This is a genomic window from Streptomyces sp. NPDC057287, assembly GCF_042667905.1.
In the GTDB taxonomy this organism is placed as follows: domain Bacteria; phylum Actinomycetota; class Actinomycetes; order Streptomycetales; family Streptomycetaceae; genus Streptomyces.
Genome location: NZ_JBHUYV010000005.1, coordinates 1 through 230,686 on the forward strand (window position 1 = coordinate 1; position 230,686 = coordinate 230,686).

The window sequence follows — 230,686 nt, forward strand, 5'->3', positions numbered from 1 at the left end:
GATCCCGGGGTGGTCAGCATGAGCCGGGCTTCGCTGCCGCGTTCGCCCTTCCACAGGGGCATGACGGCATCTGCGGTCACGACCCGGACGCGGCCGTCGGCCGGGCCTTCCATGAGCGCGGATACCGAGAGGCCCAGGGTGTCGGAGAGGCGGACCAGGGTGGCGAAGTTCGGGTTGCCCTGCGCCTTCTCCAGTCCGGCCAGAGCTCCCTTGCTGACCTTGGCGCGGCGGCAGAGTTCGTCCAGCGACAGCCCGGCGCGGGTACGGGCTGCGCGGACGTTGTGCGCGAGCGTCCGCAGCGCCGCCTCGGTCTCGGTCATCTCGTACCCCTCCAGAAATGGGTCAGTGCAATGCGTCACGCGGTCGTTTGGTTGACACTTGCCGGTCGGTGCGTTGTACGGTGTAGTCGTTCCATTGATGGTAAGGGATGTACCTGTGATTGCTCTGCTGCTGGCCCTGGGCAGCTCCCTGGCCTACGGATGCGCCGACTTCCTTGGCGGTCTCGGCGCCCGCAAGGCCCACGTTCTGCGCACCGTGATGATCGCCGCCCCGGCCTCGCTCACTGTCGAACTGCTCCTGTGGCCCTTCCTCGGCGCTTCCTTCGCCCCGGCGACTCTCGCCTGGGGTGCCGCGTCCGGTGTCGCGTCGGCCGCCGCGTTCGCCCTGCTGTACCGCACGCTCGCAATCGGCCCGATGAACGTCCTGTCACCGGTCACCGCACTGATCTCGGCGATGCTGCCGGTCGGGGTCGGATTCCTGCAAGGCGAGCGCCTCGGCCTGGCCGGGCTGATCGGCCTGCCGCTGGCGCTGGCGGCCGTGGTGCTGGTCAGCGCCGGACACGGCCCCGGCAGCACCCGCCCGTCGCGCACCGCGCTGCTGCTGGCCCTCGGCGCCGGGGCCGCCATCGCGCTGCAGCTGATCTTCCTGCACCAGGCGCCGGCCGACAGCGGCGTGGGCCCGCTGATCATCGGACGTGCCGTGTCCTCAGCCGTGACCCTGGCTGCGGCCGGATTGATGTATCGGCATCTGGGCTCGGAGAAGCCCGCGTGGGCCATGTCGGCGGCTGCCGGCGTGCTGGACTCGGTGGCGAACCTGCTGTTTCTGCTCGCCGCCCGCAGCGGCGACCTGGCCGTCGTCGCCGTGATCACCGCCCTCTACCCGGCCGGCACCGTCCTGCTCGCCCGCAGCGTCCTCGCCGAACGCATCCACCGCGGGCAACTGATCGGCCTGGGCACCGCCGCCGCTGCTGTCAGCCTCCTCGCCCTCACCTGACCCCGCACCCCACCGGAAGGACCCCTGCCATGTTCATCCAGCCCTGGGACGCAGCCCTCGACAACGCCGAATGGCAGACCTGGATCGCCGACGGCCACGACTTCGGCATCCTCAGCGTCAACGGCCTGCCCGGCCGGGCGCCCATCGTCGTCCCCACCCACTTCACGGCAGAGGGCAGCACCCTGCTGATCCACCTCGCCCGCCCCAACCCCGCATGTAAGGCGATCGACGCCGACCCGCACGTCACCTTCACCGTCACCAGCGACTACGCCTTCGTCCCCGGCACCTGGCGCGCCAAACCCGGCACCCCGCCCACTGACGGCGTCCCCCACCAGCTACTACGCGGCCATCCAGTTCACCTGCCAGGCCACGATCATCGACGACCCACAGGACAAAACCGACCTACTCCGCCGCCAGATGGCCCACTTCCAGCCCGACGGCGACCACGCCCCCATCGACCTCGACCAAGCCCCCTACGGGCGGATGCTCCCCGGCATCCGCGGACTGCGCCTGAACGTCACCGACGTACGGGCCAAGTTCAAGTACGACGACAACAAACCCGCCGAGCAGCGCGCCGACATTCGCCCACCGCCTCGCCGAACGCGGAACCGGCCTGGACGCGCCCACCGCAACCCAGCAACTGCGCCGCCTGGACCGCACCGGTACCTGGAAAGCCTGATCACGTCCCTCCGCCCGCGCACGCATCTCTCTGAATGGACCCCGTGTTGACTACGTTCCGCATGAGCCCCGCCGTCGCTGACGCCTTCCCCCACACCCTCATCGCCGTCGTCACCGCCACCGGCCTGCGCGGCCACGAGCCCTGGCCCGCCACCACCGCCGCGCAGCAAAACCTGGAGCAGCAGGTCGCCGCCGGCACCTGGGCCCCCGCCGACGAGAGCGACCCGCGCATCGAGGCATGGCACACCGCCTACCGCTCCTTCGGCACCAACCCCCGCCGCACCCGCCCCAGCGTCGACGCACTCGGCCGCCGCCTGGCCAAGAAGGGCACCCTGCCCCGCATCAACCCTGCCGTCGACTCCTACAACACCGTCTCCGTTAGCCACGGCCTGCCCGCCGGCGCCTTCGACCTCGACCAGGTCACCGGCGACATCGAGATCCGCCACGCCGACGGCAGCGAGACATTCACCCCGCTCGGCGAACCCGACACCACCGAACACCCCAAGCCCGGCGAGATCATCTACACCGACACCACCGATGTACTCACCCGGCACTGGAACCACCGCGACGCCCACCGCACCCGCGTCACCGAAGACTCCACCCACATCGCCTTCGTCCTCGAAACCCTCCACGCCACCCGCGACGGACACCTCCTCAAGACCGCCGCAGGCGAACTTCAGGACCTGCTCACCGAGCACTCCGCCCAGAGCACCGTTCACTACCTCAGCCCGGCCCACCCTCCGGCAACCACCTGAAACGGCCGATACCCCTCCGGCTGCCAGGCCAATCCTGAGCATCGGAGTTGTCCATCCGGGCCAGATAGCAAGCTCAGCAACAGAGAGCACGACGGCTTGATCTTCGCGGCGAAAGCTGAGCTCTCTCAGCGAAAGTTGGCCGAGGAGAATCTTTCTCCATGAAGGCTGAGCAATTGGTCTCCAGCTGCCCGCCACTCGGCATGGCTCGGCAGCCGAATCGGGCACACACGCCGCATCATAAATGATCACTAAAACGGGTGATGAACTGGATATTTCGACCCCTGATGGAGCGCGGTGCCCGACGCTGAACAAGTCAACAGCCATGATCAGCGAAGGGATACCCATGACCACCACTGCGGTGCAGGACGTCATCACCGTCAAGCTTGAGCGCACCTTTGACCAGATGGACGCGGACAAGAACGGCTACCTCGACTGGTCGGACTACCAGAAGCTCGGCGACCGCTACATCAAGGGGTACAACCTCTCCAAGGACGACCGCCGGGCCAGGGCACTGCAGACCTTCTGCCAGATCTACTGGCTGGAGCTGCTGCGCCACGCGGGCGTCGACGGTGACCGGCTCACCAAGGACCAGTTCGTCATCGCCAACCGACTCGCGGTCATCGACAGCAGCCGCCTCAACGTGACCGAGGGCGGCGGCCACGCGATCTTCGACGTCATCGACACCGACGGCGACAACGAGATCAGCAAGGACGAGTTCGCCCGCCTGATGCGGGAAGTCTGGAAGGACCACTCGACGGAGTGGATGGAGCTGTTCGCCAGGATCGACACCGACGGAGACGGGGCGATCTCCCGCCACGAGTTCATCCGCGTGGTCCGCGAACACTTCCTCTCCAACGACCCCGACGCCCCGGGCAGCATCTTCTTCGGCCACATCTGACCCACCCGCTGCGAAGCACCACAGGCTTCGTCAGCCTCCTGCGGCCGTCCCCTGGACTCCCTTCCAGCGGACGGCCGCCGCTGTGCGCACAACCGGGCCCAGACACCGAGCCACACGCAGCAGCCACTCAACCTTCGCTGCGACAGGTCAGAGCCCAACTACCATGCGAGACGCCCCTCCCCCCGGCAGCTGCAATGCCCGGGGAAGGGGCGTCTGCGTGTCTGCCTCAGGCGGCCCAGCCGATCGAGGAGATGTCGCAGCACGCGTCGTACTCGGATCCGAGGTACTGAATGATGTCGTCCCAGATGACATCGAGTTCATCGACGTCGTCATTCATCCAGGCGTAGACGGCACGGTCCCAGACGCCGCGCACGCTTGGGCATGCCCCCACGCGCTTGGCCGACGCTGTGGCGTGCCAGGCGAATCCGCTGAGACCGGTTGTGCGCCTGAGGGGTTTTCAAGCGGTGGAGCGATTGCCCCCGCGTGCCACGAGCGCAGCCCCGGTGCTGGGGTAGGCGGGCAGCAAGGTGTCCATTCCGGTGACGTTGAGCAGGCGGCCCAGCCGGTCGGGAATGGCCGCCAGGGTGAGGGAGCCGCCGACGTCCTTGGCGCAGCGCCAGATGCCGATGAGGGCTCCCAGCCCAGAGGAGTCGCAGAAGGTGACGCCGGAAAGGTCGGCGACCAGGTCGGGCTGTCCGGCGGTGATGAGGTCCAGGGCGCGGGATCGTACGGCGGGTGCGGTGGTGATGTCGAATTCGCCGGACAGCTCGATCACCGCCAGGGCGCCGTCGGTGTATGGGACGTCGATGTGGAATACGTCGGTCATGGGCGTCGGTTCTCCTGCCCGACGGCGGCGTCGGCGGGTGAGGTCGGGGCGGCGGCGCTGTGAGCGGTGGTGGTGATGCCGGCGGGAGCGGCATCGTGGGTGGGGACGGACAGGGCCAGCAGGGCCACGTCGTCGCGTTCGCTGTCGGGGAGTGTGTCGAGCAGTGCGACGGTGTCGTCGATCAGGACGCCGGCGCTGATCGGTCCCGGCAGCCGGGCCAGGAAGTCGATCAGGCCCGTGTCATCGAGCATGTGGCCATCGGCGGTTCGGGCCTCGGTCAGCCCGTCGGTGTACAGCAGCAGTCCCTCGCCGGGTGCCAGGTGCAGGGTGCGTGAGGCGAAGACGGCTTCGGCGAACGCGCCGACCAGCATGCCGCCCTTGGCGCGGGCCGCTTCGACCCGCACACCGCCGCCCTCAGTGGGGCGCAGGTGGTAGGCGGGCGGGTGACCGCCGGTGGCCAGCGTGACTGTGAAACCGCCGTCCCCGGCGGGGTCCAGCAGGCCGAAGACGGCGGTGCAGAAGCGGGTGCCGACCGCCGCGTCCAGCAGCAGTGCCGTGTTCAGTGCCTTCAGCGCGGCTGTGGGATCCGCGTCGACGAGGGCTGCAGCCCGCAGCGTGTAGCGGGTCAGTGAGGTGACCGAAGCGGCTTCAGCGCCTTTCCCGCACACATCGCCCAGGAAGAAAGCCCAGCGGCCACCGCCGACGGGGAAGACGTCGTAGAAGTCGCCGCCCACCTCCTGCGGGGAGGCGGTCTTGTAATGGCAGGCCAGCTCCAGCCCCGGTACCGCGGGCAGTGCGGGAGGCACCAGGGTGCGCTGCAGGGTCGAGGCGAACGCTGTGATGGCCGCCCTGTCCCGCTCGGCACGCTGCCTGGCCTCTTCCTCCGCCTGGCGTTTTTCCTGCTCGACCTTGCGGCGCTCCTGCTCGACGCGCACCACGTGCAACGCCGAGAGCCTCAACTCCAGTTGGTCACACACCACGGCGGCCAGGTCCCCGAGGACGGAGGCCTCGACCTCACTGATCTCGCGGGGGCGGGTGTCGAGGATGTTGACCGTGCCCAGCCGGTACCCGTCGGCAGTGATGATGGGAGCGGCGGCGTAGAACCGTACCCCCGTCGGGCCGGCGACCAGCGGATTGGAGCAGGCGACCGGATCCAGCAACGTGTCAGGGATGACGGTGGTGTCATCGGTGAGCACCGCCGAGGCGCACAGCCCGGGATCGCGGCCGATCTCGGTGACGCCTTCCAGGCCGTGGGTGGCCTTGAACCAGATGCGGTCCTCGTCCACGATCGTCACCGTGGCCACCGGCACCTCGAACAGCCGCGCGGCCAGCGCCGCGACTCGGTCGTATGCGCCGTCCGGTGGGGTGTCGAGGATGTCGTAACGGCGCACCGCCGCCATTCGCGCCGCCTCTGCCGACGCGGCCAGAGGTTCGTTCGGTGCTATCGCAGGCACGCTCGCTTGTTCCGGCATGTTCCTCGTCTCGCTCATCCCCCCAAAAGACACCGACCGGACAGCCAGCACCCCGGCACTCTACCGACCGCCCCCGCGTCACCCGATTTCGCGACGAGCCTTGTGCACCAGTGACTGAGGCGCCGACCACCACTGAGCACCCGGCGCCGGCTGCGAGACAGCCCAGGTAGACGACCGGGAGTCGGAGCACTCGCCACAGAACACCGGTGTTTGACCTGCGGTTATGCGGAGGCCGGTTCCGGGCGGGTGTCGGCGATCGTCTCAGTCTCTGCGTTGACCACGGTGTCGGTGGCGGCACCGGTGATGGTGTCGGGAATGCTGTCGCAGAGCGGGCCCGCCCCGAGGGAAGAGGCGCCATTCACTCCCCGCCGGGTCCATCGCCGCGGGCATAGAAGGATTCGACCCCGTGCCACGCGGACGGGCCGCCCAGTGTCCGGGCAAGGTGCTCCTGCGACCTGTCGAGCGAGCGGCGGGCCGCGTTGACGAACCGCAAGTGCGCCTCGTGCAAACCGTTGTGGATCGGCCGGAGTTTCTTCAAGGTCTGTCGGCTGACGGCCGTGGAAGAGGATGGTGAACTCCTCGATGGTGTCGCAGAGCCGCTCGGCTGCCGTGACGGCATCCCTGCTTGCCACCAGGCACATCGATTGCAGCCCGGCGTTGAACGGCCCCCGGACGACGGCAGGCCGGCGCCTGTCGGGGCCGGCGGGATCGTGGGCGTGCTTGAGGGCGGTGCGGACACCGGTCCACGGGCGGTCGGGCCGAGTGCCCTGATGTTGCTGGATCGCCGAGCGGTGCTGAGGGCTTCCCGTGTCGATAGCGGGAGGATCGCCCAGAGCCTGCGTTCGTCGTCGGCGGTGTCGGTGCCAGACGCCACCGCCCCGCGGGCGGTGAGCTCCGGGAGGACTGCATCGTCGGTGATGGCGGGGTTTGGGTGGTGGGACAGGGCGACAATGAGTGCCTGGCGGTCCTGGTAGGCGAGGTGGACAGAGACGCGACGGCCGCCGTCCGCGACGGCGGTGCGCACCAGGAGATCGGTCAGGTCGGCGGCGGCCTGGTCGGCTTCCCGGTAGCCCCATTCATGGAGCCGGTCCAGGACGTGTCCGGTCGCCTTCTTCCCGGACCACGGGGCGGCCTCCAGCGACCAGTTGGCGCTGCGCCGGTTGCGGACCTGCATCCGGGCCCTGGCCCCTTGCAGGCCGGTTTCCGGGCGTGGTGGGGAGAGCGGGCGCTTCGGTGGTGGCGGGGTCCTGGGCGGGTAGTCAGGGGTGGGCTCAGCCATACCCACCTGAACTCCCAGCGTCGGCGATCGTAGGGCCAAGCCTCGCGCCGAGCGGAGGAAGCGCTGCTCGTCCGGCGCCTCTCGGCCAGCCACGCACCGCGCGGCCATGCTCGCCCTGCACCTGCTCCAGTCCGCGCTGGTGCACGTCAACGCCCTGCTCCTCCAGGACATCCTGAGCGAGGAGAAGTGGCAGAGGCGGCTCACCGAGGCCGACCGGCGGGCCCTGTCCCCTCTGTTCTGGGCGCACGTGAACCCCTACGGCCGGCTCGCCACTGCCCAGGCCCACGCAGCGGCGCGCCGGCCACGGTCTGACGAAGACGACGACGAAGACGAGGCGTGTTCAGTCAGGTGGTGACCGGCTGCCCGCTGGAGGGCTGCGTCGGTTCAGTTGCGTTCAGCAGTCAGGGTGCTCCAGTCCTGCCGTACTGCCCACTGTGCGAAGGTCGTCGTGGTCAGGCCGTAGACGGCGGCGTGGTGGGGGCGTGCGGGGTAGCCGACACGGTCGTTCCAGCGGTCGCCGAACGCTGCAGATGCGCCGCTGCGCCGCGTCTTCTCTTCCAGGGAGATGAAGTCGGTCGTGATCTCGCGGCCGGTGGTCTGGGAGAGGACGTCGGCCATCTGCGGGTAGGTCAGCGCATCGCCGGCGAGCTCGACCTCGGCCTCGTGGAACCTGTCGGGCTCGGCGACGGCGGTGGCGACAGCGGCACCCAAGTCGTCGGCGCAGATGAGGGCCAGCTCGGTCTGCGGGCTCATGGCGGTGACCAGCTTGCCGTGAGGCAGCTCGGGGGCCATGTACTCCCGGCGGGGCAAAAGAAAATTCTCCATGTACCAGGCGGGATTGAACATGGTCCAGCGCTGCAGCCCTGAGCGCCGGATCGCTTCCTCGGTCTCTTCCTTCTGGTTCCAGTACTCCTTCATCACCGGATCGTTGATCTCGAAGTCCGGGTGCTGGGTACGCCACCCGGTCGCCGACACCGACGAGTGCAGGAGCTGGGTGATACCGGCGCGCTGGGCCGCGGTAACGATGTTGCCGGCCTGGCGGACCTCGGCGGGATCGGCCGGGTCGACACTGGCCAGCTGCACCGAGAAGACCGCGTCGTGTCCGGCGCCGGCCGCGTGCAGGGAGGCGACGTCCTCCAGGTCCCCGGTGGCCAGGACGGCGCCCAGTGCGGCCAGGGCCTGGGCGGGAGCCGAGGAGGGGGTGCGCACCAACGCGGTGACGGGGTGCCCCGCGAGCAGGAGCGCGCGGGCGACAGCGCCGCCCTGCATTCCGGTCGCCCCGGTGACCAGCACCTTGGCCTTGTCGTTGGATGTCATGGCGAGCCTGCTTTCGGTTGATCGTGTTCTCTGGGATCCGGGCACGGAACTGTCGGCCCCGGCACGGCATCGCCGAGCCGGTCAGGACCGACGTGGCCGGGGTACTGGGTTCTCGACTCAGAACACGAGCACGGGCCGGCCCCGCACCCCGCCTTCCTCGATGAGCCGGTGCGCCTCGGCGACCTGTTCGAGCGGGTAGGTTCCCGCGACGCGGAGCGTGAGGGCGCCGGACTCAGCCTGGTCGCGCAGCCGCGCCAGAGTGGCTGTGTCGCGGATGCGGTCGTAGACGAAGACGGGGAACCAGCTCACGCCCCGGTCGGTGGCGCCGGTGAACCCCTTGACGGTTGCGATTCCGCCGCCGTCGCGCACCGCTGCGGCCACCGCGTCGCCCACCGACCCGGCGTCGATGATTCCGTCCGCGCCGTCGGGGCGCAGCCGGCGGACCGCGTCGGGGAACCCGTCCCCGCGGGGGAGCACGTGATCGGCGCCCAGGTTCGTGACGAGGTCACGGTCCTTGTCGGCTGCGTCGGCGATGACCGTCAGCCCGGCCGCCTTGGCCAGCTGCACGGCGTAGCCGCCGATCCCGCCGGCGGCACCGGTCACCGCCACCGTCGCTCCCGGGGCCAGGGCCAGCGCGTCCAGCCCCATCTGTGCGGTCAGAGCGGCCATCAGCAGGGTCGAGGCCGCCGTCAGGTCGACGCCCTCGGGTGCGCAGACCACCGATTCCGCCGGTACGACCACGTACTGGGCCTGTCCGCCCAGGTCCAGCTTCGGCTCCGTCACCGCTACCACCTCGGTACCGAGGGCCAGCTCCGGACGTGTTCCTTCCCCGACCTCGTCGATCGTCCCGGAGATCTCCCACCCCACGACGTACACGTCCGAGGGCGGGTTCATCTCCGGGCTGTACTGGGCGGAGAGCCCGGTGCGGATGTTGACGTCGGCCGGGTGGACGGCGGCGGCGGCCACCTTGATCCGTACCTGCTCCGGTCCGGCGTGCGGTTCGGGCAGCTCCAGCACCCGCATGACCTCGCGGCCGCCGAACTCGGTGAAACCTACGGCCTTCACTGCGCCACCTCACTGTCGCTAACCGCGCACTCGAACCCGAGACGGTGATGTTCCGGGTATTCGGCGACGTTAACAGCCCGGCTATACTCGAAACAAATCGGTCCTAGTTCGCGAGGAGAGCCCCATGCCACAACCCGGTGCACAGCTGCGGCGGCCTTCCGGCCTCTCCGGACCGCCCCGCGATCCCGCCCGGGACGCCCGGATCCTGCGCGCGGCGACGGAGCTGCTCGCCGAAGGCGGCTACCCAGCCATGACCATGGACAAGGCCGCGGCACGAGCCGGGGTGGGCAAGGCGACCGTGTACCGACGCTGGCCCTCGCGCGCCGAACTCGCCGCGGAAGCCCTCAGCCACGCCGGACTCACCGACGACGTCACGCCGGTCATCCTCGGCAACGGTCACCTGCGCGACGAACTCCTCGCCACCCTGGCCAGCGCCATCGGCAACCAGGACACCTCCCGGGCCGACCTGGTCTCGGCCCTGCTGGACACCGCTCGCCAGGAGCCGGAGCTGTGCGGCCTCATCCGAGTGCGCTACGTCGAGTCCCTGCACCAGGCACTCGCCGGCGTGCTGGACCACGCGGTGCAGCGTGGCGACCTGCCCTCCCGACCCGACCATCCCCAGGACGGACACACGATCGCGATCTCCGCCGCCATCGCCCTCCTCGTCCACTGGGGAGCCATCCACGACCGCCCGATCAATGATGAGGACATCACACAGATCGTCGACGGCGTCCTCATGCCCCTGCTCCGATAACCCCGGGGCCACGCCGTGCCCGTCAGGCCTCATCCTGGAGATGCTCGCCGGACCCCTGCCCAGCCTCTACGACCCCACCGCGCCGGGCAAGCTGCTGTTCGCGTTCTTCGCCGCGATGGCGGAGACCGAGCGGGCGAGCATCTGCGAGTCCACCCTGGACGCTCGCAAGGGCAAGCACGGAGGCCGACCTCCGGAAACCTCCCGGGCCACTGGGCTCCAGGATCCTGCACTGCGTGCCTGCGCACGCTCCGAGCACTGCTCGGGGGCATCAAGGCTACGGACTCAGGAGCCCGTCTCGCCGAACTGCTGAACATCGGCTTCGACCGCATCCAGGCGGAGCCGCTCGTAACGCAGCGGGTGGCGCCACACGCCGTGGTCCTGGGACACGTCGGCGCTGACCTCCGCGACGAGGACGGGGTCGACGAGGACCGGCTCCAGGAGGGCACGGCTGTTCCAGGACGCGGTGAAGCAGACGCCGATCCACGGGTGGTCGGGGCCGGCCGCGGCGAGGTGGCCGGCGAGCTCGCGAGCCAGGCCGGGATTCAGAGGAGTGGTCTTCCCAACCAGGTGTAGGCGGCCGGTGGTGTCGTAACGGCCCAGCAGCAGGACCTGCGGGCGGTGCAGGGAACCAGTGAGACCGCCGGCGAGCACTTCGGTGGTGTTCCTGCGGCGGACCTTGGTCCAGCCACGCACGCCTGGCCGATAGCGGCCCGTCAGGCTCTTGACCACCACACCTTCGACATCGGGAACGTCGGTCCACTCATGCAGCCACTCCTCCGCGACCGCCGGGTCCGTGGTCGGGCCAGGCCCTGTCCGATGGGTCGGGTGACGCTGCGGCTTGGAGCTCGTTCCATCGAGCCTACGGACAAGACGGACCCCCGGCGCTTCCCGCTGGGGGCCTCGTCGTGTCTCACCTTGGAACGACCGCCGGATCGTCTCCGTAGATCTGCTGCCGAGTAGCAATCTGGTTTTTCGGGACGTAGGGCAGCCCGAGGTTGCCGCACTGATTGGTCGGGCCGCTTCCCGGGAGTCCAACGATCCAGCCTTGCAGGAGGCCGGTGGACCGCTTGGTCACGCCGCTGGCCGCCGCTCCGCTGTGGCTGGCACAGAGGTTGTCGTGGGCGCTGTTTCCAGCGCCGATGATGGTGGTCGCATAAGCGCACTCGGCACTCAACAGCGTCACGGGAATTGATGCCAGCAGCACGCTGGCCTGGAGCTTTCGCATCGACGACTCTCCTTTGTCCGGGCCGGGCGCACGTTCAAGGCTCGCTGGCAACGTCGGCGTCAGGACGCCACCTCAACCCTCTCGAAGACGTCGCTGATGAAAGAGTTCAGGATGGCCATCGAACGGTGGGAGGCACCGTCCGGCCTGGCCTGCTTGAGGACGCTGTTGAGGTAGTCGGCTCCACCACACTGGTTGAGGGCGCTGCCGAGCGGAGCACCGAGGAGATTGCCGTTGACGGCGCCGGTGCCGGCGGTGGTGGAGCCCGTGGGCTGACGGCCGCCGTTGTGGTTGCCACAGTTGGTGGCGAAAGCGGGAGAGAGGATGGCTCCGCTGCCTCCCGCGTAGGCCGGGCTGGCCGCGGCCAGCCCGGACCCGATGGTGGCACCCACCAGAGCGATCGCGGTGGCGCGGCGATGCGATACAGGTTCCATGCCAGTGCAACGATCAAGTCGTCGCCTCCGGTCATGGGCACACGGCCGGGGTGCCTGGACGGCACAGACGGCGTCCACTGCGCGACCTGTGCCAGCGGGCCTGTTGTGCCCTACGGCCCCTATGGGCGACGCGGCGTCTCACAGGCCAGCGCAGCGCCGCGCCGCTTCCCCGAGACCACGCCACCAGCCACCACCACCCCCACAGCAAGGCATGCCAGGAAGGCTGAGCACTCACCACGGGAAAACTGGGGCTTGACCTGTGGTTATGCAGGTGTCCGCTCCGGGGAGGTGTCGGCTGTACCAGTTAGGTGTCGGTCTTGGTGTGCTGCGCCCCCTGCGGCGCCGACGGATCCATCACCGGCCAGCGCGCTGCGTAGTTGGGCCGCTGACGCAACGGAGGCGTTGGGCAGCGGGATCGGCACGCGGCGCAAGACCCGAGGGAGAGGGCTCGTCGGGCGGGCCAGGGGAGCGGGGTGCCCGGTTACCCGAAGGAGCCTCCTCCGCTCGCGGTGCCGCTGCTGAAGGAGCCGCCGGTCTGAGGGTTGTTCGCGGCGCACTGCGAGGCTCCGGCCGCCGCCGCGCAGTTCTCGGTGTTCTCGATTGCTTGGTCGGCCAGTGGGGAGCCGAGACCACCGCACTGATTGGTGGGGATGTCCAGGGGAACGGCCGCGGCCAGTGCGCTCGCCACCCCGGCGACGTAAGTGGTGACAGCCGAGCCCAGTACACCGCCCCGGTTGGAGCAGCTGTTGTCGTGAGCAGTGTTGCCGAAACCGATGACGGACGTCGCGCTTGCCGGAGCCGCGAGAGCGAGAGGGAGCAGAACGGGTGACGCCGCAACGCCATAGACCGAAGCATCGCGATAGGTGATCACCTCGTGTAAACGAAGCCCCACGAGCCACGTCACGCCGCCGCCGCCGCCTGGTCGTCGTTCTGGTAGCCGGTCCGGAGCTCCGCGACGGGCCGGGGGAACGGGCCAGCGCAGCGCCGCCCCGTCTTCCCCGCGACCACGCCCGCCCACCAGCCCACACCCACCCCACCCCACCCCCACCCCACCCCCACACAGCAAGTCAGGCCAGGTAGAAGAGGGGAAAGTCTGAGCACTCACCACGCGAAAACCGGGGTGTGACCTGGGGTTGTGCGGGCGTCGGGCGTCATCGTGCGCGCTTGATGTTGGGGGGATGTTGGGGGGAATGGTGCGCGCCCCGCCCGGCACCTGGTCGCTGCGGTGCCCATCGGGCCGCCGCAGCCCCGGTGAGGCCAGCGCAGCCCCGCCTTCCCCGCACCAACAGCGCAAACCCTAGGGCGCCAGCATATCCGTGACTCGCGCTCAAGCGCCTTGACCTCCCTACAGCTGGTCCCCCCTGCTGGGTGGTTCCGGAGGATGCATCCCGCCACCGTCCTTGATGTCCGCTTCGCAGGTGCGTCGGCTATAGGACTGGTCATTGGGGATCAACAGCGGTGCAGGCGTGTTCGTAGCGCAGGGCCTGCCCGCTGAGGACCGGGTAGTCGGCAATCGTCGCGGAGACGGCCGTCGAGGTGCCGACGAGCAGCATCGCGGCAGCGGCCGGAAAGGTGGAGGAACTCATGCCGCGTACTCCCTCGGCTGCGGGGCTGTGCCCGCGGGGCTGAACACCTTACGGGTCACGCGCTCGGCAATGGCGGCGACCAGGGTGCGCGGCCGGCGCGGCAGCAGATGCGCGGACAGGGCATTGGCGAGCCCGGGGGTGACGTAGCCGCGGTCGCGGTCGAGTGCGCGCAGAGCGGCGCGTACAACCGGCTCCGGCGTGCTCATCGAGCCGTTGACGGCCGCTCTGCGGGTGCCGATGGCTTCGAAGAAGGGGGTGTCGACCGGGCCGGGGCACAAAGTGAGTACGCGAATGCCGCGCCCGCGGTACTCCTGGCGCAGGGCGAGGCCGAAGTTCAGCACGAAGCCCTTGGCCGCGCTGTAGACGGCGAAGTACGGGGAGGGTTGGAAGCCCGCGGTGGAAGCGACGTTCAGGACGGCGCCCGTGCCGCGCTCGAGCATGGCGGGGAGCAGGGCGTGGGTGAGGCCGACGAGCGCGACGACGTTGACCATCAGCTGGTCGTGGTCACGGTCCGCGGCGATGTCCTCGAAGCGGCCGCAGGTGCCGAATCCGGCGTTGTTGACCAGCAGGTCGACGCTCAGGCCCCGGGCGGCGAGGCTGTCGGCGATCCGCTGGGCCGCCGCGGGCTCGGCGAGGTCTTGGACCAGGACGTGGGCGCGGATGTCGTGCTCCGTGGTGAGGCGCTGGGCGAGGGCGGTGAGCCTGTCCTCGGAACGCGCCAGCAGGATCAGATCGTGTCCGCGGGCGGCGAGCTGGGCCGCGAACTCCGCCCCGAGTCCGGATGAGGCACCGGTGATGAGCGCTGCGCTGTGCACGGGAAATCTCCTTCACTCGACGAAGAACTAAGACAGGAGAGTACTCACATCCCACCTAACTGCAACAGTCGAGATGCATTTTATTTCGATATGGACCATCGGTGTATCGTTTCGAGGGTCAAGCGGATGAGCGGGAGGCGCCATGGGTGAGACAGCGGCACGGCCGTTGCGTGCGGATGCGGAGCGCAGTGTGCGCGCGATCCTGGAGGCAGCCGAACGCGTGCTCTCCTCTGATCCCGGCGCGTCGATGGAGCAGATCGCAACTGCGGCGGGGGTGGCCAGGACAACGATCCACCGGCGGTTCGCCCATCGGCAGGCATTGATCGACGCCCTGGCTTCGTCGGCCGCCCGGCAGCTCGTCCAAGCCGTGGAAGACGGCCGGCCGGACACCGCCCCTCCCCTGGTGGCTCTGCACCGGATCACGGCCAATGTGCTCGAGGTGAAGGGCGCCTGGGCGTTCGCCCTCGAGCTGCCGGCCGAACCAGGCAGCGAAGCGGCCGCCCTCCACGAGGACATCGGCCGACGTTGCATCACAGTGCTGGAACGGGCCCGGGCGGACAAGCTCATCGACGAGGCAGCCGACCTCCACTGGATGAGGCGGGTCTACTACGCACTCCTCGGGGAGTCACTGCGCGGAAGCCCGGACGATACCGACATCGACACCGACACTCTCGCCGCCCGCATCATCGAGACCCTGCTGCATGGCGCGGGCCCACGCACCTGAGCTCGCCAGAGAGCCGAGCGGCGATCGCCCGAACACCGCATCGGACCGCCGCCGACATTCGGGCGGCAGCAGCCTCAACTCCCTGCGCCGCAGCTGGGCGAACGTCTCCATCACCGCGTCGATGGCCGGCGCAGAAGGGAGCCGGCAGTCGCGCAGATCCGGTCGATGACGGCTCGTCCGTCCCGTCCTGCGTCCCATGCGCGAGCTCGCCCACGTCGGGGCGGCAGTTCGGCTGGAGCAGGTACGTACGGCGGGTTGCTGACCACCAGGTCGAATTGCCCCGGTCCAAGGGAGGACAGGTCGCCGTGGCGGACCGTGATGTCGGTGCGTTGAAGAGCGGCGTTCACGCGGGCACACAGCACGGCCCGGCGGGAGACATCGACAGCGGTGACCTGAGCCCCCATCCGGGCGGCGTGCACTGCCACGGCTCCGCTACCGGTTCCGAGGTCCAGCACGCGAGCGCCAGGGCTGATGCCCGAGCGGGCGACGGCCCGCATCAGCAGGTGTGTGTCGTGCTGGGGGCAGTACATCCCCGGTACCCGTCAGCATCCGCCGCGGCCTGGCCGGGGGTGCCTCGCTCAAAACGGCCTCTTGCCCACGCATCGACGTCCGCCCTGCACCGACTGGGGACAGGGCAGGGCCACCTGAAGGCAGCTCCGTGACGATGGTGCCGACCGCCTGCGATAAGACGGCGCGCCACGCGGGGCCCTGCACGAAAAGGCCCCTCATGAAGACGGCTGGTTGGCGGAGAAGACCCGGTCGGCCGCAGCGATCCGTAGCCGTTCCAATGCAGCGGTCTGCTGCTCGGCGCGCCCCAGCAAGGTGTCCAGGTGCTCGGTATCGAGCCGGTCATCTGTCCGTGCCACGTCGCGAAGGGTGCGCCAGCACGCTGCCTTGCCCTGGACACCAAGAATCATGGACTCCAGTTCCAGGACATCACTGAGCGGGGAGCGGGAGAAGAGGTGACCATTGGTCTTGAGGCGGCCCGCCTTCTCTGCCAGCCACCCGAGCGCGACCTTGGACCGGTCGGCGGACACACCCAGGTCACTCATGATCTGGGTCAGGGCCGCGCGATCTTGCTCGACCTGCTCGGCCAGTTCGGACAGGCCGGCGTCCCGCTCCCGTCCCTTCTGAGCATGCCCGGCTCGCCGGAAGAGTTCCAGGCCGGCACTGGCGCCGGCCAGATGGTCGTTGAGATAGATCGCCAGAAGATCGGTGCCCTCCCCCGCATCGGACCCCTTCACCGGCTGGTGGGCTGCCGGTGCCTGCATTTCGTGGTCCACGGACGCACCCAGTTCGCTCCAGCTGTCTATGAACTTGCCCAGTCCTTCGCGCTCAAGGGCATCGGTGACGTCCGCGAAGTCGACGCCGACGCTCTCCAGCTCTGCGAAGTAGGCCGCTGCGGCGTCGTAGTCGCCGGCAGTCGGGGTTCCTCCGCGCAGGGTGCCATGATCGGCGAACGCCTTCAGTGTGGTGCCGGGCATGGTGTTCACCGTGCCTGCGATGGCGAGTTCGCTGACGTACGTCGTGTCGGGGTACGCGGGGTTCTTGACGCCGGTGGATGCCCACAGAGGGCGCTGGGCGTGGGCTCCTGCCTCGGCGAGGGCCTGCCAGCTGGGCCCGGCCGTCAGCTGCTCGTACGCCTGGTGGGCGAGTCGGGCATTGGCGATTGCGGCCTTGCCCTTGAGGGCTTCGGCCTCAGGAGTGCCGATCGCATCGAGGCGGGCGTCCACTTCGGTGTCGACGCGGGACACGAAGAAGGAGGCAACGGAGTGGATGGAGTTCAGGTCGTGGCCGGCGGCCCGGGCCTGTTCCAACCCGTCCAGGTAGGCGGTCATCACCGCGCGGTAGCGGTCCAGGGAGAAGATGAGCGTGACATTGACGCTGATGCCGCGCGCGACGACGGCGGTGATGGCGGCCAGGCCCTCGCGGGTCGCCGGGATCTTGACCATGAGGTTCGGCTGGTCGACCGCCTCCCACAGCTTGCGTGCCTGATCGATCGTGGCATCGGTGTCCCGGGACAGCCGGGGGTCGACCTCGATGGAGACCCGGCCGTCGATCCCTCCAGTCTGCTGGTAGACGGCATCGAACGCCTGGCAGCCGGCCCGCACGTCATCGGTGGTCAGGGCGAACACAGCGTCGTCGACACTCGCGCCTTCACCACCCAGGTAGCGCAATTGCTCGGTGTACCGGTCTCCCTTGGACAGCGCGGAGGCAAAAATCGTCGGGTTCGTCGTCACCCCCACGACGTGCTGGTTCGCGATGAGCCTCTGCAGCTCACCTCCGGCCAGCAGCTCACGGGAGAGATCATCGAGCCAGATCGACACCCCGGCCGCAGACAGCGCAGCGAGCGGGCCGGGCGCAGGGGAAGAGGAAGGGGTGGTGGAATCAGGCATGTGGGGCCTCCAGAATGCATGGGATCCGGTCGACGAATCTGCTGAATCTTGTCGCGGGCCGCCGGCGAAAGACGTGGCCTGGGCGGCTCACTGGGATGGGATCGGACTCTCATGTGCCGCCGCAGGGACAACTGCGGTGTCGGTGCCGACCGCGTGGAGGTGTTTCAGGGCCTGTCGATAGGAATCGAGGAGTCCGGTCTCGGTGTATGGCAAGCCGAGCGTCTCGCAGTGCTCGCGGACCAGGATCCTTGCCCGGGGCAGAGCGCTGGTGGGCATGCTCGGAAAGAGATGATGTTCGATCTGGTAGTTGAGTCCGCCCAGCAGGAACGCGGTGACAGGACCGCCCCGCACGTTGCGTGAGGTGAGAACCTGGCTTCGCAGGAAGTCGAGCTTGTCCTGGGCCGAGGGCATGGGCATGCCCTTGTGATTGGGGGCGAACGAAGCCCCCATGTACAACCCGAACAAGCCCTGTTGCAGCAGAATGAACACGATCGCCTTGCCTGGCGGGAGCACCAGGGCCACGGCGGTGAGGTATCCGGCGGCGTGCAGGATCAACAGTGTGGCTTCGACTGCTGCCGGTGCCGGGGCGCCCGGGTGACGGTGACGCAGGGCACGGGCGGACGCGACGTGCAGATTCCACCCCTCCAACAGCAGCAGGGGAAAGAAGAATCCTGCCTGGTGCCGGGTCCACCAGCGGCGGAGTCCCTGCCGTCCGGCGGCGTCACCCGGGATGAAGACCAACGCGCCGGTACCCACGTCCGGGTCCCGATCGACTCGATTGGGGTGCGCGTGGTGCCGATTGTGCTTGTCGAGCCACCATCCGAAACCCAGCCCGATCAGCAGATCCCCGAAGACCAGGCCGGTCCAGTCGGACGCGCGCCTGTTGCTGAACAGCTGCCGATGACCGGCCTCATGGCCGCGAAACCCGCACTGGGTGAATGCGAAAGCGAGCACGACCGCCACGAGAAGCTGCCACCAGGAGTCACCGACCAAGACGAAAAGTGTCCAGCCCACCGCCGTCCACAGTGCCGTCCCGGTCAGACGCAGAGCACTGTGCAACGGATGGCGGCGCAACAGACCGGCATCTTTCACCCGCCGGGACAAGACGGTATAGTCGCTGGCCGCTCGTGCTGGACGCGCCTTCAAAGACTCGAAGGACTGCTCGCTGGTGGGTAGAGACATTGACCCTCCCGGTGCCGGTCCGGAACTGCCATAGCGGCCGTTCGCGGTGAAAACTGGCGTCCCGGGGTCAGGGGGATCGTCCTCGCCAGCTCATCGGAACACTGTCTCCGCCGAAGTTCGGCGGTCGGCTGTGCAGCCGTGAGCGGGCTTCAAAGTGTTGCCTACCCGATTAACACTCGCGCATGTCCCCCGCTCCCGCACCGGGACAGCAGCTGCTGGTCAGGGCTTCTCCCACCACAGGCGAAAGCGGAAGGCCGGGAACGGCTTCCGGGGTGCGAGGAGACCAGGGATGCGAGGGGCCCGTCGTGACGCCTTCGATGCACGTCCGGTTTGCAGAGGTAGCCAACCTGTGTACTGGGGACTACCCTGTGCTCGCGCCCCTGCCCCCGGCGGTTCCTGACCGTCCGGATCGAAGCAGGTGAAGATCATGACGCGTAGCATCCCTGACCAGATTCGCGGCTTTGCCCGACGCGGCATTCCGGCGACCAGGCGAGAGCAAGCGTGCACGGCACTGGCTGCCTACGACAGCCACGGTGACGCTCTGTTCTCCCTGGCATTACTCCTGTGCCGGGATATCGACCGCGCCGTCGACGCGGTCGTCGCCACAGTGGCGCAGGTGTACAGGGGGTCGTCCGAGCCCCTGCCAGAGGTGGAGCTGCGGTACCTGACAGCGGACCTGTGGCTCCGGTGCGCGGCTCCGCTGCTCCCCCACTGGGGGCTGCCACTCCCGTGCTCGACCTCGATCTGTGAGACGAGTTCAAGCAACCTGTCCAGCAATCGGGAGCACGTGTCGATCGGCCTGTTCCTGTCCGAAGCCATCCCTACGGACAGGCAGTGGCGCACCTCGGTCTCTCAGCGCATAAGGCAGCTGCCCGTCTCCCCTCACTCCTGCGAAAAGACGCGGCCCTGCACCGCCCCACGCCGGGCCTGAGGGGCAGCACTTTCTGATGGCTGGTTGCTCGCGGCGGCCTTGGTGGTCGCAGCCGGAGTCGGCAGCGCCGTGGCTCTCTATCGGCCTCCCGCCTCGGCGCTGCCACATGTGGGGCCGGTCCGTCCTTGATCCACTCTTCGAAGGGACGCCTCGTGCGCATATCGCCACTCCTTTACGTCGACCGTTGCCAGGAGGGGACGAACACCGTCATGGTCCTTACGGGAGCGCTGGACCACGACTCCGCTCACCTGTTCACCGCCACGATGGCGGAGGCACTGAGCGCTGGTGTCAGGTCCGTTCACGTGGATCTGAGTGCCGTGGCGTTTTGTGACTGTGGCGGACTCACCGCACTCCTCAAAGCAGCGCTCGACGCCCGGACCAAGCGCTGGGAATTCCGGGTACAGGCCCCCTCCTCCGCTGTCCTGCGCCTGCTCGCTCTCACCGGTAGTACAGAAACCCTCCTCGGTCGGCAGCACGGCGCAGTAGCGCATAAGAACGACGCCGAAGCGGCATGATGAAGATCAACTCACTGCTGCCCCGTTACACTGGGAAACGAGAGGTGGCAGCCGGTGCTCAGCCCCGAGATGACGGAAATTCTGCGGTCCCTGCACACGCATGCCGGCGCAGGCTTCAGCCAATCCCGTGTGCGGGTTATCGGCATGGACCACCTCGTGGTTTCACTGGCAGTCGAGGGCCAGGTCACCGAACAATTGTGGTCCTCCAGCGAGACCGGCGCATCCTTCGAAGACATGCAATTCACCCTGGGTGAGGGCCCCGGGCCCGACGCCCTGCTGACAGGGCATGCGGCACTTGAGCACGACTTGGCCGCTGTCAGCGGGGACAGGTGGCCGGCCCTCGTCCTGACGATGGCCGCTCTGCCGATCCGGGCCGTGTTCTGTCTCCCGCTGGCCATCGGCGGCATCACGGTCGGTGTCCTCACCGCTCTCCGCGCGTCTCCGGGCCACATGAGCGGCCAGCAAATGGAGGATGCCCTGGGCCTCACGGCGGCCTTGGCCCTCCAGTTCCTCGGCGGGTCAGGGTCTCGGCTCGAGGAGTGGATGGACGCCCAGCCGGACGGAGAACTACACCGGGCCGTCGTCCATCAAGCCACAGGCATGCTCAGCGTCCAGCTCGAACTCCCCCTGGCTGAAGCACTCCTCCGCCTGCGCGCCTACGCATACAGCAACGACCGTTCCATCGTCCATGCCGCTGAGGATGTCGTCGCCCGGCGTCTGCGCCTGGACGACGACGGGCCCGAATCCGAAGCAGCCAAGGAGACGAGGGGATGACATCCATGTCCCGCGAGCAGCAAGTGTCCGAAGTGTTCGTGAAGGTCGCGGACTCCCTGATCGATGACTTCGACCTCATCGACTTCCTGGAGGAGCTGTGCGCCCATTGCGTCACGCTGCTCGACGTCTCAGCAGCAGGAATCCTCCTCGCCAACGAGAAGGGACTCCTGCACACGGTCGCCGCGTCCGACGAGAACACCCACCTGCTGGAGCTTTTCGCCCTCCAGCACGACCAAGGCCCTTGCCTGGACTGCTACAGCACACATCAAGCACGTTTCAACATCGACCTGCATGACCCCGCTTCGATCGGCGGCTGGCCCGCCTTCGCCGACCGAGCGCGCAAGAGCGGTTTCCAGACCAGCCACGTCTTCCCCCTCCGGCTCCGTGACCGCGCTGTCGGCGCGATGAACCTCTTCCACGCCAGCCGGCAGTCGCTCAACCCTCAGGACGCATCGCTCGCCCAAGCCCTGGCGGACATCGCCACCATCGCCCTGCTGCAGCAACGCGACATCGGACAGGAGCAGTTGGAGAAGAGCCAGCTGCAGCGCGCCCTTTCCAGCCGCATCGTCATCGAACAGGCCAAGGGCATCCTCGCCGAACGCTGGACCACCGACACCGACACCGCTTACGCCGCCCTGCGCACGTACGCCCGGGCCCGCCAGCTGCGAATCTCCGACTGCGCCCGCAAGATCATCGAACAGACCCTCGACACCGACCAGATCCCGCACCCCTGAGCACCTGTGCATTACTAAAATCTAGGGTGCGGCAAGCGGCTCACCTCGGCCGGTGCGCGACCTGAGTCGGTGTCACCCGGTAGTGCCTTCTGGAACGCCCGGATGATGTGGCTGCTGTCGGGGTCGGCGACTTCCTCCAGGCGGCCGCGGCGGCGGCCGGTGGGGCGCCGCCCTGGGTGTACCGGTCGGCGGGGCCCAGGCCAATCCGGGCTGTGCGGCGAGCGATACGAGCCGGTTGCGGTTGGGCACGAGCCGTAGGTCGCCCATCGGGCCGACTGTCTTACCGGGCGGCGCGTTCGAGTTGGGCGAGCGGGACGGATTTCACCCGAACGAGCCCGGCGTTGTCGACCCAGCCGAACACCACCCCGTCGATTCCGTCGGCAGAGAGCTGGACGATGGCTGCTCGGGCCTGGGCGGCCCGTGCAGCCCGGGAACACGTGATGACTATGCCGCCCATGCTGGTGCTCGCGGCAGCGGGTTCACCAGGAACTTCCTGGAGGGCACCCGTCCACGAATGGACGGAGCGGAGCCGCAGCACAGAACGGACAACGAATTGTCGAAAGCGGCGCCTCCCCGGCGCGCCTCGAATGTTTCATATTCCGGAGGTTGACGTCGTCCGGGACCGACGGGATTCGACAGCCCACCTCGGGGGCATATCTGTTTTGTGGTGTGGTCAGGCGTGGCGGAGGCAAAGGCTTCCCCACTGGAAGCCTGCGCCAATTCCGGACAACACGTAAGCGTCTCCCGGGAGCAAGGAGCCCTCGGTAACGGTGGTGTGCAGTGCGGTGAACACGCCGGCTGATCCGGTGTTGCCCAGTCGGTCGATCGTGACGGGTGCACGCTCACGGGGGACGCCAAGGGTGGCCATTGCCTCCGTAAGGATGTTCAGGTTGGCCTGGTGCAAGAAGAAGTGCCGGACTTGATCGATCGGCACTCCAGCGCGGTGGGCGGCGCTGGTGATGCTCTCGGGCAGACGTGTGGTCGCGGCGTTCCAGACGGCACGGCCGTCCATGGACAGGTAGTGGTCTCCGGCGGCGACGGTGGCGGTGCTGACGGGCAGCCGGGAGCCTCCGGCGGGGATCTGGACGTCGTAGGAAAGTCGGGAGCCCAGGTTGTAGGAGAGCAGGCCCGCTCCAGGAGTGTCCGTACGGGTGAGGACGACGGCTGCTGCGGCGTCTCCAAAGAAGACACCCGTGGTGCGGTCGGTGGGATCGACGACCCTGGAGGCACAGTCGGCCGCGAGGACCAGGATGGTGGAGATGGAGGGGTTCTGAAGGAGGTGGGCGGCGATAAGCACGGCTTGGATGCCGGAGGCGCAGGCTGCTTGGGTAACGTCCAGGGACAGAGCGCTGTGGGCGCCGAGGGCGTCCTTGACGATCAGCGCGGTCGACAGGAGCGGCTGGTCCCCGGTGTAGGTGGCGACGATGACCGCATCCAGCTGTGCGGGCTCGATGCCCGCGGCGGCCAAAGCCGGGCGGGCGGCGGCGACGCACATGTCGGAGGTCGCCAGAAGCGGGGCCAGACGCCGGCGTTCGCGGATACCGGTACGGCTGGTGATCCATTCATCGCTGGTGTCCAGGGTGAGGGTGAGCTCCTGATTGGTCACGACCGTCGGCGGCAGGTGCACCCCGGTCCCGGCGATGGCAAACGGCACGGACAGGCCGGCACCGGTCTGGTGGAACAGGGTCTGGTCCAGGGCGACGGTCACTCCGTGGCGCTCCGCTCGGGCATGGTCGGTGTTTCTCGAAGAATTCTCATGTTCCGTCCCCGATATCGATTTCGAAAGCCCGGCACCGCTCGGTCCGTCGCATCACGGCGCCACCGCAGCATCTCACGGGAGACGAATCAGAAGTTTGCTCCTTAATCAATAAGAGTGAGCAAAGATTCAACCGCTTGACATTGCACTGCTGGAAATTCTTTGCCGTGCTCCGAGTGGGCGGAGGGCGGATACTGGCGGTGATCGGTTTTCGAATACCTGCGCGGAGGTGCCGATGCGACGGAACGGACGAGTCGTGGATTCCCTGCTCACGCTGTTGAGCCGGGACTGGATCGGGGTGCCGGTTGCGGTGCTGGTGGCTGGGGCGGGTGCAGGGCTGACGGGGGCAGGGACTGTATGGGCGACGGTGCTCGGCGCCCTGGTGATGGCTGCAGGTGTGCTGCTGGCGGTGGGAGCCCTTCGTCACCTGGTCCTGTTGGCCCGCGAACGGGAAGCCAGCCCCCCGCCGGGGCGGCTGGTCCGTGTGGGCGGCCACCGAATGCACGTCCTCGCCGAGGGGGAGTCCGGGAGCGGGCCGACGGTGATCTGGATGCCCGGCGGGCACGCCCCTGGAGAGGACTTGCGGGTACTGCACACGATGCTTTCCACGGATTCCCGGTCGGTGCTGGTCGACCGGTTCGGTTCGGGCTGGAGCGACGCCGGGACCTTCCCGAGAACGACAGCGGGAGAGGCGGAGGAGCTGTGGGCAGCGCTTGAGGGAGCAGGGGAGCAGCCACCCTTCGTGCTCGTCGGTCATTCCTTGGGAGGGTTACTGGTCGCGAACGCGGCCAGGCGTCGGCCGGATCTGGTGGCCGGCCTCGTGCTACTCGATCCGACGCCCCCGGAGGTTGTCGCCTTCGCGCCGCGCAGCAAGCAGCTCGCACGGATACGTCGCGGCTTCCTGCTGACGGCGGTGCGGCAACTGTTCGGTGTCCATCGCGGCCCCGAGAACCGGGCAGGACAGGGCTGCGCCGCCGCGTCGATCTTCGCAGAGCTGTCACCGTCCGGGCTGGCGAGAGTCGGCTGGGAGACCGTGGTGTACGACGGGGAGCTGGGGGACCTGCCGCTGGTGCTCGTCATACCCAGGGATCTCATCGGCGGTGAGGCGGTGCTGGCCGACGCCCGGGACGCTGTTGAGGCCGAGCGGATCAGTCGCTTCTACCTCCGGAGCAGGACCCGGTACCTGTCGACGTCGGCAGCGTCACGGCTGGTACACACGCCGGAGGGAACGGGCCACAACTTTCCGCACGAGGTGCCCTCGTTCGTAGTCGGCGTGGTCGGGGACCTGATACGGCAACTTCGCGCGACGCGCCCCTGACCGTCGCCCGGAGCCGGGCCCGGCCGGGTGCCGGCGGGAGGAGTAATCCGGGGTCCACGACTATGCCGGCGAGTGCGCAGCGGTCCATCTGCTGCAGGGGTCGACCCCTGTGCCGATCAGCCCGGCTCTTCCGGACACACCGTGTCCGGGCACCCTCCGTTCATGACGGCCGTTCCTCGGGCGGGGACGCGCGAAGGGACGGCACGGAGGCGAGCAGCGTCTGGGTGTAAGGGTGTCGAGGTGTGCGCAGGATCGCCTCGGTGGGAGCGCTCTCGACGATGCGGCCGTGCCGCATGACCGCCACGACGTCGGAAACGTGGCAGACGGCCGGCAGGTTGTGGCCGATGAACAGAATGGACAGTCCGAGCCGTCGCTGCAGTTCGCGAACCGTGTTGAGGACGGACGCCTGCACCGAGACGTCGAGCGCCGAGGTGATCTCGTCAGCGATCAGCAGGCGGGGATCGACGGCCAGGGCGCGTGCGAGGGAAACCCGCTGGCGCTGGCCGCCGGACAGTTGCCGCGGCAGGCGACCGGCGAGCCATGGCTCCAGACCGACGAGGGCGAGCAGTTCGGTGACGCGCACGGTGCCGGCGGACCGGTCGAGTCGACGGAAGACCGTGGCAGCTTCGACAAGCGTCTGGTGGACCGTCATCCGGGGGTCGAGCGCGGTGTCCGGGTCTTGGAGGACGACCTGGGCGAGGCGCCCGAGCCGACGTCGGTCGCGGACGCTTCGGGTGCGAACCTCGTGGCCGTCGATCAGGATCCGGCCACCCTGCACGGGGACCAGGCCGACAATCGCACCGGCCAGGCTGGATTTCCCGGAGCCGGACTCCCCCACCAGACCGAGCGTGGTGCCGGACGGGATCTTCAGCGAGACACCGTCAACGGCGGCGAGGGAGGCGCGGGGGCCCGGATGGCGGACGGTGAGGTCAATCACCTGAAGGGTGCTCATGAAGTGGCCACCGTCTCCGGGACCACCGTCACGGGTACCGGATGCCAGCAGGCGACCCGGTGGGTGGCATCGAGCTCCTGCACCGGTGGAGCCTGCTCGGCGCAGTGGTCCTGGCGGCGCGGACACCGGGGCTCGAACGGGCATCCCGGTGCGGGCACGAGCGGCTCGGGCGGTGCCCCCCCGATCGTCGGCAGAGGTCTGCCACGGTCCGCGGCAAGGTCCGGCACCGAGGCGATCAGGGCCCGGGTGTAGGGGTGCCGGGCGCCGTTGGCGAGGCGGTCGGCGGGCACGGCCTCGACGATGGTGCCCGCGTACATCACCAGGACCCGATCGCAGAACTCCCCCACGAGTGCGATGTCGTGGCTGATGAACAGGATTGCGGCGGATGTGTCCCGCCGGATGTCGGTGAGCAGCTGGGTGATCTGCCGCTGCACGGTGGCGTCGAGCGCGGTGGTCGGTTCGTCGGCAATGATCAGCCCCGGGCGCATCATCAGTCCGGCCGCGATCATCACGCGCTGACGCTGGCCGCCGGAGAGCTGGTGAGGACGTGAACGCAGCAGTTCCGGGGGCAGGGCGACCCGGCGCAGGGCGTCGGCAGCCTCCTCAGCGGCTTGTGCACGGCTCGTACCGCGATGGGCCCGGACGGCCTCGGTGAGCTGGGTCCCGATCCGCAGGGACGGGTTGAGCGCCGAGGCCGGGTTCTGGAAGATCACCGACAGGCCTGTCGCGAGGTGCCGATCCCGCTCCTTCGGCGTCAGGGCCGCGAGATCAGCTCCCAGCAGGCGCAGGGTGCGGCGGGACACGCGGGCACCGTACGGGAGCAGGTCTGCGACGGCTAGCGCGGTGAGCGACTTGCCCGACCCCGACTCGCCCACGAGGCCGACGGCCTCCCCCTGCCGCAGCGAGAGGCTCACACCGCGCACCGGCTGGATCGTGCCGTCCGGGGTGGGGAGTTCGACAGTGAGGTCCTCGACCTGGAGGACCAGCCCCTCCTCGGCGGGGCCGCTCGGTGCGGGCTCCGGTGCGGGAACGCGCGGCGCAGGGCCGCGGCGGGCGACGCTCCCGGCCAGGACCTCACCGAGCATCTGGAAGGTCAGGGCCGCGTAGAGAACGGCCAGGCCCGGGGCGAGCGCGGACAGTGGCTCGGCGTAGATCCGGTCGAGACCCTGGCTGAGCAGCAGTCCCCAGTCGTAGCCGGGTGGTTGGACGCCCAGGCCGAGGAAGCTCAGCCCGGAGAGAGCGACCAGGGTGGTGCCCGCCGCCGTGGTGGTGGTCAGGAGCAGTGGCTCCGCGATGTTGGGCAGGACGTGCCGCCACAGCAGACGATGGCGGCGCAGACCGAGGATACGGGCCGATGCCAGATGGCCGGTGCCCGCGACGCCTGCGGCGAGGGTCTGGGCCAGTCGGGCGAAGCCGGGGACTCCCGCCGCCGCGAGCGCCAGCACGGCCCCGGCGGTGCCCGCACCGAACACGACCGCAAGAAACATTGCGAGCAGGAGTGCCGGGAAGGCGAGCAGGAGGTTGATCAGCCCGGCGGTCAGGCGGCGACCACGCCGCCCGAGGACTGCGGTGCAGGCCCCGACAAGGATTCCCGAGCCCGCGCCGATCAGTACCGCCGCCAGCGCGAGCAGCAGTGAGGGCCGGGTAGCCGTCAGGACCCGGGCCAGCAGGTCCCGGCCGAGGCCGTCGGTGCCGAAGGGGTGGGCCGCGGAAGGGCCCTGGAGCACAGCCGAGGGGTCCGGCCGACCGGCAGCCGCGCCCCAGACCGGCGGACCGACCAGGGCGAGCGCGACGAGTGACGTCAGCATGACCGCGGTGGTCCAGGCGAGGGGCGAGCGCCGGAAACCGGATGGAAGGCGCATGGTCACATCTCCCGGATGGCGGATCGGGGATCGAGTACGGCGAGCAGAACATCGACGAGGAGGCCGGCGAGCAGCACGGTGGTGCCCAGCACCAGCACCATCGCCTGGACCACCGGGTAGTCCTGTGCGACCGCGGACTGGGCCATGGCGGACCCGATGCCGGGCCAGGCGAAGACCTTCTCGACCAGCACGGTGCCGGCGATCAGGGCGGGCAGCAGGCTCCCGGCGACGGTGAGTGCAGCTGTGGCCGTGTTCGGCGCAGCGTGCCGGAGATAGCGGCGCGCGGGAGACAGCCGTTTGCTCCGGGCGGTGCGCAGGTAGTCCTCGTTCAGCACCCTCAAGGCCTCCACCCGGACGATGCGCAACAGGACCGCGGTAGGGGCGAGGGCAAGCGCGAGAACAGGCAGGACGAAGGACCCGCCGCCCGCCGCACCGGCCACCGGAAGCAGATTGAGGCCGACGGCCAGCAGTGCGCTGAGTCCGGCGGCCAGGACGAAGTCCGGCACTCCGGTCAGACCGGCGGTGAAGACGACGAACACCATCTCGGTGCGCGGGCGGCGGCCGTCGCGGGTGCGGACTGCCGCCAGCAGGCCGCCGGGCAGCGCGACGACGAGGGTGACCACGAAGGCGAGGCCGGCGATCTCCAGCGTGGCCGGCAGCCGGGTGCGGATCATCTCCGCGACCGGCGTGCCAGTGACCAGAGAAGTGCCGAGGTCCCCGTGCAGGAGGCCGCCCAGATAGTGGAGGTACTGGGACAGGAAGGGCGCGTCGAGCCCGAGGGCGTGCCTGCGGGCGGCCACGAGGTCGGGGGCGGCGTCGACGCCGAGCGCGGCCCGGACCGGGTCGCCGGGGACGAGGCGGATCATCGCGAAGGACGCGGTGAGCACCAATCCGAGGGAGAGGAGCAGTCGGGCAGTGCGGCGGCCGAGGAACACCGTCCAGGGGTGCCGCAGCATCTGGGGTACGGACATGGTGAGCCCTCGGTCGCGGATGTGGGCGGTCACTGGTGGAGTCGGATGCTCGTGGGTACGAGTTGGCCGCCGAACGTGGTGGCGAAGGTGGTGCGATGCCCGTACACACTGCTCCGGCCTTCGGCGATCGGCAGCGCGTCGGCCGAGCGGAAGAGCGCGGCGGCTGCCCGGTTCCAGGTGCCGCATCCGGCCGTGTCGGTCTGCCGCAGCGCCTGGGCGACCAGGGCCTCGTACTCAGGGTTGCTCACTCCCGCGAAGTTGAGGCCCTGGGCGGGAGCGGGGCCGGAGAAGAACGGGATGAAACCGACCGGCAGGGCGAAGCCCGGGGTACTGCCGACGACCACGTCGAAGTCGGCGCTCCGGTACATGGCATTGACGAGGGCGGGCAGGCTCTCGGCGACCAGGTCGACCTCGGCGCCGAGCGCCGTCCACTCCCGGGCCATCAGCTCGGCGACGGAGGTCAAGGTCGGGCCGAGATCCGGGCTGGTGATCAGGCGGAGCCGGAGCGACTGGCCGTCCTTGGTCAGCGGGCCGTCGGCAGAGCGGGTCCAGCCGGCGGAGCGCAGGGCCTCGACGGCGTTCTGCGTGGGGAGGTTGGCGTCGGCGAGGTCGGCGTGGCAGACAGCGCCCCAGGCGCCGAAGTCGGCGGCGGGGGCCCCGGTGCCGCCGACGGCGACGTTGGCGAGCCCACGGCGATCAAGGGCGGAGACCAGGGCACGGCGCAGGGCCCTGTCGGCGAGTACCCGGCCGGGCCGCTGGTTGAAGAACGTCAGCCCCACCACGGTCGCCACGTCTGTGGTGGCCAGACCGCGTTCGGTGAGCCGGGCGCGGTCCGGCCCTTCCACCTTCGCGATCTCGACACCTCCGGTGAGCAGCAGGTTCGCCGCGGTGGATGCCTGGGGCACCACCGAGACGACGATGCGCGCGGGGAGACCCGGCTTGGCGGTGGTCGCCCCGGCCGGTCCCCAGAAGTACCCGGCGCGGACGGTGAACTCGTACGGTCCGCCCGGGGCGTAGCGGGTCAGCACGTAGGGGCCGGTGCCATGGGTGGCACGGTCCAGCGCCCCAGGCCGGTCGAGCCCGGAGGGGCAGACGATCGGCAGCAGGCCGAGGGTGCGGGTGAGGAACGGAAAAGGGGCGGCGGCAGTCACCGACACCGTGCCGGTCCGGTCGTCAGCGCTCGCGGTGAACGGAACGCTCGGGAGGACGGTTCTGGCGCCCGCAAGCTCGTTGGCCGGGTCGCTCGCGTAGGTGAGTGCCCCGGTTACCGCCGAGGCGGTGAGGGGGGTGCCGTCGGAGCAGGTGATGCCTGGGCGGAGGGTGAAGGTGGCCGTCGTGGTCGTGGCCTGCCAGGAGGAGGCCAGCCCGGTGACCAGAGTGCCGTCGGAGGCGAGGTTGACCAACGAGTCATAGGCGTAGCGTGCCTGGGCGGCGCCGAAGGTTGAGTAGGGGTCGAAAGTCGGCGTCTCGCTGGACTCGGCGATCCGTGCGGTGCCGTGGTGCACCAAGGGTGTGGTCGTGGAGGAGACGACGCCCCCACCGCAGCCGGTCAGCGCGACGGCCGAGGCGGTGAGGGCGGCCGCCTGGACGACTGTGGGGGTGCGTCGAGGCATGCCGTCATGCTGCCACCGGGGCATGACCGTGATAAGTCAACCAACGGGTGAGGAATAGAGGTTCGAATATCCGGACCGAACGCGTATCCCGTGAGACGTAAATAGTCATCCAACCGCATTAGATGCTGTTCGGATCCACCGCATTACAGGTCACGTATGGAACGACGCAAGCACTCGCAAGAGTGATTTCTTAGACGGCCATTTGGCTCACGGTGGCGCGCTTCGACTACGGTGATCAGTGGATCGGAGGCGCATTCCGGCATTCGGTCATCTGCCTCGTCAGGTGAATCCCGGATCTCGCGATGGAATGCTTTCATCCGCCCGGTTCTGCGCTGCTTCGGTGGTCGTCGCATCCGGGCTCCCTGTCATACGTATACGTAGAGAGGATGGAGCATCATGCCGCCCGTAGTACCGCCCTTCCTGATCGGCTTGATCGCGGCGCCGCTGACCAAGCGTCTGCTCAAGCCGATGTTGCGTGGAGTCGTCAAAGCGTCCGTCGGCATCGTGATGGAGGTGAAGAAGGCCGCACATGAGGCCGGAGAGAATATTCATGACCTCGCGTCCGAAGTGGCCGCCGATGTGGTGGCCGCCCAGCTCGCCGCTGGGGAAGCCGATGGCAACCCCGCCGACGGCCAGCACTCCGCCGGGCACGGCGCCAAGGGGGATCCCAGGACCCCGAAGATCCGTGCGACTGCCGGCAGCGCCACCGGGAAAACGCACTGACGGTCCATAAGGACTCGCGGCCGTCGCCGGGCGCGTAAGCCGAACCATTTCGGCTGAATGCGTCCGGGCGGCGGCCGTTCACAGGCCGCTCGGCCGCTGTGATTGCTGTCCAGAACTTCCATTCCGTCGCCGTGATTCCGTCGTGTTCGTGGCGGTTTCCCGCGACCTCCGCAAACGGGTGATCGTACACATGCCATCGCTTCTGGGTGCCGCAACCGGATACCGCTCCGTGGAATCGGATGCGAGCCCACGTTCGGTCACACCGGGCCGCCAGCGCTGGGACGTCAAGCTGGTTCTCGGACGCCCCAGGGCGGCCGAGACCCTCGCCGCCGTCCTGCGCCGCGTCCCCGGGATCACCCAGGCTCAGGCCAACCCGGTCACCGGCAGGGTGCTCGTCCGGCACGATGCGCGCCTGCGGGCCACGGACATCGGCCGGATCATCCGCAAGGCCGTCACGGGGGTCGTGGAGGGGCCAGCCGGCGCGGGGCGTTCTGCACCTGGCCTCCCCGCGCCCGCCGCTCGGGCGGACCGCGGCCTGGTGGTGCGCCCGGTGCTAGCCGTAGGCGGCGGAGTCGCGGCCGGGGTCGCTCTGGTCAAGGGATCGGCGCTGAGCAGGCAGCTGGTGGCTGCGGGCGGGGTTGCCGCAGCGACCGCGGTCGTCCTTCGGAGAGCCTGGCGCGAAACGGTCGAGGCGTCCCGTGACACGGACGAACCCGGCGCCGCACTTCACCCCTTGCTGGAGATCGTCGGCCCGCACCGGCGCCGCCTCTACCGTGCCGCCGCACTGTCCGTCGCCTGCCAGGCCGCCGAAATCGCACTCGGCACGTTCCTCGGATGGACCGGCCTGGTCCTCATCAAGGGCGAGGCAGCTCCGCTGGTCAGCCTCGGTCTGACCACGGCGTCCGCCCAACTCTGGGGCCTGGCCGGACTGGTGGCCGTCGCTTGTGCGGCGGTGGCAGGTCTCTCGTACGCCTCGAACCTTCAGTGGCGGCAACTCGGCCAGGACATCGAGCACGACTGGCGGAGTCGCACGTACCGACACGTCCAGCACCTCGAACTGGGGCACCTGGAGGGTGAGCGGACCAGCCGGGTGGCCGGCACGCTCACCAACGACGTCGGCCAGTTGGGCGCCTTCTTCGCCGGCCCGGCCAACGACATGCTGCAACTCGCCACCAGCCTCGCCATCCTGGTGCCGGCGTTCCTTCTGCTCGCACCGCAGATCGCCTGGATCGCGTTCCTCCCGATTCCGGTCATCGCCTGGTTGTCGCTGCACCATCAGGAGAAGGCCGCAGCAGACTACGCGGTCAACGGCGAGTGCCGGTCCAGGCTGGGCAGCCAGGTGATCAACTCGCTGGAGGCCGGTGCGACCGTCAAAAGCTTCTGCACCGAGGATTACGAGGCCGAACGCATCGACGGGCTGAGCGAGGCGGTGCAGGAGAGCAGCCGGCATACCGACCGGACCACGATCCGCCACGCCGAGACCGTCCGGTCCTGCACCACCGCATCGATGGCAGGAACCTTGCTGATCGGCGGCCGTTCGGTGCTCAACGGCACTCTGCCCTTCGAGGTGTTCAGTCCTCTGATCGGGCTGCCCCAGATGCTTCTGATGCGGATGAGCCGGCTCGGCGGCATCGCCGACCAGTACCAGCGCACCCTCTCCTCCTACGACCGGGTCCAGCGGCTGCGCGCCCTGCCCGTCGAGGCCGACGGCGGAAACGAGACCCTCGACCTTGCGGACGTGCGGGGCGAAATCGTCCTCGACGGGGTCACCTTTGCCTACCCGGACCGGCCGACGGCACTCAAGGACCTGTCGCTGACCATCCCGGCCGGGCAGGTGACCGCCCTGGTGGGCGCCACCGGTTCCGGGAAGACGACGATCGCCAGACTGCTGATGCGATTCCAGGACGCGCAGTCCGGAAGGGTACTGATCGACGGACAGGACATTCGGGACCTGCGGCGGCACAACGTGCGGCACGCCATCGGCTTCGTCGCCCAGGATCCGTTCCTCTTCGACGGCAGCATCGCCGACAACATCCGTTACGGCAGCTTCGGAGCCTCGGACGAGGCGCTGCTCCGGGCGGCCACCATGGCCGAGGCCCACACCTTCATCGCGACGCTGCCGGACGGCTACGACACTCTGATCGGCGAACGAGGTGCCGCACTCTCCGGTGGCCAGCGGCAGCGGATCGCCCTGGCTCGGGCGATCCTCAAGGACTCGCCGGTCGTGATCCTCGACGAGGCCACGTCCGCCGTTGACAACGAGACCGAGGCCGCCATCCAGCGCACACTGCGCGGCTTCGCGGCCGGCCGCACGATGGTCGTCATCGCCCACCGCCTCTCCACGGTCCGCCACGCCGACCGCATCTACGTCATGGACAAGGGCGGCATCGTCGCCGAACAGGGCACCCACGACGAACTCCTCGCCCAGCACGGACTGTACGCATCTCTCTGGCAGCTCCAGGCCGGCGAACTCGCCGCCTGACCGCAGAAAAGACCACCCCCGCACGCCGGTCGCGTGACATCACCGCGTCCGGTGTGACCCGGCACGTCCGCGTGCCTGCTCGCCCATACTTCTGGAGGTACCCCCATGTCCCGTTGCGACGGAGACGTCCTTCCCCTGACCGCGGCCCAGCGGGAGATCTGGCTCGCCGAGCAGAGCTCCCGGACACCGATCCCGGGCTACCGAGTCGGTGAGTGCCTGGAGATCCACGGACCGGTCGACGCGGAGTTGTTCGAAGCCGCGCTGCGCCGGGTGGTCGACGAGGTCGACGCCCTGCACGTGACCTTCGTCGACGACGGTGAAGGCCCGTGCCAGATCCTCCGCGAGACCTGGGACTGGGCGCCCGTCCACCTCGACCTCGGCGCGGAGCCGGATCCCCGGGCGGCGGCCATGAAGTGGATGGAGCGGGACCTGGCCCGTCCGTTGGACCTCTCCTGTGATCCGCTGTTCGGCCATGCGCTGATCCGGCTGTCGCCGACCGAGTTCCTCTGGTACCTGAACTACCACCACGTGGTGCTGGACGCGATCAGCAGTTCCATGGTCCGGCAGCGGGTCGGCGAGGTGTACTCGGCGCTGGCGAGCAACGGTGTCGTCCCGCCCTGCCCGTTCGGATCGCTGCGGGACCTGGTCGACAGTGACGCTACCTATCGCTCGTCCGCCGCCTTTACCGCCGACCGCTCCTACTGGACGGAGCGCTTCACCGATCTGCCTGCTCCGACTCGGCTCACCGACACGTCCGTGACCGACCCGCACCGGGCCCTGCGCGTGGCGGGGGAGCTGGAGCTGCGGAGCCCCGAGGCACTGCGGGCGGCGGCGAGCCGGGTCGGTGTCAGGTGGTCCCGGGTGGTGGTCGCGGCGACGGCCCTCTATGCCCACCGGCTGAGCGGTGCACAGGACGTCGTGCTCGCCCTCCCCGTCACTGCCCGACGGGGATCCGACCGCGACCTGATGTCGGTGCCCGGAACGATGTCCAACGTGGTGCCCCTACGGCTCACCGTGCGGCCGGACATGACGTGGGGCGATCTCGTCGCCCACGTGGCCCGAGAGGTCGAATCGGCCGTCGCGCACGAGCGCTATCGCAGCGAGGACCTGCTGCGCGACCTCGGCGCGCCCGGCAGTATCGGAACCGCATTCCCGCTGATTGTCAACATCATGGCCTTCAACGCCCGGCCGAGCTTCGCCGGGCATCCCGCCTCGGTTCACCACTTCGTGTCAGGGTCGACCACCGACCTGGCAGTCTGGGTTTTCGACTACCGGGACGGCAACGCTCCGCTCCTCCGGCTGCACGGCGCTCCGGAGACGTACGGCGACGACGACCTCGCCGCGCACCAGCAGCGGCTGCTCGCCCTGCTCGACACTGTCGCCGACTTCGACCCGAATGAGGCGGTCGGCCGGATCGGCCTGATCACGGCCGAGGAGCACCGCGAGGTGGCCGCCCTCGGCACCGGACCGACAGCAGCGGTTGCGACCGCGAACCTACCGGAGCTGTTCCGGGAGCACGCCCGAGCGACTCCGGACCTGGTCGCCCTGGTGTGCGGCGACGTCTCACTGACTTACGCGGAACTCGACGCACGGGCAAACCGGTTGGCATACGCGTTGCTGGCGCGGGGCGCGGGGCCCGAGCGATTGGTGGCGGTGGCGTTGCCGAGGTCCGCCGAGCTGGTCATGGCGATCCTCGCAGTACTGAAAACCGGCGCCGCCTACGTCCCGGTCGACCCCGAATACCCGGCCGCCCGCATCGCCTACTTGCTCGACGACGCCTCCCCCGTCCTTACCGTCACCAATACTTCCGTCGCAGGCCACCTGCCCGACGGCGGCACGACTCCCCGACTGGAGCTCGACGACCCCGAAACGGCCGCCCTGGTGGCGGGCTGCCTCGTCTCGGACCCGATGCCGGCCGTCGATCCGAGCCACCCGGCGTACGTGATCTACACCTCCGGTTCCACCGGCAAGCCCAAGGGCGTGGTGGCGACGCACGGCGGCCTCCTCGACCTGCTCACCGACCACAGGCTTGTGCAGTTCGCGTCGCTGCTTGAGGACCGGCGCCGGTTGAGGGTGGCACTGACCACGTCGGTGTCGTTCGACGCTTCCTGGAACCAGTTGATGGCCCTCTTCGCCGGCCACGAGCTGCACGTCCTGGACCATGCGACCTGGACCGACCCGGACGCCTTCGTCGACTACGCGGCGTCCTGCGGGCTGGACTACGTCGAGGCCACCCCCTCCTACCTCAGCGTCCTCGTCGCCCATGGCCTGCTGGACGATCCCCAGCGCAGCCCGGCGCTGGTCGCGGCCGGCGGCGAGGCCCTACCCGACCAGCTCTGGCAGCGGTTGCGGGCCGCCGACGGGGTCTCCTGCCTCAATCTCTACGGACCCTCGGAGTGCACCGTCAACTCGGTGGCCGCACCGACGGCATCGAGCCCGCGTCCGGTCATCGGGCGCCCCGTCACCAACGCCCGGCTGTACGTGCTCGACGGTGCCCTGCGACCGCTGCCGGCCGGCGTTCCGGGCGAGCTGTACATCGCCGGCGCGGGGCTGGCGCGGGGCTATCTGAACCGACCCGGCCTGACCGCGGGACGGTTCGTGGGTGACCCGTTCGGGCCGGACGGCTCGCGGATGTATCGCACCGGTGACCTGGTGCGATGGAACCTGGAAGGAAACCTGGAGTTCCTCGGCCGCACCGACGACCAGGTAAAGATCCGCGGATTCCGCATCGAGCTGGGCGAGATCGAGACGGTCCTCGCCGAGCACCCGCAGATCGCACGGGCCGCGGTCGCGGTGCACACCGACGAGGACCCCCTGCTGGTCGCCTACGTCGTCCCCACCGCAGGACAGGCCGTCGAGGCGGACGCGATGCGGGCCCCGCTGCGGGAGCGGCTGCCCGAGCACATGGTGCCGTCGACGATCGTGGTGCTGGACGCGCTTCCGCTGACCCCGAACGGCAAGCTCGACCGGCGCGCACTTCCGGCTCCTGGGCGGCAGGCCGCCGCCCCGACCGGCCGTGCAGCGCGCACCGGGGTGGAGCACCTGCTCTCCGGGCTGTTCGCCGAGGTGCTGGGACGGCCGCAGGTCGGTGTGGACGACGACTTCTTCGACCTCGGCGGGCACTCCCTGCTCGCCACCCGGCTGATCGCCCGGGCACGGTCCGTGCTGGGCGTGGAGCTGAGGCTGCGCGATCTGTTCGACGCACCGACGGTGGCGGAGCTGGCTGCCGCGGTGGACGTCGCGGGACGGGCGCGCCCGGCGCTGGTGCGGCGCGGGCGGCCCGAAACGGTCCCGCTGTCCTTTGCGCAGCGCCGACTGTGGTTCCTGCACCGCATGGAGGGGCCGAGTGCCACATACAACATCCCTCTGGCTCTGCGACTGTCCGGAGGCCTGAACCAGCATGCCCTGCAGGCCGCCCTGTCGGACGTGGTCGAGCGGCACGAGAGCCTGCGCACCGTCTTTCCGGTGGTCGACGGCGCACCGTGCCAGCGGGTACTCGACATCGACGCGGTACGGCCGCTGTTGCGGGTGACGGAGCTCGGCGAGCGCGACCTGCCGAACCGGCTGACGGAAGCGGCACGGTACGGCTTCGAGCTCTCCGAGGAGCCGCCGCTGCGCGCCGAGCTGTTCCGGCTCGACGCCGACAACCACGTACTGCTGCTGCTGGTGCACCACATCGCCGGTGACGGTTGGTCGACGGGCCCGCTCTCACGGGACTTGGCGACTGCCTACGCGGCCCGCAGCGAGGGGGCGAAGCCGGAGTGGTCACCGCTGCCGGTCCAGTACGCCGACTACACCCTCTGGCAGCAGGACCTGCTGGGTGACGGCACCGACCCGGATAGTCTGCTCCACAACTCCCTCGCCTACTGGCGCCAGCGGCTCGCGGGTCTGCCCGAGCAGGTCGAGCTGCCCTTCGACCGGCCCCGGCCGGCGGCAATGTCCTACCGGGGCGCCCAGCTTCCGGTGCGCATCGACGCCGAGCTGCACCAAGGCGTGCGCGAACTCGCCCGTGACAGCGGAGCCAGCCTCTTCATGGTGCTCCAGGCCGGTCTTGCCGCCCTGCTGGGCAAACTGGGGGCCGGCACCGACGTACCGATCGGTACTCCGATCGCGGGGCGCACCGACGAGGCCCTGGATGACATGGTCGGCTTCTTCGTCAACACCCTGGTACTGCGCACCGACCTGTCCGGTGACCCGTCGTTCACCGAACTGCTGGGCCGGGTGCGCTCCGACTCGCTGGCCGCGTACACGCACCAGGAGGTGCCGTTCGAGCACCTCGTCGATGCGCTGAACCCGACCCGCACGCTTGCGCACCACCCGCTGTTCCAGACCATGCTCACCCTGCAGAACGCTCCGTCCGGCGCCTTCGACCTGCCGCAGCTGCACGTGTCGACCGACCTGGTGAACACCGGAACGGCCAAGTGCGACCTGACCTTCGTCCTGGCCGAACAGCCCGAAACGAACGGGTTGTCGGGCGTGGTGGAGTACAGCACCGACCTGTTCGACGCCGCCACCGTCACCGGCATCGTCGAACGGTGGCTGCGGCTGCTGCGCGCCGTCGTCTCCGACCCCGGCCGACGGATCGGCCAGGTGGACGTGCTGTCCGCCGAGGAGCTCCAGGCACTGCTGCCGGCCGGCAGCCATGGCGAGGAGCTTCCAGGGGGCAGTCTGCCCGCACTGTTCGAACGGCAGGTGCGGGCGAACCCGCACGCGACCGCCCTCACGGACGGTGTGGTCACGCTGACCTACGGCCAGTTGAATGCCCGCGCCAACCGGCTGGCGCACGCTCTGATCGAGCGGGGGGTGCGGTCGGAGCGGTTGGTGGTGCTGGCCTTGCCCCGTTCGGCGGATCTGGTCGTGGCGGTGCTCGCGGTCCTCAAGGCCGGCGCCGCGTACGTACCGGTGGACCCGGAGTACCCGGCCGCCCGCATCACCTATCTGCTCCAGGACACCCAGCCCTCGCTGCTCGTGACCACGAGCCGAACCGGTGAGCTGCTGCCGGGGGCGGAGCACGTGGACCGGTTGCTGCTGGATGCCACCGATCTGGACGGGCTGCCGGACACGGATCCGGGGGGCTTCGTCGACCCGGGTCAGGCCGCCTACGTGATCCACACCTCCGGCTCCACCGGTAACCCCAAGGGCGTGGTGGTCCCGCACCGCAACGTGGTGCGCCTGTTCGACACCACGCGGGAGCTGTTCGGCTTCTCCGATGAGGACGTATGGACCCTCTTCCACTCCTACGCCTTCGACTTCTCGGTGTGGGAACTGTGGGGCCCGCTGCTGCACGGCGGCCGCCTGGTGGTCGTGGACCACGACACCAGTCGCTCGCCCGGCCAGTTCTTGCAACTACTCGCCCGAGAGCGGGTGACGGTGCTCAACCAGACGCCGTCCGCCTTCTACCAGTTGATGCAGGCGGATGCGGAGGCCCCCAAGACCGGCAGCGAACTCGCTCTGCGAACGGTGGTGTTCGGCGGTGAGGCGCTGGAGCACACCCGGTTGGCAAGCTGGTACGACAGGCACCCGGCGGACGCGCCGCATCTGGTCAACATGTACGGCATCACCGAGACCACGGTGCACGTCACCCACACAGCGCTCGACGGCGCCGACACCGCAGCAGGCAAGATCGGCGCGGCCCTCCCGGACCTGCGGACGTACGTGCTCGACGACGGCCTGCGGCCGGTGGCCCCGGGCGTACCGGGCGAGCTGTACGTCGCGGGAGCGGGCCTGGCGCGCGGCTACCTGAACAGGCCGGGCCTGACTGCCGGGCGGTTCGTGGCGGACCCGTTCGGACCGCCGGGGTCGAGGATGTACCGCAGCGGTGACGTGGTGCGCCGCGCGGCGGACGGCAGTCTGCGCTACGTCGGCCGAGCCGACCAGCAGGTCAAGGTACGCGGCTTCCGGATCGAGCTCGGCGAGATCGAGGCTACGCTGGCCGCATACCCGGGCGTCGCCCAGGCCGCCGTCCTGGCCCGGCAGGACCGGGCCGACGACACCCGGCTGGTCGCGTACCTGGTGGCGGCCGGGGGTGCCACACCGAGCTCCGCCGACCTGCGGGGGCACCTGCGCGAGCGGTTGCCGGAGTACATGGTGCCGTCGGTCTTCGTCACGCTGGACGCGCTGCCGCTGACCGTCAACGGCAAGCTGGACCATCGGGCCCTGCCCGCCCCCGACCTCACCCCGGCAGCCACCTCCCGTGCGCCGCGCACCCCGCAGGAGCAGGTTCTCTGCGCGCTGTTCGCGGAGGTCCTCGGGGTGGCATCGGCCGGCGTCGAGGACGGGTTCTTCGACCTGGGCGGACACTCGCTGCTGGCCACCCGCCTGGCCGCCCGGATCCGCGCGACGCTCGGCGTGGAGATGCCGCTACGCACCCTGTTCGAGGCGCCGACCCCGGCGGGCCTTGCCGAAGCCCTGGCGGCGGCCGGGCCGGCGCAGGCCTCCCTTGTCCGGCGCGAGCGCCCCGACGTGATCCCACTGTCGTTCGCCCAGCGTCGGCTGTGGTTCCTCCAACAGTTGGAGGGCACGGGCGCGAACTACCACATCTCCCTGGCCTGGCGACTCTCCGGGGAACTGGACCGGCGGGCTCTGGAGGCCGCCGTGGCGGACGTGGTGACACGGCACGAGAGCCTGCGCACCGTCTTCCCGACGGTGGACGGCGTGCCGCACCAACTGGTGCTGGACGGGGAGGCAGCCGAACCACGGCTGCCCGTGAGCCGGACCACCGAGGCCGGGCTGCCCGCACTGATGGAGGCGGCCAAGCACCAGCGGTTTGACCTGGCCGTGGATGTACCGCTGCGGGCCGAGCTGTTCGAGCTGGCGCCGGACGAACACGTCTTTCAACTGGTCCTCCACCACATCGCCGGCGACGGCTGGTCGCTGGGCCCGCTCACGCAGGGGCTGACCGACGCGTACACGTCGCGCCGCCACGGCGAGAAGCCGCGGTGGACGCCGCTGCCTGTGCAGTACGCCGACTACACCCTCTGGCAGCACGAGCTGCTCGGCGACTCCACCAACCGGGACAGCCTGCTCGCCGGCCAGGCGGACTACTGGACCCGGCGGCTGGCCGGTCTCCCGGAGCTCATCCAGCTTCCGACCGACCGGCCCCGCCCGGCGGCTGCTTCGCACCGGGGCGGTTCCGTGCGCGCCGGGCTGGACGCCGAGCTGCACCGCGGACTGCGAGAGCTGGCCCGCGCGCACGGGACCAGTCTCTTTATGGTGCTCCAGGCAGGGCTCGCGGCATTGCTCAGCAAGCTCGGCGCGGGCGACGACATCCCGGTCGGCAGTCCGGTCGCAGGCCGGACCGACCAGGCGCAGGACGAACTCGTCGGATACTTCGTCAACACCCTGGTCTTCCGCACCGACACCTCCGGCGACCCTACGTTCACCGAACTGCTGGACCGGGTCCGCGACACCGCGTTGGCCGGGTACGCCCACCAGGACCTGCCGTTCGAATACCTGGTCGAGGTCCTGAACCCGGCCCGGTCGCTGGCACACCACCCGCTCTTCCAGGTCATGCTGGTGCTGCAGAACGCGCCCCGGGCCGACTTCGCGCCGCCCGGGCTGCGCGTTGGCGAAATGCCTCTGGCGTCGACCACCGCCAAGCTCGATCTGATCTTCACGATGTCCGAGCGGTACGCGGACGACGGCTCCCCGCAAGGCATCGACGGGTCCGTCGAGTACGCCGACGACCTCTACGACCCGGCCACCGTCGAGACCATGATGGCGCGGTGGGAGCGTCTACTCCGCATCGCGGTCGCCGACCCCCAGCAGCGGCTCAACCGAGTCGACCTGCTCACGGCTGAGGAACATCGCGAGGCGGCGGCACTGGGCACCGGCCCGAAAACAACGCCCCCGGCCGCGATCCTGCCGGTGCTGTTCCGGGAACACGTGCGGTCAGCTCCGGACATGACAGCGCTTGTGTGTGGCGATGTGTCGTTGTCGTACGTGGAGTTGGATGCGTGGGCGAACCGGTTGGCGCATGCGTTGATGGCGCGGGGTGCGGGGCCGGAGCGGTTGGTCGCGGTGGCGTTGCCGAGGTCGGCGGAACTGGTGGTGGCGATTCTGGCGGTGCTGAAGTCGGGTGCTGCGTATGTGCCGGTGGACCCCGAGTACCCGGCCGCCCGGATCGGGTACCTCCTGGATGACGCCCGGCCGGTCATGACGGTGACCGACACCCGCACGCTGGAACGACTGCCGGAAGGGTCGGACGACCGGTTCGTACTCGATGCCCCGGAGACAGCGGCGGTGGTCGAAAGCAGGCCGCTGACGGACCCGATGGCAACGGTCGATCCGGCTCATCCGGTCTACGTCATTTACACCTCCGGCTCGACCGGCCGCCCTAAGGGTGTCGTCGCCACGCACGGCGGTCTGGCGAATCTGTTCGCCGGCCAGCGCGAGTTGATGTCCCGGGCCGGGGAGCGGCTGCGGATCGGCCTGACCACCTCGGTGTCCTTCGATGCCTCCTGTGATCAGCTGTTCGCCCTGTTCGCGGGACATGAGCTGCACGTCCTGGACCACGCGACGTGGGCCGATCCGCAGGCATTCGTCGACTACGCGGCGCGTCACAGCCTGGACTATGTCGAGGCGACCCCTTCCTACCTCGGAGTCCTGGTCGATCACGGCTTGCTGGACGGTTCCCGGCGTCATCCCTCGCTGGTGGCGGCCGGCGGCGAAGCCATCACCCCGGAGTTGTGGCAGCGGTTGCGGGCCGCCGAGGGGATTTTGTGCCTCAACCTCTATGGGCCTTCCGAGTGCACGGTCAACTCTGTGACCGCACCCGTGACGACGAGCCCGCGCCCGGTCATCGGTCGGCCCGTCAACAACGCTCGGCTTCATGTGCTCGACGGTGCTCTGCGGCCCGTGCCGAACGCTGTGGCCGGTGAGTTGTACATCGCGGGCTCTGGGCTGGCGCGCGGATATCTGAACCGACCGGGTCTGACCGCCGAGCGATTCGTGGCCGACCCGTACGGCCCGGAGGGTACGCGCATGTACCGCACGGGTGACCTGGTGCGGTGGAACGCCGAGGGCAACCTTGAGTTCCTGGGGCGTACGGACGACCAGGTGAAGGTACGCGGCTTCCGCATCGAGCTCGGCGAGATCGAGGCCGCCATCGCCAAACACCCGGGCATCGCACGCACCGTCGTGGTCGTCCGGCAGGACCAGGCGCAGGGCCCCAGGCTGGTCGCGTATGTGCAACCCACTCCCGGTGCCATGCCGCAGGCCGATGAGCTGCGGGCGCACCTGCGCGAGCAGCTGCCGGAGTACATGGTGCCGGCCGCCTTCGTCCTGCTCGACGCCCTGCCGCTGACCCCCAACGGGAAGCTGGACCGGCGCGCACTGCCCGAGCCCGACTCCACCTCGTCGACAACCCGCCAGGCGCCGCGCACTTCCGAGGAACATGTGCTCGCCAGGCTGTTCGCCGAGGTGCTGGGTCTGCCACAGGTCGGTGCCGACGAAAACTTCTTCGACCTCGGCGGACACTCCCTGCTCGCCACCCGGCTCGTCGCCCGCGTACGGGCGACGCTGGGCGTGGAGCTGGCCCTGCCGGCCCTGTTCCGTACCCCGACCGTAGCCGGATTGGCCGCCGGTCTGGGCGCCGCCGGCCGGGCCCGGCCGGCGCTGGAACCGGCGGAGCGGCCCGAACGGGTGCCGCTCTCCTCCGCTCAGCGCCGCCTATGGTTCCTGCGCCAGCTTGAGGGCGCTGAATCCGTCTACAACATGCCGCTAGCGTGGCGGCTCTCCGGTCCGCTGGACTCGGCAGCCCTCGAATCGGCGCTGGGCGACCTCGTGGACCGGCACGAAACCCTGCGTACGGTCTTCCCGGCCCGAGACGGGGTGGCGTACCAGCACGTTCTGGCCGCCGGAGAGGCGCGCCCGACCCTGTTGGTCACCCGGGCCGACGCGTCGGCCCTGCCGGACCTCCTGACCGCTGCCGCCGCGCGCGGCTTCGACCTCGGTGCCGAACCTCCGCTGCGCGCCGAAGTGTTCGAGGTCGCAGCGGACGAGCACGTGCTGCTCCTGGTGATGCACCACATCGCTGGTGACGGCTGGTCGCTCGGCCCGCTGGCCGCCGACCTGGCCACCGCGTACGCGGCAGGTGCCCGCGGTGAGGAGCCGCAGTGGGCGCCGCTGCCCGTGCAGTACGCCGACTACACCCTCTGGCAGCACGAGCTGCTCGGCGAAGCCTCCGACGAGGACAGCCTGCTCGCCCGGCAGACCGACTACTGGACGCGGACGCTCGCGGGCCTGCCGGAACAGCTCCGGCTCCCCGCCGACCGCCACCACCCGGCGACCCCTTCGAGCTCCGGCGGCCGGCTTGCGATCGAGCTGGACGCGGAACTCCACGCCGGGCTGGTCCGGCTGGGCCGCGAGCACGGCGCCAGCGTGTACATGGTGCTTCAGGCCGCCCTGGCCTCCCTGCTGGACAAGCAGGGGGCGGGTAAGGACATCCCGATCGGCAGCCTGATCGCTGGCCGCACCGACCAGGCGCTCGACGACCTCATCGGGTTCTTCGTCAACACCCTGGTCCTCCGCACGGACACCTCGGGCGATCCGACGTTCGCCGAACTGCTGGGCCGCGTCCGAGAGAGGGCGCTCGGCGCGTACGCACACCAGGACCTGCCGTTCGAGCAGGTCGTGGAGGCCCTCAACCCGTCCCGGTCGCTCACCCGTCAGCCGCTGTTCCAGGTGCTGCTGGCCCTCCAGAACGTGCCGCGCATCGACTTCGCGTTGAGCGGTCTGGCCACCGAACCCGTCCTGGTGGGGACCCCGACGACGATGTTCGACCTCGGCTTCCACCTGCTGGAACGAGGCGGCCCCGGTGCCGCCGAGGGCATTGTCGGGCGCGTCGAGTACAGCACCGATCTGTTCGACCCCGCCACCGTGGAGGCCCTGGTCTCCCGTTGGCTGCGGCTGCTGGCGGCGGTCGTCGCCGAGCCAGGGCTACCGCTGAGCCGGATCGACGTCCTTTCCGCCGAAGAACGGCACGAGCTGCTGGCCGCCCGCAACGACACGGCCCGCCCGGCCGCCGACACCACCCTGCCCGCACTGTTCGAGGAGTGGGTCCGGGTGACACCGGAGGCCCCCGCCGTCGTGTTCGAGGACACCGTGCTGTCCTACGGCGAGCTGAACCGCCGGGCCAACCGCCTGGCCCACGCGCTGATCGCGCAGGGTGTGGGCCCCGAGCAGGTCGTTGCCCTACGGATGCCGCGCTCCGCCGAGCTGGTGGTCGCCGTCCTCGCGGTGCTGAAGACGGGCGCGGCGTACCTGCCGGTCGACCCGGATTACCCGGCCGCCCGTATCGCGTACATGCTGGAGGACGCGCGCCCGGCCGTGGTGCTGGACGACCTCGCCGCCGTCACGCCGTCCGGCACGCTGCCGGAGCACGATCCGGGCGTGCGCGTGGACACGCGCCACCCGTCCTACGTCATCTACACCTCCGGCTCCACCGGCCGGCCCAAGGCCGTCGTCATGCCCGCCGCAGCACTGCTCAACCTGCTGGCGTGGCACCACAGGATTGTCGGTGGCGGACCCGGCACGCGCACCGCGCAGTTCACCGCGATCAGCTTCGACGTCTCCGTGCAGGAGATGCTGTCCGCGCTGTTGTACGGCAAGACCCTGGTGGTGCCCACCGAGGAGCAGCGCCGCAGCGCCGAACTGTTCGCGCACTGGCTGGACCGCCACCGTGTCGAGGAGCTGTTCGCGCCGAACCTTGTGGTCGAGGCGCTGGCCGAGGCAGCCGAGGAGGCCGGTCTCGACCTGCCGCACCTGCGACTGGTCGCCCAGGCCGGGGAGGCGATGCGCCTGGGCGGTGCCGTACGCCGCTTCGCCGCCCGTCGGCCGGGCCGGGTGCTGCACAACCACTACGGTCCCGCCGAAACTCACGTCATCACCGCCTACACGCTCCCCGCCGACTGCCCGCAGCCCGTACCGATCGGCCGCCCGGTCGACAACTGCCGGGTGTACGTGCTGGACGAGACACTGCGACCGGTCGCCTCCGGCGTACTGGGCGAGCTGTACCTCGCCGGAGCGGGGCTCGCCCGCGGCTACCTCGACCGGCCAGGTCTGAGCGCCGGACGTTTCGTCGCCGACCCGTACGGGCCGGCCGGCGCGCGCATGTACCGCACCGGCGACCTGGTGCGCTGGGGAGCCCACGGCGAGCTTGAATTCGCCGGCCGGGCCGACCACCAGGTCAAGGTGCGCGGCTTCCGCGTCGAGCCCGGCGAGATCGAGGCCGAGCTGACCGCGCACCCGGGCGTGTCCCAGGTCGCGGTGCTCGCCCGGGAGGACCGGCTCGTCGCGTACGTCGTCCCCCTGGACGCAGCCGGGGTGACGTCGTCGGCGCTGGCGGTGTTCCTGCGCGACCGGGTGCCGGAGTACCTGGTTCCGTCGGCGTTCGTGCTGCTCGACGCGCTGCCGCTGACACCGAACGGCAAGCTGGACCGGGCGGCGTTGCCCGCGCCGGAACCGGGCCCGGCGGCCGGCCACCGAGCTCCGCGCACTCCGCAGGAGCAGATCCTGTGCGAACTGTTCGCCGAGGTGCTGGGTCTCGCTGCGGTCGGGGTCGACGAGGACTTCTTCGAACTGGGCGGGCACTCCCTGCTCGCCACCCGGCTGGTCTCACGCGTCCGGGCGACCCTCGGGGTCGAACTGGAGCTGCGCGCCCTGTTCCTGACCCCGTCCGCCGCAGGCCTGGCGGCCGGGCTGCACGGCGCCGGAACCGCGCGGCAGGCTCTGGTGCCCCGGCCACGCCGCGAACTGATGCCGCTGTCGTTCGCCCAGCGACGGCTCTGGTTCCTCCAGCAGTTCGGGGCGCCCAGCGCCACTTATCACATGCCGCTGGCACTCCGGCTGTCCGGAGACCTTGACCGGACCGCACTGGGCGCCGCGCTCGTGGACGTCATGGCCCGGCACGAGACCCTGCGCACGGTCTTCCCGCACACCGGCGGAATTCCGCACCAGCGGGTGCTCGATACCGCCGAGGTCTCCGCCCCTCTGGCCGTGCGCACGGCCGATGAGAGCGAGCTGCCCGCGCTGCTGCGCGAGACGGCGGTGCGCGACTTCGACCTGACTTCGCAGGTGCCGCTTCGGGCGGAGCTGTTCGCGGTCGCGCCGGACGAGCATGTGCTGCTGCTGGTCATGCACCACATCGTCGGGGACGGCTGGTCCATGGGCCCGCTCGCCCGCGACCTGGCCGCCGCTTACACCACCCGGCAGGGTGGCGGGGCGCCGGCATGGCCACCGCTGCCCGTGACGTACGGCGACTACACCCTGTGGCAGCACGAGCTCCTGGGCGACGAGGACGACGCCGACAGCCTGTTCGCCCGCCAGGTCGCCTACTGGGAGCAGACACTGGCCGGTCTGCCCGAACAACTGCGCCTGCCTACCGACCGGCCGCGTCCTGCTGCCATGTCGTACAGCGGTGACGTGCTGGAACTTCGCATCGATCACGAGCTGCACACGGCGCTCGTGGAGTTGGCACGACGATCAGGGGCAACCCTGTTCATGGTGTTGCAGGCGGCGTTGGCAGCGCTGTACACGCGGCTGGGTGCGGGTACGGACATCGCGATCGGGAGTCCGGTCGCGGGGCGCACGGACGAGGCCCTGGACGATCTCGTCGGGTTCTTCGTCAACACACTGGTGCTCCGCACCGACACGAGCGGTGATCCGAGCTTCGCCGAGCTGCTGGGCCGCGTGAGGGAGACCTCGCTGTCGGCGTACGCGCACCAGGACGTGCCGTTCGAGCACCTCGTGGAGGCACTCAACCCGTCCCGCTCGCTGTCCCACCACCCGCTGTTCCAGACCGGGCTGGTCGTGCAGAACGCGCCGGGCCGCGACTTCTCGCTGCCGGGCCTCCAGGTCTCCGGGATGACTGTGTCCACCGGGACCGCGCGGCTCGACCTGACCTTCGGGTTCGCGGAGGAGTACGGTCCCGATGGCGAGCCGGCCGGGCTCAGTGGTGCGATCGAGTACAGCACGGACCTGTTCGACCGTGCGACGGTCGAGATCCTGACCGCCAGGTGGACCAGGCTGCTGGCCGCCGTCGCGGACGCGCCCGACCGGCCGATCGGCGGGATCGACCTGCTGTCCGCCGAGGAGCACGGTGTGTTGTTGCCCGCCTTGGAGGACGGACCTACCGGCGAGAGCCTGCCACGGCTGTTCGCGGCGCGGGTGGTGGCGGCGCCGGACGCGGTCGCGCTGGTCTGCGGCGAGACCGAGCTGTCGTACGCGGAGCTCGACGCGCGGGCCAACCGGTTCGCGCACGCGCTGATCGCCCGGGGTGTCGGACCGGAGCAGGTGGTGGCGGTATCCCTGCCCCGGTCGATGGAATCGGTGATCGCGGTCCTGGGGGTCCTGAAGGCCGGAGCGTCCTACCTCCCGGTGGACCCGGCCTACCCGCAGTCACGGATCGCGTACATGCTGGACGACGCCCGCCCGGCCGTGGTGGTCGACAACCCCGCCATGGTGACCGAAGGCGACTGGCCGGACACCGACCCGGACATCGCACTCGACATCCGCCACCCGGCCTACGTCATCTACACCTCGGGCTCGACCGGCCGCCCCAAGGGCGTCGTCGTGAGTCATGCCGGCGTATCGGGTCTGGTGGCGGCGCAGGTCGACCGGCTCGGCGTGGCGCAGGGCAGCCGGGTGCTCCAGTTCGCCTCGCCCAGCTTCGACGCGTCCTTCTGGGACCTGTGCAGCGCGCTGCTGACCGGCGCCGCCCTCGTACTGGCCCCCGCGGAGGCCCCGCTGGAGGCACTGACGGATCGAGGGTTGCCCGTCACACATGTGACGCTGCCGCCCTCCGCCCTGGCCGCGCTGGACGGTGCCGAACTCACGGCGACCACGCTGGTGGTGGCGGGAGAGGCGTGCCCGCCGGAACTTGTGCAGCGGTGGGCGCCCGGACGCCGGATGATCAACGCATACGGTCCTACCGAGACCACGGTGTGCGCAACCATGAGCGACCCGCTGTCCCCGGGGCCCGGCGTGCCGCCCATCGGGCGACCGGTCGCGGGCTTCGGGACGTATGTGCTCGACGAGCGGCTGCGCATCGTGCCGCCGGGCGTGCCCGGGGAGTTGTACGTCGCCGGCCCGGGTCTGGCACGCGGCTACCTGGATCGGCCGGGTCTGACCGCAGGGCGGTTCACGGCGTGCCCGTTCGGACCGACGGGCGCACGGATGTACCGAACCGGCGACCTGGTGCGGCAGCGTGCCGACGGCGACCTGGAGTACGTCGGCCGGGCCGACCAGCAGGTGAAGGTCCGCGGCTTCCGTGTCGAACTCGGCGAGGTCGAGGCCGTCCTGGCCGAGCACCCCGCCGTCGCCCAAGCCGCCGTCGCGGCCCAGGACGACCGGCTCGTGGGCTACGTGGTGGTCCGCCCTGACCTCACCGCCAGCTCCGCGGAGCTGGCGGCTCATCTGCGGGAGCGGCTGCCGGACTACCTGGTGCCGTCGGCGTTCGTCGTGCTGGAGGTGCTGCCGCTGACGCCGAACGGAAAGCTGGACCGGGCGGCACTGCCGGTGCCCGCGGACGCTCCGGCGGGAAGCGGGCGGGCGCCGCGCACGCCGCAGGAGCAGATCCTCGCCGGGCTGTTCTCGGAGGTGCTCGGCGTGCAGCGGGTCTCCGTCGACGACGACTTCTTCGAGCTGGGCGGGCACTCCCTGCTCGCCACCCGCCTGATCGCCCGGGTGCGTTCTGTGCTCGACGTGGAACTCGGACTGCGCGCGCTTTTCCATGCGCCCACCGTGGCGGGCCTGGCCGAAGCGCTGGCCGAGGCGGGCCGTGCCCGCCCAGCGCTGACCCCGTACGAGCGGCCCGAGACGGTGCCGCTGTCCTTCGCCCAGCGCCGGCTCTGGTTCCTTCACCGTATGGACGGTGCCGCCGCGACGTACCACATCCCGCTGGCGCTGCGGCTGGCCGGAACGCTCGACCGTCCCGCACTGGACCGAGCGCTGGCCGATGTGGTGGCGCGGCACGAGAGCCTGCGGACGGTATTCCCGGAGGTCGCCGGCGTACCCTGCCAGCGCGTGCTGGACCCTGCTGCGGTCCGCCTCCGGGCCCGACCGACCGAGGTGACACAGGATGAGCTGCCGAAGCGGCTCGCCGAGTCCGCCCGGCAGCCCTTCGAGCTCGCGACGGAGCCACCCCTGCGGGCGGAGCTGTTCGCCCTCGCGCCGGACGAACACGTTCTGCTGCTGGTCATGCACCACATCGCCGCTGACGGCTGGTCCACCGGGCCACTGGCCCGCGACCTGGCCGAGGCATACGCCGCTCACTGCGAGGGCCGGACGGACAGCAGGCCGACCCTGCCCGTGCAGTACTCCGACTACACACTGTGGCAGCGCGAGCTGCTGGGCGACGCCGCCGACCCGCAGAGCCGGTTCACCGAGCAGCTCGACTACTGGAAGCGGCAGCTGTCCGACCTGCCGGAGCTGCTCCCCCTGCCTGCTGACCGGCCTCGCCCGGCTGTCGCAGGCCGACACGGCGACCACGTGGGCCTGGAACTCGCCCCGGAACTGCACGCCGCACTGGCGGAGTTGGCCCGGAGCTCCGGGACGAGTCTGTTCATGGTGCTGCAGGCGGCGTTGGCGGCGCTGTACACGCGGCTGGGTGCGGGTACGGACATCGCGATCGGGAGTCCGATCGCGGGGCGCACGGACGAGGCCCTGGACGATCTCGTCGGCTTCTTCGTCAACACGCTGGTGCTGCGCACCGATACGAGCGGTGATCCGAGTTTCGCTGAGCTGCTGGGCCGGGTGAGGGAGACGGCGCTGTCGGCGTACGCGCACCAGGACGTGCCGTTCGAGCACCTCGTGGAGGCACTCAACCCGTCCCGCTCACTGTCCCACCACCCACTGTTCCAGACCATCCTTGCCGTGCAGAACGCGCCGATGGGCCGGTTCTCGCTGCCCGGCCTGGACGTCACCACCTACGCGGTCGCGACCGGCACCGCCAAGTTCGACATCGGCGTGAGCATGGTCGAGCAGTTCGGGCCCGACGGGAGCCCGGCAGGCATTGCCGGCGCGGTCGAGTACGCCACCGACCTGTTCGACCGCTCGACGGTGGCCGCTCTGGTCCGGCGCTGGACGCTCCTGCTGGAGGCTGTCGCCGCCGACCCCATGCTGCCGATCGGGGAGATCGACCTCCTCGGCGACGACGAGCGGCGCCTGCTGCTGGAGCGCGACAACGCCACCGCCCGGGACGTGGACACCGTCCCGCTGCCGCAGGCCTTCGCGGCGCGGGTGGCGGCTGCACCGGACGCCATCGCGCTGGTCAGCGGTGACGTAGAGCTGACATACGAGCAACTGAATGCCGGAGCGAACCGGTTCGCCCATGCACTCCTCGCCCAGGGGGTCGGTCCGGAGCAGGTGGTGGCGGTCTCCCTGCCGCGTTCGGTGGAATCTGTCGTGGCGGTCCTGGGCGTCCTGAAAGCAGGGGCCGCCTACCTGCCCGTGGACCCGGCCTACCCGCAGTCACGGATCGCGTACATGCTGGACGACGCCCGCCCGGCCGTGGTGGTCGACAACCCCGCCATGGTGACCGAAGGCGACTGGCCGGACACCGACCCGGACATCGCACTCGACATCCGCCACCCGGCCTACGTCATCTACACCTCTGGCTCGACCGGCCGCCCCAAGGGCGTCGTGGTCGGCCACGGGGGTGTCGCGAGTCTGGTCGCAGGACAGATCGAGCGTTTCGCGATCGAACCCGGCAGCCGGGTGCTCCAGTTCGCATCGCCCAGCTTCGACGCCTCGGTGTCGGAGATCTTCACCGCCCTGCTGGGCGGCGCCACCCTGATGCTGCCCCCCGTCGCCGATCCGGTCGCCGCCCTGACCGATCCGGGCCTCGGCGCCACCCACGTGACGGTGCCCCCGTCCGTCCTCGCCGCGGTGCCGGACGGCACCGTGACCGTCTCGACGCTGGTGGTGGCGGGAGAGGCGTGCCCGCCGGAGCTTGTGCAGCGGTGGGCGCCCGGACGCCGGATGATCAACGCGTACGGCCCCACCGAGACCACGGTGTGCGCAACCATGAGCGACCCGCTGTCCCCGGGATCCGGCAGGCCGCCCATCGGCCGGCCGATCGCCAACGCCCGTGTGTACGTGCTCGACGACCGTCTGCGGCCGGTGCCGCCGGGCGTGAGCGGGGAGCTGTACGTCGCGGGCGCGGGCCTGGCGCGCGGATACCTCCACCGGCCTGGCCTGACCGCGGGGAGGTTCGTCGCCTGCCCCTTCGGACCCGGTGAGCGCATGTACCGCACCGGCGACCTGGTGCGCCGGCTGGGCGACGGCCAGCTGGAATACGTCGGTCGCGCCGACGACCAGGTGAAGGTCCGCGGCTTCCGCGTCGAGCCCGGCGAGGTCGAGGCCGTCCTGGCCGAGCACCCCGCCGTCGCCCAGGCCGCCGTCGCAGCCCAGGACGACCGCCTCGTCGGCTACATCGTCCCGCGCCAGGACACGGCCCGGGACAGCGGCCTCGAAGCGGACCACGTGGGCGAGTGGCAGGACGTCTACGACGCCCTGCCCATCGCCCCCGACGGCGCAGCCTTCGGACACAACTTCGTCGGCTGGAAGAGCAGTTACGACGGTGGCCCGATCCCTGTCGAGCAGATGCGGGAATGGCGGGACGCGACGGTGACCCGCATCCTGGCCCTGAAGCCGCGACGGGTGCTGGAGATCGGAGTCGGCACCGGTCTGCTGCTCTCACAGATCGCACCCCGATGCGAGACCTACTGGGCGACCGACTTCTCCGCCACCGCGATCGACGCCCTGGCCGCTCAGGTCGCGAAGGAGGAGGGGCTGAACGGGCGCGTGGTGCTGCAGACCCGTCCGGCGCACGACACCGACGGGCTGCCGGCCGATGAGTTCGACACCATCGTGATCAACTCGGTGGTGCAGTACTTCCCGACCTCCGAGTACCTCGCGGACGTGATCGGGAAGCTGATGGGTCTGCTCGCCCCCGGGGGTGCGCTCTTCGTCGGCGACGTCCGCAACCTGCGGCTGCTGCGCCCGCTGGCCACCGCTGTCGAGCTGCACCGGGCCGGCGACGGCTCCGACCGCGCGGCCGTGCGCCGTGCGGTGGAGCAGGCTCTCAGGGTGGAGAAGGAACTCCTGGTCGATCCGGACTTCTTCTCCGTCCTGCGTGAGCACGGCACGGACATCGGCGCGATGGCCGTGGAGGTCAAGCGTGGCCGCCACCACAACGAACTGACCCGTTACCGCTACGACGTGACGCTGCACAAGCCGCTCGTCACCCCGGCGAGCCCGACCGCTTCCGTCGAGCTGGCCTGGGGGCACCAGATCACCGGGACGGCAGGGTTGCGCGAACTGCTCGCCCAGCCGCCGGCCGAGGTGCTGCGGATCACCGGGGTGCCGAACCGCCGTGTGGCCGGGGAAGCAGCCCTTGCCCGGGCGGTACAGGACGAGGACGGACCGCTCGCGGAACTGCTGGAGCAGTTGCACGCCCCGGAGGAGAGCAGCCTCCCCGACCCGGAGGACTTCCACACCCTCGGGCGGGAGTTCGGCCGCACGGTGGCCGTCACTTGGTCGGCCACCGCGGCCGATGCCGTGGACGTCGTCCTCACCGGCGCACTCCACGGCTCGACGTGCGAGCCGTGCCGGCCGGCCAGGGCCTCCGGCCGGTCGCTGTCCTCACTCACCAACCGCCCGGCCGGCAGCCGTGGCACCGGCGCCCTGCTCGGCGAACTCCGGGACTGGCTGCGCCGGCGGCTGCCCGACTACCTGGTCCCGTCGGCGTTCGTCGCGATGGACGCGCTGCCGCTGACGGCCAGCGGCAAGCTCGACCGCCGCGCACTGCCCGTCCCCGACCTCGGCACGGCCGCTGTCGGGCGGGCGCCGCGCACCCCCCAGGAGCAGGTCCTCGCGGAGCTGTTCGCCGAGGTGCTCGGGCTGGCACAGGTCGGGGTGGACGACAGCTTCTTCGACCTCGGCGGACACTCGCTGCTGGCCACCCGCCTGGCCTCCAGGGTCCGGGCGACCCTCGGCGCGGAGCTGGAGATCCGGACCCTTTTCGAGACCCCGACCGTGGCTGGGCTGGCAGCCCACCTGGACGGTTCCGGAGCAGCGCGGCCCGCGCTGACCGCACGGCCCCGCCAGGAGCGCCTGGAGCTGTCCTTCGCTCAGCGCCGCTTGTGGTTCCTGCACCGGATGGACGGACCGAGCGCCACTTACAACATGCCACTCGCGCTGAGCCTGACCGGTGGCCTCGACCGGTCGGCACTGCACGCCGCACTCGCGGACGTGATCGCCCGGCACGAGAGCCTGCGGACGGTCTTCCATGAGATCGACGGCGTTCCGTACCAGGTCGTGCTGAGCACCGCCCAGGCACACCCGGCGCTGCCGGTGGTCGAACTCTCCGAGAGCCGGCTGGTCGAGCGCCTGGCGAACACGGCCCGGCTCGGCTTCGACCTGGCCGCGGAGCCGCCGATCCGGGCCGAGCTGTACGCGCTCGCCCCCGGCCGGCACGTGCTGCTCGTCGTGGTGCACCACATCGCCGCCGACGGCTGGTCGATGGGACCGCTCTCCAGCGATCTCGCAACGGCCTACGCGGCGCGCTGCCGGGGCGAGGAGCCGCAGTGGTCCCCGTTGCCGGTGCAGTACGCCGACTACACCCGCTGGCAGCGCGACCTGCTCGGTGACGCCGCCGATCCCGACAGCCTGTTCGCCCGGCAACTGGCCTACTGGAAGGACGAACTGACCGGAATCCCGCAGCAGCTGCAGCTGCCCGCCGACCGGCCCCGGCCGCCGGTGGCCTCCCAGCAGGGCGACCGGGTCGTGGTCCGGCTGGACCCCGAGCTGCACCAGGCCCTGCGGGACCTGGCCACCGCGCGCGGGGCCAGCATGTTCATGGTGCTCCAGGCCGGTCTCGCCGCCCTCCTCAACCGGCTCGGAGCCGGTACGGACATCCCGATCGGCAGCCCGATCGCCGGCCGTACCGACCAGGCGCTGGACGAGCTCGTCGGCTTCTTCGTCAACACGCTGGTGCTGCGCACCGACACCAGCGGTGACCCCGGCTTCAGCGAACTGCTCGGCAGGGTCCGGCAGAAGGCGCTCACCGCGTACGACCACCAGGACGTGCCCTTCGAGTACCTCGTGGAGGTGGCCAACCCGGTGCGGTCCCTGGCCCACCACCCGCTCTTCCAGATCATGCTGGCCCTGCAGAACGCCCCCATCGGCGAGTTCGCCCTGCCAGGCCTGGAGACGGGTCACCTGGAGGCGCCGACCGGGACCTCCAGGGTCGACCTGACGTTCAGCCTGGCCGAGCAGTTCCGCCCGGACGGAGGTGCCGACGGACTGGTCGGCGCGGTGGAGTACGCCACCGACCTGTTCGACGCGCCCACGGTCGAGCTGCTGTTCGAGCGCTGGGCCCGCCTGCTGCGCGCGGCGGTCGCCGACCCCGACCGGCCGCTCAGCCAGATCGACCTCATGTCCGACGCCGAACGCCACCAGCTGCTCTACGGCTTCAACGACACGGCTGCGGAGGTGCCGTCGGCCTCGGTTCCGGAGCTGTTCGCCCGTCAGGTGCTGGCCAACCCGGACGCGGTCGCGGTCGTGACGGACGACACCGAGCTGACCTACGCGGAGCTCGACCTACGGACCGACCGCCTGGCGCGGGCGCTGATCCGTCAGGGCGTACGGCCCGAAAGGCCGGTCGCGGTCATGCTGGACCGCTCCGCCGAGCTGGTCGTGGCGATCCTTGCGGTCATCAAGTGCGGCGGCGCCTACGTACCGCTGGACCCGCGCTTCCCCTCCTCCCGGATCGACCTGATCCTGCGGGAGAGCGGTTCCGCCCTGGTGCTCACCCGTGAGGTCCTGGCCGCGCTGGAGCGGTCCGGGGGCGACGACCCGGTCGCCGTGGAAGTGGCCTGCGAACCGGCGCAGCTGGCGTACATCATGTACACCTCCGGCTCGACCGGGCGGCCCAAGGGCGTGGCCGTCACCCACCGGGACGTTGTGGGCCTGGCCCTGACACCGGAGTGGCGCGGCGGCGGACACGATCGGGTGCTGATGCACTCCCCGACTGCATTCGACCTCTCCACCTACGAACTGTGGGTGCCGCTGCTCAGCGGCGGCCGGATTGTGGTCGCACCATCCGGACAGCTCGACCTCGACCTGCTCCAGCACTCCATCGCCACGCACGGGGTGACCGGCCTCTGGCTGACCGCAGGGCTGTTCCGGCTGGTCGCGGAGGAACGCCCGGAGTTGCTGGCCGGAGTGCGTGAGGTGTGGACCGGCGGCGACGTGGTCTCGCCGGCCGCCGCTGCCCGGGTGCTCGCGGCCTGCCCCGGCATCGAGGTCGTCAACGGCTACGGGCCCACCGAGGCCACCACCCTGGCCACCTGCCACCCGGTGCGCGGTCTCGCCGAGAACGCCGCGACCGTGCCGATCGGCGGGCCTATGTCGAACATGCGGGCGTACGTGCTCGACGACCGGCTGCACCCGCTGCCGGCGGGCATGGTCGGTGAGCTGTACCTCGCGGGCACAGGTGTGGCGCGCGGCTACCTCGGCCGACCCGGCCTGACGGCTGAGCGCTTCACCGCCGACCCGTACGGGCCGGCCGGAAGTCGGATGTACCGCACCGGCGACCTCGCCTGGTGGCGTCCCGACGGCACGCTGGAGTTCGCCGGACGTATCGACCACCAGGTCAAGCTGCGCGGCCAGCGGATCGAGCCCGGGGAGGTCGAAGCCGTCCTGGCGGGCTGCCCCGGCGTCGCCCAAGCGGCCGTTGTCGCCCGTGAGGACCGGCCCGGGGACAAGCGCCTGGTGGCCTATCTGGTGCCCGCTCCGGATGCCGCACCCGAAACCGCCGAGCTGTCCGGCCGGCTGCGCCGCGAACTGCCCGACTACATGGTGCCGGCGGCGTTCGTCAGCGTGGACGCACTGCCGCTGACCGCCAACGGCAAGCTGGACCGTGCCGCGCTGCCCGCCCCCGACTACGGGGCGTCGGGCGCCGGACGCGGCCCCCGGACGCCGCAGGAGCAGCTGTTGTGCGGACTGTTCGCCGAAGTTCTCGGGCGCGAGCAGGTGGGCATCGACGAGGGCTTCTTCGACCTGGGCGGCCACTCGCTGCTGGCCGCCCGGCTGGCGTCACGGGTCCGCGAGACACTCGGCCTGGAGCTGGGGCTACGCCTGCTGTTCGAGGCGCCGACCGTGGCCGGACTCACCGAGCGCCTGGCCATGAACAACCCGGACGACGCGCTGGACGTGCTGCTGCCGTTGCGTTCGACCGGGACGGAAACACCGCTGTTCTGCGTCCACCCCGGCGGCGGCATCAGCTGGTCGTACAGCGGGCTGCTGAACCATCTCGGACCCCAGCACCCGGTCTACGCCATCCAGGCGCGCGGCCTCGGCCGCCCCGAGCCGTTGCCGAAGTCGTACGAGGAGATGGCGGCCGACTACGCCGACCACGTCCAGAAGATCCAGCCGCAGGGGCCGTACCTGTTGCTCGGATGGTCCGCGGGTGGGCTGATCGCCCACGCGCTCGCCTGTGAACTCCAGGCACGCGGCGAACGGACCGCGCTGCTTGCGGTCCTCGACGCCTACCCGGTGAAGGACGTGCGGTTCGAGGAGGAGCCCGTGCCCACCGTGCGGGACGTGCTCGTCGGCGTGCTGGACGTCGATCCGGACGAGCTGGGCGACCGCGACATCACCTACGCCGAGGTCACCGAGGTGCTGAACCGGCGGGGCAGTGCCCTGGCCGGCCTGAACGAGCGCCAGGTCGAGGTGATTGTCCAGATCATGATCAACAACGCCAAGCTGGCCGTCGACTTCGTTCCCGGCACCTACGACGGCGACCTGCTGCTCTTCAACTCCACGATCGACCGGGGCGACGACGACGCCGGTCCGGAGGTCTGGCGCCCGTACATCACGGGCCGGATCGAATCCCACGAGATCACCACCCGGCACGACCAGATGACCCGGGCCGGGTCGCTGGCCCAGATCGGACCGATCCTGGCCGCCAGGATCGCCGAGGCCACCGGCGACGCCGGTGACATCACCCTTTCCCTTCAGGAGGACTGACCCATGACCAACCCCTTCGACGACCAGAACGGCACCTTCCTCGTCCTCGTCAACGACGAGAACCAGCACTCGCTCTGGCCGCAGTTCGCCGACGTCCCCGCCGGCTGGACCGTCGCCCACGGCCCCGACACCCACGCAGCCTGCCTGGAGCACATCGAGCGGAACTGGACCGACATGCGGCCCAAGAGCCTCGCCGATGCCATGGACGCCCAGCAGTAGCGCGGCCGACGTGACCTCCACCGAAACGCTGAGCGGGGCCCGTCACAACGCGGGCCCCGCCGGGATCGACGACTTCGCCGAAGCGCTGCTAACCCCCGAGGCCCGCCGGGACCCGTACCCGCTCTACGCCCGCATGCAGCGCGAGGACCCCGTACACCGCAGCCCCCAGGGCGTCTGGTACCTCACCCGGTACGCCGACGTCGAGGCGGCACTCGGCGACCTACGGCTGTCCAACGACCGGGACAGGATGACCCGCGCCTACAGCTCGCTCGGCGGCGACCTCAAGGCCTTCAGCCGCCTCACCGAACGACTCGGCCGGGTGATGAGCAACACCGACCCGCCGGACCACGCCCGGCTGCGCAAACTCGCCAACAGAGCCTTCACTGCCCGGCGGGTGGAAGCCCTGCGCGAAGGCGTCCAGCGGATCGTCGACCGGCTCATCGACGAGGCGGTCGCGGCCGGGCCGTCCATGGACCTGATCGAGGCCGTCGCCTCCCCGCTGCCGATGTCCGTGGTCTGCGAGCTCTTCGGCATTCCGGAAGAGGACCGACCGCAGGTCAAGAGCTGGTTCCGCCGCTTCGGCCGGCTCAGCGAGGACATCGACAAGTCCGAGGCGGCGATCGACCAGTACGAGGAGTACCTGTCCGCGCTCATCCGACAGCGCAGACATGAACCGGGCGACGACCTGATCAGCGCCCTGGTCGCCACCCAGAGGCAGGACGACCGGCTCACCGACTCCGAACTGCTGTCCACCTGCTTCGTCCTGATCACCGCGGGTGATGAGACCACCACCCACCTGATCACCAACGGCGTGCTGGCCCTGCTGCGCCACCCGGACCAGCTGGCCCGGCTGCGCGCGGACCCCGGTCTGATGCGCGGCGCCGTAGAAGAACTGACCCGCTACGACACGGTGACCCAGGCCATCGTCCGGGTTGTCGCGCAGGACCTGGAGATCGGTGGCCGGAAGCTGCGGGAGGGCGAGCTGGTGTACCTGTTCCTTGGCGCGACCAACCGCGATCCCGAACGCTTCAAGGACCCCGACCGCGTCGACCTGACCCGCCCCGGCAACCGCCACCTCAGCTTCGGCCACGGCCCGCACTTCTGCCTTGGCGGCCCGCTCGCCAAGCTCCAGGCGGAGGTCGCCGTCGGCACGTTGGTGCGCCGGCTGCCAGGGCTGCGGCTGGCCGACGGGGCGGCGCTGGACTGGCGGCCCAACCCGCTGCAACGGCGGCTGAACGCCCTCCCGCTCATCTACTGACCGTGAACGAGGACGAAGGAGCAGTACCGACCATGACCCGAGAGTTCGAGGTCCGCAGGCAGCAGGACCTGCCCGTCACACCCGAGGAAGTCTGGAACGCGGTGGCCACCGGCGCCGGCAACCTCGGCTGGCTCTACCCGATGGAGATCGAGCCGTGCGTCGGCGGACGGGTCACCCGGGGAGACGCCACCGTGGTGACGTGGGAACCGCCGCACCACCTCGCGCTGCGGGCCACGCAGGACGGCGGGTTCTCCAACACACTCAGCTACCGCGTGGAACCGGCCGACGGCGGCACAAGCCACCTACAAATGGGCATCCACTGGGTGCACACGGGCCTCGTCGACGACGCCTGGAACTGGGACGGCAAGACGGACGCGGCCGAGAAGTACGTCGACTTCCACCAGCACTCCCTCACCGAATACCTCGGCCACTTCGCCGGACGCCCCGCCGTCTACGTGCAGGCCCACCGCCCCGAAGCGACCGCCGACCCGGCCGACTTCGCCGCCCTGCGGCGCCGCATCGGTCTCGCCGACGACGCTGCCGTCGGCGACCGGTTCACGCTCCTCGCCCCCTGCCCGAACCGTGGCCCCGTGGAGGTGTTGGTCGACTGGCTGAGCACCGACTTCGTCGGACTGCGCGGCCCGGACGCCCTGTACCGGTTCTTCAACGGGAGCACGTGGAACGTGCCGATGTGGCTCGGCCACCACCTGTTCGCCAAGGACACCGACGAGCAGCAGGCCGCCAAGGAGTGGACCGCCTGGCTCGACGAAGCCCATGCCCAGGAGCTCTGATGGAAACCTCTACGCAGACACTGCTCTTCGCCGCCGAACTCGTCGAGGAGAACGGCACCTACGCCCTCGTCGTCGAGGACGTGAGGAGAGGCACTGTCCAGTCGACCCCGGTCCCTAAAGCCATGGTCGACAAGCTCCCGACCTTCCTCTCGGCGCTCATCGCCAAACTCCACCCAGTACAGCCGCGCCGCCGCTGGTAGCGGGGCAGCAGCGGAGGACGATCTCACCTCGGCGGCTCGAGCCACCGGCGCCCACGAAAGATCCGCTAGGGAGGGGCACGGAGCCGTCTCAGCGTCCGTGGGACCGCTGTTAACCCACGGAGGCAAGACTACAAAAACCAGGTCACAGCCGTGCACGACCTATCCTGCAGGCAAGGCCCAAGCGCCGTGGTCGCCACACCCCCGTGAGGCGACCGCCACACGCACAAAACGCCTGAAAGTGCGTATCCCCAGGTCAGAACGATTCTGTCTGGGGATGCCGGGGGACTCGAACCGAAAAAAGGAGACGCGTCTCACCTGCGGAAACGTCACAGAGGCGGACATTCACATCCTGCTGGATCCCGCTCAGTCCGGCTCGATCCCCGGCAAGCGCACTGAGCTTCCGCCAACCTGAAACCGCAGGTCAAAGAGCTGGTGTGACCGGCTATCGCGGTGCTCACGCTTGTCACGGGCGTCTGTCTAAAGGCCGACCTGAACGGGGTCCGTAGGCGATGTCACTCAGCCGGCTGTCGGGTGCCATGCGGTTCAGCGGCCTCCTGCACGCCTTCTCTTCTCCTGACTCCCCGGCCCTGGCGAGCGCATGTGCCCAGGGGCAGCCGTCCTGTACCACGAGCAGACGAGCCGCACCCCCGGGACATGCTCCCCCACGGGCCCGGGTAGGCGAGCAGCTGTGCCTGCGGAACTCCGTCGGCACCCTCTTGGGCGGGAGCAACACCGCAATGTCGATCTCCACGAAGGAACCGGCCGCAGAAACCACCACCGCCCCGAGCCCGCTGCCTCAGATCGACAACCCGCAGAAGATCGCTCCCAAGGACGCCCGTGCACTGGGCAAGCTGTTCTTCGGTCAGTTGCAGGTCCTTGAGGAAGGCACCCACGAATACCACTACGCGCGCAACACGCTGATCGAGATGAACCTGTCGCTGGTGCAGTTCTCCGCCCACCGCTTCCGCAACCGCGGCGACGGCCAGATGCAAGACATCATCCAGGTCGGAACCATCGGCCTCATCAAGGCGATCGACCGCTTCGAGCTCTCGCGTCAGGTCGAGTTCACCACTTTTGCGATCCCCTACATCGTCGGTGAGATCAAGCGCTTCTTCCGCGACACCACCTGGGCCGTCCACGTCCCGCGCCGCCTGCAGGAACTGCGGGTCACCCTGGCCAAGACCAAGGAACAGCTCGCCACCAATCTCGACCGGGACCCCACCGTCGCCGAACTCGCCACCCACCTGGACATCAGCGAGGAAGAGGTCATCGAAGGCCTTATTGCCGCCAACGGATACACCGCCGGCTCGATCGACCTGCCCATGAACTCAGAGGACAACGACGCCGGCGCCACCTACGCCGACACCATCGGCACGCGCGACCCCGGCATTGAACTCGTCGAGAACCTGCACGCCCTGGCCCCGCTCCTGACAGACCTCGAGGACCGCGACCGGGAAATCGTCCAGATGCGCTTCGGCCAGGAGATGACCCAGGCCCAGATCGGCGAACACCTCGGCCTCTCCCAGATGCACGTCTCCCGCCTCCTCACCCGCGTACTCACCAAACTCCGCCACGGCATGCTCACCCAGAACTGAGCAAGTAGAGGCGTGTGCGCACCTTCCACGCGGCGGCGCCTCGATGTCGCGGGTCGAGCGTCCAACACCTGCTGGACGGTGCGGGCCGACTACCGGAGACGAAGTGCCACTGGCCCGTCTACGACTTCGAGTTCGAGAAGGCGGGCGCCGGGATACGGAACAAGCTCACCTTCGTCTCGTGGGCCCCCGACACGGCCAAGATCAAGCAGAAGATGCTCTTCGCCGCCTCCAAGGAAGCACTCCGCAAGGCACTGGTGGGCATCGCGGTGGAGATCCAGGGGACCGAGTACAACGAGGTCTCCTACGAATCACTCCTCGACAAGGCGAACCGCAGGGAACTGACCCGCCACCCCGACCAACACACTCACACCTGGCGGGCTTGCGGAACTCCCTCCGCACGTCAGGGCGACCCACCGCACGACCACCACTTTCACCACCCGGCGCCCGCGCAAGAACGGCCGCCTTTCCGGTAGGAGGGGGCGGCTATGCGTGGTCGTGGCGTGCCATGTGGCAGGTGGCGAGTTCGGCGAGGGCCGGGCCGGTGGCCTCGTAGGCGAGGGGTGCCAGGTCGGGGGGTGGGATGTAGCCGTCGGGCATGGACGCGTAGGCGGTTTCCATGCGGGCGGCGTATGCGTCGGTCAGGGCTTGGGGCCAGGCGCCGGTCAGCGGGGGTCGCATCCTGGTTTCTGCGGCGAGTGCCGCGTGGTGGTCGGCGGCCTCGGCTGCCGCTTCCTTCACCGTGATGTCCGCGATCAGTTTTCGGCAGGGGGTGAACGCTGCCAGCGGTCCCGGCAGCCGGCCGGGGGCGTTGGTGGGGGCGAGGAGGGCGTCGGCAAGGAGGGTGGCGATCAGCGGGGAGGCGTGCAGGCCGTCGCGGTGGGTGCCCGATGCCACCCACAGTCCCTCGCGCGGGGTGGGGCCGATGACGGGGTGGCCGTCCAGGCACAGGGGACGGTTTCCGTGATGGAGGCGGGCGATATTGGCGCCGGTGAGGCGGTGGTCGAGTTGAGAGAGCGCAGTGTCGAGGAGGAAGCGCAGCGCTCCGGCGGTCGGTTGGGTGGTGGGGGTGAGGCAGGGGTGGGAGCTGGCGCCGAGGTAGAGGGTGCCGTCGGCCTGGGGGACGGCGTGCAGGCCGCACGCGTATGCCCGGTTGGGGGTGCGGACCACCATGGGGCGTGGCTCGGAATGGGTGACGGTCACCGCGGTGCCGGCCGCGGCCAGGACGGGGACGACCGGCAGGTCCGGGTCGAGAGCTTGGAGGATCGGGGTGGTCCAGGCGCCGGCCGCGACCACCGTGCGCGGGGCGGAGAAGACGCCTGTCGGGGTGTGAAGGAGGTAGCCGCTGCCCGGTGGTGCGGTGAGCGTTCCGGCCGGGGTACGGGTCACGTTGGGCAGGGCCGCCAGGGCTGCGTCCAGGGTGGCGAGCCAGGCCCGCGCGTCCAGGAAGCCCTCCTCGGGCAGGTGCCAGGCGCGCAAGGCGCGGTCGTTGTCCAGCGGCCGGTAACCGGGGATGTCCGCCGGTGCGGTGTCGTAGCAGGGAAGACCATGCTCGGCCGCGGCCCGGGCGACGGCGCTGAAGGAGGCTTCGTCGAGGGCGGAGGAGACAGCGTTCAGGATCATGAACGTGCCGGAGCCGTACCCGTCCCGCTCCGGTGCGTCGAAGCCGGCGCGGGCCCGGACCTGTTCCCGCCAGGCCGGCCACCGCCGCGCGGCGGCGACCGCGAGGTCGATGCGCAGCCGGCCGTGCTGGGTCCGCATCCCGAAGTCGGTGACCTCCCCCAGCGCGCCAAGCATCGCCCCCGCGGCACCCGACGCGGCACCACCACCGCCGGCGTCACCATCGGTGGCGGTGTCGCCGGCGACAACGACCCGGACCGCCGGCTCAGCCGCGGCAAGCACGAACGCGATGGAGCGACCCACCGCCCCTGCACCGACCACCAGCACATCCACGTCCCGCACTGCCATGCCTACTCCTTACGTCCCGAAGCCGCTTTGCGGCCGGCCACGGTTTGGCTGACGAGACTCAGGCCTACGGCCCTCTTTCCCGGGGCGCGGCCGTCGTCCGCCCCCTGCCACAGCAAGGTCAAAACCATGCCCAGCCACACCCTGGCCGGTCGCCGCCCGGTCCCGATTCCAACAGCTCGGCAAGGACCGGGCCCGGGGGTCAGGCCCTGAAGCGGCTGGGGAAGTCGTCAGCCGCCGCTTTGCGCCGGAGTTCCGCGTCGTCAGGCCTCAGTTTCAGGGCGCGGCCGATCAGGGACGTTTCCGTCTCCTCGTTGTGCCGGTCGGGCAGGCAACACTCCACCGGGCACACCGCCTGGCACGCCTCGAGGTTGTAGAACCCCACACATTCCGTACAGGCAGCAGGGTTGATTTCATAGATTTCTTCGCCTCGGTGATTGCCTCGGTGGGGCACTCCGGTTCGCAGGCTCCGCAGTTGATGCAGTCCTCGGTAATCGTGATAGCCATGCCGCTCCCGCCTCCTGCCGCGCTCTGATGAACAAGCCGTCAATCACCTAATGTCGCGATCCAGTCACTCTTTGCGTCTGCACGGTGGAGGCCACCCGTACGAGTGACCACCGAGACGGTGACTCTCCGAACTCATTGAACACTCTCGGTGATATTCATTGTACGGTCGGGGCGTCGCCGATACCGCATTTTTGGAGGATTCATGGCAAACGCGCGCCTTCGACTGGCTGTGCTGGGTTCTGCCGTAGCCTTGGCCGCGGGGGCCCTGTCCCCCGTACAGCTCGCCGGTGCGGCCCCGGCGGCTGCGGCCCCCACCTACGACTGGGTCGCCCTGGGCGACTCCTACACCGCCGGAGTCATCGCGGCCGCCGGCGACGCCTACGAGTACCCTCGTGACGGCTGCGAGCGCACCGACCAGTCCTACCCGCAGGTCATCCACCGGGATCTGGGCTCGCTGATCGAACTGACCAACGTCAGCTGCGGCGCCGCCACGATCGAGGACATCACCTTCCGAGCCCAGCAGCCGATCGGCCACAACGTGCCGGGCTTCCCCCCAGACCCCGACTACCCCTTCCCCCCGGTGCCTCCGCAGTCCGCGGCGGTAGAGCCCGGCACCGACGTGATCACCGTCGGCGTGGGCGGCAACACCCTCGGGTTCGCCGACATCCTCTTCCAGTGCCTGCAGCTGGGCTCGGGCAGCGACGGCACGGGGACGCCGTGCAAGGACACGCTGGCCGACACCATCCCCGGCAAGCTGGCCAAGGTCCGCCGCGATTACGGCCTGATGCTCGTTACGCTCCACGAGCGCGCCCCCCAGGCCAAGATCCTGGCCGTCGGTTACCCCACGGTCATCCCCGCGGACACCTCCAAGTGCCAGTACAACAACGTCCAGCAGTTCGCCTCCATCACCCGCGGCGACCTGACCTGGCTGCGCACCAGCGTCCTGGAACCCCTCAACAGGGCCATCGAGATGTCAGCCGGCACCAATGACGCCGCCAGCTTCGTCAGCCTCTACGGCTCCACCCGGAACCACAGCGTCTGTGACGACGACAAGTGGGTCGAGGGCATGCTCGGCAACGACAGCAGTCCGGCCCTCGTGCACCCCAACGCCAAGGGCCACCGCAACGCCGCCGACCACATCGCACCGGCGATCCGGAACGCCGTCTCCCCGAACTGACCCGCACACCGCCAAGGCCAGGGCGCCACGTCATTCGCCGTCGTTGGCGCCCTGGCCGCAACAAGGCCGATCCCCGCCAGACGCCGGTTCATGAGCTGGCAGGCCGTTCGGCGTTCAGGTGCGGTGCGTCCGGGGGCGTGGAGTGAGCGGGCGGCGGGGCGCGGGGGACGCCGGTGTCACGGGGCGGGTACGTCGTCCGGGTGAAACCCCGCATACGCCCCCGCAAGGCTGCGCAGGCTGTAACAGGGCCGTGATCACCCGGGCCCGCATTCATCTCGAAGGAGCTGCCGTGACGTCCGTGCCCTCAGATCTGCGCTACACCACCGACCACCAATGGGTGCGCCACCAGGAAGACGGCCGCGTCTGCACCGGCCTCACCGACCACGGCCAGCGGCAGCTCGGCGACATCGTGAACGTCGAGCTGCCGGAGGTCGGGGCGACATACGAAGCATCCGCCGCGATCGGCAAGGTGGAGACCCGCGGGGCGGTGTCCGCGGTTTACGCCCCTGTCGCCGGCGAGGTGGCAGCGGTCAACGACTCCCTCTCCGAATCTCCCGAGGACCTCAACGACAACCCGTACGGGGCATGGATCGTCGAGCTCACGGCCAGCGAGATCGATCTCCCCGGCCTGCTCAGCGCCCCGGAGTACGAGGCGTACATCCGGGCCTGAGACGTCACAGAAGCCCCAATGCCGCCGATACCACCAGGACCGCGCCCAAAGCGCGCTCACGTCATGGGCCACGACACCAGCCGACCGGAAGATACGTCACCGCCCGCCCCAGGGAGACGGCTCGGACTCCACCACCCCTCTCCCCCGGGCGGCCGGCGGAGCGTCATCCGCGGGCAGATCGCCGGGCTCGCCCGCGAGGACCAGGACGGCGTCGAGTTCCTGCGGCGGACCGGCTGGACGGCAGGTTCGGGGCGTGCGCATAACTACGTGGCGGCGTAGGCGTGCCGTACATGCCCCGCATTACCTGGTCAGAGGCACCACTCGGAACGCGCCGGAAGAGCGTTCCATGGAAGGCCAGGGCGACCATTCGCCGGGGGTGTCGCTTTGCTGGGGTGACGCAGCATCGACTCGGCACGCTGAAGCATCCCCTGCGACTGCTCCGCAGGGCGCTGCTGTTCGCCGTGCAGCGCGTTGAGGACGATCAGCCCACCCGTGAGCACGGGAAGCGCCCACTGCACCCACGCAAGATCGTGCTGGGCCTTTTCCACGTCGACAGGATGCTCCGCCGCCTTCTCCAGGTCTTCGGGATCCTCCGAGGAGGCGAGCTCTATCTTCTTGCCGAGAATGCGGCTGTAGGCGGTCGCGGCCAGGGCCGCACCGGTGAGCACGGTTTTGGCGATCGTGGAAGCAGCCACTCCCTGCTGAGTGGCAACCCGGGTGGCATTGGCGGCCAGCAGCCCGCTACCTCCTGCCAGGTGCAGGGCGATGGCTGCCGCGTTGACCGGCGCCCACTTCGCCCAGCCGGCGCTCGCGATCCGCGCAGTATTCCGCCACGTGCCGCCCTCGGCCGCAGCCGCACTGTTCAGCCCGACCGCCCCCATCAAGGAACCACCGAACCACGCCGCCAGACCAAGATCGTGCATGCTCCGAACAGCGGTATTGCGTTCCGACATCCCCGGACTCCTCCGAATCAGGCCGATGACCGCGGCAGCACACCGACTCAGTTTCCACCGTCACCCCAGCCGGGCCCACTCGCATGTCGAAGCGCCAGTGGCAGCCCCAGACCGACGTGGTGACCGGTCGAGATCCTGGCCGCTTGCCGGTGCTCCCCGCCCTAACCAGGTCAATGTCGGCTGAGGCCCTGACGGCGGAGGCCGACGACCTTCCCAGACAGTTCGGTACAGACATGCGCACGCGCTTCGTCTCTGATCCACTCCACCCGCAAGGGGGCATCTGGGTCCAAGTGGATGCCATGCGGTGGCGCAGGCCCCGCTCGGAAGGTGCCATGGAGCTGCGGCTTATCGACCCCTATCGCAGCATCATCCGTATCTTTTGGGAGCCGGTGGGTTCGCATGAAACGGAGTGCGACCGACCGCGCCGGCTGCGTTGATGCCGGCGCTCGACGAAGGAGTCCATGTGGCCACACCTCCCTCTGGCAGTCCAGACCACGAGCGTCACGAGGGCAACAGCGCTCACCAGCATGATGGCGGCACCAGTCACCTGGCTGGGAAGGGTGGTGACGCGATCGGCCCGCCCCATGAAGAACGCGGCGATGCCGCTCGTCCCCCTGAAGGCGCGGAGGAGGGTGGTGCGTCCAAAGGCAGCGCCGTGAAGCGCACCTTGCGGGAGTTCAAGGAGGACAACCTCACGGACTGGGCAGCCGCCCTGACGTACTACGGCGTCCTGGCGATCTTCCCGGCCCTGCTGGCTCTGGTGTCCATTCTGGGCCTGCTGAGCCCCTCCACCATCGACTCCCTGATCAAGAACCTCTCCAGCATCGCGCCCGGATCCGTGCGCGACATCCTCACCACCATGCTGGAGCAACTGAAGGGCGGCCAGGGCAAGGCCCTGATCGCCTTGATCGTCGGTGTCGTTCTGGCGCTGTGGTCGGCCTCCGGCTACGTCGCCGCCTTCATGCGGGCGTCCAACATCGTCTATGACATCGGTGAGGGCCGGCCGGTCTGGAAGACGCTGCCGGTCCGTCTCGGCATCACCGCAGCCGTGGTGATCCTCCTGGCTCTCACCGCGGTCGGCGTCGTCTTCACCGGCACCCTGGCCAAGAAGATGGGGTCGATCCTCGGGCTGGGCGACACGGCGGTGACCGTGTGGAACATCGCCAAGTGGCCCGTCATGCTGCTCCTGGTCGTCCTGATCGTCATGCTGCTGTACTGGGCCGCTCCCAACGTCAAGCGTCGAGTCCGTCGGGTGATGCCCGGCGCAGTACTGGCCGTGGTCATCTGGCTCATCGCGTCGGCGTTGTTCGCCCTCTACGTCGCCAACTTCAGCAGCTACAACAAGACCTACGGGGCCTTCGCCACCCCCATCGTGGCACTGATCTGGCTGTGGCTCACCAACATCGCGATCCTGCTCGGACTGGAGTTCAACGCCGAACTTCAAAGGGGGCGTGCTATCAGCAGCGGCCATTCCCCGGATGACGAGCCATACGCCGAGCCCCGCGACACCCGCAAGCTGTGACGATGGCCGACGCCTCTGTGCATTCTTCGCCGGGCAGCAACTTCGCCCGGCTCTCACGCACCGTGGCTGACGCCGGCCTGCCGTGGGTGCGGACGCGAGGGCAAGGACGGCGGCCAGGGCGCGGCAGAAATGATCATTCGTTGCATGGCGGCCCTACGCGCCTGGCCGCCCCCGCCGTCACGGGGCCGAAGGCCCGGTTCGCCCGAACTCGTCGTCCCCGCTGGCGTCGGTGATCTCTGAAAACCCCTGACAGAATGATCAACCGCCGAGCGCGATCCTGACGGGTACCGCAGGATGTCGGCCTCGGCATGGGGGGTCATGGGTAGGTGGAAGGTCAGGCAGACCCGGATCTTCACTGGGCGGAAGAAGTGGCACTTCTACGTCTTCACGCGGGTCTCGGATCCGGTTGTGCTGAGGGCTCTCCACGATCATCTTTAGAGGAACATGAGGCTCTGCGGTGGCCGGATCGGTCCTGGGAAGGCATGGTTGCCGATTACTGCTCCTGGCATGATCGCGGCGGATGGGGCACGCACTCTCACAGCCACATCCCGGAGACCAGCCGGGAGTGAGACAACAGCGCCCTGTCGAAGGTCTTGGGAGGCGGCGTCTCAGGAGGCCTCGGGACTCAGGCGATGCAGATCTACCCCCGTGGGCTGCCCGCCTCCGTACGCCCCGCCGGTCTTCACACGCGGGGCGTACGACGTTCTCCCCACACGCTGCCTCGTCGTCGTGAGGCGGCCCATGCGATGACATCGCGGGTACAGCGCGGGTGGTTCTGGAGGAGTGCGAGGAGCGCGGTGCGGGGGACTCGAGGGCGGATCCGGTCCAAGCTGTCGACGGCCGCTCAGACAGACGTCTCCGTCGCCACTGGCGCTTCAGGAGATGATGAAGGGCCTGACCTACAGCACCCCTATCAGCACTCGTCTGGTCCGAGGAAGGCAGGCTCACCGAAGTGCTGCCGGGGGTCACGGTCCACGGCTGCGACGTCGGCGCATGGATTCACCGGTAGCGCGAACACACGATGTGGACCAAGCTGCTACCCGAGCAGCGGCAACGACTGGAAGGTCTCGGGCTGGCCCCGCTGCCCGCAGCACCGGCCAAGAGGACAAGGCGGCCGGGCCCGGGGCGTTCGAGCGCGGCGTCCTCGCCCTGGAGCAGTACAAGAACCGCGGTATTCGATCGCTTCCTCCCACTCACCGTCGATGAACACAATTCCGGTCACCCACTCCGCCATGTCCGCGTACGCGCCGTCGGTGATCAGCAGTTCCCCTCCGCGGCGGCGCACGAGAGTAGCGTGCTGGACAGGACGCAGGTGCTCGCGGCCGAGGTAACGGCCGGAGGCGAGACCCTCGCGTGGTTGCCGAGCCGTCAGCGGACGCGGTCGAGCAGGCCGGCGACGTCCGCGAACACCCGGTCTCCCGCCTCCGCTGCGGCAGGAGAGAGAACGTCGAGGGTGAGGAATCCGTGGACCATTCCGGCCTCACAGCGGTGGCTGACCGGAACGCCCGCGTCGACAAGCCGGGCCGCATAGGCGTCGCCCTCATCCCGAAGGGGGTCGTGCTCCGCGGTGACGACAACCGCCGGCGGCAGCCCACCGAGGTCGACGGCGTACAGCGGGCTGACCCGGGGGTCGCCGCGCCGGGACGGGTCCGGGACCCATTGCTCAGCCCCCCACGCGACATCGTCAGTTCTCAGGCCCCAACCCGTGGCCTTCGACCGCGCGCTGGGACAGGACAGTGTCAGATCGGTGTTGGGATACACCAGGATCTGAGCGGCCGGCAACGGCCCGCCTTCATCGCGCAGGCACAGGCAGGCGAGCGCAGCGAGGTTCCCGCCAGAACTGTCACCCATCACGACGGTCGGGCCCGAGATCCCGGCGCTGGAAGCTCCGCCGGATCCTGCCCACCGGATGACATCCACGCAGTCATCGACAGCAGCCGGCCACGGGTGTTCCGGAGCCCGGCGGAAATCGACGCTCAGCACGGCCGTGCCGGCCCCGAGCGCCAATCGACGGCACGCCCGATCGTGCGACTCCAGATCGCCAATCGTCCACATCCCGCCATGAAGGAACACCACCAGCGGCAAGGACTCCGCCGAAGGCCGATAGAGGCGAGCCCCCACCGCAGCCGAGCCGACCGTCAAATCCTCGACGTGGGGGACCTCAGGGCCCTGAGGCCGGGCTTCAGCGCGGAGTCGCTGCGTGCGCCGCAACTCTGCCGCGCCCACCACCCGGGCAGGAGGACCGGGGTCCTGCCGGACAGCCTCGATGAAGGCGGCCAGTTCAGCATCGGCGAGCGAAGGAGCGATCGGTTCGGCCATGCGGGCCAGAATGCCATCCTGATCCGAACGATCCAGCCTTGAGGCAGTCTCCTGGCTGGCTGTGTGCGTTGAACTAGTCGGCCTGCAGGACGAAGAACAGGAAGCACAGGAAGCGCGGCTCGGCCGCGATGGCCTCGGGGAACATCTCGCGGGCGGCGGGATCAGGCTCTGGCTCGCTGATGACCGTGATCCGGAAACCGGCCCCGGTGAAAGCCTCGACCATCGCGTGCAGCGGCCTGCTCCAGCGACTCACCAGGGCGGTATGGCCGCCCACGGTCCACTCGACGGTCCAGTTGATGGTGTCGAAGTAGTTGCACTCGGCCTCGCGGCCGACCTCACGGTGTATGAGGTTGACGGCAAAGGGATGGTCGACGGACGCGATCAGCCGACCGCCGGGCTTGAGTATGCGTCGCAGCTCGGCCAGCGCCGGCCCCCAGTCCTCCAGGTAGTGCAGCACCAAGGACGCGACTACATCGTCGAAAGCGTCATCAGGGTAAGGAAGCGGGCTGCCCAGGTCCGCCACCTGTAGATCCGCACCGTCGCCGAACCGCTGCCGGGCCAGCTCCAGCATCCTGCCACTCGCGTCGAAGCCGCTCACGATGGCGCCACGGTCGAGTAGCGCCGCAAACAGGGACCCCGAGCCGCAGCCCGCGTCGAGGATCCGGCGGCCAGTTACGTCTCCAGCGAGGGCCAGCATCGCGGGCCGCTCGTAGTAGGCATTGACCAGGTTGGTTTCGTTTGCGGCCGCGTACGCCTCGGCAAAGCCGTTGTAATCGTTGGCCTTCGACGGATCCACACTCACCGCGGACGGCGAGACCAGCCTGCTGGAAATCGCGTGCTCTTGGCGCTCGCTTGAGATCATGGTGCGGGAGACGTGTACTGCACCAGTTCGGTTCCTGGCCCCTCCCGGTCGTCCTCACAGCGATGGAGATCCGACAAGCCGTTCGTTTGAGCGTCACGACCACCGTCATGTCATGTCGGCCTCAGGAACACGCACTCAGCTTGTCCTTCAACCTCCGTTCCGACTCCGACGCCCTCTTTAATGGGGTGATCATGACGGGCTGATCCGACACACTGGTTCGATGCGGCACGATGATGAAGAGCCTTTGTCCGGCGGCAACGTCAGCGATGGTGTCGTTCGCGTCGGGGACACCGTTCGCCGTCCGGCCGGACCATGGACTCCTGCGGTGCATGCCCTGCTTGCCCATCTGCATGAGGTGGGATTCGGCGCGGCGCCTCGCCCACTCGGCCTTGACGATCAGGGGCGTGAGGTCCTGACTTTCATGCCGGGAGATGTGGTCTGGCCCGACCGGTTCTCGCTGATGGAACCCGCTCGACAACTGGCTCGTGTTGCGCGGCTGATCCGGGACTTCCCCGATGCCGCACAGGACTTCGTACCGCCGTCCGACGCGCAATGGCAGACGCTGATCCCCGCTGAGGGCAGTGACATCATCGCCCACAACGACCTGGCCCCCTGGAACCTCGTGGTCGCAGGTGAGGCCCGGTGGGCATTCATCGACTGGGACACCGCGGGTCCCGGCTCGCGCCTGTGGGATGTCGCATACGCCATTCACGGGTTCATCCCGCTGTCCGCGCATCCGGACTGGCAGAGTCCGGACGCGGCGGACCGACTGCGAGTCTTCGTCAACGCCTACGGTCTCGCAGAGTCCGAGCGTCGCCGGTTGGTCCCTGTGCTGGGGCGCCGTACGCGTTTCATGCACGATTTCCTGCGCGCCCAGGCGTCCCAAGGAGCCCAACCCTGGGCAAGGCTGTGGGCTGAAGGCCATGGCGATACCTGGCGAAACGATGCCGAATACATCGAGCAACGCGAAGACCAGTGGATGCAGGCTCTACTCGCTGGCTGAGGCACCTGTGCCTGGCTCCCGGCGTCGAACGACATCTCGAACTGGATCACTCACCTGGGCATTCGCCGGACATTGAAGCGGCCTGCGTCTGATCATGTGTTCCGACCAAGGTGCACGTGACCAAGACGCAGGCCGTGAGGGTGAGTCTGCTGCCAGATGCTGTCCGGGGGGTACGCGATCCCGGAGAAGACCGACAGCCAGGCCGCCCGACTGCGCAAAGGTTCACGCGGCGGCCGTCGACCAGGCTTCGACGAGTTCCGGCCCTTCGGTCCCCTTTGATGCGGGCGCCGGCACGGATTCGCCGACGAACGGGTGTCGCGGGGTGGTGGCAGCACAATGAAGAAAGCGTGGGTAAGCGGCGCAACCCTCTACTCGCAGACCTCAGGGTGTAGAGCGGGACGGTCCCGTTCAAGACATCGGAGCTACGAGTATTCGTTGCTCCGATGTCTTGAACCAGGCGCCCCAGACCGGTATAGGGCGCCGCAACAACCCCCTTCTTCCGCCTCAGTTATGTAGGGGTGAGGGCGCGATGTGACGGTCCAGCGCCGTGAACTTCCCGATCGGGCCCGCGGCGCGGCCGGCCGCCGGGAGGATGCGCGGATGACGATCTACGGCAGCAGGCCCGGGGAGCCGGGCGGCGAGGTGCCGGGGCCCGGAGTCACAGCACCAGGGCGGAGCTCCCTCCTGCTTCGCCAGGGGCCGGCCTCAGGCCGTCAGGGCAGCCAGACGCAAGGGGCCTGGCTGCCCTGGTTCCGGTCAGAGACCGGGCGTACGAAGGTAGTGCCAGGTGGTCGGACCGACGATGCCGTCGGCACTGATCCCTCTGGAACCCTGGAAGCGCTTCACCGCAGACTCCGTTGCGGCACCGAATTGGCCATCCACACCGGTGGAGCCCACGGAGAATCCCTTGAAGATCAGCAGTGCCTGGATCTCCTGGACCTTCGCACCCGAGTTGCCGCGGTCTGCACGGGTGTTACTGAGGTGATAGCCGCAGTAGTACCCGATGAAGTCCAAGAGCCTGCATGACACGGCGGCCGCCGCCTGGGGCGCTGCGGGTGCGGCCGTCGAGATGCCGACCGCCGGCACGGAGAGCACGCCGACCAGGCCAAGTGTCACTGCCGTCTTTCCCCACCGCATGAACGGCTCCTTTCGATCGATGGTCTATACGCCACCCACTATCGAGGGGCGCGAGGGGAACGCGTGTGTGAATGGCCAGAAAGAGTGCGGTGGTTCGAAAGAGCGTTCAGCGAAAGCGTCACGAATACGCCGAAAAGGGGCTGTTCGACAACAGCAAGGAGCCCAGCGGTAACCGGGCCGGTCGGACACGACACCGGCCTTGACGCAGCCATGCCTTACCGTCCCTCCCCGGTCCGAGGTCGGCGAAGCCGGCATTGAAACGGTCGGTCACCTCGCTTTCTGCCCGCCACTGCCGCCAGGTGCCCTCCATGACCGACGGGTCTACGACTGTGCCGTTCCAGTCCCCGTCACGGTCTTCGGCAGTGCGGTAAATCCTGCCATCTGCCCGGCGTCCAGGCCCGCACACGTCATCTGGGTAGCGAGTCGGAAGTGGCGCAGACTTTCCAGCACCGTGCCGCGTTCGGTGACCGTCTCCACTTCGGTCTCGCGCGGGTAGTCGTCCAGGTCGACACCAGCAACCCCAGGAGGACCGAGAACCCTCATCTCGACGAGCTACCGCATCAAGCGCTCTTGCTCGACCCCGACCCGGCTGTGAGAGTGGCTGCTGCCGATCAGGTCTTCGAGGAAGGGACCGACCAGAACACCAGCTACGAGGCAGCCGCGTCCTTACCGAAGTACGTATCGTCGCTATCGCCAGAGGATGTTGTCGTTGGGCCTAGGCCGTTTCTTTCAGATCATCTGATCGTTGGTTGGTGTGTTTCATTGGCTGATGCGCAGTAGGTGGGGATCGATCCGTTGCTGCCGGATCGGACGCCGAGGTAGGGCGGGTGATGGCGGGATTACCGGAGGCCGCGCGCTACGCCGAAGTCCGTCGCAGGGGACCCGGTCCGGTGAACTCGTGATAATCGCTGGATGCGACGTCGGTCCGACCTCTACCTTCGCACGGTGAGCCACTATGGGGGCTCACCGCGGATGACCGTGAGCTGGAGTTGCCTCAAAACGAGCAGTGTCAGGAGTGATTGGGCCGATAGTTCGGGGCTGTGAGTGAGATCTTGCTCCGGCTGGAGGAGTTGTTGTTCCCGTCGATCGCGGACGTTGCGGTGCTGTCGGTCGAGGTGAATTCGCGATAGTGCGTGTTGATGCGCGGTGCACCGCCATAGGCGCGTCGTGTCCTGGGTGCGGAGTGTGGTCCGCACAGATCCATGGCTCCTACCTGCGGTCCCGTGGATGTTCCGAGTGCGGGGCGAAGCGTCGTGCTGCAACTGCGGGTCCGCCGGTTCGCTTGCCGAGCAGCAGAGTGCCCGCGCCGGACGTTCGTCGAGCAGATACCCGGCCTGACCCGAAGGCACGGCCAGCGGACCGAGCGGTTGCGCTCGACCCTGGCCGCGATCGGTCTCGCCCTCGCAGGTCGGTCCGGCGCCCGCCTGCCCGGCATCGTCGGTGCGCCTGTCAGTCGCAGTACTGTTGCGGTTGGTCGACGCACTTCCCGAGCCGGAAGTACCCGCTTCTCGGGTGGTCGGCGTCGACGAGTACGCGACGCGCAAGGGCCGCCACTACGGGACGGGTCTCGTGGACGTCGAAACCCGCCGGCCCATCGACATGCTGCCTGACCGGGAGTCATCGAGCCTGGCCGCGTGTCTGGCCCAACGGCCGGGAATCGAGGTTGTCTGCCGGGACCCGTTCTTCGCAGGGGGCGCCGCCGTCGGCGCCCCGCAGGCCCTGCAGGTCGCGGACCGGTGGCACCATTGGCACAACCTCATAGAGGCCGCCGAACGTAGCATTGCCCAGCACCGCCGATGCCTGCGAGTCCTGATCCCCGAGACGCCTGAAACGACCAAGACGGAGCCCGACCCGGCAAAGGAGCCGTCCGGTTCGCCATGGCCGACCGGCCACCGGTTCGCCGACCGAACTCGGACCGTCCATGCCACGATCCATGCCCTGGTCAAAGCAGGGCACAGCCGCCGCACAATCCAACGGCAGCTCGGCATGACCAGCCGCACCGTCAAACGGTATGCGGACGCCTCCAGACCAGAAGACCCGTTCACCGGCCAGTGGCAGACCCGGACCTCAGTCCTCGACGAGTACAAGCCCTACCTCGACGACCGCTGGAACACGGGCTGCACCAACGCCTGGAAACTGTGGGAAGAGATCGTCCCACTCGGCTACCAGGGCAGCTACCAGCGCGTTCGCGCCTACCTCCGCCTGAAATGCACCTCGCCACGGCCCGTGACCGCCCGGCCGTCCTCTCCCCGAGCCGTCGCCGGATGGGTCCTCCGCCGCCCGGAAACCCTCTCCGAGACTGAACAACTCCACCTGAAGAACGTCCGGGCCAACTGCCCCGAGATCGACACACTCACCAGGCACTTCCGGTCCTTCGCGACCACGCTCACCGAGCGCCAAGGCGAGCGACTGCCGGACTGGCTCGACGCCGTCAGACAGGACAACCTGCCCAGCCTCCACACCCTCGCCGCGGGCATCGACAGCGACCGGGAAGCCGTCATCGCCGGGCCTCACCCGCCCCTGGAGCTCGGGCGTCGTAGAGGGGCACGTCAACCGGATCAAGATGCTCAAGCGTCAGATGTTCGGCCGCGCCGGCTTCGCTCTGTTGCGCAAGCGTGTGCTTCTGGCCTGAAGGCCAGCTGCCCTGCGGCTACTTCAGGAGCCGGAAGCCGGGCTGCCGAGCCCATGCTCTGAGGAAGTCCGCTGATCCGTAGGCGGCGGGCCACGGTTCCGTCATCGTCGCGACGATGCCTGGAAGGCCCGTCACGATCGGGACTTGCTCCTCAAGGAGCTCGGCATTGGCGACGCCGCCGATCACGTCCATGACAGCTGCGGTCAGCAGGGCCGTGACGAGGTGGTCGATCGGCCTGTTGCAGAACGCTATGACGTCGACGGCGTGGGTCGGGGTGAAGCCAATGAGGGGTTCCTGGTCGACTTCATCGGCGTGCTCGGCCGCGAAGATGGACTCGTCACCGATGCCCGGCCCCATGAGAGAGACCATGACGGGCCGACGTCCGTCGATGCCCCCGGTGTCGGCGATACCGAGGCTCTCCGCGTGAATGTTCAGGTCGTACTCGCCGACCCGCTTCTCTTCGAAGTGAGATGAGGATCGGACAAGGAGTTCCCGGAGCCGCTGGATAGATACGGGTGGGACGGGCTTCACCAACTCAATCACCAACACCGGTCCGCTCATGACGAGAGCCTAGCCAGCCCGGCCTTCAAACCCCAAGCGGTTACTCAGCGTGCCGCCCTCACCACACAAGCTGAGCCAGAACCCAAGTTTGGACGGCAGATGTCGATGACTCCGGGAGGCACCCGCAGGCCGGTGGTATCGATGTTCACGAGAACGGGAGGCACTCGCTGTCAGCGGCGGAACTGCGCGCTCCTGGCGAGGCGTCCGTCACTACGTGGATACCGAACAGACGACTCGGCGCAAGTCCGTCACCGGAGCCGCAGGGTGCCTCATCGCCGTGCTTGGCGCCATGGCGGGCTCCGCGGTCTGGCTCCCGTACGGTCGGAGGGGCCTCTTCGGCGGCTTCGAGGGCGAGACCAATCAGGACCTGCTCTGGCTGGGCCTGCCGGTCCTGGTGCTAGCCGGGACAACCGCCGCCTTGGCCGTGTTTGCCGCCGTACGGGGCCGGTGGCGGTCCGCCCTCGTCCTCGCGGCGGCCGTAGCGGGGCTCGCCGCCCTCGGATACGGCTTCGACGTCCTGGCAGGTCCGCAGGCGACACGACACTGCGCGCCGTCCTGCTGATCCCGACCTGGCCCGTCGTATTCGGCGGAGCCCCCTCCCCTCTCCAACAACGGCTCCTTCAAGCCGGGACCACCTGGCCTGTTTTCGAACGCCTGCGCCGTGTCCACCCTGGTTCGGATACGAACGTCCTTTTTGAGGGGCGAGGGACACAGCAGTTTCGGGAGGCACCCTGCGCGCGGAGTGTTCACGAGAACCACTCCACGCCAAGCGCCCGGCGGGGCGAGGACACCAGGCGGTGCCGCCCTGGAGCCCGGCCCGCCCTGGAGCCCGGCCCCCCGTCCTGGTGCACGCGACGGGCCGGGGAGAAGGGCCAGCGCAGTCGCTGCGCCCTCTGCGAGCCGACGGACTGTCACCGGCCAGCGCGCCGCCGCCGGCCGTGCGTGCACTGCGTGCGGCGGTGCTCGAGGACCAGGAGGGGGCGCAGTACAGCAGCCGCCGCGGTTGTTCGTGTGCCAGGGTGTCGGGGCCCGGAGCGGGAGGCTGGTCTCTGGCACCGGCGCGGGGCGGCGAACCCGGCGCCGGTCGACGGCGGCACGTGAGCGAAGGAGCAGGCCGCGTTGAAGCTGCTGTACGGCATCGCGGCCAAGCGTGACCTCGTCCCGTCAAACCCGGTGACGCTCGCCTCGCCGTCGGGCGTGAAGACCTCGGACGTGCAGTGGCTCTCGCCCCGGGCCTTTCGGCTGTGGCGCAACGTCGGGCTCAGCGGCATGCTGCCGAGCGGCCTGGAGGACGAGGCGCGGCCGTTCGGCCGGCCGGGACACGGCGTACGCCGACTTGATGTACTCCAGCGGCCTGAGGCGCCGCGAAGGCGGCACCCGCTGCGCCACAGCGCGCAGACGCACCACGGCCGGGCCCGCAACAACACCCAGGGCACCCACGAGCGGGACTACCAGCTTCGGGACGAGGACGCTCGCGCGGCGCGGTGGAGCTCGGACTGGCCCAGGCTCTGGCCTCCGCCCGGCAGACGGTCGCCATGCGCCTGGTCGACGAGGTCGACGCCGCCGGTGAGGTGAGCGCCGAGCTCGTGGCCAAGGGGGCCGGGATCGACGTGGAGGTGGCGCGCCGGATCGTGGCCGGCCGGCTGCGCCCCGGCGTGATGCGCGCGGCCTTCGCCGAGCTGAACATCCCGACCCCGGCGGTGCTGCTCCAGCAGCGGGCCTCGCGCTCCACCACTAGGCCGTGTTTCGGAAGTGGCTTGAGAGGCTGTTGGTTCGTCAGTCCTGAGGCATTGCAGCGAGCCAGCGGTCGTCCTGGAACTCGGCAGGAACCTCGTCCTCCCACGGATCGATCCCGCGGCGCTCCAGTTCATCGAACCACCGGTCCCGCTGCGTCTGGGGGAGACGCCGTCCGCACCACGGGCAGAACTCGATTGTGCTGCTCGAAGTGCCGCCGTCGTGGATGATCAACCCGTACTCCTGGAACTTGGCGCTGAATTTGATCAGCACGTCCGGGCAGGCGAAAGGGTCGTCGTGCTGGTCGCAGGGCACGTTCACGTGGCTGTTCATCGCCTCGCAGCAGTGGTTGGTCATGACCTCGGCTTCTCGTTGATCGACACGATGACCAAAAGTAGATCACGGTCTGTGATGATCACCGGATAGCACGTGGCGATATGACAGACGCGCAGTGGGTCCGACTGGAGTCGCTGTTGCCGAAGGGCAGGAAGCCGGGCAGGCCGCCGACCTGGACGAGACGACAGCTGATCGACGGCATACGGTTCCGGACCCGGACCGGCGTCCCGTGGCGGGACGTGGCCGAGAGGTACGGGGCGTGGGGCCGGGTCTACGAACTATTCCGGCGCTGGCAGCGCGATGGCACCTGGAAGCGGATCCTGGAGGATCTGCAGGCCGATGCGGATGCGAAGGGCCTGATCACCTGGGACGTGTCGGTGGATTCCACCGTCGCCCGGGCCCACCAGCACGCCGCCGGGGCCCGGAAAAGGGGGATCTGCAGAAGGAGCCTCCGGGCGGCGTCGACACTGAGCCGGACCATCACGGGCTCGGACGCTCCAGCGGTGGCCTGACCACCAAGACCCACCTCGCCTGCGAGCAAGGGCAGAAGCCCTTGTCGATGCTGGTCACCCCGGGCCAGTGGGGCGACTCCCCGCAGTTCAAGGCGGTCCTCGGGCGCATCCGCGTGGTCCGGCCGCAGGGCGGGCGTCCCCGCACGCGGCCCGACCGTGTGCTCGGCGACAAGGCATACGGCTCCCGCGCGAACCGCGCCTACCTGCGCGAACGTGGCATCCGCTGCACCATCCCCGAGAAGGGCGACCAGGTCCGCAACCGTAAGAACCGCGGCTCCGCCGGTGGCCGCCCGCTAGCCTTCGACAAGGCGATCTACAAGCAGAGGCACGCTGTCGAGTGCGGCATCAACAGGCTCAAGCGCCATCGCGCAGTCGCGACGAGGCGACAAACTCGCCGTCCGCTACGAGGCCACCGTCCTTGTCGCAGCCATCGACTAATGGCTATGACGGACGGAGCTGCCAATGCTGCCTGCTCGCGTCCGCCATACCCTCGCCGAGGGTCACAGCCAGCCGGCCCAGCCGAAGGTCAGGAGGTAGGCGCGCTTGACCGCAGTCCACCCGCGGCAACCGCCACCGACAACTGCGATAAGGGTGACGGTGAACCAGAACGCAACGGCTCCGCCAACGATCAGAGCCCATACGGTGCCGCCAATGGCAGCGAACAGGACCACGATGAAGCCCGTTATGACGAGCCCGGCATGGGCACCGCCGATACTCACACGAAACATCTCGCGCATGATGCGGCGATCCTCTGCGAGAACCTTCTCGTAAGGGTTCAGCTCTCGCCCTGGACCGTCCTGCTTCCCCGTACCCCGCTCCACGAGCCTCCCTCAACACCCTGGCCAAGCCGAGTCCGGCAATCCCATGGACGCTTCAGCCCGCCACAACGTTGCCTCTCAGCGACTTTCGACACACGACCTAAAGGTTGTTGCAGAACGTCTGGGATAGGGCATTCCTCTTGTATGGGTGGGGTGTTGCGGGCTGAGTCGTTGTGGGTGGAGACGTTCACTGGCTTGCGGATGGGCCGGTTCGAGAAGTTGGTGAAGGTAGTACGGGAGCGGGGTGGAAACGGTCCCGGCGGGGGGCGCCCGTGGTGCCTGCCGCTGGCGGACCGGGTCCTCCTGGTGGCTGTCTACTACCGGACAAACCTCACGATGCGCCAGCTCGCCCCGCTTTTCGGCTGTTCCCCGGCCACCGTCTGCCGGGTCATTCATCGCCTGCGGCCGCTTCTCGCGCTGGAGCCGGCGCCGCGGCCCATCGCGGATGTCGAACGGTTGTGGATCGTGGACGGAACCCTGGTCCCGGTCCGCGACCGTACGGTCGCCGCGTCCTCCCGTAACTATCGGTTCTCGGCGAATGTGCAGGTCATCATCGATGCGGACAGCCGCTTGGTGATCGCCTCAGCCCGCCCCGTCCCCGGGAACAAGGCTGACGCACACGCCTGGCGAGAATCGGATCTGCCCGCCGTCGCGGCCGGGACAACGGTCATCGCGGACGGCGCCTACCTGGGCACCGGTTTGATCGTCCCGCACCGCAGAAGAGCCGGACGCCCACTTCTGCGTGGCCAGGAGGAGGACAACGCCGAACACCGGCGCGTCCGTGCCCGCGTCGAGCACACCTTCGCCCGCATGAAGAACTGGAAAATCCTCCGCGACTGCCGCCAGAAAGGAGACGGACTCCACCACGCCGTCCAAGCCGTCGCCACCATGCACAACCTCGCCATGACCGGCTGAACCAGCAGGTCAAATGCCATCCCGGCCTGCCCCCACCCACCCTTCTGCAACAACCTTTAGATCTGGATCCGTCGCCGTCTGGCTCGGCGGCCGCGGCATCACCGAGCCCCCCCGAGTTCGACCGAAGACAGCCGCGCCGGTGGCGAGCGCACGCCGGTTCACGTCCAGGGAAACGGCGCCACCACACCTTCCAACCGTGCCAGCGGCACGGGGCGCCTTCTCCACCAGCCGAACCGGAGCGGAGTGTCGGGGCGGCCGCTCTCCATACTGATCGGGGCGGCCGCTCTCCATACTGATTGGCATCAAGACCGTTCCCTGGGCCGGAAGGAACTGCTTCGACGTGAGCGGAGCGCCGTCGGCGCTCCGCTCGCGAGGTGACGCGTGCTGACGGGCAATCAGGTCGACTCGCGCACCACGAGTTCGTTCGGCATGATCACCGGCCCTGTGGGGCCGCCGTCGATCAGGCCGAGGAGCAGGTGGACGGCGGCGGTCGCCTGGTCGGCCATCGGGCTGCGCACCGAGGTGAGCGCGGGACTGGTGTAGGACGCGGCTTCGATGTCGTCGAAACCGATGACCGCCACGTCCTCGGGGACGCGTCGGCCCGCTTGTTGGAGGGTGCGCAGGGCGCCGATGGCCATGAGGTCGTTGGCTGCGAACACCGCGTCGAGGTCGGGATCGTCCTCCAGGAGCTGTCGCATCGCTTCGGCGCCGGAGGCTCTGGTGAAGTCGCCCAGTGCCACGATGGAGCGACGGCCGGTGTCACGCAGCGTCTGGCGGTAGCCATCGAGGCGCTCTCGCGCCTCGTACAGTTCGAGCGGGCCGGTGATGGTGGCGATCCGGCGCCGACCGCGCTCAAGGAGATGACGCACGGCCAGCGCCGCTCCGCCGCCGTTGTCCAGCGCGACGTACGGGACGTCCTGTGCGGAGGTGCGGTTGAAGGACACGACAGGCAGGCCCTGCCGTGCCAGTGCGGCCGGCAGCGGGTCCGTACCGTGCAAGGCGACCAGGAGCACGCCGTCGACGTGCCCGCCGGCGATGTACTGCACGACTCTGGTCCGGCTCCGGTCCGATTCCGCGAGCATGAGCACGAGCCGTTTGCCTGCCGTCTCGAGCTCTCTGCTGACGGCGCGGACCACGGCGGAGAAGAGGGGGTCGTCGGAGACGACGCCCTGAGGCGGGTCGGATACCACCACGGCGAGGGTGTCTGTGCGACGGGTGACGAGATTGCGTGCCGCGCCATTGGGCACGTAGCCCAACTCGTTCACGGCGCGCATGACAACGTCTCGGATCTGCGGGGCGACCGTCGTCTCGCCGTTGATGACGCGGGAGACGCTCGATTTGGACACGCCTGCTCGGGCGGCTACCACATCGAGAGTGGGGCGTTTCATACCTGTCCGTCCCCTGTGCCGCCGCCCGGGTTCGTGCGCGGGGCGGGTTTTCTCATCAGTGCAACCTCCGGCTCTGCGTCAAGGCGATGCGAGCAGCGTATCCGCAGGCCGGGGCGGCATGAGCATGCCCGTCTGCGCCGTCCTCCTCAGTGTCACGACCGCAGTTGTCGGCGCGCCGCGTAGACCATGAGAGACCGCTCCCTCAATGCGTCGAAGGTGTTACGCCACTGTTTTTTCGAGGTGAAGGAGCTCTTGACAGCCTAGGGCAGCCCCTCCATCCTCCCTCTCAGGGAGCGCTCCCTGACCTCCCCCCACACGAGGAGTCGCCCATGCAAGCGCCGCTGCGCCGCTTCAGCTTATTTTTGGCCCTCGCGGCCGCACTGCTCTCCTTCATCGCTCTCCCTACCCCTTCCGCGCAGGCGGCGGAGGTGCTGCTCTCTCAGGGAAAGCCCGCCACCTCCTCGAGTACCGAGGGAAACTTCAACGCTCGGAGCGCCGTCGACGGCGACCCGGGGACGCGCTGGTCCAGCGCCTTCGCCGACCCGCAGTGGATTCAGATCGACCTCGGGGCAAGTGCCGGGATCAGCCGAGTCGTCCTCAACTGGGAAGCCGCGTACGGCACGGCGTTCAGGATCGAGGTATCGAGCGACGCGCAGAGGTGGACCGTCGTCCACCAGACGGCCACGGGCACGGGCGGCACCCAGAACCTGGCCGTCTCCGGCACCGGCCGCTATGTCCGCATGTACGGGACTCAGCGCGCCACCTCTTACGGCTACTCGCTGTGGGAGTTCCAGGTGTACGGCACCGCCGGCGGTCCCGGCGGTGACACCGCAGGACTGCTCTCCTACGGCAGGCCGGGCGCGGCTTCCTCATCCCAGAGTGACCAGAACTGCTGGGAATGCACGCCGGCCAGGGCTTTCGACCGGGATCCGGCCTCCCGCTGGTCCACAAGCTCCACCACGGGATGGACCGATCCGGGCTGGATCTCCGTCGACCTCGGGGCGACGGCGCAGATCGACAAGGTCGTCCTGCAGTGGGATCCCGCCTACGCCAAGTCCTTCCAGATCCAGGTCTCGTCGAACGGAGCCGACTGGACACCGATCTATTCGACGACGTCCGGCACGGGCTTCAAGCAGACACTGGCCGTCTCCGGCACCGGCCGCTATGTCCGCATGTACGGGACCCAGCGCGCCACCCCTTACGGCTACTCGCTGTGGGAGTTCCAGGTGTACGGCACCGGCGGCGCTCCGATCCAGGCGCCGCCTCTGCCAAGCGACCCCGCGAACCCCCCGCGGCTGGTGTGGAGCGACGAGTTCGACGGCGCCGCAGGCGGCAGACCCGACTCCGCGAAGTGGAGGGCCGACCCGGGCACCGGGCCGAACAACGAGCTGGAGAACTACACCGACCACCGCAACGCCGCCCTGGACGGGGCGGGGCACCTCGTGATGGAAGCACGCAAGGAGGTCACGGCCGGGTCGTCCTGCCCGCGTGACCCACTGAGCGGCAGCACCACGTGTCAGTACACCTCGGCGCGGATGAACACCGGCGCGACGTTCCAGTTCACCTACGGGCGCGTCGAAGCACGAATCAAGGTGCCCAAGGGCAACGGACTGTGGCCCGCCTTCTGGATGATGGGCGGCGACTTCCTGACGGGCCGGCCGTGGCCGTACAACGGCGAGATCGACATCATGGAAATCCTCGGCAAGGACGTGAAGACCGCGTACTCGACCGTCCACGCGCCCGCCTACAACGGCGGGGGTGGAATCGGCGCGCCGTACACCTTGCCCGGGAACGCCGACTTCTCCGACGACTTCCACACCTGGGTCGCCGACTGGAACAGCAAGGGCATCACCTACAGCCTGGACGGCCGGACCGTTCTGACTCTCGACAAGGAGCAGGTGGAGCAAACACGCGGACCGTGGATCTTCGACCACCCTCACTACCTGATCCTCAACCTGGCGGTCGGAGGTGACTGGCCGGGCCCGACAGACGCCGGCACCCCCTTCCCCGCCAAAATGCTCGTCGACCACGTGCGCGTCTACCAGTGACCCCAGGCCGCCCGGTGACCGCGAGGGCACCGGGCGGTTCCGCCCGCTCCCCGTGGGCGGCCCTCCGAAACAGCCGGGCTCCCCGGCGGGCACACACCACTGTCCGCCTTCCGCTCTCCCCTCGCGGCACTTCGGCAAGCAGACCCGCCCCCCTGATGCCCGTAAGGAAGTGAAATGCGCAGATATCCCGCCCATCTGTACACACTGTTGGCGAGCGCTCTGGCGGTCGTGCTGGCCGCCGCCCTGAGCCTGACCGTGTCGACCCAGCAGGCGCAGGCCGCGACGGTCACCGTCCAGGCCGAGTCCTACGCAGCGCAGTCGGGTGTCGTGCCGGAGGCGACCGGGGACATCGGGGGCGGACAGAACGCCGCGTTCCTCGCCGACGGCGACTGGATGCGCTTCGACAACGTCGACCTCGGCGCGGCCGGCCGGCTGACGGTGTCGGCCCGGATCGCGTCCGCCGTCGGCTCGGGCACCGTGGAATTCCGCACCGGCAGCCTGACCGGACCACTGCTCGCCGTCATACCGGTCTCCCCGACCGGCGGTTGGCAGACCTGGGCGACCCAGACCACCGATGTCACCACCCATCCCACCGGTCCGCAGACGGTGTTCACCGTGCTCCGCAGCACAGCCACAGGTGACTTCGTCAACATCAACTGGTTCTCCTTCGTCGGCGCCGGCGACAGCCCGGCGGCCGGATGGGTCCCCATCGACCAAGCTCAATGGAACGCCCAGTTGGCGCAGTTCCGTGCGATGACGCCCGCCGCCGTACCCGCCGGCATCGTCCGGGTGCCGGAGTTCAACGCCACCTGCTCCTACAGCCACTCCAAGCCGGACGACCCCATCGTCCTGCCGGGCCTGCCCGGTGCGTCCCACATGCACAGTTTCTTCGGCAACAAGAGCACCGACGCGTTCTCCACACCCCAGTCGCTGCTGACCAACACGCCCACCAGTTGCACCCCTGCCAACGACCTCTCGGCATACTGGATCCCAACCCTGTACGAAGGCGACAAGGCCGTCGAAGCCGAGGGCATGATCGTGTACTACGGTTCCCGGCTCATCGACCCCTCGGCAACCGTGCCCTTCCCGCAAGGGTTCCGCATGATCGCGGGCAACGCCAAGACCCAGACGCCCACCCCGGCGGGCTCGCCGGGCCAGTACTGGTGCGCCGGCGAGGGCGGTGAGATCGGCCGCAGCGCCGACGGCAACTGGCCCCGCTGCGCCCCGCAGGCCCATCTCACCCACCAACTCGTCTTCCCCGACTGCTGGGACGGCAAGAACCTCGACAGTCCCGACCACAAGTCGCACGTGGCGACCACCTACGACGGCAAGTGCAGCGGCGCCTACCCTGTCGCCATCCCCAACCTCTCCTTCGTCGTCAGCTATCCGACCAGCGGCAGCACCGCGGGCTTCCGGCTGGCCTCGGGCATGGCATCGTCCATCCACGGGGACTTCTTCAACGCCTGGGACAACGCAGGTCTCGGGCACCGCGTGAAGGACTGCATCACCCAGAAGGCCAAGTGCAACTCCGCCGGCACATTCTGACCCTGTGGCCGGCATGCGCCATGGTGGTGGCGCTGCCGGCCGTCGGCTGCACCTCGCAGCCGACGGCCGGCGCGTCGCCGGGACCGGCCTTCAACGCTACCGACACCGCTTGGATCCTGTTGATGATCCCCATGGCCGAGCGTGCGCAACTCCTGACCGATCTGGCTCCCTCCCGCACGGCGGACCCGAACCTGGCCGAGCTGGCTGCGAAGACCGGATCGACACTACGCGGAGACCTCCGTCGACTGCGCGCGGTGCTGCGTCTCTCAGGCGTCCCCGACACCCACCCCCACGAGGGGCACGACATGCCGGGCATGGTGAGCCCCGGCACCCTCGAGAAGGCGGCAGCCACGAACGGCCAGGCGTTCGACCGGGTTCTCACCGACGCGCTGCGTGCCGGCTTCACGCAGTCCCGGTTGCTCTGCGCCGGCGAACAGGCCCATGGCCGGGCCGACGAGGCGACGGAACTGGCCGCAGCCATCGCAAGGAGCACGGCCGAGCAGACCTCCCGGCTGGACAAGCTGCGAGCAGCGCAGCCTGGCCCTGTCTCCGTAGGACGCCCGCTCTGGCCGCCCCGAGCGGAAGGACTTGGATCCGGGACGCCTACGCCGAGAACCATCGCCCGCGCTCCGAACTCGCGAACTTCTGCGCTCTGACGGGGCAGCACTCCAATCTGCGAGAGCCCCACGGCGGGAATCCCTTGCGAGTCGTCCCTAGGCCTCGCAGACGATGCCTGTTCCGCGAGGATGCACCGTCGTCGGGAGAAGGAGGACGGGGGCGCGGAGGGAGAGGAACCGTCACCATCGCCCTCCGGCTGGAGGATCGGCACGCGCGTGCGCGGGTACTGGAGGAACCGCTGCCGAGCGCATTTTTCAGCAGGCTGCCATCCATGTCCGGGATCAGTCCGCGGGCAGCGTCCGGGCCAGGGACCGCATCACGGGCTCGCGCCGGATGTCGATGTGGGAGAACGTCAGCGCCTCGGCGAGGCGCGGGCGGCCGGCACCGATGGCGTCGCAGATCTGCCGGTGCTCGGCACAGTGCTGCTCGGCGCCGCGCTCGGTGCCCGTGAGCCGGAACAGCCAGTGCATCAGGCCCAGGGAGGGTTGGAAGGAGGACTGGAGCAGTCGGTTCCCGGTCATGGTGATGAGCTCCGCGTGGAAGGCGGTGTTCGCGGCCGCGATTCCCGCCGCGTCGCCGCGCTCTGTCGCCGCCCCGGCCTCGTCCAGCACCTTGCGCAACACGTCGTGGCAACCGCCGCGCGCGACGATCTCGGCCGCCCGCCGTGCGGCGAACACCTCCAGACTCAGCCGCAGGTCGAAGAGTTCGTCGACGTCTCGGAGGGTGAGCCGGCGCACGCGTGCGCCGCGCCGCGGTTCCAGGACGACGAGCCCCTCGGTGGCGAGCCGCATCAGGGCCTCGCGCACCGGGACGCGCGAGACGCCGAGCGCCTCCGCGAGTTCGCGCTCACGCAGCCGCGCGCCGGGCATGTACGCCCCGGAGTGGATGCCGGTCCTGATCAGCTCCTCGGTGCGTGCCCCGTGGGAGCCGGAAAGTTCGGCCGCCTCGACGCGCGTCACGCACAGGCCTCCCGCTCCGGAGCGCGGAACGCCGGGAAGGTGGCCGGGAAGAGCTCGGCCGTAGCGCGGCGCTCCACGTCGCGCTCGCTGTAGGCCGCCCGCATCCGTTCGAAGAGAGCCTGGGCGTCGCGCCGCAGGGCCTCCAGGTCGATCCCGGGCAGACCGCTGTCCACCAGGACCGGGCGGCCCGCGACGACCGAGTCCGTCGCCTGCCGTGCCGTGCCGTTGAGCAGGAACGTCCGTACCGGGTCGTCCAGGACGCCGTCGCGGATGTCGTCGAGCGAGAAGGCGACCAGGTCGGCCTGGGCGCCGGGCGCGATCCGGCCCAGGTCGTCGCGGCCCAGGGCGCGGGCACCGCCCAGGGTGGCAGCCTCCACGTACTGTTCGGCGGGCGCGGCGTCCGAGCGGCCCTCGGCGATCTTGGCCAGGTGCACACCGACGTCCATGCCGCGGATCAGGTCCGGCGGGAAGGAGTCCGTGCCCAGGCACAGGTTCACCCCGGCGTCGCGGTACGCCCGGAACGAGTGCAGCATCTCGCCGTAGCGCAGGGACGTCTGCGGGCAGTGGATCACCGAGACGCCGCTGCGGGCGAGCAGCGCCAGATCGCCGCGGTCCTCGCCGTGCACCGCGGGGTGCCGGTCGATGGTGACGGTGTGCGGGATCAGCAGGTTCGGGTTCAACAGGTCGTGCTTTTCGAGGAGTTCGAGGGTGGACAGACCGTGCCGGCGCCGGATGATGTCGCGCTCGACCAGGCCCTGGAGTGCGTGCAGCCGGATCAGGACGCCGCGTTCCCGCCCGATCCGTGCCGTCTCGCCGAGCAGTTCCTCGGTGAGCGTCTCGATGCGGCAGGGCAGCAGGACGCCGGTCAGCAGGGGGTCATCGAGCTCGGCGAGATGGTCGAGGAAGCGGACCGCGTCGCGCAGGCCCGCACGGCCCGCCTCCTCGTCGAAGGCGACGTCGCGGGTGCCGTCGGGCAGGACGACGTTGACGCCCGAACGGTAGGCGGGACCGAGGTATCCGCGCAGTCCGATCCGGCGCGCGGTACGCGCCATGCCGACCAGTTCCTCGTAAGGCTCCGCCCAGCGGCTGTGCACCTCGGAGGCGATCGGCATGAACGTCGTGATGCCGTGCAGCGCGAGCTGGGCGAGGGCGTACGTGCGGATCGTCGCCCGCTCCCGCGGGGTGAACACGTCGTGGCGGCGGTGGGTGAAGTAGTCGAGCGACCACTGCAGGCCCTTGCCCCGCTCGGGGCCGGCCCAGGAGTCGATCACGAGATGATCGACGTCGGTGAGCGCGTCAAGGTCGATGAGCCCCGGCATGACCAGGGATTCGCCCAGGTCCCGCTCCTCGTCGACAGCGCCCTCGTAGCGCGGCCCGACGTAGACGACCGTGTCGTCCTCCCACACCACCTCGCCGTCCCGCAGCAGCGCGTGGCCGCCGCCCTGGTGGGCGAGTATGTGCCGGGCGCGCCAGCGGGTGCGCATGTTGCCTCCTGGGGTCCGTCTCCGCGGACGCGTGCGGCTCACCGTCCGTCGGACTACTGATCGTACGAGTTGGTATACCGAATCGGAAGAGCAGGCCGGTCACCGTCACGACCGGAAGTCCGGCTCTGATGAATTGCCCCACTATCCCCACAGGTCGCCCGCTTCGGTATACCAAAAACTGGTCACCCCTTTCGCGCCAGTGACTTCTTGGTATACCGTCCGGCCAACCTTCCCCCGAGCGCCGAACGGAACTCCCGACGTGACGGATTCCCCTGTGCTGCCCGCGCGGCAGCCCTCCGACGCCGATGCCGGAGGCGTGCCCGACTCCCCGCCGCCCGCGGCGGCTTCGGCCCCGCCCACCATCGCCGCCCGCTCCCTGCTCGGCACGGCATGGCTGCGCATCCGGCGCAGCAAGATCGCGCTCGCCGCGCTCGCCGTGGTGGTCCTCATGATCCTTTTCGCGGCGCTCGCCCCGCTGCTCACCGCGATCGAAGGCCAGGACCCCTACACCACCCGCACCAGCCCGGACGTCCTCGACGACTACGGCACGCCAGGACTCCCGCTGTCCTACTACCGCTTCCCGTCCGCCGACCACTGGCTCGGCGTCGAACCGGGCCTCGGCCGCGACCTCTTCGCCCGCATGGCGCACGGCGCTCAGGTCTCCCTGATCATCGCGCTGCTCGCGACCGCCGTCTCCGTCGTACTCGGCACCGTGCTCGGCGCGGCCGCCGGCTACTTCGGCGGCAAGGTCGACATGGTGATCAGCCGCATCATGGACCTGTTCCTGGCCTTCCCGCACCTGCTGCTCGTACTCTCGCTCACGCCGATCCTGCAGTCCCGGCTCGGCGACACGGCGCTCGGGGACGGCAGCCTGCTGCCGATCGCCTCGCTCGTGATCATCCTCGGCTTCTTCGGCTGGGCCTATCTGGCTCGCGTCGTCCGCGGCCAGGTGCTGTCCATCCGCGAGCAGGAGTTCGTCGAGGCGGCCCGTGCCTACGGGGCCTCGCACCGCTCGATCATCCTGCGCCAGATCGTCCCCAACGTCATGGGCGTCGTCCTCGTCTACGCCACGATGATGATCCCCACGAACATCACCGCCGAAACCGCGCTCTCCTTCCTCGGCGTCGGCGTGAAGGACCCCACCCCGTCGTGGGGCCAGATGCTCAACGCCGCCCAGGCCGGCAACTGGTACCTGACCGACCCCTGGTTCCTCGCCGTCCCCGCCGGCGCCCTGGTGATCACGGTCCTCGCCTTCAACCTTCTCGGCGACGCGGTCCGCGACGCCCTCGACCCCAAGTCCTCCCGTGGCTGACCCCGGGCGGCACCACCAGGAAAACCAGGAGCAGCAGTGAATCGACGCACCACGGCGGCGCTCGCCCTGGCGGCGGCCACCGGACTGACCCTCACCGCGTGCGGTGGCCCCAGGCCCGCGCCCGGCTCGGGCTCCCGCGCCCCCGCCGACGCCTTCGAGGCCGTCAAGGTCGGCGAGGGCGACACGACCCGGGGCGGCAACGTCAACGTCCTGATGTCCACCGACTTCCAGACCCTCGACCCGGGCAACAGCAACTACGTCCAGACGGCCAACGTCGGCCAGCTCTATTACCGCACCCTCACCATGGCGAAGGAGGAGGCGGGCAAGCCCCCGAAGATCGTTCCCGACCTCGCCACCGACCTCGGCAAGGTGTCCAAGGACGGACTGACCTGGACGTACACCCTGAAGAAGGGGCTCAAGTTCGAGGACGGCTCACCGATCACCGCCAAGGACGTCAAGTACGGCGTCGAGCGGACCTACGCCCGCGACGTCTACACACAGGCGCCGCAGGAACTGAACGCGGCCCTGTCCGACGACGGCTACAAGGGCCCCTACGCCAAGGGCTCCGCCGGTGACTTCAAGGGCATCGAGACACCCGACGGCCGTACGGTCGTCTTCAGGCTGAAGCAGCCCTTCGCCGAGTTCCCCGCGCTCGTCTCGCGCTCCAACACCGCCCCCGTGCCCCGGGCGAAGGACACCAAGCTCGACTACACCAACCACCCGGTGTCCACCGGCCCGTACAAGATCAAGCACTACGACCGCGGCCGCTCCATGCAGCTCGTGCGCAACCCCGCGTGGGACCCGGCGACCGACCCGAACCGCACCGCGCTGCCGGACACCTTCACCTTCAGCCTCTCCACCGCCCAGTCGACCATCAGCCAGCAACTGCTCGCCGACTCCGACGCGACGGCCCTCACCCTCGACAGCGCGGGCGGCCTCCAGGCGTCCGACGCGGCGAAGCTCGACACGGCGAACGTCGCGCGGCGCACCGCCTCCGGGCTGATCGGCTGCACCGACGTCCTGGACTTCAACACCGAGTCCATCAAGGACCCGGTCGTGCGCGAGGCGATAGCCGTCGCCATCGACCGCAAAGCCATCCACCTCCAGTACGGCGGCGCCCGCTTCGGCAAGCTCACCCAGTCGTACATCAATTCCGACCAGCGCGGATACGTCACCCAGCACACGGCCCTCGACCCGTCGGGGCAGCCCCGGGTGGCGGCGGCCAAGAAGCTCCTCAAGGGCCGCGACTACCCGAAGAAGCTCGTCTACGGGTACGCCGACGCGACGCCCCGCTTCAAGAACATGGGCACCTCGCTCCAGCAGAACCTGAAGCAGATCGGCATCGACCTCGAACTGCGCGCCATCCCCGCCGCGAACTACTACACGACGCTCGCCGGCGAGAACATGCCGGACATCGCCCGCAGCGGCTGGTGCGGTGGCGCCGACAGCGGTTCGGTGCGCACGACCGTCGACCCGAACCTGGGCCCGAGCGTCGACGGCAAGTCCTTCGGCTTCTCCAACATCCCCCGCTACCACAACCCGGAGATCGCCGGCGCCATGTACGCGCTGCGCGGCGAGAACGGTACGAGCGAGGACCTCGGCCGCAAGTGGGCGACGCTCTTCGACCGGGGCATGCAGGACTACCCGCTCGTCCCGCTGATCAGGAGCGTCACCCGCAGCGTCGTCGGATCCCGCATCCGCAACGCGCAAGTCGGTTACTTCTTCGGCTCCATCGACCTGTCGACCGTCTCGGTCGTGTCCAAGAAGGGGTGACCATGCCCGCCTTTCTGCTACGGCGTCTCGGCGCCACCGTCGTCCTGCTGATCGTCATCAGCTTCGTCACCTTCAGCCTGTTCCAGTTCGGGCCCGCCGACCCGGCCGCCGCGGCCTGCGGCCAGGAGTGCACGCCCGAACGCGTCGCCGAGGCGCGCGTCGCCCTCGGCATGGACAAGCCGTTCCTCACCCAGTACCTGACCTACATGTCCGGCCTGTTCCACGGGCGGACAGTCGGCGCGGCCGGCGCACAGTCGCTGTGCGAGTGGCCCTGCTTCGGCAAGTCCTTCCAGACGAACGAGGACGTCACGGCCGTACTGGAACGCGCCCTGCCCTACACCGTCTCCGTCGCCGTCGGAGCGATCGTCCTGTGGACGGTCGCGGGCGTCACCCTCGGTACGCTGGCCGCGCTGCGCAAGAACCAGCTCACCGACAAGGTGATCGTCGGCGCCGCCTCCATCGGCGTGTCCCTGCCGATCCCGGTCACCGGTCTGCTCCTGCTCCTCGTCTTCGTCTCGACGTTCGACCTGCTGCCGTTCACGACGAACGCCATCACCTCACCGTTCGGCCCCGCCGGGTTCGGCGGCTGGTCCCAGAACTATCTGCTGCCCTGGGTCGCGCTCGCCGTCCTGTTCAGCGCCCAGTACATCCGCGTCACCCGCAGCTCCATGCTGGAGACGCTCGGCGAGGACTTCATGCGCACCGCCCGCTCCAAGGGCCTGTCGAAGACCGTGATGGTCGTCCGGCACGGCGCCCGCGCCGGGCTCACCCCCGTCGTCACCATGCTGGGCCTCGACATCGGCCTGCTGCTCGGCGGCGCGGTCCTCACCGAGCAGATCTTCTCCGTCCCCGGAGTCGGCTTCACGGCCGTACGGGCCGCGCAGGCCGGCGATCTGCCCGTGACCATGGCGATCACCCTGCTCGCCGCCTTCTTCATCATCGTCGCCAATGTCGTCGTCGACGCCGTCTACGCCGTCATCGACCCGCGAGTGAGGGCCGCCTGATGTCCACCTCCACCGAGCAACCCCTGCTCCGCATGAGCGACTTGCGCGTCGCCTTCCCCACCGACGACGGACTCGTGCACGCCGTCAACGGCATGGACCTCACCCTGAACCGGGGCGAGACCGTCGGCCTCGTCGGCGAGTCCGGCTCCGGCAAGACCGTCACCAGCCAGGCGCTGATGGGCCTCCTCAAGGAGAGCCGGGCACAGGTCACCGGCGAGATACTGCTCGACGGGACCGACCTCAACTCCTTGTCCGAGGACCGGATGCGGACCTGGCGTGGCAAGAAGATCGCCATGATCTTCCAGGACCCGCTCTCCGCTATGCACCCCTTCCACACCGTCGGCGCGCAGATCGCCGAGGCGTACCGCGTCCACAACAAGGTGTCGCGCAAGGCCGCGCTCGCCGTCGCCGTCGACATGCTCGGCCGGGTGGGCATCCCCGACCCGAAGCGGCGGGCCGGCGCCTTCCCGCACGAGTTCTCCGGCGGCATGCGCCAGCGCGCGATGATCGCCATGGCGCTCGTCTGCGAACCCGAACTGCTCATCGCCGACGAACCGACGACCGCTCTCGACGTCACCGTGCAGGCGCAGATCCTCGACCTGCTCGGCGAACTCCAGCAGGAGACCGGCACCGCCGTCGTCCTCGTCACCCACGACCTCGGCGTCGTCGCCGAGGTCTGCCACCACGTCGCCGTCATGTACGGCGGACAGTGCGTGGAGCGGGGCAGCGTGCGCGAGCTGTTCCGGGACCCGCGCCACCCCTACACCCAGGGCCTGCTGGCCTCCATGCCGACGCTCGGCGACAACGGCGAACGGCTGCGCCCGATCCCCGGCTTCCCGCCGTCGCTCACCACGCTGCCCACCGGGTGTCTCTTCGCCGACCGCTGCCCGCAGACCCACCTCGTGCCCGACGGGCTGTGCCACAGCGAGCGGCCGGCCTTCATCACGGCCGAGGCGGCCGACCATCCGTCCCGGTGCCACCAGGAGCATCTCGCCGTCGCCGGGAGAACCACCGGGGACACCGTCGGCAACACCACCGAGGAGGCCCCGCGATGACCACCACCGAGCAGACCCCGCTGCTTGAGGCCGACGGCCTGACCAAGTACTTCCCGGGCAGGGGCGGCCTGATGGGCCGCGGCGGCGCCCCGATCAAGGCCGTCGACGGTGTCAGCTTCTCCGTCGGCGCGGGACAGACCCTCGGCATCGTCGGCGAGTCGGGGTGCGGAAAGTCCACCACCGGGCGGCTGCTGATGCGCCTCCTCGAACCCACCTCGGGCACCGTCCGTCTCGACGGCCGCGACATCGGCGCGATGAAGCGGGCCGAGGCGCAGGAGTACCGGCGCCAGGTCCAGATGGTGTTCCAGAACCCCACCTCGTCCCTCAACCCCCGGCAGACGGTCGGCGCCGCCATCGCCGCCCCGCTGCATGCCCAGGGCATCGACCCGGCCGGCGGGATCAGGACGCGCGTACGGGAACTGATGGACCGGGTGGGCCTGCGCCCCGACCACTACAACCGGTTCCCGCACGAGTTCTCCGGCGGGCAGAAGCAGCGCGTAGGCATCGCCCGCGCCCTCGCGCTCGAACCACGCCTGATCATCTGCGACGAGCCGGTCTCCGCCCTCGACGTCTCGGTCCAGGCGCAGGTCGTCAACCTCCTCCAGGACATCCAGGCCGACACCGGCGTCTCGTACCTCTTCATCGCCCACGACCTGAGCGTCGTACGGCACTTCGCCGATCGCGTCGCCGTCATGTACCTCGGCAAGGTCATGGAGAGCGGAGTGACCCGGGACGTCTTCGACCGCCCCCGCCACCCCTACACCCGGGCCCTGCTCTCCGCCGTGCCCCAGCCCGACCCGGACGCCGACCGGGGCCGCAGGATCCGGCTCAGCGGAGACCTGCCCACCCCGGCGAACCCGCCTTCCGGCTGCGTGTTCCGTACGCGCTGCCCGCTGCGCCCCACCCTCGGCGAGGCCGAACAGGCGCGCTGCGCGGGGGAGGTGCCGGCCGTGGCGAGCGACGAAGGACCCGCCTGCCACTTCGCCGACCGGGCCGTCGCCGCCCCCCACTGATCCGACATCCGCCGACCGACCGACAACGTAAGGAAGTTGCACCACATGCTCATCCGTGACGTCCGCCCCTGGGGCGGCGAGCGCAGTGACGTCCAGCTCGACGGCACCCGCATCGCCGCGATCCGCCCGCACGATCCGGCGGCCACACCCGCCGCAGAGGTCGTCGAGGGCCGCGGCCGCCTGCTCCTGCCGGCCTTCAGCGACGTCCACGTCCACCTGGACTCCACCCGCGTCGGCCTGCCGTTCCGCCCGCACACCGGCGGCCCCGGCGTGTGGACGATGACGATGAACGACCGCGAGAACTGGCGCGACGCCGAGGTCGCCCTCCCCGAGCGGGTGGCCGGCACCCTGGAGCGCATGATCGCCCGCGGTACGACGCGGGTGCGCACGTACGCGCAGGTCGACGTGGACTGCAAGCTGGAGAAGTTCGAGGCGGTCGTCGCCGCCAAGGAGAAGTTCGGGCACCTCGCCGACGTCCAGATCATGACGTTCCCGCAGGCCGGCATCCTGCTCGAGCCCGGCACCGCCGACTACCTGGAGGCCTCGCTCAAGGCGGGCGCCGACGTGATGGGCGGCATCGACCCCTGCACTCTGGACCGTGACCCCAAGGGCCATCTCGACGTGGTCTTCGGCCTTGCCGAGAAGTACGGCGTCGAGGTCGACATCCACCTGCACGAGCCCGGCGAGCTGGGCGTCTTCTCGACGGATCTGATCCTGGAGCGGGTGCGCGCGCTCGGTATGCAGGGCAAGGTCACCATGTCGCACGCCTACGAGCTCGGCTCGGTGAACGAATCCACCAGCCTTCGCCTGATCGAGGAGTTCGCGGAGCTCGACATCGCCATGGCGACCGTCGCCCCCGCGGGCCGCGGCCAACTCTCGCTCGTCCAGCTCACCGAGGCCGGCGTCCGCGTCGGCCTCGGCGAGGACGGGCAGCGCGACTACTGGAGCCCGTACGGCAACTGCGACCTGCTCGACCGCACCTGGCAGCTCGCCTTCACCAACAACTTCCGCCGCGACGACCACATCGAGATGTGCCTCGCGGTGGCGAGCATGGGCGGCGCCTCCATCATGAGCCACGACGTCCCGCGCCTCGCCGGGGTGACCGACCGGCCGGGCCTCGCGGTCGGCGACCGCGCCGATCTGCTCCTCGTCGACGGCGAGACGCCGAGCAGCGCCGTCATGGACCGCAGCACCGACCGCACGGTCCTGCACGACGGCCGGGTCGTGGCGGACGGCCTCGAAGTGGTCACCGCCGCCAAGTAGGCGTCACCACCGCCATGCAGGGGCCACCACCGTCATGTGGGTGACGCAAGGTGCGGGCGCGGGAACCCGGGAAATCCCCCGGGTTCCCGCTCCTGCCTTGGTCATCGGCGTGTCCCAGGTCCGGGGCCATGGTCCGCGATCCGTAACGATCCCGCGTGAGCGGTACGGACCGTTCTCTACCGCGGGCAGATTTGCCCCGACATCGAGTGGGCGATGCCGTGCTCGACCAGGATCCGGCGTGCCGTGCTCGACCAGGATCCGGCGTGGGGAGTGCCCCTTGCGCCGGCACTCCTGGATCTCCTTGCAGCAATCCGGAACGTTCTTCCTGAGCTTGCGGGGTCGCCCCCGCCGCCACGCCCCCTACGCGGCTCTACGCTGGCGCCGTTCCAGGTTCTTCGCCGCCTTACGGCGTCCGGGCGCGTGGACGTCGACCAGGACGCCCGCCCCTTGGCCCGGGTGCGCTTCCCAGTCGCGCAGCCTGGTGACGGTCTCACCCAGTCGCGGGTCCCCAGGCTGGACATCGAGGTAGAACAGAGCCTCGTCCGGCGTCCGGTCGTCGCCTCCCCAGCGGACCACACCGTCGAGTTCGGCGAGAATGTCCCGGATCACCGCCACCTGGGGGCTGAAGAACCCGCCGTGAGCGCCGGCCGGGTAGGACTCGGGCCGGATACGGATCCCCGTGCCCGAGGCCAGATTGGACTCCGGGTGACTCCGGCGCACCTTCTCGGGCGCCGACCAGCCGACGACGTCCTCCCTGCGGAGGGAGTCGATCTCGTAGTGGAAACGCCGGACGACGTGGAGGAGCACGATCTCCGCGTCTCCTATGCGTACTTGGACCCCGTCGATGGGCGTTCCAGGAACGGGCCGCGTGTAGATGTTGCCGCGGTCGTCGGCGATCTTCTCCATCTCCCACCCGTTGCTGGAGGTGACGCCCGACAGCACCCGCGCGTGGCGGGCGCGGGCTTCGCGGATCGACGCCCTGATCCTGTCCGGATCCGGGCCCTGCGCCGCGTAGGCGGGCGCGGAGAGAAGAAGTGAGCCGGGGATCGCGGCGGCGGCGGTGACAACGGCTGCTCGGGTGAGGAAACCCCGTCGTGACACGTTCATGAATCATGCTTCCTGTTCGAAGGGGCGGGCGTCCGGTCGGCGCGCTCCGCCGCGCCGACCGCGAAGATGCCGGAGACCGCGGCGGTCAGCGCGAGGAGAGCCGTCGCAGGGTTCACGTACCCGGGCACGGTGGAGGTGGTGTAGGTACCGCCGCCGGTGAGGTGGCAGTCGAAACGCAGCGGGATCCAGCCGACGTCGTACCCGTCGACCCGCTCCGCGGATTCGGGCCCGTCCTCCCGGCAGGGGCCGATGGGGGCCGAGTCCGTCCCTCCGTCCTCCGCGTCCAGCACGGCGATCTCGACGTGCGCCATGCCCCATACGTAGAGCGCGAGGGCGGCTGCTCCGGTGAGCAGTGCGGCCGCCCGGGCCCACGACGGGCCGGAGCGGTCACCGCTCCTCACCACGGCTCGCAGTCCGCGTACGAGGAGGAGCACGGCGAGGACAGCGCCTGCCAGCACGGCGAGGAGCAGCAGGAGGAACAGCATGGGCGCCGCCCCTACGAGTGCCGGGAGATGGAGTTGTACTTCTCCATGATCTGGTAGACGCCCATACGCTTGCCGGCGTCCTCCACGGCCTGGTCGCCGAACCCCTGGTAGCGGCGGATGACCTCGAAGACCTCGAAGTCGGTGTAGTCCAGGCGCATGGACCGCAGAGGCGTCTCGTCGTGGTCGCCGTTCGGTTTTCCGTCCGCGTCCCACAGGTGCACCATGCAGAGTGTCTGCAGCGCGAACTCCTCGCTGTCGTAGATGCGCTTCCACATCGAGTAGAGGTCGTCGTCGTCGGTCGGGTCGGTGGGGGTGCCGGTCGCGTACCCGCGGCTGATGCCGTGGTTCCAGGCGGAGATCGCCGTGTACCCGCGGCATTGGCCGATGCCGGTCGACGACTCGATGAACTCGCCCGTCGTGTTGTACGCGAGGATGGTGGCCAGGTCTTTGCTCTCGTCCTCGATGCCGATGTGCCGCATCTCCCAGTAGGCGGAGGTCTGCATGAGCGCCTTGCGCATGTTGAACCGGTGGGAGAGGTCCGTGATCAGGTCATCGTGCTCCACGACGGTCGTGTCGAAGACCTTCCAGTGCTGGTAGGTCTTGGTCCCGCCGTCGAGGGGGAAGCCGATGGACTCCATGTACCTGCCGACGTCCGTCATCATCGACTGGCTGACCCCGCCGTTCAGCAGGGTGTCGGGAACGGCCGCGCGCGGCGGGTCGAAGGACCCCTGCCCGGTGTCGCGGCCCGAGGCGATGTTGTTGTCGATCTCTATCGCGCCGGCACCGGTCCCCACGGTCCGTGTCACGATCTGGTCGTACGCCCAGTCGGGTGGCAGGGAGTAGCCGTAGTTTCCGGAGAAGCCGGAGGACATGTCGGAGACGAACGATGCGGAGGAGTGGCCGGCCTCGCCCACCCGGGTACACACGTTGCGCGGCCCGTACACGCCGATCTTGTAGCGGTTGCCGTCGTCGGCGACGGCGTCCTCGATGCCCTTGAAGTGGGGCAGGACGTTGGACGTGACGTCTGCGTCCAGAGCGTCGAAGTCCACGGCGAAGTAGATCCGGGTCCCGGCCTTGAAACCGTGATCGAGCGCGGCGTTCACCGCTGCCTGTCCCGCGGCCCGGCCGGCGGGGTAGCTGAAGCCGGACGCCTCCCGGCCCCAGGTCTGGTAGATGGGGAAACAGCGCAGTCCGTTGTCCGCGATCGTCTGGAGCTCGCCCGGCTGGATCGGCTTCTCGGGGAGCGAGGTGGCACTGGCGTTGGTCAGGTAGCGGCCTATGTAGATGATCCCCTCGGACTTGAGCGTGGCCGCCCGGGCGGGAGTGATCTTCGTGACGCCGTCACAGGCCGCGCCCTTGCGCGTCTGGTCGCCGTACGAGACCAGGAGTGATGCCCAGGTCTGGAAGTTTCCGGTGCTGGTGACCGGGAGCGCCGCAAACGACTGGAAGGCCCCCACAGCACTTGCGAGGCTGGCGCCGAAGGAGCTGGAGAACGCGACCGGCCGGTTGTTGAGGATCATCGCGCCGGTGAACAGGGAGACCCAACTGCCCGAGGAACCCACGCTCACCGTGTGCGACTTGAGACCGGACTGGGTGCCCGGGCCGAAAACACCGTTCGCGGTGCCGTCGGCCATGCCCAGTTCGTACTGGACCGCGAAGAGCATGGACTTGGCGACGTCCCGCGAGTTGTGGCCGTCGCAGGGAATGATGAAGAAGTCCTGCCGGTTCGCGTAACGGCCGTTCAGCCACCGCTGGACGCCCCGGATCTCGTTGGATCCGTTGTTCACGCTGACGTAGGCGTCCATGTTCAGCAGGCCCTTGAAGACCTTGGGACGCAGGTCACTGCCCGGGTAGAGGCCGTCGACGCCCATGTCGGTCTTCAGAGCCGAGATCCCCGCTGCCACGCGCGAGTTGTAGATGCCGTCGATGTCACCCCCGTCGTATCCCTTGCAGTACATCGCCGACTGGATGATCCTGCAGAAGTTCGCCGAAGGGACGGTCGCGCTGTTCAGCGCGGGGTACTTCGCCGTCAGCGCGGAGAGCGTCGTGGGGCCGAAGCTGTTCGAGAGTGAGCTGATGCCCAGCTCGTACTGCAGTGCCCGGGTCAGGGCGTACATCGTGTTCCAGCCGGTCTGGCCGTTCTCCTCGACCGTCATGCCTATCTGGCTGCCATAGACGGTGTTCACGAAGCGCTGGGCGCGTCTCACCATTTCGTCGGCCATGTGCAGTAGATCCCCTTCGGTTCGCGGTCACGGTCGCGGTGCGGTGGGTGGTGCGGCGTCAGTCGCGAGGAGCTCCGGGATGCCTGTGCCTCAGCGGTGCGTCGGCCGGACTGCGCGGGACGTGCGTGGAGTGGCCCGCGGCGGACGGCGGTGGGCGGCCGTCCGCAGCAAGGGGCCCGGTGTCGGGGAACGGACAGGGAACGGCTCTCGCCGCGGCTCCGCCTCGGCGTCCGGCACCGCCCTCGGTCCCAAACGCGCGTCCTCGGGTGTGACGGCGGGATCACGATAGGCACGGCGTGATCCCGTGTCACCATCCGTGAAGATCACTGACGCCGGTGGCTGGTAGTCGCCCAGAAACCGGAAGCTCAATCGGGTCGGCACGCATCCCCTCGTGGCAGGCGCGGCTCTCGTGCCCCAGGAGAAACGGAGGTGACGACTCGATCCCGGCTCCCCCATATTTGGCCGATACACGCTCATCCGAAGCAGCTCTGGCCACCTCAGTACCTGAGTCTCGGTGCGGGGCGGCAGGGCAGTACGGCCGTTGAGGCTTGATCCGTGGCACACAGGGCTTGCGCCGGCCGCTCCGGCGCCGCGGTCGCATCGGGGGACGGAAGCTGACCGCGCACGAGGGCGACGAACCTGCGGGAGCGCTCGGCCCCTGGCCCGATCCCGGCCTCCAGGCTGCGCAGCACGGCGGCAGCGGTGAGGTCGTTGGGAGCCTGGATGTCCTTCGGCTGGTCCGCTCGGCTACGCCGCGAACGCCCCCGTGCGCCCGTGACCCGGCATCAGGTGACGCTCCTCATTTCCCTCCTGCGGCAGGCGCCTCGGCCAGCCCTCCACTCTCTTCTCCGACCGCCGCGACCTGGCGGCGTAGCAGGCGTCCGGGAACGTCGAGCTCCACGAGCAGGACAAGGGCGAGGACGCCCATGGCGGTGAGCGTGGCCATCGCGGTACCCAGTTCCCAGACGTCTCGGAGGAGCGCGCCGAGCCAGGGGCCACACCGCCGCCCACGGCGCCGATGTTGTAGACGGCACCGAGGTCGGATGCCCGGGTGCGGGCGTCGAAGAAGTCGTAGACGTACTTGGGGAGCAGGCCGGAGATGCCGAAGTCGACCTCAAGTCGAGTGCCGTCGGGCACCGATTCGTCGATCCGTATTTCGCCACCGATACGGGCGTAGACCCTGGCAGTCAGGGACATCCCGGCAGCCAGGCTCGCTTGGCGGGTGATGATGACTGCCGTCGCCCACTGTCGCGGCCCGACGCTCCATCAAGTGGTGACGTCATCAGCGGCGGCATCTTCGGAAAGCTCGAGTCTCACGACGTTGCGGGCCGCCATGTGAGGGAACTGCGTGCGGGTCCTCAGCTTCCGGTTCGATCGGACAGGACATACCGGTGATCGCGAATCAGTCGGTCACTGGTGCCGACGGCGCACAGGCGTCATCGGCACCGAAAGCGCTGGCTCCGGCGGCAGCTGTGGCAAAGGCTCGGCGTTGACGGCAGGTCACGGCGTAGTGGTACGACTGGCACCTCCTGCCGACTCTCCGATCGGGTCGGTCTCGGGCGAGCGGCGGGCGAGGGCGAGGCTGGTCACAGTCGTGATCGCCATCGCGGCGATGCCGACCAGCGCTGCCGTGGTGTAGGCGCTGTCGTTCGGGAAGGGGTGGCCGGGGTCGGTGCCGGCGGCCAGGACCAGGCCGCCGATGGCGCTGCCCAGGGAGTACCCGACGCTACGGACGACATAGTTGAAGCTCATGGCGCTCGACGTCTCGCTCTCGGGGGTGACGGCCAGGATGACGCCGGGCATGGCGGCAGTGAAGCTGCCGACGCCGAAACCCAGCACACCCATGGCGACGAACAGTTCGGCCAGGTTCGACCGTCCGGCAGCAAAGAGGACCAACCCGCCACCGACGACGGCGGCGCTGCCGGCCAAGAGCAAGGGGGCGTCGATCCGCATCCGGACCCGCGGCGTGACCTTGCCGGCGACGAACCCCAGCACGGAGAACGGGATGAGGACCAGCCCGGCGACGAAGGTGGTCAGCCCGAAGCCGTAGCCGGCGCTGTGCGGCGTCTGCGCGTACCGGGTGATGAGCGTGAGCAAGAGGTACATGCCGATCCCGCCGACGAACATAGCGATGTTCGCCCCGGCGACCGCCGGGTGCCGTACCGCCCGGACATCGACCAGGGGCGTCTTACTGCGCAGCTCAGAGGCTGTCCAGGCGCAGAGCAGGAGCACGGCAACGATGGCGAAGACTACCGCCACGGCGAGATGACGGCTCCATAGGCTCGTCTCGCTCGCGAGGAACAGGACGAGGAACAGTCCACCCGCCAGGACGAGCGCTCCCGCTACGTCCACATGAGCGGAGCGGCCTTCGGGAGCTACGGGCACGGAGCGCCAGGCGGCCAGGAAGGCAGTAGCGGTGACGAACAGCCCGAGGCCGTAGGCGGCGCGCACCCCACCGAACTCTGTGAGCAGGCCGGCGAGGGGGTAGCCGAGGCCGACCCCGATGATGGAGACCACCGAGATCAGGGCGATCGTGGCCGCACTGCGCCCCTCGGGAAGATGGTCACGGGCCACGCCCATCATCAGCGCCGTCAGACCGAGCCCGATGCCTTGGGCCGCCCTGCCGACAAGCAGCCACGCGAACGGCAGCGGTAGCACAGTGAGGGCACTCCCCGCCACGACGACTGCCAGCGTGGCAAGAATCGTGGCTCGTCGGTGTGGGCCGGCTCCGAGCCGGCCCAGTACGGGTGTGGCGACGGCGCCGCTGAGCAGGGCGATGGTCAGCGTCCACTGCGCGCTGTCGAGGGAGACGTGGAACGTGGTTGCCACGCTGGTGATGAGCGGTGCCCCGAGACTGGCGACTGCCGCCACGACCAAGGCGATGAATACAAGGGAGGAGACCAACAGCCGCGCCTCGGAGTGCTCCCGGGCAGTGCTCATCGGTTCGTCCCGGACGTAAGGGGGAGGAAGTCGGTGAAGCGAGGAGCGCCGGGCTCATGCGGCACGCGCGTGGCGCGTGCGGCGAAGCTGACGGCGTGGTACCACCCGCACAGCAGAAGCAGATCGAGCAGCTGGAGCTCGTCGAAGACCGACACGAGCCGTGTCCACAGCACGTCATCGATGTCGGAACGCTCGTGCAGCGCGTCGACGGCGAGGATGAGCAGCCGTTCCCGCTCGGAGGTCCAGCACCCGTCGGCGGGAACACCGTGCACCAGGGAGGCCGCCTGCTCGCGGGAGAACCCGACCCGTTCGGCGAACGTCATCATGTGCACGCCCCACTCGTACTCGCAGCCGCACAGCACGCATGTCCGGTTGATGGCGATCTCGCGTTCCCTCATGGTCAGAGTCAGCTGTCGGCCAAGCTCATAGCGCCCCCATCCGTGCATGGCGCCGGCCATCGGGAGGTTTCTGGCGAACATCCGGAACAGCCCGATCGGCGGGGCGTCCCCGGGCATCATGCGCGCGAGCAGCGCGCCGGCCTGGTCGGTGTACGGCGGTTCCAGCAGGGCTAATCGCGGCATCGGCGCTCCCGTTGAGGTTGTTTCGAAATTCGAAACACGCACGGATGCTAGTGTTTCGAATAACGAAACGCAAGGAGAGTCATGCCGACACCGCGCCCAGGAACACCGGTTCGTGGATCGACGACCGGCCGTCCGATCATGGCCGCGATGGACCTCTTCGGACGTCGGTGGGCGCTGCGCATTCTCTGGGAGCTGCGTGCGGGCCCACTCGGCGCCCGCGCGCTGCTGGCACATTGCGAAGGAATGTCATCCAGCGTCCTCTACCAGCGGCTTCGCGAACTCACGGCAAGCGGGATCATCGCCTCCTCAGCCGACGGCTACGAGCTCACTCACATGGGGGGAGCACTCAGTCATGCCCTCCGCCCGCTCGACGAATGGGCGATCAACTGGGCACAGGCGCAAGAACAGAACGATCAGAATCCTGCGGACGCATGAAGGTGGAGTCGGCGGTGGACGGAGGAAGCGGACGCCCGTCCGGCACAAGGATCACGGCACTCCGATGAGTAGGCGCGGTCTGCCCGTCATCATCGTCCGCGCGTGTCTGCGCGACGGCCAGGGCGGAAATCCCATCGCAGTGCTGGACGAGGCGCCACTGAGTGACGATGAACCCGTCGTGCGCCGGTTGAGATGGGAACGCCGCACGCGGTCGTCCTGTCGGTGCACGGCAGTCGACGCGTCAGACGATCTCCCCCGACACTTGGCCTCAGACCAGAGGCGGTACGGAGGGCCTGCTCAGGGCTGCCGTAGGCAGGTCAGGACGGCGAGCGGAGCCATCCGTAGGTGAAGGCGTTCGTGCCGGCCTGCACCGGCTCGGTGGGCGCAGGCATCGGAACAACGGTTCAGCTCGGCAAGCAGGATCCGGTGCAGCCGGTCGAGAACTCCTGCCTTCTGCGCTCGGTCCAGGCGCCGCCGGCACGTCTGTCCCGAGCCGAAGCCCAGCTCCAGCGGCAACAGTTGCCAAACCATGTGTCATTTTCGAGGACGAACAGGATGTCCCGCAGGCGGAGCCGGTCCGACACCGGTGGAGGCCCCGGCGGCCGCTCGGCCACGGCGGCAGCAACGGCTCGATCAACACCCAAAACTCATCGTCCATGATCCACGGTCGAGTGCCTACACCCTCGCGAACGGCCGGATCGTCACACTGGATGCCCAACCAGGACATCTCGACGAGAGTGTGTACCGAGTTCTCAGGTCGGCTTCTTCCGGACCGTCACCCACGCGGCGAAGTCCTCGATGCCGTCGATGAGCGCCTCGAACCGGAAGGAGTGGAAGAGGTCGAAGGCATGGTGCGCGCCTGGCAGTTCGACATACACGACTGGCGAGGTGGAGACGGAGCGCAGAGCGGTGACAAGGGCCTTGGGGTTCGCGGTGTCCACCAGCTCGTCCAGGTCCCCGTGCGCGATGAGGAATGGTGGTGCATCCGTCCGGACGAGGTTGACCGGCGAGGTCGCCGGGTCGCCGTCGAAGTACTCCGCGAGAAAGCCGTTGAGCGCGACGGCGGCGGTCACGGAGGTGTCCGCCTCCTCGAACCCGGGCTGGTAGGCCGGTTCATTGGGGGTGAGTGCTGCCTGAGCCGCCATGTGCCCACCTGCAGAGCTCCCCGCCACGAACACGGCCGCCCCAGGCGCCGCGCCGTACTTCGTTGCGTGTTCGCGCGCCCAGGCGATGACCTTCTTCGCGTCGATCAGATGCGCGGGATGCGGGAAGTCGGGGCGCAGCCGGTAGTTGGCGCTGATGCAGACCCAGCCCTGGCTGGCGAGTTGGTAGAGCAGGGGCAGCGACTGAGTGTTCTTGCGGCCCTGGTCGTAGTGGCCACCATGGAAGTGGATCATTACTGAGCCACCCTCGGGGCGCAGGCGGTGGTGGTAGACGTCGAGGAGGTTGCGGCGGCCTCCGTCCCCGTAGCTGAGATTGCCCACCCGCTTGACTTCACGGCGGCGGCGAAAGACGGGCCTGAGCAGGATGCGTGCCAGCGGCGGCCGACGGTACGTCCCCGTGCTGGCGCCCAGCGCTTCGTCCAGGGCGACCCGCACTACGGACGCCGCCCGCACCCCGCGCAGGGTGACCACCACAAGCCCGGCGCCCGCGGCCCCTGCCACCCCGACGTTCACCCGGTCGGCGGTCGTGGCGATGTCGCCCTCCGAGAAGGCCAGCGCCGTCGATGCCGCCAGCGCGTAGAGAGCGACGTGCGGGATCTCGTTGAAGACGAGGCCGAGCCGGTAGCTGAAGTAGAAGAGCGGTTTCGGCCCGCGTATGCGAACCAGGCAGAACAGCACGATCAGTACGGCCAGCACCACGGTCACCAGATAGCCCACAGCCACCACAACACCCCGTTCGACAGTCGGCTTGACAAACCCCTTCTGTGGTACCACGGATGGGATGACGTGAGAGGGGGAAATTCCCCCTGCGAACGTGTACTTGAGGTGGCTGCCCGTCCAAGCGGCAGGGGAAGCGCCGCGGTGGCGACAACGATTCGATCAGCACGGCCCACGCATGTCGAGGGCGCGCTGGGTCGCAAACATCACGAGAGCGGTGGCGGCGATGCCCATCACGTCCATCGCATCCCGACAGCCGACAGCTGCTCGGCCCGTTCGGGCGTCAGCGTCGCTGCACGGGTTCGTTGGTTCGCGACCCAGGCGCCAAGCTTGAGCGGGCGTTCCTCATCCTGGCCGTCGCCGGATGCGGGGACGTTGATGGTCTCGATGTGTTTGCGGGGGACCTTGAGGTGGCCTTCCCGCTCGTAGAACTGCTTGGCGGCGGTGATGTGGATCGCCCACTTCTGGGCCTGGCTCATGGAAGGCTTCGGCTTCTCGGCTTCGTCGGCGGGTTCGATGCCGAGGACGTTGGCGCACATCCACTGCTGGGCGCCGGTGAGCTTGTCCCACCTCGTGCGAACCGTCCGAACCCAGCGGCCGAGGTCCTCCCCCTGGGCCACGGCTTGCCGGGGCCGGGTGGGCAGCGGTTCGCCGGCTTCGAGGTGGAGACGCGTGAGGTGGAACGTGCGCTGCCACGTGACCGGCCAGGCCGGGCACCACGATGCGTCGATCTCCTCCAGCTGCTCGCGCCGCTCCTCCGAGAGGGCCCAGCCCGTGTTGTCAGTGGTGAGCCCTTCGGCCTCGCGCTGTTGGTTGTCGTCGGTGCGGCGTGCGGCGGCGCGGGCGTTCTTGAGGAAGATGCCGACCTTCGCTCCTTCGTAGGTGGCGTCCAGCGGCGCGAGGAGGTGGCCGTGCAGCTGCGCCCAGGCGCGGGCCGCGGACAAGCCTTCCTCCCAGGCGACATCGACGGTGGACCAGATCATGCCGAGCTTCTCGAGCTGGGCGATCCGGTCATCCGACATGGTGCCGCGGGCGTACTGGCGGCGGGCGTCAGCGATCCACTGCCCGAGCGGGAATCCGGCCAGCGACGCCGGCCAACCCGTCCCACCGACTGCGTCCTGCCCGGTGTCGAGGTCCTCATCCTGCGGGGAGCTGGGGGCCCGGAAGGCGAAGGGCACGCGCAGCCCGCCGTGCTGGCCTGTGTAGACGACGGAGGCTTCGATCCCGCGCCGCCAGTGTTCGTGTTCGGGGTCCAGGATCCGCAGCTTGATGAACGCTGCCAGCACCGCTGGGTCGCGCGGCGTGCTGAACTTCAGCAGCTCCCGGGCCCCAGTGCTCGGCCCCACCCCTGCTCCCTGTCCCTGCTCCATCTCGACGTCGTCGTATTCATCGTCGCCACTGTTGGCAGGCTCGGTGGAGGCGGATGCCTGTCCAAGCGTCTCGACGACGCGGGCGTCGTGTGCGCGGAGGGCTTCGAGGAGTTTGGCGAGGTCTCCGTAGGCCTTGCTGGTGAGCATGTTGTGGGCGCTCTCGCCGGGCTTGAGGAGGATCGGGACGACGAGGGAGGCTGTCTTGCCTTCGCCGGGCTGCATGCGCAGGGCGCGGCCGACGGCTTGGACGAGGTCGGGCATGGAGCCGCGGACATCGGCGAAGTACACGCTGTCGCAGTCGCGGGTGTCGACGCCTTCCCCGAGGACCTTCACCGAGCCGAGGTAGCTCTTCTCCACGACCGTGCCGTCGCCGGCGATGCCGGTGGCGAACTCGTCCAGGACCCGGGTCCGGTGGAGCGGGCTGTGCTCCCCGGCAAGCCAGTCGGCCCAGATGGTGTGGGGGTAGAGCTCGGGGTCGTCCTTGTGCAGACGGGCCGCGACGTCGGGCAGGCCGGCGGAGAACGCTTCGGCTTCCCTGACCAGGTGGTGGAAGGTCAGGGTGCGCTTGAACCCTTCCTCGGCCGACGCCTTCACCAAGGCGGTCTGCAGGGCGGCGATCCTCGCCCCCCGCACCTCCTCGGTAGTGGCCGTGCTGCCGGGGCGCAGGGTGTCCTGGTACTCGGTGTCGGTGACGTCGACACAGACGACCTGGTAGCGGGCGCAGATTCCCCAGCTCACCGCGTCGGACAAGGTGAGCGTGTACGCCCTTCCTCCGAACGGTCCGTCGGGGTCGTCCTCCATGCTCGCCACGAGCTCCCCGGGCTGGCCCGGGCTGTCCTCGTCGAGCTGCCACACCCGCGGGGTCGCGGTCATGTAGAGGCGCCGGGCGGCAGGGACGCGCTGGTTGTCGTGAACGACGGCCCACGGCTTCCCGAGCCGCCCGGAGGTGCGATGCGCTTCGTCCACGATGATCAGATCCCAACCGGGCAGGCCCGCCTGGTGGGCGCGTTCCAGGGTGCCCAGGCCGAGGGAGGCGTAGGTCGCGAAGACGGTCACCTTGTCGAGGTGGCGGGTCCACTCGACGAGCTCGTCGGGGTCCGTGGTGTTCGGGAAAGACGCCTCCTCACCGCGCAGGGAGGAGATGCCCAGCACAGGGCCGGTGCGACCGCTGTCGCGCCAGGCCTGCTCGGTCTGGGTGAGCAAATCCAGGGAGGGGACGACGACCAGGACGCGGCCGGCCTGGATCCCGTCCGCGGTGCGGGCGGCGACGAGGGTCTTGCCCGAGCCGGTCGCCATGATGACCTGCGTGCGCAGACCGCGGGCCGGGAGCCGGGCGCCGGGCGGCAGTTCGAGGGCGCGCAGGATCGCGTCGAGGGCTTCGCGCTGATGGGATCGCAGAGCGGGCTTACTCATGCGAGAGGCCTCCGTCGGTGAGGGGGTGCTCATGCGCGCACGGTTCGGCGCTCGACCTCCGCCGCCACGAACAGTGCCCACCGGTCGGTCCACGCCTGGTGGGCTTCGCCGTCGCCGACGGGGATGTCGACCAGGTCGTCGGGGACCTCGATCACAGCGGCGTCGTACTCGGCCGGGTCGAAAAGGGACGCCCACACCACCCGGTGCTCGGAGTCACTGACCAGGGCGGCGAGAACGCCCCCGGTGGCCGCGTCGCCCTTGCGGACCGCGTCCCATCCGGCGATGACGGCCTTCTCCCTGCTCCGCGTCATCACCGTGTCCGTCCCGTGCGGGTGCTGGCGTCCCCTCAGGGTATGCAGGGACCAGCGGGTCCCAACGGCCTGCGGCCACCGGTTCCGTGCGGTCTGCCGCGTGATCTTCGCCGCCGCCCCCATCTCCGGGAAGCTCGCCCCCGCCCGCCCCGACCGTGCCGCAGCGTCCTTCATCACCTGCTCGGCGACCTCACCGCACTCGGCGGCAACCTCCAGGTGCCGCAGGTGCAGACGCCGGGCCGCAGGGGACTCCGGACGCAGCGCGCTCGCACTGTGCGGATGCTCGTCCGCGGCAATACCCTCACGCCGCTTCGCCTCGGACCACAGCAGCTCCTGAAGCGCCGTCACGAAGTCGCCGCCACCGAGCCACATCCCATCACCCATGAAGACAGTTTACACACCAATTATTCGTGTCGACAAGAAATGTTTCCAAGAAGCGCGCGCTGCATGGGCAGCCAAGAAGTGCCCTCCAGCACGGTGACTCGTCGGTCTGCTCTGTTGCTCTGTTGCCCCTTGTGCGTCACGAACTCCCCTTCTTTCGCGGGTGCGTGACAGCGGTGCGCATCCTGTCCAACCGGGTGACAACCGGGCCTGCTGTGACTCCGTGCAAGACCACCGAGGCAAGGACGGTGAAGGTCACTACCGCCCACAGTTCCCGCGCCGGCACAGGGAAGTCGTGCTGCCCCAGAGCGTAAGCGAGGTAGTACAGCGAACCGATACCCCTAATGCCGTAGCCTGCGACAACCCAACGCTGCTCGGCGCGTATGGGGCTCCCGAGCAGCCCGGCCCACCCGGCCACCGGCCGGATCACCAGCAGAAGCAGCAGGCCCGTGACAGCACCCTGCCAGGTCAAAGAGGCAAGGCCGCCCAATGCGATGAATGCGCCCAGCAGAAACAGCAGTACCGCGGTGAGTAGCCGCTCAATCTGTTCCACGAAGTCGTGAAGGATGTTGTGGAAGCCATGGGCGCGCTCGGCGGCCCGGATCGCGCACGCTGCGGTGAACACGGCTAGGAAACCGTAACCCCCCAACAGTTCGGTGACCCCGTAAGCCAGGAAGGTGGCACCCAGCGCGACGAAGCCCTCCCGATGTTCGGACATGCGCAACATCGGCGAGCGGGCGCGGAAGAAGAGCCAGCCCAGCAGCCGGCCGACGAGCAACCCGCTCAACGCACCCACGGTGCACTTGAGAGCGACGTCCTCCGCCGCCCATGTGCCGACCCAGGCGGCCGACCAGCCGCTTCCAGCAGCAGCAGCCAACGCGATCGCCGCGTACGTCAGGGGGAAGGCGAGCCCGTCGTTGAGACCCGCCTCGCTTGTGAGTGCGAAGCGCACCTCGTCCTCATCGTCCTCGTTCTCGGTGGGCTCCCCCACCCGCACCTCCGAGGCAAGCACCGGATCAGTCGGAGCGAGAACGGCGGCCAGCAGCAGAGCGGCGGCAGGCGGCCAGCCCAGCAGCCACCACGCCACAAGCGCGGTGGCGACGACGGTCGACACCATCGTGATGCCCAGTAGCCGCCAGGTCGTGCCCCACTTGTGCCAGCCAACGGGGCGATTGAGAGCCAGCCCGGCGCCCATCAGCGAGATGATCACGCCGACCTCGGTGATGTGCTCGGTCACCTGCCGGTCTTCGACCGGATCGATCACAGGCAGCGGCAAGGGAAGGAGGTACACGCCGACGCCGGCCACCAAGAACAGAAGGGGCATCGAGAGCGGACGGCCGGCCACCACCCGGGGAAGGACCGCCGCGAGCAGCGCTCCGGCTCCCAACCATGCGAACACCGCATCGCCTATTGTCACTGCGCTGATCCATCCTTCCGCTGCCACGCCCGGTGGCCTCGCGCTCGCGCCGTACGAAACCGCTGCCGACTGTCCGTAACGATCACATGACTGGATGAGACCGGCTCGATCTTGATCTCAGGTCGCGTACCCGCTATTCAGCGGCACAGCCTGCCTCATCCGAAACTCAGCACGATGGGACACCTGGCTCAACGGCTCTGCCCACGTGGGCGAGTGCAACCGCAGAGGATGGCCTGCTCCTGGGAACGGAACAGCGACGCGGACGGCAAGGATCGCCGACACCTGCAACGTGATGCACCTTGCTCCGGGCGCAGCCGAATTCGCCGGCTTCCAGGCCCGGCTGCACGGCAGCGGGCAATACACCCTCGTCGCGGATGAGACGCAAACAGCCGCCGCCACGCTCCAGCATCTGGAAGCCACCTACGACGACCTACGTGCCGCGGTTGCGGTGGCCTGCGGACCATAGCGTGTGCTCAGCTGCCGAGTGCACGTTGCCGCCTGGCGAGTGGTCTCCCACGACGTGCCCTCTTCGCAGCGAATGCACTTCTCTGTCCGCGCGGCCACGGCAGGGTTTGCGTGTCGATCACGGTCGGTCACCGTCATGTCGGGGGCCGTGTTGCTTGGTCACGACAATGCCGGGAGGCCGGGGTGGGTATGTCGCGCTGCATTGTTCGCCGCGATCCGGATGGCACGGCAAGGACAGCATCGCCATCGCCGACCAAGTCGGCCGGGCGCGCCACTCCCGCTCGATGTTCGGCAATTTGCTGCGCGACGACGGATGGGACAACAACGCCTCCGTCGGCCTGTCATGGCTTGTGTACGCGTGCCCAGCCGGAGGGCGCCGCACCCCGCAGAGGCGACACGACGGGCGGGTACCGTGCGCGCTGCGAAACATCGGGGGACGTGTTCCGTCGGCTCTCGTCAGAAGTGAGCGAGCGGCCCAGACGGACAAACCGTGAGCCGCCAAAAGTGTCCACGCCCACGTCGGCGGTGGCGCCGACCGGGGGCCTGCTGATGCTGCCCGAAGGCTCATGCCCCCTGGCGGCCGGCATCCGGGGCGCCCAGCTGATCGAACTGCCCGAAGCTGCCCACGTGATGGTGCTCAGGGGGCACGAAAGTCCTTCGCGTCCAGGTACGCCACGTGGGTGCAGCCGCGCCGCTTTGTGATGTCGTCAACGTACGTCCGGAACAGGGCAGACAGCGCCTGCGAGCCGAGCACGTTGTCATACGTGTAGCTGGAGCTGAGGGTGTGCAGGGCGGGCTTGCCACCACAGATGGAGGAGGCCCACCACGCGCCGCGCGCGTGTCCGGCCGTCCCCGCTTTGATGACCTTGTCCTCGCCACCCTCGTCCTCGTATCCCACCGTGCGCGCCTCTGCGCCGAAGTAGGAGACGGTGCGCAGCCACCAGGGCGAGTGCGTGAGCGCAGCGCTTGCGTAATCGCGGTCGTCGTCGTGCAAGCCTTCGGCGATACGGCCCACATGGTCAGGGCTGACCGCTAGAAGGCAGCCTTCGATGGGGTATGTGTCCCGTGCGGGTCCCGCGAGGGCACGGTCGGGTAGCCGGCCTTGCCCTCGCCCCTCGATGTGTCGGGCAAACCAGCGACATGAACCGTCCGCCGCCTGCGCGGGGCGGAGGCCGGACGGAACGGATGCCAACTGTTGCTCAGGCAGAGCGGGCAGTCGGGTCCGGCAGCCGATCCGGTCGGTGAGCGCTGCGGCGGCCGAGCGGGCGATGTGGGCGAGGCGCTCACGGTCCGCTTCGGAGACGTTGTCGTAGTCGGCGCGGGCAGTGACGTTCAACAGCTTCGGGGCCGTCGCGCGGCTGCCGGGGCCGCACTCGGCGCGGATGGTGGTGTACCAGTTGCCGTACCGGCCCAAGGTGCCATCGCCGATCGGTCGCGCTTCGGGGCGCCGATCGGCGATCGCGGTGACATCGCGCTTCTGGCTGCCGTAACCCGTACGGAACGGCTCCAGTTCACTGTCGTCACCGATCCGGTACAACGGCTCGGAGGTGTCACTGCCCCGCACCGTCAACGTGAACAGGCTCGTGGTCTTGCCTGGACCGGGCACCTTGTAGACGGTGCAGGTACCGGGCAGTTCACCGACATTGAGCCTGGACTCGTCGTAGTCACTGCCCTTTGCCCGGACCATGCCGCCCTGCAGGTCCATCACCGCGTCCGCGGACACAAGCCGATCACATGTCGCGTTGATATCGCGCTCACTGGACGCGCGGTCCCGGATGTCATCGAACGTCAACCAGCCCGCGTACAGACTCAGCCCGATCCCGCCATACGCCGTCCACCGCCACAGCCTGATCCACCCCGCCCGCATCGCACACTCCCCCTCGAAACCTGTCCGTCGCGATCACTGCCGCCCGGGCACGAGCGTAGATGTCCGGCCTCAGGCCAGTCGAGGCAGGGCGCTGACCTACTCGTATCCGTCGAAGTCCAGGGGGCGGACGGCCTTGCCGGTGGTCCTCGTGATGGTCCTGGCTCAGTGCCTCGCGCGGGTGGCCAGGGCCAGTGATTCCACCCGGCCGCCCCATAGCGGGTTGTCGCAGCACTCGCTGCGATCGTCACCGACCAGGTCGGCCGCGTCCTGCTGGTGCACCCCGCCTACCGCGAGGACGATCGGTGGCTGCTGCCCGGAGAAGTCGTCGAACCCGGCGAACACCCGCAAGACGCCTGTCGGCGCGAGATCGCCGAGGAGCTGGGCCTGCCAGACCTGCCCCTGTCGGGAGTACTCCATCCACTCCCTCTCACCGCACCACCCCGAGAGCCTGCCCGGCACGCCCTGCACCGGAGAGATCCGGTATGCCTTCGACGGCGGAGCCCTCACCCCCGGCCAGGCGCAGGCGATCCGCCTGCCTCGCAAGGCGCTGCTCGAGTACGGCCTCTTCGAGGCCGGGGACGCGGTGCAGCTGCCGGTCCCTGGGCGGTCGGGGCCGGCCGCGGTGTGCCGCAGCGGGGGCGCCGGCAGACGTCGCGCGGCAGGGGCTCTTTACCGCCCCGGCTTCGCGCCGGATGATCGGGGCATGGCTCTGTCGACTTCCCCTGTCCGAATGTGGTGGCTCCCCAGTGCAGTTCTGCTCGTCGGGCAGGCGACGTGGGGAGTGCTGCGCTACCCGCATCTACCGGACCGGATACCGCAGCACATCGGAACCGACGGGGTGGACTCCTGGGCGGACAGGTCGGTCGGCAACGCGTTCGTGCTGGTCTTCGTGTACGCGGGGGTGACGGCGCTGATGGTGGGCTGCGCGAAGCTGACGCTGCGCGTGACCCCGCGCGACGAGCTGCCGCGATCCGGTACTTCACCCTACGCCGCGGCAAGGACGGCATCGCCTCTGGTCAACCGTCCTCGCAGTCGGGCCTCGGCACTGAGGGCCGCACGTGCCCTGCTGGTACTGAACGCCTGTATCGGCCTCTCTTTCGTGGCGGGCTGCGGAATGCTCTGGCGCTCCACGCCGGACCCGGATGTGCCCGTGTGGTTCCCCGTGGCGATGACGCTGCCGCTCCTCGTCGGCACCGCGGTGACCCTCGCAGCCGCAGTGCACGGCCGGAAACGGTGAGCCCGCAGGACAGGAGACGCACCCTCACGCAGAAGGCCGGTCTCTCGCCTCCGGGGGACGGGCTGTCCGTGCCGCCCAGCCGCGGGTGGACAGCAGCCGTGAACCAGTCGGCAACCCGCCCCACCGGCTCCTGCTCGGCAGCCCCGCCTACGGCATGGCCCTGGAAGAGCACGACGAGCTGCGCGCGGGATTCACCGCGTGGCAGGACCTCACTCGCAGCGCGGAACCGACCTCCTCAAGCCCCGCTTCCCCGACGTCCCCGTCAAGGGCGAACTCGGCGAACGCACCCTCTGCTGTCCGACCAAGCCGCCAAGCAGGGAACCTGCCGCTGCAATTCGGTGTAGCGCAGCGGACCAGCGGTGTCCCCAACCGTCTGTTCGATCTGCCAGGGAGCACCCGATGATCCGCCGGACACACTGCCTAGCCCTGCCCCGCCCCGAAAGGCGTTGTCCAGCGTCAGGGTGAGCTCGGCGATTCGCCTTCCATCGTCGGACCGGCACAGACCGAACGTGTAGACCCCGGTCGAGATCATTTGGATGCTCTCGCCGGCGTTCCTCGTCTGCACCAGGTAGGCCCGCACCTCAGCGGTGGCGGCGTCCGTCGTCGTCACCGCAACATTGCCGAGGTGGTGCCGCATCCTTCCGGTCCGGGCCGTGTGCCCGTCACGGATGAAGTGGAGCACCGCCGCGCGTCCGGCGACCGGGCCGAGCACTCCCTGTCAGGGCATCGTGAAGGTCCAGGTGGTGTCTTCGGCCAGGACCGTTTCCCGCTCGGGGACAGTCAGCTCGTCCAGGGCGTGGGCGTAGTTCGCCACCGCCTGCTGGAGTTCGGCGATCACGAGATCACCGTCAGCACGATCTTGCCTTGGATGTGGCCCTGCGCGGCTCGCATGTGTGCGCTGCCCGCCTCGGGCAGCGGGTACGTGCTGTCCACCCCGACCTGGAGCTTGCCCTCATTGAACAGACGCCCGATCTCGGCGAGCTGGGGGCCGTTGGAACGGACCTGGATGTTCGAGACTGTGATGCCCAGACTCGCCGTCTCTTCCGGGTCGTACTGGGCGAAGAACACCGGAAGCATGGTGCCGCCGTGCTTGAGCACGGTCAGGAAGCGTGAGCTGTCCGGGCCACCGACGGTGTCGATCACCAGGTCGACACCGTCGACCACGTCCGCGGCCTGCGTCCTGGTGTAGTCGATGAACTCATCGACGCCGAGCTTGCGCAGGAACTGCTCGTGCCGGCCCGAGGCCACCGCGATTACGTGTGCCCCCTTCCATTTCGCCAACTGCACCGCGAAGTGGCCCACTCCACCGGCCGCCCCGTTGACCAGCACGGTCATCCCCGGCGTGATCGGCACCGGCTGGTGCACCTGGCCGGTGAAAGGAGACGGCACATCGTGGCCGAGATCAATCAGGTACTGCCAGGCCGTAAGCACGGCCATCGGCGCCCCAGCCGCCTGCACGTGGTCGATTCCGGCTGGCTTGTGAGCCAGGTCCGAAGCCGGCGCGGCCACGTACTCAGCGTAGGTCCGGCCGTCGAATCCGGGGAACCGCAGCATGCCGAAGACCTCGTCACCGACGGCGAACCCCAGCACGTCCGGAGCGACCGCCTGGACCACACCCGACATGTCCGTTCCGGGGATCAGGGGGAAGTCCAGCGCCGGCCTCATCTCGGCCGGCATGACCTTCATCCCCTCACGCAGGTACCGGTCCGGCGGATTGATGCCCGCCGCGTGCACCCGGACGAGCACCTCGCCCGGGCCGATCTCGGGAACCGGCGCCTCGTCATACTGCAGAACTTCCGGCCCGCCCGCTTCGTGGAACTGGATCGCCTTCATCGCACCTGTCGCTTTCCTGGGGAAACGTTGCTCCTTCAAGTCAAGGCCCAGGACGGCATGGCCGTCCAAGACCGGTTCGGCAACCTGCTCATTCCGAAACGGCATGACGCGTAGGCTGGCAGGGTGAACGATCTCGGACAGGACCTGGAACTGCGGCTGGTGCGCTACTTCACCGTGGTGGCGAAGCACCAGCACTTCGGCCGGGCCGCCGCCGACTTGCACGTGGCCCAGCCGGCGCTGAGCCGCCAGATCCAACGGCTCGAGAAGCATCTCGGCGCACGACTGCTTGACCGCGTGCCCCAGGGCACCCGACTCACTCCGGCCGGCCAGAGGTTCCTCCCCCGGGCCCAGGCCCTGCTGCAGTCCGCCCGCCAGGCCGAGTTGGTGGTGCGTGAACAAGCCGAGACCAAACGAATCACCATCGGCTACGTTGAAGACCTGGTGATCACTGCCGCCGTACGGGAACTGCGCCGCCGTCACCCGGACGCCGAGATCGCCACCCGGTACCTGACCTGCCGCGACGTCGGGGCACTGTCCGACAAGCGCGTCGACGCCCTGATCGCGCGGTCCCCGCTGCCACTCGCCGCCGACGACGTGCTCACCACCCCGCTGTACGAGGAGCCCCGGATACTCGCGGTCCCGCGCGGCCATCCCTGGGCCGACCGCGCGTCGGTGACCGCGGAAGAACTGGCCGGCGAACAGGCGGCGCCGTGCGCGTTCGACACCGCTGACTGGACGTCCTACCGAATCCTCGGGGCCGACGTGCCACCGATCGAGAACTACGAGGACAAGCTCGAACTCGTCGCGAGCGGCCGGGCGATCGCCGTACTACCGGTCGGCGATCGGCGTAGCTCGCTGCGTCCCGACCTCGTCACCGTCCCGATCGAGGGCGCTCCCCCCAGCCAGGTCGTCGTGGTCAGCCGCAAGGGCGACCCGAATCCGATGATCAGGAATCTCCGGCTGGCGGCCGAGGCCGTCCTGACCGCCCCGGCAGCCTGACCGGGGCCAGCCACATGCGCAACCGGTCTCGCCCGGCGATGCTCGACCGGTCGACGGCGTCCCTCGACGGTGAGGGACGCGTTCCGGTGCGTCATGCAGTGGGGCCGGGCGCGGAGGGCCGTTTGGTGGTGTCCCGCCGGGAGATGGCCTCTGCCACCTCGTCAAGGGCAGTGCGCAGGAAGGCGCCATATGCATCCTGAAGGAGGTTGGGGGCGTGCTCCTTGGCCGCGTTGATGTGGTCGGTGGCCGCTCCGAAGGACCCGAGTCGGCGGTAATTGTCGGCCAGGTTGAGGTGGAGGGAGGGGTAGAACCCGGCGATGCGGAGGCTGGCGTGGTGCTCCTGGACGCGCTGCTCGGACACGGCGTCGGCAGCGTCCAGCGCCCGGACGTCCCAGGCGAGGGCCTGGGCAGGATCTTCGAAGAGGTCTGCCAGATAGTGGGCGAGCGAGCAACGGTGCAGCGGGTCGCCGGTGACGCCGATCGCCGACCACAGGTTCAGAAGCTTCTGACGGGCGGAAAGAGTGTTGCCCGTTCGGCCCTCGCCAACGGCCTGGCCGATGGCTTCCATGGTCGGGTCGGGACTGGCGGGTGCGGTAGGCATGAAGTGTTCCTCGTTGTCGTTCTCAGGATGAGTGGTCGACCTTGACAGGCATGGCCAGGGTGGTGAGATCGCCGCGGTCGGCGGAGCGGATCGTGACGGGCCCGTCGTATCCCCTCAGGTCGAGCATCACGTCGGGACCGATGGCTGTGCTCACGGCGGGATAGAGCGTGGTCATCTCGAACCGGATATGGAGAGCTCCGCCCGTCACGGTGGCCGGGAGCTGAACACTGGGATGCTCGTCGTTCGAGGGCCGGATGTTCACTCCGTGATCGGAGACGTACAGCCCCACGCGTTCGCCGGGGTGTTCTTCCAGGGCACGCAGCAGAAGGTCCTTCGAGACCGTCACGCGGGTGCTGATCTCGCCCAGGGAGGCGAGCATCAGCCGGTGATCGGGGAAGTCCTCGGGCAGCAACCGGCAGTGCCGGTCCTCCCGCTCGGGTACGCGCAGCCAGATCCCGTGCGGCACCGCTTCGATGCGGACCAGCGCACTGCACCGGACCGTTGCGAGCGCGGTCCGCAGGTCGTCGCCGTCGACCGTGCCGGCCCACGTCTGCTCCGCCGACCGCGCCGGCACCAGGGTCCGGGTGGAGAGCCGGTACCGGTCGGTCGCCGTCAGGGTGATCGCCTCATGACTCACCTCAATGTGCAAGCCGGCAAGCACCGCCATCCCAGGCTCGTGCGCGGTCGCGGTCAGCACCTGCTCCACCGCATCCGCCAGCACGGGCCCCTTCAGCATCGCGATCACCACACCGGGCACGTTGCCGCCGAGCACGGACTTGATGACAGCAGCCTTCTGCCGTGCCGTCGCCGCATCCTCGACGATCTTGGCAACATACTCGTCGAGCAGCCGCGCTGCCGCGCCGGCCCCGGCGTCGAGGACCGCCTCGACCGCAGCGAGAGGCATGGTGATCTCGCGGAGCTGACGCAGCGCGGTCGCCCGTGCCACCTGGTCAGCGCCGTAGTAGCGATAGCCCGAGACCGGGTCCACTTCGGCAGGGGGCAGCAGCCCGGAGTCGGCGTAGAACCGCAACGCGCTGGACGTCAGACCACTGCGCCGGGCAAAAACCCCGATTGGCATAAGCTCAGAATTTGGCACCTCGCCATCATTGAGCTTCAACCAACTCGAAGGTCAACATCGACGTGGGGCGTAACCAACGTCATGGCCAGCAACAACCAGCCCTGGCTGAAGCCTTGCTTCCGGCGCCGCAATGCGCGAGCACAGGGCAGCACGGAAGTCGGAGTCCGCCCGCAAGCCCTCGCACGACCGGCGGCGCCGCAGGCGCAGCCGATCCTGATCACCGCGGCGGAGCGCCGCCTGTCCAACAGGAGCGAGTCATGACCGGACGTGACGTCATACTCAACGAACTCGCCCAGGAGCTGCGCCCGATGTCTCAGGGCGTCGAGTGGTTCGACGGCCTCAGCCCGGAGGAGCAGCTGGAGACGCTGAGGTTCCTGCGCCATCACTGCATCCAAGCTCGCGCTGTCATCGAGGACGGTCCGGAGAGCATCCGCCGTGCCGGGCTGCGCCCGACGCACACGCCGGCGGTTCTCATCACACGCGGCAAGATCGACCAGCAACTGGGGAAGATCGCCAGCCTTGCTCCTCTCGACGAGCGCCGAAAGGCGTTCCGGCTGCTGATCGCCGTACTCGCGATCTCCGATGCACGGCGCCGCGAGCGCTACTGCTCCGGAGGATGCGGTCACTGGTGGCACAGGCTGCCACGGTGAATCCCACCTGACCGGTCCTCGTCGTCGTAGTACGACAGCAACCCCCTACCAGTCAGTGCGCACCACTCACCCTGCTCCGGCGTCGTGGTCGCCTCGTCGAGGAGGGCCTCGACCCGGATGGGGTGTCGTCGACCCAGCGCTTGAAGACGTCACGCTCCTCCTCAGGCTCTCGACCCCGGCCGGGATCTTCGCGATGGCCTCCACGAGCGACAAGCCCCCTTCGGTGGGCCACTACCGCCCGCACCCAGCGGTACTACGGCCGAGTTGGACGATCCAGCCGCTGCGGACGGATTCGCGTCATCCTCGTCAGCGAGCCGCGGAATGCAAACGGCCAACAATGCCGCGAGCACGCGGGAGCGATCAACAAAGATCGGCGACGATTCACTGACGGGCTCCCGGTCCGGGCGGTGCTACACCCTCATGTTCAGAGCACAGTAAGGCGCATGACGGAGGGTCATATGTACTGGTCGGAATCACGTAGCAAAGCGCTCCGCCCCGCACGCGCGCGCCAGAGACGAAGTCACCAGTCGACGTGAGCGTTGATCCACGCGGTCAGGCCATCCTCGTCGTCAGCGGGCGGGAGGACGGGGCCGCAGGCAAGGGGCGTGAGGGACAGCTGCAGGTGGGTGAGATAGGCGTAGGGGCCGTTGTCCGCAGCTGGCCCGAGGACCACAGCGTGGGTGGGGGTGCGCCAGATGCGGTGAGTCAGGGGTGGGCCGGTGACAACGGCTGCGGACGACAGCAGCGTCCTCTCCGGGGCTGACCCCAGGTGTTCGGTCACCGCCTGTGCCGCCTGGGTGAGAACTGCTTCGCAGTCCTGGTCTGTACACGCCCGGCGGCCACTCCAGCCGGGCACCTGCTGCCAGTCGTCCATGAGGTCGTGCAGCCAGGGTCCGTTGTCCATGTCGTCGTCTTCCTGATCGACGGGATACAACTCGCCGAAGACAAGGAAGCGTCGCGCGTCGGGGCGGCCGAACGGGTCGTAACCATCGGTGCACAGGATGTGTCCGTATCCGGTCCTGACAGAGTCGCAGACCAGCTCGTGTTCCCAGCTCCATCCCCGCCGCTGCACCTCGGCAGCCATCGCGTCGTCGGTGCCCGGGACAGCAACAGTCGGCAGAGTAACGAACTCGGCGACGACAGCTGCGGTCAAAGGCCGGTGTGCGAGCGCATGTACGGATATCGGCATACGGAGCACTCTAGAAGAGGCCGAGACGAGGAGAGCGGCTGCTCGTGCCGTCTGCGAAGGACAGGATCAAGTGCGCGCGTTGGTTTCTGACCGTCACCGGCAGACAGGGGCGCAGGCCCCGAGTTCGGTGGGGTCGGTCAGGAGTCCGGTATCGGCGCGGTGGATGCCCAGGGACCGGTCGGCGTGCAGAGGTGATCCGCACATTGCGCAGTCCCAGCCCCGCGTGAGGTTCAGGCGCAAATCCTGGGCGGTTTCCGGGCTGGGCAGGAGGGCTTCCAGGATGTTGCGCAGAGTGGGAGTGTCGGCGAAGGGTCGCGAGTGGGCCAGTAGGGCCCGGGTGGTCTCTGCTGGTGCCGGCCGGCAGGAAGACGTGGCTTCCCTCGCCCACCAAGGTCGTGGGGGCTGTCAGGCGAGTGGGACGAAACGGTTAAGGAGGAACCGGGTCTTCCTGTCCGGTTCGATGACGGTGGACTCAACTCTGTGGTGTCCCGCATCAAGATCGAGCGTGATGCCCTCTGTGAGGGTGCCTACCTCGGTGCCCAGGTAGGCAGAGTCGAAGATGACGAGAGGTCCGGTGGTCCTCATCTCCGGCCCGTCGGTCCACTCCGCTGCGGCCAGCGAGTTGGCGATCAAGTCGGCTACGCCCTCAGCGGTTTCCGCATAGCACCATCGTGCGATGACTCCGTGCTCGGACAGCACAGTCGTGGACATCGGTTCGTCTCCGAATACAAGGGCTTGATCGCCGCCCGCCAGCAGCAACACGGCGACCCCGTCGACCACCTCACAGGCCCGGTCGTAGTCCTCGCCCTCGGTGCCGGACCACTGCGGCAGTGCGGTCGACGGAACGGCGGCGAACGGTCCACCGTTCGTGTCATGCCAGTTCAGCAGCATTCTCGTCCTCCGGGCAGCTCAGGTGTCGGTCGCATCAGCGTATGGCTCGATCAAGGGCGCACGCTCTCGCCGCCTTGGCTGTAGACGCTGTCGACATCTACCTTCGTGTGGGCGGTGCCCCCGGTTGCCCACACCTCTCGCGGACCACACGCTCGAGCAGAGGGCGCGGACGCAGCGGTGCCGTCGGCGACGTCCGGCACCGTACCGCCCGAGGAGCGGGGCGGGCCGCTGAAGCCGCGGGTCGGGCTGGGAGTTCAGCGTCGCAGCTCTTGGCACTCAGGAGGCCGCGGCGTCTTCAGCGTGTGCCCGGTCGAGGTCTGGCGCGGTCACCACCACGACCGCGGGTCTTGTACGTGCTCCGGCGAGTGCCGGTCTTCTCCCCTGCCCTGACCGGTCCGGACCAGGAAGCCGGGATTCGCCTTCCCCGGCGGGACAGTGGTGTGCACTCGCTGGGTGCCGGGGATGCCCACCTCGGTGAGTGTCCCGTCGCGGAACATCCACAGGCCGAACAGGTCGTCGTCCTCGTCGTGCAGCATGACCTGCACGCAGGCCGGCTCGTTCCACGGCAGGGCCTCCAAGTCCCTGAGCACGCCCTGGCGCCCGTTCCACCGCCCGAACTCGATGTGCCAGCCCCCTACGAACCAGGGGATCTGCACGAAGCAGCCTCTCCAGGTGCGGGCCTCATCCGGCCGCGTCAGCGGCTCCATCACCTCGTCCTCGTACCGCGCCAACACGATGACCTGCGCCATTCTGCTCATGCCCCCATGTCACACCGCGCCGGGTACCGTCGGCAATCGAATTGGGCCCCAGGTCGTGGTGCGAGGTACGGCGCCCGGCCCTGCAGGTCGAAGGCCGCCTTCGCGACGATCAGCAGGGACTTTCCGCCATCGGCTGGAGCGACGAGCACCTTACGGTCCAGGAAGCGCATGACTTCGGCGTTACCCCGGCACAGGACCGCGCCAGGACGTCCGCTTCCGTCAACTCCGACGGCTCCGCGGCGCGACCGGTGAGCTGCATGCTCGATGTGGCCGCGCGTAGCCGCTTTACCGTCGCCTCCCCAGGGAGGACGGCTTCGGCGATGACGGTTATCCAGCGGGACCGACGCGGCCGGTTTCTTGTCTCAGGACCAGACGAGCCGCCCTTCGGCGGCCTCACAGACCGGATGGCTTCCATCGGCGACCCTCGTCAGCATCTGCGCCACGGAGTCGAAATAGTGAGCCAGTGATTCGTACTCGCCCGTGCTCGTGATCTCGCCCACGAACCACCTGCCGATACGCCCGTCCCGCAGATCGATGAACTTTCCCGTCCAGCCGTCCTGGTCCGAAAGGAACGGGATCCACTCATTGCGCCAGAACGGATGGTCCGGCTGGTCCGGAGGGTCGAATCCACCGGGCCTGGAGCGGTTCGCGTACAGGTCCTCCATCGCCCGGATGCCCAGGAAGAAGGAGCCCTCGTCCGGGAACCCGGCGAAGCCGCAACATGCCACGTCGTCGTCCACATCTTCCTCAGGAAGATCCAGATTGTTCTGCAGCAGCCACGCCCGCAGATCCCGGTGGAGGGGGATGCCCATCCGTTCCTCGGCGGCCGCGAGCATCTGCTCCGTAGCGGGCCCGGGCAGATCCGCGTGATCTGCCGGGGCGTGCTGCCGAAGAAGACTCATCACGCGGGACCAGCTCTCCGTCACGCTCATTCCGCTCTGCCCTCTCTTCATGGATGCCTCATACGACTGCGCCACTGCAGGGGTTGCGGAGCACCGACCGGAGGGACCTCGCAGGGATGGTACTCCGAGCAGGCTTCCTGCCCGCTCCCCTACGACCACCATCCGCCCCGAAGCGCAGGACCGGCCGCACAGCGAGGTGACCACCCGCCAACTCCTCACAGACCAAGCCTCTGTGGCGCGGGCCCAGCCGAGGTCGCCAAGACCGTCTCACCCTGGAGTCGGCGAAGCTGAAAACGCTCACTGAACCACACGAGAGGTCGTAATAGACGCCGAGAGCAGCCGCTGACAAGGACGTGCAGATGGCGGCGGATACCACATGCGAAGCGCCCCTCCCGGGCAGATGCAATGCCGGGGGCAGGGGCGCTTGTCGGTGCGGCTCAGGCGGCCCAGCCGATCGAGGAGACGTTGCTGTACGCGTCGTAGTCGGAGCCGAGATCCTCGATGATCTCATCCCAGATCGCGTCGAGTTCGTCGACGTCGTCGTCCATCCAGGCATCGACGGCGCGATCCCAGACGCCGCGCACGTTGAGGCTGCGGCCGGACAGGTCGCGCTGGTGCCTTCCCTCCACGCGCGACTGGTCGACAGGGTTGATCTCGACACGGGTTCCGCGGCCATGGTTGTTGAGCCGCTTCTTCAGGTCGGCTGCCGTGTTGCGGCGTCGCAGGTCCCAGTACGCGGCATCCAGCCGGCCGCGGTTCGCCTTGTTCGGGATCCGCTCTTCCGCGAGCCAGGCCATCAGGGTCCGGGGTGAGACGTGGATGCCTGCGCGGTCCATGGCTTCGTATCCGGCGTCCGCCCTGGTCAAGTAGTTCAGGCGGGCGGCGAGGCCGCGCTCACTGTCCACGGGCGAGGCGATGCCGGTCACCATGCGCTCGATCGCGACACCGAGGGCATCGGCGCCCGCCATGCCCCGGGCGTTGAACGCGCCGAGGTCCATCCAGCGGCCGGCCATCAGCGGGCCACCGTGCCGATGGTGTACTCACCGGACGCTTTGGCGTCACCGTGCTTGATCTTCATCTGGGAGACACCCCGCCCTTCGGAGAAGACGGCACGCCAGTCGCCGGTGACGTGGATTTCGTCGGTCCCCGTCATCGCGACGACGTCGAGACCGGCCTGATGAGCCTTGTAGGCCTTGCCCCACAAGTTGGCGTAAGCCTGGGAGTGGATGATGTGCATCCAGTCCGGCCTCGTCATCTCGCGGTTGTGGATCGACTCCCCCATGGTGCTGATGAACTTGCTGTACATCGCCTTGACGTACTCCAGCGTCAGCGCGTCCCGGTTCTCGATCGCCTCATCCCGGGCGGCGGACAACAGTTTGCGCAGCGCGTCCAGGAAGTTCTCCGTCGCTCCGGACGTCCAGGACTCGTGGATGACCGGAGCGTCGGTGAGGCCGTGCTTCGGTCCGGACAGGCGCTGGAGCAGGCGCAGCGTGCTGTTGGTGACCCAGAGGGCGCCGGGCTCGTCGCGGTCGCCGATCGGGTCGGGCAGGTGCGGGTGCGCCCACTCGCCGGGGGTGATCAGGTGGACCCCGGAGCGCTTCGGCTCGACACCATCACTGCCGGTGCTGTGCTCCAGCTTCCCGATGGGCAACCACACCTTGAGCGCGGACAGGTAGGCGGCGTTCACGTCCAGCGCGGTGACCTTGACGTCGCCCGGGGCTCGGAGTGAGTAGCCGGGGTGGTGGAAGCGCGGCCTCGCTTCCCAGATCTGGTCCGGGTCCTTCTTGGACGGCTTCTTCAGGATGTCGGGCAGGGCCGGGTAGGCGGTGTAGTCGTAGCGGCCCGTGGCCCGGGTCTCGCCGAAAAGGCTCATCACATCGGGAATCGCCCTCTTGATCAGCGCCTTCAACGCCGCTTCCTCGTCCCCTCCCGCGCGCTCGGATTCCTCCCGGACGGCGCGGCTGATGAGCTGCGTGGTGTCGGCCTGGGCGCGGGCGGCGCTGCGGGCGCGGCGCTCGGAGCGGTCGGGCACGGGCGCCGGGGTCGGTGAGACGGGCGCAGGTGCCGCCGTGGCGGTGGCCTGGGCGCTGGGCGTGAGCGCGACCGGGGTGGCGGAGGGGCCGGCGGGCTGGCACATCGCCCCGGAGTGCAGGGGCCGGTGGTCGATGGACTGGTAGGTCGTCTCGACACCGCAGCGGATGCAGGGGCCGGGGTCTCCCTCGATGGCGCGCCCGTCCGGACCGCGCAGCGTCTCCGGGGCCGCGACGAACGCGGGCGGGCCGGGCGCGGGCGCCGGATCCGGCGCCGGATCCGCGGTGGGTTCGGGGGCCGCTGCGGGGACCGCGGTGGGTTCGGGGGCCGCTGCGGGGACCGCGGTGGGTTCGGGGGCCGCTGCGGGGACCGCGGTGGCCGGGTAGATCTCGGCGAGGCCCTTCAACAGCTTCAGGTACGGCAGGCGCCCGGGCGGAGTCGGATCGGAAACGCCCGTCTCCCAGTTGGCCACCGAGGTGCGTCCGACACCGACCGCTGCGGCGACCTGGGCGCGGGAGAGGTTCGCGGCCTCGCGCAGGCGCTGACGCTCGGCCGGAGGCGGGATCGAGGCGTTCAGCCGCGCCTCTTCGAGGAGCGCTTCCACGCTGGTCTCTAGACTCATGCCGCGAGCCTAGCGCATTTGGACGTTTTCCGGCGCGGAATTGGACGCTTACTGAACATGTTTTGGCGGTATGGCTACGGTCGTCGTGAGCACAACGAACCGGCGGACCGCGAGGCAACGCCGCCGCGTGCACGCGTCCGCCGCTTCGACGTGCAGTGATCTCGGGAGTGGCCATGCAGGGTGTCATCCCGCTCCGGCCTCATCAGTGACATCGGCCGAAGCAGCAACAATCGCTCTACAGGCGAGGGGCGCGGGGTGGTCATCTCCAAGAACGGTCCACCCGTGCGACGTCACGCTCGACTACGACCCATGTGAGCAATAACGCGCAGATCCTGCGTGTTATTGATTACCCGAGGCAGTGCGAACGAGAGTGAGGGGTCCTCATGTCGCCTGCTCCGGGAGAACGTTCATGCCTGCCCCCACCACCCACGGTCACGCCCGCCTCGCACTGGAGGCCAGCCGAAAGCTCGTCGCACAACGCAAGGGCGTACCGATGGTGGTGTCGCTGCGAGGTGTCCCGGAGCCCGCCACCCCGGTGACGCGCACAGCGGATGCGCGCCTCGCCGACCTCTTCGAGACATTCCACCAGGACCTGCACCCCGGCGGCGCCGACGACGAGGCCGCCCTCGTCGAGACCCTCCAGGCCGTCGCGTACGACCGCCTCCTCGGCGGGGAGAAGGGTCCACACGCCTTCTCGCCGGGCGCGGCGACCGCGTCCCCCGGGTCCGCCGGGATCAGCTACGCCGCCACCCTGGACGACCTGCGCGCGGGCCGCTTCCTGCGGGTGATGAACTACCACAACACCCCGCCGAGCATGCGTGCCGAACTGGTCGCCGAGCTGAGCGCACTCGCGGAGGACTACGCCCTCGTCACCCCCGGCGACCTGGACCGCTTCACGCGCACCGGAGCGTGGCACCTGGAGCGGCCCGGCCTCCTCGTGGCGTTCTACGAGGGCTACCGCGACAACTACGACGTGGCCGCCGCCGCGTGCGACGAGTCGGGCGTCACGGGGTGGTTCTTCGTCTGCACCGCCTTCATGGACACCCCCGGCGATCAGCAGTACGACTTCGCCCTGGACCACCGGATCAAGCTGGTCGACGAGAACCCGCGTGGTGAGCGCATCGCCATGACCTGGGACGAGGTGGCGGAGCTGCACCGCAGGGGACACGTGGTCACCCCGCACACCGCCTCCCACGAGCTCGCCGAGCGGATAGTGACGGCGGACGACATCCACCGCGAGGTGGTCGAGCCCAAGCGACTCGTCGACGCGGTCACCGGCGGCGACGCATCTTGCACCGCGTGGCTGGCCGGCACCCACTTCACCGGCGGGACGACCGCAGACCGGGCACTCGTGGACGCCGGCTACCGGTATCTCTTCAGCAACACGATGGTGCAGCGCCTCCAGTGACACCGGGCGCGGATCACGGTACGGCGAAGGCCGGGCGCGGTTCGGTGCGCCCGGCCCTCCGTGGTGCCGCCCGGCACGTCAGCCGAGGTACTGCACCATCGTGTTGCTGAACTGGTAGCGGTACCCGGCCTCCCGCACGGCCGCGTCGACCCTGGGGTTCATGCCGTGCGGCGTGCCCCACAGGAAGGCGGTGCAGGCCGCGTCCTGACCGGTGACCTCGTCCATCCGCCGCTTCGGCTCGAAGACCTCGCACCGGATGGCCTCGTCGGTCTCCAGTGAGGCGGCGCTCGCGTGGCTCGCCGTGTGCGGGGTCACGACGTGCCGGGTACTCAGATCCGCGACCTGGTCCCAGGTCATGGCCAGCCGGTCGCCCTTGCGGTTCTCCGGGACGAGGTCGATGTTGTGGGCCTCGGCGTAGTCGTACTGCTCGGGCACCGGCACGTCGAGGAAGGCCGTGCAGACGAAGAACCAGCCGGTGAGGCCGGCCTCCTCGGCCAGGGGGGCGGCTACCTCGGCGTTGTTGCGGTAGCCCTCGTAGAAGACGGGGATGATGCCGGGGCGGGACTTGTGCCAGGACCCGGTGGTGCGGAACGCGTCGAGGTCCTCCAGGGTCACCGGGTCGAACCGCTCGGCGAGGGAGCGGAGTTCGGCGCGGATCTTCTCGGTGTCGGCCTCCGGCGTGTTGTGGTAGTTCACCACCCGCAGGAACCGGCCTTCCTGGAAGGCGCGTTCGTGTGCGGTGAAGCTCGCGCCGGGGACGGCGGCGTGCTGGGTCATCAGTGCTCCTCGGGGTTCTGCGCGGCCGGACCCTGCGGGGTGAAGTGGGCGATGGCCATGACCTGGAGGACATCGATCAGTGCCGGTTCCGCGTCGTCGGCGCAGTCCGGCGCGAGCGCGGAGCGGTAGTGACCGAGGAGGGTGGCGAGGCCACCGCCCTCGGCGCGTACGGACTCCGAGCTCGCGGGCCGGGGATCGGCGGTCTGGAAGGCCAGGAACATGGGGATGCCCTCGCGTTCGAGGGCGCGTTCGCCGGCGTCGGCGAGTACCTGGCGTGGTTCGGTGACCGGTACGGGATCGGGGGTGGGCGACATGGTCGTGCCTTTCTCGGAGGGGAACGGGACGTCCAGGGGCCTGGGCTCAGGCGGCAGGGACGGGGCGGACCGGGCCGAGGAGACGGAGCTGCGCGGCGGCGGCCTCGGTCGCGGCCTCCCGGCCTGCGTCCAGGTAGCGGCGGGGGTCGACCCGGTCGGTGGCGGCGAGCGCGTCCCGTACGGCCGCCGTGAACGCCGAGTTCAGATGCGTACCGAAGTTGATCTTCCGCATGCCGTTGCGGACCGCGTCGACGAGTTCGGTCTCCGGGACGCCCGAGGACCCGTGCAGGACGAGGGGGACGTCCACCGCGTCCCGCAGCCGGGTGATGAGGTCCTGGTCGAGCCGGGCGGTGCGCGTGGTCATGGCGTGCGAGCTGCCGACCGCGACGGCCAGCCCGTCCACGCCGGTGGCGGCCACGTACGCGGCGGCCTCGTCCGGGTCCGTCCGGGCGGTCGCGGCGTGTACGCCGTCCTTGCCGCCGATCTCGCCGAGTTCCGCTTCCACCCATACGCCCCGGGCGTGCAGGCGTGCGGTCACCTCGGCGGTGACGCGCACGTTCTCCTCGTGCGGGAGCTTGGAGGCGTCGAACATCACCGACGTGCAGCCCAGTTCCGGGGCTTCGGCTGCCAGTTCGGGGTCCTCGATGTGGTCGAGGTGGAGGGAGAGCGGGAGGCGGCAGCGCCGGGCCACCGCGGCGCAGGCCGAGACGATGACCGCGGGGTCGTCCCCGTGGTAGCGCACGGCGTTGTGGCTGACGGCGAGGATGGCGGGCAGGCCGGTGCGCTCGCAGGCGGCGGCGATTGCCTGGGCGTGCTCCAGCGTGATGACGTTGAAGGCCAGGGCCGCCGTGTGCGAGCGGGTCGCCAGGTCGATGATGTGGGAGGTGGCTGTCAGGGGCATGGGGGTCTCTTCGGTCGCGGGATGGCTGGGCGGCGGACGGGGCGGAGAGCCGGACGACGGGACACCGGTGGCGGGTGGCGGTCGCTTCAGGCGTGCAGCACCCGGCCGCCGCCGGCCGTGAGCGCGGCGGGCACGGGGTGGTCGGGCGGAGCGTCGGTGACGAGGGTGCCGATGCGTGCGAGCGGCGCGAGCCGGACCGGGCCCCGCCGGCCGAGCTTCGACTCGTCGGCGAGGACCACGATGTCGTGACCGGCTCCCAGCAGGGCCCGGTCCGTCTGGGCCTCGTCGACGTGGGCGCCGGTCAGGCCCGCCTCCGCGTGCAGGCCGTAGGCGCTGCTGAAGGCCTGGTCGATCTGCAACTCGCTGAGGGCCAGCTCCGCCAGGTGGCCGAGCAGGGACTGCTCACGATGCCGCAGGACCCCTCCGAGGACGATCACGTCGATGGACGAGGTCGCGGAGAGGATCTGCGCGATCGGCAGGGCGTTGGTGACGACCGTGAGGCCCTCGCGTTCGGCGAGCCGGCCGGCCAGGGCCTCGGTCGTCGTCCCTCCGCTGATCAGGATCGTGCTGCGGTCCCGGATCAGGGAGAGCGCGGTGGCCGCGATACGCCGCTTCTGCTCGGGCTGTTCGGCGGCGCGTGCCGGCTGGTCGGGCTCCACGGAGTCCTCGAGGACGGTGGCGCCGCCGTGCACCCGGCGCAGCAGCCCTTGGAGTTCCAAGTCGCGCAGGTCCCGGCGGACGGTGGAAGGGCTGATGCGCAGCATCCGGGACAGCTCGACCACGTTCACCGCGCCCCGGTTGCGCAGCCGGTCCAGCACGGCGTGGTGGCGCTGGGGGGCGAGGAGGAAGTCAGTAGCCACGGCCGCGGTCCACGAGATTGAGCAGGTCCGAGCCGGTCAGATGCCGCTCGATGTTCTCCCCGACCAGCCGCAGCACCTGCTCCTCGTAGTCCGGGGCGAATCCCGCGACGTGCGGGGTCAGCAGGACCCCGGGCTCGGTCCACCAGGGGCTGTCGGCGCCGAGCGGCTCCTCGTCGAAGACGTCGAGCGCTGCGCCGGCCACCCGGCCGGAGCGCAGCGCCCGCAGCAGCGCCTCCTCGTCGACGATGCCGCCGCGCGCGACGTTGACGAACATCGCGCCCTCCTTGAGGGCGGCCAGCGCTTCGGAGTCGATCATGCCGCGGGTCTCGTCCGTGAGTGGGCAGGTGACGATCACGTAGTCGCACCGCCCGAGGAATTCGTGCAGCTGGTCGGGGGTGTAGATCTCGGCCTCGGCCTCGGCCTCGTCGGGCGCGCCTGCGCCGAAGAAGGCACCCGGGCGGGTGGCCCGGCCGCGCTTGAGGCCGAGGACGGTCATGTGGTGGGCGCGGGCGAGACGGCCGATCTCCTGGCCGATCCGGCCGTAACCGATGACTCCGATCGTGGCGCCGCGAAGGGTGCGCGGCATCAGGGTGTTCCACCGCTCGCTCGGTGAGGGCCACACGCCGGACTGCTGGACTGCCACCGCACGTGGCAGGCGGTGCGCGAGGCCGAGGACCATCATCATCACGTATTCGGCCATCGGTACCGGCGAGATGCCGCCGATGGACGTGATCGGGACGGGCAGGTCCCAGGTGGGCGTTCCCTTGAGGTGGTCGGCGCCCGAGGTGTCCAGCTGGATCCACTGCAGTGCGGGTGCCTGCCGGGCGTCGGGGAAGACCGCGCCGGTGTGCAGGACGCGGGTGCGCCGCCACACCTCGTCAGGGACGTCGGAGGCCTTCTCAGCGGTGATCTGTGTGATCTCCACTCGGGGGTGGCGCTGTCGGAGGCGGTCGAGCCAGGCGTCGGAGAGGGAGAGAGTGCTGAGGTAGTGGACGGGGCCGGTGGTGCCGGCAGCGTCGGTGACGGTGTCGTGGGAGAAGGTCATTACTTGATTCCCGATCGGGCGAAGCCCTGGACGAAGTACTTCTGGAAGCACAGGAAGATGACGACCATGGGCAGGACGGACAGCAGGGCGAGCGCCATGATCGCGCCGTAGTTCGCGGTGTACTCGCCGTTCACGAACTGCATGCCGACGGAGAGCGTGTACAGGCGGGTGTCCTTCAGGACGGTCAGCGGCCAGGCGAAGTCGTTCCACTGGTAGAGGAAGGTCAGCAGCGACAGCACGGCGATCAGCGGCTTGCACAGCGGCAGCACCACGGTCACGAAGGTGCGGATCTGGCCGGCGCCGTCCATGCGGGCGGCTTCGAGGATCTCGTCGGGGATGCCCAGCATGAACTGGCGGGCGAGGAAGATGCCGAAGGCCGTGGAGGAGGCGGGCAGGATGACGGCCCAGAAGCTGCCGAACAGGTGCATGCCGCTGACCAGTTTGAACTGCGGCACCATCAGGACCTGAACAGGCACGGTCATGGTGCTCAGCAGGAGGAGGAAGACCAGGCTGCTGCCCCGGAAGCGCATCTTGGCGAAGACGTAGCCCGCCAGCAGGTTGACCGCGACGGTGACCGCGACCACGCAGCACGTGATCACGGTGGAGTTCATGGCCCAGGTCCACACCGGGAAGTCGAAGACGGTGCGGAAGTTCTCCAGGGTGAGGCGGCTCGGCCACCAGTGCAGGCTCGTGGTGTGCAGGTCGGACAGGGGCGAGAAGGCGGTCAGCAGCATCCAGTAGAGGGGGAGCGCCATGCCCAGTCCGGCCAGGGCCGCCGCCGCGACCCGCAGGAACTTCAGGCGCCTGGCGCGTACGTGATGGGCCGGGCGGCGGGTGTCCGGCCCAGGCGGATTCGCAGAGATCGTGGACATCGGGGTCCTTCGGGACGGGGCGGAGGGAGGGAAGGGGAGAGGTCAGCCGACCGTGTCCCGGTTGCGGCTGAAGCGCCACTGGAGGGCGGTGAAGAGCATGACCAGGAGGTAGAGGACGATGCCGATCGCCGCCGCGTAGCCCTGTTGGCGCCCTTCGAAACCGTTGCGGTAGGCGTAGGTGATCATGACGTCCGTGGAGTGTCCCGGGCCGCCCAGCGTCATCACGAAGACGGTGTCGAAGACCTGGAACGAGTAGATGACGTTCATGATCAGCAGGAAGAACGTGGAGGGGCCGAGCATGGGCACGGTGATGTTCCGCAACTGCTGCCGGTAGTTCGCGCCTTCCACCCGCGCCGCTTCGTAGAGTTCGGGCGAGATGCCCTGGAGCCCGGCCAGGTAGATGACCATGTTGAACCCGACCCGCATCCACAGCGTGATCAGGACCACCGAGCCCATCGCTGCGGCTCCGTCGGTCTGCCACGGCAGCCCGACGATGCCCACCGTGCCGAGCAGCTTGTTCAGCAGACCGATGTTCTCGTCGAACATCAGGGTGCCGATCAGGGCTGTGGCGACACCGGAGATGACCATCGGGAGATACACGAGGGTGCGCCACATCGGCCGTGCCGGCATCACCGAGTTGAAGAGCAAGGCCATGCCGAGGCCCATCGCCATCTCGACCGGCACGGTCGCCACGCAGAACACCGCGGTGTTCAGCACGGTCCGCCAGAAGACCGGGTCCCCGGCGAGCTGGCGGTAGTTGGCGAGGCCGGCCCAGGTGGGCGACGCCAGCCCGGTGCTGTACTGGAAGCTCAGCACGAGGGCCATGACCAATGGCACGAGCAGGAAGACGGTGACCAGGGTCAGATTGGGGGCGAGCATCGTCCAGGCGGCGACGTTCTCGCGTATCCGGGCGGTGGACCTGGGCGGTCGGCCCGGCGGAGGAGCGGTGTTCCTGGTCGGCGACGAGGTGCGGGCGGGGGTGGTGACGGTGGCCATGGCAGCTCCGTGGCGGGAGGAAGAGGAGTTCACCGGGCGGCGATGGCCGCGCGGGCGACATCTGCGATGTTCTGGAGGCTCGCCTCGGCCGACTGGCCGCTCACGAACGCGGCTTCCAGCTCGTCCTGCAACGCGGCGTTGATCCGCCCGAAGTAGGGTGCGGCGACCTCGGCGGTCATTGCCGGAGTGAGAGTGGTGGCCTGGTCCGCGAAGACAGGCATGAGGTCGGGGCGCACCGTGTAGTCGAGGCGGCTCCGAAGCAGGTTCTGCCGGGTGGGGAGGGCTACGCACGCCTCGCAGAAGCGCCGCATGCTCTCCTCGCTGACCATGAACTTGAGGAAGTCGGCCGCCAGTTCGGGCTTCTCGGTGGTATGCGTGGCCACGATGGCGTTGCCTCCGAGGTCGGTGGCGGCCGCCCGGTCGCGCGGCTGGTAGGTGACGCCGTAGGTTTCCGGGTCCAGGCCGCCCGCGGCGATCTGCGGGAGCAGGAAGTCACCGGCGAAGGCCATCGCCGTGGTCCCGGCGTTGAAGAGCGAATCAGGGTACGAGGACGTCTTCACCGAGCTGTTGGGCGGTACCCACCCCTGGCGAAAGAAGTCCTGGGTGAATCGCATGGCGCGCAGCCCTGCGGCCGACTCCAGGGCTGGGGCGCTCAGGTCGGGGGCGAGGAGATGGCCGCCCGCCTCCCACAGCCAGGTCAGCCAGCGGAACGCGCCCGCCTGCTGCCAGCCGTAGGTGAACGGGTAGACGTGATCGAGCTTTTTGCTCAGTCTTGCGCAGATCTCTCCGAACTCCGCCCACGTCCACGCGTCTTCGAGCCGACGGGGCACCTCTGTGATGCCCGCCTTCGCGAACATGTCCTTGCGGTAGAGGACGGCGGTGGTGTCCGTCTGGTGCGGGACGGCGTACGGACGGCCCTGGTAGCAGATCGCCTTCCACAGGGCGGGCAGGAACTCCTCGCGTTCCTTCTCGCTGAAGTAAGGCGACAAATCGAGGAGTTGGTCGCTCGCGCTGTACATGCCGAGGTTGGCGTAGTCGCAGCGGAACAGGTCGGGGGCGCGGCCGCCGGCGAGCAGGGCGTCCATGTTGGTGTACATCTGCTGGTACGGCTCGACCTTGATGTGCACCCGAATGCCCCGGTTGCGCTGTTCGTAGGTCCGTGCCAGCGACTGGAAGACCGCGGTCTCCGTCTCGGTCCCCCACAGCGCGAAGGTCAGGGTTTCCGGGCCGCCGCTTCCGATGTTGGAGGGCGCGAAGCCCGAGCGACGCGCGAATCCGACGGCGCCCACTCCGGCTACCGATGCGCCGAGCAGCGCGCGCCTGGTGACAGACATGCCGCATTCCTCCAGGTGTCAAGGGCGGGATTCCGGCCTCGCCGACAGCCGGTGATGACTGCTTTCTATCCCCCTCACCAAGAGCAGTCAATAACAAGCAAGTCATGCTTTCTTTTGCTCATTTTCCCTTGACGCTGTCCCGCATGCCGCTTAGCGTCTGCGCATCCCCCGGCCCAGCGAGAGATACGAGGTACGGCATGCCGGTCATCCAGGTCACCGCCCCCAGTGCAGGGGCCGAACGGGACACGGCACGGCTGACGGCCGTGTGCCGCGCGGTCTCGGCGGAACTGGGGCTGCCCTGCTCCGGGGTCGTGGCGGTGCTGAGCCCGGCCGTCGTCACGGTGACCGGGCAGGCACCGGTCACGTCCTGGCCGCTCGCCGTCGTGCACGGCTCCGCGTGCCCGGCGGCCGCGACGGACGCCGTGCTGCGGGCAGCGGGCCGAGTGCTGGCACAGGAGTGGGAGGTGGCGGCCGACGGGGTGTGGGTGGAGTGGAGTACGGGGCGGCTCCCGTCCGTCACCTGAGGCGGGCGGGGCAGACCTGACCTGGCCGGACGGGCCCGCGGCTCAGACCCGGACCACGTCCACCCCGGCGGCGATCAGCGCCGCGACCTCGGCCTCGGGCGCCGAACCGTCGGTGATCACCCGGTGGATGCGCGCGGCCGAGGCCACACGCACCGGCCCCGAGCGGCCGAACTTGGAGCCGTCGACCAGCACCGTCACCCGCTGCACCCGCGACAGCAGCCAGCGGTCCGTCTCGGCCTCGTCCACGTGCGCGCCGCTGATCCCGGCGGCGTTGATGCCGTAGGCGCCGACGTACGCCTCGTCGATGTGCAGTTCCTCCAGCGCCTGGCGGGTCAGATGCCCCAGCAGTGACATCTCGCGGTGCCGAAGATAGCCGCCGAGCACGACCGTCGTGACCGTCTCGTGGTGCGCGAGTTCACACGCCAGGTGCAGCGAGTTGGTGACCACGGTCAACTCCTTCACCCCGCCCAGCAACGGGGCGAGGGCCGCCGTGGTGGTGCCGCCGGTGATCAGGACCGTCGCGCCCGGCTGCAGGTGGTGCACGGCCTCCTCGGCCAACTGCCGCTTCTCCCACGACGCCACGTCGGTACGCGCCGGGCGGTCGGGCTCCTCGCCGGCGGGCTGGGCGACGGCCCCGCCGTGGGTGCGGTTCAGCAGCCCCTGCTCCTGGAGGTGGGACAGGTCGCGGCGGATGGTGGACGGGCTGACACTCAGCTGCTCGGCCAGCAGACCCACGTGCGCCACGCCCGCCTTGCCCACCATGTCCAGCAGCTTGTTGCGGCGTTCGGCGCCCAGCATGCGGTTCCCTCGTCCCTCGTTCCCAGGCCGTGGCGTGTACGGCTCGGTCGTCCGCTGTCGGAAAGACTGTACGCGGGCGCACTCCCCTGCCTGCCCGGGGCGCACGCGACAGGAGGTGCGGGCGCCGCTCACCGCGGCCGCGACGACCAGGGGCGTACGCATCCCAGCACGGCGTCACCGGCGGGGGCCGCGTCAAGGACGCGCAGGGCGGCTCCGGAGATCTCCTCGGGGGTGTGCCACCGGGCGCCGTCCGGTTCCGTCCGCCACCCGAGGACGAGGAGGCGGCACCCGGGAGTCGGCCGCGCAGCGGGCGGCAGGCGCGCCGGGCTCCACGGGAGGCCGTCCGCCGCCCCGCTGTCCGGTGCGGCGTGTGCGCTGGTCAGCAGGAGGACGACGGGCCGGTCCGGCGGCACGGCGGCGGTCAGCGCGCGCACCGTCGACGGGGTGGCGAGCGGACAGTAGAGGAGGGCACCCGTGAACGGGATCTCCCGGGAGGCCCGCGCCAGATCCTCCCGCAGCCCCGGGGCCCGGTAGTCGCGGGGAAGCGGACGGGACCGGCCGCCCGTGCGGCGCTCCAGGTCCCGCAGGGCGGTGGCGGTCCTCGCCAGCGCCGTGACCGTGTCGCCCAGGGCGGTCGCCGCGCGGACGGCGGGGAGAAGCGCGCCGGTTGCTCCCACGACCAGCAGGTGTGCCGGGCGACGGGACGGCGGGGCGTCCGCGTCGGGGGCGGTGCGGGGGGAATCGCGGGTGTCGGGCATGGCACGTGCTTTCCGTCGCGGGCGCTGGGCGTCCAGGGGCGTGATCGCTGCCGCTCCGTCGAGGGGCACCCCCGGGCGCCCAGTCTTGGCTTTCTGATCGTCGCGCGCAAGCCTGGTTGCGCGTTTTTGACTGACTGTGCTCATTGACGCGCATTCCAGGGTGTGCGAGTGTGCGGTCGTGGCGCCGGCGGTCAGCCGGCCAGGCGCCCGCGCCACCAGTTCCAGCGGCCGGCCGCGAAGGACGCCTTCTCATGGCAGTTGCCCCTTCCTCCTCCCTCATCAGCGCACCTCCACCTCCCTCGCACGGCGGCGTGGGACTCACCCAGGGCCGCTACGGCGCCCGCGGCAACCTCGAACTGGTCCTGTGCGACAAGGACGACGGTCTGTGGGTGCTGTGGCACAACACCGACCCCGAGGGCGCCGGGACGCCTGAGAACGCGCCGCCGCCCGGCGCCTGGAGCGGCGGTCTGCACTTCGCCGCAGGCGACCGCTACGACGACGTACGCGTCCTCCAGAGCCGCAACGGACCCGACCATCTGGAGGTCATGGCCCGTTCCGGGCGCACCGCGCACCGGCTGCGCTGGAGCCCGGAAGCCGCGTTCACCGCGGAGGCGCCCCCGCCGGGGCGCCCCGGCCCGGGCCTCACGGTCGCCGAGACCGCCGACGGCGCGCTGTGGACCACGGCGCGGACGGTGTCGCCAACCGAGCCCGATGCCGGTCCTGAGCTGTACCGGGCGGATCCGGCCGGCTATCCGGACCTGGCCTGGTCACCCGCCGGACCGCCCACTCCCACCGCCCCTCACGACCCGGCACCCCGCGAGGTGGTGCTCGTCTGCGCACACGACGCCGTACGCCCCGGCGTCCTGACCGTGTCCCCCGTCCGCAGCCGGTGGACGAGCCCTCACGGTGAGGTCTCCGACCTGCCGGGCGCCGAACGGGCCACCGCCGTGCACGGCCCCCGCGGTCCCCTGGTGTTCCTGTGGGGCAGGGGCGTCGGACTGGTCGCCGTACACCCCGGTGCCGGAGACCCGCCCCGTAGCCTCCGGCTGCCCGGCACCGGCGCCGTGACCGCTCTGGCGGCAACCCTGGTCCGGCACGACCCCCGCCGCACCGACCTCGTCGTCCGCCGCGGCGGCGACCTGTGGCACCTGTCCGACCTCGGGCCGGGAACGGAACTCGTCTGCCGAACCCTGGTCAGCACGGTCCGCCGGGACCCGGGCGGCACCGCGCCGGTGCACCGGCGATGAGGGCCCAAGGCCCTCTCCCTCTGTTTGTCCTCCTTCCTCTCCCCTAGAGAACAGGTCTCTCCCATGCGGATACTCCTCGTCGGCGCCGGAGGCGTCGGTACCGCCGCGGCCCGGATCGCCGCCCGCCGCCCCTTCTTCGAGCACTGTGTGATCGCCGACTACGTGCCCGAACGCGCCCGCGCCGCCGCCGAGTCGACCGGCGACCCGCGATTCACCGCTGCCGGCGTCGACGCCTCCGACGAGTCCGCCGTACGGTCGCTGCTCACCGAACACCGCTGCGACATCCTTCTGAACGCGACGGACCCCAGGTTCGTTATGCCGCTGTTCCGCGCGGCCCTGGCCCAGGGCGCGCACTACCTCGACATGGCGATGTCCCTTTCCCGGCCGCACCAGGCGGCCCCCTACGCCCGTACCGGCGTCAAGCTCGGCGACGAACAGTTCGCGATGGCCGGGGAGTGGGAGCGGGCGGGGAAGCTCGCCCTGGTCGGGATGGGGGTCGAGCCCGGCCTCTCGGACGTCTTCGCCCGCTACGCCGCCGACCATCTCTTCGACACCATCGAGGAGATCGGGGTGCGCGACGGCGCCGATCTGACCGTCGACGGCTACGACTTCGCGCCCTCCTTCTCCATCTGGACCACGATCGAGGAGTGCCTCAACCCTCCGGTGGTCTGGGAGCGGGAGCGCGGCTGGTTCACCACGCCGCCGTTCTCCGAGCCCGAGGTCTTCGACTTCCCCGAGGGCATCGGCGAGGTGGAGTGCGTCAACGTCGAGCACGAGGAGGTACTGCTCATCCCCCGCTGGGTGGAGGCGGAGCGGGTCACCTTCAAGTACGGCCTGGGCCAGGAATTCATCGAGGTGCTCCGGACCCTGCACAAGCTCGGCCTCGACCGCACGGAGAAGGTCCGGGTCGGTACGGCCGAGGTCTCCCCGCGTGACGTCGTCGCGGCCTGTCTGCCGGACCCGGCGCAGCTCGGCGACCGGATGCGCGGAAAGACCTGCGCGGGGACCTGGGTGAAGGGGACGCACGGCGGCGTGGCCCGTGAGGTCTACCTCTACCACGTGGTCGACAACGCCTGGTCGATGGCCGAGTACGGCTCCCAGGCCGTGGTCTGGCAAACGGCGCTGAACCCCGTGGTCGCCCTGGAACTGCTGGCCGGCGGCGCCTGGGAGGGTGCCGGCGTCCTCGGCCCCGAGGCGCTGCCCGCCAAGCCTTTCCTGGACCTGCTGGGCGACTACGGCTCCCCGTGGGGAATGCGCGAGCAGTGAGCGGTGCGGCCCGCACCGGGACGATCCGGGGCGGGCCGCGGTCGCACGGTGTACGAGAGACAGCCCAGGCGCGTCGCCTGGGCTGTCTCTCGTACACCGTCGCGTGCCTGCGGTCAGACGGTGACCGCTCCGTCCGAGGCCGAGCCCACCGTGGCCACGTACTTGCTGAACACGCCCCGCTCCGCAAGCCGCTCCGGACGGTTCCAGGCGGCTCGTCGGCGCTCCAGCTCCGCGTCCTCCACGAGCAGGTCGAGCGTCTGGGCGGCCGAGTCGAGGGCCACTGTGTCGCCGTCATGGACCAGTGCGATCGGCCCGCCCTGGTAGGCCTCGGGCGCGACGTGGCCGATGACCAGGCCGTGCGAGACGCCGCTGAAGCGGCCGTCGGTCACGAGCGCTACCGAGTCGCCGAGCCCTTGGCCCACCAGCGCCCCGGTGATGGACAGCATCTCGCGCATGCCGGGGCCCCCGGCCGGACCCTCGTAGCGGACGATCACCACGTCACCGGCCCGCACCTGGCCGTCCTGGATGGCCTCGAAGCACTCCTCCTCGGAGTCGAAGACACGCGCCGGGCCCTCCCGCCGGAAGTCGGGACGGCCGCCCAGCTTGAGCACGCAGCCGTCGGGCGCGAGCGATCCGCGCAGCACGGCGAGCGCGCCCGCCGGCTTCACGGGCTCGGCGACGCTCGCCACCACCTGCTGGCCCGGCGCCTCTTGGGCGTCGGCGGCGACATCGGCGAAGGAGCGGCCGTCGACCAGGGTCACCGCCTCGCGCAGCAGCCCGGCGTCCCGCAGTCGTGAGGCCACCAGCGAGGTGCCACCGGCCCGCCACAGGTCGACCGCGGTGTACGGGCCGCCGGGCTTGAGGCCGGTGATGATGGGGACCTGGCGGCAGACGGCGCCGATCTCGTCGATGGCCAGGTCGAGGCCCGCCTCGCGGGCGACCGCCAGCAGGTGCAGCACGGCGTTGGTGGAACCGCCCATCGCGGCGACGGACACGATGGCGTTGTGGAGGGCGTCCGCCGTCAGAATCTGCGACGGACGGACACCCCGGGCGAGGGCGTCGAGGGCGATCTCTCCGACCCGCTCCGCGGCGGCCTGCTTCTCCTCGGCGACCGCCGGGATGTCGCCGACGCCGAAGGGTGCCAGGCCCATGAAGTCGGCGACCGTGCCCATCGTGTTGGCGGTGTACTGGGCCGCGCAGGTGCCTGCCCCCGGGCAGGCGTGCCGGGCCAGGTCGTCCACCTCGTCCTGGCCGAGCCGGCCGACGGCGCGCTCGCCGAGGGCCTCCCACATGTCCTGGACGGTCACGTCGCGGTCGCGCCAGCGGCCCGGCATCATGCTGCCGCTGTAGAGGAGCACGGCGGGGACATCCAGCCGGGCCATCGCCATCATGGCGGCCGGTACGGTCTTGTCGCAGCCGACGATGCAGACCAGGGCGTCGAACGCGTGGGCCCGGCCCATCAGCTCGATGGAGTCCGCGATGACCTCCCGGCTGACCAGCGAGGCGCGCATGCCCGGCGTGCCCATCGTGAGGTTGTCGGACACCGCGATGGAGTTGAACTCCATCGGGGTGCCGCCGGCCCTGCGCACCCCGGTGGCCACATGCCGGGCGAGATCGCGGTGGGTGAGGTTGCAGGGCATCGTGCCCGTCCAGGTGGACGCGATGCCCACGGTGGGCTTACGCATGTCGTCGTCGCTCAGGCCCATCGCGTACAGGTGCGAGCGGGCCGGTGCGCGGTCGGGATCGTCGGCGATGTTCATCGCGGGTTCTCCTACGGGGGCTGGTACGAGTACGGCGGGGACGGTGCCGCGTCCGGAGCCAGGACAGGGCACCTGGCGTGGTCAGTCGGTGAGGCGCACGGTGTTCCGCAGCCGGCCTACGTTCTCCACCTCGACCTCCACGACATCGCCGTCGGCCAGCCACAGCTGCGGGGTGCGGCCCATGCCGACGCCGTGCGGGGTGCCGGTGGCGATGACGTCGCCGGGGTGAAGGGTCATGTACCGGGAAAGGTAGGCGACGGTCTCGGCGACGCCGAAGATCATCTCCTTGGTGGAGCTGTCCTGCACGGTGGCGCCGTTGACCTTGGCGGAAATCGCCAGGTCCTGCGGGTCGGCGATCTCGTCGGCGGTGACGATCCACGGCCCGAGCGGGCAGAAGTCGTCGAAGTTCTTGCCGCGGAACCACTGCACGTCCGAGAACTGGGCGTCGCGGGCGGACACGTCGTTGGCGACGGTGTACCCGAAGACGTGTTCCAAGGCCCGGTCCGCGTCGACATGCCGGGCCGTCCGTCCGATGACGACGGCGAGTTCGGCCTCCCAGTCGAGCTGCTCGGTGGCCCCCCGCGGCACATGGACGTCTGAGGTCGGCCCGGTGAGGCAGTGGGCGGTCTTCACGAACGCGAGCGGGACCTTCGGGGTGTCCAGGCCGGTCTCGCGGATGTGGTCGGCGTAGTTGAGGCCGATGCACACGATCTTCTGGGGTGCGGCGAGCGGGCTGAGCACCTCGACCTCGGCCAGCGGGACACCGGGTGCGGAGGCGGACAGTGCGTCGTGTGCGGTGCCGTCGGCGATCAGGTCGCGGACGGCGTCGGCCATGAAACGGTCCTCCTCAGCGACGAGGGGGTGGACGGTGTCGCCTGCGACCCGGGCGGCGAACACGCGGCCCTGGTGGCGGATGCGGCTGATCTTCACGTGGTCTCCAAGGGGGAACGGGCGGGTCAGGCGAACCGAGGGAGGAAAGGCCGCTGCGCGTCCAGCAGGGCGTCGGTGAGGGCGGCCGCAGCGTCCGGGACGGTGACCGCGCCGTCAGCGATCATCGCCTCGACCACCAGGTCACGGTCCCCCGCCATGGCGGCCTCCGTAGCCAGCTCCACCGAGGTCAGCCGGCGGGCCAGGATCGCGGTGAGGGGCGCCGAGAGATCGGGGACCGACACGGGGCGCAGCCCGCGAGCGGTGGCCACTGCCGGGATCTCCAGGGCTGCTTCGTCGGGCAGTCCCGGCACCGAGCCGCGGTTGGGCACGTTGACGGAGAACATCTGACGACGGTCGAAGGTGATCGACCGGATGATCGCGATGAGCTGCTCCTGCTCGCCGGTCGAGTTCTCGAAGGACGCGGCGTCCAGCGGCGCGGTGTCCTCGGCCTGGGCGCGCATCCCCTGGTAGCGGCCCTCGCCCCACTGGAGGATCTCCGGGACGGAGAACGCGTCGACGCCGAGCTTCTTGCCGTAGTAGTCGCCGTGTGTCCAGCGCTCGGGGAAGAACTCCACCACATGCCGGTCGTTGGCGGCCGGATACGCGCCGTAGCGGCGGAAGATCTCCCAGGAGAACGGGTTGTGCCAGGCCTTGCCGTTCTCCCAGATCGCGCCGATGTCCGCCGGGTCGGCGGCTTCGGCCAGCTCGCGCTCCATCCGGGCCCGCACGCCCGGCCAGGCGTCCCGGCCGTTGTGTCGGAAGTCGTAGATGAAGGTGAGGTGGTTGATGCCGGCATAGAGGGTCGAGGTCTCCTCGAACGGCAGCCCCGCGAACGCGGCCAGTTCCCTCTGCACGTGGTGCATCCCGTGGCACAGGCCCACCGGCCGGGCTCCCGCGTAACGGGTCATCGCCTGCACGTTGGCCGTCATCGGGTTGCTGTAGTTGAAGAAGAAGGCGTCGGGGGCGAGGTCGGCGATGTCACGGGCGACGTCGACCATCACCGGGACGGTGCGCAGCAGTCGGGAGATGCCGCCGGGCATCACCGAATCGCCGACCGGCTGGTAGACGCCGTGCGCCTGGCAGATCTCGTGGTCCCGCTGCCAGGCGGGGCGCCCGCCGACGCCGACGCAGGTCACCACGTAGTCGGCGCCGGGCAGTTCCGTGCGCCGGTCGGTCGAGGCGCGGACGGTGATCCGGCTCCCGGCGTCCCGCGCCTCCACCATCCGGCCGGCGAGACGCGCGGCCACGCCGAGCGCCTCCTCGTTGACGTCGACCAGGCGGATCTCCCAGGACCCGAGGTCGTCCGCGGTGATCAGATCGGCGAGCAGACCGCGGGTGAACACGGCGCTGCCCGCGCCGATCAGGACAAGCACGCGGGTGTCGGACATCAGGGGTTCCTTTCGGCGTACGGGCCCGGGCCCGTACGGAGGTGGTGGGGTGGAGGCGCGGTGGTGCCTGACGGGTGGGTGTTCCACGTCGAGGCGGTCGGCCCCGCGCTACCGCGTCGGAGGTCGGTCCTGGGCCGCGAGCGCTCTGCGCGCCACCTCGTCCAGAGGCGTGCCGGCCCGGTGGGCCGCGTGGAGGGCTGCGCCGAGGACGGGCGTGAACAGCGGAGGGCGTACGTCGAAGTGCGCTTCACGGCGGTGCAGTTCGGCGCGGAAGGCGTCTGCCACAGGCCGGGCGCCGAAGACACCGCCCGAGTACGAGACGGGGACGCGCTCCGTCGTCGAGAAGCCGAGGTGTTGCCGAGCGGCATCGGCGAGGTGGGCGAGTTCGCGCCCGGCACGGGCGAGGATGGCCCCGGCCTCGGTGTCGCCCAGGTCCGCGGCCTCGGTGACGCGGCGGCTGAGGGCCGCGACCCCGTCCCGGCCGAGCCCGCCGTACAGCACCCGGCCCACGACGTCCAGGTCGGTGCCGAGCCCGAGACGGCGTCGCAGGACGTCGCCCAGCGGGCCGGGGGCGAGCCGTCCGTCGCTCATGCGGGTGAAGGCGTTGAGCCCCTGTACGGCGATCCAGTGGGCGGAACCCTCGTCACCGAACAGCTCGCCCCAGCCGCCGGTCCGAGCCGTGACCCCCGCGCGCTCGCCGTAGGCCATCGATCCGGTACCGCTGATGACGTTGATGCCGTCGGCCAGACCGAGCGAGCCGGCCCAGGCGCAGACCATGTCGTTGGCGACGTCGTGACGGTCGTGTCCCAGCAGTCGGCTCGGCAGCGCGTCGAGGGCCGCCGTGAGACCGGGCGACTCCCCGTGCGCGGGCAGCCCGAAGAAGGCACGGGCGAGACCTGACACTTCGATACCGGCGTCGGCGCAGACCTGGGCCACGCCGTCGGCGAGCACCGGGAGAGTGCCGTACGACCCGTCGGCGCCGGGCTCGTCGGACGGCGAGGTGCCCGGCCCGATGGCTCTGGCGCGCACCGTGCCGGAGCCGTCGACCAGGCAGAACGCGGTCTTGGTGCCGCCGCCGTCCACACCGAGGAACACGGCGTCCTGTGCGGGGACCATGCTGTCCCTCCTCTCTGGGGCCCGTCCGGGACGGGACGCAGCCCGCGCCCGTCGGGCGTCAGCGGCTTTGCAGGGGGTGGACGGTGACGCCTTGCACCACGCGGTTGACCTCTCCGTCGGGGAAGGGGTTGTCAGGGCGGATCCCGCGGTCCAGGGAAGCACGCAGGGCGATGCGCTGCGCGCACACCACGGCGGGCAGCGCGAGCGCCGCGTCGTCGGCTTCGGCCATCTCCGGCATCAGCCATGTGAGGTCGTCGGCGGGCAGCCCGTCGGACCGTCCCGTCACGGCGGCCACCCGCCCGCCGGGCAGGGCGGCCCGCATCTCGGCGAGGATGTCCAAGTCGTACCGGCGGGTGTACGGGTCGTTGGACACGTACACCACAACCGAGGTGCGGTCGGTGAGGAACGCCTTCGGGCCGTGCCGGAACCCGAGTGAGGAGTCCGCCCAGGAGACCACCGCGCCGCCGGTCAGCTCCAGGAGTTTGAGAGCCGACTCGCCTGCGAGTGCCTTGAGCGCGCCGCTGCCCAGGTAGACGACCCGCTCCGCCGCACCGGCGGCGAAGGCGTCGACACGGGCGCCGAGTTCTCCGCCGATCACGGCCTGCGCGGCGGTGGCGAGCGAGTCCACGCCGCCCACGGGCTGCTGCCCGAAGGCGAGCAGAACGGACAGGAGCATGCAGGTGAGGCTGGAGGTCATCGCGAACCCCTGGTCCTCCGCCTCGGGAGGCGTCAGCAGCACGTGCGAGTCGGGCCGGTCGCGGTGCGCGTGGGCCAGAGCGCCGTCGGCGTTGCAGGTCACCACCAGATGGGCGCACCTGCTGAGCAGCGCGGTGGCATGCTCCGCGGCCGCAGTGCTCTCCGGACTGTTGCCGGACCGGGCGAAGGAGACCAGGAGGGTGGGCAGATCGTCCTCGAAACACCCGTGCGGGTCGGCGACGATGTCGGTCGTCGCGACCGCGTCCACCCGCCGTCCGGTACGCGCCGCCAGGGTCGCGCGCAGGATCTCGCCCGCGTAGGCGGAAGTGCCTGCGCCCGTCAGGACGACGCGCAGCCGGGGATCGGCCAGCAACGGGGAGAGGAACGCGTCGAGTCGCGGCCTGTCCTCGGCGACGATCCGGTCGACCCGCCGCCATAGTTCGGGCTGCTGGGCGATCTCCCGCTGGGTGTGTTCCGCACCGGGAACGGTGACGGGGGCTGGGCTGAGGGGGGCGGTCACTCGGACTCCTTGATCAGAGGGTGCTGGAACCGGTCACGAACCAGGTCGACGGTCGGCTCACGTGCGGCGGCGCGAGTCCGGCCACGCGGAACCGCCGGTGCCGTTCGGGCAGGCGGACGGAGAGGAGCGGCAGCGGGACTGCCGCCGGCGTCGAGGTCGTTGAAGAGCGTGGACTGTGCCACCGCGTTCTCGGGGTCGGCCCGGGAGGAACGGATGCGGTGGCTGCAGCTGTGGCGTCGGTCCGCGTTCCGCTCGCCCGCGTCACCTTCGCCGCACCCGTCCGCCTCACACATCGCCCTTTCAGACGGCAGTGCGCCGACGGGTGAAACCAGGGCAGACACCGCCCGGCACGATTGGTCTCGTACCAGTTGGCCCCACGGACTGGCCATACCGTCTCCGATTCTGTGTACACCCAGGCAGGTTGAGCGCTTCAAGCGGACTATCGGCGACCCTACTGGTCTTAATACTGGTGGTCAATGATGGAGATCTGGTATGTTACTGGTATGCCTACTGAGTCGCCGCTCCCTCGTGGCCTTCTCGACGCCGACGCACTCCCGCTGTACGCCCGGATCGCCGCCCGCCTGCTGGACGACATCACCACCGCCGGCGCCCGGGGCGGCGACCGGCTCCCGTCGGAACGCGTCCTGGCCTCCCGCTACGACGTCTCACGCGTCACCATGCGTTCGGCGCTGGGAGAGCTGGCGACCCGCGGGGTGATCGAGTCGTCGCCGGCCCGAGGCTGGTTCCTGACGGTCGCCGGAGCCTCGCGCAAGGCCGAGGCCGAGGCTCCGGCGGCCGCACCGGTCGGCCGCTCCGTGCAGGGCTTCGCCGACTACGCACTGCGCCACGGCCTGTCCGTCCGCACCCGGGTCCTGGAATCCGGCGTACGCCCTGCCTCCGTCGAGGAGGCCGAGGAACTCCGCATCGCTCCTGGCGCCGCCCTCTTCGAGATGCGACGTCTGCGCTACCTGGACGACCTGGTCGTCGTCGTCGAGCACAACAGACTGCCCCTGGTGCTGTGCCCTCTCCTGTCCGAGACGGACTTCGGCAGTGCTTCGCTGTACGCCACGCTCCGCGCGTCGAGCCCGGGCCAGTTCCCCCGCGTCGCCGACTACTCGGTCGAGGCCCGCCAACCGAACTCCGAGGAGCGCCAGTTGCTGGAGATCTCCGACGTCACCCCCGTACTGGTGGCCACCCAACTTGCATACAACCAGGACGCCAGACCCCTGGAACTGACGGTCGCGATCTACCGGGGGGACCGCTATCGGTTCCGGGCATCGATCACCGACTGACCTTCGGCTCCCCGTTCCTCAAGAACGCGGGCCTCACCTGCGCCCCTGCGCCAGTACGCGCCTACGTCGAGGACGTCCTCGACGACCCCGACTGCGTTTTCGACGCCGAAGTCGGCCCGGAGCGCGGGCTGTTGACGCCTAACGCATGATGGACGATCAGCACCACGCAACACCGGCAGGGAGCCGAACATGACCACCCAGCACGAGCGCGAACTGACTTCCGGGGTGAAGATACCCCTCGTCGGCTTCGGCACCTTCCTCATCCCCGACGACGAGACCGGCACCGCCACCGAGAACGCCCTCGCGGCCGGTTACCGGCACATCGACACCGCCGAGCTCTACGCCAATGAGCGCGGCGTCGGCGAAGGACTGCGCCGCGGCCTGCATCAGGCAGGCATCGAGCGCGGCGACGTGTTCATCACCACCAAGCTGTGGCCGCAGGCGCAGGGCCGCGACAAGACCGGCGCGGAGACCCTGCGCTCCCTCGACGAGAGTCTGAACCGGCTCGGCGTGGACCAGGTCGACCTCTACCTCATCCACGCCACATTCGGACGCGAACAACGGCTGGAGCAGTGGGCGGCCTTGGCCGAGGCGTACAGGAGCGGTAAGGCACGGGCGATCGGGGTGTCCAACTTCAACGCCTCCCACATCGATGAGCTCATCGAGACCGGTCTTCCTGTGCCGCACGCCAACCAGATCGAGTTGCACCCCTGGTCCCAGAAGCCTGAACTGGTGGCCTACCTGAAGCAGAAAGGCATCGTCCCGATCGCGTACAGCAGTCTGGCACCGCTCTCCACCTGGCGCACCGCGTCCGGCCACATCAACGGCAAGACCCGGCACATGCGCGTCGAGGGCGAGCAGGCCGACTCCCCGTTCAAGAAGCTCGCGGAGGATTACGGGGTGAGCGAGGCGCAGTTCCTCCTCGGCTGGGGCGTGCAGAACGGCTATCCCGTACTGCCCAAGAGCACCAAGCCCGACCGCATCCGCCAGAACCTGGACATCTTCTCGTTCCGCATCGACGACGCCGACATGGAATACATCCGCAGTCTCGACCGCGGCACAGGACTCGCCTGGGGCGAGATCGACCCCATCACACACGGCTGAACATCGCACCCCGTGCTGCGGGGAGGCACCCGGACCGGGTGCCTCCCCGCAGCACGGGTCCAGCTGGCCGACGAGCTTGTCGCATGTACGCAGGGCTGAACATGGCGCGACGGACCTTCGCCGAGCCCGCGGAACCGCCCGTGCTCATGCAGTCGCATCGATGGCCTGGCCGCCCCCTGCTGAGCAGGGGGCGGCCAGGCTTCGGCGGATCCGACGGCCGGTCAGGGCAGACGGTGGTCCTCGTTCAGCACGGTGCCGCGTTCGGGGCGGTACAGGTCGAAGCCCCTTGTGTCGCACTGGAGGCCACCGACGATGCAGTGGTCGACCAGGGCCTTGAGGGTGCGCTCCTCCCACGCGTTGAAGAAGTCGTAGTGGAAGGAGTAGCCGCGACCACTGGCGAGGCGGACCTGGGACATGTCGCCGTTGACCGGCCACGCCATCTTGAACTCGATCATCGGCAGGGCGACCGGGTGGGAGGCCGGGCACATGTTGTCGTTGGTGCCGGGCTTGACCACCGTGTAGGACATGTGGCTCTGGTGGTCGGGGGTGTCGAGGTACTTGCCGTCCCAGCAACTGGGCGCCTGCATGCGCAGGTTGAGCTGCACGTCGGGCCGGCTCGGACAGCTTGCCGGGATGTCGGTGTTGAAGAAGCTGTCACCGCATTCCCAGCCCTCGACGAAGCCCTTGTGGCTGCGGAACTCCTGGGCGCTCTGCATCGGGTTGCCGACGACGAACCGCAGCCCCTTGGGGAAGGGACGGACGCTGCGGTAGTCGGTGACGCCGGCCTTGTAGTAGATGACCTGCGGGCCGACGGGCAGGATCTTCTGGTCACCCTTGTACAGCGAGGGCATCCAGTACGCCGAGGCGTCTGCGGGCGCCTTGCAGGTGGTGTTCCCTCCGTAGAGCGAACCGGTGGTGCTGGCGGCGTTGGTGGAGGTGTTGCCCATGAACGTGTGGTCATGGGACTTGCCGAACTGGCCCGGGTAGACGATCGGGTCGTCCGTCGCGGTGTGGGTGACGGCGCAGCCGGCCTGGAACTCGTGGTGGTAGGCCGGGGGCGGGGTGGCGGTGGACGGTGTCACACCGGTGACCTGGGGTACGGCCGGGATGTAGCCGTCTCCGTCGGCGTCGTCGCTCGAGGCCTGGGTGGACGCGGCCATGACGTGTCCGCTGTGAGCGTTGGCCGCGACGACGGCGGACGAGGTTCCGCTGTCCGTGCCGGCGGCGGATGCGATGGTTCCGATGCCGAGGGCACTGGCGATGAGGGCTGTGCCGAGGAGGAGTGCGGGGAGTCGTTTCGGACTCGATCTCAAGGGGATCTCCTGCCCTTGCGGATGGTTTCGCGTGAACGCGGACACGCCACGCGACTGGTGTCGTGCGGTGGTACCGGGGTGGCGGGGCCGAGCGGCGAGCCCCGCCACCCGTCATGGGGGTCCGGCTCTGCGGACGCCGAACTGTGGAGCGAGTAGCCCCAGCCGGTGCCGCGTGCGGTGAGCTGGAGCTGCACGTACCGCGCGGTGGCGGCTGACACCAGGTGCGTGGAACCGAACGGCCGGGCCGGCACGCGCGCGACAGACGTGTCAGGGGAAGGAGACCACCGTGGACGGCACGGTCGAGGTTCCGGCCGGGATGGTGGACGCCCCGGTGTTGTTGATGACGTGGTTGTAGTGGCCCATTCCGCCGAGGGACACCACCAGGAGGCTGTGGAACTTCACCCCGGGCTTGACGGGCGCCTTGAAGCCGTGGTCCTGCACGATGGCCGGGTCCACGTTGTAGTTGCAGTAGCTGCCGAGGCCCCACGCCTCGTGGGTGTTCACCGAGTCGTCGACGCGGTAGGCGGCGTAGCCCTTGGTGGCTCCGTTCTGGATGGCGGCCTGGCTGGGTGCGTCGTACGCCTTCTCGTTCTGGTAGAAGATCGTCTTGCCCCGCTCGCCGTACCACTCGACGTCGTACTTGTTGAAGTGCTCGACGAACAGGCCGGTGGCGAGCACGTCGTCTCCATTGACCCGGACGCCGTAGTCGGCGCGGTTGGTCTCCCAGCCCACGCCCTCGCCGTGGTCGGCGCGCCACACCCAGGTGTGATCGATGATCGCGTCGTCACTGTTCACGACCACGCTGGTGGTGGCCTTGCCCGCGCCGGCGCCGCCGACGCGGATGTAGACGTCCTGGACGGTGGTGGGGTTGGCGGCGTGGTCCGCTCCGGCGCCCTGCGGCCCGATCTCCAACAGAGTCGGGGAGTTGACCGGTCCGGCGTCGATCAGGAAGCCGGCGAGCTTCACCCCGTCGACGTCGGCCACCTTCATCGCGGTGACTCCGTTGTCCGGGATGATCGTGGCGAGACCGAGACCGAGCACGACGGTGTTCGCGCGGTTCACGTTGATGGTCTGGTCGACGTGGTAGACGCCCGGGGTGAACAACAGGTGCAGGCCTTGGGCCAGCGCCTGGTTGATCGTGGCGGCAGTGGCGCCCGGCTTGACCACGTAGAACTGGCTGAGCGGAATGGACTCGCCCTGCGGGGTGCCGCCGGCCCAGCTCGCGCCGCGGGCGTTGGTCCGTTTGGCGGGGGTGAAGACCTTGTACTCGTTGCCGTCCAGGTAGAGGTACGGCTTCTCGCGCGATATCGGCGTCGTGTCGAGCGTGGTGTAGCGGGGCTCGGGGAACGAGGTTGCCGGAGCGCCTTCGACGCCGGAGAAGGTCTGGTTCCAGACGCTGTTGGACCAGCTGCCGATGGAGCTGTCCCGGGTGTACCACTGCTGCTGGGAGTAGTTGCCTATCTGACCGTCGATCTTCGAGTCTGCGATGTACCCGCCGCTGGCCCAGCCATAGCCGTTCGGCGCCAGATTGAGACCGCCCTTGACGTGCATGCGGCGGAAGGAGGAGGCCTGCGAGACCGCCCACCGGTTCGTGCCGTTGGCCGGGTTGAGGGTCAGACCCTCCGCACCGCGCCAGAAGTTCTGGGTGGCGTTTCCGTTGAACCAGCCCGCGTCGACGGTCACGTCACCGTTGATCGTGGTGTCGCCCGGGCGCAGCCCGAGACCGGCGATCTGGGTGTAGAAGCCGATCTGCGCGTTGAGGTTGTTGTACGTGCCGGGCTTCAAGAGGAAGGCGTGCCGGCCGGAACCGAACTGGGCCGACTCCTGCTCCTGGAACACCTGGTCCAACTTGCCCTGGATGTTCGGGGTCGAAGGATCGATGACGTGCACGTTGGGGCCGAGATCACCGCCACCGGGGAGGGCCGGACCGCCGTCGCCCCCACCGCCGTACACCTGGAACTCCCAGAGCGAGTAGCCGTATCCGGTCGCTCTCGTCACACCCTGCATACGCACGTACCTGGCCGTGCCGGATATCGCGAGGGTCTCGGTGCCGCCCGCGCCGGTCGCGGTCGAGTAGGCCGTCGACCAGTTGGTGCCATCCGTCGACAGTTCGATGCGGTAAGCCTTGGCGTACGCCCCCTCCCAGCGAAGCACCACCTGGCTGAGCGAGGCGGAGCTGCCCAGGTCCACCTGCAGCCACTGCCCGTCGGACGCCGCGCTCGACCAGCGGGTTCCGAGATTCCCGTCGACCGCGTCGGCCGCCGGGGTCCCGTAGTGCTCCTGACTCGAAGCCGTGACGGTCTTGCCCTGCGAAAGCAACACAGGGGCCGCCTGCGCGGTGGCCGCAGGAACCACCACCAGGAGCGTGGCGGCCAGCGCGCCGACGACGGCGCCCGCGAGACCGCGCTTCACACGGCCGCGGACCGGCGGCGAGGTCGCCAGAGACATACCGAACAGAGACATATGGAGGATCTCCTCGAAGCGAGAGAGCGCATGGGAGAGCGCTCTCCGGAACCATGCCCGCCCCTCCGAGGCGCGGTCAATAGTCGTGACACGGCTTTTCTTTTGCCTTGAGTTAAGGGGCGCCGGCATCCCTCTCACCTGACAGGGGGCCGGAGGATCACAGAGGCGCTCGTCACTCCAGGCCGGAGGATCACAGAGGTGCCCGTCACTCCAAGCCGCAGCGCCCATTCAGATCATCGAGCAGTTCCAGGCTCCCTGATCTCGCCTGCCCTGACGCACGACCAACCGGCGAGCCACCCCTCGGCCGAAGGGCTGCCCGCCGGCGAGGCGGCACAGGTAACGTCCCTGCGGCCGGATGCGCAGCACTGGCGAACCTGGGCTCGCGGCGCCACTGAGCCCCTCCCCCGCCGGCACGCGTTCCGGGGATGGCGTGATTCCGAGGCCATGAATGGCCCGGCAGCAGAGGCACGGCAGACAGGCCCGGCGTGACTACGACGTCCGGGACTCCGAGGCAGCCCGGAACGCCACCCAGCCCGCCTGATGACTGGGACGACGGACGCGGACGTTGCGCGCCTTCCGGCCACGCCGCTCCAGCCGGTCGCGACCGATGAAGCCGCCCAGGTTCTCGCCGGCAACGCCGCGGAATGGCACTGGGCGGCGCGCTCAACGTCGCAGGCCCCTATGTCTTCCCGCTGGACGAGAGCGACACAGGGACTGCCGTGCTCCCTGCCCGGCCCGACAGGACGCACCCCGTCCGCCGACGACCGGCGGGGTGCGCGACCGCCCCGGCAGACCCGCCGCTTCGAATTGACACCGGGTATCCGGATATTTAATGTCCAGGTATGCGGATGAGCCAGGGTGTCGAGTGGGCCGTGCACAGCTTGCTGAATCTGGCCTGGCTGGGTGACGGCGAGCCGGTGCCGGTGGCCACGCTCGCGACCGGGCATGATCTGCCGCGCGCCTATCTCAACAAGCAGTTGCAGTTGCTGGTCAAGGCGGGGCTCCTGAAGTCCGTGCCGGGTGCTCGCGGCGGTTTTCTGCTCGCGCGCCCCGAGGAGTCGATCACCCTGCTGGACGTGTTCGACGCCATGGAGGGTGACGCCCCTCTCTTCCGCTGCGCGGAGATCCGGCAGTGCGGCAGCGTAGGCGCCCGCACCGGCGGGGACTTCTCAACCGCCTGCGCGGTGAACTCAGCTATGGGACGCGCCGAGAGGGCCTGGCGCCAGGCGCTGGCTGAGCAGACTCTCGCCGAAGTGCGGGCGTCCGCGGACGCGCACGCCCCAAGCATGGGGCGGACCGTCCGCCGGGCTTTCGGGTTCGACTGAAACGATCATTTCGGAGTACGGCTCCTGCCGTACTCCATTTCTGGAAGGTGAATCTGGATGAAAAATATCCTGGTTATTGGTGGGGGTTTCGCCGGTGTGTGGAGTGCGCTGGGAGCCGTCCGTACCGCTCGCGAGCAAGGCGTCGACGCATCCGAGCTGCGCGTGACCCTGGTCGCCCCCACGGACGACCTGGTGATCCGGCCCCGGCTGTACGAGGCGGACCCGCAGGCCATGCGGGTCCCGCTCGACCGTGTGCTGGGGCCGGTGGGCATTCACCGGATCGCGGCCACGGTCACCGGTATCGACGCCGATGCCCGCCAGGTCACCGCCATCGGCCGAGACACCCGGACGCTCGATCTCGCGTACGACCGCCTGGTGCTGGCCACCGGCAGTCAAGTCGTTCGCCCCCAACTGCCGGGTTCGGAGTGGCTTTTCGATATAGACACCCTGCCGGCGGCAGCCCGGCTCGACCACCATCTTCAGCGCTTGGGTGAGCGTGCCGCCTTCGAGGGCCAGTTCACCGCCGTGGTCGTGGGCGCCGGTTTCACCGGCCTGGAGATCGCCACCGAGTTGGCGGGACGGCTGAGGGAGCTGGCCCCCGCCGGTCGCCGTGACGAGGTCCGGGTGGCCATGGTCGAGCGCGCCGAGGTCGTCGGTCCGGAACTCGGCGAGGGCCCGCGCCCGCACATCACCCAGGTCCTCGACGACCTCGGCGTCGAGCAACTCCTGCGGACCACGGTGGACGCCGTCACCGAAGACTCGGTCGCCCTGTCGAGCGGCGAGACCCTGCCTTCTGCGACGGTCATCTGGACCGCCGGCACGACCGCCAGCCCCCTCACCGGTCTTCTCCCGGGCGAACGCGACCGCCTCGGGCGGCTGGTGGTCGACGAGTACCTGCGCGTCAAGGGCTCCCCCGGGATCTGGGCGGCCGGCGACACCGCGGCCGCCGAGGCCGAGGCTGGACACAGGGTCACGCAGAGCTGCCAGCACGCCGTTCCTCTGGGCAAGTTCGCGGGCCGCAACGTGGCCGGCGATCTCCTGGGCCTGGACCTCGTCCCCTTCGATCCCGACCCGTATGTCACCTGTCTCGACCTCGGCCCGGCGGGCGCGGTGGTCACAGCGGGCTGGGACCGAGCCGTCCAGATGACGGGAGAGGATGCCAAGAAGATGAAGCAGCAGATCAACAGTGAGTGGATCTACCCCCCGGTGGACGACGCAGCCCTCATCCTCCACCGCGCGGACCACCGCACCACCTGGCCCACGTCGGACGTCTCCGCTTGACAGGCCCTCGCATTCGGCCAGTCCTCGGTAGCAGATGAGGGTGCAGGCGGCGATATTGGTCGCACCGAGCAGCGGGCCCAACTGATCGTTTGAGAATGAGTTGAGCCGCGGGTTCTGCGTTCGTCGATCTTGGTCGGCAAGGTGACCGAGATGCGTGCCGATCTTGTGCCTGACGACCCGTGGGAGTGGGTGGCTCCGCTGCTGCCACCTGTTCCCGAACTGCGCCACCGTCATCCGGGGCGGTTGCTCCTGCTCCTGCTCCTGCTGGACGCGGTCCGACCGATCTGGAGCTGTTGGGACGCCCCCGCTATAACTTTTGCCGGCTAAACCTGACTTCCGGCAGGAACACGCCCGCGATTCCGTCCAATTCGAGGACCACCGTTGGAAGGCCGTCACCCACTGGCTCCACAGGGGGGCGTTGAAATGCTCTGGCCCCGGATCTTGTCATACGGATAGTGTGATCGCCGGGGAATACACCAACTCCGTTCTCGGTCAACGGTGTTGATCGCCGGAATCAGGGGGAGAGCTCATGGCTGGCTGGTGGCGAAGGAAGTCCGCTCCAGAGACGGACGTTCCTGTCACGGGCGCGCCGAAATTCTTGACGGGGTCGGCACGCGGGACGCTGCCCGCGCACATCGACGGACCCGGCGGGCGGCGGGCGGTGACGCTCGCCGTGCACGACGACGGGGTGGCACTGACCGACGGCGAAGAGGGCCGCACCTACAGGTGGTCGGAGGTCGCCCATGTGTGGCACGCCAACGACATGGACGGCGAAGCGGCCGACGGTTTGATGATCACGGAGTGGCTGCACGAACTGCTGCTGGAGTTCACCGACGGCACAGTCGTGAACTCACTGCTGGCCGACCCGCCCGTCGCCACGCCCGAGTCCGCCTTCCGTACCGGCCGGTTGTCGTCCTCTCCGCCTTCTGTCATCGCGCCGTTGATGCAACGCGTCATCGCACCGGTGACCGAACTGCTTCTCGCCAGAGCGAAGGCGACACTCGCGGCCGGCGGCCAGGTGGAGTTCGGCCCACTGACCGCCACGGCGGAAGGGCTGCATCATGACGGCAAGGAGGTCCCCTGGAACACCATCACCTCATGCCGCTACGGCTTCGTCATCTTTCACGAGGACGAGGACGAGCTGGGCGCGATGCTCCGCATGGAATACGAGGTCGACAGCGGCGCGCACGGAATTCCGTTCGCATGGCTGCGGATTCCCGCGCTCGACGTCCCGGAAGTGGATGTCCTCGTGCGGCTCGCTGACGAGAGACGCATCCAGGATTCAAGCCGCGCCCGTGACGCCCAGTCTTCTCGGCACGATCGAAGGTGAGCCGGGACGGACCGTCCCGCCCGTACACGCGCGGCTCCGGTCTTCGCCGAACCCCGACCCATCACCGGTGCCAGGTGCACAATCTGAGGCAGGGTCGGCATCCGCCAGCCTTACTCAGGGAGCCCGAGATGACCGCAACGACGGAGGGCACGCCGGACTGCCCACCGCAGCCCGCGGCCAGGGCGTCGTACAGCCCGCCGAGCCCTCGTCGGTTACCAGTCCGATTGGTCAAGTACGACGAACCGTTCGGACCTCGAGCTCAATGATCAAGCTATCGGACTGTATCGAAGGTCAGCCCCCGAACCCGGTCACACGGCTTTCGCGTCCTCACCAGCAAGGAACGGACGCAGCAGCGCGAGGAGGGCGCGCGGCCGGTGCAGCGGGATGATGTGGCCGCAGTCTTCGATGACGTGTCCGGTGAGATCGTCGGTGATCGGCCGGAGCTGGCGTTCCAGTGCCGTACCGACGGGCCGGGCGCCCAACGTCATCGTCGGCACCGTCAGGCGGGCAGTGGCGACCGCCTGCTCGATCTGTGCCGCGCTCTCGGGGAGCGCCCGGTAGTACGAGAATGCGCGGCTCAACGCCTGGCGGCCGGTGTATGCGTGGACGAAGGCGTCCCGGAGGGCGGGGCGCACCCCGTCGCCGAGCGTGCCAGTGCTCAGAAACCAGTCGACGTAGGCGGCCTCGTGTCCCTCCAGTACGGTCTCGGCAAGGCCGGGAGCGGCGGAATGGAAGCCGAACCACCACGGCGGCCCGCCGGCAAGGAAGTCCTCGGCGCCGGGCAGCCGGCCCAGAACGGACTCCATGACGACCAGGCGCCGGACGAGACCGGGGCGGCGCATGGCGAGGAGGAAGGCCGGTGCGGTACCCGCGTCGATGCCCACCACCGCAGCCGAGGACACGCCGAGCGTCGTGAGAAGCGCCGCGGCGTCCTCCGCCAGGGTGCCCGCGTCGTACCCGGAGGCGGTCCCGCTGCTCGCGCCGAAACCGCGCAGGTCCGGCGCGATGACGCGGTAGCGGCCGGACAGGCCGGCCATGACGTCCGTCCACAGCTCCCAGGTATGCGGGAAACCGTGCAGCAGCAGGACGGCCGGGCCGGATCCGGCGAGGGCGACGTTCAGTTCGACACCGTTGACGGGGACGCGCCGCAGCTCGGGCATGGAAGGGCTCCAGATGTGGTGAGGAATAGTGACCACGTCACGCTAAGGAACTAACCTGGTTCCTCCAAGACGGCACTTTCCCTTCAGGTGGTGAGCCCGGAGTGACCACATCGAGGCCCGGCGAACCCGGTCGGCGGCCCGGTGAGCGGGGTGATTTGCTGAATCCGCTCTGCCCGACCCGCCAGTTGCTCGACCGTATCGGCACCAAGTGGACGTCGATGGTGGTCAAGGTGCTGGCCGAGGAGGGGCCGGACGAGCTCCGTTTCGCGGAACTGCGGCGCCGTATCTCCGGCATCTCACAGAAGATGCTGTCCGTCACCCTGCAGAGCCTCGTCCGCGACGGCCTGGTCGCGCGCCGAGTGGAACCCACCGTGCCACCCGCCGTCCACTACCGGCTCACCGAGCTCGGCGTGTCCCTCGAAGGGCCGCTCTCCGCCCTGCGGGTCTGGGCCGAGACACACATGCCGGAGATCGACCGCAGCAACCAGTTCGCCGACGAGTCAGCCCCCGGCTAGGGCGTGGATCGAACATGCTTAGTACAGCGACTCGTTGATGGAGGCGACAAGAACGGCCAGAGATCACCTACTGCCAGTTCGCGTTCGAAACACGGCCGAAGTAGTTCTCGTCGCTGATGAGAGTCTGTCGGGGAGGTGTCGTCCGGTCAAAAAGAGATCTTGGACGCCCTCGTTCTCGTCGCCGCAGGCCCCCTTGGACCAAGCCACCAGGAGAAACCGGTGTCCTACCCGCAGCTGCTCACCCCCGAGAAGAAGCTCGCCGACGCGAAGAAGCTGTTGAGCATCCCGCATATCGTCGCGATCTGCGGTTCCACCCGCTTCATGACCGCGATGGCCGAGGCCGAGCTGTGGGAGACCAAAGCCGGAAACATTGTCGTCAAACCGGGCTGTGACTTGAAGTCGCCGCACGAACTCTGGTCCGATCCTGCCGAAGCCAAGGCGCTGAAGGTCCGACTCGACGAACTGCACCGGGCGAAGATCCGGCTCGCTGATGAGGTGCTCGTAGTCGGCGACTACATCGGAGACAGCACGCGAGCCGAAATCGCCTACGCCCGATCGCTTGGCAAGCCCGTGCGGTTCACTCACGCCGAAGTCGACCCTGACGCTTGACCCCCGCTGCCGCCTCGGCAACCAGGGTGGCCGGCCGCCGACGCCTCGGCGGCCGGCCACCCATTCTTCGACAGAAACCTACCGCGACCGGAACGTGGTCGAGCGATGCTCCGCCCGCTTCAGGCAGTTCCGCGCGGTCGCCACACGCTTCGACAGAGTGGCGACCGCTACCGCGCCGGATTCGCCCTGGCGTCCCTCATCCGCGGGTCGGACCTTGCTTGTGCACAGGGGTCCTGACTCCTGCAGGGTCGGCCACAGCTCGAATGGCGAAGGGAGGTCGTCCGGGCACGCCGCCTACCGCACGGCGACGTAGTCTCCGGTCGACGACTTTGCCCCGGAGGTGGAGTTTCCGTAGTACGTCCACCGCCACGTCCCCGGCCCGGTGGCCTTCACCGTGGTCCTGAGCGCCCCCGTGCTGCTCGACGTCGACTTCTTGACCGTCGTGTACGCGGAGGCGCCCCCCGCCTTGAACTGCAGGCTCACTGTGCGACCCGCGTACCCCTGGTACGTGTGCGTGTCCCAGTTCGCCCGTGTGACCCGCCCGGTCACAGTGATCGTCTTCCCTGCTGCGACCGGCTCCGGCGAGGCGTTGGCGGTGAGGCGTGTAGCACGCTTGAACTGCAAGGGAAGACCCTTGTCGTCGGTGTCGTGTGCGTCACCGGCGAGAAAGACCCGAGCAGCGGTGTTCCACGTACCGGCGTCCTCGTTCCCGAAGTCAAGGTTCCGCGGGTCGATGTACAGCCATTCTTCGAAGTCGCAGATTCCCTTCGCCTTGTCCACGACTTTGCAGTCGCTGGTGATGACGGAGCTGTGAATCGTGTCTCCCGAGTCGGGCTTCCCCCGGTAGGGGAACACCGTCGGCCCGGAGTCATATCTGAGCTTGGTCGTCATCCGGAAGGCTGCAGGAACTTCGACCTCCTCCTGGACCCCGACCACGATCGGCTTCCCGCCGTTCACCACGACCCGAGAGAAGGAGACCCCGCCCTCCGCCGCCCCGGCCGGCACCGCCGCCACTCCTGTGAACACGACCGCCGCTCCACCGGCCACCACGGCGCGCCACATCATCTTCCCCATATTCGCCCTCTCCGTCGAGCCCGCTCTTTCCATGCAGCCCGGACCGGGCGGCGCACCGCCTCAAAGGCATCCTCAGCTGCTGACTGTGGGACAGGGGAGAGTCGTACACGGTTGTACGCGGTACGGAACCGATTTGATCACCACGACGCCGCCCTGGGTCGAGTGGCCAACTGTCGGGCTCACAAACCAACTGTCCCGCTCAGTCACGTCCCGGTCGCACGGGTTGTGATTGAGCGCGCCGGTTGGCCGGTTGAGCCGGATCCGCCGCGGCCGGTACTTGGATCGTCTCACCGTGATGATCTTTCGGTGTCCGCCGATAGCGCGGGCGGCTCTCCGGCGAACGTCTCGAGCGTTCCCCGTAGCCTGCGTGATGCCCGCACTGATGCCCGCACTTCCGTGCGTAGACCTGTGTTGACGCTCGTTCGCCAGGTAGCACGAACGGGTGGCACCTGCCACTCGATGCAGGCAACCGCAACATTGAGGGCTCCGCAGGAATAGGGTCCGTTGACTGACCGGTCTCTGTGCTGTTGGCGAAGCTGCCGTGCTGCACGGTGCTGGTGCCCATCTCATTCGCAGAGACCCTTGTGAGGCGCTATGTCCAGTGCGACGTCAGACAGGCCTGTTCCCCCGTATGTCGACGCGACGAAGCCCAGCATCGCCAATGTGTACGACGCCTTCCTCAGTGGTTCTGACAACTACGAGGTGGACCGCGGAGTTGTCCGTTCCGTACTGAAGACCGCTCCCGAGGCTGCGGATCTGGCAGTCGAGAACCGTCGCTTCCTGATCCGCGCCTGCCGGTACCTGGCAGAGCATGCGGGGGTCACTCAGTTCCTGGACTGCGGATCCGGCCTTCCGACCGCGGAGAACACCCACACCGTGGTCCAACGCATCAACCCGGACTCGCGGGTCGTCTACGTGGACAACGACCCGCTGGTGCTGGCCCACAGCCGAGCGTTGCTGGAGCAGGCCGAGAGTGCTGTCATCGTCTCCGAGGACATCTTCGAACCCGAGACATTGCTGCGGAACGAAGTCGTGCGGTCTCGGCTGGACTGGGACGCGCCGATCGCACTGCTGCACATGGGCACCCTGCACCACTACAACGGCGAGCACGTCCGCACTCGGCAGGACATCATGCGCTCCTACATCGACGCTCTGCCCTCGGGATCGTATGTGGCGATCAGCCACTTCCTGGACCCGGAGGACGAGTACAGCACGACGGCCCGAAAGATGGAGGACGTGTTCCTGCGCAGCATGATGGGCAGCGGCACCTTCTCCACCACGGCTGAACTCAACGATTTGTTCAACGGCTTGGAGCTGATCGCGCCAGGCCTGGTTCGGTGCGTCGACTGGCGGCCGGAAGACCCGCAGCTCAAGCCGCTCAGCGTAGCCCAGCGCTGCATCGCTGGTGGCGTCGCCCGCAAGCCGTAGGTGGTGCACCATGGGGCGCGGAGTCAGCCAGCTCGCCCCCAAGCACGGGAGATCCTCGGTGCCCGCGCGGCCGGGGCACCGATGAATGCAATGTGTGACCCGCGCAGAACCCGTCGCCGGGACATCGATCTCCTCCTCACCAGGGGCACCGCTGACGACGGCCTGGCCTGCCTCTTCGGGGTCCGAGACCACTTCGGCTCCCGTCCCCCTGGCGGAGGACCGCTGCTTCCCGGATGACGCCTGGGATGGGCTGCGAGGTGAGTTCAGGCCGCGACGAGCTCCTGCTCGCGGTCTGGCGTCTTGACCTTGGGCTTCTTGTTCGGCAGCGAGAGCCGGAAGACCTTGTGCCACGCGGAGAACACCTGCTTGGGCAGCGGCCCGGTGACGTACTCCAGCTCGTACTTCTCGAACAGCGCGCGGACCTTCACCGCGACCTCGGCGTACCGGTTGCTCGGCAGGTCCGGGAACAGGTGGTGCTCGATCTGGTACGACAGGTTGCCGGTCATGAAGTGCATGGCCCTGCTGCCGCTGATGTTCGCCGAGCCCATCATCTGGCGCAGGTACCACTGACCGCGCGTCTCGCCCTTGATCGACCGGCGCTCGAAGACCTGTACGCCCTCGGGGAAGTGCCCGCACATGATCACCGAGTGGGTCCAGATGTTGCGAACCAGGTTCGCGGTGAACGTGGCAGCGAGCGTGGTGAGGAACGACGGGCCCGACAGCAGCGGGTGAATCACGTAGTCCTTGAGTACCTGCTTGCGGATCTTGCGGCCCACGGCCCTGGCCCGCGCCCGGAACTCCGGGTTCTTACGGCGGCGCTTGTTCAGGTTCTTGCCGAGCTCCAGGTCGTACGCTGCGATGCCGTACTCGAAGAAGCAGGCGTTGATGAAGTTCCACAGCGGCTGGCCGAGGTGGAACGGGTGCCACCTCTGGTCCTCGTCGACACGCATGATGCCGTAGCCGAGGTCGTTGTCCTTGCCGATCACGTTGGTGTACGTGTGGTGCAGTTCGTTGTGCGAGTGCTTCCACTGCTCGGACGGCGAGACGTGATCCCACTCCCAGGTGGTGGAGTGAATCTTCGGGTCCCGCATCCAGTCCCACTGGCCGTGCAGGATGTTGTGGCCGATCTCCATGTTGTCCATGATCTTCGCGACAGAGAGACCGGCGGTGCCGATCAGCCACGCGGGCGGGAAGATCGAGAACAGCAGCACGCCCCTGCTGACCAGCTCGAGCTTGCGCTGCACCGAGATGATCTTACGGATGTAGGCGGCGTCCTTCTCGCCGCGGACGGCGATCACCTCGTCGCGGATCGCGTCCAGCTCGCGGCCGAGCTCCTCGATCTGCTCCGCAGTCAGGTGGGCGGTGGGGTCGATGGCGGTCAAGGTGCTCCTACCGTTCGATGTCGCAAGGGCCCGCCGCGGCGGACACGCAGGTCTGGATGAGGACGCCCGGCTCGGCCTCGGTGATCTCGCCGGTGCGCAGATCGCGGACGGCGCCCGCCTTGAGCGGCGTGACGCAGCCGAAGCAGATGCCCATACGGCACCCGGAGGGCATGAGCACACCGGCCCCTTCGCCGATGTCCAGCAACGGCGTGGCGCCGTCCGCGTCGACAGTCCTGCCGGTGGTGCTGAACGTGACCTCGCCGCCGCCGTCGCCGGCAACGACGATGCTGGGGCGGAAGCGTTCGGTGTGCAGGCGCTCTTGGACGCCGTGCTCGGTCCAGTGCTCTTCGGCGGCGTCGAGCAGGCCCGCGGGTCCGCAGGCCCAGGTCTCGCGCTCGGCCCAGTCGGGCACGAGTTCGTCGAGACGGCCGATGTCGAGCACGCCGTCGGTGTCGGTGTGCAGCTCGGTGAGCCGCAGCTTCCTGTCCGCGACCAGGGCGTGCAGATCGTTGCGGAAGATCACGTCCTGCGGCTGCGGCGCGGAGTGAACCATGACGACGTCGTCGAACTCGGTGTCGCGCAGCATGCCCATCACGGGCGTGATGCCGCTGCCGGCCGTCAGGTAGAGCACCTTGGCGGGTTTGGCCTCCGGCAGCACGAAGTCACCGGTCGCCTGGTCGAGCCGGATCAGCGTGCCCGGCTTCGCCCTGCGGACCAGGTGGTTGCTGACCTTGCCGTCCGGGATCGCCTTCACGGTGATCGTGAGGCGGCCGTCCTGGCGGTTTGTCGGCGAGGTGACCGAGTAGGCACGCCACAGGCGCACCCCGTCGACGTCGACCCCGATCCGCACGTACTGACCGGCTGTGTGGCCGCGCCAGCCCCGTCCCGGCCTGATCACGACAGTCGCGGCGTCACTCGTCTCGGGGCGCACGGCCTCGATGCGCCCACGCAGGTCGGCGCCCGCACGCAGCGGGCTGACCAGGTCGAGGTAGTCGGACGGCAGCAGCGGCGTCGTGACCATCTCCAGCAGTTTCCACGCCCTGCTGCGGAGGGCTGCACTCGTCATGGCTCCAGCTTGCTGTGCCTCAGGGCGTAAAGTCCTGACCGCAGAACGTAAATCTGGTCAGCTGAATTGTTCGCAGGGAACAAAACATGAGCCATGCAACCCGGAGGGCCAGCGAACTGGCCCTCGATGAGACGACGGTCACAGCACTTCGGACCGCGCTGAAGACCACCGCCGACGAGGTCGTCCAGGCGATCATCGACGAGGTCCCTCCCTACGCCAACGCCCTTTCGGGCCGCATGGGCGGCACCATCCGCCGAGCCGTCCGCACCGCTCTGGGGCACTACCTGGACCTCGCGAGCGGGAACGCCACAGGCGGCGACGCCGGTGACGCAGCCTATGAGCTGGGCCGCGGCGAGGTGCGCGACGGCCGCTCGATGGACGCCCTGCTCAGCGCCTACCGTGTCGGCGCACGCGTGGCATGGCGATGCCTGGCAGCGGGTGCCGTACCCGCAGGTCTACCCGCCGCCGAGGTCGCCAAGTTCGCTGAGCTGACCTTCGCCTACATCGACGAGCTCTCCGCTGCCAGCGCCGCCGGCCACGCCGACGAGCTGGCAGCCCGGGGCAGGGCCCACGAACGCCACCTGGAACACCTGGCCCGCGACCTTCTCGCCGGCGCGAGCCAGGACGTGCTGCTGGCCTCTGTGCAACGGGCCAGGTGGCAGCCTCCGGTTTCACTGACCGCGGTCCTGCTGCCCGCCGCGCAGGCCCGGCCGACCTACCGCGCGCTCGACCCGAGCACCCTCGTCCTCGACGATCTGCCGGACGCCACCGGTGTACTGCTCGTCCCCGATGCCGACCGGTCGCACCTCTTGCGGCGACTGTCCGGCCGCGCCGCCGTGGTCGGCCCGGCCCGGCCATGGACTCGTGCGTCCGCCTCGTACGCACGGGCCATACGCGCCCGCTCCCTCTCCTCTGATATTCGCGACACCGAGGACTACCTGCCCGAGCTGGTGCTGAGCGCCGACGTGGACGCGTTCGCAGACCTGCGTGCCCGAGCCCTCGCACCGTTGCAGACCTTGCCTGCCGCGACCGCACGGCGGCTGGAGGAGACGTTGCGGGCGTGGCTGCTGCACCAGGGCAGGCGGGACGAGGTGGCGGCGGCCTTGTTCGTCCATCCTCAGACAGTCCGGTACCGGATGTCGCAGCTGCGGGAGCTGTTCCCGGATCTCGCATCTCCACAGCGGGCCCTTGAACTCACGCTGGCGGTCGGCCCCAGGGTCAGCTGAGGCGCACATCGACCGCCCACGACCGCGTCCGCGAGCGGTCCAGAAATCGTGCCTCGTTCTCGGCGCCGTCAGGCGGCGCACGCGGCCCCGGGAAGAGCGGCATCTGCAGCTGGAGACCGGAGGTCGATGCGAAGACCGGAGAAGCTTTCGGGAAGCCCGTCGGGGGCGCTGTCTCCGAGAAGCTCGGTGGCGGATACGGCTCGGCTGAAATGCGGTGCCCGGTGGCGTGCTCATCGAGCATCCGGTCGGCGATCTGGTCCGCCATGTCCTGAAAAACGGCTTTCCTAGCGTCTTGCGGGTTCCGTCCAGGCAAGAGCAGGCCTACGGACACGTGGGGGCTGCAGCGGGACGGCCGGGGCGCAGGGGCGGGGGCCAGGCGGACCGGGCCGGCACGGCACGGCACGGAACCCGAGGGATGATGGGGGGATGGAATGACGAGACGTGAGGTAAGGAGATTTTGTGGCTAAGCGGGTTCACCGACCCCGTGAGGACGCGGAGTTCGATTTCATCCTCGGGATGAGCGTAGTTCCGGTCCTCGCGTACTTCACCGGGACATGGCCCAAGGCAATCGAGCCCTGCCGGGTGATGGACCTGGTCGTAGGTGACATCGCCGACGACTGCGCCGGCCGCCTGACGGTCGTACGCGCCGACATCACGCGTTGCCCGGCCGCAACCGAGCGATACGCGATCACCGGAGCCCCGTCCTACATCCTGCTGAAGGAGCGAGAGGTGGTGGCGCACGGCACGGGGCCTATGACCATCACCGAGGTACGCAGGTTCCTGGACGGCCACCTCTGAGCGCGCCCTGCGGCACATGCCCGCGACGCCCGTCACATCTCGACTACGGGAGCTGCGCCGCCTGTGGCCCTTGGGGCTGGGACACTGCACAGCTCACATAACGCAGTTGATCGCGGTCGCGTCCGGCAGCCGCCGAACTGCGGCCGCGACCCGGGGAAGGTCGGCCATGTCGGATTCCCCGGCTGAGCGCAGCACCACGGTGTCGGCCTCGACGGAGAACGCCCCCTGGCAGTCCAACACCGCCCCATGCAGGCGGCTTGGCCGGGGCAGAAGCACCGAGCTCGCGATGGGCAGCGGACAGGACAGAACCCTGGCGACAACTCTGGGTCGATGAGCATGCCTACACCGGCATCGCTCCGGGAAGTGGGATGGTTTCGCGTTGGGCGCCCACCGAGGAGACACCGTGCCATTCGAGGAGATCAACACCAAAGCCTGGAACGTCTACGGCCGGCGACAACTGGACCGCGCCTACACGCCACCCGTTCCCACCGAGATGTCCTGGACACCCTGGGACGGAGTCGGACCAGGGGCCGAAGTCCTCGGTGACATCACCGGCCGCCGCGTACTGGACATCGGCTCCGGGGCCGGCCACCACGCCGTCCATCTCGCGAGAGAGCACGGGGCTCGCCTCACTGGCATCGAGCTGTCGGCGACCCAGCACGAACGCGCTGTCACCGCTCACGCAGACGTCTCCGGGGTGGAGTTCAAACTCGCGGACGTGGTCGCGTTCCTCGCCGACGCCGAGCCGTTCGACGCTGCTTACGCCATCGGCACCCTGGCTTTCATCGGCCCGGACCGCGCGCTGCCGGCGCTGCGCGACGGGCTGCGTCCAGGCGCGCCTCTGATCCTCTCGCTCCTGCACACCGACCTCGACGGCCGCGGCCCGTCCACTCAGCCGGTGCCGCGCGAGCAGACGATCCTCCTTCGCGACGATCCTCCGCTGTCGACCTGGATGTGGGTCCTGGCACCACAGTTGTGGACGGACCTGCTCACCGAGTACGGCTTCCGTGTCGAGGGCATCGATCTGCTGCACCACCCGGACGACACTGCCCTGGTCATCCAGCAACTCATCCGCGCCCGTCGCTTGCCCCATCAACCGGCGTCCGCCCTCGGCACGTGATCGCCACGTCCAGCGGCTCCCGCGCCGTGAGACCGTGCCCGGCACCTGTCGCACCGCCCCATGGCTCCGCTCCCCCACACGCCTGCTTCACGTGGAAGGCCCAGTAGCACCCAGCAGGGTAGGGGCAGCGTGGGTCCGGGCTGAGCACGCTGACGCGGAGTCGACGCTCCCGTGACTGCCGAGCCCAGTTGCGCAGAAGGTTGCTCACCCCCGCCTTCGAGGCACTGTTGGACCTCCCGTCCGGAGGAGTTGCCAGGCGGAACTACCTATCGGCACAGCCGGAAATCGGACACCGCGCAGGCTGCCCGAGTTCCCTTTAACCGGTTCAAAAAACCCTTGATTTCGTGGACATACGCCTGCCGGTGGGGGGCACCAGGCTGACAGCGGTTGATGAGGGAAAGGGAAACTCGCCGGGACGACATTGCGACTGGTCTCGGCGCCCGTCTTGAGCCGCCTTAAATACGTCATTCCTTTTTCATGTGAACGAAGGAGCTTTTCATGAGCGAGAACCTGTGGGGCTACCAGCCGAGCGTCGGTCACACCGCCGGAACCGACCTCATCGGCTACAAGGTCGAGGCGACGGACGGCAGCATCGGCAAGGTCGACAAGCACTCCGACGACGTCACCTCCTCGTATCTGGTGGTCGACACCGGCGTATGGATCTTCGGCAAGCACGTTCTCCTTCCGGCGGGGACGGTGAGCCGGATCGACACCGACGACAGGAAGGTCTACGTCGACCGCACGAAGGACCAGATCAAGGACTCCCCGGAGTTCGACAAGGACAAGCACATCGGCGACACGGACTTCCATCACACGACCGGCGAGTACTACGGCCGCCACCGCCGCGTCTGACGCGGCTCCGTATGGACCGCGGGCGGGGCGGGACGCACTATGCGTCCCGCCCCGCCCGCGTTTTACAGGTCAAGAGCAGAATTCCGCCCAGTGCGGCAAGGCCCGCCAATCCGTCCAGGGCCGACGTGCACGATTGGCACACCGAGGCCCAGCAGGAGGCGTGGAGGGCCTGGCGGGCAGGGTGTTCCTGTCCGGTCCTTCCGTCCTTGGGCCGGCCGAAGTCGATCCCTTTCTGGGCGCAGTCGACTGGAGCCGCGGGCCGGGTACTACCCTGACCGGCTGCCACGCCCTCGGCTGATGCGTCGCGGAGCCGCCGTCACCTCGACCGTTCTGGTGCCTGAGAGAACTCGCGCGTGCTCGAATCGAGGTTTCCCGAGTCCGGGGATACGGTGAATACGGATCATGTCAGCCCAATTCAACCTCTCCCGTGACTAGTCTTCCGCATACCGGAAGTCTTCCGTTGCACGCGACCCCAGGAGGAACGATGGCCTACCCCGAGCGCGACGCGAACGAAGGACCCGCGGACGGCGGAGCGGCGGGCACGCCCGGGGTCAACGACGGCGGAGCCGACGGCGGCGCAGACGGCGGAGCCGAAGGACCCGCGGACGGTGGAGCGGACGGCACCCCCGGCACCCACGACGGCGGAGCCGACGGCGGCGCAGACGGCGGAGCCGACGGCGGCGCAGACGGCGGCGCCGACGGCGGCGCAGACGGCGGCGCCGAAGGACCCGCGGACGGCGGAGCAGCGGGAACGCCCGGCGTCCACGACGGCGGCGCCGATGGCGGCGCCGACAAGGCCGGCAGCGGCTCTTGAGCGTGGTCCGGACCCGGATCCAGGACGCCGGCGCCCAGCCGGGCGTCGGCGTCCTGGAATCTCGTCTGACCGGACTGAGCCGGGAGGAGTTCGCCCGTGATGTCTGGGCGCAGACCGCCGCCCTCACTCGGGGTGCGGATGACTTCTCCGACGTGTTCTCTCCGTCCGCCGTGGACGAATTGATCTCCCGCCGGGGACTGCGTACGCCCTTCCTGCGGGTGGCCAAGGACGGCACCACACTTCCCGCGTCGTCGTTCACCGCGCCCGCGGGAGTCGGCGCCACCATCGCCGACCAGGTCGATGACACCGCTCTGTGGCGCGCCTTCGCCGACGGAGCCACACTCGTGCTGCAGGCACTTCACCGCACCTGGGAGCCAGTCGCGGACCTCGTATCCGATCTGAGCACGGAGCTGGGCCACCCCGTACAGGCCAACGCCTATGTGACCCCTCCGCAGAACCGCGGATTCGACGCGCACTACGACGTGCACGACGTCTTCGTCCTCCAGATCGAGGGGACGAAGCGTTGGATCGTCCATGAGCCCGTGCTGCCGGACCCGTTGCGCGATCAACCATGGACCGATCACCGATCGGCCGTCGCAGACAGGGCCACACACGACAGGCCCCACCTGGACACCGTGCTCCACCCCGGAGATGTCCTCTACCTTCCGCGCGGCTGGCTGCACGCCGCGCGGGCGCAGGGACAGGTCTCGATCCATCTGACCCTGGGCGTCCACACCACGACCCGCTACGCCCTGGCCGAGGAGCTGACCCGGGCTGCCCTGGCGGCGCTGCGTGAGGATGCTCCGATGCGGCGCTCCCTGCCCCTGGGGGGCAACGGTCCGGAGGGCGAGTGGGAACTGGTCCGTGAGCGCCTGCTGGCCGCTGTGGCGGAGGCCGACCCCGCTCCGTTGTTCGAGCGCACCCGGCGGGCCCAGTGCCGCCCGGCACCGCTGGGACCACTGGCCCAGCTCTCCGCGGTCAACGGCCTGCGTCCGACGTCACCGGTCCGACTGCGGGAGGCGCTGGAGGCCCGGCTGACAGGAAGGCGACTGTTCACCCGGGTGGGTTACCTCGACTTGTCGGCAGCCGACCTCGCGTCAGTGACTCGGCTGCTCGATGGGCACATCCGCACGGCCGGCGATCTCGGGCTCGTCCTCGCCGGGCGGCTGCTGCGGGCCGGCGTGCTGCTGCCCGGGAACCGATGACCTCAGGGGCGCGGTTCTTCTGCGCCGATGCCGCCCGCGCACGGGGCGACGCGTTCACGGGCACAGCTCCGTACGGCTGTGTCTGGGTGCTCATCGAATACAGGCGCAGCTGGCCGGCCAACGGTTTCGACGGCCTCGACCTCGACCCGGAGATCAAGGAGCTGGTGTTCTCGGCGGCCCGGGCGAGCCGGGCTCGGGTGCTCCTGGTCAGGCGCCCCGGACGCCGTCGCCCCGACGGGAGCGACCGCTGGGCGGTGCTGCGCCACGACGGCTTCGGTGCCCTGCGGCAGCAGTGGGGCAGCTGGCGACTGGACCAGGATCTGGCCCAGATCCTGACCGCTCTGCAATCCCCCGGGGAGCGTGGCAGACCGCCCGTCATCCTCGTCTGCGCCCATGGTGTGCACGACGCCTGTTGTGCCGTGCGTGGGCGGCCGGTGGGCCGGGTCCTCAGTGAGCGCTGGCCCGATCTGGTGTGGGAATGTACGCACGTGGGCGGGGACAGGTTCGCCGCCAACGTCATCGTCGTACCCGATGGCGTCTACTACGGGGGGCTCGACGCCGCCTCGTCGATCACCGTGGTGGAGGAGCACTTGGCCGACCGCATCCGTGCCGATCACCTTCGGGGCTTCACGACCCTGTACCCGCCGCAGCAGGCAGCGTTGGCGGCGGTGCTCGGGCGCTTCGGTCCGGCAGGCCGAAACGACTACGCGATCGTCGGCACGGTTCGCGGTGAAGACGGATGGCACATCCGGGTCAGCGGAGGGGCGCCGCACGGAAGAGTGCTCGACGTCGAGGTCCGGGCCCGGCGCACGCCGCCGCGTCGGCTGACCTGTCGAGGGCCGGAGGATGGTTCCGCCCTCATCTACGAAGTGGTGTCCGTGCGTGACGGCTGACGCAGTCATGTGACCGGGGAGTGCCACGAGGGAGTGGACGGTGGCCGCACAGGCCCACATACACATCCCCGGCCGACCGGTGGGCGACTCGGGTTGCTCAGTGGCCCTGACGTCCGCCTCGTCCGGCCTCGGACATACGCCGCCGAGTTCTGCATGCCGGCCCGCACCGCGATCTGCGACTTCCCCAAGGGCCGGCACAACTACCACCTGGCGCACAGAAGGCTCGTCTGCCTCCGCACCGCCGAGTACGAGACCGCACTCGCAGCCTGGCCACCACACTGGTTGCGCTTCTCGGACGGATCGTGTTCGAACTACGTTGCCATATGGAAGACTTGATATGTGAACAGTTCGGGAAGCCGACCGTATCGTCTGAAGGAAGGCGGCTTCACATGATCGCCGTTCGTCGTGCACTCGCCCCTCTCCGCAAGGTCTTCACCGCCCATCCGCCTGTCCCTGTTCCGCCACGGGACCCTGCCCAGCCGCGGCACAACGTCTTCGAAGCCGCCGCGACCTATGTGACCGCGAGCGCCCAGGACGACGCGGACCGCCTCGACGAGGCTGCGGGCTGGGTCGCGCCCGATGCCTTGGCGTTCGGGATCAACGAGCTCGCGTGCCGAGCGGTGTTGGCGCTGGCCAGGGAGCGCGACCAGTCCGTGGAGGCCGTGGCACGTGGTCTTCTCGGTTTGCCCGGAGCTGAACCACCCCGGGCGGTGTGAGACCGCCGGCCCTCGGCGCGCGGACAAGTACGCGCCGCCGCCGCAGCTGTCGGAGGACGGGACTCGCGGAGCGCCGTCGCCGTGCCTCCGACTCGGCCTCGACCGGCCGAACCGAGTTCCTGCAACTCGGCTGGTGTGAACGTTCGCGGGCCCGCATCTCGGGTTCTGGGCCGACCACGACACCGGCGTGCCCCGCATGGTGAGCGGTCGGTGTCGTACACGAGGCCGCCGGACGCCAGGAGGTGGTCGGCCGCGCAATCGCGCCCGACAAACCCGGCGACGTCGACGGTCCGCCCCGGAATACTGGTCGCCATGGATGAGGTCACTGTTGTCGTCGCCCATTCCGAGCGCGCGACCCTGCGCGTCGGCGATGTGTTCCTGAAGGTGGACGCCGATCAGGCGCGCATCGATGTCGAGGTCGAGGCGATGGCCCTGGCGCCGGTCCCGACCCCGGAGGTCCTGTGGCGCAAGCCGCCCGTGCTCGCCATCGCCGCGGTCCCGGGGACGGCACTCGGACGCCTCGGTGAGCCGTCGATCGCGTCCCCGGCGGCGTGGGCCGCGGCGGGTGCCGCCGTCCGGACGTTGCACGACTCGCCGTTGCCGCCCCGGACCGGCCGGGCCGGCCGGAGCCCGGACGAGTTGGCGGCGGATCTTGACTGCGCGTGCGAGTGGCTCGTGACGAACGGCGTCCTCCCCGCCGGCCTGGTCACCCGCAACCGTCAGGTCGCCGAGGCCGCGCTCCGGTCGTGGACTCCGGTGTTCACGCACGGCGACCTGCAGATCTCTCATGTGTTCGTCGCTGACGACGAGGTCACGGGCATCATCGACTGGTCCGAGGCCGGCCGGGGTGACGCCCTGTTCGACCTCGCCACCTTGACCCTCGGACACGAGGAGCACCTCGGTGACGTCGTCGCCGGCTATGGCGCCGACATCGACCTGGACGTGATCCGCGCCTGGTGGTCGGTACGAAGCCTGCTGGTGGTTCGCTGGCTGGTCGAGCACGGTTTCGACCCGTTCGCTCCGGGCTGCGAGGTCGATGTGCTCAAGTCCCGGATGTGAGGCTGCGCGGGCCGCTGCTGCCAGCGGGTTCCGACCTCCCGAGCAGAAATCGCATGGCTCAGGCATGGCGGCCTTCGTGCTGAACGTTGCGTGCTCGGCCGGATCACGTACGCAGGCGAGCCGGGTTCGGCAGTCGTCACCTGATCTGCGCCGCCGCCCATCCCGCCCATTCGCGACGCATCGCGTTGAAGCGCAGACCGTACTCCAGCGCGATGAGGCCGTGCACCGTGAGGCTGTCGTCGCCCCCGTCGATGGACTCCTTGAGCTGCCGCAGGTCGTCGTGCTCCCGCTCGGACATCCTGGCCAGGTCGTCCAGGTAGGAGCGCGCCTGCTCCGGTGTGAGCACGCCGAGGAAGAAGACCCGCAGCAAGATGTCGCTCCGCACCGCCCGCTGAGGTCCGGTCTCCGTCATCCAGTGCCGAAGCTCGACCAGTCCGTCGTCCGTGAGGGCGTACTCCTTGCGTCCACGGGGCCCCTCCGACGCCACGGCGACCAGCCCGGCGGCGGCCAGCTTCGCCAGTTCCGTGTAGACCTGGCTCTGCGTGGCGGGCCATACGTTGGCGAGCGAGGTGTCGAAGAGCTTCAACAGGTCGTATCCGCTGGCGGGGCGCTCCGAGAGCAGGCCGAGTAGAGCGTGTCTGAGACTCATGGCTCCACTGTAACCGTCACCTTCCAGTATTGACATGTCACTCATTGACCTTCTACTTTTGACATGTCAGAACAGGGACAATGAATCGGGGAGATCATGTCCTACCTGCGCACCTTTCTGCCGTGGATCGTTTTCGCCGCGGTTCCTTCGGCGGACTGGCAGTGGGGAGCTCTGGCAGCGCTGGTGATCGCCGTCGCGATCATCGCGCAGCAGCTGCATTCCGGCATCGCCTTCGATGCCCTCATCATCGAAGCCGGCTCCGCGGTCTTCTTCACCGCACTGGCCGTAATCGCCTTCACCAACCACGACTCGGACGTGCACACTTACTCTGCGGCCCTCTCGGCGGGCACACTCGCCATCATCGCCGGAGTCTCCCTCGCCATGGGCAAGCCGTTCACCCTTGGCATCGCCAAGCGGACCACTCCGCGTGAGGTCTGGGTGCTCAAGCCGTTCATCCGCGTCAACGTCGTCATCACCGCCGTCTGGACCGCCGCGTTCGTGCTGACCGCTGTTGTGCTTGCCGTGCTGGAACACGGAGGCCACGCGAATTCCACCACCGCGACGCTCGTACAGATCGCCGGCTTCGCCGTCCCGATGCTCTTCACCGCCCGCTACGTCGCCCGCATCCAGGCCAAGGCCGCCGCGTAGACGCGCAATGGCCGGCGTATCCGTAGTGCACGTTCGAGTAGCTGTGCTGCCGCTCGGTAACAGACCTCGTGTGGTTCGCCGGGTACCTGGCACACGGAGTGGGGAGTCGCCCGGCCGGCCCGCGCTCCCGCTGTCGGCGGGTCTCTGATCTGCGGATCAACGGTCTCCGGCCAGTCCGGATTACCTACGTACTTTCCCCGATGTACGGACAGTGGGGACGAGCGACAGTGGCATCTGATCACACACCCGTTCCTCAACTGAACGAGGTATCGATGCGCTACGAACTGCTGGGGCCCCTTCGTGTACGTCACGCACAGGAGTGTTTCTCTCTGTCCGCTGCGAAGCGGGAGCTGACTCTGGCCACCCTGCTGCTCGGTAGCGGGCAGGTGGTCACCAAGGATCAGCTTTTCACCGAGCTGTGGGGCGGCAGACCGCCCCGGCGGGCCATGGCAGCCGTCCACGTCTACATATCCCAGCTGAGGAAGTTCCTCGCCGATGCCGGGGCCGGGGAGCAGCAGGTCATCGAGACGAAGCCGGCCGGGTACGTGCTGCGCAGGAACGGCGCGGGATACGACACCGACGACTTCTCGGCTGCCGCGCGCGACGGGCGGGCCCACCAGGATTCCGGCCACCACGAGGCGGCCCTGGAGTCCTTCGACCGGGCTCTGTCCTACGTGCGCGGCCCGGTGCTGGACGGTCTGGCCGAGGGGCCGATGCTCTCCTCCTTCGCCGCCTGGGCGGAGGAGGAGCGGCTGGAGTGCCTGGAGCGCTCTGTCGAGGCGAGGACCGCGCTGGGCCGGCACCGGGAGGTCATCGGGCTTCTGCACTCGCTGACCGAGCAGTATCCGTTGCGGGAGTCCTTCTACCGGCAGTTGATGCTGGTGCTGTACCGGTCGGAGCGGCAGGCGGAGGCCCTTCAGGTCTACCGTTCCGCACGTCGGGTCCTCAGGTCCGAACTGGGTCTGGAGCCGCACCGTTCGCTGCGGCAACTGCACCAGGCGATCCTCTCGTCGGACCGGCTGCTGGAGCTGTCCGCGGCCGGCTGAGCCACGACCGCCCTTGCCGGGAGCGGCGACTACGGACACCCTCCGCAGGCGCCGACCCGGCGCCCGCCCTGGCGGGCGACCCGGGTCGGTCCTCGCCGGCCGACCCGGGTCGCATCACCCCGCGTCGGCCAGCAGCCGCACCAGCGCGGCCCGGGTGTTGACGCCGAGCTTGCTGTAGATCCGGGTGAGGTGGGCGTCGACGGTCCGGGGGCTGACCAGCAGCCGCCCCGCGATGTCCCGGGTCTTCAGGCCCCTGCCCGCGAGATCCGCGACCTCCTTCTCGCGCAGGGTGAGTTCGTCCAGGGCCTCTGCGTCCCGTCCGGCCCGGCCCCGCGCTCCGGCTCTGGCCAGTTCTCCGGCCCGCAAACCGACGGCTGTCTCTCCCAGGAGGTCCTGCGCCTGCTCGTACAGGCGGGTCGCCTCGTCGGGCAGGCAGCGCGCCCGCAGTGCGTGCCCTCTGGCGAGCAGCGCGTGCCCCTGCTGTTCGACGAGGTTGACTGCGCTCGCCGCCTCCTCCGCCCTGAGCGCCCACAGCTCCGCGTCGCCCCCGGTGGTCACCGCCGCGGCGGCGAGCAGTTCGTACACCCGGGCGGCGTACACGGCTGAGGGCTGCGGGATCCGGTGGGCGCCCTCGGGCAGCAGCAGGGACAGCACCGCCTCGCCGTCGCCCGCGGCGAGTTTCACCTCGGCGAGCAGGAGCACGGCCGCGGTGGCTCGCGGCAGCCCGTTCACCGAGGACGGCTCCTGCGTGCACTCGGGCGCCGCTCGGCCCAGCGAGGTCCAGGCAGCCGCACTGACGGCCTCGGCGAAGGCCGCGAGGTCATGGCGCTTGGCGGCGCGGGCGACCCGCACCGCCTGCTGCGCGTGGTCGAGGCCCTCGGCTGTACGGCCCGCCTGGTGCGCCGTGTACGCCAGCACGCTGAGCAGGATGGGCAGCAGGTGGGCCTCGCCACGCAGTCGGGCCTCGGCCAGCGCGCGGCTGCCGTGCCCCTGTGCGGGCCCGTACCATCCCATCGCGGACTCCGCGCAGGTCAGGACGGTGAGGTAGGCGGTGCAGGATCCGGCCGCGGGCTCGTCGGGGTCGAGGGCGTCGAACAGCTCGGCTGCCGCGTCGAGGCGGTCCTCGGCTGTTCCGAGGTCGCCGGCGAAGACGGCGGAGAGTGCCTGGAGGGCCTGGACGCCTGCCGCGGTGACCGGGTCGGCGTGCGAGGTGGAGCGGGTCAGAGCGTCGATATCGGCGCGGTTCGGCAGCGGGCCGGCGAGCATCCGGACCAGCTGTGACTGGCAGCGCAGGAAGAACAGTCGGGCGGGGTCGCCGCCGCACAGTCCGTCCATCGCCGCCGCGATCAGGGCCTGCCCCTCCTCGGCGTGGCCCAGAGCGCCCTGGACGACGGCCAGGGCTCCGGCCGTGCGTGCGTCGGTCGCGGCCGGCGCGGCGGTGAGCGCGGCGAGGATCTCCCGGGACAGGGTTCCGGCACGTTCGGTCTCACCGTCGACGGCGAGTGTGCGGACGACCTGGAGCCACAGTTCGTGGTCGTGCGGGTGGCCGCCGGTGGAGCCGTCCGGCGCGGTCGCGGCGGAGCCGTGCGCGCGCACCAGGCCGAGGGCGCAACTCAGCCAGTTCGCCGCCTCCTCCGTGTTCCCGAGGGCGAGTGCGGCGCGTACGGCCGCGAAGAGGTCGGCGGCGTCGGTGGGGTCGCCCTGGTTCCCCAGGCTCATGATGTGCGGGGCGAGTTCCGCCGGGGGCGCGCCGAGGGCGCGCAGGTGGTGCAGTGCACGGCGGTGGGCGCCGGTGCGCCAGCAGCTGTCGGACTGGGCGTAGAGGAAGCGGCGCACCAGCCGGTGCCGGAAGGTCAGCCCGCCGGCGCCGAAGTCGGTCCTGACCAGGTCGCGCCGGCAGAGGCTGCTCAGCGCGCGGCACGTCTCGTCCCGGCTGGTCAGGGCGACGGCTGCGACCGAGTCCACGTCGAAGGTGCCGCCGAGCACGGCTGCCGCGTGGGCGGCGAGGAGTTCGGAGCGGCTGAGCAGGGCCGATTCGGCCAGGAGCCTGATCGACAGCTCGGCGCGGCCCGCCGGGACCGCGCCCGCTTCTTCCCCGGACGCCTCACCGTTCGCCCGGAGTACCCCGATCGCCGCGAGTTCGGCGAGATAGAGCGGGTTTCCGGCACTCGCCTCGTGCAGCTGTTGCAGACCGGGGGCGTCGGCCCGCACACCGAGCAGTTCGGCGCTCTGGCACTGGGTCAGGGCAGGCAACGCGATCTGTTCCACGCCGCCCAGTTCGACACCGTGCTGCAGAGCGACGCGCAGCGCGACGGGCGCCTGCCGCGGCCGGTGTGCGACGACGATGGCGAGGCCGCCTCCGACGGGCCAGCGGACGAGCATCTCCAGGAGCCGGACGGAGCAGCTGTCGGCCCAGTGGAAGTCGTCGAGGAGCAGGAGCAGCCCGTGCGGGGCCTGGGCCACGCACGCCGTGATCAGCCGTCGTATCTCGGCGAAGTACTGGCACTGCCGGGTGAGTCCGCCACTGCCGTCGACCGCGGAGTCCGGGTCCTCGGGTGGTGCCGCAAGGGCGTGGACCAGGCCTGCGGCCTGGAGGAGCGCGGCTCCGTCCGGACTCCGGAGTGAGCCGAGCGCCTCGATGAACGGCCGGAACGGGGCCTCCTGTTCCGCCTCCACGCTCAGGCCGCGCAGCACGAGGACACCCTCTTCGTGGGCCTGGCGAGCCAGCAGGGTGAGCAGTCTGGTCTTGCCTGCTCCCGGGTCCCCGGTCAGCTCCACGGCTGCGTCCCGGTGCCGGGCGGCCTCGGTGACGAGGCAGGCCAGTTCGGCGAGTTCGTCACGGCGTACGGTACTGCGGTCCTTGGGTCCGGCACTCACGGCAACGGTCATCACTACGCCCCCTTCCGCGTTCTTCGGCGTTGCCCGGTCAGGGCACAAGGCTCACGGAGAGCGCGGTCCGCAGCAGCATAGGAGAGCCGCCGGTGAGGGGTCCTCTCTGTAACAGAAGCTTCATGGACGGCTTGCCGCCCGGACGCCGGTGGCACCGCGAATCGGTCCACCGGCGCGACCTGGTCAGGCCTCCTGTCTCACTCCGCGGCTGTCGGGGCCGCTTTCCTCGTGCCGGGTCCGAACCAGAAGGCGAGCGCCGTCAGGATGGCGACCACGGTGATCAGCGACGCCCAGACGAACACCTGGGAGATGGTGTCGGCGGGGCCGGCGCCGTCGGTGTAGGGGATGAGGAGCACGGCGAGCCCGACGGATCCGCCGATGGTGAGGGCGGTCTGCAGGACGCCCGCGGTGATGCCGGCGTGCTCCGGCGGCGCGGTGGTGAGGATGACCATGTTGAACGGGATGATGGCCACGCCGACTCCGATGCCGATCAGCAGGATCTGCGGCAGCACTCCGGTGGCGTAGGTGCTGTCTCCGTCCAGCAGGGTCAGCCAGCCGACACCGGCCAGTACGACGACGAGACCGCCGACCGCCCGGATCTTCAGGTCGACGGTGGCGATGAACTTCGTCAGCACCTGCGTGGTCAGCAGCAGGGCGACACCGAACGGCAGGATCGCGAGCCCGCTCTGCAGGGCGTTGAACCCGAGGACGTTCTGGAGGTACTGCACCAGGTAGACCAGGAAGCTGGTGAGGACCGCGGCGAGGAGCAGCAGGTCCACGAAGGCTCCCGCACGTGTCCGGTCGGCGAAGATCTTGCCCGGGAGCAGGGGTTCGGCGGTGCGCCGGTCCGTCACGAGCAGGATGGCCCACAGGACCACCGACGCGGCGAGAGCGACGAGCGTCGCGCCGTCGCCCCAGCCCTTCTCGGCGGCGTGCACGAATCCGTAGACGCCGGAGGTGACGGCGAGGGTCACCAGCAGTGCGCTGGACAGGCCGAGCGAGCGGGCCTGCGCGCTGTCGTCCTTCAGCCCCAGGGTGCGAAGGCCGATGAGGATGATGGCCAGACCGACGGGAACGTTGACCAGCAGGCTCCAGCGCCAGTCCCCCGCCCAGGTCAGTACGCCGCCGAGGACCATGCCGGCGGAAGCGCCGAGTCCGGTCACCGTGGAGTAGAGGCCGAAGGCACGCTGACGTCGTTCGCCCTCGAAGACGACAGCCAGCAGGGCCAGTCCTGTCGGTCCGGCGATTGCCGCCCCCGCCCCCTGGAGTACGCGCCCGACGAGGAGGACCTCCAGGTTGGGGGCGAGCCCTGCGAGCAGGGACGCGATCACCACCAGGGCGATGCCGCCGAGGAAGACCTTTCGGTGACCGAGTGCGTCGCCGAGGCGTCCGGCGAACAGCAGCAGCCCGCCGAAGGCGAGCAGGAAGGCGTTCGGGACCCAGGAACCGCTGGTGACGGAGACTCCGAGGTCGTCCTGGAGCGTGGGCAGGGCGACATTCACGATGGTGCCGTCGAGCTGGAGCATGAACTCCGCTCCGACGATCGCCGTCAGGGTGAGGGCCCAGGGCCTGGACGGCACCTGGGGTGCGGGAACGCCGTCGGAGACGGTGTCGGTGGTCATGGATGTCCCTCCACGTTCAGCGGTCAGGGCTATAGTGAGATGGCCTCAGGTTAAGTGGTCCGCAGTTAACCTGAGGCACCCTCAGGTAGTCAAGTGGAGGCGGTCCCCGTGTCAGATGCCCAGCCGTACATCGCCCGGCGGCCCAAACGGGCCGACGGCGCCCGCAATTACGACGCGATCCTCTCCGCGGCGCGCAAGGCCTTCGAGACCCAGGGCGCGGACGCCTCACTGGAGGACATCGCTGGACAGGCGGGCGTGGCGATCGGCACCCTCTACCGCCACTTCCCCACCAGGGCGTCCTTGGTCGAGGCGGCCACCAGGGAAGGCCTGGCGGAGCTGATCAGCCACGCCGAGGCACTGGCCGGAACCCAGGACGCGCTGGCCGCCCTGTCCGAGTGGATGCGACGGGCCGTACGGCACTTCAGCACCTTCCGGGGGCTGGTCGGCATCCTGACCCGGAGCATGTACGACGAGGGCACACCGTCGCACGCCGCGTGCAGCGCCATGCACAGCAGCGGGGCGCACCTGCTGCGAGCCGCCCAGGACGCAGGCCAGGTACGCGGGGACCTCACCGCCGACGAGCTGTTCGACCTGCTGAGCGGGGCCGCCTGGGTACGGGAGAACGCTCTGGCCGACCGTGACGGCAGCCCCCGGTTCGTCCAGATGATCCTGGAAGGCATCGTGGCACGCCCTGCGACCGGCTGACCGCGGACCGTCGGTCGCCCCCGCAGGAAACGCGACCGGCTGACCGGGCGCCGTCGGTCGCCCCCGCAGGAAAGCTGTCTTTAGAACCGGTTGAGAAACCCCTCCTAGCGTGCCCGCAGCGCCCGGCACAGTCCGGCGCATCCCGCGCTCCAGGAGGGCACATCGTGGTGTTGCAAGTTCTGTCCGACCGGCTGTCACCGCTGTCCGAGGCGGTCCGCTCGCGGCTGCTGCCGCTGCTCGCGGCGCCACCCCGCACCGTTTCCGACCGTGTCGGCGCGCTCAGAGAGCCGAGCCGTTCGCTCGTCCTGCGCGACCTGACGGAGAAGGTGGTCGCCTACAAGTCGAACAACCCCGACCCCACCGGCACCACTCCCACCGAGAAGGACTTCGCCACCGTCGAGCTGGAGATCTTCGACGCGGACGGCGGCCGGATCGGACGCACCAAGGGCGCCGGAAGGATGCTCTTCCGCAATCCGGGCGACGACCATTTCATCGCGTACTTCGGCGAGGAGATCACCCTGGACGACGGCCATGTGATCCGTGCCGGCGGCCTGGTCGACGACGCCCGCCTCACTGCGGGCGAGTTCGCTTCGTTCCCCGCCGTCGTCGTCGCCGGGCCGTTGCGCGGCGCCATCGGCTACCGGCAGTTCAGGCCGCTGGTCAAGGAATCGCACACGACCTACGAGTCCGCCATCGTGCTCTACCGGAAGTGACGGTACCGGCCATGACCCGCTCCCCCGCCACCGGCACCACGGACCGACCGGCGAACCCCGCGCGTGTGCCCGCCGCTCCACTCGGTCCCCTCGGGGCCGGACGGCAGGGGCTCGGCTGCCTCGGCATGTCGGAGTTCTACGGGCCGGTGGATCCGGCCGAGGCCACCCGGACCATCCGCGAAGCGCTCGACCTCGGCGTGACCCTGCTGGACACCGCCGACGTCTACGGCCACGGCGCGAACGAAGAGCTCGTCGGCCGCGCGGTGGCGGGGCGCAGGGACGAGGCGGTGATCTCCACCAAATTCGGCGTGGTGCGCCCGGGGCCGGGAGTCGGCACCGGCATCCGGGCGGACGCCGCCTATGTCGCGCAGGCCTGTGAGGCGTCCCTGAGGCGGCTCGGAGTGGACCACATCGATCTGTTCACCCTCACCAGGATCAGCGCCGGGACGCCCGTCGAGGAGACCGCCGGCGCGCTGGGCGAGCTGGTGGCCGCGGGCAAGATCCGCGGGTACGGGCTCAGCGAGGCGGCCCCCGCCACCATCAGGCGGGCGCACGCCGTGGCCCCTGTGGCGGCCCTGCAGACCGAGTGGTCGCTGTGGTCCCGGGACATCGAACGCGAGACGGTGGGCGTCTGCCGGGAGCTGGGGATAGCCGTCGTCCCGTACGCCCCTCTCGGGCGCGGCTTCCTGACCGGCCGGATCAGGTCGGTGGAGCAGTTCGGTGAGGCCGACTTCCGGCGGTTCGGCCTGCCCAGGTTCGAGCCGGACAACCTGGCGGCCAACCTTCCGATGGCCGAGCGTCTGACGGAGGTCGCCGCCGCTCTGGGGCTGAGACCGGGCGCGGCCGCGCTGGCCTGGCTGCACCACCAGGGCGATGACGTCTTCCCCATCCCCGGCACCAAGAGCCCCGCGAAGCTGGCGGAGAACGCCGCCGCCGTCCACCTCTCCCTGACCCCGCGGCAGCTCGACGAGATCGCCGCCGCTGTGCCCGCGGACCGGGTCAGCGGAGAGCGCTGGAACTCGGAGAGCATGAGCTACCTGGATCGCTGACCGCCGCACGAAGGGCCCGGGGCCGGTCCCGCCACACCCTGGCGGGACCGGCCCCGGGCCGGCGGACGGGATCGCACGCTCAGGGGCGACGGGCTTCCCCGGCCACGGACGGCGCCGCTTCCGGCGAGAGGGTCAGTGCCCGGGACGGGCAGAGCTCCACCGCCAGTTCCAGTACCTCCCGTTCCTCCTCGCTCTGCTCGGGTGCCGCCACCACGACGAGGCCGTCCTCCGCGTGGTCGAAGACACCTGGCGCGGTGACCGCGCAGTGCCCTGCCGCCATGCACCGCGAACGGTCCGCACTCACCCGGAGGGGCCGCCGCTCCGGCGTCCCGTCCCGCGCTGTGAGCTCCTCGCTCCTCGGTGTGCCGCGCACCCCGCTCACCACTCCACCGGCAGGGAGTGCACGCCCTGCATGGTGCCGCCGCTGCGCGAAGGCAGCTCACCCGCGGGGACGGCCAGCCGGAGCCCCGGGATGCGGGTGAAGAGGGCGGAGAAGGCGACCTCCAGTTCCATCCGGGCGAGGTTCTGGCCGAGGCACTGATGGATCCCGTAGCCGAAGGTGAGGTGCTGGCGCCCGGACACGGCACCGCCGCGTCCGGTCCTGTGCACATCGAAGGTGTACGGATCCCCGTAGACCGACGCATCGCGGTTGGCCATCGAGGAGGACACCAGCACGCCCTCTCCCGCCCGTATGACCTCCCCGGCGATCTCGATGTCCTCGGTGGCCACCCGCACACCGGACACATCGGTGACCGAGACCATGCGCAGCAACTCGTCCACCGCCGGCGGGAGAATCTCCGACCCTGCGGTGAACGCCGCCTGCTGGTCGGGATGTTCGAGGAGGGTGACCACTCCCAGGGCGATCATCTGCGACGTGGTGTCATGACCGCCGATGAGCAGGGCCAGTGCGATCCGCAGCAGATCCTCACGGGTCAGGTCCTGACCGTCGATCTGCCCGGCCAGTGCCCTGATCACTCCCGGCCCGCCGGGGTCACGTTCCTGCGCGGTGATGAGTCCGTCGAGATAGTCCCACAGCGCCTGCCCGGCGGCCTCGGCGCCGGCCGCGTCCTTGGCCTGGAGAAGGCCGACGGTCTTCTCCTCGAAGAACTCGTGGTCCTCGTACGGCACTCCGAGGAGGTCGGAGATCACCATGGAGGGGATCGGCAGCGCGAAGTCGGCCACCAGATCGGCCGGCGGGCCTTTACGGAGCATGCGGTCGATCAGGTCCGAGGCGAGGGCCTCGACAGCGGGACGCATGTCACGCACGTGCTTGAGACTGAACGCGGGCGCCAGCATCCGCCGGTGGATGTCGTGCACGGGCGGGTCGTATCCGATGAGGGCGAGCGGTTTGAAGATGGGCGCCTCGAAACGGGGCAGCACGACCGGAAAATCATCCCGGGAACGGTCGGCCGACATTCTCGGATCGGCCAGCAGGGATCGCCCCTGGGCGTGGCCCGTCACCATCCAGATGGATTTCCCGTCCCACAGGGATACGCGGTGCAACGGCCCTTTCCCACCGAGTTCCTGGTATTCGGGGGACGGCTGATAGGGACAGGTTCTGTCCCGCGGGTAGGACAACAGCGGAATCACTTCCTTTCTCGGGCGGATCCCGGGGGCGGTGGCCGGCCCCCGGTGTGCGTGTGCCGTCACGCGTTCTCCAGCGACGGTTTTCGTACGGGGCTGTCGCCGCCACCTCCCCAGCGGCGCATGGCGGGCTCCTCCACGAGGCGGAGGAGCGCCCAGGAGATGAGCGTGGTCAGACCGAAGAGCGCTGCGAGGATCCCGGCGGCGGGGGCGGCGTCCCAGGTGCGTCCGGTACCCAGCAGGGTGTGGGCGTGGGCGAGAACCACGTAGTGGACGAGGTAGGAGGCGTAGGAGACCGTGCCCAGCCACTGGAGTGCGCGACTGCGGAACGGAGTGGAACCACCCCGGACATCGGCGGTCGCCACGGCGGCTATCAACAGGGCGATGGGGACCACGATCATCGCGGTCAGGCTGTAGACACCGGGGAAACGCGACACCTGCAGCAGGAAGCCGGCCGCCAGCAGCGCTGTCGCGGGGACCGGTCCGAACCGGATCCATCGTCCGGTCAGCACGATGCGCGCCATGATGACGCCGAGCAGGAAGTCGAGCAGTCTGACCGGTGGGAAGGAGACGAGGAACCAGTTCTGGGTCAGCGACATGTCCTGGCCGGGGAGCGGTGGCGTGCCGGGCAGCCCCGCGTACGCGATGGCCGGCAGCACCATCACGGTGACGGCGACCGCCGCTGCCGCCCACCAGAGCCGGTGGACCGGGATCTTCCGGACCAGCGGGTGGAGCAGCGGGAACATCAGGTAGAAGAAGAGATCGCAGGCGAGGGACCAGGTCACCACGTTGACGGAGACGATCACATCGAGTGCGGGGTACCAGGTGTGCACGAGCAGCAGACTCGGCAGCGCCCTGGGCAGGTCGACCGCCCATCCCGCCCAGAGGGCCAGCAGCACTGCCACCGTCCACATCACCACGTGGTTCGGGAAGACCTTCGCCAGGCGGCGGCGCCAGAAGCGCTTCGGGGTGTCGCTCTCTCGTGCCGACCAGGTCAGCACGAAGCCGCTCAGGACGAAGAAGAACTCCACGCCCAGCCAGCCGATCGCGAAGGCGTACGGGCGCAGGGCCGATTCGGTGGCGCGGTCGAAGTAGCCGAGGACGAAGGAGTGGCAGAGGAACACCAGGAAGGCGGCGAAGAACCGCATTCCCGTGAGGGACGGCAGTCGGACGGATCTGCCGGACGGACTCGACATGGGTGCTGCGCTCCTGGATCAGCCCTGTGAGGGGTCTTCGGTGATGCGGATGACCCCGGCCGGGCAGAGGTAGGCGGCCTTGCGGGCGCGTTCCTCCTGATCGGGGGAGGGTACGGGGGTGCGGACCACGACCAGGCCCTCGTCGTCCTGGTCGAACACCTCCGAGGTCGTGGCCATGCAGCGGCCGCCGCTTATGCAGGACTCCCGGTCAGCACTGATGTGCACGGCTGTGTCACCACTCCACCGGCAGGGACAGCACCCGTTGCACGGTGCCGGCGCCGAGGATGGGCAGTTGGTCGACGGGGGTGGCCAGGCGCAGGTCCGGGAGGCGGGAGAAGAGTTCCTTGAAGGCGATCTCCAGTTCGAGCCTCGCGAGGTTCTGGCCGAGGCACTGGTGGATCCCGAAGCCGAAGGTGACGTGGTGCGTGTCCTCGCGCAGGATGTCGAACGTGTCGGGGTCGTGGTGCACGTCCTGATCGCGGTTGGCGAGTGTGCCGGAGACCAGGACCCCCTCCCCCTCGCGGATCAGGTGCCCGGCGATCTCGATGTCGCCCTTGGCGATGCGGGTGGCGACCAGATCGGTGGTGGCGATGTAGCGCAGGAGTTCCTCGACGGCACCCGGCAGCCGCTCGGGGTCCTGCTGGAGCAGGGCCAGCTGCTCGGGATGTTCGAGCAGGGTGATCACGCCGAGCGCCAGCGAGGACGAGGTGGTCTCGTGGGCGGCTATGAGGAGCACCAGGGCGATGGAGACCAGCTCGTCGTGGCCGAGGTCGCCGGGGAGGACCCGCTCCCGGACGAGCCGTCCGAGCAGCCCGTCGGACGGGGTCCTGATCTGCTCGGTGACCAGTGCGTCGATGTAGTCGACGAGTTCCTGGGCCGCGGTCGCCGACTCCTCCTCGGTCCCCAGCATGACCTTGCCGCTGGCGTCCTGGAAGAAGTCGTGGTCCTCGTAGGGCACCCCGAGGTGGCGGCAGATGACCAGCGAGGGCAGCGGCACGGCCAGCAGCGGCACGAGGTCGGCGGGCGGTCCGTGGTCGATGATCCTGTCCACGTATCCGGAGACCAGTTTCTCCAGCTCGGGGCGCATGGCGCGCACCTGCTTGAGGCTGAAGTGCGGGTTGAGGTAACGCCGGTAGGTGTCGTGGACGGGCGGGTCCATGGCGATCAGTGCCAGGCTGCGCGCGATCTGCGAGCGGAACCTCGGGGCCACGATGGGGAATCCCGGGTGTGTGCGCAGGGACGAGAGATTCGGGTGGGTGAGGATTTCCCGGGATTCCTTGTACCCGGTCACCATCCATGCTTCCCGGCCGTCGAAGAGGGTGACCTTGAGAACGGGTCCCTGCTCGCCTATCTCCCGATATCCCGCGGGCGGCTGATAGGGGCAGGTGCGCTTCTGGGGATACGGCGGCGCTGCGGTCATTGCTGGTTCGTCCTTCGTTCGTCGTGGGAAACGAAAGGGAGTGAATTCGACGCGTCCGGTCGACGTTAGGGAAAGGCGGAAAGACCGGCAAGGCCGGTTCAGCCAGGCTTCAGAGTCGCTTATGAACGGCCGTCGCCCGCGTGGCGCGGACTCTGGGTACGGCGCGCAGGAGCTGCTCCGTATAGGGGTGTTCAGGTGCTTCGAAGATCTGCTCGGCGCTGCCGGACTCCAGCAGGAGGCCGTCCTTCATGACCAGGACCCGGTGGCTCAGCCGGCGGACGACCCCGAGGTCGTGGGAGATGAACACATAGGCGACGCCCAGCCGCTCCTGGACCTCGACGAGGACGTCGAGCACCTGGGCCTGGACGGCCGCGTCCAGGGCGGAGACAGGCTCGTCACAGATGATGACGTCGGGGTCGGAGGCGAGGGCTCGGGCGACGGCCAGGCGCTGGCGCTGGCCGCCCGAGAGATCGCGGGCGCGCCGGGCGAGCACCTCGGTGGAGAGGCCCACATGGCCCAGGAGCATGGCGACACGGTCATCGCGCTGCTCGCGCGGGGCACGGGCCGCCCGCAAGGGCTCCTCGAGCAACTGCCGTGCGGTGTAGCGCGGATCGAATGATCCGAGTGGATGCTGGTAGACCATCTGGATACGGCGCCTGGCGGCGCGGCGTGCGGAGCCGTGCAGCGCCGCCCAGTCGACTCCGTCCACCTCGACCCGGCCCTGGTCGGGGGCGACGAGCCCCATGAGCATCCGTCCCACGGTGGTCTTGCCCGAGCCCGACTCCCCGACGATGCCCAGGGTCTCGCCGGCCCGGACCGTGAGCGAGACGTCGTCCACCGCGGTGAGGACCGCACGTCCCGACAGCCGGTAGCGCTTGGACAGCCGCTCGGCCCGCAGTACGGTGCGGGCGTCGCCGGTGGTGGGCGGGCCGGTGCGCCCGCCACCTCCCGGAACGGCCGCGACGAGGGCCTTGGTGTACGGATGGGTGGGGTTCTCCAGCACGTGGGCGGCTGGGCCCTGCTCGACGAAACGCCCTTCGTGCATCACATGGATGTCGTCGGCGAACTCGGCCACCGCCCCGAGGTCGTGGCTGATGAGCAGGACTCCGGTGCCCGCCGACGCGCGTTCCCGAAGGAGTTCGAGCACCTGCCGCTGCACGGTCGCGTCGAGGGCGGTCGTCGGTTCGTCGGCGATGAGGAGATCGGGTCCCGCGGCGAGCGCGGAGGCGATGAGAGCCCTCTGGCGCAGTCCGCCGGACAGCTGGTGGGCGTACTGCCCGGCGCGGACGGCCGGTTCGGGCACACCGCATGCGGTGAGCAGCCTGAGCACTTCGGCGTCCCGACGCGCGGGCGGCACGGTGCGGTGCTCGCGCAGGGGCTCGGCGACCTCGTCCCCGACGCGGCGCAGCGGGTCGAGGGAGCCGAGGGCGTCCTGGAGGACCAGTCCGATGCGCCGTCCGCGCAGGGCCCGCCAGCCGCTGGGCCTCAGCCGGCTCAGGTCGAGTCCGTCGAAGCGCAGGGTGGTGGCGGCCACGTCGGCGCCGTCCCCTGCCAGACCGACGAGGCTACGTGCGGTGACGCTCTTGCCCGAGCCGGACTCGCCCACGATCGCGACGATCCGGCCGCGCGGAACGGTGAACGAGACACCGTGTACCGGCTGGGTGCGGTGACTGCCGGTGCCGAAGGAGACGGTGAGTCCTTCGACACGGACGAGCGGTTCTCCGGCCCGGCGGGTTCCGGTGCCGCCGGGACGGGCGGTGTCCTCGGGACGGGGGGAAACATCGGTCATCGCTGCCTCCTGTCGGCGCTGCGCTGGAGATGCTGGCCGACCACGGTGACGGCGAGTACGGCCACGGTGATGGCAGCCCCGGGGAAGGCGGCCGGCCACCAGGCGAAGGCGAGGAACTCCCGGCTTCCGGCCAGCATCGCGCCCCATTCGGCGGTCGGCGGCTGGGGGCCCAGACCGACGAAGCTGAGGCTGGAGCCGGCCACGATCATCGATCCCAGCGAGACGGTGGCGAGGGCGAGTACCGGCCCCAGTGCGTTGGGCAGCACGTGCCGGACGACGACCTGGGGACGGGACCAGCCGAATCCGTGCGCGGCCTCGACGAAGGGGCGGCCGCGCAGCCCGATCACCTCGGCGCGGGCCATCCTGGCGAAGCCGGGCAGGGAGACCACGGCGAGTCCGACGGCGGCAGTGCTGCCGCCGGGGCCGAGCAACGCCACCACCAGGAATACCAGCAGCAGGCCTGGCACCGAGAGCACCACGTCGAGGAGCCGGCTGAGCACCTGGTCGACGATGCGGCCGGACTGGGCCGCCGCGATGCCGAGCAGGGTACCCACGACCAGTGCGGCGGCGGTCGCCCCGGCGCCGATCACCAGGGAGGGCCCGGCTCCGTACACGATCCTGGCGTACAGGTCGCGGCCGTTCTGGTCGGTGCCGAGCCAGTGGGAGCCGCCGGGGGGCCGCAGGATCGCCTCCACGTCGGCGGCGTTGGGATCCGTGGCGGTGAACAGGCCGGGGGCGACGGCCATGACCGCGAGGACGACGAGGACGGCGGTCCCGGCCCAGAGGCCGTACGGGCGGTGCCTCATGACACCCTCCCGGTGTCCCGGGTCCGGGGATCGATCAGCCACTGGAGGAGATCGACCAGGATGTTGACGACGACGAAGACGGTCGCGGCGAGCAGGACGACGGCGATCACGACGGGCATGTCCTTGTTCTGCACGGAGGTCAGCACCAGTCGGCCGACACCTTGCCGGGAGAAGACGATCTCGATGATGACAGCGCCGCCGATCAGCGATCCTGCGATCCAGCCGAGCAGTGTGATCGCGGGAAGCAGCGCGTGCCGCAGTACATGGCGCAGTCGCAGGGTGAGTTCACCGAGGCCCCGGGCGCGGGCGGTGGTCACGAAGGGCTCCTCCAGCACTCTGAGCAGCCCTTCGCGCAGCACCTGGGAGACCACGGCGGTGGGAGCGGCGGCCAGGGCCGCGGTGGGCAGGACGAGCCCCGCCGCCCCGTCGGCTCCGACGGTGGGGAACCAGTGGAGGGTGAAGGAGAAGACGGTCAGGAGAAGCAGTCCGAGCCAGAACGGGGGCAGGGCCACCACCAGCGATTCGGCGGCGGCGAACAGCGCTTGTACCCAGGTGCGGCGGTTGGCGCTGACCACCGCGAGGGCGACGGCCGCGACCGCGGTCACCAGCAGGGTGCACAGGATCAGCAGCAGCGTGTCGGGGAGCTGCCCTGCGACGGCGTCCCACACGGGGCGGCGCAGCACGTACGAGTCCCCGAAGTCGCCGCGCGCGATCCGGCCGAGGTAGGCGCCGTACTGCGCGATCAGCGGGTCGTCGAGCCGGTACTGCGCGATGATCTCCGCGCGGATGCGCGGTGTGACGGTGGAGCGGGCGAGCAGCACGTCGGCGGTGCTGCCGGGCATCAGCTGGACGAGGAAGAAGGTGGCGGTGACGGCGCCCCACAGCACTCCTGCCGAGGCGGCGAGGCGCAGCAGCACGACCCGCAGGAGCCGGCCTGAGCGGGCCCGGCCCGGAGTCGCACCGGGCCGGGCCCCCTCGGCGCTCAGGACGCCAGCCATATGCCGTACAGATCGGCGGAACCGTCGGCGTTGAAGGCCGTGCCACGGACCGCGGAGCCGGCCGCGAGGGTGGAGAGCGGTGAGTACACGGGCAGTACGGCGGCGTCCTCGGTGATCCGTCGCTGTACGTCGCCGTAGATCTCGAACTGCTCCTTCTGGTTCTGTGCGCGCTGGGCCGCGTCGAACTGCCGCTCCACCTCGGGGTCGGAGTAGCGGGCCATGTTGTTGCTGATGCCGCGTTCCGGGGTGGGGATGTTCTCCTTGCCGAACAGGACGCGCAGCACGTCGGGGCCGGGCGCGGAGAAGCTGGTGTCGATGAGTTCGTAGTCCCCGGCGAGCAGTCGTTCGACGAAGGTGCCGCCGTCGACGTTCTCCTCGATCGTCTCCACCCCGAGCTCCTTGGCCGCGGCCTGGATCTGCACGGCGAGGTTGGAGATGGAGGGGTCGGACCACAGGTGACGCACCTTCAGGCGTTTCCCGTCCTTGGTCCGGTAGCCCTGGGCGTCCCTCGCCTTCCAGCCCGCCTCGTCGAGCAGCTTCGCCGCGGCGTCCGGATCGTGGGCGTAGGACGGTGCGAGTGCGGCGTTGTAGCCGGGGGTGCGGGCTGACAGGGCGCCGGTCGCCGCGTCGTACTCGCCGAAGTAGACGCGCTCGACGATGCGGGACCAGTCGATGCCGGCGCGCAGTGCCTTGCGGACCCTGACGTCGGCGAGCGGTCCGCTCTCGGTGTTCGGCCAGTAGCTGTAGTTGATGCCGGGAAACTGCGACTTGTGCAGTTCGAATCCGCTGGTCGACTTGAGCTGACGCAGGCTGGTGGGGTCGAGCGCGGTGACGGCGTCGACCTGCGAGCTGCTGAGCGCCCCGAACCGGGAGGCGTTGTCGGGGACGACCTTGACCTCGATGCCGTCGAGGTGAGCCTTGCCCTGGTGGGCCGCACCCTTCGGGGCCCAGGCGTAGTCGGCGTTCCTGGTGTAGTCGATGCCCTTCTGCGCGACGAGGCCCGCGTCACTGCGGAAGGGGCCGGTACCGATGATCTTCTGGCAGAGGGAGGCCGGGGAGCCCTTGAGGGTGGCGGGCGCCTCGATCCCGAGGTTGGGCAGGGCGAGGGCGCCGAGGAAGCCGGAGTCGGGCCTCTTCAGCTTGACCGCGAGGGTGTGCGGACCGGAGGCGCGGGAGGAGTCGTACGCCGAGATCAGGCTGGAGGCGAGGAGTGACTTGGTGGCGGGGTCGGCTACGTGTTCGAGGTTGGCGACGACGGCCGCCGCGTCGAAGGCGGTGCCGTCGGTGAAGCCGACATCGTCACGGAGTTCGAAGGTATAGGTCAGCCGGTCGTCCGAGACGGTCCAGCTGCTGGCCAGCCAGGGCTGGAAGGCTCCCTCGGCATCCTGGTGCACGAGGGAGTCCACCAGGGGGCGGGCCAGCAGCCGGGCCGACGCGGTCGGGCTCTGGTGCGGGTCCAGGCACTCCGGTTCCTTCTCGACGGCAAGCCGCAGGGTGCCGCCCTCCTTCGGCGTGCCTCCGGCAGCGGTGCCGCCGCCGTCCCCTCCGGACGAACAGGCGGCCAGCAGTGTCATCAGCACGGCGGTGGCCCCTGACACGAGGGCGGCGTGCCTGCTTGTTCGCGGTCTTGTACCGGAGTCCATCCTGGTCCTCATCGCATTCGCTTCGCAGTGGCGTTCGGCCGTCACAGTGCACGGCCGTTCTAAACCCGCTCTGAAAGCGTGTGCGCACCGCGGCCCACGCGGTGTCAGGACCGTCCCGTCGAGCCCGTCAGACCGAGGCGACGATCTTCGCGATGTGCTCGTAGGAACGGACCCGGGCCTCGTGGTCGGGGACCTGGGTCAGCACGAACAGCTCGTCGGGACGGGTCTCCTCGATGAACGTGCCGAGCCGCGGGGCGACCCGGTCCGGCGATCCGACGAACTGCGGGTCGATCCTGGAGCGCAGGAAGTTCTCCTCCTGCGCGCTGAAGCGGTGCGCGGCCGTCTCCTCCTCGGTCGGCAGCACGGAGTCGGGGTCGACGGTGCGCATCAGGATCTGTCCGTACACGAAGGACTTCGCGAGGCGTGCGGCCCGTTCGTCGCTGTCGGACACCACTGCTATCACGGCGACGGAGGCGTGCGGCTGTTGCTGCTGGGCGCTGGGCCGGAAGGCCTCGCGGTAGGCGTTGAGCGCCTGGGGCGCTCCGCCCCCGACGATGGCGTGGGCGTACACATAGGGGAGTCCGTGCTGTGCGGCGTACACGGCGCTGCTCACGCTGGAGCCGACCAGCCAGAGCATGGGCGGGATCTCGGGTTCGGGGACGGCCCGCACGCCTTCGTGCCCGCCGCCGTCGAAGAGACCGCGGAGTTCGGCGAGTTGCTGGTCGAAGCCGGTGCGGCGCGGGTCTCCCAACCGGGCGGCGGAGGCAGGAGATCCGCCGGTGGCGCGGCCGAGTCCGAGGTCGACACGGTCGGGGTAGAGCGAAGCCAGCACGCCGAACTGCTCGGCCACGGCGTACGCGGAGTGGTTGGGCAGAAGGACGGCGCCGGATCCGACCCGCAGCGAGCGGGTGGACGCCAGGATCGGTCCGGCGAGCACGGCCGGACTGGATGTGGCGAGGGCGGGCGTGCTGTGGTGCTCGGCCACCCAGTAGCGGCGGTACCCGAGGTCCTCGACGGCCTTGGCCAGTTCGATGCTTCGGCGCAGCGCGTCGCCGGCCCGGTCGCCCCGCCAGACCGGCGCCGTGTCGTGCACGGAGATCGCGATTTCCTGGGTCAAGGCCCTCTCCTCATGTCGGTGGCCGTACGGCGGCCCGTGCCGCCCCGATCGCATCCTGAGGCAGCCTCACTTTACTGTCGCGGCCAGTTAAGGCGAGGAGCCCTCACCCTGTCAATGCGTCACGGCCGCTCAGGCACCAGACCTCCGGCCGCTTCGAGCGCCAGATGGCCGGGGACTCCGGGCACCGTCTCCTCGCCGGCGAGGCTCAGTACGTACCGGCCCGGGGCCGCGCCGCCCTGCGGGACGAATCCGTAGTGCGGATAGAGATCGGCGACCTTGGCGTTCTTGGGCGTGGCGGCGTAGGCGCCGCGCACTTCGGTGAAGCCTGCCCGCCGGGCCTGCCCGAGCACCGCGGAGAGGGAAGCCTGTTCGATGCCGCGGGCGAACACCCGGCAGCTCAGCAGGAAGTTCTCGATCTCCAGTGCCGCACCCCCCGCGCCACCCTCCTTGTCCGCCCGCAGGAACAGTGCGCCCACGATGCCGTTGGAGCCGAAGCGGTCGGCGGCGGACAGCACCACCACCGACCGCGCCCCGTCGGCCGACCTCTCGCGCACGTCATCGGCGGTCAGCCGCTCGGTGGTGAGGTTGAACTGGTTGGTGCGCTGGGTCAGCTGGGCCACTCTCGGCACCTGTTCCGGGGTGACAGGCGCCAGTTCGAGCCGGACGCCGAGCCCGGCGAGGAACTCCCGCGCCGATCCCGCGGCCCCCAGGAAGTCCGTACGCGCGGACTCCTCCCGGTAGAGGCGGGTGCGCACCCGGTCCTCGTGGGTGACACCGTTGCTGGTGAACCATCCGTCGGCCAGGAGCCGTTCGACGTGGAACGCGGGATCGGCGTCGACCGGGATCACCGTGACGTCAGGGAGTCCGGCGCTGACCGCCGCGCACTCACCGGGGTTGTCGTCGACGAAGACGAGCGAGTCCTCCCCCAGGTTCAGCGTCCTGGCCAGGTCCCTCAGATGGCCGGGCTTGGGCTGCCAGTCCGCGAGTACGGCCACGAAGTGCTCCTCCCGCAGCCTCAGTTCGGGATGCTCGCGCAGTGCGTCCAGGACGGTGGCCCGGTCGTTCTTCGTCACCGCCGCCAGCAGGACGCCCTGGGACTGGAGCTGGCGGACAACGCCCTGGAAGGCGTGGAACGCGGCACCCTGCCGTCCGTGCGCGACCTCGATCCCCTCGACCCCGTCGTCCCCGAGGACTCCGCCCCACAAGGTGCCGTCCAGGTCGAGTGCCAGCACCTTCTTGGCCCTACCGGTCCTCGCCCGGACCAGATGTGCCAGTTCCCTGGCGTAGCTCGTGAGCAACGTGTCGGAGAGATGGGCACCCGCGTAGACCTCGAACCTCGGCTCGGTGAGCACGGCGTCGACGGTGAGCAGCGGGTCGATGTCGACCGTCACGGCCGGACCGCCCTCGGTGCCGAGGGCGAGCAGATCGCTGTTGGCGGAGCGCCACAGCACTCCGAGGCGTGCTCGTGCGGAGTGGTCGAGCAGCTGGGCCTGCCGGGTGCGGGGCAGCGGCACGGTGTTGAGCACCAGCGTGCCGCGCCCGTGCGCGGCGAACCCCTCGGCCAGCCGCCGCCACAGCGCGGTCTTCCCGCTCAGCACCCGGGCGACGTCGTCGACGGTGAAGGGGACCGGCACCTCGTCGAACACCGTGGTGTGGTCGAGCACGCACACCGTGAAGTCGGCGGCCCGTGAGTACAGCGAGGAGCCCGGGTCGCCGAGTTCGAAGACGTACGAACCGAAGTCGGTGAGCCCGACGTCCGGCAGATAGCCGTGGCGGGCGAGTTCCCCGACGAGCGCGGTGCGCAGGGCGTCGAGCGTCCCGTTGCCGGTGAGAACGACGCTCACTGTCGGCAGGGCCGGATGGTGGCCCGCGGCCTCGCTCAGATCGGTGCGGGCCAGCAGCCGCGACGCCGCCGCCAGATCGTCGGGACCGAGGCCGGAGAGCAGGGCCGCCACCTCGTCGAAGCGCGACGCGAGCGTGCCCTCGCGGTGGAGCAGGCGCAGCGCGGCGAGCGCTCCGCCGTCGGGCGTGGTCATCGGACGGCCTCCGGCAGCCGGCCGGCGAGGAGTCGGCCGAGATGGTGGGCGAGTTCCCGGGCGGTGGGGTGTTCGAAGACCACGGTGGCACGCACGTCGAAACCGATGCGCGCGGAGAGCCGGGTGGCGATCTCCAGGGACCCGAAGGAGGTGATGCCGGCCTCCGTGAGATCGGCATCGGCCTCCACCGTGCCCGGCGGATGGCCCAGCGCCTCGTCCACGGCCTCCAGAATGTGGGCGAGCACCGCCTGGTGCCTGTCGTCCGGCTCCAGCGCCGCCAGTGGCGACAGCGGCTCCCCGGCTTCCTCCCGAACGGTCTGCGGGCCGACTGCCAAGGGCTCCCGCCCGGTGCGTCCGGAGGGCGTCCTGGACAGCCAGTAGGAGGTGTGCTGGAAGGGGTAGACCGGCACGTCGCGGGGCGGCGCCGCCGGTCCCCGCCCCAGCAGGGCGTCCCAGTCCACCGCGACTCCTCGGGTGTGGGCCTGACCGGCTGCGTGCAGCACAGAGCCGGCTTCGGCTGCCGGTCGGCGGATCAGGGGCAGTACGGCGGGACCCGCCGGATCCCCGCCGAGGCAGTCCGCGGTCATCGCTGTGACCGTCGTGTCCGGGCCGATCTCGATGAAGACATCGGCACCCAGCTCCCGGAGGGCTGCCACCCCTTCCTGGAACCGCACCGTCCCCCTGACCTGCGCGGACCAGTGTCCGGGGGCGGAGAGCTCGGCGCGGCCGACCGGCCCGCCGGTCAGATTGGAGATCAGCGGGACCACGGGTTCGGCCACGGTCAGCGCCGAAGCGGCCCGGTCGATCGCCGCCAGGGCTCCGTCCATGCGCGGCGAGTGGAAGGCGTGGGCGGTACGCAGCGGCTTGACCCGCGCCCCTTCGGCACGCCAGGCGGCGGCGAGTGCGCGGACGGCTGCGGGATCGCCGGACACCACTGTCGAGCGGGGGCCGTTGACGGCCGCGACGGCCAGCAGGTCACCGTAGGGCGCCAGCGACTCCCGCACCTCGGCCTCGGGGGCTCTCAGCGACACCATGGCGCCCGGCGGGGTGGATTGCATGGCCCTGCCGCGTGCCACCACGAGCCGGGCCGCGTCCTCGAGACCCAGGGCCCCGGCTACATGGGCAGCGGTCAGCTCACCGACCGAGTGTCCCAGTACGGCGGCCGGCCGGAGGCCGAAGGACCCGGCGAGCCTGGTCAGGGCGAGTTGGGTGGCGAACAGGGCGGGCTGGGTGAACTCGGTGCGTTCCAGCAGCTCCGCCTCCGGGGTCCTGGAAACCGCGAGGACGAGCTCGGACAGCGGCGGAGCGTGCTCGGCGCGGGCCTCGGAGCGGGCCCGGTCCAGGGCGGCGCACGCCTCCGCGAAGGCATCGGCGTAGACAGGGAAGTGCCGTAGGAGTCCGGCGCCCATTCCGGGGCGCTGGGTGCCCTGACCGCTGAAGACGAACGCCGTGACCGGCGCGGACCGCGCCTCGGTGAAGGACGAGGAGGGGCCGGCGAGCGCGTCCAGCTCGCGGAGCAGCTCCTCCGTGACGGTGCCGACCGCGACGGCCCGGTGGCGGAACGCGGTACGGCCGGTGGCCAGGGTCCTGGCCACCGCCGCCAGGTCGGTGTCCGGCCGCTCACGCAACAGGGTCGCCAGTCGGCCTGCCTGCTCCCGCGCCGCCTGCGGGGAGCGCCCGGAGACCGGCCAGATCACGGCGGGTGCCAAGGGCTCGGACGTGGCGGCGGGCCTCTCCCCCGCAGCCGTCCGGAGGTTCCCCGAGTCCGTGCCACGGGATTCGGCCTGCGGTCCGGACGCCCCGGAGTCCGACCCGTCGGCCGTCGTGCTGTCGTCCGCGCGGGACGCGACGGGCCCGGCGCCCGCCCGCCCGGCCGGGGCGGGGACGTATTCCTCGACGAGCAGGTGCGCGTTGGTGCCGCTGATGCCGAAGGAGGACACCCCGCCGCGGCGCGGCTTCCCGTCCCTGGACGGCCAGGATCGGGAGGCCGTGGCGACGGCCACCCGGTCGGCGGGCCAGTCCACCAGGGGAGACGGTTCGCCAACGTGCAGGGTGGCGGGCAGCACACGGTGCCGCAGCGCCTCGATCACCTTGATCACCCCGGCGACCCCGGCCGCCGCCTGGGTGTGTCCGAGGTTGGACTTGACCGAACCGAGCAGCAGCGGCGCCGGGCGGTCGTCCGCTCCGTAGGCACCGATCACCGCGCCGGCCTCGATCGGGTCGCCGAGCCCGGTGCCCGTGCCGTGCGCCTCGACCAGGTCCACGTCCGCCGGGGTCAGCCCGGCGTTGCGCAGGGCCGCCGCGATCACCTTCTCCTGGGCCGATCCGCTCGGCGCCGTAAGGCCGTTGCTGGCGCCGTCGGAGTTGACGGCAGACCCGGCGAGCAGCGCCAGCACCGGATGGCCCCGCCGTTCGGCGTCGGCAAGTCGCTCCAGGACGAGGAGTCCGGCGCCCTCGCCGAATCCCGTACCGTCCGCTCCGTTCGCGAAGGCCTTGCACCGGCCGTCGGCGGCGAGGCCGCCCTGCACCGCGAAGTCGGTGAAGACCCGAGGCGTCGCCATCACGGTGACCCCGCCGGCCAGCGCGAGGTCGCACTCGCCCCTGCGCAGTGCCTCGGCCGCCAGGTGCAGCGCGACCAGCGAGGAGGAGCAGGCGGTGTCCACGGTCAGAGCGGGTCCTTCGAGACCGAGGGTGTAGGCGAGCCGTCCGGAGGCGATGCTGGACGCGTTGCCGGTCATGAAGTACCCCTCGTACCCGGGAGGGGTCTCGTCGGCCGGGGGCGCGTAGTCCTGGTAGATGACGCCCGCGTAGACACCGGTCGCGCTGCCGCGCAGCGTGGCGGGGACGATCCCGGCGCGTTCCAGAGCCTCCCAGGCGATCTCCAGGAGCTGCCGGTGCTGAGGGTCCATCGCTGCGGCTTCCTTGGGTCCTATGCCGAAGAATCCGGCGTCGAATCCCGCGGCGTCGTCGAGGAACCCTCCGGCCGCCGTGTACGCGGCAGCTGTTTCCGGCCAGCCGCGGTCTCCGGGCGGCGGGCCTATGGTGTCGGTGCCGTCCGCCACCGTCTTCCAGAGGTCCTCGGGTGAGCGGATGCCGCCGGGGAAGCGGCAGGCGGCGGAGACCACGGCGACCGCGTCCGGCCGCCGCGCCGAGCCGTCCCCTGCGGTGGCCAGTGCCAGCTCCGCCTTCACCCTGGCCAGTTCGCCGGTGGTCCAGCGCAGGTACTCGATGAGCTTCTTCTCGTCCGCCATGGGGGTCGGATGCCTTTCAGGATCGGAGTTCGGAGTCGATGAACCGGAACAGCTCCTCCGCGTCCGCCGGGAGCCCGGCAGGGGTGTCGGGCCCGGCGCCCACCGGTACGAGCTCGTTGAGCAGATGGCTGACGAGAGCGTCCGGGGTCGGGTGGTCGAACACGAGGGTGGCGCCCAGGCGGAGCCCGGTGGCGCGGCCCAGCCGGTTGCGCAGTTCCACCGCGGTCAGCGAGTCGAAGCCGAGCTCCTTGAAGCTGCGTCCGTCGTATCCGGAGCCGTCGCCACCACTGCGCCCGAGCACGGTCTCGACATGACTGATGACGGTCGCGGAGACCAGTTCACGCCGACGGGCGGGCTCGGCCGCCGCCAACCGGTCCGCCAGGGTCTCCGCGGTGCCCCCGGCCCGCGGCGTCCCCCCGACGGCCGGTGCGGCCAGGTCCGCGATCAGGGAGCGCAGGGGCGGCGGTGCCGGGTCGGCGCCGCGGGCCAGCCGTGCAAGGTCCAGACGGGCCGCGACCAGGGCGGGATCACCCGATTCCAGCGCCGCGTCGAGCGTGGCGAGGCTCTGCGCGGCGGGCAGCGGAAGCATCCCCGACCGGGACATCCTCGCCCGGTCCGCGTCGGAGAGACCACCGGTCATGGTGCTGTCGGACTGCCACAGGCCCCAGGCCACCGAGGTGGCCGCGTACCCGGCGGCGGACCGTGCTGCGGCCAGCGCGTCGAGGTAGACGTTGGCCGCGGCGTAGGCACCCTGTCCCGGGCTGCCGACGATGCCCGCGGCGGAGGAGAAGAGCACGAAGGCGGCCGGGTCGGCATCGCGCGTGAGCCGGTCCAGGTGCCGGGCACCGTCCGCCTTCGGACGCAGTACGGCGTCGAGGCCTGCCGCGTCGAGCGAGCCGAGGGTCGCATCGGCGAGGACGCCGGCCGCGTGGAAGACGCCGGTCAGCGGACGGGACGGGTCGATGCCGTGCAGCAGCCGTGCCACCTGCTCCTCCTCGGCCACGTCGACGGCCACCGCGGTCACCTCGGCCCCCAGGGCGGCGAGTTCGGCCGTCAGACGGCGCACGGTCCCGCTCTCCGGACCCCGGCGGCCGGCCAGCAGCAGATGCCGGACACCGTGCCGGGTGACGAGATGGCGAGCGACCAGACGGCCGACTCCCCCGGCCGCGCCGGTGACGAGCACCGTGCCCTCCGGATCGAAGGGCCGGGGCAGCCGCAGTGCGACCTTGCCGGTGTGCCGGGCGAGGCTGAGGTGGCGCAGCGCCTTGGACGCCCGGCCGGTATCCCAGGAGGTGACCCGCAGCGGAGTGAGGACTCCGGAGCGGAACAGCGCGGCCAGCTCGCCAAGGATCTCCCCGATCCGGTCGGGTCCCGCGTCCATGAGGTCGAACGACCGGTAGCCGACGCCGTACCTGGCCCGGATCGCGAACACGTTACGGATGTCGGTCTTGCCCATCTCGACGAACCGGCCGCCCGGGGCCAGCAGTTCCAGAGAGGCATCGGTGAAGGGGCCGGCGAGGGAGTTGAGCACGATGTCCACGCCCCGGCCGCCGGTGGCCGCGCGGACGGCATCCACGAACGACAGGTCCCGGGAACTCGCGATGTGGGCATCGGGCAGCCCCGCTGCCCGCACGGCGTCCCGTTTCGCCGGTCCCGCCGTGCCGAACACCTCGATCCCCCAGTGGCGGGCGAGCTGGATGGCGGCGCCGCCGACCCCGCCCGCGGCGGAGTGCATCAGCAGCCATTCCCCCGGCTGCGCGTCGGCGAGGTCCCGCATCGCGTAGTAGGCGGTCAGGAAGACGGCGGGAATCGTGGCGGCCCGGGCGAAGCCGATTCCTTCCGGGACCGGGGTGAGCAGCCGGTGATCGGTCACCGCGACCGGGCCGATGCCTCCCGCGATCAGGCCCATGACGGCATCACCCGGCCGCAGCCCGGTGACGGAGTCCCCGACGGCCAGGACCACGCCCGCACCTTCGGTGCCGAGTTCGGCGTCACCGGGGTACATCCCCAGCGCGAGCATCGCGTCACGGAAGTTCAGCCCGGCGGCACGGACGGCGATGCGCACCTCGTGCGGCGCCAGCGGTTCCTCGGGGACGGCGGTGTGCACCAGGTCGTCCACGGCCCCGCTGCCACCGGTCGTGAGCCGCCAGTTCCCGGTGCGCGGGGGCTGCGCACCCGTAACCCTCCTGCGCAGTGCCGGTGCCAGCAGTTCCCTCCCGCGGAGCGCGAGTTGCGGTGGGGTGCCGGCACCTCCCGAGGCGATCAGTCCGATGGCGGCGTGCTCGGCCGCCCCGTCCACGGCGGAGGCCGGCAGGTCGAGCAGGAAGACCCGGCCGGGTTCCTCGGACTGGACGCTGCGGACCAGGCCCCACAGTGCCGCGCCCACCGGGCTGCCGGCCTGTTCACCGGGCACCGCGCCGACGGCACCACGGGTCCGTACGACGAGGGCTGCGGTGGCGAGCCTCGGCTCGGCGAGGGCGTCGCGCAGGGTGTGCGCCACGGACAGCAGGCCGTCCCGGAGCGCATGTGCTTCGTCGTCGGATCCGGGCTCCGGTTCCGGCAGGTCGATGACGAGGGCGTCCGGCACGTCCTCACCACGATCGAGCCCTTCGAGGACCGGGGCGAACCCTGCGGATCCGCCCGGTCCCACCTGCCTCACGAGCGGTGCGGGGGCGAAGTCCTGGGTACCGGGGCCCGCGGGGAGCACCACTCCGCTCGCTTCCCAGTGCAGTTCGTGGAGGAGTTCGCCGGGATCGCGGTCGGTGGTACGGAAGGTGACCGCGTCGATCGAGGCGACCGGTTCGCCCTGCGGGCCGGCCAGGGTCACGGAGACACCGTCCGTCCCTCCATGGGTCACTCTGACGCGGACGGCGGCCGGGAAGGTGCCGAGGCTTTCGTAACCGCGCCAGACGAACGGCAGCCGGACCTGGCCGTCGTCGGGGAAGACCCCGGCGAGCGCGGCCAGGTGCAGGGAAGCGTCCAGGACCGTCGGGTGGACCGCGAAGCCGGGCTCGGGCGGTGTGTCCGTGGACACCTCCGCGTACACCTCGTTCCCGGAGGCGGAGCGCCAGGCCTCTCGGACGCCCCGGAAGGCGGCGCCGTAGCCGTACCCCTTGAGGGCGAGGTCCTCGTACAGACCGCTGACGTCGAGCGGTTCCGCGTCGGCCGGCGGCCAGGGTCCGGCGGAGTGGCCGCCCGTCGCGGGGGCCAGGGTGCCCACCGCATGGGTGGTCCAGGGGGCACCGAGTGGACCGTCGGAGTCGGTCGTGGCACGGGCGTGCAGGGCGAGAGAGCGCCGTCCGTCGTCCTCGGCGGCTCCGGCCGTCAGCAGGATCTCGACCGGTTCGCCGGTGAGGACCAGGGCCTGCTGGAGGACGAGTTCGTCGAGGCGGGCCGATCCGGCGAGTTCACCGGCGTAACGGGCGAGTTCGGCCAGCACGGCGCCGGGCACCAGGACCGTGCCGTCCACCGCGTGGTCGGCCAGCCACGGCTGGGCGGTGAGCGAGAGCTGTCCGAAGAGCTGGACGCCGTCGCCGCCGGGGACCCGTACGGCACCGGTGAGCAGCGGGTGACCGACCTCCCTGGCGCCCGGGATCGCGGTGCCGCCGGGGGCGGCGGGCGCGGCGTCGAGCCAGTACCGCTGCCGGTCGAAGGCATAGGGGGGAAGGGGCGGAAGTCCGGCCCGGCGTGCGCCGGTGTGCCTCCGCCAGTCGATCCGGACGCCGTTCACCCAGGCCTCGGCCACCGACCGCAGCACACGGCCCGGCCCGCCCTCGTTCCTGCGCAGGGTGCCGAGCACCGCGGTGCGAGCGGTCCCGGCCGTGTCCAGGATGTCCTGGACGCCGGTGCCGACCACCGGGTGCGGACTCACCTCGATGAACACCCGGTGTCCGGAGTCGACGGCGGCCCGGACCGCCGGGCCCAGCAGTACGGTCCGGCGCAGGTTGTCGTACCAGTAGCCCGGGGTGCCGAACGCCGGGTCCCCCGGTTCGACGAGACGGCCGGTGACGGTGGAGAAGATGTCCGCCGAGGGGGCGGCGAGCCGCTCCGGTTCGGGCAGCACGGCGCGCAGTTCCTCCTCCAGCGCCTCCACGTGGTCCGAGTGCGAGGCGTAGTCGACGTCGATCAGCCGCACGCGGACTCCGGCGTCCTCGAACGCCGCCCTGGCCCGGGCCACCGCCTCGGTGCCGCCCGAGACCACGGTCGATTCCGGACCGTTGACGGCGGCGATGCCCACCGCCGCACCGGTCTCCCGCAGCACCGCCCGCGCCGTGTCCTCGGACGCGGCGACGGAGAGCATGGCACCGGTGCCGGCGAGCGCGGTGAGCGCCCTGCTGCGCAGGGCCGCCACGGCCGCCGACTCGCTGGGGGTCAGGGCGCCTGCGGCCAGGGCCGCGGCGATCTCGCCCTGGGAGTGTCCGACGACGGCGGCGGGGCGTACCCCGAAGGACGCCCAGACCGCGGTCAGCGCGGTCATGGTGGCCCACAGCACGGGCTGGACGACGTCGACGCGGTGCAGCCCGGTCCCTTCGCGGAGGGCGTCGAGGAGCGACCACCCCGTCAGCGGGTCGAGCAGTCGGGCACATTCCTCGATCCGCTCGGCGAACACAGCCGAGCTGTCGAGGAGTTCGCGGGCCATGCCGTCCCACTGGGCGCCCTGGCCCGGATAGAGGAACACCGGAGTACGGGACTCGGTGGCGTATCCGGTGACGACGTAGGGCGACGGCTTGTCGTCGGCGACCGCCCGGAGCCCGTCCAGGGCCTGCTGCGGGTCTTCGGCCACCACGACCGCCCGGTGGGAGAACTCGCTTCGGACATGGACGAGTTCGGCAGCGACGTCGGCCAGGCCGGTCTCCGGGTGGGCGAGCAGGTAATGGTGCAGCCGGTCGGCCTCCCCGGCGAGTGATCGGGCCGATCCGGCGGACAGGACCAGCACGGTGGGACCGGCCGGGCGCTGCGGCGCGGATGCCGGCGCGGGGTCGACTGCGGGCGGCTCCTCCAGTACGACATGGGCGTTGGTGCCGCTCATCCCGAACGCGGAGACGCCGAAACGCCTCGGCCGCCCGCCCTGCGGCCAGGGGGTGTTCTCTGTGAGCAGGGCTACCGCGCCCCGGCCCCAGTCCACGTGCCGGGAGGGGGTGTCCGCGTGGAGGGTCCGCGGCAGCGTCCGGTGGGCCAGCGCCTGCACCATCTTGATGATGCCGCCGACCCCGGCGGCGGCCTGGGTGTGGCCGATGTTGGACTTCAGCGAGCCCAGGTACAGGGGTGCCCGGCCTTCCCGGTCGACGCCGTAGGTCCCCAGCAGGGCATGGGCCTCGACCGGGTCGCCGAGGGTGGTTCCCGTGCCGTGGGCCTCGACCGCGTCGACGTCGGCGGGTGTCAGACCCGCGTTGTCCAGAGCGGCCCGGATGACGCGTTCCTGCGCGGGGCCGTTGGGAGCGGTGAGCCCGTTGCTCGCTCCGTCCTGGTTCGTGGCGGACCCCTTGAGGACGGCGAGCACCGGGTGCTGGTTGCGGCGGGCGTCCGAGAGCCGTTCCACCAGGAGCAGCCCGACACCCTCGCTGAAGCCGGTGCCGTCGGCCTCGTCGGCGAACGCCCGGCAGCGGCCGTCCGGTGACAGCCCGCGCTGCCGGCTGAACTCGACAAACGTCGACGGGGTGGCCATCAGCGTGGCGCCCCCGACGAGGGCGAGATCGCATTCGCCCGCGCGCAGCCCCTGCGCTGCGAGGTGCAGGGCGACCAGGGAGGAGGAGCAGGCGGTGTCCACGGTGACGGCCGGGCCTTCGAGACCGAAGCTGTAGGAGATGCGGCCCGAGGCGACGCTGCCCGCGCTCCCGGTGCCGAGGTATCCACCGTGTTCCCCGGGGTCGGCCTGGGCCCTGCCGCCGTACTCGGTGTAGATGAGGCCGACGTAGACGCCGGTCCGCGAGCCGCGCAGGGCCCGGGGGTCGATCCCGGCGCGCTGGAAGACCTCCCAGGACGCCTCCAACAGCAGCCTCTGCTGGGGGTCGGCGGCCGTCGCCTCACGCGGGTTCATCCCGAAGAACTCCGCGTCGAACGCCGCCGCGTCGTGCAGGAACCCGCCCTGCCGGGCGTAGGAGGTGCCCGGGTGGTCGGGGTCGTCGTGGAAGAGGTGGTCCAGGTCCCAGCCGCGCCCTTCGGGGAAGGGGCCGATGGCGTCGCCACCGCGCTCCAGCAGCTCCCACAGCTGTTCCGGGGTGCTGATGCCGCCCGGGTACCGGCAGCCCATGGAGACGATCACCACCGGGTCGTCGTCGTGCGGGGTGACGGGCACCGGGCTGGGCCCTGTGGCCGCTCGCGGACGGGCGGACTCGGCGAGGTGGGCGGCGAGCGCGCGGGGCGTGGGGTGGTCGAAGACCACGGTGGCGGGCAGCTTGCGACCGGTCACGGTCCCGAGGTGGTCGCGCAGCCGCACCGCGGTCATGGAGTCGAGTCCGAGGTCACGGAAGGGGCGTTCCGGCCGGACCTCCTCGGGAGAGTCGTAGCCGAGGATGGCGGCGACGGCGCGGCGCACCGTCACGAGCAGCCGCTCCTCCCGGTCCTCCGCGTCCAGGGAGGCCGGCGCGCCGGGGACTTCGGCCGCGGCCGCGTCGGGAGCGCGGACGGGGAGCCTGAGCCGCAGCGCGGAGGTACGGCCGTCGCCCTGCCCGGCGCCGGGAGCCGCCCGGGCCGGTTCGAGGGTACGCAGCCGCAGTTCGGCGACGGTCAGGACCGTACGGCCGTCCTCGGCGGTGGCGGTGAGGGCATAGGCCTCGGGAGCCGTCGTCGTGACGTGGACGTGGAGTCGTGCGGGAAGGTCTCCGTACTGCCTGACTCCGCTCCAGCTGAAGGGGACCGCGACGGCAGGAGGTGCGTCGGTGTCCGGGCCGCGGTCCGGATCCTCGGTGAGCACCCGTTTCAGCAGCACGGCCTGCACCAGTCCGTCGAGCAGGGCGGGGCCCCGGCCCGCCTCTGCGGGGCCCGTGATCTCGGCGTGCAGTCCGGAACCGTCCGCCCAGGCGGCGCCGACGGCGCGCAGCCGCGGTCCGTAGTGCACGTCGTGGCCGGCCAGCGCCGCGTAACCGGCGTCGGTGTCCAGTGGAGCGGCGCCGGCAGGGCGTGGGATCACGGTCGGTGCGGAGGTGGGCTCGTCCCGGGTCCGGCGCAGCAGGCCGGTCGCGTGGAGTCGCCAGCCGTCCGCAGCGTCGTCCGGGGCCCGGGTGTGCACGGTGAACGAGGCGCCGTCCGGATCGGCGTCCGCCGTGAGCTGGAGCTCCAGCGGCGGCCCGCCGCCGGGGACACCGACCGGGGCGAGGAGGGTGATCTCCTCCAGATGGTCGAGGCCGAGCCGGGAACCGGCGGCCAGGGCGAGGCCGGTGAGCGCGCTGCCGGGCAGCAGCAGCCTTTCGCCGAGCCGGTGCTGGCCGGTCCACTCGTTCTCGCCCGCCGGTACAGCGCCGCTGAAGAGCACCCCGCCGCCGTCGGCGCGCTCCAGCACCTCGCTGATCAGCGGGTGCGGCCCCGCTGCCGCGGGCGGTGCGAGGACACCGCCGCCGTGGTGGGTGTCGAGCCAGAAGCGCCGCTCCTGGAAGGCGTAGGTGGGCAGGTCGACGGTGCGGCCCGGGGTGGCTGACTGCCAGTCGACCCGGCCTCCGTGGGCGTACAGATCACCGGCGGAGACGAGCAGAGCGCCCAGCGAGCCGTGGTCCCTGCTCAGGGTGGGTGTGGCATGCGCGGGGAGCCCGCGGGACTCGAACGTGTCGCGAAGGGCGCTGGTGAGGACCGGGTGCGGACTGATCTCGACGAACAGGGTGTGGCCCGCCTCGGCGAGGGCGCCCACGGTGTCGGCGAGCCGTACCGGCTCTCTCAGGTTGCGGTACCAATAGGCCGCGTCCAGCTCGGTGGTGTCCGTCTCGGCGGTGGTGACGGTGGAGTGGAAGGGTACGGAGGAGGACAGCGGCCGCAGGTCGGCGAAGCGGTCCAGCAGGGGGCCGCGCAGTGCCTCGACCGCCGGGGAGTGCGAGGCGTAGTCGACGGCGATCGCTCGGGCGCGGATCCCGTCCCGCCGGCAGGCCTCGACGAACTCGGCCACCGCGTCGGCCGCGCCCGAGACCACCGTGGCCCTGGGGCCGTTGACGGCCGCGACTGCGATCCGGTCGGCGTCGGGGAAGCGGGCCCGTACGTCGGCGGAGGGCAGCTCGACCGAGGCCATGGCACCCTGCCCGGCCAGATCGAGCAGGGCCTTGCTCCGCCCTGCGACGAGGGCCGCCGCGTCGTCGAGGGTGAGGGCGCCCGCGACGTGGGCGGCGGCGATCTCTCCCTGTGAGTGGCCGACGACACCGGCGGGTTCGACACCGAGGGAGCGCCAGGCCGCGGCGAGCGACACCATCACGGCGAACAGCGCGGGCTGGACGATGTCGACCCGGGCGAGCGCGCTGTCGTCGTCGCTCGACACGACGTCGATGAGGTCCCAGTCGACGTGCGGGGCCAGCGCGCGGGCGCAGCGGTGCATCTCGTCCCGGAACGCCTGCGAGCCGGCGAGGAGTTCCCGGGCCATTCCGGCCCACTGCGACCCCTGTCCGGGAAAGACGAAGACAGGACGCCCTGCGCCCTCGGCCACTCCGAACGCGGTGCCCGGGGAGGGGAGCCGCTCCGCCGCCGAGGCCAGTTCACGGTCGAGGGCGGTGCGCCCGGTACCGACGACGACCGCCCGGTGCGGCAGGGCGGCACGACCGGTGCGCAGGGTGTGGGCGACGTCGCCCGGGGAGAGTTCGGGATGGCCGGCGAGATGCGTGCGGAGCCTCTCGATCTGGGTGTCGAGAGCGGCGGCGGTCCGGCCGGACAGCAGCCAGGCCGTCGGTACCTGGTCCGCCTCACCGCTGGGACCCGGCCCGGGGGCTTCGTCGAGGGCGGGGGCGGCCGGCGGTGCTTCGTCGAGGGCGGGGGTGGCCGGCGGTGCTTCGATGATGGCGTGGGCGTTGGTGCCGCTGATGCCGAAGGAGGAGACAGCGGCGCGGCGGGGCCGGTCCGCCTCCGGCCATACGCGTTCCTCGGTGAGCAGCGAGAGCCCGCCGTCCGACCAGTCGACGTGGGGCGACGGCTCGTCGATGTGCAGGCTGGCCGGCAGCACGCCGTGCTCGATGGCCAGCGCCATCTTGATCACACCGCCGATCCCGGCGGCGGCCTGCGTATGGCCGATGTTGGACTTCAGCGAGCCGAGCCAGACAGGGCTGTCCGCCGTACGGGCGCTGCCGTACGTCGCGATGAGCGCACCGGCCTCGATGGGGTCGCCGAGCCCGGTGCCGGTGCCGTGACCCTCGATGACGTCCACGTCCCCGGGGCCGATCCCGGCGTCCTTGAGGGCGGCGCGTATGACACGTTGCTGCGCCGGCCCGTTGGGTGCGGAGAGCTGGGTGCTGGCCCCGTCGGAATTGACGGCGCTGCCGCGCAGCACGGCGACCACCCGGTGCCCGGCCTCCTGGGCGTCGGAGAGGCGCTCGATGAGGACGAGGCCGACCCCCTCGGCCCAGCCGGTGCCGTCGGCCGAGGCGGCGTACGCCTTGCACCGGCCGTCCGGCGAGAGTCCGCGCTGGCGGCTGAACTCGACGAACGTGGACGGAGTGGCCATCACCGTGGCGCCGCCCGCGACGGCCATCCTGCAGTCGCCCCTGCGTACGGCCTGGGCCGCGTAGTGCAGGGCCACCAGCGAGGACGAGCAGGCCGTGTCGACGGTGACGGCGGGTCCTTCGAGGCCGAAGGTGTAGGCGATCCGTCCCGAGGCGATGGACCCGGCGCTGCCGGTGCCGATGAACCCCTCGAAGCCCTCCGGTGCGGTGGTGTGGCGGGAGCCGTAGTCGTCGTACATCACTCCGGCGAAGACTCCGATGGACTCCCCGGACAGGGACAACGGGTCGAGCCCGGCCCGCTCGAACAGCTCCCACGAGGCCCGCAGGAGCAGTCGCTGCTGCGGGTCGATGGCGAGCGCCTCTCGGGGGCTGATCCCGAAGAGCCCGGCGTCGAAATCGGCGGCGTCGTGCAGGAATCCGCCCTCGCCCGCGTAACTGGTGCCCTCCTTGGCCGGGTCCGGGTCGACGAGCCGGTGCAGCGGCCAGCCGCGGTCCTCCGGGAACGGGGTGATCGCGTCGGTCCGGTCCGCGACCAGCCGCCAGAGGTCCTCAGGTGAGGTGACACCGCCCGGGTAGCGGCACGCCATGCTGACGATGGCCAGGGGCTCGTGCGCGGCCTGCTCGGCCCGTTCGAGCTCTGCCCGGGTGCGGAGCAGGTCGTTGGTGGTCCGGCGCAGATAGTCCCGGAGCCTGTCTTCGTTCGCCATCGGTGATCCGCTCTCCGTGTGTGTGTACCCGGTGGGGCGCCCGCCCGGCAGCCGCCGGCACGGCCGGGGTGCCGGGGCGTGTGGCGCGGCGTCAGTCGCTCAGTTCTCGGTCCAGCAGCCCGAACAGCTCATCATCGGAGGCTGAATCCATTCCAAAGGAGGCCTCCTGGGGGCCTGTGGACGGCGTGTCCAGGGTGCCGAGTGCGGTCCTGAGCGCCTGGACGAGCCGGGCCCGTCCCATGTCGTCGTCCGCGAGGGCTGATGCCGCGGACACCCAGGTGTCGAGGGAGAGGGCGTCGAAGACGGGCTGCTCGACCGTGTACCGCCGTGCCAGGTGTTCCGTGAGCGCGCGTACGGTCGGATGATCGAACAGCAGCGTGGCGGGCAGTCGTTCGCCCACCTCGGCTCCGAGCCTGTTGCGCAGTTCGACCGCGGTGAGTGAGTCGAGACCCAGGTCGAACAGTCCTCGTTCCTCGGGTACCTGACCGGCCCTGGCGATGCCCAGGACTTCCGCCACGGCGGTCGTCACGGTGGTGTGCAGCAGGGCGTGTACGGCGTCCGGAGCCAGTCCGGCGGCGCGTCGGCCGATGGGGAGGAGGGCGTCGCCGCCGGTCCCTGCGGGTGTCTGGGGGCTCGTGGCCGGGGCTGTCGTCTCCGGGAGCCGGCCCGCCGCCGAGCGGTCGAACCTGACCGGGACGAACAGCGCGCGGCCGGTGGCGCGGGAGTCCTCCAGGGACCGGTCGAGCAGCGCCAGTCCGTCGGGGACACTCAGCGGACGGATGCCGAGCCGCTCCATGCGGGCACGGGCGGGTGCGTCCAGCGTGGCGCCCATCCCGCTGCCCCCGGAACTCTCCCACAGGCCCCAGGCCAGCGACGTACCCGCAAGACCGGCCGCCCTGCGGTGCTGGGCGAGGGCGTCGAGGTAGCTGTTGGCCGCAGCGTAGGCGGACTGGCCCGCGTTGCCGAGTACTCCTGCGACGGAGGAGAACAGGACGAATGCGGAGAGCGGCACATCCTCGGTGAGCCGGTGCAGATGCCCGGCGGCGTCGGTCTTCGGGCGCAGCACCAGGTCGAGCTGGTCGGCGGTGAGGTTGGCGAGCACCGCGTCCTGGAGCGTGCCGGCCGTGTGGAAGACCGCGGTCAGCGGGTGCGCACGGTCGATCCCGTCGAGCAGGCGCTCGACGGCCGGGCCTTCGGCGAGGTCGCAGGCGGCGGTCCGGGTGTCCGCCCGGTCCGCGAGTTCCTCGGCGAGGGCGCGCAACACCGGATCGTCGGCCCCGCGCCTGCTGACCAGCAGCAGCCTGCTGACGCCGTGCTCCTCGACCAGGTGCCGCGCGACAGCCGAGCCGAGGGCTCCGCCCGCGCCCGTGACCAGGACGGTTCCGCCACCGAAGGGCGGTACCGCTTCGGCGCCCTCGGCCGGGGCGCCCGCCGGGCCGCCTGCCGGTGTCGCGGCCGAGGGCTCCGCCTCCCGCAGCACGGGCCGGTACGCCTCGCCCCCGCGCAGTGCCAGTTGCTCCCTCCGTGCGGCCACCGCGCGGGGCAGCAGCGCGACCGAGCCGGGGTGCCCGTCACTGTCGACGATGCTGATCCTTCCCGGGTGTTCGTGCTGCGCGGACCGCAGGAGACCCCACAGCGGAGCCTGCGTGAGCCCCGGTACCCCGTCGGTGTCGAGGGCGGCGACGGCCCCGGTCGTCAGGACCGTCAGGTGGCTGTGCTCGGGCAGGCCGGTGATCAAGTCCCGTACGGCGAGCAGGTTGCGCCGGATGTCGTCGTGGGCGGGGACGACGACGAGTACGTCCGCGTCCGGGTCCGGCTCCGACACCACCGGGAAGGGCAGATCGTCGGGTGCGGTGCCTGTCACCAACGCGACCGTCCGGCCGGCGACCCCGTCGTCGAGGGGCTCTTCCGGGACCCACAGGAGCGTGTGCGGCAGCAGCGGGGCCCGTCGGCCGGAGGCCAGAGCGCCGGTGGAGACCGGGCGCAGCCGCACCTCATCCGCTGTCAGGACAGGCGCTCCCTGTTCGTCGGTGATCTCCAGCGCGAAGGAGGTGTTCGACCGCGTGGTGATGGTGGCTCGGAGCGGACCGGCCGGGACCGTGTGCAACCGCACTCCGTACCAGCCGTACGGGACGAGGAGACGGGGAGCGCCGTTGTCGTAGCCGGTCGTTCCGGAGGAGCTGGTTCCTGAACTGCCGGCGCTCCCGTCGCGGGGGACTTCGCCAGGACTGTCCTCGGGGCGGGCGGCGAGCCAGCCATGGAGTACGGAGTCGAGCAGCCCGGCCGCCGGTGCCTGTCCGGTGTCGGCCTCGGCGTACAGCGCGTCCTCGGTGCGCCACAGGGCCCGCAGCCCACGGAAGCCGGGGCCGTAGTCGTATCCCCGGCGGGCCAAGGTGTCGTACAGCCCGTCGAGCGGCACTCGGAGCGCCTCCGGGGGGCGGTGCCCGGACGTCCCCGCGGCAGCGGTCGTGCCGGCTTCGGCGGTGAGCGTGGCCTCTGCGTGCAAGGTCCAGGGCGCCGATCCGGCCGCCCTCCCGTGGACGCGGACCATCGGTCCGGTCACCGTGACCCTCAGTTGGATCTCCGTCTCCTCCTCCACCACCACAGGTGCGTGCAGGGTGAGTTCCTCAACGACCGGCTGGTCGTGCCGGGCAGCGAGTGCCCCGATCAGCTCGACCAGGGAGGTGGCGGGCAGCAAGGGTGTCCCGAACAGCGCGTGGCCGGTGAGCCACGGCTGCCGCCGGTGGGAGAGCACCCCGGTGTAGACCGTGTGCGTGCCGTCGGGGTCCGTGAGGGAGGCCGACAGCAGTGGCAGACCGGGGTCGTCCGCGCCGATGCCGTGCGCGGTGGCGTCCTCGGCGAGGGGCGGCAGCAGCCACAGATGCTCCTGCTGGAAGGGGTAGGTGGGCAGGGGCACCGGTCGGGCGCCGCCGCCGATGAGGGCCGGCCAGTCCCACTCGACGCCCGCCGTGTGGGCTCGGGCGACCGCGGTCCACACCGCGGTCACCTCGTCCTTCTTGCGGTCGAGGAAGGCCAGCGCGGCGGTCCTCCCGCCCAGGTCGCACTGGTCCGCCAGGGCGGTCAGGGAGGCGTCGGGGCCGATCTCCAGGAAGTGGGCGGCGCCCAGCTCCCGCAGCCGGTGAAGCGCGTCGGCGAACCGCACGGTGGAACGGACCTGGTCGGCCCAGTACGCGGCGGAGGCGAGCTGTTCGTGGTCCGTCTCCCGTCCGGTCAGCGTGGAGACGAGAACGGCGTTCAGGGGGCTGGTCGTCAGCCGGCCCAGCTCGGCCCGGAAGGGCTCCGTCATCGGATCCATGCGGGCGGAGTGGAACGCGTGGCTGACGGTGAGCCGTCTGGTGCGCCGTCCGGCGGTCCTCAGGACCGCGTCGATCCGGTCGATCGCGTCCGCGTCCCCGGACAGCACGGTCGCCGAGGGGGCGTTGACGGCGGCGATGTCCACTCCGGACAGGTCTCCGACCAGCTCCTCGATGGTCCCGGTGTGTGCCTGGACTGCCAGCATCGCGCCGCCGGGCGGCAGTTCCTGCATCAGCCGTCCTCGGACGCCGACCAGTTCCACGGCCTCGCGGAGGCCGAGCGCACCGCCGAGGTGCGCGGCGGTGATCTCTCCGATGGAGTGTCCTGCGAGCAGTCCCGGCCGTAGCCCCCAGCTCTCCAGCAGCCGGAACAGCGCGACCTCCACGGTGAACAGGGCGGCCTGGGTGTAGCGGGTCGCGTCCAGATCGGGCGCTCCCTCCTCGGCACCCTCCGGCGTGTCCCGGTGCACGCCGCCCTCGATCGCTGCGGCCACGTCGATGCCCTCCGCCCGGCGGAACTCCGCGCAGACCGCGTCGAATGCCGCGGCGTAGGCGGGGAACGCGCGGTACAGCCCGCTGCCCATGCCGGTGCGCTGGCTGCCCTGACCTGTGAGGAGCACGGCCGTCCCGCCGCGTACCGGAGAACCGGTGACCACGACGGGGTAGGTACCGGGTTCCGGCGCGGTGCCCCGGGAGACGTGGTCGAGGCCTGCCAGGAGTTCGGCCAGGTCGTGGCCCACGACCACCGCGCGCAGGTCGAAGGCGGTGCGGGTGGTGGCCAGCGCCAGCGCCACATCGCGGATGGCGACGTCGCTCTGCCCGGTGAGGTGTCGCGTCAGGCGGGTGGCCTGGTCGCGAAGCCCTTGTGCCGTACGGGCGCTGAGCACCCAGGGCACGGGCCGCAGGCCCTCCTCGTGCTGCTCGCCCTCCCCTGCGGGTTCGCCGCGGGTGATGACCGGGCGGGCCGCCGGTCCGCCCTCCTCCAGGACGATGTGGGCGTTGGTGCCCCCGATACCGAAGGAGGAGACGGCGGAGCGCCGCGGCTCCTCGCCGTCCGGCCAGTCGGCCGGCGTGACCGGTACGTCCACCTCTCCCCCGGCCCAGTCGACGTGCTCCGAGCGGCGTTCGGCGTGCAGGGTCCCCGGCACCTTGCCCCGGTTCATGGCCAGCACCATCTTGATGATGCCGGCCACGCCGGCGGCGGCCTGGGTGTGTCCGATGTTGGACTTGAGAGAGCCCATCAGCAGGGGGGTACGCGCTCCGCGTCCGCTTCCGTACGTGCGCAGCACAGCGCCCGCTTCTATGGGATCGCCGAGCCTGGTGCCGGTGCCGTGCGCCTCCAGTACGTCGATCTGCCCGGGTCGCAGTCCGGCGGCGTGCAGGGCGCTGTGGATGACCCTCTCCTGCGCGGGCCCGTTGGGTGCGGTCAGGCCGTTGCTCGCACCGTCCTGATTGACGGCGGAGCCCCGGACGACGGCGAGGACACGGCGCCCGTGGCGCCGGGCGTCGGAGAGCTTCTCCAGGACCAGCAGTCCCACACCCTCGCCCCAGGCCGTGCCGTCGGCGCCGGCGGAGAACGGCTTGCAGCGGCCGTCGGGGGCCAACCCCCGCTGGCGGCTGAACTCGATGAACGTGGCGGGGCTCGCCATCACCGTGGCACCGCCGGCGAGGGCCAGGGTGCATTCGCCCAGCCTCAGCGCCTGGGCGGCCTGATGGACCGCCACCAGGGAGGAGGAGCAGGCGGTGTCGACCGTGAGCGCCGGGCCTTCGAGGCCGAGGGTGTAGGAGATCCGTCCGGACGCGACGCTGCCCGCGCTGCCGCTGACCAGATAGCCCTCCAGGTCCTTGGCGGCGCCCCGGTGCTGGTGGACGCGGGCGCCGTAGTCGGAGTACATGACACCGACGAACACGCCGCTGCGCGAGCCGCGCAGGCCCGCCGGGTCGATCCCGGCGTTCTCCGCGGCTTCCCAGGCCGTCTGCAGCAGGAGCCGCTGCTGGGGGTCGACGGCCAGCGCTTCGCGCGGGCTGATCCCGAAGAACTCGGGGTCGAACTCGGCCGCGTCGTGGAGGAACCCCCCGCGTCGGGTGGCCGAGGTGCCCGGGTGGTCCGGGTCCGGGTCGAACAGGTCGAGGTCCCAGCCGCGGTCCGTGGGGAACGGCGTGGTGGCGTCGGTACCCGACATCAGGAGCTCCCACAGGTCCTGCGGGTTCCGCACGCCGCCGGGGAAGCGGCAGGCCATCCCGACGATCACCACGGGGTCGTCCTCGTCCTCCTCGGGCCGGGGTACAGGTGCCGTGTCCGGCGCCGGTGCCGTGTCCGGCGCCGGCTCGACCAGCGTCGTCAGGAAGCGGGTGAGCGCACCGGGGTTCGGGTGGTCGAAGACGATGGTGCCCGGCAGCCGGAGCCCCAGGTCCTCACCGAGCCTGTTGCGCAGTTCGACCGCGGTCAGCGAGTCGAAGCCCAGGTCGGTGAAGGGGCGTTCGGGGTCAACGGCGGTGGGCTGCTGGTGGCCGAGCACCTCGGCCACCGCTGTCAGGACGGTCGCCGCCAGATCCGTGGCCCCCGCGGCTGCCGCGGTCCGCCTCCGGGGCGGTCCGGCCGGCCCGTCCTGAGGGGCCGTGCCGTTCACCGCCCTGAGGTCGAGCCTGGCCGCGACGACGGCGGAGAGGTCCGGGCCGTCCGGTCGCAGCGCGCGGTCGAGGAGCGCGAGGGCGTCGGCCGCGGCGAGCGGCCGGATCCCCGCACGGGCGAGCCGGTCCACGTCGCGGCGGGCCAGCCCCCCGGCCAGTCCGTCCGCCAGGTCCCACAGGCCCCAGTGCACGGTCAGTGCGTCCTTCCCGGCGGCCCTGCGTCGGTGTGCCACGGCCTCCAGCGCCGCGTTGGCCGCGCTGTAGCCGCTCTGACCCGCCGTGCCGAGCACACCCGCGACCGAGCCGTACAGCACGAAGGCGTCCAGCTCGGTGTCACGGGTCAGTTCGTCCAGGTGCTCCGCCGCGACCGCCTTGGCGCCGAGGACCGTGCGCAACGCCTCGGGCGACAGTTGCTCGATCACGGAGTCCTCGGTGATCGCGGCGGCGTGCACCACCGCGGACAGCTGCCGGCCCGGGCCGGACAGCAGCGAGGCCACGTCCCGCCGGTCCGTGAGGTCGCAGGCCGCGATGCCCACCTCGGCGCCGAGGGAGGTCAGTTCGCCGCGTGCGAGTTCGGCGTCCGGGTGGTTCCCGCCGCGGCGGGAGACCAGCAGGAGCCTGCGAACGCCGTACCGCTCGACCAGATGGCGCGCGGTGGCGCGGCCCACCGCACCGGTGCCGCCGGTGATGAGTACGGTCCCCCCGGCGGCGCTGCGCGGCCACACGGGGGCGCCGTCGACGGCGTGCGGCGCGGAGGCGGGGGCTTCGGGCACCGTGACGAGCCGGGGTGTGCGAATCTCGCCCCGTCGTACGGCGGACTGCGGTCCCGACGAGGCTGCAGCGGTCAGCAGGGCCGGGTCACCGGTGCCGCTGTCGTCGGTGTCCACGAGCGCGAAGCGGCCCGGGTGCTCGGACTGGGCGGCCCTGACGAGGCCCCAGAGAGCGGCGGTGGCGGGGTCGGCCTCCTCCCCCTCGGCGACGGCCAGGTGCCGGGTGACGAAGGCGAGACGGCCGTCAGGAGCTCCGGCGGCCAGGTGTTCACCGATCGTGGCCCGTGCGAACTCGGCCGCGCTGGGGACGTCCTGATGTGGCTCCAGGCGGACGAGGGTGACGTCTCCCGTGCCTCCCGGCCCGCGACGCACGGGCTGCCAGTCCAGCCGGTACAGTCCGCCGCCGGCGGACAGGGGCCGCAGCTGAAGCCGCTCGATGGTCAGCACGGGGTTCCCGTCCCCGTCGGTCAGTTCGACGCGGTGGCTGCCCGGTCCGGATCCGGTGACGGTGGCGCGCACGTGTGAGGCGTGAGCCCTGTGCAGCCGCACTCCGTCCAGGGCGTACGGCACGAGGGTTCCCCCTCCCAGCGCGCTCAGAGGGAAGGCGTGCAGCGCGGCGTCGAGCAGCGCGGGATGCAGTCCGTAGCGGGAGGCCTGCGCGGTGTCGGACGCGGGCAGTGCGGCCTCGGCGTGGAGACCGCCGTCCGTGCGCCGGGCCCCGACGAGGGAGCGGAACGCGCCCGTGTACTCGTATCCGTGCTCCGCCAGCCGCTGATAGGCGTCATCGGGGCCGTCGGGGGCCAGCGGTTCGCCGATGTCCACGGCGCCGTAGGGCTCGGGGGCGACCGGTTCGTGGGTGAGGGTCGCCGTGGCGTGCACCGTCCATCGGCCGTCGGAGGAACCGGATCGTACGGTCAGTTCGCCGTCCGGGCCCACGACCGCCTGGATCGGGGTCTCACCGGGCCCGAGTTCCAGCGGTGCCTGCACGACGAGGTCACGGATGGTCGCCCGGCCGTCGGCGTGCGCCACCGTGAGGGCGAGTTCGAGCAGGGCGGCGGCCGGCAGAAGCGCTCGTCCGTCGATCCGGTGTCCGTCGAGCCAGGGGTTCAGCCTCGGTGAGAGCGCTCCGGTGTGCAGGGTGCCCCCGTCGGGGAGCCCCGTGGTCGCGGTGAGCAGCGGGTGGGGCGAGGCGTCGAGGCCGTGGCTGGCCCCCGCGGCCCCGCGATCGGCCGCACCGGGGTCCTCGAGCCAGTACCGGCGGGTCTCGAATGGATACACGGGAAGGTCGACCAGTTGTCCCGGTGCGGCATCAGGGGTCAGGTCGAGCGGTGTTCCCGCGATGTGCAGCCTGCTCAGTGCCGCGCGTACGGTGTCCGCCTCGGGCTGTCCCTTGCGCAGCAGGGGTACGGCCACAACCGGGGACGCGTCCGGCCGGTCAGGGAGGAGTGCGGCGAGCGAACCGTCCGGGCCGAGTTCCGCGAAGGCGTTCACTCCGAGCGCGAGAGCGCTGCGGACCGCGTCGTGGAAGAGCACCGGCTTCCGGATCTGCCCGACCCAGTACTCCGGCCGTGACATCTCGTCGGCGCCGACGGGTGAGCCGGTGACCGTGGAGATGACCGGCACCGAGGGTGCGGCGAAGGTGAGGGCGGACACTTCCTCACGGAAGGCGTCGAGGACCTCGTCCATGTGAGCGGAGTGGAAGGCGTGGCTGACCGAGAGCGCGGTGGCCTTGTGCCCCTCGGTTCTCCAGCGCTCCACGAGGGCGGCGACGGCGTCGGCGTCACCGGACAGCACGACGGCTTCCGGTCCGTTGACGGCGGCGAGTTCCACGGCGCCGTCGAAGGTGGCCAGCAGCTCGCCGGCCTGCTCCGGGGTCGCGGCGAACGCCGCCATCGCGCCCGACTGCCGGGCCGCCCCCATCAGCCGGCCCCGGGCGGCCACGAGCGCGGCGGCGTCGGCCGCGCCGAGGATGCCGGACACGTGCGCCGCGGCGACCTCACCGACGGAGTGGCCGATGAGGAAGTCGGGGCGCAGGCCGTGGTGTTCGGCCAGGCGGTACAGGGCGGTCCCGAGAGCGAACAGAGCGGGCTGCGCGTATTCGGTGCGCCGCAGGAGCTCCGCGTCCGCCGCGAGCAGTGCGCGCAGACCGGTGCCGATGAGCGGCTCGATGTGAGCGGCCGCCTCGTCGAACGCGGCGGCGAAGACCGCTGAGGACTCCAGGAGCCCGGTGCCCATGCCGACGCGCTGAGCTCCCTGCCCGGAGAACAGGAACGCGAGCCGGGCCTCGGAGGCGGCGCGGCCGGTGAACGCCGCGGGGTGCCGTCCCCCGTCCCTCACTGCCGCGAGGGCGTCGAGCAGCGCGGGGCCGCCGTGGGCGACGGCCCGGTGGGCGAAGCGGGAGCGGCGGGCGAGCGTGTGGGCGACGTCCCCGACGGCGGGGGGCTGTTCCGAGGTCAGGAGGCGGTGCAGCCGGGCCGCCTGGGTACGCAGCGCGGTCGGGGTCTTCGCGGAGAGGAGCAGGGCGGGCTCGCCGGGAGCCGGTACGGCCCGGGGTGGTGCCTCGCCGGTCACCGGCTCGGGGGCCTGTTCGAGGATGACGTGGCTGTTGGTGCCGCTGATACCGAACGACGACACGCCTGCCCTGCGCGGCCGGGCGTGCTCGGGCCAGGCAGTGGGCTCCTGGAGCAGAGACAGTCCGGATTCGTCCCAGGACACGTGGCCGGAGGGAGTGCCGGCGTGCAGGGTGCGGGGCAGTACCCCGTGGCGCAGCGCCATGACGGTCTTGATGACACCGGCGACCCCGGCGGCGGCCTGGGTGTGCCCGATGTTCGACTTCAGGGAGCCGAGCAGGAGAGGGCTCGTGCGGTTCTGGGCGTAGGCGGCCGTCAGCGCGCGTACCTCGATCGGGTCACCGAGACGGGTCCCCGTGCCGTGTCCCTCCACCGCGTCCACCTCGTGCGGAGCGAGTCCCGCGTCGGCGAGGGCGCGCGCGATGACCTCCTCCTGCGCACGGCCGTTGGGGGCGGTCAGGCCGTTGCTCGCCCCGTCCTGGTTGACGGCCGTACCCGCCACGACGGCGACGACCCGGTGGCCGAGGTTCCGGGCGCGCGACAGCCGCTCGACGACCAGGATGCCCGCGCCTTCCGACCAGCCGGTGCCGTCCGCCCCGTCCCCGAAAGCCTTGCAGCGTCCGTCGGCGGAGAGTCCGCGCTGACGGGAGAACTCCACGAAGGTCGCCGGGGACGCCATGACGGCCACTCCGCCCGCCAGGGCCGTCGCGCACTCACCGGACCGCACAGCGCGTACGGCGAGGTCGAGGGCGACGAGGGACGAGGAGCAGGCGGTGTCCACGGTAAGGGCGGGGCCGCGCAGGCCGAGGACGTAGGAGATCCGCCCCGAGGCCACACTGGACTGATTGCCCGCCAGCAGCAGCCCTTCGACCTCCTCGGGAGAGCTGTGCAGCCGGGCCGCGTAGTCGTCGTACATGGCGCCGATGAAGACGCCCGTGTCGGAGTCCTTCAGGGAGTGCGGGTCGATGCCGGCGCGCTCCAGCGCCTCCCAGGTGATCTGGAGCAGCAGTCGTTGCTGAGGGTCGGTGGCAAGGGACTCACGCGGGCTCATCCCGAAGAAGTCCGCGTCGAACTCGGCGGCCTCGCGCAGGAATCCACCGCGCCTGGTGTAGGTGGTCCCCTTGTGATCGGGGTCGGGGTCGTACAGGGCCTCCAGGTCCCAGCCCCGGTCGGTGGGGAAGTCACCGGTCGCGTCGACGCCGTCGGCAACCAGTTGCCACAGTTCGTCGGGCGAGGTGACTCCACCGGGGAAGCGGCAGCCCATCCCGACGATGACCACGGGGTCGTCGGCGTCGGCGCGCTCGGTGACGGGCGCGGCGGCGGCCGGGGCCGCCTGGTACTCGAACGCCTCCAGCAGGTGGGCGGCGAGGCTGCCGACCGTCGGGTGCTCGAAGACGATCGTCGCGGGCAACGGGAGCCTGGTCAGGGCGGTCAGCCGGTTGCGGAGCTCCACACTGGTCAGCGAGTCGAAGCCGAGTTCCTTGAAGGCCCGTGCGGCGTCGATGCCATCCGTCCCGTCGTGTCCGAGCACTTGGGCCGCCTGCTCCCGCAGCAGTGCCACGAGGGTGCGGAGCCTCTCCTGCGGCGGCCGGGCGGCGATGCGCCGGGCCCAGGCTCCGCCCGTGCCGGCGCCGCGACGCGCGGCTTCGGGCACCGCGACCAGGCCGGACAGCAGCGCGGGCAGGCGTCCGGCCGCGGCTTCCTCGCGCAGCGCGCCCTCGTCGAGCGGCGAGAGGACGGTGTGCGCCTCGGTCACGCGTTCCAGGGCGTCCAGGCCCGCTTCGGCGGTTACGGCGCCGATGCCGTACCGGGCCAGTCGCGCCCGGTCACGTTCGTCCAGGTGCCCGGTCATGGCGCCGGACTCCTCCCACAGCCCCCAGGCCACGGAGGTCGCGGGCAGCCCCCGTTCACGCCGGTGAGCGGCGAGGGCGTCCAGGAAGGTGTTGCCCGCTGCGTAGTTGCCCTGCCCGGGCACGCCGTAGGTGGCGACGGCGGACGAGAAGAGGACGAAGGAGTCCAGCTCCTGATCGAGGGTCAGTTCGTGCAGCAGCCAGGCGGCGTCCACCTTCGGCCGCAGCGCCGTGTGCAGCTGCTCGGACGTCATGTCCTGCACGGTCGCGTCGGCGAGCAGCCCGGCGGTGTGCACGACGGACCGCAGCGGCCGGTCCGGCGGGATCCGGTCGAGCAGCGCGGCCAGCGCCGGGCGGTCGGTGACGTCGCAGCTCTCGATGGTCACCTCGGCACCTTGCTCACGCAGCCGGGCGGCGAGTGGTGCCGCGCCGGGAGCGTCAGGACCCGACCGGCTGACGAGCAGCAGGTGCGGCGACGGCGACTGCTCGGCAAGCCGCTGCGCGACGAGGGCGCCCAGGGCGCCGGTGCCGCCGGTGATCAGCACCGTGCGGGGTCCGGTGGTGGCGGGCCGCCCGGCCGGGGCGAGACGGAGTCCGGTGATCCGGGGCACGTGGGGGACGCCGCTCCGGACGGAGACCTCGGGTTCTGTGTAGGGGGCGGCCAGCAGGGCGGCCGGAGCGGGGGCGTCGGTGTCCACGAGCGCGAAGCGACCGGGATGTTCGGCGGCTGCCGTGCGCAGCAGTCCGCGCAGCGGAGCCACCGCGAGGTCACCCGCCCCGAGCACGGCGAGCAGTCGGCTGTCGGCGAGCACGGGTTCGGCCAGCCATCGCTGGAGCAGGACCAGCAGTGCGGCGGATACGTGGTGGGCCGCCTCGGCGGTGTCCGTCCCGTCCGCCGGCCCGAAGGGGACGAGCACCGTTTCGGGTGCCGTTCCCGATGCGATTGCCGCTGCGATCAGCTCGTCGGGTCCGGCGAGGGCCGCGCCTGCGCCGGTGACCAGGGCGGTGTCCCCGTACCCGGCGAGGAGGGCATGTGAGCCGGCCTGCACGGTGGGAACCGCGACCGGCCGCCAATCGACCCGGTGGGCGTCCGGCCGGCCGTGGAGCGGTGCGAGTTCCTCGCGTCGTACGGGGCGGAAGGCGAGGGAGGCGATCCGGACGAGTGGCTGTCCACCCTCGTCGGCCATGACGAACTCATAGCGATCGTCGGCGAGTTCGCGGATCCTGACCCGAAGGCTTCCGGCCCCGGCGGCCGGGCCGAACAGTTGTATCTGTTCGAGGGCGAAGGGCAGTAGAGGCTGTTCGGGGTCGGGCTCGCGCCGGCCGGTGAGTCCGGCGACCACAGGATGCAGGGCGGCGTCGAGCAGAGCGGGATGGACGGTGAAGTCGTCGCGTCCCGGTGCGGCGAGATCCCGTCCGGCCGCGATCTCCGCGTAGAGGGTGTCCCCGAGGCGGTGAGCCGCCACGAGGCCCTGGAAGGCGGGCCCGTAGTCGTAGCCCAGTCGGTAGAGGGCGGTGTAGACGTCGTCGAGTTCCACCGGCGTGGCGGTGGCGGGCACCAGCACGGCGGCCGGGAGCGGGTCGGTGCGCGGGCCCAGCGTCGCCGAGGCATAGCGGGTCCACGGCTGGTCGTCGGCGGTGCGGGCGTGGATGCCCAGATCGCGGCGGCCGTCGTCGTCGGGCGCGCCGATCAGTACCTGGAGCTGGAGCGGCTGTTCGCCGGCCAGCGGCAGGGGGGCCAGGACCGTCAGCGCCGCGACCTCGGCTTCACCGGTCAGCCGGGCCGCGTGCAGGGCGAGTTCGGCGAAGCCGGTGCCGGGCAGGATCGCCCTGCCGAGGACGCTGTGGTCGAGCAGCCAGGGGTGGCTGCGGGGGTCGATGCGGCCGGTCAGAGCCAGGCCACCGTCGGCCAGAGCGATCCGGGCGCTCAGCAGGGGATGCCCGGCCGTGGCGAGACCGAGCCGGGATGCCTGCGCGCCACCGCCGGTGGTGGTGAGCCAGTACCGGTGCGGGGCGAAGGTGTAGGTGGGCAGTTCGTGCGGGTCGGTGACCGGCAGGGGCGGGGCGGGCCAGCTGACCGGCACCCCGCCGAGGTCCGCCAGGGCCAGTGCCCGGCGCAGGGCGGGCAGTCCGCCTTCCTCGCGCCGCAGGGTGCCGCCGGTGAAGCCGCTGACGCCCCGGTCACCGAGGATCTCCTCGACGGCGTAGGTCAGCACGGGATGCGGGCTGATCTCGACGAACCGCCGGTGGCCGCTGTCGATCAGGCTGTGCACCGTCTCCTCGAAGCGCACGGTCTCACGCAGGTTGCGGTACCAGTAGCCGGCGTCCAGCGCGGAGGTGTCGTCGATACGGCCGCCGGTGACGGCCGAGTAGTAGGCGGTGGTCGCCCGGCCGGGCTCCAGCGGAGCACCCAGCTCCATCAGGTGCCCGTGCAGCGGATCCACGAAGCGGGTGTGCGAGGCGTAGTCGACCGGCACGCGCCGGGCACGTACGCCCTCTTGCTCGCACCGGGCGAGCAGATCGTCGAGGGCGGCGGTGCGCCCGGCGACCACCGTGGACCTGGGGCCGTTGCGTACGGCGATCTCCAGATCCCCGGGGTGGTGCTCCAGGAGCGGGGCGACAGCTTCGGCGCCGAGGGCCACGGAGACCATCCCGCTGTCACCCGCGATCCGCACCAGCGCCCGGCTGCGCAGCGTGACGATGCGGGCCGCGTCGGACAGCGACAGCGCCCCCGCGATGTGGGCGGCGGCGATCTCTCCCTGGGAGTGACCCACCACCGCGTCCGCCCGGACGCCCGCCGCCTCCCACAGGGCGGCCAGCGAGACCATCATGGCGAACAGCACCGGCTGGACCACGTCGACCCGCTCCAGCGGGGGCGCGCCCGGCTCGCCGCGCAGCACTGCCCTCAGGTCCCAGTCGGTGAAGGGGGCGAACGCCTCGGCGCAGGCCTCGACGGAGGATCGGAACACCTCGCTCCCGTCGAGGAGTTCACGCGCCATCCCGTCCCACTGGGAGCCTTGGCCGGGGAAGACGAAGACGGTACGCCCCGCTGTCCGTTCGCCGGTGTGGACCGCCCGGTGCACACCGCCCTCCGACAGTTCGGCCAACGCCTCGCGCAGTGTGGCGGGGTCGTCGGTGAGTACGGCGGCGCCGTGGCTGAGGGGAGTGCGGGCGGCCAGCTGCGCGGCGAGGGAGCCGGCACCGAGTTCCGGGCGGTCTCGCAGATGTGCGGCGAGTGTCCCCGCCTGTCGGCGCAGGGCCTCGGGCCCGTTGCCGTACACCAGGACGGGCCGGGACGGGACCTCGGTGGCGGGAGCGTCGCCGACGGCGGGGACAGCGGGCGGTTCGGGGGGCTGGGCAAGGATCACATGGGCGTTGGTGCCGCTGATCCCGAACGAGGAGACACCCGCCCTGCGGGGTCCCTCGTGCGCGGGCCACGGGGTGGCTTCGGTGAGCAGGCGCAGCCCCGACCCCTCCCAGGCCATCTGCGGGGACGGCTCGTCGGCGTGCAGGGTCGCCGGGAGCACCGCCGCGTTCAGCGCAAGCACGGTCTTGATCACACCACCGATGCCTGCGGCGGCCTGGCTGTGCCCGATGTTGGACTTGAGGGAGCCGAGGAGCAGCGGCGTGGTCCGGCCCCGCCCGTAGACGGCGGCCAGGGCGCGAGCCTCGATCGGGTCCCCCAGCCGGGTGCCGGTGCCGTGCGCCTCGACAGCGTCCACCTGGTGCGGGGCGAGTCCGGCGTCGGCCAGCGCACGGGCGATGACCTCTTCCTGCGCGCGGCCGTTGGGGGCGGTCAGACCGTTGCTCGCCCCGTCCTGGTTGACCGCGGTGCCCTCGACGACGGCGAGCACCCGGTGGCCGTTCCGGCGGGCGGCGGAAAGCCGTTCGACGACGACCGTGCCCACGCCCTCCGCCCAACCGGTGCCGGATGCACCGGCCCCGAAGGCACGGCAGCGTCCGTCCTCGGAGAGGCCGTGCTGGCGGGAGAACTCCACGAACATTCCGGGTGAGGCCATCACGGCTGCTCCGCCGGCCAGGGCCATGGAGCATTCGCCGGCCCGCACGGCCCGCACCGCGAGATCGAGCGCGACCAGGGACGATGAGCATGCGGTGTCCACGGTGAGCGCGGGGCCGCGCAGGCCGAGGACGTACGAGATCCGTCCCGAGGCCACGCTGATGGTGGAGCCGGTGAGCAGGTATCCGTCGGAGGACCCGTCACCCTCGTGGAGCCGGGGGGCGTAGTCGGACGCGGTCGCGCCGATGAACACCCCTGTGTCGGTGTCCTTGAAGGACCGCGGATCGCGGCCCGTGCGCTCCAGTGCCTCCCAGGCGGTCTGGAGCAGCAGCCGCTGCTGGGGGTCGATCGCCAGGGCCTCCCGGGGGCTTATCCCGAAGAACTCGGCGTCGAACTCGGCCGCGCCACCGAGGAATCCGCCGTGCCGGGTGGCGGAGGTTCCCGGGCGGTCGGGGGCGTCGGCGAACAGCTCCGTGAGGTCCCAGCCCCGGTCGTCGGGGAATTCGGTGATCGCGTCGGTCCCCTCGGCGACGAGGCGCCAGAGGTCGTCCGGGGATGACACACCGCCGGGGTAGCGGCACGCCATGCCGACGATCACGACGGGATCTGCGGTCGGGGCGGCGGCTGCCCCGGGGACGGCTGTCCCGAGGGCGGCTGTCCCGGGGGCGGGCTCGGCGTCGGCGTCGGCGTCGGCGTCGGCGTCGGCGTCGGCGTCGGCGTCGGCGTCGGCGTCGGCGTCGGCGTCGGCGTCGGCGTCGGCGTCGGCGGGGAGAATGCCGCGCAGATGGGCGATCAGCGCGGTGGCGGTCGGATGGCTGTAGAGCTCGGCTGCCGGAAGCTCGGTCGCCAGCCCCTCCTGCAACAGGTCGCTCAGCTCGACCAGGCCCAGAGAGTCGATGCCCAGGTCCTTGAACCCCGCCCCGGTGTCGATACGGGCAGGGTCGCTGTGGCCGAGCACGGTGGCGAGGGCGTCCAGGACCCGGCGTTCGACCTCGGCGTCGGCCGCGGTGTCCTCGGCCCGGAACCGCTGGGTGGGATCCGCGGCGGCACGGCCGTCCAGGCCCGCGGCCGGTCCGGGCACGGTGCGGACGGTGGTGTCCGTCCGTGGCGCGTCTGCGGAGTCGGTCCGGGAGTCCTCGATCTGGTCCAGCCAGTAGCGCTCCCGTTGGAAGGGATAGGTGGGCAGGTCGACCCGTGGCCCGTCGACCGGGAACACCTGGTCCATGTCCAGAGGCTGCCCCGCGGTGAACAGCCCGCCCACCGCACGGTCGACGTCGTCGTCCGTACCGAGCAGCGGCACATGGGCGGCCGCCCTGCCGCTCAGTTCGCGGCCGAGGCCACTGAGGGTGCGGCCGGGACCGGCCTCGGCGAAGACACCGGCGCCGAGGTCGCGCAGCCGCAGGAAGGCATCGGCGAACCGGACCGGGGACCGGGCGTGTTCGGTCCAGTAGGTGGCGTCGGTGGTGGTGACCACCTTCCCGGTCACCGTCGAGACGAAGGGGATCGCCGCCCGGCCGAAGGTGAGGGAAGCGAGTACGCCGCGGAACTCCTCGAGCATCGGGTCCATCAGCGGCGAGTGGAAGGCGTGGCTGACCCGCAGCGCCCGGGTCCGCAGACCCTGTTCGGCAGCGCGGGCCGCCAGCGCGTCCAGCACGTCGGCCGCACCGGAGACCACCACCGAGGCGGGCCCGTTGACCGCCGCGAGGGCCGCCTGTCCTCCGAGGCCCTCCAGCAGTGCTGCGGCCTCCGTCTCCGGCGCGGCCACGGCGAGCATCGCGCCCCCATCGGGGAGCCCTTCCATCAGCCGGCCGCGCGCGGTGATCAGCCTGGCCGCGTCCTGGAGGTCGAGGATCTCCGCGACGTGGGCAGCGGCCACTTCTCCGATGGAGTGCCCGGCGACGAATCCGGCCCGCAGGCCGAACGACGCGTACAGCCGGTAGGTCGCGACCTCGACGGCGAACAGGGCGGGCTGGGTGTACAGGGTCCGGTTCAGCAACTCCGCGTCGGCGCTGCCCGGAGCCGCCCACAGGATGTCCGTCAAGGGGCGCGGCAGCAGTCCGTCGAGTGCCTCAGCCACCTCGTCGAACGCGACGCGCCAAGCGGGGTGTCGTTCGTATGCGCGGCGCCCCATGCCGTTGCGCTGGCTGCCCTGGCCGGGGAACAGGACTGCGAGCGGGGCGTCCGTCGCCCCGCCGGTCAGTGCACCGGGTGCCGGACGACCCGCGGCGAGGGCGTCGAGACCGGCGAGCACGTCACCGGTGACGGCCGCCCGCCGGGCGAAAGCCGTTCTGGTCGTGGCCAGCGAGCGGGTGAGGCCGGGCGGCACCGCACCGTTACGGGCCACGAGCGCGCCGACCGCGGCAGCCTGATCGCGCAGGGCCCCGTCGGTACGGGCGCTGAGCAGGAGCGGCAGCCTGCCGATCGCCGGGTCGTCGCTGTGAGCCACAGGCGCCCCGGTCACGGGCGCTTCGTCCGCAGGCGCCCCGGTCACAGGCGCCTCGCTCACGGGCGCCCCGGCCACGGGCACCTCGGCCGCAGGCGCCTCGGCGACCACGATGTGGCAGTTGGTGCCGCCCATACCGAAGGAGCTGACACCCGCCACGAGCCGCTCCGCGGGCCTCGGCCAGGGTCCGTGTGCGGTGCGCACCGCCAGTCGCAGCCCGGCCAGGTCGATCCGGGGATTGGGTTCGGCGTGGTCGAGGGTCGCGGGCAGTTCCCGGTGCGCCACCCCCAGCACCGTCTTCAGCAGGCCGGTGATTCCCGCAGCGCCTTCCAGGTGGCCCACCTGGGGCTTGACGGAGCCGACTTCGAGAACCGGCGGGCCGTCCCGCCCATCCACCCCGCCGGTCGCGTCCGCACGACCGTCCCGGCCGAGGCCGCGGGCCAGCCCCAGTCCCTCGGCTTCCAGAGGGTCGCCCACCGGCGTCCCCGTCCCGTGAAGTTCGACGTACTGGAGGTCCTCCGGAGCCACTCCGGCCGCGTCGCAGGCCAGCCGGACCACCTCTGCCTGGGCCCGGCTGCTGGGGACGGTCAGCCCGTCGGTGGCCCCGTCGTTGTTGACCGCGCTGCCCAGGATCACCGCGTGCACCCGGTCGCCGTCCGCCAGCGCCTGGTCGAGGGGTTTGAGCAGGACGAGACCCGCTCCCTCGCCCCGCACGTAGCCGTTGGCGCGGCGGTCGAAGGTGTAGCAGTGCCCGTCGGGCGACAGGCCCCCGAACCGGGCCACGGCGGCGGTGGACTCGGGTGCGACGATCAGGTTGACGCCGCCCGCGAGGGCGAGCCGGGATTCCCCGCGCCACAGGCTCTCGCAGGCCAGGTGCACCGCGACCAAGGACGAGGACTGCGCGCTGTCGACGGCGATGCTGGGGCCGCGCAGACCGAGGGTGTACGACACCCGGTTGGCGATGATGCCGCGGGTGGTCCCGGTCAGCGTGTGCCGGCCGAGGGCGTCCGGACGGGACAGGGAGGCGTACTCGTCTGCGAGGGAGCCGATGAACACCCCGGTGCGCGTGGCGCGCAGGGCGCCGGGGACCACGCCCGCGTGCTCCAGGGCCTCCCAGCTCAGCTCGAGGATCAGCCGCTGCTGCGGGTCCATCGCCGCGGCCTCCCGCGGGGAGACCCCGAAGAACTCCGCGTCGAAGGTGTCGATCGAGTCGAGGTAGCCGCCGTAGCCGAGGCCCGGATGGCTCCCGGAGAGCCGGTCGGGCGCCGCGCCCGCCCTCTCCCGTGGGACCTCCCGGACGGCCCGGCGCCCCCCGCCGAGCAGCTGCCACAGCGCATCGGGGCCCGACGCTCCGGGCAGCCTGCAGGCCAGGCCGATCACGGCCACCGGTTGCCGGTCCGCGGCCTGCGCGGGTGCCGTGGTGCCGATGTCCTGGCCGGCCGCTGTGTCGTTGCCGCTCAACTCACGCCTCACTCTCGTTCAGAACAGTTCGGTGAGCACCGTGCGTACGGTGTCCGCCACGTGCACCAGCCGCGGCGTCAGGTAGAAGTGGTCGCCCGGCAGCACCTGGAGCTGGAAGGGGCCCGTGGTGTGGTCCCGCCAGCGGGCCGCGTCCTCGACCGGCACCAGCGGATCGCGGTCCCCGATCAGCGCCGTCACCGGGCAGTCGACCCGTGCACCGTGGTCGGGGGCGTACGCCGTCAGCGCCCGGTAGTCCGCCCACAGCGCCGGCAGGACCAGTTCCCGCATGTCGGGCTCGTCCAGGACGGCCTTCGACGTCCCGCCCAGCCACAGCACCTGTTCGATGAGGGACTCGTCGTCGCGCAGCACGGCGGGGTCGACGTGCGTGAGCACCGGAGCCCGACCGGCGGAGACGAACAGCGCCCGGGGACGCGGACCGAGGCCCTGCTCGCCGAGCAGCGCGGCTTCGTAGGCGACCAGCGCACCCATGCTGTGCCCGAAGTACGCGACGGGTCCGCCGCCGGTACGCGCGGCGACGGCGTCGGCGGTGTGCCGGGCGAGTTCCCTGATGTCCTCGACGGCCCGGTGCCGGCGTCGCTCCAGCCGGCCGGGGTACTGCACGACGAGGACCCGTACGTCGGGGGCGAGGGCGCGCGCCAGCGGCCCGAAGAAGGCGGCCGAACCCCCCGCGTGCGGCAGTACCACGAGGCTGGGGGCGTCGGTGTCGGCGGACGCGTACTCCCTGAGCCAGTCACCGGCCGCGCTCACCCGCCCCGGTGCGGTTGTCTGTCGTGCGGTCTCTGTGCCGCTCATCGGGCCGCCACCGCGCGTGCGGCATCGAGGGCACCCGCGAGACGTTCGGTGACGCCCGGGTCGGCGTCCGGGCGCATCAGCTGGACGGCGAGCAGGCTCCACAGCCGGGTCTCGGCGAGGTGCGCCGGCGCCCCGTGCACGTCGTCGTGTGCCAGCCGCCGCAGATCGGCCACGTTCTTCTCCAGCCTTTCGGCGTCCCGCGGCGGGATGATCTCGTCACGCCGGGCCGTGACCACGGCCAACGGCACGGACAGTGAGCGGAGTTCCGCGTCGCTGAGGCCCCAGTCCCGTATCCGCTCCCAGACCTCACCGGCGGGCACTCCCACCAGGTGGGCGAGCGTGTCCCGGGTGATCCTGGGGACCTTCTGCTGCCACTCGGCGTCGGTGAAGAAGTCGTGCACGGGCAGACCGTTGCCGACGATGCCCCGGATACGGGGGTCGGTCAGGGCGGCTCGGACGGCGAGGTGGCCGCTGAAGCTGAGGGCCAGCAGATAGCTCCGGGAGACGTCCGCGCGGCCCGAGACCGCGTCGAGGACGGCGGGGAACAACCTGTGGCTGTCCGGGCCGTACGCCAGGGGGTTCTCGCCCACGCCGGGGAGCTCTGCGACGACACCGGCGAGACCAAGCGCCACGATCTGGGGCAGTACCGGTCCCCACTGCTCCTTGGTACTGACGATGCCGCCCGTCATCACCAGGAGCGGCCTCGGGTTCGCGGCGTCGAGCCCGGCGGTCCAGATCCGTACCGGTACGCCGTCGACGAGCACGGTCTCCGGCTCGATGCCGGTCGGTGAGGCGCGCCTCCACCGGTCGAAGGCGTCCACGCTCCGCTCCAGGGAGTGGGCACGGCCGGGGCCGTCGACGTACGGGAACCTGCCCATGGTGTAGAGCTGTCCGGCGGCGAGGACGTCCCCGGCCGCCTCGCGCTCCTCCCCCGCCCGGACCCACTCGTGGGCCCAGGATCCGGGCCCTTCCCCGGTGTCGGTGGTGATGCGATCGAGCAGGCCGGCGTAGTGGTCGGCGGGCAGTTCCTGGGATATCGCGTGGGCCACCACGAACTGTTTCAGTTCGGCGAGATCGTTTCCTTCCGCGCCGGGCACGGCCGGGCCGGGCCGTCGGTGCTGCCGGATGTCGCTCATGCGGGAACCGCCTCCAGTGCGTCCTTGATCTCGGTGAGGACGTCGGCCGCTTCGGCGCCGTCGATCACCCGGTGGTCGAAGGTGAGGGAGAGTCGCAGCACCGGGGCCACGGCGAGGGCGCCGTCGCGGACCACGGGCCGATCGGCGATCCGGCCGACGCCGAGGGTGACGGTGGTTCCTCCGACGGAGTGGAAGCCGTCCACGGCCCGGTGGCCGAGCGAGGTGACGCTGAACGTGCCGGTGATCTCCGGCCGACGGTCGAGGATGCCGGCCGCGGCGCGGAACCGGTCGAGGGCTTCCTTGAAGGGCAGTTGACGCAGCGCCCTGATCCCGGCGAACTCCTCGGCGGTGTCGGGGTCCTGGGCGGCCACCCGGTCCAGGTGCTCCTGGATGTCGGCCAGGCCCGAGTGTTCCAGGTCCGGGATCACGGTCGCGAGAACCACCCGCTGTCCGTCGAGCACCCGGTCGAGGGTGACCTTGGCGCTCACGGTGTCGAAGGTGGCGATCGTCGGATCGAGCCGTCCGTGGATCGCCGCGTTGGCCTCCGGATGCTTCGCCAGGACACCTGCCGCCGCGTGCACGACGTACGAGACGACCGAGCTCCGCAGGCCCTCGTCGCGGGCGGCGCGCCGTGCCGCGACCAGGGCGGTGGCGTCGACCTCGGTGTCCAGGTGGACGGGCGCGAAGTCCCTCGTCTGGTCGAGGAAGAACAGGGTGTGTCTGCGCTGGGTGGGAAACGGACGGCTGGTCAACGGATCACCATTTCGTAGAGGGACCCCAGATCACCGGCGTCCAGGAAGTCGGGCAGGGACAGCTGCCGCCCGACGTGTTTCTCCAGTGCCACCAGCAGTCCCAGCAGTTGTACGGAGTCCCAGCCGGCCAGTTGGTCGAGCGCGCGGTGCAGATCGCTCTCGGCGAGTTCGATGCCGGTCTGGTCCCGGACCAGCTCCGTGAACTCGTCGCGCGTCAGGACGTCGCTCATGTCAGGCACCCCCGGCCAGTTCGAGTGCGAGGCCCGCCTTGGTCCACTTGCTCGACTCGATGGCGACCGCGATGGCCCGCGACGGCCCGGTCATCCGGGTGAGGAGCTTCTCCAACTGGAGGAAGAGGAGGGCGTTGCCGTTGTTCCCGGTCTCCCCGACGAGGGTGATCTCCTGCGCGAGCGGCAGGTCGAGCCGCTTGACGATCTTCTCGGTCATGGTGACGGAGAGCTGCGGCGGCAGCAGATGGTCCACCTCGTCCCGCGCCCAGCCGAGATCGTCCAACAGTTCCTGCACGACCTCCTCGGCGAGTTCGGGAACGTGCTCCTCGATGGCCTTGTAGTCCTCCTGGGCCGGTGCACGCCCCGAGTGACGGTCCGCGATCCCGTACCAGTGCAGGATCTGCCCGGGCTGCCGGTCCAGGCCCGACAGCCGGGTCAGCACCGCGCGGATCTCGGGGACGCCGGGCCGCTCCTCGGTGGTCAGTACGGCGGCTCCCGCTCCGTCACCGAACAGCAGGTAGTTCACCAGCTCCTCCGGTGGCAGGGACTTCAGGTCGGCGGTGACGTCGTAGTGTTTGGCGATCACGTCACCGCCGATGACCAGGGCGGTCCTGTAGCGTCCGGTGGCGAGCAGCGAGGACGCGACATCGATGGTCTGCACGGCGCCCGAGCAGCCGGACTGGAGCTGGAACGTCGGGATGCCGTCGATTCTGAGCCGGTCGGCGATCACATTGACCGTTGCCGGCATCAGAGTGTCGGGGGTCGCGGTGCCGAGCACCACCACATCGATGTCCCCGGCGGAGAGCCCGGCCCCGGCCAGGGCTCTCGCGGCGGCGATCTCACCCAGATCCGCGAGGGACTGCCCCGGCCGGCCGGTGGCCAGGTCGATGGCCAGGTGCCGGGTCCTGGTCCCGATGAAGGTGTCGACCCACTGCTCCCAGAGCTGGTCCATTCCGAAGCGTGCGGCCAGGGCGGCGGTGTCGATCGGTGGCCCCGGCAGCGCCGACCCCACCGACAGGACACGCACCGTGCGGTCGCTCATGGCGGACTCCTTTCGCGTTACCGATTCCGGACGCTAAGGTCGCCGCCTAAAGCGGAACTAAGACCGCCTGGCGCGTGGATCGCTCAGGCGGCGTGCGGTGGGACGCTGATCCCTACGGTGCTGCATGGTGGCGTGCGGATCAGCGGACCGCCGAGGCTCGGCAACCGGGCTGCCCCTGCCGGTCGGCCTTGGCCCATGCGCACCCCTGCCACATGCCCGCCACGCCCCGCAGCTGGGAACGGTGGATGCCTGCTACCAGGCAAAGGGCTTCCGCGTGGTGGCCCCCGCCCACCCCGGCTTCGAGGCGGAGGACGAGGCGCTCAACGCCGACCCGGCCCCCATCGAGGAGCTGTCCGTTCCCGCGATCATCACGTCGCTGGAGAAGCTCATCGACGAGCTCGGCACTCAGCCGATCATCGTGGGCCGCTCCGCCGGCGGTGTCTTCACCCAGATCCTCCTTGGCCAACGTCCACCCCGC

General features: G+C 70.1%; 165 protein-coding genes and 7 pseudogenes (1 of these 172 cut by a window edge). 72 read left to right on the forward strand and 100 right to left on the reverse strand.

The genetic code is table 11. From position 1 onward, the window contains the following. Nucleotides 1-320, reverse strand: a 320-nt coding sequence (locus tag ACFUNE_RS10920; RefSeq protein ID WP_383564999.1) for a helix-turn-helix domain-containing protein, incomplete at its 3' end; no start/stop codon positions are given. A gap of 115 nt (nt 321-435) precedes the next feature. Here ACFUNE_RS10920 and ACFUNE_RS10925 point away from each other — a divergent pair. The 4 genes and pseudogenes from ACFUNE_RS10925 (at nt 436) to ACFUNE_RS10940 (ending at nt 3,603) form a co-directional block, all read left to right on the forward strand. After that, nucleotides 436-1,272 carry an EamA family transporter gene (locus ACFUNE_RS10925; protein ID WP_383565001.1) on the forward strand — a complete coding sequence of 279 codons (837 nt, stop codon included), beginning with the start codon at nt 436-438 and terminating at the stop codon, nt 1,270-1,272. A 29-nt stretch (nt 1,273-1,301) separates the two neighbouring features. Continuing rightward, nucleotides 1,302-1,951, forward strand: a pseudogene (locus ACFUNE_RS10930) (FMN-binding negative transcriptional regulator). 46 nt (nt 1,952-1,997) lie between these two features. Continuing rightward, a complete protein-coding gene (locus ACFUNE_RS10935; RefSeq protein ID WP_383565003.1) occupies nt 1,998-2,705 on the forward strand; it encodes a B3/4 domain-containing protein in 708 nt (235 codons plus the stop codon). Nucleotides 2,706-3,048: 343 nt separating this feature from the next. Next, the gene (locus ACFUNE_RS10940; RefSeq protein WP_383565005.1) at nt 3,049-3,603 is read left to right on the forward strand and encodes an EF-hand domain-containing protein; all 555 of its coding nucleotides are present in this window, start codon (nt 3,049-3,051) and stop codon (nt 3,601-3,603) included. Nucleotides 3,604-3,829: 226 nt separating this feature from the next. On the opposite strand, the gene ACFUNE_RS10945 is transcribed toward ACFUNE_RS10940, so the two are convergent. From ACFUNE_RS10945 to ACFUNE_RS10960, 4 genes are all read right to left on the reverse strand, one after another. Continuing rightward, entirely contained in the window at nt 3,830-3,976 is a 147-nt protein-coding gene (locus ACFUNE_RS10945; RefSeq protein ID WP_383565006.1) for a hypothetical protein, read from the reverse strand. An 84-nt stretch (nt 3,977-4,060) separates the two neighbouring features. Next, nucleotides 4,061-4,429 carry an STAS domain-containing protein gene (locus ACFUNE_RS10950; RefSeq protein ID WP_383565008.1) on the reverse strand — a complete coding sequence of 123 codons (369 nt, stop codon included), beginning with the start codon at nt 4,427-4,429 and terminating at the stop codon, nt 4,061-4,063. Continuing rightward, nucleotides 4,426-5,829 (reverse strand): PP2C family protein-serine/threonine phosphatase, encoded by a 1,404-nt coding sequence (locus ACFUNE_RS10955; RefSeq protein ID WP_383565009.1) that lies wholly within the window; start codon nt 5,827-5,829, stop codon nt 4,426-4,428. Before ACFUNE_RS10955 ends, ACFUNE_RS10950 begins: the two co-directional genes overlap by 4 nt. Nucleotides 5,830-6,259: 430 nt before the next feature. After that, nucleotides 6,260-7,075, reverse strand: coding sequence for a hypothetical protein (locus ACFUNE_RS10960; RefSeq protein WP_383565011.1), 816 nt, complete (start codon nt 7,073-7,075; stop codon nt 6,260-6,262). A 208-nt stretch (nt 7,076-7,283) separates the two neighbouring features. Here ACFUNE_RS10960 and ACFUNE_RS10965 point away from each other — a divergent pair. Then, nucleotides 7,284-7,535: pseudogene (locus tag ACFUNE_RS10965) on the forward strand (Tn3 family transposase); the annotation flags it as partial. A 29-nt stretch (nt 7,536-7,564) separates the two neighbouring features. Here the strand turns inward: ACFUNE_RS10965 and ACFUNE_RS10970 are convergent. Continuing rightward, nucleotides 7,565-8,497 (reverse strand): NmrA family NAD(P)-binding protein, encoded by a 933-nt coding sequence (locus ACFUNE_RS10970; protein WP_383565013.1) that lies wholly within the window; start codon nt 8,495-8,497, stop codon nt 7,565-7,567. Nucleotides 8,498-8,614: 117 nt separating this feature from the next. After that, nucleotides 8,615-9,562: an NADP-dependent oxidoreductase gene (locus ACFUNE_RS10975; protein WP_383565014.1), complete on the reverse strand. Its 948-nt coding sequence runs from the start codon at nt 9,560-9,562 to the stop codon at nt 8,615-8,617. A 124-nt stretch (nt 9,563-9,686) separates the two neighbouring features. On the opposite strand from ACFUNE_RS10975, the gene ACFUNE_RS10980 reads away from it, so the two are divergent. Next, nucleotides 9,687-10,316, forward strand: coding sequence for a TetR/AcrR family transcriptional regulator (locus ACFUNE_RS10980; RefSeq protein WP_383565016.1), 630 nt, complete (start codon nt 9,687-9,689; stop codon nt 10,314-10,316). A 40-nt stretch (nt 10,317-10,356) separates the two neighbouring features. Further along, nucleotides 10,357-10,626, forward strand: a complete 270-nt coding sequence (locus ACFUNE_RS10985) for a hypothetical protein (RefSeq protein ID WP_383565018.1) — start codon at nt 10,357-10,359, stop codon at nt 10,624-10,626. Here the strand turns inward: ACFUNE_RS10985 and ACFUNE_RS10990 are convergent. The 7 genes from ACFUNE_RS10990 to ACFUNE_RS11020 all read right to left on the reverse strand — a co-directional run bounded on the left by ACFUNE_RS10990 (nt 10,599) and on the right by ACFUNE_RS11020 (nt 14,373). Further along, nucleotides 10,599-11,045 (reverse strand): ATP-dependent DNA ligase, encoded by a 447-nt coding sequence (locus ACFUNE_RS10990; protein WP_383565020.1) that lies wholly within the window; start codon nt 11,043-11,045, stop codon nt 10,599-10,601. The genes ACFUNE_RS10985 and ACFUNE_RS10990 overlap by 28 nt on opposite strands. A 181-nt stretch (nt 11,046-11,226) precedes the next feature. Then, nucleotides 11,227-11,541, reverse strand: a complete 315-nt coding sequence (locus tag ACFUNE_RS10995; RefSeq protein ID WP_383565022.1) for a chaplin family protein — start codon at nt 11,539-11,541, stop codon at nt 11,227-11,229. Nucleotides 11,542-11,600: 59 nt separating this feature from the next. Then, nucleotides 11,601-11,972 carry a hypothetical protein gene (locus ACFUNE_RS11000; protein ID WP_383565024.1) on the reverse strand — a complete coding sequence of 124 codons (372 nt, stop codon included), beginning with the start codon at nt 11,970-11,972 and terminating at the stop codon, nt 11,601-11,603. Between the two features lie 481 nt (nt 11,973-12,453). Further along, on the reverse strand, nt 12,454-12,660 hold the full coding sequence (locus ACFUNE_RS11005) for a hypothetical protein (RefSeq protein ID WP_383565026.1): 207 nt from the start codon (nt 12,658-12,660) through the stop codon (nt 12,454-12,456). 212 nt (nt 12,661-12,872) lie between these two features. Continuing rightward, nucleotides 12,873-13,004, reverse strand: a complete 132-nt coding sequence (locus tag ACFUNE_RS11010) for a hypothetical protein (protein WP_383565028.1) — start codon at nt 13,002-13,004, stop codon at nt 12,873-12,875. A gap of 407 nt (nt 13,005-13,411) precedes the next feature. Then, nucleotides 13,412-13,558, reverse strand: coding sequence for a hypothetical protein (locus ACFUNE_RS11015; protein WP_383565730.1), 147 nt, complete (start codon nt 13,556-13,558; stop codon nt 13,412-13,414). Continuing rightward, entirely contained in the window at nt 13,555-14,373 is an 819-nt protein-coding gene (locus tag ACFUNE_RS11020; RefSeq protein ID WP_383565030.1) for an SDR family NAD(P)-dependent oxidoreductase, read from the reverse strand. Before ACFUNE_RS11020 ends, ACFUNE_RS11015 begins: the two co-directional genes overlap by 4 nt. A gap of 142 nt (nt 14,374-14,515) precedes the next feature. On the opposite strand from ACFUNE_RS11020, the gene ACFUNE_RS11025 reads away from it, so the two are divergent. Further along, on the forward strand, nt 14,516-15,097 hold the full coding sequence (locus ACFUNE_RS11025) for a TetR/AcrR family transcriptional regulator (protein ID WP_383565032.1): 582 nt from the start codon (nt 14,516-14,518) through the stop codon (nt 15,095-15,097). Nucleotides 15,098-15,222: 125 nt separating this feature from the next. Here the strand turns inward: ACFUNE_RS11025 and ACFUNE_RS11030 are convergent. The 3 genes and pseudogenes from ACFUNE_RS11030 to ACFUNE_RS11040 form a co-directional block, all read right to left on the reverse strand. After that, nucleotides 15,223-15,646: pseudogene (locus tag ACFUNE_RS11030) on the reverse strand (methyltransferase); the annotation flags it as partial. A gap of 176 nt (nt 15,647-15,822) precedes the next feature. Continuing rightward, nucleotides 15,823-17,493 (reverse strand): transaldolase, encoded by a 1,671-nt coding sequence (gene tal / locus ACFUNE_RS11035; RefSeq protein ID WP_383565034.1) that lies wholly within the window; start codon nt 17,491-17,493, stop codon nt 15,823-15,825. Nucleotides 17,494-17,580: 87 nt separating this feature from the next. Further along, on the reverse strand, nt 17,581-18,675 hold the full coding sequence (locus ACFUNE_RS11040) for a fatty acid desaturase family protein (protein WP_383565036.1): 1,095 nt from the start codon (nt 18,673-18,675) through the stop codon (nt 17,581-17,583). A 1,083-nt stretch (nt 18,676-19,758) separates the two neighbouring features. On the opposite strand from ACFUNE_RS11040, the gene ACFUNE_RS11045 reads away from it, so the two are divergent. Genes ACFUNE_RS11045 through ACFUNE_RS11055 form a run of 3 tightly spaced genes read left to right on the forward strand, consistent with a single transcriptional unit; the run spans nt 19,759 to nt 21,629 of the window. Beyond that, nucleotides 19,759-20,121 (forward strand): STAS domain-containing protein, encoded by a 363-nt coding sequence (locus ACFUNE_RS11045; protein ID WP_383565038.1) that lies wholly within the window; start codon nt 19,759-19,761, stop codon nt 20,119-20,121. Between the two features lie 54 nt (nt 20,122-20,175). After that, a complete protein-coding gene (locus ACFUNE_RS11050) occupies nt 20,176-20,895 on the forward strand; it encodes a hypothetical protein (RefSeq protein ID WP_383565039.1) in 720 nt (239 codons plus the stop codon). Then, complete coding sequence (locus tag ACFUNE_RS11055; RefSeq protein WP_383565041.1) at nt 20,892-21,629, forward strand: ANTAR domain-containing protein; 738 nt, start codon at nt 20,892-20,894, stop codon at nt 21,627-21,629. The genes ACFUNE_RS11050 and ACFUNE_RS11055 overlap by 4 nt, the downstream gene beginning before the upstream one ends. Before the next feature lie 673 nt (nt 21,630-22,302). Here ACFUNE_RS11055 and ACFUNE_RS11060 read toward each other — a convergent pair. Further along, nucleotides 22,303-23,337, reverse strand: a complete 1,035-nt coding sequence (locus tag ACFUNE_RS11060) for a 3-oxoacyl-ACP synthase III family protein (RefSeq protein ID WP_383565043.1) — start codon at nt 23,335-23,337, stop codon at nt 22,303-22,305. Nucleotides 23,338-23,641: 304 nt separating this feature from the next. Here ACFUNE_RS11060 and ACFUNE_RS11065 point away from each other — a divergent pair, with 304 nt between their 5' ends. Further along, complete coding sequence (locus ACFUNE_RS11065) at nt 23,642-24,703, forward strand: alpha/beta fold hydrolase (RefSeq protein ID WP_383565045.1); 1,062 nt, start codon at nt 23,642-23,644, stop codon at nt 24,701-24,703. 160 nt (nt 24,704-24,863) lie between these two features. Here the strand turns inward: ACFUNE_RS11065 and ACFUNE_RS11070 are convergent, their stop codons facing one another. The 4 genes from ACFUNE_RS11070 to ACFUNE_RS11085 are packed head-to-tail and all read right to left on the reverse strand — an operon-like array spanning nt 24,864 to nt 30,101. Beyond that, the gene (locus ACFUNE_RS11070) at nt 24,864-25,655 is read right to left on the reverse strand and encodes an ABC transporter ATP-binding protein (protein WP_383565047.1); all 792 of its coding nucleotides are present in this window, start codon (nt 25,653-25,655) and stop codon (nt 24,864-24,866) included. Beyond that, a complete protein-coding gene (locus ACFUNE_RS11075; RefSeq protein WP_383565049.1) occupies nt 25,652-27,517 on the reverse strand; it encodes a dipeptide/oligopeptide/nickel ABC transporter permease/ATP-binding protein in 1,866 nt (621 codons plus the stop codon). Before ACFUNE_RS11075 ends, ACFUNE_RS11070 begins: the two co-directional genes overlap by 4 nt. Nucleotides 27,518-27,519: 2 nt before the next feature. Beyond that, entirely contained in the window at nt 27,520-28,488 is a 969-nt protein-coding gene (locus ACFUNE_RS11080; RefSeq protein ID WP_383565051.1) for an ABC transporter permease, read from the reverse strand. Between the two features lie 29 nt (nt 28,489-28,517). After that, on the reverse strand, nt 28,518-30,101 hold the full coding sequence (locus tag ACFUNE_RS11085; protein WP_383565053.1) for an ABC transporter substrate-binding protein: 1,584 nt from the start codon (nt 30,099-30,101) through the stop codon (nt 28,518-28,520). Between the two features lie 396 nt (nt 30,102-30,497). Here ACFUNE_RS11085 and ACFUNE_RS11090 point away from each other — a divergent pair, with 396 nt between their 5' ends. The 9 genes from ACFUNE_RS11090 to ACFUNE_RS11130 all read left to right on the forward strand — a co-directional run bounded on the left by ACFUNE_RS11090 (nt 30,498) and on the right by ACFUNE_RS11130 (nt 61,875). Next, complete coding sequence (locus ACFUNE_RS11090) at nt 30,498-30,824, forward strand: DUF5132 domain-containing protein (protein WP_383565055.1); 327 nt, start codon at nt 30,498-30,500, stop codon at nt 30,822-30,824. 229 nt (nt 30,825-31,053) lie between these two features. Further along, complete coding sequence (locus ACFUNE_RS11095; protein ID WP_383565057.1) at nt 31,054-33,306, forward strand: ATP-binding cassette domain-containing protein; 2,253 nt, start codon at nt 31,054-31,056, stop codon at nt 33,304-33,306. 105 nt (nt 33,307-33,411) lie between these two features. Next, nucleotides 33,412-57,339, forward strand: a complete 23,928-nt coding sequence (locus ACFUNE_RS11100) for a non-ribosomal peptide synthase/polyketide synthase (protein ID WP_383565059.1) — start codon at nt 33,412-33,414, stop codon at nt 57,337-57,339. Between the two features lie 3 nt (nt 57,340-57,342). Beyond that, nucleotides 57,343-57,558: an MbtH family protein gene (locus tag ACFUNE_RS11105; protein ID WP_383565061.1), complete on the forward strand. Its 216-nt coding sequence runs from the start codon at nt 57,343-57,345 to the stop codon at nt 57,556-57,558. A gap of 10 nt (nt 57,559-57,568) precedes the next feature. Further along, entirely contained in the window at nt 57,569-58,816 is a 1,248-nt protein-coding gene (locus ACFUNE_RS11110) for a cytochrome P450 (RefSeq protein WP_383565063.1), read from the forward strand. 32 nt (nt 58,817-58,848) lie between these two features. Continuing rightward, entirely contained in the window at nt 58,849-59,607 is a 759-nt protein-coding gene (locus ACFUNE_RS11115; protein WP_383565065.1) for an SRPBCC domain-containing protein, read from the forward strand. Then, a complete protein-coding gene (locus ACFUNE_RS11120) occupies nt 59,607-59,807 on the forward strand; it encodes a hypothetical protein (protein WP_383565067.1) in 201 nt (66 codons plus the stop codon). The genes ACFUNE_RS11115 and ACFUNE_RS11120 overlap by 1 nt, the downstream gene beginning before the upstream one ends. A gap of 737 nt (nt 59,808-60,544) precedes the next feature. Then, nucleotides 60,545-61,402, forward strand: a complete 858-nt coding sequence (locus tag ACFUNE_RS11125) for an RNA polymerase sigma factor SigF (protein ID WP_383565069.1) — start codon at nt 60,545-60,547, stop codon at nt 61,400-61,402. A 14-nt stretch (nt 61,403-61,416) separates the two neighbouring features. Further along, entirely contained in the window at nt 61,417-61,875 is a 459-nt protein-coding gene (locus tag ACFUNE_RS11130; protein WP_383565071.1) for an actin-binding ADF family protein, read from the forward strand. 10 nt (nt 61,876-61,885) lie between these two features. On the opposite strand, the gene ACFUNE_RS11135 is transcribed toward ACFUNE_RS11130, so the two are convergent. Both ACFUNE_RS11135 and ACFUNE_RS11140 read right to left on the reverse strand, forming a co-directional pair. After that, nucleotides 61,886-63,367, reverse strand: a complete 1,482-nt coding sequence (locus tag ACFUNE_RS11135) for an NAD(P)/FAD-dependent oxidoreductase (protein ID WP_383565073.1) — start codon at nt 63,365-63,367, stop codon at nt 61,886-61,888. Nucleotides 63,368-63,566: 199 nt separating this feature from the next. Continuing rightward, nucleotides 63,567-63,871, reverse strand: a pseudogene (locus ACFUNE_RS11140) (YfhL family 4Fe-4S dicluster ferredoxin). Nucleotides 63,872-64,073: 202 nt separating this feature from the next. On the opposite strand from ACFUNE_RS11140, the gene ACFUNE_RS11145 reads away from it, so the two are divergent. Together ACFUNE_RS11145 and gcvH are read left to right on the forward strand one after the other, a co-directional pair. Further along, nucleotides 64,074-65,048: an SGNH/GDSL hydrolase family protein gene (locus ACFUNE_RS11145; RefSeq protein WP_383565075.1), complete on the forward strand. Its 975-nt coding sequence runs from the start codon at nt 64,074-64,076 to the stop codon at nt 65,046-65,048. Nucleotides 65,049-65,337: 289 nt separating this feature from the next. Further along, nucleotides 65,338-65,718 (forward strand): glycine cleavage system protein GcvH, encoded by a 381-nt coding sequence (gene gcvH, locus ACFUNE_RS11150; protein ID WP_383565077.1) that lies wholly within the window; start codon nt 65,338-65,340, stop codon nt 65,716-65,718. A gap of 308 nt (nt 65,719-66,026) precedes the next feature. Here gcvH and ACFUNE_RS11155 read toward each other — a convergent pair whose 3' ends face one another. Next, the gene (locus ACFUNE_RS11155; RefSeq protein ID WP_383565079.1) at nt 66,027-66,671 is read right to left on the reverse strand and encodes a hypothetical protein; all 645 of its coding nucleotides are present in this window, start codon (nt 66,669-66,671) and stop codon (nt 66,027-66,029) included. A gap of 655 nt (nt 66,672-67,326) precedes the next feature. Between ACFUNE_RS11155 and ACFUNE_RS11160 the strand changes: the two genes are divergently transcribed. Further along, entirely contained in the window at nt 67,327-68,193 is an 867-nt protein-coding gene (locus tag ACFUNE_RS11160) for a YihY/virulence factor BrkB family protein (RefSeq protein WP_383565081.1), read from the forward strand. A 1,368-nt stretch (nt 68,194-69,561) separates the two neighbouring features. On the opposite strand, the gene ACFUNE_RS11165 is transcribed toward ACFUNE_RS11160, so the two are convergent. Then, on the reverse strand, nt 69,562-70,512 hold the full coding sequence (locus ACFUNE_RS11165) for an alpha/beta hydrolase (RefSeq protein WP_383565083.1): 951 nt from the start codon (nt 70,510-70,512) through the stop codon (nt 69,562-69,564). Between the two features lie 73 nt (nt 70,513-70,585). Further along, nucleotides 70,586-71,374, reverse strand: a complete 789-nt coding sequence (locus tag ACFUNE_RS11170; RefSeq protein ID WP_383565085.1) for a class I SAM-dependent methyltransferase — start codon at nt 71,372-71,374, stop codon at nt 70,586-70,588. A gap of 220 nt (nt 71,375-71,594) precedes the next feature. On the opposite strand from ACFUNE_RS11170, the gene ACFUNE_RS11175 reads away from it, so the two are divergent. Further along, entirely contained in the window at nt 71,595-72,377 is a 783-nt protein-coding gene (locus ACFUNE_RS11175) for a phosphotransferase enzyme family protein (RefSeq protein WP_383565087.1), read from the forward strand. Nucleotides 72,378-73,133: 756 nt separating this feature from the next. Here the strand turns inward: ACFUNE_RS11175 and ACFUNE_RS11180 are convergent. Continuing rightward, a complete protein-coding gene (locus ACFUNE_RS11180; protein ID WP_383565089.1) occupies nt 73,134-73,514 on the reverse strand; it encodes a peptidoglycan-binding protein in 381 nt (126 codons plus the stop codon). A 1,470-nt stretch (nt 73,515-74,984) separates the two neighbouring features. Here ACFUNE_RS11180 and ACFUNE_RS11185 point away from each other — a divergent pair. Next, nucleotides 74,985-76,208: a transposase gene (locus ACFUNE_RS11185; RefSeq protein WP_383565091.1), complete on the forward strand. Its 1,224-nt coding sequence runs from the start codon at nt 74,985-74,987 to the stop codon at nt 76,206-76,208. On the opposite strand, the gene ACFUNE_RS11190 is transcribed toward ACFUNE_RS11185, so the two are convergent. Continuing rightward, nucleotides 76,165-76,707: a DUF6368 family protein gene (locus ACFUNE_RS11190; protein WP_383565093.1), complete on the reverse strand. Its 543-nt coding sequence runs from the start codon at nt 76,705-76,707 to the stop codon at nt 76,165-76,167. The genes ACFUNE_RS11185 and ACFUNE_RS11190 overlap by 44 nt on opposite strands. A 214-nt stretch (nt 76,708-76,921) precedes the next feature. Between ACFUNE_RS11190 and ACFUNE_RS11195 the strand changes: the two genes are divergently transcribed. Together ACFUNE_RS11195 and ACFUNE_RS11200 are read left to right on the forward strand one after the other, a co-directional pair. Continuing rightward, the gene (locus ACFUNE_RS11195; protein ID WP_383565095.1) at nt 76,922-77,269 is read left to right on the forward strand and encodes a hypothetical protein; all 348 of its coding nucleotides are present in this window, start codon (nt 76,922-76,924) and stop codon (nt 77,267-77,269) included. A gap of 557 nt (nt 77,270-77,826) precedes the next feature. Further along, nucleotides 77,827-78,282, forward strand: a complete 456-nt coding sequence (locus ACFUNE_RS11200) for a hypothetical protein (protein WP_383565097.1) — start codon at nt 77,827-77,829, stop codon at nt 78,280-78,282. 201 nt (nt 78,283-78,483) lie between these two features. Here ACFUNE_RS11200 and ACFUNE_RS11205 read toward each other — a convergent pair whose 3' ends face one another. Continuing rightward, nucleotides 78,484-78,798, reverse strand: coding sequence for a DUF6980 family protein (locus tag ACFUNE_RS11205; protein WP_383565099.1), 315 nt, complete (start codon nt 78,796-78,798; stop codon nt 78,484-78,486). A 65-nt stretch (nt 78,799-78,863) separates the two neighbouring features. Here ACFUNE_RS11205 and ACFUNE_RS11210 point away from each other — a divergent pair. Continuing rightward, nucleotides 78,864-79,727, forward strand: a pseudogene (locus ACFUNE_RS11210) (IS5 family transposase). Between the two features lie 62 nt (nt 79,728-79,789). Here ACFUNE_RS11210 and ACFUNE_RS11215 read toward each other — a convergent pair. Next, a complete protein-coding gene (locus ACFUNE_RS11215) occupies nt 79,790-80,026 on the reverse strand; it encodes a hypothetical protein (RefSeq protein WP_383565101.1) in 237 nt (78 codons plus the stop codon). A gap of 225 nt (nt 80,027-80,251) precedes the next feature. On the opposite strand from ACFUNE_RS11215, the gene ACFUNE_RS11220 reads away from it, so the two are divergent. Next, nucleotides 80,252-81,022 (forward strand): transposase, encoded by a 771-nt coding sequence (locus ACFUNE_RS11220; protein WP_383565103.1) that lies wholly within the window; start codon nt 80,252-80,254, stop codon nt 81,020-81,022. A gap of 395 nt (nt 81,023-81,417) precedes the next feature. Here the strand turns inward: ACFUNE_RS11220 and ACFUNE_RS11225 are convergent, their stop codons facing one another. Next, nucleotides 81,418-82,410, reverse strand: a complete 993-nt coding sequence (locus ACFUNE_RS11225; RefSeq protein WP_383565105.1) for a LacI family DNA-binding transcriptional regulator — start codon at nt 82,408-82,410, stop codon at nt 81,418-81,420. A gap of 329 nt (nt 82,411-82,739) precedes the next feature. On the opposite strand from ACFUNE_RS11225, the gene ACFUNE_RS11230 reads away from it, so the two are divergent. The 3 genes from ACFUNE_RS11230 to ACFUNE_RS11240 all read left to right on the forward strand — a co-directional run bounded on the left by ACFUNE_RS11230 (nt 82,740) and on the right by ACFUNE_RS11240 (nt 86,659). Beyond that, nucleotides 82,740-84,458 (forward strand): discoidin domain-containing protein, encoded by a 1,719-nt coding sequence (locus tag ACFUNE_RS11230; RefSeq protein WP_383565107.1) that lies wholly within the window; start codon nt 82,740-82,742, stop codon nt 84,456-84,458. Between the two features lie 174 nt (nt 84,459-84,632). Next, a complete protein-coding gene (locus tag ACFUNE_RS11235) occupies nt 84,633-86,003 on the forward strand; it encodes a DUF1996 domain-containing protein (RefSeq protein ID WP_383565109.1) in 1,371 nt (456 codons plus the stop codon). 20 nt (nt 86,004-86,023) lie between these two features. Continuing rightward, nucleotides 86,024-86,659: a DUF305 domain-containing protein gene (locus tag ACFUNE_RS11240; protein WP_383565111.1), complete on the forward strand. Its 636-nt coding sequence runs from the start codon at nt 86,024-86,026 to the stop codon at nt 86,657-86,659. A 243-nt stretch (nt 86,660-86,902) separates the two neighbouring features. On the opposite strand, the gene ACFUNE_RS11245 is transcribed toward ACFUNE_RS11240, so the two are convergent. Beyond that, nucleotides 86,903-87,580 carry a GntR family transcriptional regulator gene (locus tag ACFUNE_RS11245; protein ID WP_383565113.1) on the reverse strand — a complete coding sequence of 226 codons (678 nt, stop codon included), beginning with the start codon at nt 87,578-87,580 and terminating at the stop codon, nt 86,903-86,905. Continuing rightward, the gene (locus tag ACFUNE_RS11250; RefSeq protein WP_383565115.1) at nt 87,577-89,064 is read right to left on the reverse strand and encodes a chlorohydrolase family protein; all 1,488 of its coding nucleotides are present in this window, start codon (nt 89,062-89,064) and stop codon (nt 87,577-87,579) included. The genes ACFUNE_RS11245 and ACFUNE_RS11250 overlap by 4 nt, the downstream gene beginning before the upstream one ends. 274 nt (nt 89,065-89,338) lie before the next feature. Between ACFUNE_RS11250 and ACFUNE_RS11255 the strand changes: the two genes are divergently transcribed. Genes ACFUNE_RS11255 through ACFUNE_RS11280 form a run of 6 tightly spaced genes read left to right on the forward strand, consistent with a single transcriptional unit; the run spans nt 89,339 to nt 96,484 of the window. Next, complete coding sequence (locus ACFUNE_RS11255) at nt 89,339-90,376, forward strand: ABC transporter permease (protein ID WP_383565708.1); 1,038 nt, start codon at nt 89,339-89,341, stop codon at nt 90,374-90,376. A 36-nt stretch (nt 90,377-90,412) separates the two neighbouring features. Continuing rightward, a complete protein-coding gene (locus tag ACFUNE_RS11260; protein ID WP_383565117.1) occupies nt 90,413-92,149 on the forward strand; it encodes an ABC transporter substrate-binding protein in 1,737 nt (578 codons plus the stop codon). Nucleotides 92,150-92,151: 2 nt separating this feature from the next. After that, on the forward strand, nt 92,152-93,153 hold the full coding sequence (locus ACFUNE_RS11265; RefSeq protein WP_383565119.1) for an ABC transporter permease: 1,002 nt from the start codon (nt 92,152-92,154) through the stop codon (nt 93,151-93,153). Continuing rightward, nucleotides 93,153-94,208, forward strand: a complete 1,056-nt coding sequence (locus tag ACFUNE_RS11270; protein WP_383565121.1) for an ABC transporter ATP-binding protein — start codon at nt 93,153-93,155, stop codon at nt 94,206-94,208. Before ACFUNE_RS11265 ends, ACFUNE_RS11270 begins: the two co-directional genes overlap by 1 nt. Continuing rightward, entirely contained in the window at nt 94,205-95,221 is a 1,017-nt protein-coding gene (locus ACFUNE_RS11275) for an ABC transporter ATP-binding protein (protein WP_383565123.1), read from the forward strand. Before ACFUNE_RS11270 ends, ACFUNE_RS11275 begins: the two co-directional genes overlap by 4 nt. Nucleotides 95,222-95,266: 45 nt before the next feature. Continuing rightward, nucleotides 95,267-96,484, forward strand: coding sequence for an amidohydrolase (locus ACFUNE_RS11280; protein WP_383565125.1), 1,218 nt, complete (start codon nt 95,267-95,269; stop codon nt 96,482-96,484). A 360-nt stretch (nt 96,485-96,844) separates the two neighbouring features. Here the strand turns inward: ACFUNE_RS11280 and ACFUNE_RS11285 are convergent, their stop codons facing one another. The 6 genes from ACFUNE_RS11285 to ACFUNE_RS11310 form a co-directional block, all read right to left on the reverse strand. Beyond that, nucleotides 96,845-97,591: a twin-arginine translocation signal domain-containing protein gene (locus ACFUNE_RS11285; protein ID WP_383565127.1), complete on the reverse strand. Its 747-nt coding sequence runs from the start codon at nt 97,589-97,591 to the stop codon at nt 96,845-96,847. Continuing rightward, a complete protein-coding gene (locus ACFUNE_RS11290) occupies nt 97,588-98,076 on the reverse strand; it encodes a hypothetical protein (protein ID WP_383565129.1) in 489 nt (162 codons plus the stop codon). The genes ACFUNE_RS11285 and ACFUNE_RS11290 overlap by 4 nt, the downstream gene beginning before the upstream one ends. An 11-nt stretch (nt 98,077-98,087) precedes the next feature. Beyond that, nucleotides 98,088-100,298 carry a glycoside hydrolase domain-containing protein gene (locus tag ACFUNE_RS11295; RefSeq protein WP_383565131.1) on the reverse strand — a complete coding sequence of 737 codons (2,211 nt, stop codon included), beginning with the start codon at nt 100,296-100,298 and terminating at the stop codon, nt 98,088-98,090. Nucleotides 100,299-101,045: 747 nt separating this feature from the next. Then, complete coding sequence (locus ACFUNE_RS11300; protein WP_383565133.1) at nt 101,046-101,495, reverse strand: hypothetical protein; 450 nt, start codon at nt 101,493-101,495, stop codon at nt 101,046-101,048. Between the two features lie 303 nt (nt 101,496-101,798). Next, the gene (locus tag ACFUNE_RS11305) at nt 101,799-103,238 is read right to left on the reverse strand and encodes an MFS transporter (protein ID WP_383565135.1); all 1,440 of its coding nucleotides are present in this window, start codon (nt 103,236-103,238) and stop codon (nt 101,799-101,801) included. Beyond that, on the reverse strand, nt 103,235-103,861 hold the full coding sequence (locus tag ACFUNE_RS11310) for a carboxymuconolactone decarboxylase family protein (RefSeq protein WP_383565137.1): 627 nt from the start codon (nt 103,859-103,861) through the stop codon (nt 103,235-103,237). Before ACFUNE_RS11310 ends, ACFUNE_RS11305 begins: the two co-directional genes overlap by 4 nt. A 96-nt stretch (nt 103,862-103,957) precedes the next feature. On the opposite strand from ACFUNE_RS11310, the gene ACFUNE_RS11315 reads away from it, so the two are divergent. Next, on the forward strand, nt 103,958-104,254 hold the full coding sequence (locus tag ACFUNE_RS11315) for a winged helix-turn-helix transcriptional regulator (protein WP_383565710.1): 297 nt from the start codon (nt 103,958-103,960) through the stop codon (nt 104,252-104,254). Between the two features lie 752 nt (nt 104,255-105,006). On the opposite strand, the gene ACFUNE_RS11320 is transcribed toward ACFUNE_RS11315, so the two are convergent. The 5 genes from ACFUNE_RS11320 to ACFUNE_RS11340 all read right to left on the reverse strand — a co-directional run bounded on the left by ACFUNE_RS11320 (nt 105,007) and on the right by ACFUNE_RS11340 (nt 113,283). Continuing rightward, nucleotides 105,007-106,140, reverse strand: a complete 1,134-nt coding sequence (locus ACFUNE_RS11320; protein WP_383565139.1) for an alpha/beta hydrolase — start codon at nt 106,138-106,140, stop codon at nt 105,007-105,009. 227 nt (nt 106,141-106,367) lie between these two features. Then, nucleotides 106,368-108,917 carry a Helicase associated domain protein gene (locus ACFUNE_RS11325; RefSeq protein WP_383565141.1) on the reverse strand — a complete coding sequence of 850 codons (2,550 nt, stop codon included), beginning with the start codon at nt 108,915-108,917 and terminating at the stop codon, nt 106,368-106,370. Nucleotides 108,918-108,946: 29 nt separating this feature from the next. Continuing rightward, on the reverse strand, nt 108,947-109,612 hold the full coding sequence (locus ACFUNE_RS11330; protein ID WP_383565143.1) for a hypothetical protein: 666 nt from the start codon (nt 109,610-109,612) through the stop codon (nt 108,947-108,949). Nucleotides 109,613-109,748: 136 nt separating this feature from the next. Next, on the reverse strand, nt 109,749-111,026 hold the full coding sequence (locus tag ACFUNE_RS11335; RefSeq protein WP_383565712.1) for a cation:proton antiporter: 1,278 nt from the start codon (nt 111,024-111,026) through the stop codon (nt 109,749-109,751). A gap of 1,102 nt (nt 111,027-112,128) precedes the next feature. After that, nucleotides 112,129-113,283: a hypothetical protein gene (locus ACFUNE_RS11340; RefSeq protein WP_383565145.1), complete on the reverse strand. Its 1,155-nt coding sequence runs from the start codon at nt 113,281-113,283 to the stop codon at nt 112,129-112,131. Nucleotides 113,284-113,631: 348 nt separating this feature from the next. Here ACFUNE_RS11340 and ACFUNE_RS11345 point away from each other — a divergent pair, with 348 nt between their 5' ends. Further along, complete coding sequence (locus ACFUNE_RS11345) at nt 113,632-114,054, forward strand: NUDIX domain-containing protein (RefSeq protein ID WP_383565147.1); 423 nt, start codon at nt 113,632-113,634, stop codon at nt 114,052-114,054. A 7-nt stretch (nt 114,055-114,061) separates the two neighbouring features. Then, a complete protein-coding gene (locus ACFUNE_RS11350; RefSeq protein ID WP_383565149.1) occupies nt 114,062-114,595 on the forward strand; it encodes a DUF1648 domain-containing protein in 534 nt (177 codons plus the stop codon). Between the two features lie 262 nt (nt 114,596-114,857). Here ACFUNE_RS11350 and ACFUNE_RS11355 read toward each other — a convergent pair whose 3' ends face one another. Then, nucleotides 114,858-115,307 carry a nuclear transport factor 2 family protein gene (locus tag ACFUNE_RS11355; protein WP_383565151.1) on the reverse strand — a complete coding sequence of 150 codons (450 nt, stop codon included), beginning with the start codon at nt 115,305-115,307 and terminating at the stop codon, nt 114,858-114,860. Between the two features lie 122 nt (nt 115,308-115,429). Continuing rightward, nucleotides 115,430-116,428, reverse strand: coding sequence for an NADP-dependent oxidoreductase (locus ACFUNE_RS11360; RefSeq protein ID WP_383565714.1), 999 nt, complete (start codon nt 116,426-116,428; stop codon nt 115,430-115,432). Nucleotides 116,429-116,551: 123 nt separating this feature from the next. On the opposite strand from ACFUNE_RS11360, the gene ACFUNE_RS11365 reads away from it, so the two are divergent. Then, nucleotides 116,552-117,427, forward strand: coding sequence for a LysR family transcriptional regulator (locus tag ACFUNE_RS11365; protein WP_383565153.1), 876 nt, complete (start codon nt 116,552-116,554; stop codon nt 117,425-117,427). 91 nt (nt 117,428-117,518) lie between these two features. On the opposite strand, the gene ACFUNE_RS11370 is transcribed toward ACFUNE_RS11365, so the two are convergent. After that, nucleotides 117,519-118,028, reverse strand: coding sequence for a hypothetical protein (locus ACFUNE_RS11370; RefSeq protein WP_383565155.1), 510 nt, complete (start codon nt 118,026-118,028; stop codon nt 117,519-117,521). A 22-nt stretch (nt 118,029-118,050) separates the two neighbouring features. Continuing rightward, on the reverse strand, nt 118,051-119,124 hold the full coding sequence (locus tag ACFUNE_RS11375) for a MerR family transcriptional regulator (RefSeq protein WP_383565716.1): 1,074 nt from the start codon (nt 119,122-119,124) through the stop codon (nt 118,051-118,053). 239 nt (nt 119,125-119,363) lie between these two features. Here ACFUNE_RS11375 and ACFUNE_RS11380 point away from each other — a divergent pair, with 239 nt between their 5' ends. Beyond that, entirely contained in the window at nt 119,364-119,756 is a 393-nt protein-coding gene (locus ACFUNE_RS11380; protein WP_383565156.1) for a DUF5958 family protein, read from the forward strand. A 520-nt stretch (nt 119,757-120,276) separates the two neighbouring features. Here the strand turns inward: ACFUNE_RS11380 and ACFUNE_RS11385 are convergent. The 6 genes from ACFUNE_RS11385 to ACFUNE_RS11410 form a co-directional block, all read right to left on the reverse strand. Then, the gene (locus ACFUNE_RS11385) at nt 120,277-120,945 is read right to left on the reverse strand and encodes a hypothetical protein (protein WP_383565158.1); all 669 of its coding nucleotides are present in this window, start codon (nt 120,943-120,945) and stop codon (nt 120,277-120,279) included. Nucleotides 120,946-121,350: 405 nt separating this feature from the next. Further along, nucleotides 121,351-121,836, reverse strand: coding sequence for an Imm21 family immunity protein (locus ACFUNE_RS11390; RefSeq protein ID WP_383565160.1), 486 nt, complete (start codon nt 121,834-121,836; stop codon nt 121,351-121,353). A 326-nt stretch (nt 121,837-122,162) separates the two neighbouring features. Next, entirely contained in the window at nt 122,163-122,594 is a 432-nt protein-coding gene (locus ACFUNE_RS11395; protein ID WP_383565162.1) for a hypothetical protein, read from the reverse strand. A gap of 362 nt (nt 122,595-122,956) precedes the next feature. Continuing rightward, nucleotides 122,957-123,547 carry an SMI1/KNR4 family protein gene (locus ACFUNE_RS11400; protein ID WP_383565164.1) on the reverse strand — a complete coding sequence of 197 codons (591 nt, stop codon included), beginning with the start codon at nt 123,545-123,547 and terminating at the stop codon, nt 122,957-122,959. 386 nt (nt 123,548-123,933) lie between these two features. After that, entirely contained in the window at nt 123,934-124,509 is a 576-nt protein-coding gene (locus ACFUNE_RS11405; RefSeq protein ID WP_383565166.1) for a transcriptional regulator, read from the reverse strand. Continuing rightward, nucleotides 124,509-126,149 carry a helix-turn-helix transcriptional regulator gene (locus ACFUNE_RS11410; protein ID WP_383565168.1) on the reverse strand — a complete coding sequence of 547 codons (1,641 nt, stop codon included), beginning with the start codon at nt 126,147-126,149 and terminating at the stop codon, nt 124,509-124,511. The genes ACFUNE_RS11405 and ACFUNE_RS11410 overlap by 1 nt, the downstream gene beginning before the upstream one ends. Before the next feature lie 409 nt (nt 126,150-126,558). Between ACFUNE_RS11410 and ACFUNE_RS11415 the strand changes: the two genes are divergently transcribed. Then, complete coding sequence (locus tag ACFUNE_RS11415; RefSeq protein ID WP_383565170.1) at nt 126,559-127,557, forward strand: polysaccharide deacetylase family protein; 999 nt, start codon at nt 126,559-126,561, stop codon at nt 127,555-127,557. 78 nt (nt 127,558-127,635) lie between these two features. Here ACFUNE_RS11415 and ACFUNE_RS11420 read toward each other — a convergent pair whose 3' ends face one another. From ACFUNE_RS11420 to ACFUNE_RS11455, 8 genes are all read right to left on the reverse strand, one after another. After that, complete coding sequence (locus ACFUNE_RS11420; RefSeq protein WP_383565172.1) at nt 127,636-128,334, reverse strand: polysaccharide deacetylase family protein; 699 nt, start codon at nt 128,332-128,334, stop codon at nt 127,636-127,638. After that, nucleotides 128,334-128,648 carry a hypothetical protein gene (locus ACFUNE_RS11425; protein WP_383565175.1) on the reverse strand — a complete coding sequence of 105 codons (315 nt, stop codon included), beginning with the start codon at nt 128,646-128,648 and terminating at the stop codon, nt 128,334-128,336. Before ACFUNE_RS11425 ends, ACFUNE_RS11420 begins: the two co-directional genes overlap by 1 nt. 46 nt (nt 128,649-128,694) lie before the next feature. Beyond that, complete coding sequence (locus tag ACFUNE_RS11430; RefSeq protein WP_383565177.1) at nt 128,695-129,549, reverse strand: class II fructose-bisphosphate aldolase; 855 nt, start codon at nt 129,547-129,549, stop codon at nt 128,695-128,697. 86 nt (nt 129,550-129,635) lie between these two features. After that, nucleotides 129,636-130,409: a DeoR/GlpR family DNA-binding transcription regulator gene (locus ACFUNE_RS11435; protein WP_383565179.1), complete on the reverse strand. Its 774-nt coding sequence runs from the start codon at nt 130,407-130,409 to the stop codon at nt 129,636-129,638. Beyond that, nucleotides 130,399-131,454, reverse strand: coding sequence for a D-2-hydroxyacid dehydrogenase (locus ACFUNE_RS11440; RefSeq protein WP_383565181.1), 1,056 nt, complete (start codon nt 131,452-131,454; stop codon nt 130,399-130,401). The genes ACFUNE_RS11435 and ACFUNE_RS11440 overlap by 11 nt, the downstream gene beginning before the upstream one ends. Continuing rightward, the gene (locus ACFUNE_RS11445) at nt 131,454-132,326 is read right to left on the reverse strand and encodes a carbohydrate ABC transporter permease (RefSeq protein ID WP_383565183.1); all 873 of its coding nucleotides are present in this window, start codon (nt 132,324-132,326) and stop codon (nt 131,454-131,456) included. The genes ACFUNE_RS11440 and ACFUNE_RS11445 overlap by 1 nt, the downstream gene beginning before the upstream one ends. 42 nt (nt 132,327-132,368) lie before the next feature. Then, the gene (locus tag ACFUNE_RS11450) at nt 132,369-133,322 is read right to left on the reverse strand and encodes a carbohydrate ABC transporter permease (protein WP_383565185.1); all 954 of its coding nucleotides are present in this window, start codon (nt 133,320-133,322) and stop codon (nt 132,369-132,371) included. A gap of 29 nt (nt 133,323-133,351) precedes the next feature. Beyond that, the gene (locus ACFUNE_RS11455) at nt 133,352-134,656 is read right to left on the reverse strand and encodes an ABC transporter substrate-binding protein (RefSeq protein WP_383565187.1); all 1,305 of its coding nucleotides are present in this window, start codon (nt 134,654-134,656) and stop codon (nt 133,352-133,354) included. A gap of 197 nt (nt 134,657-134,853) precedes the next feature. Between ACFUNE_RS11455 and ACFUNE_RS11460 the strand changes: the two genes are divergently transcribed. Next, nucleotides 134,854-135,180: a hypothetical protein gene (locus tag ACFUNE_RS11460; RefSeq protein WP_383565189.1), complete on the forward strand. Its 327-nt coding sequence runs from the start codon at nt 134,854-134,856 to the stop codon at nt 135,178-135,180. A gap of 42 nt (nt 135,181-135,222) precedes the next feature. On the opposite strand, the gene ACFUNE_RS11465 is transcribed toward ACFUNE_RS11460, so the two are convergent. Together ACFUNE_RS11465 and ACFUNE_RS11470 are read right to left on the reverse strand one after the other, a co-directional pair. After that, nucleotides 135,223-135,978 carry a DeoR/GlpR family DNA-binding transcription regulator gene (locus ACFUNE_RS11465; RefSeq protein WP_383565191.1) on the reverse strand — a complete coding sequence of 252 codons (756 nt, stop codon included), beginning with the start codon at nt 135,976-135,978 and terminating at the stop codon, nt 135,223-135,225. Nucleotides 135,979-136,106: 128 nt separating this feature from the next. Next, nucleotides 136,107-136,736 (reverse strand): hypothetical protein, encoded by a 630-nt coding sequence (locus tag ACFUNE_RS11470; RefSeq protein WP_383565193.1) that lies wholly within the window; start codon nt 136,734-136,736, stop codon nt 136,107-136,109. Nucleotides 136,737-136,987: 251 nt separating this feature from the next. On the opposite strand from ACFUNE_RS11470, the gene ACFUNE_RS11475 reads away from it, so the two are divergent. Together ACFUNE_RS11475 and ACFUNE_RS11480 are read left to right on the forward strand one after the other, a co-directional pair. After that, a complete protein-coding gene (locus ACFUNE_RS11475) occupies nt 136,988-137,983 on the forward strand; it encodes a hypothetical protein (RefSeq protein WP_383565195.1) in 996 nt (331 codons plus the stop codon). A 63-nt stretch (nt 137,984-138,046) separates the two neighbouring features. Beyond that, complete coding sequence (locus ACFUNE_RS11480) at nt 138,047-139,249, forward strand: saccharopine dehydrogenase family protein (protein ID WP_383565197.1); 1,203 nt, start codon at nt 138,047-138,049, stop codon at nt 139,247-139,249. A 113-nt stretch (nt 139,250-139,362) separates the two neighbouring features. Here the strand turns inward: ACFUNE_RS11480 and ilvD are convergent, their stop codons facing one another. From ilvD to ACFUNE_RS11505, 5 genes are all read right to left on the reverse strand, one after another. Further along, nucleotides 139,363-141,009 (reverse strand): dihydroxy-acid dehydratase, encoded by a 1,647-nt coding sequence (gene ilvD / locus ACFUNE_RS11485; protein WP_383565199.1) that lies wholly within the window; start codon nt 141,007-141,009, stop codon nt 139,363-139,365. A gap of 81 nt (nt 141,010-141,090) precedes the next feature. Beyond that, entirely contained in the window at nt 141,091-141,939 is an 849-nt protein-coding gene (locus tag ACFUNE_RS11490) for a fumarylacetoacetate hydrolase family protein (protein ID WP_383565201.1), read from the reverse strand. A gap of 26 nt (nt 141,940-141,965) precedes the next feature. Next, complete coding sequence (locus ACFUNE_RS11495) at nt 141,966-143,327, reverse strand: hypothetical protein (protein ID WP_383565204.1); 1,362 nt, start codon at nt 143,325-143,327, stop codon at nt 141,966-141,968. A 108-nt stretch (nt 143,328-143,435) separates the two neighbouring features. After that, the gene (locus tag ACFUNE_RS11500) at nt 143,436-144,443 is read right to left on the reverse strand and encodes an N-acetylglucosamine kinase (protein WP_383565206.1); all 1,008 of its coding nucleotides are present in this window, start codon (nt 144,441-144,443) and stop codon (nt 143,436-143,438) included. A gap of 58 nt (nt 144,444-144,501) precedes the next feature. Then, the gene (locus tag ACFUNE_RS11505) at nt 144,502-145,659 is read right to left on the reverse strand and encodes an SIS domain-containing protein (RefSeq protein ID WP_383565208.1); all 1,158 of its coding nucleotides are present in this window, start codon (nt 145,657-145,659) and stop codon (nt 144,502-144,504) included. A gap of 503 nt (nt 145,660-146,162) precedes the next feature. Between ACFUNE_RS11505 and ACFUNE_RS11510 the strand changes: the two genes are divergently transcribed. Together ACFUNE_RS11510 and ACFUNE_RS11515 are read left to right on the forward strand one after the other, a co-directional pair. Continuing rightward, nucleotides 146,163-146,951, forward strand: coding sequence for a GntR family transcriptional regulator (locus ACFUNE_RS11510; RefSeq protein ID WP_383565210.1), 789 nt, complete (start codon nt 146,163-146,165; stop codon nt 146,949-146,951). Between the two features lie 189 nt (nt 146,952-147,140). Further along, nucleotides 147,141-148,055, forward strand: coding sequence for an aldo/keto reductase (locus ACFUNE_RS11515; RefSeq protein ID WP_383565212.1), 915 nt, complete (start codon nt 147,141-147,143; stop codon nt 148,053-148,055). 221 nt (nt 148,056-148,276) lie between these two features. Here the strand turns inward: ACFUNE_RS11515 and ACFUNE_RS11520 are convergent, their stop codons facing one another. Both ACFUNE_RS11520 and ACFUNE_RS11525 read right to left on the reverse strand, forming a co-directional pair. Next, nucleotides 148,277-149,368 carry a DUF1996 domain-containing protein gene (locus ACFUNE_RS11520; RefSeq protein ID WP_383565214.1) on the reverse strand — a complete coding sequence of 364 codons (1,092 nt, stop codon included), beginning with the start codon at nt 149,366-149,368 and terminating at the stop codon, nt 148,277-148,279. A gap of 267 nt (nt 149,369-149,635) precedes the next feature. Then, on the reverse strand, nt 149,636-151,831 hold the full coding sequence (locus ACFUNE_RS11525; RefSeq protein WP_383565216.1) for a discoidin domain-containing protein: 2,196 nt from the start codon (nt 151,829-151,831) through the stop codon (nt 149,636-149,638). 842 nt (nt 151,832-152,673) lie between these two features. On the opposite strand from ACFUNE_RS11525, the gene ACFUNE_RS11530 reads away from it, so the two are divergent. The 3 genes from ACFUNE_RS11530 to ACFUNE_RS11540 all read left to right on the forward strand — a co-directional run bounded on the left by ACFUNE_RS11530 (nt 152,674) and on the right by ACFUNE_RS11540 (nt 155,767). Then, nucleotides 152,674-153,156 carry an RrF2 family transcriptional regulator gene (locus ACFUNE_RS11530; protein WP_383565218.1) on the forward strand — a complete coding sequence of 161 codons (483 nt, stop codon included), beginning with the start codon at nt 152,674-152,676 and terminating at the stop codon, nt 153,154-153,156. 57 nt (nt 153,157-153,213) lie between these two features. After that, a complete protein-coding gene (locus ACFUNE_RS11535; RefSeq protein WP_383565220.1) occupies nt 153,214-154,437 on the forward strand; it encodes an NAD(P)/FAD-dependent oxidoreductase in 1,224 nt (407 codons plus the stop codon). A gap of 529 nt (nt 154,438-154,966) precedes the next feature. Then, nucleotides 154,967-155,767, forward strand: a complete 801-nt coding sequence (locus tag ACFUNE_RS11540) for a hypothetical protein (protein WP_383565222.1) — start codon at nt 154,967-154,969, stop codon at nt 155,765-155,767. Nucleotides 155,768-156,075: 308 nt separating this feature from the next. On the opposite strand, the gene ACFUNE_RS11545 is transcribed toward ACFUNE_RS11540, so the two are convergent. Continuing rightward, complete coding sequence (locus tag ACFUNE_RS11545; RefSeq protein ID WP_383565224.1) at nt 156,076-156,927, reverse strand: alpha/beta fold hydrolase; 852 nt, start codon at nt 156,925-156,927, stop codon at nt 156,076-156,078. A 101-nt stretch (nt 156,928-157,028) separates the two neighbouring features. On the opposite strand from ACFUNE_RS11545, the gene ACFUNE_RS11550 reads away from it, so the two are divergent. The 3 genes and pseudogenes from ACFUNE_RS11550 to ACFUNE_RS11560 form a co-directional block, all read left to right on the forward strand. Further along, nucleotides 157,029-157,442 (forward strand): winged helix-turn-helix transcriptional regulator, encoded by a 414-nt coding sequence (locus tag ACFUNE_RS11550; protein WP_383565226.1) that lies wholly within the window; start codon nt 157,029-157,031, stop codon nt 157,440-157,442. Between the two features lie 219 nt (nt 157,443-157,661). Then, complete coding sequence (locus tag ACFUNE_RS11555) at nt 157,662-158,051, forward strand: hypothetical protein (protein ID WP_383565228.1); 390 nt, start codon at nt 157,662-157,664, stop codon at nt 158,049-158,051. Nucleotides 158,052-158,055: 4 nt separating this feature from the next. Next, a pseudogene (locus tag ACFUNE_RS11560) lies at nt 158,056-158,288 on the forward strand (hypothetical protein); the annotation flags it as partial. Nucleotides 158,289-158,345: 57 nt separating this feature from the next. Here ACFUNE_RS11560 and ACFUNE_RS11565 read toward each other — a convergent pair. Beyond that, nucleotides 158,346-159,125: a hypothetical protein gene (locus ACFUNE_RS11565; RefSeq protein ID WP_383565230.1), complete on the reverse strand. Its 780-nt coding sequence runs from the start codon at nt 159,123-159,125 to the stop codon at nt 158,346-158,348. A 594-nt stretch (nt 159,126-159,719) separates the two neighbouring features. On the opposite strand from ACFUNE_RS11565, the gene ACFUNE_RS11570 reads away from it, so the two are divergent. Beyond that, nucleotides 159,720-160,553: an SAM-dependent methyltransferase gene (locus ACFUNE_RS11570; RefSeq protein ID WP_383565232.1), complete on the forward strand. Its 834-nt coding sequence runs from the start codon at nt 159,720-159,722 to the stop codon at nt 160,551-160,553. A 263-nt stretch (nt 160,554-160,816) separates the two neighbouring features. On the opposite strand, the gene ACFUNE_RS11575 is transcribed toward ACFUNE_RS11570, so the two are convergent. Further along, nucleotides 160,817-161,935 (reverse strand): fatty acid desaturase family protein, encoded by a 1,119-nt coding sequence (locus ACFUNE_RS11575; protein ID WP_383565234.1) that lies wholly within the window; start codon nt 161,933-161,935, stop codon nt 160,817-160,819. Nucleotides 161,936-161,942: 7 nt separating this feature from the next. After that, nucleotides 161,943-163,001, reverse strand: a complete 1,059-nt coding sequence (locus ACFUNE_RS11580) for a ferredoxin reductase (protein WP_383565236.1) — start codon at nt 162,999-163,001, stop codon at nt 161,943-161,945. A gap of 86 nt (nt 163,002-163,087) precedes the next feature. On the opposite strand from ACFUNE_RS11580, the gene ACFUNE_RS11585 reads away from it, so the two are divergent. Further along, entirely contained in the window at nt 163,088-164,227 is a 1,140-nt protein-coding gene (locus tag ACFUNE_RS11585; RefSeq protein ID WP_383565238.1) for a PucR family transcriptional regulator, read from the forward strand. Here the strand turns inward: ACFUNE_RS11585 and ACFUNE_RS11590 are convergent. Next, on the reverse strand, nt 164,220-164,492 hold the full coding sequence (locus ACFUNE_RS11590) for a hypothetical protein (protein WP_383565240.1): 273 nt from the start codon (nt 164,490-164,492) through the stop codon (nt 164,220-164,222). The genes ACFUNE_RS11585 and ACFUNE_RS11590 overlap by 8 nt on opposite strands. A gap of 194 nt (nt 164,493-164,686) precedes the next feature. On the opposite strand from ACFUNE_RS11590, the gene ACFUNE_RS11595 reads away from it, so the two are divergent. From ACFUNE_RS11595 to ACFUNE_RS11630, 8 genes are all read left to right on the forward strand, one after another. Continuing rightward, nucleotides 164,687-165,025 (forward strand): thioredoxin family protein, encoded by a 339-nt coding sequence (locus ACFUNE_RS11595; RefSeq protein WP_383565242.1) that lies wholly within the window; start codon nt 164,687-164,689, stop codon nt 165,023-165,025. Between the two features lie 403 nt (nt 165,026-165,428). Then, entirely contained in the window at nt 165,429-166,145 is a 717-nt protein-coding gene (locus ACFUNE_RS11600) for an SAM-dependent methyltransferase (protein WP_383565244.1), read from the forward strand. A gap of 498 nt (nt 166,146-166,643) precedes the next feature. Further along, nucleotides 166,644-166,997 carry a PRC-barrel domain-containing protein gene (locus ACFUNE_RS11605; protein WP_383565246.1) on the forward strand — a complete coding sequence of 118 codons (354 nt, stop codon included), beginning with the start codon at nt 166,644-166,646 and terminating at the stop codon, nt 166,995-166,997. A 484-nt stretch (nt 166,998-167,481) separates the two neighbouring features. Then, nucleotides 167,482-167,811 carry a BatC protein gene (locus ACFUNE_RS11610; RefSeq protein WP_383565248.1) on the forward strand — a complete coding sequence of 110 codons (330 nt, stop codon included), beginning with the start codon at nt 167,482-167,484 and terminating at the stop codon, nt 167,809-167,811. Further along, entirely contained in the window at nt 167,808-169,016 is a 1,209-nt protein-coding gene (locus tag ACFUNE_RS11615) for a cupin domain-containing protein (RefSeq protein ID WP_383565250.1), read from the forward strand. Before ACFUNE_RS11610 ends, ACFUNE_RS11615 begins: the two co-directional genes overlap by 4 nt. Beyond that, on the forward strand, nt 169,013-169,909 hold the full coding sequence (locus ACFUNE_RS11620; protein ID WP_383565252.1) for a sucrase ferredoxin: 897 nt from the start codon (nt 169,013-169,015) through the stop codon (nt 169,907-169,909). Before ACFUNE_RS11615 ends, ACFUNE_RS11620 begins: the two co-directional genes overlap by 4 nt. Before the next feature lie 389 nt (nt 169,910-170,298). Then, the gene (locus ACFUNE_RS11625; RefSeq protein WP_383565254.1) at nt 170,299-170,625 is read left to right on the forward strand and encodes a hypothetical protein; all 327 of its coding nucleotides are present in this window, start codon (nt 170,299-170,301) and stop codon (nt 170,623-170,625) included. 312 nt (nt 170,626-170,937) lie between these two features. After that, on the forward strand, nt 170,938-171,684 hold the full coding sequence (locus ACFUNE_RS11630) for an aminoglycoside phosphotransferase family protein (RefSeq protein WP_383565256.1): 747 nt from the start codon (nt 170,938-170,940) through the stop codon (nt 171,682-171,684). A gap of 136 nt (nt 171,685-171,820) precedes the next feature. Here ACFUNE_RS11630 and ACFUNE_RS11635 read toward each other — a convergent pair whose 3' ends face one another. Then, nucleotides 171,821-172,333, reverse strand: a complete 513-nt coding sequence (locus ACFUNE_RS11635; protein WP_383565258.1) for a PadR family transcriptional regulator — start codon at nt 172,331-172,333, stop codon at nt 171,821-171,823. A gap of 96 nt (nt 172,334-172,429) precedes the next feature. Between ACFUNE_RS11635 and ACFUNE_RS11640 the strand changes: the two genes are divergently transcribed. Together ACFUNE_RS11640 and ACFUNE_RS11645 are read left to right on the forward strand one after the other, a co-directional pair. Next, complete coding sequence (locus ACFUNE_RS11640; RefSeq protein WP_383565260.1) at nt 172,430-172,981, forward strand: hypothetical protein; 552 nt, start codon at nt 172,430-172,432, stop codon at nt 172,979-172,981. 272 nt (nt 172,982-173,253) lie between these two features. Further along, a complete protein-coding gene (locus ACFUNE_RS11645) occupies nt 173,254-174,027 on the forward strand; it encodes a BTAD domain-containing putative transcriptional regulator (RefSeq protein WP_383565262.1) in 774 nt (257 codons plus the stop codon). A 114-nt stretch (nt 174,028-174,141) separates the two neighbouring features. Here the strand turns inward: ACFUNE_RS11645 and ACFUNE_RS11650 are convergent, their stop codons facing one another. Next, on the reverse strand, nt 174,142-176,916 hold the full coding sequence (locus tag ACFUNE_RS11650; RefSeq protein ID WP_383565263.1) for an AAA family ATPase: 2,775 nt from the start codon (nt 176,914-176,916) through the stop codon (nt 174,142-174,144). Between the two features lie 197 nt (nt 176,917-177,113). After that, on the reverse strand, nt 177,114-178,538 hold the full coding sequence (locus ACFUNE_RS11655) for an MFS transporter (protein WP_383565265.1): 1,425 nt from the start codon (nt 178,536-178,538) through the stop codon (nt 177,114-177,116). A 108-nt stretch (nt 178,539-178,646) separates the two neighbouring features. Between ACFUNE_RS11655 and ACFUNE_RS11660 the strand changes: the two genes are divergently transcribed. From ACFUNE_RS11660 to ACFUNE_RS11670, 3 genes are all read left to right on the forward strand, one after another. Further along, nucleotides 178,647-179,243 carry a TetR/AcrR family transcriptional regulator gene (locus tag ACFUNE_RS11660; protein WP_383565267.1) on the forward strand — a complete coding sequence of 199 codons (597 nt, stop codon included), beginning with the start codon at nt 178,647-178,649 and terminating at the stop codon, nt 179,241-179,243. Nucleotides 179,244-179,407: 164 nt separating this feature from the next. Further along, nucleotides 179,408-179,956, forward strand: coding sequence for a hypothetical protein (locus ACFUNE_RS11665; protein WP_383565269.1), 549 nt, complete (start codon nt 179,408-179,410; stop codon nt 179,954-179,956). An 11-nt stretch (nt 179,957-179,967) separates the two neighbouring features. Next, a complete protein-coding gene (locus ACFUNE_RS11670; protein WP_383565271.1) occupies nt 179,968-181,005 on the forward strand; it encodes an aldo/keto reductase in 1,038 nt (345 codons plus the stop codon). Between the two features lie 79 nt (nt 181,006-181,084). On the opposite strand, the gene ACFUNE_RS11675 is transcribed toward ACFUNE_RS11670, so the two are convergent. From ACFUNE_RS11675 to ACFUNE_RS11770, 20 genes and pseudogenes are all read right to left on the reverse strand, one after another. After that, complete coding sequence (locus ACFUNE_RS11675; RefSeq protein ID WP_383565273.1) at nt 181,085-181,390, reverse strand: ferredoxin; 306 nt, start codon at nt 181,388-181,390, stop codon at nt 181,085-181,087. After that, nucleotides 181,384-182,586 carry a cytochrome P450 gene (locus tag ACFUNE_RS11680; protein WP_383565718.1) on the reverse strand — a complete coding sequence of 401 codons (1,203 nt, stop codon included), beginning with the start codon at nt 182,584-182,586 and terminating at the stop codon, nt 181,384-181,386. Before ACFUNE_RS11680 ends, ACFUNE_RS11675 begins: the two co-directional genes overlap by 7 nt. 65 nt (nt 182,587-182,651) lie before the next feature. Continuing rightward, nucleotides 182,652-183,785, reverse strand: a complete 1,134-nt coding sequence (locus tag ACFUNE_RS11685) for an acyltransferase family protein (protein ID WP_383565275.1) — start codon at nt 183,783-183,785, stop codon at nt 182,652-182,654. A gap of 18 nt (nt 183,786-183,803) precedes the next feature. Then, nucleotides 183,804-184,010, reverse strand: coding sequence for a ferredoxin (locus ACFUNE_RS11690; protein WP_383565277.1), 207 nt, complete (start codon nt 184,008-184,010; stop codon nt 183,804-183,806). Nucleotides 184,011-184,017: 7 nt separating this feature from the next. Next, nucleotides 184,018-185,205: a cytochrome P450 gene (locus tag ACFUNE_RS11695; protein ID WP_383565279.1), complete on the reverse strand. Its 1,188-nt coding sequence runs from the start codon at nt 185,203-185,205 to the stop codon at nt 184,018-184,020. A 109-nt stretch (nt 185,206-185,314) separates the two neighbouring features. After that, nucleotides 185,315-186,994: a dipeptide ABC transporter ATP-binding protein gene (locus ACFUNE_RS11700; protein ID WP_383565281.1), complete on the reverse strand. Its 1,680-nt coding sequence runs from the start codon at nt 186,992-186,994 to the stop codon at nt 185,315-185,317. Beyond that, complete coding sequence (locus ACFUNE_RS11705; protein ID WP_383565283.1) at nt 186,991-187,800, reverse strand: ABC transporter permease; 810 nt, start codon at nt 187,798-187,800, stop codon at nt 186,991-186,993. Before ACFUNE_RS11705 ends, ACFUNE_RS11700 begins: the two co-directional genes overlap by 4 nt. Further along, nucleotides 187,797-188,798 (reverse strand): ABC transporter permease, encoded by a 1,002-nt coding sequence (locus ACFUNE_RS11710; RefSeq protein ID WP_383565285.1) that lies wholly within the window; start codon nt 188,796-188,798, stop codon nt 187,797-187,799. Before ACFUNE_RS11710 ends, ACFUNE_RS11705 begins: the two co-directional genes overlap by 4 nt. Then, nucleotides 188,783-190,396 carry an ABC transporter substrate-binding protein gene (locus tag ACFUNE_RS11715; RefSeq protein ID WP_383565287.1) on the reverse strand — a complete coding sequence of 538 codons (1,614 nt, stop codon included), beginning with the start codon at nt 190,394-190,396 and terminating at the stop codon, nt 188,783-188,785. Before ACFUNE_RS11715 ends, ACFUNE_RS11710 begins: the two co-directional genes overlap by 16 nt. Nucleotides 190,397-190,568: 172 nt before the next feature. Beyond that, nucleotides 190,569-191,558: an LLM class flavin-dependent oxidoreductase gene (locus tag ACFUNE_RS11720; RefSeq protein ID WP_383565289.1), complete on the reverse strand. Its 990-nt coding sequence runs from the start codon at nt 191,556-191,558 to the stop codon at nt 190,569-190,571. A 119-nt stretch (nt 191,559-191,677) separates the two neighbouring features. Further along, nucleotides 191,678-193,594, reverse strand: a complete 1,917-nt coding sequence (locus ACFUNE_RS11725; protein ID WP_383565291.1) for an HAD-IIIC family phosphatase — start codon at nt 193,592-193,594, stop codon at nt 191,678-191,680. After that, the gene (locus ACFUNE_RS11730) at nt 193,591-194,055 is read right to left on the reverse strand and encodes an acyl carrier protein (protein ID WP_383565720.1); all 465 of its coding nucleotides are present in this window, start codon (nt 194,053-194,055) and stop codon (nt 193,591-193,593) included. Before ACFUNE_RS11730 ends, ACFUNE_RS11725 begins: the two co-directional genes overlap by 4 nt. A 12-nt stretch (nt 194,056-194,067) precedes the next feature. After that, a pseudogene (locus tag ACFUNE_RS11735) lies at nt 194,068-196,926 on the reverse strand (type I polyketide synthase); the annotation flags it as partial. Beyond that, nucleotides 196,862-207,178: an SDR family NAD(P)-dependent oxidoreductase gene (locus tag ACFUNE_RS11740; protein ID WP_383565293.1), complete on the reverse strand. Its 10,317-nt coding sequence runs from the start codon at nt 207,176-207,178 to the stop codon at nt 196,862-196,864. The pseudogene ACFUNE_RS11735 and the gene ACFUNE_RS11740, both read right to left, overlap by 65 nt. Nucleotides 207,179-207,269: 91 nt before the next feature. Further along, nucleotides 207,270-226,235, reverse strand: a complete 18,966-nt coding sequence (locus tag ACFUNE_RS11745; protein ID WP_383565295.1) for an SDR family NAD(P)-dependent oxidoreductase — start codon at nt 226,233-226,235, stop codon at nt 207,270-207,272. 18 nt (nt 226,236-226,253) lie between these two features. After that, nucleotides 226,254-227,048, reverse strand: coding sequence for a thioesterase II family protein (locus tag ACFUNE_RS11750; protein ID WP_383565297.1), 795 nt, complete (start codon nt 227,046-227,048; stop codon nt 226,254-226,256). Beyond that, entirely contained in the window at nt 227,045-228,184 is a 1,140-nt protein-coding gene (locus ACFUNE_RS11755) for an alpha/beta hydrolase (RefSeq protein ID WP_383565299.1), read from the reverse strand. Before ACFUNE_RS11755 ends, ACFUNE_RS11750 begins: the two co-directional genes overlap by 4 nt. After that, nucleotides 228,181-228,936, reverse strand: a complete 756-nt coding sequence (locus ACFUNE_RS11760; protein ID WP_383565301.1) for a 2-oxo acid dehydrogenase subunit E2 — start codon at nt 228,934-228,936, stop codon at nt 228,181-228,183. Before ACFUNE_RS11760 ends, ACFUNE_RS11755 begins: the two co-directional genes overlap by 4 nt. Beyond that, a complete protein-coding gene (locus tag ACFUNE_RS11765; RefSeq protein WP_383565303.1) occupies nt 228,933-229,166 on the reverse strand; it encodes an acyl carrier protein in 234 nt (77 codons plus the stop codon). The genes ACFUNE_RS11760 and ACFUNE_RS11765 overlap by 4 nt, the downstream gene beginning before the upstream one ends. A gap of 1 nt (nt 229,167) precedes the next feature. Further along, on the reverse strand, nt 229,168-230,208 hold the full coding sequence (locus tag ACFUNE_RS11770; protein WP_383565305.1) for a 3-oxoacyl-ACP synthase III family protein: 1,041 nt from the start codon (nt 230,206-230,208) through the stop codon (nt 229,168-229,170). Nucleotides 230,209-230,482: 274 nt separating this feature from the next. Here ACFUNE_RS11770 and ACFUNE_RS11775 point away from each other — a divergent pair, with 274 nt between their 5' ends. Continuing rightward, a protein-coding gene (locus tag ACFUNE_RS11775; RefSeq protein ID WP_383565307.1) for an alpha/beta fold hydrolase crosses the window boundary here: on the forward strand, nt 230,483-230,686 show its start. Its footprint extends 213 nt past the window's final position; 204 of the gene's 417 nt are visible here — the first part of the coding sequence; the start codon lies at nt 230,483-230,485; its stop codon lies off the right edge, out of view.

Bases quoted from the DNA above. Each gene is read 5' to 3' on its own strand.
- ACFUNE_RS10940 (WP_383565005.1), top strand. From the start codon at position 3,049: ATGACCACCACTGCGGTGCAGGACGTCATCACCGTCAAGCTTGAGCGC.
- ACFUNE_RS10950 (WP_383565008.1), bottom strand. From the start codon at position 4,429: ATGACCGACGTATTCCACATCGACGTCCCATACACCGACGGCGCCCTG.
- ACFUNE_RS10955 (WP_383565009.1), bottom strand. From the start codon at position 5,829: ATGGCGGCGGTGCGCCGTTACGACATCCTCGACACCCCACCGGACGGC.
- ACFUNE_RS10960 (WP_383565011.1), bottom strand. From the start codon at position 7,075: ATGCAGGTCCGCAACCGGCGCAGCGCCAACTGGTCGCTGGAGGCCGCC.
- ACFUNE_RS10970 (WP_383565013.1), bottom strand. From the start codon at position 8,497: ATGACATCCAACGACAAGGCCAAGGTGCTGGTCACCGGGGCGACCGGA.
- ACFUNE_RS10980 (WP_383565016.1), top strand. From the start codon at position 9,687: ATGCCACAACCCGGTGCACAGCTGCGGCGGCCTTCCGGCCTCTCCGGA.
- ACFUNE_RS10985 (WP_383565018.1), top strand. From the start codon at position 10,357: ATGCTCGCCGGACCCCTGCCCAGCCTCTACGACCCCACCGCGCCGGGC.
- ACFUNE_RS10995 (WP_383565022.1), bottom strand. From the start codon at position 11,541: ATGCGAAAGCTCCAGGCCAGCGTGCTGCTGGCATCAATTCCCGTGACG.
- ACFUNE_RS11000 (WP_383565024.1), bottom strand. From the start codon at position 11,972: ATGGAACCTGTATCGCATCGCCGCGCCACCGCGATCGCTCTGGTGGGT.
- ACFUNE_RS11015 (WP_383565730.1), bottom strand. From the start codon at position 13,558: ATGAGTTCCTCCACCTTTCCGGCCGCTGCCGCGATGCTGCTCGTCGGC.
- ACFUNE_RS11025 (WP_383565032.1), top strand. From the start codon at position 14,516: ATGGGTGAGACAGCGGCACGGCCGTTGCGTGCGGATGCGGAGCGCAGT.
- tal (WP_383565034.1), bottom strand. From the start codon at position 17,493: ATGCCTGATTCCACCACCCCTTCCTCTTCCCCTGCGCCCGGCCCGCTC.
- ACFUNE_RS11040 (WP_383565036.1), bottom strand. From the start codon at position 18,675: ATGTCTCTACCCACCAGCGAGCAGTCCTTCGAGTCTTTGAAGGCGCGT.
- ACFUNE_RS11055 (WP_383565041.1), top strand. From the start codon at position 20,892: ATGACATCCATGTCCCGCGAGCAGCAAGTGTCCGAAGTGTTCGTGAAG.
- ACFUNE_RS11070 (WP_383565047.1), bottom strand. From the start codon at position 25,655: ATGAGCACCCTTCAGGTGATTGACCTCACCGTCCGCCATCCGGGCCCC.
- ACFUNE_RS11075 (WP_383565049.1), bottom strand. From the start codon at position 27,517: ATGCGCCTTCCATCCGGTTTCCGGCGCTCGCCCCTCGCCTGGACCACC.
- ACFUNE_RS11080 (WP_383565051.1), bottom strand. From the start codon at position 28,488: ATGTCCGTACCCCAGATGCTGCGGCACCCCTGGACGGTGTTCCTCGGC.
- ACFUNE_RS11085 (WP_383565053.1), bottom strand. From the start codon at position 30,101: ATGCCTCGACGCACCCCCACAGTCGTCCAGGCGGCCGCCCTCACCGCC.
- ACFUNE_RS11090 (WP_383565055.1), top strand. From the start codon at position 30,498: ATGCCGCCCGTAGTACCGCCCTTCCTGATCGGCTTGATCGCGGCGCCG.
- ACFUNE_RS11100 (WP_383565059.1), top strand. From the start codon at position 33,412: ATGTCCCGTTGCGACGGAGACGTCCTTCCCCTGACCGCGGCCCAGCGG.
- ACFUNE_RS11105 (WP_383565061.1), top strand. From the start codon at position 57,343: ATGACCAACCCCTTCGACGACCAGAACGGCACCTTCCTCGTCCTCGTC.
- ACFUNE_RS11115 (WP_383565065.1), top strand. From the start codon at position 58,849: ATGACCCGAGAGTTCGAGGTCCGCAGGCAGCAGGACCTGCCCGTCACA.
- ACFUNE_RS11120 (WP_383565067.1), top strand. From the start codon at position 59,607: ATGGAAACCTCTACGCAGACACTGCTCTTCGCCGCCGAACTCGTCGAG.
- ACFUNE_RS11125 (WP_383565069.1), top strand. From the start codon at position 60,545: ATGTCGATCTCCACGAAGGAACCGGCCGCAGAAACCACCACCGCCCCG.
- ACFUNE_RS11135 (WP_383565073.1), bottom strand. From the start codon at position 63,367: ATGGCAGTGCGGGACGTGGATGTGCTGGTGGTCGGTGCAGGGGCGGTG.
- ACFUNE_RS11145 (WP_383565075.1), top strand. From the start codon at position 64,074: ATGGCAAACGCGCGCCTTCGACTGGCTGTGCTGGGTTCTGCCGTAGCC.
- ACFUNE_RS11155 (WP_383565079.1), bottom strand. From the start codon at position 66,671: ATGTCGGAACGCAATACCGCTGTTCGGAGCATGCACGATCTTGGTCTG.
- ACFUNE_RS11165 (WP_383565083.1), bottom strand. From the start codon at position 70,512: ATGGCCGAACCGATCGCTCCTTCGCTCGCCGATGCTGAACTGGCCGCC.
- ACFUNE_RS11170 (WP_383565085.1), bottom strand. From the start codon at position 71,374: ATGATCTCAAGCGAGCGCCAAGAGCACGCGATTTCCAGCAGGCTGGTC.
- ACFUNE_RS11175 (WP_383565087.1), top strand. From the start codon at position 71,595: ATGCGGCACGATGATGAAGAGCCTTTGTCCGGCGGCAACGTCAGCGAT.
- ACFUNE_RS11180 (WP_383565089.1), bottom strand. From the start codon at position 73,514: ATGCGGTGGGGAAAGACGGCAGTGACACTTGGCCTGGTCGGCGTGCTC.
- ACFUNE_RS11190 (WP_383565093.1), bottom strand. From the start codon at position 76,707: ATGAGCGGACCGGTGTTGGTGATTGAGTTGGTGAAGCCCGTCCCACCC.
- ACFUNE_RS11205 (WP_383565099.1), bottom strand. From the start codon at position 78,798: ATGACCAACCACTGCTGCGAGGCGATGAACAGCCACGTGAACGTGCCC.
- ACFUNE_RS11215 (WP_383565101.1), bottom strand. From the start codon at position 80,026: ATGCGCGAGATGTTTCGTGTGAGTATCGGCGGTGCCCATGCCGGGCTC.
- ACFUNE_RS11220 (WP_383565103.1), top strand. From the start codon at position 80,252: ATGGGTGGGGTGTTGCGGGCTGAGTCGTTGTGGGTGGAGACGTTCACT.
- ACFUNE_RS11225 (WP_383565105.1), bottom strand. From the start codon at position 82,410: ATGAAACGCCCCACTCTCGATGTGGTAGCCGCCCGAGCAGGCGTGTCC.
- ACFUNE_RS11230 (WP_383565107.1), top strand. From the start codon at position 82,740: ATGCAAGCGCCGCTGCGCCGCTTCAGCTTATTTTTGGCCCTCGCGGCC.
- ACFUNE_RS11235 (WP_383565109.1), top strand. From the start codon at position 84,633: ATGCGCAGATATCCCGCCCATCTGTACACACTGTTGGCGAGCGCTCTG.
- ACFUNE_RS11240 (WP_383565111.1), top strand. From the start codon at position 86,024: ATGGTGGTGGCGCTGCCGGCCGTCGGCTGCACCTCGCAGCCGACGGCC.
- ACFUNE_RS11250 (WP_383565115.1), bottom strand. From the start codon at position 89,064: ATGCGCACCCGCTGGCGCGCCCGGCACATACTCGCCCACCAGGGCGGC.
- ACFUNE_RS11265 (WP_383565119.1), top strand. From the start codon at position 92,152: ATGCCCGCCTTTCTGCTACGGCGTCTCGGCGCCACCGTCGTCCTGCTG.
- ACFUNE_RS11270 (WP_383565121.1), top strand. From the start codon at position 93,153: ATGTCCACCTCCACCGAGCAACCCCTGCTCCGCATGAGCGACTTGCGC.
- ACFUNE_RS11275 (WP_383565123.1), top strand. From the start codon at position 94,205: ATGACCACCACCGAGCAGACCCCGCTGCTTGAGGCCGACGGCCTGACC.
- ACFUNE_RS11280 (WP_383565125.1), top strand. From the start codon at position 95,267: ATGCTCATCCGTGACGTCCGCCCCTGGGGCGGCGAGCGCAGTGACGTC.
- ACFUNE_RS11285 (WP_383565127.1), bottom strand. From the start codon at position 97,591: ATGAACGTGTCACGACGGGGTTTCCTCACCCGAGCAGCCGTTGTCACC.
- ACFUNE_RS11290 (WP_383565129.1), bottom strand. From the start codon at position 98,076: ATGCTGTTCCTCCTGCTGCTCCTCGCCGTGCTGGCAGGCGCTGTCCTC.
- ACFUNE_RS11295 (WP_383565131.1), bottom strand. From the start codon at position 100,298: ATGGCCGACGAAATGGTGAGACGCGCCCAGCGCTTCGTGAACACCGTC.
- ACFUNE_RS11300 (WP_383565133.1), bottom strand. From the start codon at position 101,495: ATGTCCCTGACTGCCAGGGTCTACGCCCGTATCGGTGGCGAAATACGG.
- ACFUNE_RS11305 (WP_383565135.1), bottom strand. From the start codon at position 103,238: ATGAGCACTGCCCGGGAGCACTCCGAGGCGCGGCTGTTGGTCTCCTCC.
- ACFUNE_RS11315 (WP_383565710.1), top strand. From the start codon at position 103,958: ATGGCCGCGATGGACCTCTTCGGACGTCGGTGGGCGCTGCGCATTCTC.
- ACFUNE_RS11325 (WP_383565141.1), bottom strand. From the start codon at position 108,917: ATGAGTAAGCCCGCTCTGCGATCCCATCAGCGCGAAGCCCTCGACGCG.
- ACFUNE_RS11330 (WP_383565143.1), bottom strand. From the start codon at position 109,612: ATGGGTGATGGGATGTGGCTCGGTGGCGGCGACTTCGTGACGGCGCTT.
- ACFUNE_RS11350 (WP_383565149.1), top strand. From the start codon at position 114,062: ATGGCTCTGTCGACTTCCCCTGTCCGAATGTGGTGGCTCCCCAGTGCA.
- ACFUNE_RS11360 (WP_383565714.1), bottom strand. From the start codon at position 116,428: ATGAAGGCGATCCAGTTCCACGAAGCGGGCGGGCCGGAAGTTCTGCAG.
- ACFUNE_RS11370 (WP_383565155.1), bottom strand. From the start codon at position 118,028: ATGCCTACCGCACCCGCCAGTCCCGACCCGACCATGGAAGCCATCGGC.
- ACFUNE_RS11380 (WP_383565156.1), top strand. From the start codon at position 119,364: ATGACCGGACGTGACGTCATACTCAACGAACTCGCCCAGGAGCTGCGC.
- ACFUNE_RS11385 (WP_383565158.1), bottom strand. From the start codon at position 120,945: ATGCCGATATCCGTACATGCGCTCGCACACCGGCCTTTGACCGCAGCT.
- ACFUNE_RS11390 (WP_383565160.1), bottom strand. From the start codon at position 121,836: ATGCTGCTGAACTGGCATGACACGAACGGTGGACCGTTCGCCGCCGTT.
- ACFUNE_RS11395 (WP_383565162.1), bottom strand. From the start codon at position 122,594: ATGAGCAGAATGGCGCAGGTCATCGTGTTGGCGCGGTACGAGGACGAG.
- ACFUNE_RS11400 (WP_383565164.1), bottom strand. From the start codon at position 123,547: ATGAAGAGAGGGCAGAGCGGAATGAGCGTGACGGAGAGCTGGTCCCGC.
- ACFUNE_RS11405 (WP_383565166.1), bottom strand. From the start codon at position 124,509: ATGGCCGGCCGCTGGATGGACCTCGGCGCGTTCAACGCCCGGGGCATG.
- ACFUNE_RS11410 (WP_383565168.1), bottom strand. From the start codon at position 126,149: ATGAGTCTAGAGACCAGCGTGGAAGCGCTCCTCGAAGAGGCGCGGCTG.
- ACFUNE_RS11415 (WP_383565170.1), top strand. From the start codon at position 126,559: ATGCCTGCCCCCACCACCCACGGTCACGCCCGCCTCGCACTGGAGGCC.
- ACFUNE_RS11420 (WP_383565172.1), bottom strand. From the start codon at position 128,334: ATGACCCAGCACGCCGCCGTCCCCGGCGCGAGCTTCACCGCACACGAA.
- ACFUNE_RS11425 (WP_383565175.1), bottom strand. From the start codon at position 128,648: ATGTCGCCCACCCCCGATCCCGTACCGGTCACCGAACCACGCCAGGTA.
- ACFUNE_RS11430 (WP_383565177.1), bottom strand. From the start codon at position 129,549: ATGCCCCTGACAGCCACCTCCCACATCATCGACCTGGCGACCCGCTCG.
- ACFUNE_RS11440 (WP_383565181.1), bottom strand. From the start codon at position 131,454: ATGACCTTCTCCCACGACACCGTCACCGACGCTGCCGGCACCACCGGC.
- ACFUNE_RS11445 (WP_383565183.1), bottom strand. From the start codon at position 132,326: ATGTCCACGATCTCTGCGAATCCGCCTGGGCCGGACACCCGCCGCCCG.
- ACFUNE_RS11450 (WP_383565185.1), bottom strand. From the start codon at position 133,322: ATGGCCACCGTCACCACCCCCGCCCGCACCTCGTCGCCGACCAGGAAC.
- ACFUNE_RS11455 (WP_383565187.1), bottom strand. From the start codon at position 134,656: ATGTCTGTCACCAGGCGCGCGCTGCTCGGCGCATCGGTAGCCGGAGTG.
- ACFUNE_RS11460 (WP_383565189.1), top strand. From the start codon at position 134,854: ATGCCGGTCATCCAGGTCACCGCCCCCAGTGCAGGGGCCGAACGGGAC.
- ACFUNE_RS11465 (WP_383565191.1), bottom strand. From the start codon at position 135,978: ATGCTGGGCGCCGAACGCCGCAACAAGCTGCTGGACATGGTGGGCAAG.
- ACFUNE_RS11470 (WP_383565193.1), bottom strand. From the start codon at position 136,736: ATGCCCGACACCCGCGATTCCCCCCGCACCGCCCCCGACGCGGACGCC.
- ACFUNE_RS11475 (WP_383565195.1), top strand. From the start codon at position 136,988: ATGGCAGTTGCCCCTTCCTCCTCCCTCATCAGCGCACCTCCACCTCCC.
- ACFUNE_RS11480 (WP_383565197.1), top strand. From the start codon at position 138,047: ATGCGGATACTCCTCGTCGGCGCCGGAGGCGTCGGTACCGCCGCGGCC.
- ilvD (WP_383565199.1), bottom strand. From the start codon at position 141,009: ATGAACATCGCCGACGATCCCGACCGCGCACCGGCCCGCTCGCACCTG.
- ACFUNE_RS11495 (WP_383565204.1), bottom strand. From the start codon at position 143,327: ATGTCCGACACCCGCGTGCTTGTCCTGATCGGCGCGGGCAGCGCCGTG.
- ACFUNE_RS11500 (WP_383565206.1), bottom strand. From the start codon at position 144,443: ATGGTCCCCGCACAGGACGCCGTGTTCCTCGGTGTGGACGGCGGCGGC.
- ACFUNE_RS11510 (WP_383565210.1), top strand. From the start codon at position 146,163: ATGCCTACTGAGTCGCCGCTCCCTCGTGGCCTTCTCGACGCCGACGCA.
- ACFUNE_RS11515 (WP_383565212.1), top strand. From the start codon at position 147,141: ATGACCACCCAGCACGAGCGCGAACTGACTTCCGGGGTGAAGATACCC.
- ACFUNE_RS11525 (WP_383565216.1), bottom strand. From the start codon at position 151,831: ATGTCTCTGTTCGGTATGTCTCTGGCGACCTCGCCGCCGGTCCGCGGC.
- ACFUNE_RS11530 (WP_383565218.1), top strand. From the start codon at position 152,674: ATGCGGATGAGCCAGGGTGTCGAGTGGGCCGTGCACAGCTTGCTGAAT.
- ACFUNE_RS11535 (WP_383565220.1), top strand. From the start codon at position 153,214: ATGAAAAATATCCTGGTTATTGGTGGGGGTTTCGCCGGTGTGTGGAGT.
- ACFUNE_RS11540 (WP_383565222.1), top strand. From the start codon at position 154,967: ATGGCTGGCTGGTGGCGAAGGAAGTCCGCTCCAGAGACGGACGTTCCT.
- ACFUNE_RS11545 (WP_383565224.1), bottom strand. From the start codon at position 156,927: ATGCCCGAGCTGCGGCGCGTCCCCGTCAACGGTGTCGAACTGAACGTC.
- ACFUNE_RS11565 (WP_383565230.1), bottom strand. From the start codon at position 159,125: ATGGGGAAGATGATGTGGCGCGCCGTGGTGGCCGGTGGAGCGGCGGTC.
- ACFUNE_RS11570 (WP_383565232.1), top strand. From the start codon at position 159,720: ATGTCCAGTGCGACGTCAGACAGGCCTGTTCCCCCGTATGTCGACGCG.
- ACFUNE_RS11580 (WP_383565236.1), bottom strand. From the start codon at position 163,001: ATGACGAGTGCAGCCCTCCGCAGCAGGGCGTGGAAACTGCTGGAGATG.
- ACFUNE_RS11585 (WP_383565238.1), top strand. From the start codon at position 163,088: ATGAGCCATGCAACCCGGAGGGCCAGCGAACTGGCCCTCGATGAGACG.
- ACFUNE_RS11590 (WP_383565240.1), bottom strand. From the start codon at position 164,492: ATGGCGGACCAGATCGCCGACCGGATGCTCGATGAGCACGCCACCGGG.
- ACFUNE_RS11605 (WP_383565246.1), top strand. From the start codon at position 166,644: ATGAGCGAGAACCTGTGGGGCTACCAGCCGAGCGTCGGTCACACCGCC.
- ACFUNE_RS11610 (WP_383565248.1), top strand. From the start codon at position 167,482: ATGGCCTACCCCGAGCGCGACGCGAACGAAGGACCCGCGGACGGCGGA.
- ACFUNE_RS11620 (WP_383565252.1), top strand. From the start codon at position 169,013: ATGACCTCAGGGGCGCGGTTCTTCTGCGCCGATGCCGCCCGCGCACGG.
- ACFUNE_RS11625 (WP_383565254.1), top strand. From the start codon at position 170,299: ATGATCGCCGTTCGTCGTGCACTCGCCCCTCTCCGCAAGGTCTTCACC.
- ACFUNE_RS11630 (WP_383565256.1), top strand. From the start codon at position 170,938: ATGGATGAGGTCACTGTTGTCGTCGCCCATTCCGAGCGCGCGACCCTG.
- ACFUNE_RS11635 (WP_383565258.1), bottom strand. From the start codon at position 172,333: ATGAGTCTCAGACACGCTCTACTCGGCCTGCTCTCGGAGCGCCCCGCC.
- ACFUNE_RS11640 (WP_383565260.1), top strand. From the start codon at position 172,430: ATGTCCTACCTGCGCACCTTTCTGCCGTGGATCGTTTTCGCCGCGGTT.
- ACFUNE_RS11645 (WP_383565262.1), top strand. From the start codon at position 173,254: ATGCGCTACGAACTGCTGGGGCCCCTTCGTGTACGTCACGCACAGGAG.
- ACFUNE_RS11650 (WP_383565263.1), bottom strand. From the start codon at position 176,916: ATGACCGTTGCCGTGAGTGCCGGACCCAAGGACCGCAGTACCGTACGC.
- ACFUNE_RS11655 (WP_383565265.1), bottom strand. From the start codon at position 178,538: ATGACCACCGACACCGTCTCCGACGGCGTTCCCGCACCCCAGGTGCCG.
- ACFUNE_RS11670 (WP_383565271.1), top strand. From the start codon at position 179,968: ATGACCCGCTCCCCCGCCACCGGCACCACGGACCGACCGGCGAACCCC.
- ACFUNE_RS11685 (WP_383565275.1), bottom strand. From the start codon at position 183,785: ATGTCGAGTCCGTCCGGCAGATCCGTCCGACTGCCGTCCCTCACGGGA.
- ACFUNE_RS11695 (WP_383565279.1), bottom strand. From the start codon at position 185,205: ATGACCGCAGCGCCGCCGTATCCCCAGAAGCGCACCTGCCCCTATCAG.
- ACFUNE_RS11700 (WP_383565281.1), bottom strand. From the start codon at position 186,994: ATGACCGATGTTTCCCCCCGTCCCGAGGACACCGCCCGTCCCGGCGGC.
- ACFUNE_RS11705 (WP_383565283.1), bottom strand. From the start codon at position 187,800: ATGAGGCACCGCCCGTACGGCCTCTGGGCCGGGACCGCCGTCCTCGTC.
- ACFUNE_RS11710 (WP_383565285.1), bottom strand. From the start codon at position 188,798: ATGGCTGGCGTCCTGAGCGCCGAGGGGGCCCGGCCCGGTGCGACTCCG.
- ACFUNE_RS11725 (WP_383565291.1), bottom strand. From the start codon at position 193,594: ATGACCACGCCCGACGGCGGAGCGCTCGCCGCGCTGCGCCTGCTCCAC.
- ACFUNE_RS11740 (WP_383565293.1), bottom strand. From the start codon at position 207,178: ATGGCGAACGAAGACAGGCTCCGGGACTATCTGCGCCGGACCACCAAC.
- ACFUNE_RS11750 (WP_383565297.1), bottom strand. From the start codon at position 227,048: ATGAGCGGCACAGAGACCGCACGACAGACAACCGCACCGGGGCGGGTG.
- ACFUNE_RS11755 (WP_383565299.1), bottom strand. From the start codon at position 228,184: ATGAGCGACATCCGGCAGCACCGACGGCCCGGCCCGGCCGTGCCCGGC.
- ACFUNE_RS11765 (WP_383565303.1), bottom strand. From the start codon at position 229,166: ATGAGCGACGTCCTGACGCGCGACGAGTTCACGGAGCTGGTCCGGGAC.
- ACFUNE_RS11770 (WP_383565305.1), bottom strand. From the start codon at position 230,208: ATGAGCGACCGCACGGTGCGTGTCCTGTCGGTGGGGTCGGCGCTGCCG.